The organism is Enterobacter sp. MGH 37, assembly GCF_000534515.1.
Lineage (GTDB): Bacteria > Pseudomonadota > Gammaproteobacteria > Enterobacterales > Enterobacteriaceae > Enterobacter > Enterobacter kobei.
Map to the genome: position 1 here is coordinate 2446074 of NZ_KI973205.1, position 230686 is coordinate 2676759.

A 230686-nucleotide genomic window follows, 5' to 3' on the forward strand; every position below is an offset into this window, starting at 1 on the left:
GGCTGGCAGGTGACGCTTTATTGTGCTGACGATGCGCCAGCAGGTGGGGCCTCCGGCAACCGCCAGGGGGCGCTCTATCCCCTTTTAAGCGCGCACGATCCGGCACTGTTCCAGTTTTTCCCGGCGGCCTTTACCTTTGCCCGTCGCCTGTATGATGCCCTGCCGGTGACGTTCGATCATGAATGGTGCGGCGTGACGCAGCTCGGCTGGGATGAGAGAAGTCAGCAAAAAATCGCGCAGATGCTGTCCCTGGGACTGCCGGAAGACATTGCGCGGGCGGTAAGCGCGCAAGAGGCCGCCGACACCACCGGCGTTGAAACCGGCTGCGAGGGCATTCAGTATCCGCTCGGCGGCTGGCTGTGCCCGGCTGAACTGACCGCTGCGGCGATTGACCTTGCGCAGTCACGCGGGCTGACGGTCTACTATGCCCACAAGGTTGAATCGCTGTCCCGAACAGAACGCTGGAATTTGCGTTTTGCTGATGGCAAAGAGGCAAGCCATGCCAGCGTTGTGCTGGCGAACGGACATAGCATCAACCAGTTTATCCAGACAGAATCCGTGCCGGTTTATCCGGTCGGCGGCCAGGTGAGTCATATCCCTACTACGTCCGAACTGGGCAAACTGCGTCAGGTGCTGTGCTATGACGGCTATCTGACGCCACAAAATCCGTCTAATGGTCATCACTGCATCGGGGCGAGCTATCATCGTGGCGAAGCGGATATGCGCTACAGCGAGGCGGATCAACAGCAAAACCGCCAGCGCCTGATTGACTGCTTCCCGGATGCAGCGTGGGCGAAAGAGGTTGACGTCAGCGAAGGCGCGGCCCGCTGTGGCGTGCGCTGCGCAACACGCGATCATCTGCCGATGATGGGGAATGTGCCGAACTATGAGGCAACGCTTGAAGCCTATCACGACCTTGCAAACCACCAGGAAACGGCGGTAGCTGCACCGGTTTATCCCGAACTGTTTATGCTGGGTGGGCTGGGTTCGCGTGGATTGTGTTCTGCACCGCTACTGGCTGAAGCCTTAGCCGCACAAATGAGCAACGAGCCGCTACCGCTGGACAGAACAACGCTTGCGGGGCTGAACCCGAATCGATTGTGGGTGCGAAAACTGCTGAAGGGGAAGAAGGTTAAGTAGGGTGCGGACGGGTGCCCTCACCCTAACCCTCTCCCACAAGGAGAGGGGATATTCGTAGGCCCGGTAAGCGCAGCGCCACCGGGCGAAATACGATGACTTAGCGTTTAGCCTGCTGGAACAACGTGTCCCACATGCCCAGCACCAGAGACTGGTCGCGCGGGGACAGTTCACCCGCCTGAATCGCCTTTTCCAGGCTGCGGGTGACTTCATCATGCACTGCTTCGGCAGAATGATCGTCTCCTGCCTCCAGCTCGGCAACAGCCAGCGTCAGGTGACCACGCAGATAACCGCTGGCGAACAGCTCATCATCACTGGCGTGTTCCACCATGTCATCAATTAACGCCAGAATGCGTGATTCAAATTCTGCGATCATCTTTTTTCCTCAGTTAAAGATCTTCCGGCCAGGGGAAGCATTCCGCCGTGATCACCGGCGTGTGGTAATAATTCTGTAAAGCCTCGATCAGGCGGGCCGGACGTTCCGGGATGCCTTTCTCAAGATATTCCATCACCTGTGCATGCACGCGGCGCTGGAAGACGATACGGTCTGGCTCGAAGTCGCCTTCGAGGTTGTCACAGCTGACGTTGAACGGGAAACCCGCCGCGACACAGAATAGCCATTCCAGCGCCTGCGGTTTCACTTCCACATCTTCAAACTGGCCCTGGGTTGCGGCGTCGCGTCCGTCCGGACAGTACCAGTAGCCGAAGTCCACCAGCTCGCGACGCGCTTTCCCCGCAATACACCAGTGCGAAATTTCATGCAGCGCGCTGGCGTAAAAGCCGTGCGCAAAGACGATCCGGTTGTACGGCACTTCGGCATCAGCAGGAAGATAGATCGGTTCGTCGTCGCCTTTAATCAGACGGGTATTAAAATCATCAGCAAAGCAGCCGTTAAAAATCTCAATCAGCTGTTCGTAGTTATGCGTACTGTTCATTAGTTCATCCCCAACCAGTGGAGGATCTCCTGTCCATGGCTGTCATAAAGAAGCTTTGCGCTCATGACCGCCGAAACGATGACGATCATCGGGCGAATCAGCTTCTGTCCTTTGCTTAATACCAGGCGCGAGCCCGCGCGCGCGCCCAGGAACTGCCCTGCCATCATGACAAAACCGGTTGCCCAGATGACCTTGCCGCCAATGATAAACAGCAACAGGCCACCAAGGTTAGAGGTCGCATTAAGCACTTTGGCATGGGCGGTAGATTTAGCGAGGTTAAACCCGGCCAGCGTCACAAACGCCAGCGCGTAAAACGAGCCTGCGCCCGGGCCAAAGAAGCCGTCGTAAAAACCGACGCAGCCCCCGGCTATCAGGGCAAACGGCAAGCCATGCAAGCGACGCTGACGGTCTTCTTCACCGAGCTTTGGCATCAGCAGGAAGTAGAGACCGATGCAGATAACCAGAATCGGCAGGATCTGGCGCAAAATATCGGACTGTACGTGCTGCACCAGCAGCGCGCCCGACGTCGAGCCGATAAAGGTCATCAGAATATTGAGCTTCTGATCGGCGAGGCTCACCACCTTGCGGCGGATAAAATAGAGCGATGCCGAAAGCGAGCCGCCGCAGGCCTGAAGTTTGTTGGTGGCCAGTGCCTGAGCGGGGCTCATGCCCGCCGCCAGCAGTGCGGGTACCGTTAACAACCCGCCGCCGCCAGCAAGCGCATCAATAAACCCGGCTAACATAGCAACAAAAAACAGCACCACCAGCAGCAGCGGGGACACCATAAACAGATCGACGAAATTATCCATTAAAGTACATGCTCATCCAGTAGCGCCTGGCAGGAAGGCGGCAACGGAGGCGGTGTCTTCTTCTCAGGCTTAGAGGTTCCAGGTTTTGCCGGTTCAAACCAGCTCTGCAGCTCCGCACCGCAGCCATCGCCTGGCGGAGGTAACGGCTGATCTTCACATTCCAGGCTGTTTGCCGGGCAACGCAAACGAACGTGCATGTGCGCACGATGCTGGAACCACGGGCGCACTTTGCTCAGCCAGTCGCGGTCAGTTCCGGCATCCAGGCAGAGCTGTTGTTTGATGGCCGGATTCACAAAGATCCGCGTGACGTCATTATCTTCTGCTGCCAGCTTGATCATGCTGGACACATCCCGCGTCCACAGGGAGGGCACCACGCGCTTACCGTCACTCGCCACCAGATCCAGCGCCTGCGGTTTCAGAAGTTGCGCGGACGTCCAGCGTGTTTTCGGTAGCTGCAGGAAGATATCGACATCCAGTCCGGTCTGGTGGCTGGCGTGCCCGCCGTTAAAGCGCCCGCCCGCAGGCATGCCCATATCGCCAATCAGCATCGTCCCCAGCCCCAGGTTATTTACCTGGTTTCCCAGTCGCTGAATAAACAGCACCAGGTCAGGGTGACCGAAGTAACGGCGCTGGTCGGTACGCATCACCTGATAAGTATCCGATTGCAGCGGAAGTGCCTGCGCGCCGACGATACAGCCGTTCGAAAAGGCGCCGATAGACTGCGCGCTGCCCGCCACCGGATGGGTGATCTTTTGCCACGGCGTGGCGGCCAGACTGGCTCCACTGGCGAGCAGCGCCAGCAGAGCAATTGCGGTTTTTTTCATGGTTACCAGCGTGGAATGGTGGTCGTCACATCCGCATTCTGCGCGCGCTGGCGCAGGAAGTGATCCATCAGCACGATCGCCAGCATCGCTTCTGCGATCGGCACCGCACGGATCCCCACGCAAGGATCGTGACGTCCTTTGGTGATCATCTCAACTTCTTCGCCAGAGCGGTTAATCGTGTGGCCCGGCACGGTAATGCTGGAGGTTGGCTTCAGGGCAATATTCGCAACAATCTGCTGCCCGCTGCTGATCCCGCCGAGGATGCCACCCGCATGGTTGCTCTGGAAGCCCGCTTTCGTGATTTCGTCGCGGTTCTGGCTGCCGCGAAGCTGAACCACGTCAAACCCGTCGCCAATCTCTACGCCCTTCACCGCGTTGATGCTCATCAGCGCGTGCGCAATGTCAGCGTCGAGACGGTCAAACACCGGCTCGCCCCAGCCTGGCGGCACGCCGTCGGCCACCACGGTGACCTTTGCCCCAATGGAGTCACCCTCTTTTTTCAGGCCACGCATCAGCTCGTCCAGCGCATCCAGCTTGTCGGCATCGGCGCAGAAGAACGGGTTTTGCTCAACCTGGTCCCAGTCTTTAATGGCCAGCGGAATATCGCCCATCTGGGTCAGACAGCCGCGAATGACGATGCCAAATTTCTGCTGCAGGTATTTTTTGGCAATGGCACCCGCCGCCACGCGCATCGCGGTTTCACGCGCGGAAGAGCGTCCGCCGCCGCGATAGTCGCGGAAACCGTACTTTTGCTCGTAGGTATAGTCAGCGTGGCCCGGACGGAATACGTCTTTAATAGCGCCGTAGTCCTGAGAACGCTGGTCGGTGTTTTCGATCAGCAGACCAATGCTGGTCCCGGTGGTGCGGCCTTCAAAGACGCCAGAGAGAATTTTGACCTGATCCGGCTCGCGACGCTGCGTGGTGTAGCGAGAGGTGCCCGGACGACGGCGGTCAAGGTCGTGCTGCAAATCAGCTTCAGTCAGTTCGATGCCGGGCGGTACGCCGTCAACGATACAACCTAAAGCCAGCCCGTGCGACTCGCCAAAGGTGGTCACGCGGAATATCTGTCCAATACTGTTTCCTGCCATCACGGCTCCGATGTTGTTGTTTGTGTTTGAGCGTTGTGAAACGGGCCGAAGCCCGCTGGATTAATCTTTATAGATACTGAAGTATTCGCGCGCGTCGAGCAGCTGCGCTTTGGTCAGCATAAAGACGCCGTCACCGCCGTTATCGAACTCAAGCCAGGTGAACGGCACATCCGGGTACTGCTCTATCAGATGTACCATGCTGTTGCCCACTTCACAAATCAGAACACCGTCGTCGGTCAGGTAATCCGGCGCGCAGGCCAGAATGCGACGAGTCAGCTTCAGGCCGTCAGTGCCTGACGCCAGACCCAGCTCCGGCTCATGACGGTATTCATTTGGCAGATCGGACATGTCTTCCGCGTCGACGTACGGCGGGTTAGTGACGATCAGGTCGTACTGCAGCGTCGGCAGGTCGCGGAACAGATCCGAGCGGATTGGCGTAACGTGATGGATCAGGCCGTGCTCTTCAATGTTGTGCTCGGTGACGGCCAGCGCGTCGGTAGAGATATCGACGGCGTCCACTTCCGCTTCCGGGAAGGCATAGGCGCAGGCAATCGCGATGCAGCCGCTGCCGGTGCACATATCCAGAATGTGCTGCGGCTGATGGTGAATCAGGCCTTCAAAGTGGTTGTTGATCAGCTCACCAATCGGTGAACGCGGCACCAGCACGCGCTCATCAACATAGAATTCGTGGCCGCAGAACCAGGCCTTGTTGGTCAGGTAGGCGACCGGAATGCGTTCGTTGACGCGGCGGATCACCCGCTCAACAATGCGGTGTTTTTCACTGGAGGTCAGGCGCGCGGTGCGCATGTCTTCCGGAATATCCAGCGGCAGATAAAGAGACGGCAGCACCAGCTGAACGGCCTCATCCCACGGGTTATCGGTACCATGACCGTACCAGATGTTGGCGGCGCTGAAGCGGCTAACCGACCAGCGCAACATGTCCTGTATGGTATGCAGCTCGTTTACTGCTTCATCGACAAATATTTTATCCACTCTTTCCTCCAGGGCATGCTCGCATAATTTTCGGCGGCTAGTTTGCCATGAAGACGGCGATAAATCAGCAATGACGCGTCGCGCTTGAGGTTAAAAAATGCGTTTAGTCGGGTACACTATCGGAAATACGAGATGAGAATGACGAATGAAAAAGAAAACATCGCTCAGCGAGGAGGATCAGGCTCTCTTCCGCCAGCTGATGACCGGGACGCGTAAAATCACGCAGGACACCATTGTCCATCGCCCGCAGCGTAAAAAAATCAGCGACGTTCCGGTCAAACGACTGCTGCAGGAGCAGGCGGATAACAGCCACTATTTTTCAGATGAGTTTCAACCGCTGCTGAATACGCAGGGTGCGGTGAAATACGTGCGCGAGGACGTCAGCCACTTTGAACTGAAAAAATTACGTCGGGGAGATTATTCACCGGAGCTGTTTCTCGATCTGCACGGGTTAACGCAGATGCAGGCGAAACAGGAGCTGGGGGCACTGATCGCCGCCTGTCGCCGCGAACACGTGTTTTGCGCCTGCGTGATGCACGGCCATGGGAAACATATTCTTAAGCAGCAAACGCCGCTGTGGCTGGCTCAGCATCCACATGTTATGGCGTTTCATCAGGCACCCAAAGAGTACGGCGGAGATGCCGCATTGCTGGTGTTGATAGAAGTTGAGGAGTGGCAACCGCCTGAGTTGCCCTGACAGCATGGCGGGAAGCACATTTGCACCCCGCCCTGTCGCACGTCACGTCAGATAGCTTTTGCCATCTTCAGGTTGCACGGACTCATTTGCCAGTTAAAGACCCCTTTGCCGGTTTCGTCGAGGGTGACGTTGGCAATGGCGGATGTGGTGAACATTGGCGGCGTTTCGCCCGGGCACAACTCAGAAACCAGATAGCCAACCAGTGGCAGGTGGGAAATGACCAGTGCGGAAGCGACACCTTCATTGCACAGTGCCTGAAGGTAGGCGCTGACAAGGCCGACATCACCGCATGGCGTCAGTTCAGGAAGAACATCGACACTGGATGGCAGGTTCATACACTCCCCTACCACGTCCAGCGTCTGTTCTGCACGCAGGAACGGACTCACCAGAACGCGTTCGATATCCACTTTTTGGCCTTTAAGCCAGGTTGCCATCAGACGAGATTCGTCGCAACCACAAACTGTTAAAGGACGTACTGAGTCACTGGCGGCATCGAGTGCCGCGTCGCCGTGACGCATGATAAAAACTTGCATATTGCACCGCTTTTGTTAACCAGAATCACCGGCGTTGACTACCCGCGATAAATGCTCTGAGGTAGAAAACCCGATGGCCGGGCATTGTGCCTGATCCATTCGGTGAATGAAACGCTGTTTTTTACCTCAATGGCGTAAGTATAGTCAATCTCTGTTTACAAAATCGCCAGAACAGGTTCATTCACGTCGGGATTTACCCTTCTTTGACCTCAGCTTACGAGGACAGTTTCCCTTGCAGGCCAAAATGTCTGGCCCCGTTCCGCCATCTGCAATAATTCGTCACACGGTGTAAACCGCGGGCCATATTGCGATGCCAGACGTTGCAGAATAGCCACCACTTCACCCGCGCCGAGTGTATCCATGTAACGGAACGGGCCGCCAAGGAACGGCGGGAAACCAATACCAAATACGGCGCCGATGTCGCCATCCCGTGCGCTCTTGATCACCTGCTCACCAAAGCAGCGTGCCGCTTCATTGAGCATCATCATCACACAACGTTCAGCACACTGAACGGCGGAGAGTCTCCCCTGACCTGAGGTCGGGATAAGCCCATAAACAGAAGGGTCGACCTGTTTCTTGCTTTTACGCCCTTTCGCGCCGTAAAGATAGAAACCGCGTTCATTTTTTCTGCCTTTGCGATCGTCCTTCAAAATTGCAGAAACAATATTTGCAGGCGGCGCAAAACGATCGCCATAAGCGGCTTCCAGTACAGGTATAATTTTAGTGCCGGTGTCTATTCCCACCTCATCCAAAAGTTGGATAGGACCAACGGGGAAGCCAAACTTTACCAGTGCCTCATCGACGTGCTCAATCTTCTCCCCTTCCGTCAGCAGCCGCATCGCTTCGTTGATGTACGGCGCCAGAATACGGTTGACGTAGAAGCCGGCTTTGTCCGCAACCACGATGGGGGTTTTGCCCTGTTTTTTCGCCAGCTTCACCACGGTAGCGATGGTTTGCGGGCTGGTTGTGGCGTGAGGGATCACCTCCACCAGCGGCATTTTTTCTACCGGGCTGAAAAAGTGCAGACCAATCACCTGCTCAGGACGCGCGGCTTTCGCTGCGATATCGCCGATGGGTAATGACGACGTATTCGAGGCAAAAATGGTATGCGGCGCGCAATGCTGTTCAACGTCCGCCACCATCTGCTGCTTGAGCGCCAGATCTTCAAATACGGCTTCAATCACCAGATCGCGGTGCGCAAAACCGCTGTAGTCCGTCGTGCCGGAGATCATCGCCAGGGTTTTATCACGCTCGCTTGCCTTGATATGGCGGCGCTTGACCTTTTGATCAAGGTTCTGCCAGCTGTACTGCAGCGCGTGGTTGATTCCCCTAGGGTTAATGTCTTTGATGCGTACCGGCAGTTTCCCTTTACTTGCGGTAACGAAAGAAATGCCGCCGCCCATCAGCCCACCCCCGAGCACGCCAATTGCACGCAGCGGAGCAGGCTCAGCCTCACTGCCCGGATCTTTTTTCACCTCTGTGCTGGCGAAGAAGATGCTGCGCAGCGCCCGTGACTGCGGCGTCATCGCCAGCTCGCCAAAGGCTTTGGCTTCAGCGGCATAGCCGCTACTGCTTCCCTGAGATAACCCGGTTTCAATCACCTCCAGGATTCGTTTCGCCGCCGGGTAGTTGCCTTTGGTTTTTTGTTCGGTCTTTTTGCCCACCATGTTGAACAGGATCGTCCTTCCCAGAGGACCCGCCAGCACACGCTCTCGCACCGGAAGAGGACGTTTTGGCTGGCGACCTTTCAGCGCCAGTTCTACAGCAGCTTCCAGTAAAATCGCGTGGGGAACGACATCGTCAACCAGACCGGCTTTCAGCGCCTGACGGGCGCGCAGCTGCTTGCCGGTGAGAATCATTTCCAGCGCGGTGCTAACCCCTACCAGGCGCGGCAGACGCTGCGTGCCACCAGAACCAGGCAGGAGACCTAATTGCACTTCCGGCAGGCCCAGAACGGTTTTCGCATCGTCAGTACAAATGCGGCTGTGGCAGGCCAGCGCCAGCTCCAGTCCACCACCCAAACAAGCACCGTGGATCGCGGCAATCACCGGGATCGGCAGCGCGTTGATCTCGGCCATTACCTGCTGCCCCTGACGCGCAAGATCTTCCGCTTCCTGCGCGCTTTGCGCCCGGGCGATCATGTTAATGTCGGCCCCGGCAATAAAGTTATCCGGCTTGGCCGAGATAAACACCAGACCGCGAATGGCCTTGTTTTCGCGGATCTGCCTGAGCATCGCGCGAACCTGAGTGCCAAACTCCGCCTTCAGGGTATTCATTTTTTCGTCAGGCACATCAATGGCGATCACGGCGACGTTGTCGAGGCGAACCGTCAGGTTAAATGCAGATGTCATTTCCATTATTCAGCCTCCAGAACCATTGCAGCACCCAGTCCACCCGCCGCACAGGCGGTCACCAGGCCAAACCCGCCACCGCGGCGACGTAGCTCGTGTAATGTCTGAGTAATCATCCTCGCCCCTGTCGCCGCAAACGGATGACCGTAGGCAATCGAACCACCCAGCACGTTGAATTTGCTTTGATCCACTTCACCCGTGGCATGGGCGCGCCCCAGCACATCACGTGCAAAACGCTCGCTTGCCAGCAGCTGTACGTTTGCCAGGGTTTGTGCGGCGAAGGCTTCGTGCATATCAATCAGGGTTAAATCAGCCAGCGACAGCCCTGCGCGATCCAGCGCCAGCGGCGTGGACCAGGCCGGACCTAACAACATGTCCTGCCAGACATCAATGGCGGTGAAGGCATAGCTGCGCAAATAGCCCAGAGGGGTGATGCCCAGCTCTTTCGCGCGGGATTCGGTCATCAGGATCACGGCGGCTGCCCCATCCGTCAACGGTGTACTGTTGGCCGCAGTCACGGTGCCATGTTTACGGTCGAACGCCGGACGCAGTTTGGCGTAATCCGCCAGCGTCGAGGTACCGCGGATATTGTTGTCTTCAACCAGTGGTTCCCGATAAGGAGGCGTATAGGCGGTCATCACCTCGTCGGTGAGCTTGCCCTCTGACCAGGCTTTCGCCGCCAGCTGATGTGAACGATGCGCCAGCGCGTCCTGCTGCTCACGGGTAATGCCGTAGGTTTTCGCCATCTGTTCCGCGGTATCGCCCATGCGCAGGCCGGTAGAATATTCAGCGACAGCAGGGGGTACAGGCATCAGGTCGCGCAGACGTAAACGCGAGAAGAGTTTGAGCTTCTGACCGGTCGTGCGGGCTTTGTTTGCATCCACCAGAATACGGGCCAGCTTTTTACTGACGCCAATAGGCAGTACCGAAGAGGAATCAGCGCCTCCGGCGATCCCGGCGCGAATGGTGCCCGCCATGAGGCTTTCCGCCACGTTAGCCACCGCCTGGAAACTGGTCGCGCAGGCGCGGCTGACGCTATAGGCATCCGTATGAACGCTCATCCCGGTGCCGAGGACAATTTCTCGCGCAATATTGGGAGCTTCAGGCATCTGAACCACCTGGCCGAAAACCAGCTGTTCAATGACCTCAGGCGGAATTTCGCTGCGAGCCAGCATCTCCCCCACCACCATTTTCCCCAGATCGACAGCCGGTATGCCATGAAACGCCGTTGCCTGACGCGCAAACGGCGTACGCAAACCACTGACAATGGCAATGCGATCGCCCTGACGGGTAATAAGCGGTAATGCCTGACTCATAACACTCCCCTGTAAAAAATTGACGCAAACGTTAAGTGGTCTGACCTGATAATAGTCTTAACCATTTTTTTACATTCAGCCAATTGGGGAAACGAAAAAGTGCGAGGTAAGACACAGAGAAGAAAAAGAAAATGCCCCGAGGTAAAAGCAAAACGGTAACCCGTAGGTTACCGTTTTTAGTGTTTGCACCCTCTCCCGTGGGAGAGGGTCGGGGTGAGGGCACCAGCCCGCAGGAATTAACGCAGGCCCAGCTGGAAAATCAGCGTTTCTGCTTCGCAGGCAAACACGAAGTCAATATCCAGCTTCACGCCGCCGTCCACCTCGGTGAAGGTAGATTTAATTTCGCACGGATCGGATTCAACATCACGCGCACGCTTGCTCAGCGCGGACAGGGTTTCTTCCGCTTCAGCGCGGTTGGTGAACACACGGCTGTAAGACGCTGTGCAATCGGAGTTGTCCATGATGGTGCCAACATCCATACAGCAGCAAACCGGGGTTTCATCAGCACTGCATTTACTCATAGCTCAATTTCCTCTGTATTCGCGCAGCGCGCGAGATAAACACGATGCTGCTATTTTACGCCCCGGCGCAGGCTCTCTCCAGCCGTTAATGGCGCAAAATCAGATAAGTGACCAATATCACACTAAAAAATGATCTAAAACAAAAACCACCCTTTTGACTGAGTCGCGATGGTCACATTTTTGCCAACCAGATCTCGTTTCATGAAACATGTTTGAAAATATTAATAAACAAACTTGCAACATCCCAGCTGGTCAGACCTATACTCTGGCCACTGGTCTGATTTGTCTGTCAAACCTCAGACCCTACACTTCGCGCTCCTGTTACGGTATGTAACAATTATTGAATAAAAATAACTCAATGAGGTTATGGTCATGAGCCAGAAAACCCTGTTCAACAAGACTGCGCTGGCAGTCGCAGTGGCAATCGTCTCCACTTCCGCCTGGTCAGCGGGCTTTCAGTTAAACGAATTTTCTTCCTCTGGCCTTGGCCGCGCGTATTCTGGGGAAGGTGCAATTGCTGATGATGCAGGTAACGCCAGCCGTAACCCTGCACTGATCATGATGTTCGATCGCCCGACCTTCTCTGCGGGTGCGGTATATATCGATCCTGATGTCAACATTTCTGGCAAGTCGCCTTACACTGGTGCGAGCCTGAAAGCGGACAATATTGCCCCGACCGCATGGGTACCCAACCTGCACTTCGTTGCACCTATTAATGAGCAATTTGGCTGGGGGGCGTCCGTCACGTCCAACTACGGCCTTGCAACTGAATTCAATAACAACTATCCGGCAGGTGAATACGGCGGTAAAACCGATCTTACGACGCTGAACCTGAACCTGAGCGGTGCTTATCGTCTGAACGACAGCTGGAGCTTTGGTCTGGGCTTTGATGCCGTCTACGCTGATGCAAAAATTGAGCGTTACTCCGGCGAGCAGACTGCCAGCCTGCCGAAAAACAGCAATAAAATTGCCAGCCTGAAAGGTGATGAGTGGGGCTATGGCTGGAACGCCGGTATCCTGTATGAGCTGGACAAAAACAACCGTTGGGGCCTGACCTATCGTTCCGAAGTGAAAATTGACTTCGACGGCGATTACAAGAGCGGCATCCTGGCGCCAGTCAACAACCTGGTTCCAGGCGCGGGTACCACCATTCCATGGGGCACCTCAAACCAGACAGTTCCAGGTTCATTGTCGCTGCATTTACCAGAAATGTGGGAAGTCTCCGGTTACAACCGCGTGGCACCACAATGGGCTATTCACTATAGCCTGGCCTACACCAGCTGGAGCCAGTTCCAGGAGCTGAAAGCAACCGGCAACAATGGTCAAACGCTGTTCTATAAGGATGAAAGCTTCCACGACGCCTATCGTATTGCGTTGGGTACCACCTACTACTACGATAAAAACTGGACTTTCCGCTCCGGTATCGCATTTGACGACAGCCCGGTTCCGGCAGACAAACGTTCCATTTCCATTCCGGATCAGGACCGCTTCTGGTTAAGTGCTGGTGCGACATATGTGTTCAACGAGAATGCGTCCATCGATGCGGGCGTATCTTATATGCACGGTCAGAAAGTGACGTTCCAGGAAGGTCCGTACGAGTTTACCTCTGAAGGTAAAGCCTGGCTGTTCGGTACGAACTTTAACTACGCGTTCTAAGCGCACTGAAATCGAAAAAGGTGAGCATCGCTCACCTTTTTTATTTATTCCGAATCGATATCTTTGAGTTCGTTTTCGATAGCCTTCGCGTTTGGATTCTCCTCCGGCTTCAGCTTGCCACCGTTGGCAATAAAATCGTGATTCTGGAAGTATGCTTCGCGCACCATAATGTAAGGATCGGAAGACTGGCGCAACAGACCGTCTGAGTCGAGCAATTGCGCACGGGTTTCAATCCCTTCCACCGTCCATTTACCAATCGACAGCGGCCAGGTCAGCCACGACAGGACCGGATACAGCGTATCGACCATATCGCCGCCATCATCACGCACGGTGAAGCTGCCATAGAACGGCAGGTGGACATACGGACCATAACCTACGCCATAATGCCCCAGGGTGCTGCCGAAGCGGTGCGGTTGTTCACGCTGCAGTTTCGGGTTCGCCATGCCAGCGACATCAATAAAGCCGCCCATCCCCAGAATGGAGTTCAGGAAGAAGCGGGTAAAGTGCACCATCCCCTGATACGGGTCGCCCTGCAGGAAGTAGTTCACCATAACCGCGGGCTCTTCGAGGTTGCTGGTAAAGTTGCTTAGCCCGTTACGCGCAGGCTGTGGAACATAATCGCGCCATGCCACTGCCACCGGCCGAACCACATACGGATCCAGCACGTTGTAGTTGAAGCTATACATGGAGCGGTTAAATCCTTCGAGAGGATCGGAGCGTCCCGTTTGCTCCCCGGAGCTGGCGCAGCCCACAAGCATCGTCATGCCCAGCGCAAGCGCCGACAGCCGAAGTTTCATAAATATCTCCCTGTTCAGTATGGCTATCGTTGATTGCCATCCGTAACGAAGCATCTGGCGCTCCGTCTGTAAACGTGCAAGTGATTGTAACAGCACGTTTACCGATGTCTATGAGCACAAGCACGGGCAATAAACACCGTGGCTCTGATCTCAGCATAGCCTGGCTTTTGGAATTCGTTTCGCTGGCAATTTTATAATGCCTTTGAAAGAGATGTCTCACCTTTGTTGTCATTGCCGCCAATTTAAGAGCATCCCCACAGGCATCCTGATAAAAGCCGCTACGCTTAAAAGAAAGATCAACCTCCGGGAGCCGTTATGAAAGAAGTGGGTGAAGACAAAATTGCCGAGAGCAAAGAGGATATTGAAATTGAGAGCGAGGAGAAAGCGCGCGGCGAGAAGATAGAAGTTGATGAAGATCGCCTCCCCTCCCGCGCGATGGCAATTCACGAACATATACGCCAGGATGGCGAAAAGGAGATGGAGCGCGATGCCATGGCCCTCTTCTGGTCAGCCATCGCTGCGGGACTGTCAATGGGCGCGTCACTGCTGGCAAAAGGGATATTTCATGTTCAACTTGAGGGTGTGCCCGGCGGTTTTTTACTGGAGAACCTCGGCTATACCTTCGGTTTTATTATTGTCATCATGGCCCGCCAGCAGCTGTTTACTGAAAACACGGTAACTGCCGTTCTGCCAGTGATGCAAAATCCTACCCTCGGTAATTTCGGTTTATTGTTGCGTTTGTGGGGCGTGGTCCTGCTGGGTAACATTATCGGCACGGGTATCGCCGCCTGGGCGTTTGAATATATGCCGATCTTTGATGAACCTACCCGGGATGCGTTTGTGAAAATTGGCATGGACGTGATGAAAAACACGCCGGCCGAAATGTTCGCAAACGCCATCATCTCCGGCTGGATTATCGCCACGATGGTGTGGATGTTTCCTTCCGCAGGCAGCGCCAAAATTGTGGTGATCATACTGATGACCTGGCTGATTGCCCTGGCGGACACCACGCATATTGTGGTCGGTACCGTTGAAATACTCTATCTGGTCTTTAATGGTACGCTTCACTGGACTGATTTTTTCTGGCCGTTCGCCCTTCCGACGCTGGCCGGGAATATCTGCGGCGGAACGTTTATCTTCGCGCTGTTAAGCCATGCCCAAATCCGTAACGACATGTCTAACAAACGCAAAGCTGAGCTAAAGGCGCAGGAGAATGAGGGCAATTCGGCAAAAAAAACGGGCTGAATGGTGACTCTTTGAGCAGTCAGGCGGCGATGCGCTTAACGCAAAGTGTAAATAACGCTATACTCGTGCCGCCTCGTCCCCTTAGTTAAATGGATATAACGAGCCCCTCCTAAGGGCTAGTTGCAGGTTCGATTCCTGCAGGGGACACCACAGTTACATCTCAGCAAGTCTAATAACTTCCATAACTCACTGATTTAAATCCTATTCATTAATCTTGTTCATCCAATAAAGTGCCATTGTTTCTAATAGAATCTATACATCTTTGCGTATAAGATTGTGTATAACTGACTTCGATCTTTTTTCTATACCCATGCTGCTATCTGACATCCAAATAAAACGCGCAAACCAAAGGATAAGCCCTATACGTTGAACGATGACATGGGGTTATCACTACTTATTGACACCACTGGCAGTAAAGGTTGGCGCTATCGTTACCGTTTTGCAGGAAAGCCCAAGATGATTTCCTTCGGTGTATACGGTGATGTATCGCTTGCACAGGCACGTGCTAAACGTGATGAAGCTCGTTCGATGTTGGCCAAAGGGATCAACCCCAGCGAGGCCAGAAAGGCTGAAAAAATTGCGTTGCAGTTTGCACATGAGAACAGTTTTGAATCTGTAGCAAGGGAATGGCATGGTTCAAAAAAAGCCACGTGGTCAGAAGGGTACGCAAAAGAAGTTCTCAATTGCATGGAAAAGGACATTTTCCCTTTTATCGGCCAACGTCCAATCGAACAGATTGAACCGCTGGAGCTGCTTACCGTTCTGCAAAAGATTGAGAAAAGGGGTGCTTTGGAGCAAACCAGTAAGATCCGCCGCCGTTGTGGTGAGGTTTTATGTTATGCCGTCGCCACTGGCCGGGCCAAATATAACTTTGCACCTGACTTAGCCATTGCGCTCAACAAGCCCCAAAAGCAACATTTCCCGTTCCTGACAGAAAGTGAATTGCCTGCTTTTGTTAGCGATCTGGAGAACTATCAAGGCAGTTTAGTAACCAAGTACGCTACACAGCTGCTGATGCTAACAGGTGTACGTACAATCGAACTGCGTGCAGCAGAATGGGCTGAATTTGATTTAGAAAATTCCTTATGGGAAATCCCCAAAGAGCGCATGAAGAAACGCCGTCCTCATCTGGTTCCATTATCTACTCAGGCACTGGGTATTCTGAAGCAGTTGCAAGCCATTACTGGGAATTACAGCCTCGTTTTTCCTGGCCGCAATGATGTCAGGAAACCAATAAGTGAAGCGAGCATCAACAAAGTGATAAAGCTACTCGGCTATCATGGCCGCTTAACGGGCCACGGTTTTAGACATACCATGAGCACTATTTTGCATGAGCATGGTTTCGAAAGCGCCTGGATAGAAATGCAGCTTGCGCATGTTGATAAAAACTCTATACGTGGGACCTATAATCATGCGCAATATTTAGTAGCAAGACGAAGGATGCTCCAATCTTACGCTGATTCTATTTATAAATAGCTTCAAACATATGCTCTTTTTACACTGGATAATTCAATATTTATATCTGTGAATGTTAAATTTATACAATCTATTAACTCAAACACCTGTTCTTCGATTAAAACAAACTCATTCTTTGGACCTGTACTAATCTTCACCCCAAGCAATCCAATAGCATCCAACATACTGACTTGATGATGAGTATAGACATATTTTCCAGATGGATCTGTTATCTTATTATTTGCATCAGTAATAACCTCAATTATTTTCTCTATCTTATTTTTATACTGGAGCGATATAGAGACATCGCCTTTTTTTGAATAAGGAAAAATCAGACTGTACCACTTATATATATTTACTTTGTCTGGTGATATAAATTTCCTTTTCGATATTTCAGCATTTACGTAATCCCTGAACATATTCAAATGTGAAATATGATTAGTCAAGTTACTGTTTTTCACACCAGTTTTATAAGTCATTAATGCAATACCAATACCGCCAATAGTACTAATTAATGTAATTAACCATGCAGCAGACTGAAGAATAATAGACACACTATTAAAATGCGTCAAAAAAGTTGTTACACACTTATCAGTAAAACAAATGTCTTTCTGATAGAGTTTTTCACTATAAATAGTAAGAACAGAAACAACTGCACTACAAAAAATACCTATAACAAATACAGAGATAATAGTTAAAATCAATCCTCTTATCTCTTTATCCCGGCCAAAGTCACCCAATGGTATACGATCAAGTAGTTTGCCGAGCCATACTAATGGTAACTTAATCAAAAACAAAGGTGTACTAACTATAAAAATAACCAAAGTGATAAAGAGCGCTATGACGCGTTTAAATACACATTTAAATCTTTTAATGACTCTAATCCAACTTCTTTCAAGACTTATCAAAGAACCTTGGTTTGTACCTCTTTTGAAGATTAAAGTGACAAATCCCCAAATGCTGCTAAGTAATTGTGATATTACGCTAGAAATGTCTCTATAAAGAAAATAGAACGACATATTCATAGCTTTAAAGTCATCCCTGAGCTTATTAAAGCCAATCATTAATACTTAACCTTTTCAAGACGTTTTTTAAAACCATCTGCGATTGAAACGAACCCCGCAGTTCTTCTTAGAATGATTAAATTAAAAAATGCCAGGTCATACTTCTTTTTATAATAGTCTTTCTGAGAATTCCCACCTTTATAAGAATTTTCTAAGAATTGTACAGCCCTTTCAATTTTATCAATATCCCTTTTTGCTGCCTTGGGCTGTATCAATTTTAACTTCGCGGAGAGTATTTTATACTTCCCATGCTTGACTCGCCCTAACTTATTTACCCTACCCACACACCTATTGTATTCAAGTCGATATGCTATGCTTGTAATGGAGTTATTTTTTTTCGCTAACTGCTCTAAATTATGGACAGAAGCTCTAATTCGCCCTACCTCATCAGAAGGTAAACGAGGTTCATTAAAAGAAATACGCAACCCATGAACTTTCAAAGACTCAGTAGAAATGTTATGAACCTGAGTTTTATCCTCATTTAAAGGCAAATCTTTTTCGTCCAACATGGATTTGATATGTTCCAATATCTGATTCATATTGTAACCAACTAACTTTGAAGAAACAGTAATATCATCAACCAACCGAGTGTAAACTAATTGTTTTCTTCTGGCCCGATTTACAACATTATGCTCAAGATCAAAAAGACACAATGAAGCAATATAACTTGAGGTTAACGCTCCTTGAACGATTTTATGATCATAGCAACAGATATCCGTCAAATAGTTAAGAACTTCGCCTTTAAATTTAAAAACACGCTGAAATATGGAATAAACAATATCTCTATGTATGTTATCAAAAAAATTCTTAATATCTACTTTAAGTATGGTCTTAGCATTGCAATGTTGTTTTGCGCATGCAATATAATGCCGTTCAATGCCTGCTTTTTTCTCTTCTTTGTTGGTTGGGACTGAGCCATATATAAAGCCAGGCCAAATAATCAGTTCTTTAAATATTCTATTGTTAATTCTTTTTTGTATACGTCTAATTAAAGGATGAGGGTCATAAACGTCTCGAGAATCTCCATTTATTTTTTTTACTTGTTTCTTTTTATATCTCAAATGTGAAGGCATCTCACGAGCTTCATTTAAATCTGAAAGAGAAATATTCAAGCAAGAACTTAAAGAGTGCAAAGATCGCAAAGAATTTGTGTTTGGTTTTTTTATCGGAATATCAGTAATCATGATAACTTTCCATGCTCAGAAATCAAAATTACATCCGGCCTCCCTCATGCTCAAGAGGGCAAAAGAATAGGGATGCTTTCGTCAAAAGCCCTTAGCAACTGCCCCTATTCTTTGACCGGACGCAATTGAGGACGGCTACAGCCCCATCGTTGCCGGCCAGGCTTTGTGGGGGTTCCGTTCCAGCCTGTACGTTTGCACAGGCGCTCTCACATGTACACTGCGAGAGCGGAAGCTAAGAAACTATAAACTTTGACTGCCGCAGGCAAACGGTACGTTTGCGCTGATAAGATATTATCATTGACGTTATGAGTTTCAAGGGTTTGCAGTTATTTTTCTCAGTACCTACCAAAATTGTGACCGGATCACCAAAATCACACTACACCGCACCCGCCTGCGGTTTTCAGATCGCAAAAATTTTCAGTTGGGATTTTTTACAAATGATAGCGCCAGACCGCGCCACAACTGAGGATTTACAGCGAGCATGGAACTGAAAAGAGCGAAAAGAATTTCAGCTTTTTTCAGTTTGGCTTTACTCCAAAATCGCAATAACTTGGAGTAAGCTATTGATAGTAAAGAGATATAAAATTTTAAGTGAGGTTTTCATGATAACTGACGGCACACTTTAAAATTAATTAGCTGATTCTTATAAATATTTTTGCTTAAGCAACTGAAATTTAATGAACCGAAGCCGGGAAAGTTTTAGTTACTCCCGGCTAGCCTCTCACTGGCTCTCTTTGACTGCCAGTAGTAGTTCTAATGCTTTTTGTCGCTCGTCCGGTGGCAAGGCCATTATCCCTGGCCGCTCAAAGCGCTGGGACTAATCGTGTGTGAGAAGGAAACGTTCATCACAAACGTATGCCCACACTCTACATTTGAGCAATAACAATACACATCTGATAATTTTGGGTGCTTTCGGTTTGTTTTCCTCACCGTTGCCGCAGACATACACTCCGGGTAGTAAATTTTCATCACTCGCATAGCTAAACCTCTTTTGCCTGCCAGAAGAAGGGAGTTCGGTTCCCTCCTTCTTGTTCTGAACGTGTAACACTGGTAACACGTGTAACATCGTTGATTTAATTGAAATTAATCTGTTACCAGTGAGCTAAATAAAGAGGTAACGAGCGGTAACACACTGATTTTTTTTACCACTGTTACCAGTGGCTATTTCTGACTGGTAACAGTGGCAAGCCCCGTCGTTACTACCTGTTACCTCTGTTACCTCATAAAAATAATGCTCACGCGATGACTATTCAGGATCGGCGCTACCCACTAGGTTGGAGGTTGGAGGTTGGAGGTTGGAGGTTGGAGGTTGGAGGTTGGAGGTTGGAGGTTGGAGGTGTTTTAGAATGAGCCCAGACCTGATGAAAGCACAAGCTTTAATACAAGTGTATATTTATATGTATAAATCAATATAAAAAAGAAAAATATATCCTTATATTTCAATAAATAAATTAACAGGCTTCATTCATGCATTGGCCAGATTACTCCGTTTGCTGCAATAGCTCATTGAGCAGAGGCGTCCTGTTTTATTTGAGCATAACGCGTTGCCAGTTGTTTTAAATGCAGCTCAAGTTGAGTCTTCTCCCCTTCAGGAAGTACATTTCCAGCAGGATACTGCGACAGTCGTCGGAGCTGTTCTTCAGCCGGTATCGATTGATTAAATGACTGCATAGCGGAAAAAACCACTGACTTCAGCTCACTGACGGTCATGTATTTACCCTTCTGCTCATCCAGACCGTTCAGGCGGTGACCCAGCTTCTCCAGCGTCGCCATTCCCTGATGCCAGCCGTTCAGTTGTTCTGTTGGTAACGCCGCGGCATTCCGTTGCTGCTGCCACTGCTGAACCAGAGGCTTAGCCTGCTCCGGCCACAACATCTCAGCCTGTTCCGTGAGTTTTCGGCTGTAAGTCATACTCCAGTCAGGAGACAATTTATCCAGCAGGGCAAGTTGCTGCTGCGTTTGCGCGATCGCCGTTTTCGGTAACGAAGATTGCTGGCGCAGCGTTTTAAGCTGTTCTGGTGACAGAGGTACAGGCAAAGGTGACAATGAGGCTGCAAGCTGAGCCTGTAGCGGGTCAGTACGGTGAAGATACTGCCAACCCCATAGTGCAAGTGCGCTTATCACCAGCATGGTCCCCATCCCGGCGACGAAAGATTTCCACTTTTTCATCGGACCGGGTATTGCCGTCTGAACGTCAACATTCGCCGGGTACTCCGACTGTGCGACATACACCCATTTTACTGCTTCATTCCGGGCGTTATCTTCTTCAGCAGGACTACTGGCAGAGACGGTTGCTCCCTCGCTGTTTTCCAGCCGGACAGCACTGTTGTGCATCAGGGTACGCAACGTATCCAGCTGGCTATGATGCTTAAGCTCCAGGCGCTGCAGCACCTCCCCCAGCGCGGTGAGCCGTTGCTCAGCCTGGTACAGCTGGCTGAGGTCGCTGTAATTGAGCGGGAGCGAGCGCATCCGTTGCTGTAGACGCTGATTCAGGCTGCTGAGGATTTCCATGCGGGCATGAACCGGCTGTGGCCACATCGCCCCCCACTGATGACTAATCAGCGCCTCCAGTATCGCCAGACCTTCATTGAGCCCGAATAATCCGGCCAGCTGCGTCCGAGCCAGCGTGTACCAGGCCAGCGTCTGAAGCTCCACGCCGTTCTGCTCAAACAGTGAAAGACAAAGTTTCTCGACATGCTGCCAGTTAACGTCTGGACGCGCCGGATGGGTGAGCTTACTCAGCTCATCACGCAGGGCGGTATAGTCCGGTAGCGTGCGCGGGTCGCCGCCGGTTTTGATTTTACGTGGGATAATGTCATTCATGGCCAGTCGTCCATTTGGCGTATCAGGAGTGAGTGAAGGTCGTCGTTTATGCGGCTTCGCGTGCTGCATATTCAGAGGGGGCTGCAGTACCCGCAGCTATGGCAGAAGCGCCAAAATCAGACCAAAAAATGTGCTCTCATCAAAACGCTGTCCAGAACGTGATAATGCACCCGCCGGAGTATAGGTCCAGTCGCTCACCGTACCTGAACGCATAAATAAACGCCCCAGTGACGATATGCTTCCTTTAGTGTGAAAGGCCGCTTCCACACATCCGGTCACGCCCTGACCGTACAAAAATACCGGCGTAAACGTTACAGACCGGTCGTCGTAATGCAGGACGATACCGGGAATGTCAAAAGCCCCGCCCTCCACCAGCAGGTCCGTGACCGATGCAGTGAACAGCTCCATATTCAGTCCGGTACCTGTCAGCCACGCGTCCATTTGCTCCTGAAGCTGTGCCATTCGCTGGCGGAACGCTGCAATATCGGCCTGAGTTTTACTGGTAAACGAAACCGGAACTGGCTGTCTGGCCTGTAGTTTTTTGAGGAACTGTGATTTTACTGACATGGTGTTTTCTGGCCTTACAGACGAGTTTTCGTATCGAGATATTGCTGTTGCTTAAGATGCCGCAGGAGAACCCGCCCTTCCGGCATAAACTCGGTGCCGTAGCGCACCAGGCCGATACCTTTGAGCTCAGCATCAATGGCATAACGCAGCTCGCCAGGTACGTTTTGCTCCAGCAGTACTACATCTATCCTTTTCAGGCGGGGTTCATATTTGAGCAGGACAGCCGACAGGGTGCCCATCAGTTCATGGGCGGTACCTGGCATACCCTGGAGGATTTTGGTCATATCCGGCAGGCCATAATCGGGCAGATGCGCCAGCGTGCCGGCGCGGCAGTTGAGAACGCGCTGCATGTTATCCAGTACCGACAGAATGACCTGATTTTCCTCGCTGACCTGATGAAGATCTAAGCCGCCGGTGAAATTGCCGTAAAGCGTTTCATAAAGTGAAGGACTGGATGACTCACTCATCTTTCAGCACCTGCAGGGTCAATCGGTTGTTGCCCGCCTCAATAACCCGTGCTTTATCCGGATCAAGATCATCACGGCTCAGCACAACGCGCCAGGTATTGTTCGTCTGGTCCGGCGACATAAACATCCCTGCCACTGCCACGTACTGAGCGTCCTCCTCCATTGGCATATCCACCGTCGCAGCACCGCCCGGTTGCAGGCGGATATCTTTCTCTGCCACCAGATCTGCATTAATGGCCTCACTATCGGCTTTAAACAGAGACGGGTAGTCCGTGCTGTCGAAGGTCTTACGGTCTTTAAGTTGATAAATACGCACCACTGTCGACAGTGCTACACCACCGGCGTTGTTGTTCACGGCCTCGCGGGCACGGATATCGAGGTGGAGAATTTTTACCTGCTTATAAAAAATAGATTTGGTCACAGCAACGGTGCCGTCAGTCACTTTTTGAGTCAGCCCACAGCCCGTCAGCATCAGTGTGATACTGGCGGCCAGCGCAGCCAGAGGAAATTTACCAGCGGTAATCGCCATCTTCATCGGTCTCCCTGCGGTGTATATTTTCCTGTACCCGCTCATAGCGGCCAAGATTGATGGTTATTGTTTTGCAATGTGCGGCAGTGTTCGCCGCATTTAGCGGCCGCATTACGGCGGTGCGGCCCAACTGTACTGGCCGACCTCAGGTTTAATGCTCATTGTCGCGTCCGGCAACAGGCTACGATCGACACACAACTGCAGGCGAACGTCGAGCCGTGACCCAAGATACACATGCAGCAATGCCATTAAATCCGTGTGAAGCTCGCCGCCTGGTAACCAGCCCTGTACTTCAGCCGGATTCGAGGTGTACAGACGCATCAGTACCTGACTGTTCACATCGGTGGCATAGCTGCCCATCACCGGGCGATTTGTCAGGGAGACGGGCTGGCTGACGCTCATGGTCAGTGGCTTCTTCAGCGGCACACGGCGTTTGTCATGATGCCAGATTTTCGCCTGCGTGTTGGGTGCCAGCAGGCGCACCAGCGAGGCCATGCCTTCTGCGGTACGCCCCGGCAGTAACATGACCGGCAGCAGTGCCAGAAAGCGCGAAGCCGGGGTCGCGATACTGTCCGTGCAGCCGTTAATCCCGAGCCCGGCCAGTCCCAGCAGGTACTGCGAGGTTTTGTCCTTACCGCCTTCTTCGAAAGTCGCCGGGTATGAATATTTACGCCAGATACGGTAATACTGGGTAATCAGCCGATGGTTAAAGATATCGAGGAAATCCGCGGTGGCCTCATACCCTTCCCGTCGCTGGGTAATGTCATCGATATAGTGCGTCGGCAGTGGAGACTCCACGCCGTAGAGCCCCATAAAGGTGATACGTACAGTCGGCGGAAGATGCGGATACTCAGGCTGCTCAATCCCTTTGATTTCAGATGCCGGAAAACTCATGCCTGGATGGGGCCGGAAGCGCACCGGCTCATGCCGTACCTGCCATGTGCTGCCGGTGACCGGTTTATCCGGCTGGCTCTGCTCCAGCAACCGACAGAAACGGTAAAAATTCATGTATGGCAGCCGGTCACCCAGCAGCGCTCTCAGCCGGGCAGGCGCGGACTGTGGTTCTCTTTCCACCGGATACATTTTCCTTCTGGCTGTACGATGAGGGTGAGCTGGTTGAACTGGTTCATATCGGCATAAAGCGCAAAGAATCGGTTGAGCATTTCGCCGAACAGGTGAATATCGCCCTCACCAGTGAAGCCGTTGCTGTCGAGGGTCACTTCGATATCCAGCCCCCGCAGGAGGTAACCCTGCTCAAAACGTTGAAGGCGATGATGCGCCACCTGCTGAATCGCCTCCAGGCGTCGGGTGTTCAGTTCATCTTCCTGCCAGTTATACAGTGCAAGCGTCCCGCGCAGCACTTCAGCGGTGCTCATCATATTCAGGAATCCGGAGCCAAGGTGGCTCAGCACCCGCCAGTGGAAACGGTCTTCCGCTGGCGGGTAAACAGGCAGCGTTGGTTTGCAGAGGTTGCGTACTGAAAGTTGTGTACTGACCACCTGCTCACAACGGTCAAGCAGCGTGCTTTGTAGCGCACGGCGCGGCAGCTGGCCGTTGGTGCCGGTGATTTGCAGCGAGACAGCTTCACGCTCAAACAAGCGGTCATCTTCCCACTGGTGGCCACCGAGGATAAGCCAGGTGTCATACAGCCCGGTCACGCTGCGCTTCACACGGGTGTGGTAGTAACGGGGTGGTGCATGACGGCGCATCATCCCGCCCTTGTGCCTGAAGCTGCTGAACGGCACATACTCTGCATCACCGGTCCGGTTTGAGCCTGTCACCGAATCCACCGAATAAATCTCGGTGTGTCCGTCCTGCAGACGTTTGGGGCGCAGCAGGTACTCACTTTCAAGCCCGGTAATGGTGAGCGGGTCAGCTTCCAGTGTGAACAGGTTAATCACCGGCACACAGTGCAGACGAACCGCGTCATCGGTGACCGGCAGCTCTGATGGCCACGGTGTGCTGAACACGACTTCAATGTCGAAATACTCCGCTCCGGCAGGCGGTGTAATGCCCTCAAGGCCGTTAAGGTGGACAAACATAAACTTGTCGCGGAAGGTGAAATACTCCAGTAGCAGCTGGTAACCACTAAAGGCGGTATCACCCTTCGGCCACAGCCCGTCTTCCTCCGCAAACCCGCCCGGTGAGAAATACCCGTCGAGGCGAATACGGTCGGTCTGTCCGGGCAGACGCATATACAGGGCAGCCTGTCGTTTGGTCAGCATCAGGTTCAGCTGGCTGCTGACCGGGGCGTCCGCCCCGAGATAAAGACTCAGGTGGCTGAGGTCCGCATGGGACCAGTCCGCCTGGGTGCTGCAGGCAAAACGCATCCGCAGCAACGAGCGCCCGTCCGGCTCAGTGGCCATGGTCACCCGGGAGATATTCAGCGGATTGAGCATCACATCGCGGGTGGTGCGGTAACGGCAAACCGTGTTTTTCGGCCCAACCGGGCGGGAGTATACTTCCAGACCCGCGGGCATCACTTCCGCCATCTTAACAGTCTGAAGCGCAGGCGTGAACGCGACCACCGAGAGTGACGGAATGGTTCGCAGGTAGTGTGGCCAGAGCATACTGACCAGCCCTTCGGTCAGTTCCGGCAGGTCGTCGTCGATCTTCTCCCGTAGCCGTCCCATTGAGAAAGCAAAGCCTTCGAACAGCCGTTCAACATACGGATCCGGTGTGCCGGCCTTATCCAGGTCGAGCATCGCTGCGCGATCGGGGTGGGTTTGCGCGAACTCTTTCGCGGCTTCACGCAGGTAGCGCATTTCTGCGTCGTAATAACGCAGGGTTAAATGATCCATAAAAATAAATCCCTCAGGTAATTAATTCATCGAATCAGAAGATGAGATCGGGTGTTTTATTTTTGTTGGTTTACTACATAACCAGACCAGGGCAAAAGCAACCATAATGCTGACACTTATGGTGAAACCTTTAGCTACCTGCTGGCTTGAAACCTCATCCAGAAAATGCCGGAGGACGTAATACATCAGGACAGCTAACATTAGTAAAATAAAAATTTCCAGAAGCATCAGGCTCCCAAACCACCATCCTGACTTTCCAGTATCGTGCATGCGACGTACACCAAGCGCAAGAAAAGGAAAGAGTAAAATCAAAGATCCAAATGTGCGCAAAGGAAGATAAATAAAATAGGCCCAAACCAATGCAATGCCTCCGGCACTGGTTTTATCCGCCATGACATCAACGCGCAGGAAATAGCTCCCTGCACCGATAAGAAAGAAAACAATCAGGTTGATAATAATAAATAACCAAAACTCCTGCCGGGTAGCTACCCCTTGATATATGAAACTTTTTTTCCACGCAGACCAGTAGCAACCCCAAAGACTCTCCGGCATAAATCCCTCTAATTAGACATGCAATGTAATTGACAACGTAATCCATGATGAGATGTGGTATACATCATCCATTCATCATCATTAGGAGATATAAAGGAATCAGCAGGATGTCTCCGGTCAGAGTGACTGGGGTCATCAATACATTGAATGCAAGCTTCCCTCCGTCCATACCTGCACTGGATGTGTACCTATAAAAACGAACCTGATAGCTGTCATTGAGAGATGCTTCACCCGGTATGGCTCCTCCGAATCTTGACTTATTGATAATAACACCTCTGATCTCAACAGACCGTTGATAGAATCCGTCTTTTAATCGAAAAGAGGCATCCGTAAGCCGGGTTCTTTCTTTAAACGTTAATGATGATGCGGGTTGTCGAGTTTTTACATGAATGAACTGATTAAATCCGGCGTTACCATAGCCCTGATAATCGCTGACAAGACTAATATCTATATACTTACTGCTTCCGATTGCCTTAAGTGGAATATCTTTCATTAGTTTATTGAGTGATAGCAAAGCATTGCCATTCTGAGTGACAAAATACACATTTTTCTTACCAATAAAACCGACACCTTCAGATGGAATATCAATAATTCCTGTTGCGCCTGAGAGCGACTTAGTACTCAGATTGACATTTTTGTATTCAAAAGCGGACTGGATTTCATCACTATATGCTTCAACTCGTTCAGAATGCCTGCTGTTATCATTTGGATTACTCAAGGCCCAGAGAATTGAAGTACACCCACTTAATATCACGGTTGATAAAAATAGCAGTACAGCTAAATATTTTTTGCTCATTATTTTCTCATTAGTCTTATTAAAAATAAATTACGCGCACAAGACAGAAGCACGAACCGGATCAATCGCAATCAGTCCAGCCAGCAACTCTTCCATTAGTGGATTCAGGCGCACCTTATCAGCCTCACTGCGACCGGCTTTCAGGCGCAGGAGTTTCAGATGGCGGGCCTGTACCTCGAACAACAGTTCAGGCTCCCAGTCACTGAGGGTCACTACACGGGCACGCTCACCCAGCTCAGCAAACAGGTGCACCGCCAGGTCATTCTTACCGTACTGCTCAGCAATGCGTCCCATCAGCAGACGCAACAGCCACCTCTGACGATCGGTGATCATGCCCGGTCGGGTCTGCAACCAGCCCAGCGCGGCATCCGGGCCTTCACTGTCGGCCAGCGCCACGGCTTCCGGCTCCAGCGCCAGAATGTCGTCGTTACCGGCGGTGGCCGGGGCTGATGGCGTATCGTTGTCCCACCCACCAGTGGTATCAAGCACGCTCTGCTGGATCCAGTTCAGCGTCACTTCATCCGCAAAGGGGGTACCGTCACTGAACGCCAGCGTTTCAAGCCCGGCCAGACGGGTAAGCAGCCCTTTCAGGTCAGCGACAATAATGTCGGCCAGCGTCTCCTGCCCCGACTTCGTCAGCGCCTGGTGGATATACCACTGCAAATCCAGCCACAGGTGATTGGCACCACGTGAAAAGGTGCTGTCGGCCGTTTCCAGCATTTCAGTCCAGTTCTGCTGCAGGTAGAGACGTTTGAGTAAAGCGCGTTGATCCGCCCTTGGCGGCTCAATGCGTGTGCGCCCCTGCGCATCCGGGGCAGGAATGGCCCGCAGGGTATCGTGACGCAGGCTTTTCATCAGATGGTGTGCTGACAGCCAGCCGTCCGGCTGCTCGCGCAGATATTCAGTAAGGGTACGGGCCTGGGCCAGCAAATCCTGACCGGAGGTGATCCGCCCGATGGCCGGGGCATCGCTGTGGCTGGCAGCCGAAGAGGTTTCGCTGGTACTGGCATTCTGAGGTACCACCGCATCCACGCCTCCCGCTTTCTGCAGACGACTTTCCAGCGCGCTATAAAGCGTATTGAGTTCGGGACGGGTTTCATCCGGCTCATTCTCAATAAGCTGTGATATCAGCAGCAGCGCACCAGTGGTTCGCATCGCATCGATCCTGACAACCTCCGGGTACAGGGAAAGCGAATCAGTCATGCGCGACCCGGCCAGCCATTCCAGTGCCGCCTTACGGCTGCGGTCACGCTGCGGGTGCAACTGTGGTCCAAAGCGCTCCAGCAGACCAGCCAGCAACTCGAGTCCTTCGGCCAGCCCCTGCTCACCTTCGCGGTGTAGCTTCGCCCAGCAGTAGTATGTTGCCACACGGATATCTTTGGCGATCGTGGTCAGTAGCTTCTCAGCAAGCCGGCAGATGAGTTCGGTATCTGCACCGGAAAGTTTATTGACCTCTTCACGCATCTGCTGGAAGTCATCGTCATAGCCCGGGTCTTCGCCAGCGGACGATTGCCCGGACAGCGGCTGCAGCCAGCTTTCCCACTGCGCCACACGTTCACGGGTTGCTACAAGCAATGGTTCCTGTTCTGTCTGGCAGGCACTGAGTAAGGCATTGAGTGTGCTCATCAGTACGTCCCCCCGTCGTCACTGGCCGTATCTGTCGCCTGGTCTGAGGGCGCGATGCCGGTGGTGCTGAAGATGGTTTCCGGCAGGCGGAAATTACGCAGCTTCAGCAGTGCCAGCGGCCCCTCGCCGGCTTCGGTACGCAGGGTGTAATTGAGCGTGCGACCATCCTGTGCCTTCCAGCTCAGGCTGTAGCTGCTACCCACGCCCGGATAAGCACTGACCGCTGCCTTATCCAGCAGGCGTATCCAGCCCCAGGCACCCGGAATATCGGCGTACTGACGGGTTCCGGCCTGAGTACTAATCCAGCTCAGGTTCGCGCCGGGTGCTTCGGTATCCGCAGGCCAGGTGAAGCGCTTCCACGCCGGCAACTGGTTCATATAGGTCAGCTTCTGGCTGTCGATAATCATGTCGGTCTGCATCACCCCATCGGCGGTGCCCGGCCGCAGATCGAAGTTCATCCCGGCATTACCTTCCGTAAAGGCCACATCCGAGATATGGCTCAGGGTGTTGATGGCACTGAGGAATGCCGGGTTAAACGTCAGCCCCTGCGAATTGATGCTGTCCGGCACCCAGTGATTGCCCTCTTTGTGCAGCACGCCTTTAAGGCGGGTCTGCAGGAACTGCGCGATACGCCCGGAGTCTGCATTAAGGTACTTCGCCAGCAGAGGCAAAGAAACGTCACTACTGGCATTGTTAAACGGATAGCGGCCACCAAACGCAGAATTCCACTCACTGACGACTGCCTGCTGCCACTGGGCATTGAGGCTGTCAGCCGCCGGGGTCAGCACCTGCTGCCAGGCCTGCTCCATCGGGTTCACAAACACCGTGCGGCCAAAGCCGCTCCACTCCTGACCGAGCCCGGCAGCAATCAGACTGCCGTAGTCGCGGGTTTCGGTGAGGTCAACCGCCTTGCCCTCGAACACCGTCTGAGCAAGGGTCCGGGTCATTGCCTGCGGGTCGGCAGCGTTGGTCACCTGCTGCAGACGAAGACGCACCTGCGTCACGCGGGTCAGATATGACTGCAGGCTCAGTTCCTGTGCACCGGTGCGGCTCTTGTCCATCAGGGCCAGTACCGGACCAAAGGTCGCATCCAGCGGCCCGTGAACACCGGCACTCTGGTCAATGGCATCTTTGTTGTCACCGCCCAGCAGGTTCTTCGCGGATTTCACCAGGGAGTCAGAAATCGCCTCGCCGGTCTGTCCGGTGCGCCCCTGGATGTTAAGTGTGTTCATCAATGCAACAAGAGGGGACTGGCGCACATCGGCCATCAGCGTCAGCTGGTCAATGGAGTCCGACAGCGTCGCAGCCGGGTTCCAGCGCAGACTGTTCAGAAACGCCAGCCAGGCACCACCAAAGTCGGCGAAGTAACGCTCCGTCAGGCGCCTTTTCAGCACTTCCGGCGAAGTCTCGTCCTGTTTATTCACCTGATGCTTGCTGTCAGTCAGGACCCAGTCGAGCTCGTCCCGGCGTGCCTTCACCACCTTCTCGATAGCGGGCTGCACGGCCTGCTCCCAGGCCTGACGGGTAAACATCCCAGGTACGATTTCGGTGGTGCTGAACAGACGGGCGGCATCAGTGTCCCCGGTCATGTCTTCAAGTCGCATATCGACATACAGGTGCGCCACTTGAGAGAGCATCTTCTGGTACAGGGTAGATTCACTGTTACGCACGCCCATCAGGCGAACCAGCAGCGAACGCGCCTGGCTGACCATGCCCTCATCGGCACGGAGTTTCCACTCCGGGTGCGCAATCAGCTGAGCGCCCCAGAACGACAACAGAGACGGAGCCATCCCCTGCCAGACACCGTCTTTCACACCGTTACGCTTCGGCCAGTCGTTCAGCAAAGCAGAGCTGAACCATGCCGTGTCCATATGCTCCGGACGTGCCAGCATCAAATAGAGCTTGAGCTGGTCATAGGTACTTTTTGCCATCTGTTCTCGCAACGGACTACCCGGCGGCAGCGAGTTAAAGGCACTGACCTTCTTCTGCAGATGGTTTGCCGCCGCATCCCTTAACAATGGCTGTGTACTGTCCTGATAACGGGGCCAGAGTGCGGTTAGCAGCGCATCATTCTGACTCAGCCCAGCACGTTCATACCATGGCACGCCATGCTCAGCGCGATACTGAAGACGAGCCAGGGTCTTCTGCAGTTCCGACAGCGCGTGCAGACGCTGCTCCAGCGACTGATTCTCCCGGGCGGCAAGAGATGCCTGAGCATTTGCACCGGCAATCTGGTTGCGGTTGGTGACATACGCGATGCTCATCCACACAGCCCAGCTCACCATCGTAAGCGCAGCAGCAGACGCCAACACTCTGCGCCACGGAATGCCAGGTTTCACGGGGCGCAGTGCGGTAGGAAGCATCCCGACAGATTCAGGCAGTAAATCCCAGCGCTTGTCCATACCCCAGTGATGCTGCACGCTACGTTCAGCACCGGCAGAGGGCTGACTGAACACCACACCAGCCAGCGGCAGCGGGCGGTACGGGTTTAGCATCACCGACAATGGCGCGGTCACACTCTCCGGTTCACGAATGAGCTGGTCGGCAAGCGTCAGCAGGAAGTGGTGTTTAACATCATCACAGGTCTGCTGCAGGCCCTTTAATATCAAATCTGGCGTCAGAGCGGAGAGTTGTTCTGCCAGCCCCTCGGTACGACAACCGGCAGGCAACAGGCAGCCGGTCGCCTGCGTAATGCGTCCTTCCGGCTTACCGGCTCGTGGGTGCAGGCACCAGACATACAGCGGGAGTTTCCAGCCAAGCGTATCCATACGCGCGCTGATAGCATGAGACAGGGAGTCCATGGTGCTTTCTGAAGGTACCGGTAGCGGCGGCTCCAGCCCTGGTGCTGAGAGCTGGTCAAAGGCCGAGGTGACCCACACCAGCCCATCTACCGGGCGACGGCGCAATTTGCGCAGCGCGGTCAGCCAGGCACTGTCGGCTGGGGTATTGAGGTCACCGCCCCACAGCAACAGTGTGCCTCGGTCTTCCTGCCAGAGCTGGCCCGTAAGACCCGGAGTCAACTGCTCCACCTCAGATATGGTCCCAGTGACCAGCAGAATGCGTGTTTTACGTCCCCAGCACCGACCGTAGAGGTTACGCATGGCGTCACGGATAGTATCAACGGTGACATTGCGTGGTGCTGTCTGCTTGACACGACCTTCATCGTCCGGCAGGACATTTTTACGCTTCCCCTGCAAACGCGACCACTGTTGTAAAATCGCAAGACTAATGATTTTGCCATGGCGGGCAAGCAAAAGAAGGATTATAGCTGCCACAGATCCCAGCAGCTTTAGTCCATTACTTGTCAGTCCGAACGCTTCACCGTTTTTCCAGATGACCAATCCTATCGCAACAGCAATTAGTGTGGTAATGCTGAGGCGCCCCCAGTTACCACGCCACACTGAACTATCCTTCGCCATTCATCAGATTCCCTGTAGTTACGGTATTTACAAATCGCTGCTCTTTGTCACCCGAAAGCATCAGGCAATCTTCTTTTGTGAGCAGAGCTATATCACTGACGACGGCGGCCACAATCCACGGTGAGAAGGGACCACTGAGTCCGGCATATTTTTCCAGCCAGTGGCACTGCTGAGGTTTCCATCTGCCTTCATATTGTTTTCACTGGTCAGAAGAGCGGAAAAATCATCGCCCCACTCCATGCTGTCACCCATAATTGCACGCGCAGCAATAGCCTGTGACTGGGTCGAGAAAAAGGTATCGAGCTCTTTACTCAGCATTTGGGTTGATTCAATCGACATAGGCCGAAGCAGGCGAGCGTGATGGTTTAGCTGATACTTCGTTGCGACGTCATCAGAAGTCAGCATTAAAGCCGAGAGCGAATCACTGTACTCATTCCCTCCCTGAGTCTGGTGAACCAACAAAAGCTCAACATCCAGAATCGGGGATTTAAGGCGTTCGCCCACCCAATCGAAGGCCCGGCCTTTAAGAATCGTCAGTAACGGTACGGGATATGCCATTCCAACTAACTGGAGCCAGCATGCTGTAAATTCTCTCTGCAATGTCTCATCAGGATCGTGTGAATCAGTCAGTAAGGTTGCGTGGAAAGGGAGGTCTGATAAGCGCTGTAATTCTGATATGTCCAGGCCCCCAATCAATGCTGAAAAAGTATCTTCGCCAGCAGGTAACGTTATTCTCCGAGAAAGAGAGCTACTCTGCTCGAGATCTTTGGGGGCCTGCAGAAATGTTGATGGTGTCAATTCACCAGGCAGAATAACCCGGCTATACAGAACCGCCAGATAACGCCCGGCCCAGGAAACCCATTGCTGCTGTGCATAATCTGCTTCATCAGATTCAAACTGGTGACGATCCATTGCGTGGTTATACATCCAGCCGCGAATACAAATCGTCACGAACCAGATGAAAAGAGGACTTCCGGCAACAATCCAGAGGTTAAATTTTTGCAATTCACCAAGAAACTGATTGGCGTAGAGTACAAAGAGCAACACTCCAGCAATAACAGCAACAAGGCCTGCAATCAGCCAGATGACCAGTGAAGGCTCATCAGGTTCTACAGCAATTGTGGCTTTCTGACGCTCCCAGTTCATAACTTATCCTACTGAACAATCCGGCGCACTGGAGATAACATGGCAGCCACATTCACATTCGCAGCCATCCACAACAACAGGTTTCCCATCAGAGATCCATTCTGGTGATCCTTCGATAATGGCATTGACACCATGCCCCTCGACAGGGCAAAAAATTTCATCGCCAACAAGAGCCACTTTATTTCCGTTCACAGTCATGGTCGAAGATGCAGATATAACCTCACCGCCGTGAGTAGTTTTATCTCCTAGCAATACAAATCCTTTGGACATATCACACCTAACAAATTAGTTTGTATGTTTTAATTGAGCCGACGGAACTGAATCCATCCTTTTTTGATTTGTGGAACAATATCATCATCTAGAAATGCAGAACAAATACCGAGTTCACCGACAGCGAAAATCGTTGTAGGGTAACCTATTTCTATTCCATTCCGCTCTTCAGGGTCAGGCTCAGAATAATAAGGAAGGCCATTCTCTCTATAAGCATTAACATCCAAGTATTGATTGCAGTTTACGTTAAATCCATTATCATCAATTAATGACAACGGGACCAACTCATCCTTATCAAACTTTAACTTTTTCCCTGGAATTCTCTTACCAACAAATATATTTTCTGTAGTATCCTCTGTGACCATTCGAATAGTGCTTGAAGAAATAACCATATTCCCCTCAGAAAATCTAGCGCCAGCCCATCCAACCGTATTCAAATCAGACTCAACACTTTTCTGATAAAAATACACAGTCGGAACACCATCTTTAACTTCAACATATATTTCATTATCATCAGTAAACTTAGGAACAGGACTTAAGATATATTTACCCATAATTTTTCTGGGTTTGTTAGCTAAAACACCATACTCTTTCATAGCACCATGCTCTTTATAAACCCAATATCCATAATACAGACCATCTTTTACCTTAATAGTATTGCAGAATGCAAAAAAAGGAACAACAACAATAAAAAACAATATTTTTTTCATTGTACAATCTCCACATGGAATGCTGGCTCACCGCGATTTTCAAAGGGACTGATATATTTCATTTTCCTTGGATTATCTTTTGCATATTTTGTAATAGCCTTATCAAAAGCCCGCTGCAAAGCGGCAGGCAATAATTTTTTACTTATATCAAATACATTTCTCTGAGCATACGATTCAAGAGAAACGCAATGTTTTGAAACAAGACGTCCATCTTTTTGTAAAGAATTGACTTTATCAACCATGGCTTTTTTAACCTGATTCTCCTTACTTTTATCTATGCCACCCGCAGCGATAGCTGCTTGTACAACCTCCCGTCCCGCAGCAGCATAATAATCAAGTTGGGATTGTATCCCCTTGTTTTTCATGTTCATATACATTGCATCGACTTGTTTTTCCGCGGTGCGCAACGTACTGGTGATCATAATCTTATGGACACCTGCGGATTTCATTATCCCTTTCATAATATCAAGAGAATGATTAGTTACCAGATTTTTCAAACTAAGAGGAATATCTTTAGAAAAATCCACCACCGGTTCAAAGTCGTTAACCACAGATATTTTCTTTGCATTCCCCTCGGAAGTAGTCTGATGTTTCTCTGGATCACTTTTACTCCTACGAGCAACAGACTTATCCGTCGTCGTAGTTTTAATATGAATTACATTGCTTTTCTTTTCCGAGTCCGCAGATTTACTTCCTTTAGGCAACACAATATGACTTCTTGAATACTCTATGGCTGCTTTAGTATTAGCATTTTCAACCCCAACGCTTTTGAGAATCTCTTTCTTGGTCTGCTCAGAAACATAGCGGCTAACATATCCATGATTTTGATTACTATCAGGTATTTTTAATTTCGCACCAATACGCAACATATTTACATTATGGATCTTATTAATTCTTGCCAACTTCTCTACTGATACACTATATTTCTTCGCTATTGCTGATAAGGTGTCACCTTTCTTAACGGTATAAGTTAGAGTCTTATGTTTTTCATTGGTATTTTTTTCAACAGTTGCTTTAGCTAATTCTTTGTAATTATCAGCAAGAATAGTAAACACAATTTCTGAACCTGCGATAGCATTGACTGATTCAGTCATCCCGTTTGCATCAGTCACGCCTTTGATAAAAACTAGAGTTTTCTCATAGTCTGACACTAAATTTGGGCATGTTAAACTTGGAAATGGAGAGATTGCAGCAATATAATTTTTGTTTTTGAATGCTGTATTATTTCCCGTAGATAGTTTAAATTTAGTATTAACTTCAGTGTTTTTTAGTAACCCTTCCACAACTGATAAATGCTTATTTATATAAAGCGCCCACTTCTTTCCATCTGCACTTTTCTTACGTGTACCAGCGATATACTTTCCTAAACTATAGGCACCATCATGATGCAACAAATAAAGCCATTCCCAGTATTCACTTTGATCTGATGTGTAACTCTCCATCACCTTTGATTTGTTAAGTAAAAAGGAATAAACTACCGCATAACATCCTTTTTCAGCGTCAAAAACTTCTTCATTACGAAGATCTAGCTGAAAACCAAGAATGTCTTCAGATTGTGTCAATGCATCTTCGATAAAACCAACTGTTCCTTGTGCTAAACCAGCTGCACTAGTAGTCCCTGCTGCCGCATCGGGGTTAAACCCGGACTCGACTTTAGTTGTTAATAATATATATGATATCTCTTTATAACTTAATCCATAGCGGACAGCTATGGTAATTATCATATCTATAATAGCTTCCTGGACATCTTTATCAGCATCTCCTATTGTACGACTGTTACCTCTTAGCTTTCGGGAAGTATCTATATCCGGATAGAGTGAGATTAAAGAAAACGGTTTAATCTGGTCATCAAAATATGCCTTTCCCTTTTTAGCATTTAAATACTCATATAAATCAGACATATCATACCTCAGCGATTGCTAATAAAGTCTATATTTGTATTGTCGTATGGGTTTTTCATCTCTCGAGATCTAAGCTCAGAAAGCTTGTTACCTGTAACAAAGTTCCCTAAAAGATCAATAAATGGGGCGTCAATATAGGACAACAATGAACCCTTAACTCTCTCCTCTTCATCCAAGCCTAGATGGTATCCGATCACAATATTTTCATTGTCATAGCATTTCATTGTGGAGGGAGTCCAATCACCAGGCTTAACTACATCATTAAAGGAATAACCCTGTCCTTCCAGGAGGACTTTTTGGCTGTTCGGGATGTATGGCAAAGAAAATTCTTTATTATTCGTGCCATTTTTTATTTCCAATTGGTAATTTCTGCATATATTCTCCGTTGGGCTTTTTTGATTCATCTGGCATTCAGCACTGACCTTTACCAAAGCTGAGCCACATTGCATTTGTGCTGATTTAGCATTCCATGTGCCACTTGCAAATGAAAAAAATGGAGCAAGCAACATGCATAACAAAAATTTAAACTTAAAAGTCATATCACGCACTTTTATTTTCCTCACAATCACTGCATTGGCAACCATCGTCCTGGAACGACATATCTGAGAATGATGAACGATGTACTCTGTCCACAATATTTTCACTATCGTACCAATAATCACTTTGAATCATTTCAAGTTCAAAAGGCTCATTCGGGTTTGATGAGTAAAATGGGACTGTTTCACCGTTCTCGTCTGTTCTACCAAATAATTTCTGCCCATTACTCGATGTCAACACGTATGCCGTAGCGGCAACTGGAACTCCGGCATCAGACGATGCAGTAAATTTCCCACTATATCCAGATGGAAACTGGGGCATAACACTACTCATGCTTACACTACCCATTTTCTGTGCATTGGCACATTTCCACAGGATATTACCTTCACAGCCCAGAATAATATTCTTACCCTGCAACTGGATGAACGACCCATCCAGATTTTTCAGCACGATATCTTTCGCCGCCGTGATCTCAATTCGCCCTTCTGTACTGGTTACGGTCACATCCTTTTTGGCTATCGCATCAAGCGCATCATCCTGAGCCTGAATTTCTACTTTTCCCTTAGCCGCAAAGAGTTTCATTCCGGCTTTACGGGCCAGCATACTCACGGCTTCACCTGCTGCTACGGTAAATCGTTTAAGTGCGCTAATGTCTGTATTCTGTTGCGACATGATCCCAACGCTGGCACTACCCGACGCCATACGAACCGCCTGCGGGCTGGTGATGCTTACTCCTTCAGGCGCATTTAGCACCATTCCTGGCTGGGCAAGGTCTTTAAGAGCATCAGTCAACTTTACCTGGCTCTGTATATCAGCAGGAAGTGCTTGTGCCGTTTCAGCAGCATCAGACAAACTTCTGGCAATACTCAGTGCATTTTCCAACTGGGCAATAGCTTCCTGCATCGAAAGCATCTTGTCCCCGGCAAACGGCTGTTTATCTGCTGTGATAAATACACCAGCTCCGCCGCGAACGGCCACCCATTTATCAGTACGTAACTCCGCACCTTCACCCCGAAGTACCCTGTCAGCATCCACATTGTGACCCAGATTAAGCTGCGTCTTACCGCCGTACTCTGTACTGATCTTAACTTGTTCTTCTCCCCGCTTATCTTCCATCCGCAGCTTGTTCAGGCCAGCTGTGCGAATGACGTTGCGAGTGCTGTTGGCCTCCGTAACATGGTCAACGTGGCGGGAGTCGTGGAGGGCATGAGCAATATACGGACGATCCGGATCGCCTTCATGGAATGCAATGGCAACTTCAGTCCCCTGTATCAGCGGGAAGTGAAAGCCATACTTGTCGCCGCCGTAAGGCTTGGCAAAGCGCACAGGCATACTTTCCATGCCCTGGCGTTTATCGTCGCGGTCAGCATCGAATTTCACCCGGTACATGCCGGATGCATCCTGCCAGGCGTAGATGTCGTTATCTTTGGCACTGGTCACACGCGCCATCAGCGTGCCGCTGACCACCGGGCGCTTTTTAGCGGCAGGTCGCCAGCATCGGTTCTCGTAATATGGCATCCCCTCCCACATCACCATCAGGGCATCTTTACGACTGGCGATATAGCTCGTGCGGGTAATGATAATGCCGTTGTCCGTTTCTGATGGCAGGGTAGGCGACACCACACGTTCACTGATGGTCAGCACCTGGGCCGGAGAAAGCAGGGCATCATTACTACTGCCGCTGATAGTCGTCTGCCCGGACAGGAAACGTTCATGTTCAAGGCGTGCCCAGAAGTTGCCGGTTTCTGCTGCGGGGGTGATTTTGTCGCCGCGTCCAAGATGACGTGGCAGGTAGTGATACACATCACCGTAGGTCACACCTTCACCATCACCCCTCGTCATGTCTGCCGGTACAGAAGTCAGGATATTCTGGGCTTCACGGTGATTGTAATCACTGGCGGTGACAGAGCGCTCAACTACGTTCTGTCGGACGTGAACCCCCCATACCGAGTCCGCTGCATTGTCACTCATGCCCGATGGACTGCTCAGTGGCAGCGACTTACCGAACGTCCATGCACTCTGCTTGTCTGCAAAATGCACCACCTCAGTCTGGGTGTCGGGTTGCAAGGAAAAGAAGTAGAAAATCCCCACTTCAGCCAGCAGACGCTCAATGAACGCGAGATCGTTTTCCTTGTACTGGTTAATCTGTTCACGCTTCGGATAGTCAGCTTTGAGGGTGAACTCATACTCCCAACCTTTCAGGCCATGCTCCTGCAATACTTCAGTGACAACTTCCGGTACTGACTTATTAACGAAAAAGCGGTGGGTACGGAATTGATTGCGCAGCAAAGACAGGAACGGCTCAATAATAATCTGGTACGTCGCCTGGTCACGTGAGCCACTGATACGCTTAAAATGCGTCACCACACCATGCACCACTTTCTGCCCGGTCATCCCCATCAGAGGCCCGGTCCCCATGGTCAGCGTGGCAGGCTTAGTCAGCAGTTGCGCTGAACTGATATTTTGATCGCTGCTGGTAAAGATAACCTGGTAGTAATAAAGCTCACTCATAAACTCCTTACCGCTGAAAGTTTCCACATCCAGTAAGGCTGTGCAGGACGGAATATCCAGACGATAGCGGTTCAGCCCGCCTTCAGTTAGCGCAGACAGGGTGTTCTTAAGCGTATCTGTCAGACTCATGATATTGACTCCATGGGATAACCTGCAGTCCATGACTTTATTGCCAACGGGTAAGTAACAGGTTCAATCAGGGTACTCAGCGAGTACGAAAAAGGGTGATTACGGTTCCAGCCACGACAGCACACATGAGGGCTTTAACCAGCAACACGGTCATTTCAAAGTTGTCCATCGCATTTTCCCCATTACCACTGATGGGAATAAAACGCTTAACAAACGTGTAAATAAAAGCTTCAGGTAGAAATAGAACACCAACGATAACAAACAGAAATAAGATGAAAATTTCAATCTACTAGCCACCCCAACGTCAGGAAACAAAAGATTAAGCTATATATTTACAAAAAAATTTAAATACGGACACTTATTACACTTGCTATTCTGGAGCCTTAATTGAACCATACGGCCTTGCGAATTCGCGATCTGTCAAAGGGAAATTATACACTTGATCATTATTAATACCGACACCAACAACAAAGCTTCTCGCTTCTTTATTATCAAGTGTTGGATGAAGTACAAACTCAACTATATACTTGCTACCATCTTTAAAATTAAAATAAGATGGAGGAATACATAATTCACCTTCAATAACCTTAAGGCCGGGGGAAAAATTAAAATCTTTCTCTATTGAAGGCGTCCCTCGCAGATTGATACCCATATCTACTGGCTGATAATCTTGTGCATTATCAATATTCACGCAAACATTATCACCCTTTTTACTCACCTTTGCAGTTTCATCAAAACGAAATCTGTCACCTGGTCCAGGGCATCCCGTCAGGATTGGAAGACAAAAAAACGTTAACAACAAAGAGTTAAGCTTAATAAAATAGTTACGTCTCACCATGGAAAGCCCCTCAAAGCACTTTTATATCCCTCACGTATCACCGACTCAGAAGTATTCCCATCGAGCGTAATATCGGGGTATCTTTTATTTTCAAGGTGACTCCAGATTTCATACCCAAAAGTCTGTAAAACAAAATTATCTGCAATAATCTGCGCCTGCTGCTCCATCGGATATTCGCTTAAGAGACGACCATCAAGGGTATAACGGTAACTCACCATCCAGCTCACCAGCCCTCTGAAGATCACATTCATTCCTTTTCCACGCTGCCAGACATGACTTATTTCATGGATGAACAGATGCTGAAGACTGTCGGTTGTCTGTGAGAAATCATCGAAATATAGATCACGAAAATAGATCTCCCCGTTCGGGGTCATCGCCGTATTGTTATCCTGTAAATTGAAAGGGAGATAACTTTCTCTGTGTATCCATACTTTCGAATAATCAATGGTGGATAAAAAAACGGATTGCGCCAGCTGTATTTCCCCCGCCGTGAGTAGTCTGACACCACCCTCTTTGATTCTGAACCCATCCTGCGTTTCATCAGCCATGTGTAAACTCCAGCCCTATGCCCTCTTCCTCACTCCATCCCAGAGTCAGGGAGTGTGGTTTCTGCTTCGCCGCCATATGGCTCAGCAACTGCTGACTCAGCACCGGCAGAATCTGCTGATTCAGCAGACTGTCAACATTCCTCGCACCAGTATCCGGCAGCAGGCAGGCGGCGGTCAGCGCGTCATACAGGCTCTCTTCAATATGCGTCCGCAGGCCGTAGTGTCGGTTCAGCCGCTTACTGACCTGTGACAGCTTCATCTCCACGATGGTGCGCATAGCCGCTTCCGCCAGAGGACGGTAAATCACGGTCTGGAAGCGGGCCAGCAGTGCCGGCTGGAAGTGGTCACGTAATATCGGGCGCAGCAATTCGTGCAGGTCGCCTTCGGTGGCGTCAGGCTGTTCTTCCAGCAACTGCATCAGGTGGTCACTGCCGAGGTTGGAGGTCATCAGAATAACGGTATTGCGGAAGTCGATTTCACGACCTTCTCCATCACGCATAAAGCCCCGGTCGAATACCTGATAGAACAGGTTCATGACGTCACGGTGGGCTTTTTCCACTTCATCCAGTAGTACCACGCTATATGGTCGTTTTCGCACGGCTTCGGTCAAAATACCGCCCTGACCGTACCCGACATAGCCCGGCGGCGAGCCTTTCAGCTGCGAAACCGTATGCGGCTCCTGGTATTCAGAAAGGTTAATCGTGATGAGTGACTTCTCGCCGCCATACATGACATCGGCCAGCGCAAGCGCGGTTTCAGTTTTCCCGACACCACTCGGCCCCACCAGCAGGAATACGCCCTGCGGGCCGTTCTCGGACGTGAGGCCCGTTTTTGCCGCGCGCAGACGCTGAGCGAGGGCCTTAAGCGCCGTATCCTGCCCGACCACACGCTTCCCTATTTCATTTTCCAGCGTCAGCAGTTCGGTCTGCTCGTCTTTCATCAGCGATGACAACGGCACACCTGTCCAGTCGGCTATCACGTTGGCAACGGTACGTACATCCACATCCAGGGAGAGCAGCGGGTTACCGCGCTGCATCTCGTTAAGCTCCTGATGCAGCTGGTGAGTCTCGCTCTGGCGCGAGATATCCTGACGGCTTTCGAGCAATTGAGCGGTCAGCTTCAGTTCCTGACCATACTGGCTTTCGAGTTCATCGAGCGCCACAATCAAGTTTACCTCTTCCTGCTCTATCGCGCTCAGACGTCCAGCATGACTCTGATTGCCAATCGCGATATCTTCCAGCAGCGCCTGCTTCTCCATGTCGAGCGCGGTGATAGATGCGCGATAACGAATAAGTTGCTCCGGAACCGTGTCGATGCTCATGCGTACGCGGGCGGCAGCGGTATCCAACAGATCCACCGCTTTATCAGGAAGTTGACGTCCCGTCAGATAACGGCGCGACAGGGTAACTGCGGCACGAACCGCATCATCGGTAATGTGCACATGGTGATGTTCGGCGTAGCGGGATTTCAGGCCCCGCAGCATCAGGCAGGCGGTATCGTCATCCGGCTCATCGACTTTCACCATCTGGAAGCGGCGCTCCAGGGCTGCATCGCGCTCAAAGTATTGTTTGTATTCAGACCAGGTGGTGGCCGCAATTGTCCGCAGTTCACCCCGCGCCAGCGCGGGCTTCAGCAGGTTGGCTGCATCCGCGCCACCGGCCTGGTTGCCTGCACCGATGATGGTATGCGCTTCGTCGATAAACAGCAGAACGGGTACCGGGGACTGCTGTACTGCATCAATGACGTTTTTCAGACGCTGTTCAAACTCCCCCTTCACACCCGCGCCCGCCTGCAGCAGGCCGAGGTCAAGCGTACGTAGCACCACGGTTTTGAGTGATTCCGGCACATTGCCTTCGGCGATTCTGAGCGCCAGGCCTTCAACCAGTGCGGTTTTGCCCACGCCCGGCTCGCCAACCAGAATCGGGTTGTTTTTGCGTCGACGGGAAAGAATGTCCACCATCTGACGAATTTCGGTGTCACGACCGAACACCGGATCGATTTTGCCTTCTTTTGCCTTCGCAGTGACATCAAGGGTGAATTTATCCAGCGCATTCTGCAATGCAGGGTTGAGTTCTCCCTCTTTTACTTCTGCACCCACAGGGCGCCCGACGAACTCGACTTCTCCACCATGACTTTGCGCCAGTTCCGCTTCCTGCTGCACTTCCGGACGTTCATCTGACTGCGCATCAAGCAACGGTCGAAGACGCTCAAGCTGACTCTGGCCCAGGGTCAGCAAAGGCCACAGACCGTTGCAGTGCACCAGGTTTTGTTTCTCAACCAGTGCCATCAGTAAATGCACACTGCGGATATGTTCTTCACCCGCCAGTGAGGCTATCAGCCAGGCTTGCTGCATCAGAGACTGGATGCTTTCTGAAAGCTGCGGCCGGTGGCGTACCGAGCGCGGCTGTTTATCCAGCCAGCCCAGTAAATCCTGCCAGATGCCGTCCATATCCCATTCGTAGCGGCGAGCCAGCACCGTCAGGTCACCTTCCCCCTGCTCCAGCAGCTTCAGCAGCCAGTGCTCCGGCAGAATTTCTGCATGCGCGCGAGTCTGGCAGAGCGAAGCTGCACCTTCCATTGCCCGCGCGCAGTATGGATTAAGACGTCGAAGGAGGATTGCCGGGTTTTCCATGTTGGTTTTACTCACTGTTGTGGACCTTTCTGACACGCTACCGCCCCTGGCCGTTACCGAGGCCCATAAGGTCTGTTTCCGGGATGTGATGTTTTCTTTGCTCAGCGCCTGCAGCGGCAGACGTTCAGCAAAGAGAAAAGCGGACAGGAAAACCTGCCCGCTTGCGACTTACGCAGTAGCGCGTTCGTTCCAGGAGTCGGAATGAATGATGTTGCCGTCTTTGTAGGTCCAGGTGATTTTTTCGTAACGCAGTTCAACGCGCTCAAGGTGGTTGTGCTTCTCTTTAGAAGGATCCTTAACGTCATACATTTCAGGATTCACCTTCACCACCTTCACGTTTTCCAGTTTGGTGTTGAAATACTCCACTTCCTGGCCCGCGTCGTTGATTTTGTACCACTTGAATTCCGCAGACTTCAGGGTCTGACCCGTGGTCACAGCCTTATAAAGATATGGGCTGGAGGAATCGATTTCTTTGGTGAACAGGAATGGCGTGTGGATACGCGTCCCGGTCAGCTTGCCGGTATTGTTATCGGTCGGGATGTACAGGTTGTGTTCCTGAGCCACCACTTCGATGCTGCCTTCACGGTCCTGAACGTCTACAGACCCTTTAATGTCCGCGCCGCCATCGTCTTTCAGCCAAAGATAAACAGGAATTGCCATGGAATTACTCTCCATTTAATTGTGATGCGCCATCATCCTGCGATGGCGCCGGGTGTTTGCCGGGTAGCTGACAGGCGTTCGCCTGCGGCACCAGACTGATTTCGACACGGCGGTTGAGCGCACGCCCTTCCGGAGTGTCGTTGGTTGCAGCAGGACGGCTTTCGCCATAGCCCTGCACAGCAAAACAGCTTTCAGGTACGTCGCCGGTGTCTCGCATCCAGTTGCGCACTGCCTCGGCACGTTTCAGCGAGAGCATCTGGTTCAGTTGCGGATTTCCGGTGTTATCGGTATGGCCGGATACGACAATCAGCCAGCCCAGCTTCGCTTTGATGCCCACCAGAGAATTCACCAGCATTTTGGTAGACCCCGCTTTGAGCACAAATTTTCCGGAGTCGAACAACGACATGCTGTCGAGACGAATGGTTTTCGGACCCTGAATAATTTTCTTAATGACCGGAGGCGGCGGTGGCGGAGGTGCCCAGTCACTAACTGCGGCCTCAACGGGCGGAATCAGTCGCAGTCCCTGATACAGACCCAGGCGATAACGCAGTGGCTCCCCGCGACGTTGCCAGTCGTCCAGCAATGCGCCATCGGCCCGCAGGCGCTGCTGGGCACGCAGTTTCGGGGCAACAGGCTGACCCGTCAGCTGGTGATATAACGCAAGGTGATCGCCAACGTTACGAATGAGGCGCTGGTTGTTCATCCAGGACGCCAGCATCGCCAGCGCGAGAAAAATCCCGCCCAGTAATCCGGCATAACGCCAGAACACCATCCTGCGGCTCACGCCACATCGGCGCGGCAACGCCGGCAGCAGCAGTTCAGGCAGCGGCAGTGGCTCGGTGCTCACAAAGGCATCCGGTGGCAGCGCCGTCAAGGAAGTGATGTGTTGTTGCCAGAGATTGCCCGCGATACCACTCACCGGCACTATGCACATACCCTGCACGCAGGGCGTCATCACCGGTAACTCCCCCCGCCGTAGCGACAGCAGGTCGTTCACCGCGCTGTTTTGCCAGGCAAGCAGACTGTCCAGCCACAGGCCATGGCTCAAACGCGAAAGACGCCCGTCCGTTCCTATTTCCAGAGGCCAATCCGTCAGTGACACATTGCCCTGACCGGGCTGATACACCTGAATACCGCTTCGCGGGCTTACCGTGGTAAACCAGACGGGCTCAGCCTCTGCACAGGCCACAGGAGGAGATACCCAGGTCACGGTCCACAGCGGGGGGATAGTGCCAAATGCCGCACGGCACCGGACGACAGCACGCTGCCAGCCCCGAAGATGCTGGGTAAAATCATCGCCGGAGGTGTGCTGTTCAGGTACCACCGCCAGCATGACGGAGAGTTGCGACACCTGAGCCGGACGCACCAGGCTCAGGTGTTGTGCCAGGAGTGGCAACTGCTCCGCATCCTTCACCCACAGATACCAGCCCTGTCGGGTTTCCCGGTTATGGGAGCCGGACACAAACAGTGGGCTGTTGTCGCCACAAACAAGGATCACCGCACCCTGAAAATCTTCCGGCGGCAGATTTTCATCCACAATTTCCCGGACAGCGGTCGCTCGTGCCTGAGAAGCCCGACGCTGACGCCAGAGCATCACCCCTGACACCAGCACAATCAGCAGACTGAGTGCCACACGGCTGCCCGAGGACAGTGGCCAGAATCCCAGGATGAGCCACAGCGCCAGTACAGCACCCAGGGCAGTTAACAGACTTCGGTACGCATCCCGCATCGCTTACCCCGGCCTGACGGTCTGGCTTACCAGTTCGGTAAGCGAAGACGAAAGGAAAAACCAGAGCGCCACCATGGCGACAGCGGCCACAACCCAGCTCAGCCAGTACCCGCGACGGCCGCTGCGCAGGCGTGATGCCCGGGCAACAATGGGAGAGTCCTGTGCCAGCGTAAAGGCCGGTACCCGTTCCGCAAGCGCGCGAACAATATCTTCCCGACGCTCATCATCCTGTGCGCGATATTGCCCCACAAACCCCAGTAGCAGAGTCCGGTGCATACAGGTCAGGACTGCGGCGTCAGGGGCGGTTTCTTTCAGCAGGTTCCGGATCCTTTCCCACAACTCCTCACCGGCATTGAGAGTGCCAAAGAAGTGTGCCTGCAGCGGGTCACGCCGCCAGGTCAGATAGCCATCATCGGTGGTTCCCCGGTTCATCACGCTCTCATCAAGCAGAGCACACAGGGCATACACCATATGGTCACAGCTGATGTCGCTGTAACCTGCCTCCGTGAGCGCCGCTTTTGCCTCCTGCACCAGACGGCAGGCCCGACGATAGAGACCTTCCCCGTCACGAACCTCCTGTCCGCCCCGCAGCTGGCTGGCCATCAGCCAGCCGGGGTAGAAAATACGCTCAATTTGACTTATTTCTGATGTATTCATGTGCGCAGCACCGCAAAGAGTTCAAGTTTCACATCCCCCAGTGAGCGCGGGGTATAGAAGGTGCAGCTTCCCGCTTCCAGCATCGCCCGCGCTGCCTCACTACTCAGATCCAGCGAGAAATACTGGTTCTCAAGGCGTAACGGGATAGCGGCCGGCACATGGGTCAGCGGCTTGATAACCATCCCGCTCAGGGCCACATTCACCACATCCGAAACATCTTCAAAGCTGCCCGCTTTACACAGCTGCGGGAATTTCGTCTGAAGCTCATGGTTCGGCATGGAGGAGCGTACGGAGAGGTAGAAATCTGCCCCTTCGCGCAGGCGCGCATCGTGCAGGGCACCTTTCCAGATCTGATCCTTATGCTCCAGGTGGATACTCACCACCCGTGACGGCAGGCTCGCTTCCAGCAGCTTATCGAGCAGTGCCAGCAGCGGCGGGAATACCCGCTCCGGTGCATCGTGCTGATAGGCAGGAATATCGCCAGCGTCATGCTCCAGTGAGAAGGTCAGCAGACTGCCGGCGAGGCGTGCCAGTTCGCGGTACAGCAGTTCCGGGTGACGACCCGGAGTCTGTAGCAGTTCTGTTAACACCGGTTCTGCACTGTTTAGCGCATTGAGCAGCCAGAACAGGGAGACATCCGCGACCGCAAAGTCCGCCATTCGCTCGTTACTCTCACGGCGCATGGCCATCAGACGCTTACGTCGTGCCTGCAGGCGCACCAGCAGATCACCCAGTTCGGTGATCAGCAACGGGCTTGCAGAAACGGAAAGCATCGGTGGGATGAAAGCCGGGTCCCGGCTCCATTGTCCCTGAGCATTACGCACCAGACGGGCGAGCGGGCAGGTCAGGTATGCGGTATTTTCTTGAGTGGACAAACGCAGAGTGATGGCATTACGTAGAATAGCCAGTTCCCCCCTTTCATACCCGGCCAGTTCCTGGACTACCACACGCTCTGCTTTCCAGCGACGCGGGCGTTCACTGTCCTGTCCGTTATCAAGGTTACCACCACTGGCGCTCAGCAGCGGCAATGCGGCTACCACCTCAACTGTCTCAGAGCCATTTGCGGCTGATAAATCACAGACAGGGGGAAGATTATCCGCCAGATCCGTATCAACAATCGTGCCGTCCTGGAAACGCACCACCAGACGGATAGCATTCAGACGCGCAAGCGCAAGCGCGGCATCATCAAACTCTGCAGCAATCACCCCCCAGGGATGAGAAATAACCATCCCAGCGACCATGTAGGCAACGTTTTCATCCCAGCGAGCTTGCTGCTGGAATTGTTGCGGGGCCAGAGCGGCCCCATCCTCCCAAAGTGGGCGGTAAATTTTCATCCCTGATTACCCCTCGCCTTACGATTTCGCCTTCGGCATCTGGGAAACCAGTGACAGGTTGACGTCCATGCCTTCGACCTGGAAGTGAGGGATCGCGTACAGCTTCACGCGGAAGAAGCCCGGGTTGTCTTCAATATCTTCGACAACCACTTTCGCATCACGCAGCGGGTGAGACGCCTGCAGTTCATCGCCCGGATCGGTCATTTCAGTGACCAGACTGCGAACCCAGGTGTTCAGCTCCAGTTCAAGCAGGCGACGATCCTTCGTGGTACCGATGTTTTCGCGCTGAATCAGCTTCAGGTAATGGGCGATACGCGACAGCAGGAAGATATACGGCAGACGCGCGTTGATGCGGCTGTTAGCCGTTGCATCTGCAGTGTCATACAGCGCCGGTTTCTGGCTTGAGTTAGCCGAGAAGAAGCAGGCATAGTCGCGGTTTTTGTAGTAGGACAAAGGAATGAAGCCCAGATTCGCAAACTCAAATTCGCGGGTTTCGGGGATCATGACCTCGCTCGGGATTTTTACCTGATTGCCGGTACCGAGATCGTAAAGATGGATAGGCAGGTCCTGAACCGCACCACCGGCCTGCGGACCACGAATCTGTACGCACCAGCCATTATTGATAAAGCTACGCACCATGTTGGAAGCAAAGGCAAAGGAGGCATTCGTCCACAGGTATTTGTCGTGATCCGGACCTTTGACCTCTTCGACATAATTGAAGCTGCGAACGGGAACGGTATCCGGCCCGTACGGTAAACGTCCCAGTACGCGCGGCATGACCAGGCCGATATAACGAGCGTCGTCGGTATCGCGGAACGATTTCCACTTGATGTACTCTGCGCGGTCAAAATAGTTACCAATATCTTTAATCGCAGCGACCTCTTCCATGGACTCTTTAAGGAAGAATTTTGGACCTGCAGAGCCGATAAACGGCATGTGCGCAGCAGCGGATACTTTAGAGATGTTGCGCAGCAGCGCGACATCCTGCGCTGAAGCATCGAACTCGTATGCGGAAATCAGTGCCGCAATTGGCTCGCCGCCTGGGGTGTCATATTCATCAATATAGGTGTGTTTATACAGACCACTCTGGATGATTTCCGGGCTGTCTTCGAAGTCCTGACGCAGGTCTTCTTTAGACATACTCAGCAACTCAATTTTCACGTTCTGGCGAAAATCTGTTTTATCAATCAGCGACTTCACTCCGCGCCACAGACCTTCAACTGCCTGAAACTCCTCATGGTGCATTACCGCGTCCAGCTGACGGCTGATCTGGTAATCGAGTTCAGCAATGTGGTGATCAATCAGGCTTTTATCCAGTTTTTCGACTTTCGCACCGGCTTTGGTCAGACATTCCAGGAAGACCTGCATACCTGCCGTCAGACGTTCATCAGCGGTCGCATCCGACATCGCCTGCGCGTCCTGCCAGATATCCAGGGCGCTCAATTCAGAGACGGGACTTAAGTTGATTTTCTCAAACAGGGAGGCGTAAACCCCACCCGCAGCAGGACGTTCCAGCACCATGCTTTCACCGCCAGCAATATTATTTTGTACAGACATGAGCATTCCTTGATTAATCCGTTAAAACATCGTGATGGTTAAGCTTTTTTGGGTGCCAGTGCGGATAATTCATTGCGCAATTCAGCGCTAAGCGACTGGTCAAGAACGATTTTTTCCAGCTCTTTTCGGAAAGTCTGGTTATCCAACAGGTTGGCCTTAAGATCGCGGAGTAAGTTGCGCATCGCCAGCATCGCCTTCAGCTGTGGTATCTGGGCAGCCACCTGCTCTGGCGTGAAATCTTTCATGCTCTGGAAAGTCAGCTCAATATTGTCCTCACCACCATCATCTGACAGGGTGTTTTTGACGCTCAGATTAACTTTTGGGGAATATTCGGAAAGAACACTGTCGAAATTATTTTTGGTGATGTTAACTTTTTCACGCTCAGATATTGGCGCAGCATCCTGACCATTACTGAAATCACCGGCAACAAGCAGTTTTAAGGGTAATTCCATTTTCTTGCTTGCTCCGCCAGTATGCAGGTCAAGCTTCAGGTTAATACGTGCCTTAGGCACTTCATTCTGAAAACTGTCAGACATTTGATCATCCCTCTTTGTTTTGCGATGCAAACTTCACGGTATCGTTCTTGATGCGCAATATTAGAACAATGATCGACCGCAAATCAAATACACAGATCATTTATCCGCAATTAGAAAATTCTTAAGAATTTTCCTCTAAGATATTATTGCAACTTATCAGACCAACCCAGAAAAAGAAGCTACTCTTTTTCTGTAAAACAAATATTTGTATCGTAAAAGAGGTTGCAGCCAGTCAGATGCTAAAAAAACAATATTGTTTTGATTTGCATCACAGCACTATATCAAAAACACAGGAGAGAACTGCTTTAGACTCGATAAAAGGAAAGATGAATAAATTATGGACTCAGGCACTCCATTCATTGGATGAATAATAAATAAGAACTTTCACAAAGAAAATTCTTATTTATTAAACGAAGAGGTAAAAAAAAATATGAATACGGAATCTGCCACAAAAAAATAGCGCTTTTAATCCATCCTCTCTCGAAGAGGCTTCCTGCCCGACTCAGGTGGAAGGTGTTCTCATGACTGACTGCCTATAAAAACTGTAAAATCAACCACCTCCTTGACTGCCGCTTTTTTAATCAAAAACGAGTAATAGCACATAACGTATAACGGTGCTACATTACGCCGCCCACCCAAATCAGCAGTGGTCAGGCAACGCCGTAAAGTTCGGTAAAGCCTGAAACCATCACCTTGAAGAACGGTCTTAATGGCACGTCGTATCGCACACGCTGCGCTACCTTTACAGGCTTCACATAGGTTTTACTATCTTGTCTCAATCCAAATTTGAACGTGCGTTTTTACACCCGCGTTACTGGTTTACATGGTTTGGTCTTGGCGTACTCTGGCTGCTGGTGCAACTTCCCTATCCTTTGCTGCGTTTGCTGGGGTCGAAACTGGGCAGCGCCTCTCGCTATTTCCTGAAACGTCGCGAAGCCATCGCGCGCAAAAACATCGAGCTTTGCTTTCCTCAGTACAATGCTGAAGAGCGCGAAAAATTGATCTCTGAAAACTTTAAATCTATCGGTATGGCGCTGCTCGAAACCGGTATGGCCTGGTTCTGGTCGGATGAACGCGTCCGCAAGTGGTTTGATGTCGAAGGGCTGGACAACCTTAAACGCGCGCAGTTGCAAAACCGCGGTGTGATGGTTGTGGGCGTTCACTTTATGTCGCTTGAGTTGGGTGGCCGGGTGATGGGTCTTTGCCAGCCAATGATGGCGACCTACAGACCGCACAATAGCCCGGTAATGGAGTGGGTACAGACGCGCGGCCGCATGCGTTCCAATAAAGCGATGATCAGCCGTAATAATCTGCGTGGAATGGTCGGTGCCCTGAAGAAAGGTGAAGCCGTCTGGTTTGCCCCTGACCAGGATTATGGACGTAAAGGCAGCAGCTTTGCCCCCTTCTTTGCCGTTAAAGACGTGGCGACAACCAACGGTACCTTTGTGATTTCGCGGTTGTCAGGCGCCGCCATGCTGACCGTGACGATGGTGAGAAAAGCGGATAAATCAGGCTATCGTCTGCACATCTCTCCTGAAATGGCTAACTATCCTGAAAACGAATGCGAAGCCGCAGCGTTTATCAACAAGGTCATCGAAACTGAAATCATGCGCGCGCCAGAGCAATATCTCTGGATGCATCGCCGTTTCAAAACGCGCCCACTTGGCGAAGCCTCGCTCTATATTTAAGTCCCGCGTGACGGTTAGTTTCGATAAGAAACTAACCTTTTCAATCACCTGTAATAACCCCGTGTAACGGTTTTTCGTCACGTCGCTCAAAGTGAATTTATTGCCTTGCGAAATCAAACTGTCGCCGTTCCACGACACCCGTAAGTATCGGAAATTATTTAAAAAAATCTCTCTTGTCACCCCTCATTTTTAGGCGTACATTAGCGCCGTCTGGCTACAGGAAAGCACAGAATTCTGAGCTGGAGTCGGCGGCATAGCGGGAAAATTCTCATTTCCGTTTTGGCCGGATTTCAGTTCTCTATACTCAGTTGGACTCTGTTTTTAAATGCGTACCACAAGATACGCGGAGCGATGAAACGTGAAATATTTCTTTATGGGCATTTCGGTGATCGTTTTAGTCTGGGCCGGAACCTTTGCCCTGATGATCTAGTGAAGAACATGCAGTCAAAAAGACAGGAGCCATAGGCTCCTGTCTTTTTATGTCATGATGATGCGGGGTGTTCGGAGACGCTCTTTGTTGAGAGCAGGCCATCGGCCCGGAACATACTCTTGATGCCCCTCACCGCCTGACGAATACGGTCGCTATTTTCGATTAAAGCAAAGCGCACGTGGGTGTCACCGTAATCACCAAAGCCAATGCCCGGCGAAACACACACCTTCGCGTCCTGCAGCAGTTTTTTTGCAAACTCAAGCGATCCCATTGCCGCATACGGCTCCGGAATTTTCGCCCAGACGTACATGGACGCTTTCGGCATTTCCACCATCCAGCCCGCTTCATGTAACCCTTTTACCAGCACGTCGCGGCGGCGTTTATACTGGGCTGCAATGTCGTGAACGCATTGCTGATCGCCTTCAAGCGCCGCTATAGCTGCAACCTGTAGCGGCGTAAAGGTGCCGTAATCGTGATAGCTCTTGATTCGCGCCAGCGCACTCACCAGCGTTTTGTTACCCACCATAAAACCAATACGCCAGCCCGCCATGTTGTAGCTTTTCGACAGGGTAAAGAATTCTACCGCCACGTCACGCGCCCCCGGCACCTGCATGATTGAAGGCGCTTTCCAGCCGTCATAGACGATATCCGCATACGCCAAATCATGTACCACCAGCACGTCATAGCGCTTAGCCAGGGCCACAACCTTCTCAAAGAAATCGAGCTCCACGCACTGCGCCGTCGGGTTGGACGGGAAACCAAGGATCATCATCTTGGGTTTCGGATAGCTTTCGCGAATGGCGCGCTCCAGCTCGTTGAAGAAATCGACGCCTTCCACCAGCGGTACAGAACGTACCTGCGCCCCGGCTATCACCGCGCCATAAATATGGATTGGGTAACTCGGATTGGGAACCAGTACCGTATCACCATGATCCAGCGTAGCCAGCATCAGGTGCGCCAGCCCCTCTTTCGAGCCGATGGTCACAATGGCTTCACTTTCAGGATCGATATCAACCTGATAACGATCCTGATACCAGCGCGAGATCGCGCGGCGTAATCTGGGAATACCGCGCGAGGTTGAGTAGCCGTGCGTATCCGGACGCTGGGCAACCGTGCAGAGCTTCTCAACGATATGCGGTGGCGTGGGGCCGTCAGGGTTGCCCATGCTGAAATCAATGATGTCTTCGCCGCGCCGACGCGCAGCCATTTTCAGTTCAGCGGTGATATTGAAAACATAAGGGGGGAGACGATCGATACGCGTAAAACGGCGTTCAGGACTGAATTCAGCCATAGATTCCTCAGATTAACGTTAGCGCCCGGACCGTCCGAGCGACGCTGCCACTGATGTGACATGCTTAGAAAATAACCTGAAAAAAATCACGCTGTCGAGAGGGAAATGAAAAAAAAGAGAACCCCATGAAAACCGGAACACGGGAACGCCTTAAAGCGGAAGGAGGGGGACTTATATCGGCTTTCCGTTATCTATTGTTTAACACAATGATATCAAAACAGTTACCGGAAGATGCGACTGCAGGAAAGAATCGGGAGGTATCAATCCTCATCCGATAATCCCCTTTCCAAAACAGGGTTTTTCCTCATTTGATAAACATGACGGATAGCTGGTCAATATGCCCCAGGTTTTTTATCATGGTTCTTTCCCGTTTTCCCAGGTCTGCTCGTGCACGAAATATTCACTATGCTGCTGGCGGTTTTTGATCGCGCAGCATTAATGCTGATTTGCCTGTTCTTCCTTATTCGCATTCGCCTGTTTCGCGAGCTGTTGCATAAATCTGCTCACTCGCCGAAAGAACTGCTGGCCGTCACCGCTATCTTTTCGCTCTTTGCGCTGTTCAGCACCTGGTCCGGCGTGCCGGTAGAGGGCTCGCTGGTTAACGTGCGGATTATCGCCGTTATGTCTGGCGGAATTTTGTTTGGTCCGTGGGTAGGTGTCATCACCGGCGTGATTGCCGGAACCCATCGCTACCTGATTGATATCGGCGGCGTCACGGCGGTGCCGTGCTTTATCACCAGCATTATCGCCGGGGTACTATCCGGCTGGATCAGCCGTAAAATCCCGAAAAAGCAGCGCTGGCGCGCCGGGATCCTCGCGGGTATGTTGTGCGAAACGCTGACCATGATCCTGGTTGTCGTCTGGGCTCCCACGACCGCGCTGGGGCTGGATATCGTCTCGAAAATCGGTATCCCTATGATTCTGGGTAGCGTGTGCATCGGTTTTATCGTGCTGCTGGTGCAGAGTGTGGAAGGGGAAAAAGAGGCCAGTGCCGCTCGCCAGGCCAAGCTGGCGCTGGATATCGCCAACAAAACGCTGCCGCTTTTCCGCCACGTTAACGCGGAGTCGTTGCGTCAGGTCTGCGAGATTATTCGCCACGACATTCACGCGGATGCCGTCGCTATCACCAATATTGACCACGTGCTGGCTTACGTCGGCGTTGGCGAGCACAACTACCGCGACAATGATGACACGATAAGCCCGACCACCAGACAAGCGATTAACTACGGTAAAATCATTATTAAAAACAATGATGAAGCCCACCGAACGCCGGAGATCCACTCCATGCTGGTGATCCCGCTTTGGGAGAAAGGCGTGGTGACGGGCACGCTGAAAATTTATTACTGTCACGCGCATCAGATCACCTCAACGCTGCAGGAGATGGCGATAGGTCTGTCGCAGATCATCTCCACGCAGCTTGAGGTCTCCCGGGCGGAACAGTTACGCGAGATGGCAAATAAGGCAGAGCTGCGCGCGCTGCAGAGCAAAATCAATCCCCATTTCCTGTTTAACGCGTTAAACGCCATCTCCTCTTCAATTCGTTTGAATCCGGACACCGCGCGCCAGCTGATTTTCAACCTGTCGCGTTATCTGCGCTACAACATTGAGTTGAAGGATGACGAGCAGATCGACATCAAAAAAGAGCTGTATCAGATTAAAGACTACATCGCGATCGAGCAGGCGCGCTTCGGCGACAAACTGACGGTCATTTACGATATTGATGAAGAGGTCAACTGCGTGATCCCGAGCCTGCTGATCCAGCCGCTGGTCGAAAACGCCATTGTTCACGGTATTCAGCCCTGTAAAGGCAAAGGTGTGGTCACCATTAGCATCACCGAAAGCGGCAACCGGGTGCGTATCGCCGTGCGCGATACCGGCCATGGGATTGACCCAAAAGTCATCGAGCGCGTGGAGTCTAATGAGATGCCGGGGAATAAAATCGGGCTGCTGAATGTGCATCACAGGGTCAAGCTGCTCTACGGCGATGGGCTGCATATTCACCGTCTTGAACCCGGCACTGAAATCGCTTTTTACGTCCCGAATGAACGCTCCCCTGTTCATGCGACGGCATCACTGTTACCTCAGGGTGAGTAATATGAAAGTCATTATCGTTGAAGATGAAATTCTGGCTCAACAGGAGCTCACCTGGCTCATCAAAACCCACAGTCAGATGGAGATTGTGGGTATCTTTGACGATGGGCTGGACGTGCTGAAATTTCTGCAGCATAACCGGGTCGACGCCATTTTTCTGGATATTAATATTCCTTCGCTGGACGGCGTCTTGCTGGCGCAAAACATCAATCAGTTTGCCCACAAGCCGTTTATTGTGTTCGTTACCGCCTGGAAAGAGCATGCCGTTGAGGCCTTCGAACTGGAGGCGTTTGACTATATTCTGAAACCTTACCAGGAGTCGCGGATTGTCAGCATGCTGCAAAAGCTGGAGGCCGCATGGCAGCAACAGAGCGCTCCGGTCAACGCCAGCCCGACGGTACGGGAAAACGACACCATTAATCTGGTCAAGGATGAACGCATCATCGTGACGCCAGTGAATGATATCTACTACGCCGAAGCGCATGAGAAGATGACGTTTGTCTATACGCGGCGGGAATCGTTTGTCATGGCGATGAACATTACCGAATTCTGCGGCAAGCTGCCGTCGGCCCACTTTTTCCGCTGCCACCGTTCGTTCTGCGTGAATTTAAATAAGATCCGCGAGATCGAGCCGTGGTTTAACAATACCTATATTTTGCGTCTCAAGGATCTGGATTTTCAGGTGCCGGTGAGCCGCAGCAAGGTGAAAGAGTTCCGTCAGCTGATGCACCTGTAAAACGCCCTCTCCCGGCGGAGAGGGCTCTGTGTCAGAGGATTTGCCCGAGAACCTGACGCAGATGGGCACCCGAACCCAGCAGGCCAGGGTTATCATGCACGATAAGATAAACAGGAATATCCTGCACGTAGCTTCTGAAGCGTCCTTTATCTTCAAACCCACCGCGGAAACCTGAAGCTTTAAAGAAGTCGAGGAAGCGTGGCACAATCCCGCCTGCAATATAGACCCCACCAAAGGTGCCCAGCGTTAGCGCCAGGTTGCCGCCGAAACGCCCCATGATGACGCAGAACAGCGACAGAGCACGGCGGCAGTCGATGCAGCTGTCCGCCAGCGCTCGTTCGGTGACGTCTTTCGGCTGCAGGTTTTCCGGCAGACGACCGTCTGATTTCACAATCGCGCGGTACAGATTCACCAGTCCCGGACCTGAAAGGACGCGCTCGGCAGAGACGTGGCCGATCTCAGCGCGTAACTCTTCGAGAATAATGCCCTCTTCTTCGCTGTTTGGCGCAAAGTCTACATGACCGCCCTCACCCGGCAGGCTTACCCAGCGCCGATCAACATGCACCAGATGCGAAACGCCCAGGCCCGTACCGGCACCGTAAACCGCAATAGGCTTTCCCTCGACCGGTTCAGCGCCGCCGAACTGGATCAGATGCTCTGGCTTGAGCATCGGGATCGCCATAGACACGGCGGTGAAGTCGTTGATGATTTCCAGATGCGCAAAACCGAGGTTCTTTTTCATCTCTGCAATAGAGAATGCCCAGGTATGGTTGGTCATGGCGACCCAGTCGCCAGTTATCGGGCAGGCAATGGCAATGCAGCCATCCTCGACGCTCACCTGATGTTCATCCAGATAGACGCGGACAACGGCCTCAAGGCTGGGATAATCCAGCCCCGAGTAGGTTTTCGCCCGGGAAATTTCACCGCTACTTACATCGCATAATGCGAGGCGCGCGTTCGTGCCGCCCACATCACCTACCAAAGCATACTTTGTCATTCTTCTACTGCTCCGCTAAAGTCAGAATAAATCTTTGGGACACTGTAAATTCAAGGCGTGATAACAACAACGACTGGAAGGTGAATGCCCATGGATTATCGATCTTCGTCACAGAATAACTTTACCGTTTCAGCACCTTTTGCACTATTGCCATAAAGCTGATTGTGCAGAGTAACGTTATACCGTTTTGTACAAGGAAATCATCATGCTCCACCCGCGAGCCAGAACCATGCTGTTGCTGGCAATTCCGGCGCTCATCATTGGCGTGGCGTCAAGCCTGGTACTCATTGTCGTGATGAAAGTCGCGTCGGTGCTGCAAGCCCTGCTATGGACGGCGCTTCCGGCGAAACTGGGGATCACCGCTGATTCTTCAGCGTGGATCATTTTGATGCTGACGTTAACCGGTATTGCGGTAGGCCTGGTGATCCGATTCAGTCCCGGCCACGCCGGACCGGACCCGGCGCTGGATCCGCTGATTGGCGCCCCGGTTCCGCCCTCTGCGCTGCCGGGGTTGATCATCGCGTTAATTGTGGGCCTGGCGGGCGGCGTCAGCCTCGGACCCGAGCATCCCATTATGGCGGTGAATATTGGTCTGGCGGTGTTCCTGGGCTCACGCATTTTACCGCGCGTGGGTGCGCTGGACTGGACGATCCTCGCCTCCGCAGGCACCATCGGGGCGCTTTTCGGCACGCCCGTCGCTGCCGCGCTGATTTTTTCACAGACGCTTACCAGCAACAATGATGTCCCGCTCTGGGACAAACTGTTTGCTCCCCTGATGGCCGCGGCGGCGGGCGCGCTAACAACCAGTCTGTTTTTCCATCCCCACTTCTCCCTCTCTCTGCCCCACTACGGAGAGATGCGAATAGCGGATATTTTCAGCGGTGCCATCGTCGTTGCAATTGCCATCGCGCTGGGGATGGTCGCGGTATGGTGTCTGCCGCGCCTGCACCGGCTGGTGCATAAACTCAAGCATCCGGTGTTGATTCTGGGCACAGGGGGATTGATCCTCGGTATTTTAGGCACCATCGGCGGGACGGTGACGCTGTTTAAAGGCCTGGACGAGATGCAGCAGCTGGCATTCAGTCAGGTATTTAGCGTTTCCGATTATCTGCTGTTTGCCGTCATCAAACTGGCGGCGCTGGTCGTCGCGGCTGCGTGCGGTTTCCGCGGTGGACGCATTTTCCCGGCAGTCTTTGTCGGCGTGGCGCTGGGGCTGATGTTGCACGAACATGTGGATGCGGTTCCGGCGGCAATTACCGTCTCCTGCTCGATTCTGGGTCTGGTTCTGGTGGTGACGCGTGACGCATGGCTGAGCCTGTTTATGGCGGCGGTTGTGGTGCCGGATTCGACGCTGTTCCCGCTGCTCTGCATCGTGATGTTGCCCGCCTGGCTCCTGCTGGCGGGCAAACCGATGATGATGGCCTGGCGAAACGATAAGTAATCAGGCGCTGTTGCGCGCTTCCAGCGCTTTGGTGAGCGCGCTCAGCAGCGGCGGTATGTCGGATTTCGGCAGCATGACCTCGATCAGCGAAAGCCGCTCGTGGTGCGCCACTTTTTCCAGCACATCCACCAGCTCACCCGCCTCACTCACCTGCCAGCACTCGGCCTGAGGCGCGAGACTCAGCGCCTGAGGAAGGTGCGTCCAGTTCCAGAGCGCAATATCGTTATACCGTTGCTCCGGCCCATGGATGGCCCTTTCGACCGTGTACCCTTCGTTGTTCAGCACCAGAATGATCGGACGTTGTTTATCACGCAACATCGACCCGAGCTCCTGAATAGTCAGCTGCGCCGCGCCATCCCCCGTCAGCACTATCACACGCCGGTTCGGGCAAGCCGTTTGCGCGCCAAACGCTGCGGCCAGCGTGTAGCCGATCGACCCCCACAGCGGCTGGACGATAAAATTCACGTCAGCCGGAAGGCGCAGGTCAATGGCGCCGAAGGCCGACGTTCCCTGATCGGCAAGGATGATGTCTCCTGGGCGAATAAACGTTTGCAACGTTTTCCAGAAATTCTCCTGGGTCAGCGCGCCCTCCGGCTGAGGGAAGCTCATTGCACGATGGGAAACTGGCGCAGGTTTATCATGCACATGCTGTTTGCACAGTTCCACCAGCGTTTCGATTGCCTGAAGCATCGGAATGCCGGTAAACCATACGTCACCGACGCGGGCAGCGTGAGGCTGAACTTCTATCGTTTGGGCCGAGGTTAGCTGATGGGTGAAACCGGCGGTGAGGGTATCGGTAAAACGGGTGCCGATGCACAGTACCGTATCCGCCCCTTCAATCGCCTCTTTTACCGGGCCGGCGCTTGCCGAGCCGCTGTATGTGCCGTAAAAACCGGCATGACGTTCGTCGAATATCCCTTTACCCATTAGCATCGTGGCGTGCGCCATCGGCACGTCCTTCACCCACTTCTGTAGCGCATGCTTGTGTCCATGGCGCAGAACAAGGAAATCAGCTAACAGCGCGGTGCGCTTGCTGGTTGCCAGTTTATTTTCCGCAGCATCCCGAAACGCTTTCAGGCAGGCACTGTCGGCATGGGCATGGTGAAGTGTGAGAGCGTTTACAGGAGACGTGGCGGCTTTTTTTGCCACGTCGGCAGGTAACATCAAATAGCCGGGGCGACGCTCCCGGAGCATGGTGGTTAGAACCCGGTCGATTTCATAGCATGCGTTTTGTTCGGTCAGGATCGCCTGAGCGACGGTAATCGGCTCGCTCATATGATAAAAATGGCGGAACTCCCCATCACCCAGCGTATGGTGCAGCAGTTCCCCTCGTTGCTGTGACGCCGTCCCCGGCGCCCCGACAATATGCAATACCGGAACGTGCTCGGCATAGCTTCCCGCGATGCCATTCATGGCACTTAACTCGCCTACACCGAATGTTGTGAGCAGCGCGGCGAAGCCCTTACAGCGGGCATATCCGTCAGCAGCATATGATGCGTTTAATTCGTTGGCACAGCCCACCCAACAGATGTCGGGGCTGTCTATTACATGGTCGAGAAACTGCAGATTATAGTCGCCCGGCACGCCAAACAGATGATCGGCTCCACAATCAGTAAGACGGTCCAGCAGGTAATCGGCGACGCAGTATGGGGTACGCATGAACAGGTATCCTTCTAATGTTGACCTCACTTTGAGTATTAGAGAAGCGTGATGGCTGTCCAGAATCAGCGGTAAGAAGGGTATGGAAAGAATGCTTTACAAAAAAGGCTGCGCTATGCTGCTTTTTTTCACGTTAATGTAAACGCATACACTGATTTTTCTCATCTGCGCACGAGGTCATAAAATGGGTTATCAGCCGGATAAAAATCGTTACCAGACAATGCAGTATCGTCGCTGCGGTCAAAGCGGGCTCAGGTTGCCCGTCATATCGCTGGGTCTGTGGCATAACTTTGGGGACGCCACGCGTCTCGAAAACAGCCGTCAACTTTTACAGCGCGCCTTCGACCTGGGTATTACGCATTTCGACCTTGCCAATAACTATGGTCCTCCACCGGGGTCGGCCGAGCGTAATTTTGGGCGTATTTTGCAGGAGGATTTTCTGCCCTGGCGCGACGAGCTGATTATCTCCACGAAAGCGGGATATACCATGTGGGAGGGCCCCTACGGCGACTGGGGATCGCGCAAATATCTACTGGCAAGCCTGGATCAAAGCCTGAAACGCATGGGGCTGGAGTATGTCGATATCTTCTATCATCACCGTCCTGATCCGGAAACCCCGCTGCTGGAAACCATGAAAGCGCTTGACCATGTGGTGCGCCAGGGAAAAGCGTTGTATGTCGGGTTATCCAACTATCCTGCAGCGCTGGCGCGAAAAGCGATTGATATCCTGAATGATCTTGGTACGCCCTGCCTGATCCACCAGCCGAAATACTCCATGTTTGAACGAGGACCGGAAGGGGGTTTACTGGCCGTGCTGCAGGAAAAAGGCGTGGGCTGTATTCCCTTCTCGCCGCTGGCGGGAGGACAGCTCACCAACCGATATCTGAACGGTATTCCCGCAGACTCCCGTGCGGCAAGTGGCAGTCAGTTCCTCAACCCGGATCAGATCACTGAAGAGAAGCTGGAAAAAGTGCGTAAGCTCAATGCCCTGGCGGAAGGCCGCGGCCAGAAGCTGTCGCAGATGGCGCTGGCCTGGGTGTTACGCCATGAAGCAGTGACGTCGGTGCTGATTGGGGCAAGTCAAGCGGCTCAAATTGATGACGCCGTTGGCATGCTGGAAAACCGCCATTTCTCCGCGGAAGAGCTGAACCTTATTGAAGAAATCCTGAGCAGCTCAAAATAAAACCGCTTTTAGCAAAAAATGCTCTGAGCCTGGAATTCGGAGTTGAGGCGATGAAACGAGGCTTTACCAACTCGTAATATTGCGTTAACAGGCCCCACAAAGGCCCCGATCGTGAAGGAGAAAGAGTATGTTCAGGTCACTGATTCTTGCAGCGGTATTACTGGCTTCCGCCCCGCTGATCGCCACTGCGGGCGAAATCACCCTGTTGCCATCAGTAAAACTACAAATTGGCGATCGTGACGACTACGGCAGATACTGGGACGGCGGCTACTGGCGCGACCGTGATTACTGGCATCGTCACTATGAGTGGCGCGGAGACCGCTGGTGGAAACACGATAACGGCAGACACCGCGGCTGGTATAAAGACAATGCCTATGAACGCGGCTACCGCGAAGGCTGGAACGATCGTGACGACCGCCGCGGTGGCTGGGGTCACGGCCCAAAAGGACACGGTGGTCACGGCCACGGTCGTCATTAATGTAAAATGTAAAAAAGGAGCCTTTCGGCTCCTTTCTCTTTTATAACCCCAGCGCTGTGCCAATCAACAGCCATAAATTTAGCGCCACAACCACTACTACAATTGCCCATCCTGTCCGTTTCACCAGCGTCGAGTTAACCAGATCGCCCATCAGGGCTGGATTGCTGGTAAAAATCAGCAGAGGAACCAGCGCCAGTGCGATACCAAAACTCAGCAGCACCTGACTCATCACCAGAATTCGCGTGGGATCAAGCCCCATCAGAATCACAACAAACGACGGCAGCATGGTGACGGAACGACGAACCCACAGGGGAATATGGAAGCGCACAAATCCCTGCATCACCACTTGCCCTGCCAGCGTGCCCACCACCGTGGAAGAGAGACCGGCAGCCACCAGGCTCAAACCAAAAATCGTGGCAGCAGCATGGCTCAGTAACGGCTCCAGCGTGAGATACGCCTGGTCGAGATCGGCAATACCGGTATGACCGTTAAAGTGAAAAGCGGCAGCTGCGGTGGCCATCATCGCCAGGTTCACAAAACCCGCGATGGTCATGGCAATCGCCACATCCCATTTGGTTGCCGAATAACGTTCTTTACGCGTCCCACCGTGAAGATGCTGGGTCAGCGAAGAGTGCAGATAAATGACGTGTGGCATAATGGTCGCCCCAAGTACCCCGGCAGCCAGGAAGACGGCTTCCGACGTTGGCAGGCTGGGGATCACCATGCCTTTACCAAGCTGTACCAGGTTTGGCTGGGAGAATATCAGCTCGACAATATAGGCCGCCGCGACAAACAGCAGCAGACCACCAATCACCTTTTCAAGCGGCTTTTGCCCCCGACGCTGTAACATCAGGATCAGGAAAGTGGCAATCCCGGTCAGGACCGCCCCTTGCAATAGCGATACGCCCAGAATCAGCTTAAAGCCGATCGCCGCACCGATAAATTCAGCGAGATCGGTTGCCATGGCGATGATTTCAGCCTGCACCCAGTAGAGCCAGACGGCCGGACGTGGGTAGTGGTCGCGGATTTGTTCTGCCAGGTTTTTGCCCGTAGCAATCCCCAGTTTTGCTGAGAGCATTTGAATCAGCATCGCCATCAGGTTCGCCCAGACGACCACCCACAGCAACTTATAGCCGAAGCTGGCCCCGGCCTGAATATTGGTCGCAAAATTACCCGGATCGATATAGCCAATGGCAGCAATGAACGCAGGTCCCATTAATGCGAACCGCAGCTTGCGCGCCGCTCTGCCACTGCTACCCTCTACGCGACTGTTAGTCATTATCTGCCTCTGGAAATATAGCCTTTGCTATGTTTAATGCTATCAAAATGAGAATGATTATCAAGATCATTTAAGTGGTTAAACATGATTTCTCTGATAGCTAAGAACGATAGATGGGCAGGTGGTGCGACATCACAGAATGTGAAAATGCGCAGTCATTTGTGAAGCGTAGCACACAAACTTAACTTTTCACTCATTTACCTAACATAACGAAAATGTATTGTGGATCACTATTTTTGAGACTCGTCACAGGATGTAACTATAGTGTGTCCTTGATCTCGTTTTCTTTTCGCTTGTTGCATAGAATGTGCACGAAAATTAAACCTGCCTCATATTTGGAGCAAATATGGACCGCGTCCTTCATTTTGTCCTGGCACTTGTTGTCGTTACTGCACTCGCATTGCTGGTCAGCACAGACCGCAAAAAAATTCGTATTCGTTATGTTGTCCAACTGCTGGTCATTGAAGTTTTACTTGCGTGGTTCTTCCTGAACTCCAACGTAGGTCTCGGCTTCGTAAAAGGCTTCTCCGAAATGTTCGAAAAACTGCTCGGATTCGCCAACGAAGGGACCAACTTTGTCTTCGGTAAAATGAACGACGAAGGTCTGGCATTCTTCTTCCTGAAGGTGCTGTGCCCAATCGTCTTCATCTCCGCGCTCATCGGTATTCTACAGCACATCCGTGTTCTGCCGTTCGTGATTCGTGGAATTGGTTTCCTGTTATCCAAAGTCAACGGCATGGGCAAGCTGGAGTCTTTCAACGCCGTCAGTTCCCTGATCCTCGGTCAGTCTGAGAACTTCATCGCGTATAAAGATATTCTCGGCAAAATGTCGCGTAACCGCATGTACACCATGGCGGCAACCGCAATGTCTACCGTTTCCATGTCTATCGTGGGCGCGTATATGACCATGCTGGAGCCAAAATATGTTGTCGCTGCGCTGGTTCTGAACATGTTCAGCACCTTTATCGTGCTGTCGCTGATCAACCCATACCGCGTTAACGCCAGCGAAGAGAACATCCAGATGTCCAACCTGCACGAAGGCCAGAGCTTCTTCGAAATGCTGGGCGAGTACATTCTGGCCGGTTTCAAAGTGGCGGTTATCGTTGCCGCCATGCTGATCGGCTTCATTGCGCTGATCTCTGCGCTGAACGCCCTGTTCGCCGCGGTGCTGGGTATCTCCTTCCAGGGTATTCTGGGCTACATCTTCTATCCTGTTGCCTGGGTGATGGGTGTTCCGGCTCACGAAGCGCTGCAGGTGGGCAGTATCATGGCAACCAAACTGGTTTCTAACGAATTCGTTGCGATGATGGATCTGCAGAAAATTGCCAGCACGCTTTCTCCGCGCGCGGAAGGCATCCTGTCCGTGTTCCTGGTCTCCTTCGCGAACTTCTCATCCATCGGTATTATCGCCGGGGCGATTAAAGGCCTGAACGAAGAACAGGGTAACGTAGTTTCACGCTTTGGCCTGAAACTGGTGTACGGCTCCACTCTGGTGAGCGTTCTGTCCGCGTCCATCGCAGCGCTGGTCCTGTAACGTTTACTGCAAAACAAAAAACCGGGAGCAAGCTCCCGGTTTTTTTTATGCCCGAATTTCTTCCAGCGGTTTGGGTTTACCTATCAGGTAGCCCTGCAGGTAATCCACGCCGAAGCGAAGCAACATCTCTCGCTGTGCGGGTGTTTCGACATACTCCGCCACCACACATAGCGATTTCGTCTTCGCCAGATTACACATCGACTGGACGATCATCGCATCCATGTCATCAGTACAAATGTCTTTAACAAAGCAGCCGTCAATTTTGATGATATCCGCCTGCAGACGTCTGAGACGCTCGTAGTTGGCGTACCCCGTACCAAAATCATCAATAGCAATCCGGAATCCACAATCCCGCAGTTGCTGAATATTATTGATGCTGCAACCTGAATTGGAGAAAGCCTGCTCTTCGGTGATCTCAATGACCACGGTTTGAGGGGCAACGCCGTACCGTTCAAACAGCGCACAAATCTCGGTCGCTACCTCTTTTTGCATCAGCGTGAGCGGCATCAGATTGACGGAGAAACGGGCCCCAGGCTGCGTCGCAGGATGATCGCGCAGCCACAGCAGTAATTTTTCCATAACGCACATATCAAACCGGTGGCTAAGGTTGAACTGGGCAATCAGCGGAATAAAGCGATCAGGGGTGATGATTTCGCCCTCGCTCTCCATACGCGTCAGAATTTCGTAGTAACCGCTACTGTCTGCCTTCTGGATCGGTTGCGCGTATAAATGGAACTGACCCGCCTCCAGGGCATGCTTAATCCGCGCTAACATCAGGACGCGCTCTGTTGTTTGTCCTGATGCAGCCTCCAGGCTATTCGTCAGCGCAAGTACGTTCTGTCCTGCACAAGATTGCTCAGCCAGCCAGCTTAGTTGCCCCAGCGTGTGATGCAATTTTTCACCGTTTTCGACCATCCCCCAGGAGGCACCAAACTCAATATCCAGCCCGGTGTTGTTCCAGAAAATTTTCCGGCTGTTCAACCGATCAACCATATGCTGGAGACGCTCAGCAATTTCCGGCCCCAGCAAGACCACCACCAGCTCGCTTCCGGGCAACTGGAAGAGCATCTCGTCCTTTTGCAGAAGGGGCTGCAGCGACGAGGCGATCGTGCGTTTGCAGTGGACCCGCATCAGGATCCCGTAATGGCGGCTCAAAAATTCCAGGTTATCCATGCGCAGAATGCACACTTTGGCATCCTGGTGAATCTCAAGATACTCCTCCAGCGCACGGATATTGGGCAAACCGGTCAGCGGATCGGTCAGCGCTCTGCCCTGCCATCCCCGCTTCAGCCACTCGCTACGCTGGTAAATCCGCGACATGTAAAGCAAGCAGATGGCAAACGAGATCAGCACGGACAGGATAAAGGAGAGTGAATGGCCCGACTCCACACCATTCAGGAAGTTATAGTTGTAGGTCAACAGCAGAAGCGCTGAAGCAGCCCAAAGCAGAGAGATAAGTGCATAGGTCAGGCGGCTTATCGCTAAGGTAAAGAGAATAAAAATCAGCGGCATTAAATAGCCCGCTATAACAGGGGATTCAAAAGGGCCACATAAAACAGCGAGAATGAAGCCTAGAAGCATGAGCCAGACAAATATAAACAATGAATTCTTATGGAAAAAAATGGGCTTCACGCTTCGTCGCCAGAAGGTAATGGCATAACGAGGATTAATTATCATTCTTAACGGGTAATAGAACATCATGGTAAAAATCAGCGCCGCGCCTATCAGACTTTGAATATCCACGACGTTATAAATTACCGTCCCTTCACCGAAGAAGGTGGAGATAGTTACCGGGAAATCAAACAAATAGCCCGCTAAATACATCGACATTTTAATGCCGAGTGGCACAATAAAACCGAGCCAGAATATCCGTAATCCAATGTGCTTGTTAGGAATGCAGTAGCGCCAGCGCCTGCCCAGCATGATGCGCAACAGGCCGCACGCCGCGAACAACGCAAAGGTCTGACAAAACAGCAATACTGAATATTGTAGCGGTGCTAAATTAATATAGAATAAATTAGTGACAGTAAAACCTAACAGAATGGGAAGAATTGCCCGACGACCAAATAACAGAATTACCGCCAGCATAACGCTCAGGGGTAACCACGCTAAATAAACGTCGTGACCATTCACAATCGCGCGCGGGGAGAGATAACGGGAGAAAGGAACCGCGATCAGGCATATCGCCAGGGCAATTATAAATATCTTTACATTATTGTACGTTTTTCTATTCATTAAGCTGATGCGATTATTATCCGTTCATATCATTGACCGGATGGATAATAGGTTTATTAATTGTGCGAATCAAGTTGAAGTCTATTTATGGACAGGTTTATTGATTTCGATTGAGGTCAGGTACAGGAATACCTTCTTTTTGATAACAAAATGCGGTGGTGAACGTTACAAACAGATAAAAAAAACCCTCGTCTTTTGACGAGGGTTTAAAATTTTGGTGGAGCTAAGCGGGATCGAACCGCTGACCTCTTGCATGCCATGCAAGCGCTCTCCCAGCTGAGCTATAGCCCCACATGTGACTTTACTGACCGCACTCTGTTGGGTTCAGAGTTTGGTGGAGCTAAGCGGGATCGAACCGCTGACCTCTTGCATGCCATGCAAGCGCTCTCCCAGCTGAGCTATAGCCCCATCGTAAAGCTGTCATGTTGACGGGCGGCATAATATGAATTCCGCCGCGGAGTGTCAACGGCAAATTCATTGACCGTGATTCAATCGCCGAAAATTCATGCAAATGAATCACTTTGCGAGCCTGCTCGCAGTCATGAGTTAAGCCTGTCACGTTTTCACGTTAAACGGTGCTATAAAATGAGCCGTTAATTAACCCCACGAATATTCAGGAAATTGTATGATCAAGGAACGAATGACGCCGGAAGAGTTAGCCCTGCTCACCGGCTATAGCCGACAGACCATCAATAAATGGGTACGCAAAGAGGGTTGGATAACGTCACCAAAACCAGGCGTCCAGGGGGGCAAAGCACGCCTGGTACATGTGAATGAAAAGGTGCGTGACTTTATCCGCAGCGCGCGGCGGGCAACGGAGACATCCGCAATGCCTGACGGCATCAGCAATGTGCGTTCGCTTCATACCCTCCTCCTGACGCTGGCAAATGAAATGACGCCAGAAGAGCAGAAGCAGATGACATCACTGTTACTGCGGGAAGGGATTACCGGTTTGTTACAACGCCTGGGAATTCGCGACCAGAATTAATATGAAAAGATTACGTAGCAAAATGACCACGGAAGAGCTGGCGGAGAGTTTAGGCGTTGCCAGGCAAACGGTGAATCGCTGGATACGCCAGCAGGGATGGGAGACCGAAGGTCTCAATGGTGTGAAAGGCGGTCGGGCGAGGCTCATACACGTCGATGCGCGCGTGAAGGAACATATCATGCGCCTCCCGGCTATCCGAAACCGTCAGGCAGTTTACCACCTGGCAGAGACAACAGCGCCATACATTGTCCCCTCCTCTACTCTGCGACCGGATATCATTGCGACGCTGGAAAACCTGACGCCGTCTGAACAGGAACGTCTGGATGCATTCCTGAAGCGCGAAGGGTTACGCGGCTTTCTTACCCGTCTGAATCTGGCTGAATATACGGCATAAAAAAACGGCAGGTCACCCTGCCGTTCTGCCAGACTAAAATGTGATTACTGCTGGTTTTCACGTGCCGCAATAAAGTCCAGCGCTTTGTTAATACGCGCCACGCTGCGTGATTTACCAATTGCATGCACGGTCACATCCAGTGCCGGGGACTGGCCCGCACCGGTCACCGCAACACGCAGCGGCATACCGACTTTACCCATACCAACTTCCAGCTCGTCCGCCGTCGCCTGAATAGCGTGATGCACGTTCTCTGCGGTCCAGTCAGCGATCGCAGTCAGCTTGTCTCGCACCACTTCCAGCGGCTGACGCGCAACCGGGCGGAGGTGTTTCTTCGCCGCATCCGCGTCAAACTCATCAAACTCTTCATAGAAGTAGCGGCAGCTTTCAGCCATTTCTTTCAGCGTTTTGCAGCGCTCGCCGAGCAGTTTCACCAGGTCCGCCAGTTCAGGGCCTGTACGGGTATCAATATTTGCCTGCTCAATGTGCCACTGCAGGTAAGTCGCCACGTATTCCGGCGGCATGGTATTGATGTAATGATGGTTCAGCCACTGCAGCTTATCGGTATTAAATGCGCTCGCTGATTTGCTCACTGAGCTCAGCGAAAATAGTTCGATCATCTCTTCGCGGCTGAAGATCTCCTGGTCGCCGTGGGCCCAGCCCAGACGCACCAGATAGTTCAGCAGCGCTTCCGGCAGATAACCGTCATCGCGATACTGCATAACGCTGACCGCGCCGTGACGTTTAGACAGTTTTTTCCCGTCATCGCCATTGATCATGGAAACGTGTGCATAGACAGGCACAGGGGCGTTCAGCGCTTTCAGAATGTTGATCTGGCGCGGCGTGTTGTTGATATGGTCTTCACCACGGACAACGTGGGTAATCTCCATATCCCAGTCGTCAACCACAACGCAGAAGTTATAGGTTGGGGAACCATCGGTGCGGCGGATGATCAGATCGTCCAGCTCCTGGTTGCTGAATTCGATCGGGCCACGGATCTGGTCGTCAAAGATCACCGAGCCATCCTGCGGGTTAGCAAAACGCACCACGCACGGTTCATCAGCAGCATGCTCGCTATGGTCATGGCGGCAGCGGCCGTCATAACGCGGCTTTTCACCGTTTGCCATCTGCTCTTCACGCAGCGCATCCAGACGCTCTTTGGAGCAGTAGCATTTATACGCCGTGCCCGCGACCAGCATCTCATCAATAACTGCGTTATAGCGGTCAAAACGTTTGGTCTGGAAATACGGGCCTTCATCCCACTCCAGGTTCAGCCAGTTCATCCCATCCATAATGGCTTCAATTGCTTCCGGCGTGGAGCGCTCAAGATCGGTGTCTTCAATACGCAGCACGAACTCACCTTTGTTGTGGCGTGCAAAAAGCCAGGAATAGAGAGCAGTACGAGCACCACCGACGTGCAGATAGCCTGTCGGGCTCGGCGCGAAGCGAGTTTTGATTTTCATGAAATGGCCTTACGTTATAAAGATGCCGGCAATCGGCAAATCCCGGGGAAAAAACAATGGGCAATATTCTATCACTGTGGGGGGATTCCTCAATGTTCATCCCTTTATCATGAGCGAGTTTGATGTTTTTGTTTAGAAATCATGCGCCACCGCCCGTTTTGCGATCGTTTTGTTTAATTTTACGACGAACGAATAAAAACTTTAGAAAATGCGTTGACTCATTTTCAACTCTCCCTATAATGCGACTCCACACAGCGGGGGTGATTAGCTCAGTTGGTAGAGCATCTCCTTTACACGGAGGGGGTCGGCGGTTCGAGCCCGTCATCGCCCACCATTTCGGGTCGTTAGCTCAGTTGGTAGAGCAGTTGACTTTTAATCAATTGGTCGCAGGTTCGAATCCTGCACGACCCACCAATGTAAAAAAGCGCCCTAAAGGCGCTTTTTTGCTATCTGCGCATCTGCAGTTTGTCTACTTTCCTGCCGTCAACGTCTCAATCAACGTCTTCACCGCCGGCGTCAGCTGTTTCTCGTTATACACGACATACAAATCTGCCGGAATACGCTCTTTCAGCGGGCGAAACACCACGCCCGGCCACTGCATTTGCGCGTAATTGTCGGCAGCGAGCGTAATCCCCATCCCCATGCTTATCATCGCCAGTACCGTTTGTGGCTCTACGGCTTCGCGTACAATCATCGGTGAAAAACCGGCCTGCTGGCAGACGCGATGTAAAAATGCCCAATCAGAATGTGCTGACGGCATCGTGACGAAATACTCGTCCTGTAAATCAGCAAGCGCAACGGAGGGTTCCCTGACCAGCCGGTGATCTTCCGGCATCGCCACAAGAAACGCCGCCTCGCGCAACCGCACGCTGGTAAACCCCGCGGTGGGCTCCGTTGCCATTCGCCAGATCCCAATATCCAGCTCCTGACGCTCAAGCAGCGCCATCTGCATGACCGGCGACTTTTCGCGAAAAACGACATCAACATTCGGATGTTCTTTCAAAAAAGTGCGCATAACCGTGCGCACCTCACTCCACATGGCGGTACCGACAATACCCAGCTCAATACGCCCTGCCTCACCCCGGCCAATTTGTTCGACGCGCGCCAGAGCCTGATTTGCGCTGGCAAGCAGCCGACGAGACTCTTCCATCAGCACTTTACCCGCATGCGTCAACGCGACGCTTCGCGAGTGGCGAATAAACAGTAACGTGCCCAGCTGGCTTTCCAGCTCTTTAATGTGCAGGCTTAATGGCGGCTGGGACATATTGAGACGGGCCGCAGCCCGTCCAAAATGCAGTTCCTCCGCCACGGCCAGAAAATAGCGCAGCAGCTTGAGGTCGGTTCGATAGACGCGTTCCATCAAAACATATCCTGGCGATAACACTTAAGCGCCTACCTTAAAGCCTTTCACCGCAGAGAGGGGAAATTTAGTGCGCAACTGTGCGCATCTCGCTGTTTTTACTGGCGTGGTGGTAGTTAAAGCTGAAATAAAACACTACGGCCAGTACCAGGGCATAGGCTGCAAACACCAGCCAGATCGTCTGCCAGTCTTTCACCCCATCCACCGAGAAATAATCAACTGCCATACCGCTCAATACCGATCCGAAATAAGCCCCAATACCGTTAACCGTCGTCATAAACAGCCCCTGTGCGCTGGCGCGAATATCGGTACTGACCTCCTGTTCGACAAACACTGAGCCGGAAATATTGAAGAAGTCGAATGCACAGCCATAGACAATCATGGAAAGCATGAGCAGCACAAAGCCCGTTGCGGAGGGGTCGCCAAAGGCAAACAGACCAAACCGGAGCATCCAGGCCACCATGCTCATCAGCATCACGGCTTTAATACCAAACCGTCCGAGGAAGTACGGAATGGTCAGAATGAAGAACACCTCTGACATTTGCGAAACGGAGAGCAAAATGGACGGGTACCTGACGATAAAGCTATCTGCATACGCCGGATTACGGGCAAAATCATGCAGGAAGGGGCTACCGAAGGTATTGGTGATCTGCAGCACAGCACCCAGCAGCATCGCGAACAAAAAGAACACCGCCATGCGAGGCTGTTTAAAAAGAACAAAGGCATTAAGGCCCAGCTTGCTGGCCAGAGACTGGGACGTTTTCTGCTTTGCCACGGGAATGGCCGGCAACGTCAAAGAATAGAGCGCCAGCAGCAGAGACGCGCCAGCTGCAATATAAAGCTGCACGTTGCTTAGCTCCGCCCCCATCAGGCTTATGGCCCACATTGCCGCAATAAAGCCCACGGTGCCATACACCCGCACGCGCGGAAAATGGCTTACCGTCTCCAGACCCGCCTGCTCAAGACAGGAATAGGAGATCGTATTCGACAGCGCAATGGTGGGCATAAAGGCCATCGCATTGACCAGCATGACCCAGAACATCAGGCCGGGCTCATTCACCTGCGCGGCGTAACAGAGTGCGGCGGCACAGACGAGGTGGCAAATGACGTAGGCGCGGTCTGCCCGTAGCCATTTGTCGGCAATGATTCCCACCAGCGAAGGCATAACGATCGCGGCAAGGCCTTTGGAGCTGTAGACCATGCCCACGTCGGAGCCGGTAAAGTGTAGGGTGTTGATCATGTAAGCACCGAGGGTAACCAGCCAACTCCCCCAGATAAAATATTGCATAAAGGACATCATCTTTAAGCGAGTCGTGATGTTCATAGCCCATTCCTTATAGCAGTGTGGCCCTGACGGGCCACTTTATTGTTTTACTCAGGCAATATGGCGGAGAAAACCGCAGATAAGATTGATGAAGTTCTGGCGTGAGAGCTCAGCCGCCGCGAGCGTCTGCTCATGCGACAGCTTTACCTCGCCCAAACCTTCGGCGAGGTTGGTAATTGCAGAAACGGCTACAACCTTCAGGCCACAGTGGCGTGCGGAAATCACTTCCGGCACCACGGACATGCCGACCACATCGCCGCCGATAATTTGCATCATGCGGATCTCTGCCGCCGTCTCGAAGTTCGGGCCCGGATAAGAGACAAATACCCCTTCATGCAGCGGGAAACCTTCTTTCGCCGCCACGGTTTGCAGCATCGCACGGTAATCCGCGTCATAAGCATTGGCCAGGGAGAAGAAACGGTCGCCAAAGCGCTCATCGTTCAGCCCCACCATCGGCGTGCCAGGCATGGTATTGATGTGGTCGCTCAGGGCAACAAGGCTCCCCGGCAGAACTTCCGGGCGCAATGAGCCTGCCGCATTGGTGCTAAACAGCAACTCACATCCCAGCAGTTTGAACGTGCGGATCGCATCGGTCATGATGGTCATCCCGCGCCCCTCATAGAAGTGCCCTCGCCCTTTCATACAGGCAACAGGCACCCCGGCAAGATGCCCCAGCACCAGCTCGCCTGCGTGGCCGTGGACGGTGCTCACCGGGAAGCCCGGCAGTTTTTCATAGCTCAGGGAAACGGCATCATCAATCTGGTCGGCGAGCGCGCCAAGGCCAGAGCCGAGAATAAACGCCACGCGAGGCGTGAAGTCAGGCTTAGCCGCACGGATAATATCGGCGCAGTACCACGGGTTATTTGAGAGGGTCATAGAGGCTCCTTGAGAATGAAGATCGCGATAGCATGGATCGCATGACCCTAGTCTTATATCCGGAGCCTGCGGGTGACCTCCAATACACTTTCCCGACACCATCAATACTGTTTTTGTATCAATGTAACGCCCTGCCAGATATGGCTGTTTTGCTCAAGCTAATCCCGTCAGTGCCGATACCTCTGTTTTATAACGCGAGGAAAAAGTATGACGACCATTCAGGCTTCAGCCCCACCCATTCAAACCAGCGGCGGCGGGAGTGGGGCTTCCGGCGGGAACGATATTGCTGCGCAAATCAGCCGTATTCTCGACAAAATCCAACAGCTGACTCAGCAGTTAAAAGAGCTGGCGGACAGTTCCGGCAGTGCAGATGAAAAGAAAAAGCAGCAGGAGCTCATTCAGACCCAAATCACCGTGCTACAGGCGCAGCTCGCCGCGCTGCAGCACCAGCAGGCTGAAGAGGAGCAAAAGAAACAGGAGCAAGCGCCGGGTAAAGTGGAAGGGGTGAATAGCCCGACAGACGATCATCAGATCGATATCTATATTTAATCGTCGGATGCGTTAAACAGTGGGTCGCGTATGCGGGCCTCGGTTAATCGCTGTGCCTGGATACGCACCACTTCCCATATAGCCTGCGCCGCCCCCGAGAGGGAACGATTTTTGCGCCGTACTAACATCAGTTTTCGCTCGACAACAGGCGTTAAACGCTTCACGGCCAGTCGGCTCCCCTGCGGCAGGGGGAGCGCCAGAGCGGGCAACACGCTGATCCCAATTCCGGCTTCCACCATTGGAAACAGCGTGGCCGGATGCCCAATTTCCTGCACGATGGTGGCCTTTACGCCCTGATTAACCAGCGCGGAATCGATCAGCGGACGGCTGCCGGAGGCATAATCCTGCAAAACCAGGTTCGCGCCCTGCAGGGACTGCCAGTTGACCGCCGGCAAGGTTGCCAGCGGATCGTCATCCCGGCAGAGCAGTAAAAAAGGCTCAGAAAGCACGCTTTCGCACGCCAGGTCGCTCACCTGGCCGGGGTCGATCACAATACCAAAATCCACATCTCCCTGACGGATGCTTTCCAGCACCCACTGCTGCGGCCGGTCATGCAACACAAAATCAATGTCCGGATAGCGGTGGTTTCCCTCCGCGATACACTGCGGGATAAGGTGTGCCGATATTGTCTGGCTGGCTGCGACCCGCACGGTGCCCGAAAGCTGCTGCCCCAGCCTTCCCACGTCTCTGAGCGTGCTGTTCAGTTCATCCAGCAGACGTTCGAGGCGCTGGGCCAGCTGCTGCCCTGCTTCGGTCAGCACCACTTCGCGTGTGGTACGGTCAAGCAACCGCACGCCGGTCTGATTTTCCAGCTCTTTCACGCTGTGGCTGACGGCTGACTGGCTGAGGCCAATCATCTCTCCTGCCCGGCTGAAGCTACGGGCATGGGCGACGGTGACAAAAATACGAAGCTGGCGTAAGGAGTAATTCATCTGTTTAATTCATGAATGAATGCAATAAATCAATTTTATTTCTCAAATGGAAAAAAGCACAATAGCGACATCTGTTTTCAGGAGTCATTATGAAACTATTTCGTATTGTTGATCCGTTTACGCTTACTCTGGTGGTCACCGTTTTACTGGCCTCGTTTTTCCCGGCCCGCGGTGGTTTCGTCCCGTTTTTTGAGGGGCTGACGACGGCCGCTATCGCGCTGCTGTTCTTTATGCACGGCGCAAAACTCTCCCGCGAAGCGATTATCGCGGGTGGTGGCCACTGGCGACTGCACCTCTGGGTGATGTGCAGCACCTTTATTCTGTTCCCCATCCTCGGGGTGCTGTTTGCGTGGTGGGCGCCAGTTAACGTCGACCCGGCACTCTATACCGGTTTTTTGTATCTCTGTATTCTGCCAGCCACCGTGCAGTCGGCCATTGCGTTTACCTCCCTCGCGGGTGGCAACGTTGCGGCCGCGGTCTGCTCCGCATCGGCATCCAGCCTGTTAGGGATTTTCGTCTCCCCGCTGCTGGTGGGGCTGCTGATGAACATGCATGGCGCGGAAGGTAACCTTGAGCAGGTGGGCAGGATCTGTCTGCAACTGCTGCTGCCCTTTGTCCTGGGCCATCTCTCGCGCCCGTGGACAGGTGCGTTTGTGACGAAGCATAAAAAGTGGATCTCCAAAACCGACCAGACCTCAATTCTGCTGGTGGTTTACTCCGCCTTCAGCGAAGCGGTCGTGAACGGGATCTGGCACAAGGTGGGCGCAGGCTCACTGCTGTTTATCGTGGTCGTCAGCATTGTCCTGCTGGCGATTGTCATTGCCGTAAACGTCTTTGTGGCACGTAAATGCGGCTTCAACAAAGCAGATGAAATTACGATTGTTTTCTGCGGTTCGAAGAAGAGCCTGGCGAACGGTATCCCGATGGCCAACATTCTGTTCCCGACCTCGGTAATTGGGATGATGGTATTGCCGCTGATGATTTTTCATCAGATCCAGCTGATGGTCTGCGCCGTGCTGGCGCGTCGCTATAAACGTCAGACGGAAAAACTGGCGCAGGAAGAGACCCGCGCCGCGAAGGCTTAAGGACGTTTCAGGGGCTGAACCAGCTGGGTCAGCCCCTCGGTTTTGATCAGCAGCGTGATAGCCATCAGCTCGCCCAGTCGCCCGGCCGGGAACTCATCCTTACGGGCAAACCACAGCAGATACTCCTCCGGCAAATCGATCAGCCTGCGGCCCTTATATTTACCGAACGGCATCTCCGTATTGGCGATCGCAACGAGCTGCTCTTTTTCCACGTTACTCTCCTAACAGACGCATCATTTCCGCTTCGTCGATAACCTCAATGCCGAGTTCCTGGGCTTTCGCCAGCTTCGAACCCGCTGCTTCCCCGGCAATCACCAGGTCGGTTTTCTTCGACACGCTGCCCGCCACTTTTGCGCCCAGCGCCACCAGACGCGCTTTCGCATCGTCGCGTGAAAGCTGGCTCAGGCTGCCGGTCAGCACCACCGTTTTACCGGCGAACGGACTGTCGATCTCTTCGGCATTAACCACCACCGGCGCGGGCCATTTGATGCCCTCTGCCAGCAGTTTGCCAATGACTTCGCGGTTGCTCTCTTCCGCAAAGAAGTTAAAGACGTGCGTGGCGACTACAATGCCGACATCCGGCACTTTCTGCAGCTCGTCGATGCTTGCCTTTTCCAGCGCCTCCAGCGTGCCAAAGTACGCCGCCAGACCTGCTGCCGTTGCTTCCCCCACTTCACGGATGCCCAGCGCGTAAAGGAAACGGGCGAAGGTGGTCTCTTTTGCGGCTTCCAGAGCGTTAACCACGTTCTGCGCCGACTTCGGCCCCATGCGATCCAGACCGGTCAGCTTGCCCGCCGTCAGTTTGAAGAGATCCGCTGGCGTATTCACATACTCTTTTTCAACCAGCTGATCGATAATCTTATCGCCCATGCCGTCGACGTCCATGGCGCGACGGGAGACGAAGTGCTTCAGTGACTCTTTACGCTGCGCGCCACAGATCAGGCCGCCCGTACAGCGCGCTACCGCCTCACCTTCAACACGCTCCACGTCAGAGCCACACACCGGGCAATGGGTCGGGAAGACCACTTCACGCGTATCATCAGGGCGTTCAGACTCAACGACGTTTACCACCTGCGGAATAACATCGCCCGCGCGACGAACCACCACTTTGTCACCAATCCGCAGGCCCAGACGTTCAATCTCATCGGCGTTATGCAGCGTGGCGTTACTCACCAGCACGCCCGCGACCTGCACAGGCTCAAGACGGGCGACCGGGGTAATGGCGCCCGTACGGCCGACCTGGAACTCCACGTCGCGAACGAAGGTCATCTGTTCCTGAGCAGGAAACTTAAACGCCACCGCCCAGCGCGGCGCACGCGCCACAAACCCGAGTTGCTCCTGAAGCGCCAGTGAGTTCACCTTAATGACAACGCCATCAATATCAAAACCGAGCGTCGGACGGTCCGCTTCCACCTTGTGGTAGAACGCGAGCACCGCTTCTGGCGAGTCACAGAGCTGTACGCGGTTACTCACCGGCAGGCCCCACGCCTTAAACTGCATCAGGCGCCCGAGGTGCGTATCCGGCAGCTCGCCTCCCTCCAGGATCCCCACGCCATAGCAGAAGAAAGTGAGCGGTCGCTTCGCGGTGATACGCGGGTCAAGCTGGCGTAAAGAGCCTGCCGCCGCATTACGCGGGTTAGCAAATACTTTCCCGCCGGTGCGGCGCGCTTCTTCGTTGATTTTCTCGAAACCCGCCTGCGGCAGGAACACCTCGCCGCGCACTTCCAGGCGCGCAGGAATGTTGTCCCCCTGCAGCTTCAGCGGGATCGCGCGGATGGTACGCACGTTGGTCGTAATGTCTTCACCCGTCGTGCCGTCGCCACGCGTCGCGGCACGCACCAGCACGCCGTTTTCGTAGAGAAGACTGACCGCCAGGCCATCAAGCTTCAGCTCGCAGCACCAGGTGAGAGCGTCGCTGCTTTTCAGACGGTCCTGCACGCGCTTGTTAAACGCGAGGAAGCTCTCTTCATCAAAGACGTTATCCAGCGACAGCATCGGTACTTCATGGCGTACCTGGCTGAACGCTCCCAGCGGCTCGGCACCGACGCGCTGGGTGGGAGAATCCGGCGTAATGAGTTCCGGGTGCTGCGCCTCCAGTTCGCGCAGCTCGCGCATCAGGCGGTCATACTCCGCATCCGGCACCTCCGGCGCGTCCATAACATGATAGAGATATTCATGATGGCGAAGCGTGGTTCGCAGGTCAGTGAGTTGTTGTTCGATTGAGTCCATATCACACCATCAATGAGAAAAAACCCCCGACATGCGGGGGTTGAGGAGGAGTTGACGTAAACGCGATGATTACGCGTTGGCTTCCTTAACTTCGCGGATGCGGTCCTGATACTCGCGCAGTTTCTGCGGGGTCATCATTCGACGCTGATCGTCGAGCACCACACCGCCTACTTCGTCAGCGATATGCTGAGCGGATTGCAACATCAGCTTAAAGTTTTGCAGTTCATCACCGTAAGAGGGCACCTGCATAAAGATAGTGACACCTGGGGTCACGAAATCACCGGTCATTTCCGGATCAAAAGTACCCGGGTTGACCATATTGGCCAGGCTGAACAGCGCCGGGCCGCTACCGTCAGGGCTCAGGTGGCGATGGAAAATATTCATGTCGCCAAACTTGAAGCCTGCCTGTTGAATACTGTTAAGCAGCACGTCACCGTTGAGATGGCTACCGTGATGCGCGGCCACGTTCATGATGATCACCGCTTCTTTACGCTGCGGTTTTTCAACAACCGGTTCTGGCTCTGCTACGGGTTCTGGCTCAACATGCTGTGCTGGAGCAGGCTGCGGCGCTGGCTGCACATGAACAGGCTGCTGCGGCTGTTGTACCGGCTGCGCGGGCTGTTGTTGCACAGACTGCTGCACGGGCTGCGGTTGAACCGGCTGTGGCGCAGCAGGCTGCTGATGGACAGGCTGTTGCGGCGGCTGGCGCACAGGCTCTTCTACCGGCTGCGGCGCCTGCTGGCGCGGCTGAGCAGAGGCGTACGGCGGTTGATACTGGTGCTGCGCAGGACGGGGGGCTTCATGCTCCCCATGAGCCGCGCCGGGCGCAGTATTGACCCGATGAACACGAACTTCACCCACGCCGTCATCGTCGCGACCGTCGATGTCATCTTCAATGTCATCGTCATCACGACTGGACTTCATGCGCTTCAGTGGGCGATCGCGGAACATCGAAGAACGCTCTTTACGGCTGGTCCAGAAACCATGTACCAGTAAAGCGATTATGGCGATCGCGCCAACAATGATTAATATCAGACGCAAATCCTGCATCATTATATTCTCTGTTGTTCTAACACCTTGCCACCACGGCAAACATTTACTCACTAAGAGTATTTGCCGTTTACGTCAAGTGCAAGTGTGTGCAGAGCATTCACAGCATAAAGATGAAGGAAATCGTGCTTTTTGCTGGTTTTTCGAACATTTCCGAACTGGTCATTAGTCCACAAGTGGATAATATAGGCGGCAATTCCACTGGTTGTGAAAAAAGGAGTACAGCCTGGTTATGGTTTCAACATCGTCTTCTCCCCCACGCAGCGGCGTCTGGTATTTTTCTCAGGGCTGGAAACTGGTTTCACTGCCAGGTATCCGACGCTTCGTCATCCTTCCGCTGTTGATCAACATTCTTCTGATGGGCGGCGCGTTCTGGTGGCTTTTTACAAAGCTCGAGAGCTGGATCCCTGCGTTAATGAGCTATGTGCCCGACTGGCTACAGTGGCTGAACTATCTGCTCTGGCCGGTGGCGGTTATCTCCGTGCTGCTGGTGTTCGGCTATTTCTTCTCAACCATCGCTAACTGGATAGCCGCACCGTTTAACGGCCTGCTGGCAGAACAGCTGGAGGCGCGGCTTACCGGCGCGACGCCGCCGGACACGGGCGTGCTCGGGATCATGAAAGATATCCCCCGCATCATGAAGCGCGAGTGGCAGAAATTTGCCTGGTACCTCCCCCGGGCGGTAGTGCTGCTTATCCTCTATTTTGTGCCCGGCATTGGCCAGACCGTGGCGCCGGTGCTGTGGTTCCTGTTCAGCGCCTGGATGCTCGCCATCCAGTATTGTGATTATCCGTTCGATAACCACAAGGTACCGTTTAAAGCGATGCGCAACGCCCTGCGTACCCAGAAGGTCGCCAATATGCAGTTCGGCGCGCTAACCAGCCTGTTCACGATGATTCCCTTCCTGAACCTGTTCATCATGCCGGTTGCTGTGTGCGGCGCGACGGCAATGTGGGTGGACTGCTACCGTGCTAAGCACACGTTATGGAAATAATGCAAAAATGTGTAAAGCAGGGGTGGCTTATGCCGCCCCTTATTCCATACTGATCCCCATTATTTCCTTGCAGTATATAGATATGCGAATTCCTTACTTCCCCCTCCCTGCTTAGCAGGTATGCTGGGGCGGTATCCCAATTTCATACAGTTAAGGACAGGCCATGAGTAAGATTTATGAAGACAACTCGCTGACTATCGGTCATACGCCCCTGGTTCGACTGAACCGTATCGGTAATGGACGCATTCTGGCGAAGGTCGAATCTCGTAACCCGAGCTTCAGCGTAAAATGCCGTATCGGTGCAAACATGATTTGGGATGCTGAAAAACGTGGCGTGCTGAAGCCTGGCGTTGAACTGGTTGAACCGACCAGCGGTAACACCGGTATCGCTCTGGCCTATGTCGCTGCCGCGCGTGGCTATAAACTGACGCTGACCATGCCGGAAACCATGAGTATCGAACGCCGCAAACTGCTCAAAGCACTCGGCGCGAACCTCGTACTGACCGAAGGTGCGAAGGGCATGAAAGGTGCCATTCAGAAAGCGGAAGAGATTGTCGCCAGCGATCCGACAAAATATCTGCTGCTGCAGCAATTCAGCAACCCGGCTAACCCGGAAATTCACGAGAAGACCACTGGACCGGAAATCTGGGAAGATACTGACGGTCAGGTTGACGTGTTTATCTCCGGCGTTGGTACCGGCGGCACCCTGACCGGCGTGTCACGCTATATAAAAGGCACAAAAGGTAAAAAAGATCTGATCACCGTTGCGGTTGAACCCACCGACTCACCGGTTATCACCCAGGCACTGGCGGGCGAAGAACTCAAGCCGGGTCCGCATAAAATCCAGGGTATTGGCGCGGGATTCATTCCGGGCAACCTGGATCTGAAGCTGATCGATAAAGTGGTCACCATCACTAACGAAGAAGCCATCTCTACCGCGCGTCGTCTGATGGATGAAGAAGGCATTCTCGCCGGTATCTCTTCCGGTGCGGCTGTTGCGGCAGCGCTCAAACTTCAGGAAGATGAAGCCTTTACCAATAAGAATATTGTGGTTATCCTTCCTTCCTCGGGTGAGCGTTACTTGAGCACCGCACTGTTTGCCGATCTGTTCACTGAAAAAGAGCTGCAACAGTAATGCCAGCATGTTAATAACGCGTAAAAAAGCACCTTTTCAGGTGCTTTTTTGTGGCCTGCTTCAAACTTTTGCCCCTCCTGGCATTGCTTCACCCCGTTGGGTCTGGTATTTAAACCAGCAATTATTTTGATGCGTGAAATTAATCAGTGAACGAAATAGCCTTGCTGAATCGATTTTATGATTTGGTTCAAGTCTTGCTTTCGCTGCATAATGTTTAATGACGATCGAAACGTCAGCGCTAACAATACAGGCTAAAGTTCAGTCGCCAGGCTAGACTTTAGTTCCACAACACTAAACCTATAAGTTGGGGAAATACAATGTTCCAGCAAGAAGTTACCATTACCGCTCCGAACGGTCTGCACACCCGCCCTGCTGCTCAGTTTGTTAAAGAAGCGAAAGGCTTCACTTCTGAAATCACTGTGACTTCCAACGGCAAAAGCGCCAGCGCAAAAAGCCTGTTCAAACTGCAGACTCTGGGCCTGACTCAGGGCACTGTAGTCACCATTTCTGCGGAAGGTGAAGACGAGCAGAAAGCAGTTGAGCATCTGGTAAAACTGATGGCTGAGCTCGAGTAAGTTTCCGGGTTCTTTTAAATATCAGTCACAAGTAAGGTAGGGTTATGATTTCAGGCATTTTAGCATCCCCGGGTATCGCTTTCGGCAAAGCACTGCTGCTGAAAGAAGACGAGATCGTCATCGACCGGAAAAAAATTTCTGCCGACAAGGTTGATCAGGAAGTTGAACGTTTTCTGAGCGGTCGTGCCAAGGCATCTGCGCAACTGGAAGCAATCAAAACTAAAGCTGGCGAAACTTTCGGTGAAGAAAAAGAAGCCATCTTCGAAGGGCATATCATGCTGCTCGAAGATGAGGAGCTGGAGCAGGAAATCATAGCCCTGATTAAAGATAAAGGCATGACGGCCGACGCGGCTGCGCATGAAGTTATCGAAGGTCAGGCAACTGCCCTGGAAGAACTGGATGATGAATACCTGAAAGAACGTGCGGCTGACGTACGTGACATCGGTAAGCGCCTGCTGCGCAACATCCTGGGTCTGGCCATCATCGACCTGAGCGCGATTCAGGATGAAGTGATCCTGGTTGCCGCTGACCTCACCCCGTCCGAAACCGCACAGCTGAACCTGAAAAAGGTCCTCGGTTTCATTACCGACGCGGGTGGCCGTACCTCCCACACCTCTATTATGGCCCGTTCTCTGGAACTGCCTGCCATCGTGGGTACCGGTAGCGTCACCTCTCAGGTGAAAAACGGCGACTATCTGATTCTGGATGCCGTAAACAATCTGGTTTACGTCAACCCAACAAACGAAGAGATCGAAAAACTGCGCGCGGTTCAGGAGCAAGTTGCGACTGAAAAAGCGGAACTCGCTAAGCTGAAAGACCTGCCAGCCATCACCCTGGACGGCCATCAGGTTGAAGTGTGCGCAAACATCGGTACCGTACGTGACGTTGAAGGCGCTGAGCGCAACGGTGCGGAAGGTGTGGGTCTCTATCGTACAGAATTCCTGTTCATGGACCGTGACGCGCTGCCTACTGAAGAAGAGCAGTTTGCTGCGTATAAAGCCGTAGCAGAAGCGTGTGGCTCTCAGGCGGTTATCGTCCGTACTATGGACATCGGTGGCGACAAAGAGCTGCCATACATGAACTTCCCGAAAGAAGAGAACCCGTTCCTGGGCTGGCGTGCAGTGCGTATCGCCATGGATCGCAAAGAGATCCTGCGTGACCAGGTGCGCGCAATTCTGCGTGCCTCTGCTTTCGGTAAACTGCGCATCATGTTCCCGATGATCATCTCTGTTGAAGAAGTGCGTGCACTGAAGAAAGAGATCGAAATCTACAAACAGGAACTGCGCGACGAAGGTAAAGCGTTTGACGAGTCAATCGAGATCGGCGTGATGGTGGAAACCCCAGCAGCCGCGACCATTGCGCGTCATTTAGCCAAAGAAGTTGATTTCTTTAGTATCGGCACCAATGATTTAACGCAGTACACCCTGGCAGTTGACCGTGGTAATGATATGATTTCACATCTCTACCAGCCAATGTCACCGTCCGTACTGAACTTGATCAAGCAAGTTATTGATGCTTCTCATGCAGAAGGTAAATGGACTGGCATGTGTGGTGAGCTTGCAGGCGACGAACGTGCTACACTTCTGTTGCTGGGTATGGGTCTGGACGAATTCTCTATGAGCGCCATTTCCATCCCGCGCATTAAGAAGATTATCCGTAACACGAACTTCGAAGATGCGAAGGTGTTAGCAGAGCAGGCTCTTGCTCAACCGACAACGGACGAGTTAATGACGCTGGTTAACAAGTTCATTGAAGAAAAAACAATCTGCTAATCCACGAGATGCGGCCCAAATTACTGCTTAGGAGAAGATCATGGGTTTGTTCGATAAACTGAAATCTCTGGTTTCTGATGATAAGAAAGACTCCGGAACTATTGAGATTGTTGCTCCGCTCTCCGGCGAGATCGTCAACATCGAAGACGTGCCGGATGTAGTGTTTGCTGAGAAAATCGTTGGTGATGGCATTGCTATCAAACCAACTGGCAACAAAATGGTTGCTCCAGTTGACGGCACCATCGGTAAAATTTTTGAAACCAACCATGCGTTCTCTATCGAATCTGATAGCGGTATCGAACTGTTCGTTCACTTCGGTATCGACACCGTTGAACTGAAAGGCGAAGGCTTCAAACGTATCGCGGAAGAAGGCCAGCGTGTGAAAGTTGGCGACCCGGTCATTGAATTCGATCTGCCACTGCTGGAAGAAAAAGCCAAGTCTACCCTGACGCCGGTTGTTATCTCCAACATGGACGAAATCAAAGAACTGATCAAACTGTCTGGCAGCGTCACCGTGGGTGAAACCCCGGTTATCCGCATCAAGAAGTAATTCTTGCCGTACAGAAAAATGGCGCCTTCGGGCGCCATTTTTGTTTATGCGGGAAGGATAAGCTCGTCGTACCCTTTCGACTGGGTGTACAACATCACGTCAGTCACCCGATCCCCCGCCATGCGGATAGCATCGGCAACGGTTTTCCCCTCAACGATACCACTGACCAGCTCGGAACAGAACAGATCGCCCGTCCCTTTCAGATCGGTTTCTACGCGCGGATGCGCGCTAACGGTAACGCCCTCTTTCGTCACCAGCACCACGTGGATGTTGTGCGGGTCGTCAGCGACCGGCGCGCTGGTAATCGCCACCCATTTCAGGGTATCGGAAAGCAGCCCCTGCGCTGCCGCGACGGCGCTTTCCGGCGTGCGGCACGGTTTTCCGCTTAATACTTCCAGTTCATAGACGTTTGGCGTAATGCCCTGCGCCAGCGGCAACAGGTGCTCCCGATACGCTTGCGGAATATCCGGCTTCACGTACATTCCACTGTCAATGTCGCCAATAACCGGGTCAACCAGAACCAGCAGGTCAGGATGGTGCGCTTTGACCGCCTTCAGCCACTCAGCCAGCAGGGCGATCTGGCTGGCGCTGCCCATATAACCGGTGGTGACCGCTTTAAGCTCGCGCAGGATCTCGCGTTCTTCAAGCGCCTTCAGGTAGCCGCTGAACCACTCATCGGGGATCACGCCGCCGTAGAAAGTGTCATAGTGCGGCGTATTGCTGAACAATACCGTCGGCACGGCGGTGACGTTCAGCCTGTGGGTACGAATATTCGGAACCGCAATGCTGTTCCCCACGCTGCCATAAACCACCTGCGACTGCACTGCGACAATATCGGTTTGCTGCGCCCGGGTGTTATCCCGGAATAAAATCATCTCCATGACGCTTAAATTCCCGCCCCCTGCGAATAACTCTCTTCACCAAAGACGCCGGTAGACAGATAGCGATCGCCGCGGTCGCAGATAATCGCGACCACAACAGCGCCTGGATTCGCCTGCGCAACGCGCAACGCCCCCGCTACCGCGCCACCCGAGCTGACCCCGCAGAAGATGCCTTCACGCACGGCCAGCTCACGCATGGTATTCTCCGCCTCGCGCTGGTGAATATCCAGCACCTGATCCACCAGCTGCGCATTAAAAATACCCGGCATGTATTCTGCTGGCCAGCGGCGAATCCCCGGAATGCTGCTCCCCTCTTCTGGCTGCAGGCCAACGATAGTGACGGCTTTTTCCTGCTCGCGCAGAAAACGCGACACGCCGGTGATGGTGCCGGTGGTGCCCATGCTGGAGACAAAATGGGTAATACGTCCGTCGGTTTGCTGCCAGATTTCCGGGCCGGTGGTGGTGTAATGCGCGTAGGGGTTATCCGGGTTGTTGAACTGATCGAGCAACTTACCTTCGCCGCGCTCCGCCATTTCTAAGGCTAAATCGCGTGCGCCTTCCATCCCCTGCTCTTTGGTGACCAGAATCAGCTCGGCCCCGTAGGCACGCATTGCGGCACGGCGCTCCTGGCTCATGTTGTCCGGCATCAGCAGCTTCATGCGGTAGCCTTTCAATGCCGCAATCATTGCCAGTGCAATCCCGGTATTGCCGCTGGTGGCCTCAATCAACACGTCGCCGGGCTTTATCTCACCGCGTTTTTCAGCCTGAACAATCATCGACAGCGCCGCACGGTCTTTCACCGAACCTGCCGGATTATTGCCCTCAAGTTTGACCCAGATTTCGCTGCCGTTGGCAAACCCCATGCGTTGTAGTTTGACCAGAGGGGTATTGCCGATGGTATGTTCGAGTGTATTCACGATTTTTACTCAATAAAAAAGCCGGGGGCGCGCAGCGATCCCGGCCTACAAGACTCAGTGATAACTGTAGGCCCGGTAAGCGCTGCGCCACCGGGCGATAAACATCCTAATAACCTATCAGGCTGACTCCGCCAGAGCAATATTCTCGCGCGTCTCGATGCGCTCCTTCCCGTGATAAATACGGGCATGCTGCAGGCCGACAAACAGACGCTCGCCCCGGTGCGGCGGCACATCATCGCGCATGACGACGGTCAGCGGCTCGGTATACCAGCCCAGCGGCTGTACCACCAATTGGGTGTAGTGCCCTTTAGGGCTAGCTTCCAGTACCTGCACCGGCAGCGGTGAATCCAGGCTGGTGCGGCGGCTCACGTCCACTTCCCACGGACGCAGGAACAGATCGACCGGCCCCTGATGCGCGGAGGTATAGCCCAGCGGCCAGCGGTGCGCGCCGACGTGGAACTGTCCACCGCGAATGGTGCCCTGCAGACGGTTCACTTCACCCATAAATTCCAGCACGAAACGGGTCGCCGGTTCACGCCAGAGCTGCTCCGGCTCGTCAACCTGCTCGATGTTGCCCTGGCTCATGACCACCACGCGGTCCGCCACTTCCATCGCCTCTTCCTGATCGTGGGTCACAAAGACGCTGGTAAACTTCAGCTCTTCATGCAGCTGACGCAGCCAGCGGCGAAGTTCTTTACGCACCTGCGCATCCAGCGCGCCGAACGGTTCGTCCAGCAGCAGAATTTGCGGCTCAACGGCCAACGCACGTGCCAGCGCGACACGCTGTTTCTGTCCGCCAGACAGCTGCGCCGGGAAACGATCCGCCAGATGTGCCAGCTGCACCATCTCCAGCAGCTTAGTCACTTTGGCTTTGATGGTGGCGGCATCCGGGCGTTCGCGACGCGGCAGCACGGTCAGGCCAAACGCAATGTTGTCAAACACGGTCATGTGGCGGAACAGCGCATAGTGCTGGAACACAAAACCCACTTTACGATCGCGGGCATGCAGGCGGCTCACATCGGTGCCGTGAAAGCGAATGTGCCCGCTGGTCTGATGCTCAAGCCCGGCGATAATACGCAGCAGCGTGGTTTTACCCGAGCCAGACGGCCCCAGCAGCGCCACCATTTGTCCGGAAGGGATATCCAGCGAGATATCATTCAGCACCTGGGTGCGACCAAAAGACTTCTTAATATTGGCAATCTCAATGCTCATGATTTCCCTCCTGATGCTGACGTTTTTCCTGATTCTCTAAACGCCACTGCACCACACTCTTCAAAAACAGGGTCAAAATAGCCATCAGCGTCAGTAACGCTGCGGCAGTAAAGGAACCGACGGTGTTGTAGTCCTGTTCCAGTAATTCAATCTGTAACGGCAGCGACAGGGTTTCACCGCGGATGGAGCCGGATACGACGGAAACGGCACCAAACTCACCAATCGCTCGGGCGTTGGTCAGCACCACGCCGTAAAGCAGCGCCCAGCGGATATTTGGCAGCGTCACGCGACGGAACATCTGCCAGCCTGACGCGCCCAGCAGCACCGCCGCTTCGTCTTCGTTGCTCCCCTGGCTTAACATCACCGGCACCAGTTCGCGCACCACAAACGGACACGTCACGAAGATAGTCACCAGCACCATACCCGGCCAGGCGAACATGACCTGCAGGTTATGCTCATCCAGCCAGCCGCCCAGCGGGCCGTTAGAGCCGTAAAAGAGCAGGTACACCAGACCCGCCACCACCGGCGACACGGCAAACGGAATATCCAGCAGGGTCAGCAGCAGCTGACGTCCCGGGAAGTTAAAACGCGTCACCAGCCACGCCAGTAGCGTCCCGAACACCAGGTTCACCGGCACGGTGATCAGGGCAATCAGTACGGTCAGCCAGATGGCATGGAGCATGTCCGGATTCGCCAGGTTCTCCAGCGCGGGCATCAGCCCCTTGCTGAACGCCTGAACGAAGATATACACCGTCGGCACGACGAGAATGAGGGCGGACACCAGCACGCCCACACCAATCAGAAACCATTTACCCCAGTTGATACGGGGAGCATCGTATCGCTTCAATTGCGTAACTTCCGCCATCAGTGACCTACCACACGTCGACCAAAGCGACTTTGCAGAGTGTTAATTGAGTACAGCAGCAGCAGTGAGGCTGCGAGGATCACCGAAGCAATGGCGCTCGCCGCCGGATAATCAAACTCCTGAAGACGGATGAAGATCATCAGCGAGGTGACCTCCGTCTTCCAGGCAATGTTCCCGGCGATAAAAATCACCGCGCCGAATTCACCGAGGCTGCGGGTAAACGACAGCGCAACGCCCGCCATCAGCGCCGGGGAGAGTTCCGGCAACACGACCTTGCGGAAACTCTGCCAGCGCGAGGCCCCCAGCGTTTCCGCCGCTTCTTCATATTCCGGACCCAACTCTTCCAGCACCGGCTGCACGGTACGCACCACAAACGGGATGCTGGTAAAGGCCATCGCCACCGCGATACCAAGCCAGGTATAGGTGACTTTGATATCAAGCTTTGCCAGCCACTCACCGTACAGTCCGTTCACGGAGAAGAGCGACGCAAGGGTTAAGCCCGCAACAGCCGTCGGCAGCGCAAACGGCAGATCCATCAGTGCGTCAAGCAGCGTGCGGCCAGGGAAACGATAGCGGGTTAAGATCCACGCCATCAGCAGGCCGAACACACCGTTAAAAATGGAGGCGACAAACGCCGACAGCAGCGTCACTTTATAGGCGGCCACCACCTGCGGGTTGGTGACCACGTCCCAGTATTGCGCCCAGCTCATCTGCGCAAGCTGCATAACCAGTGCGCTGAGCGGCAACAACAGGATCAGGCAGACGAACAGCAGGCTGGTCCCCAGACTTAAGGTAAAGCCCGGCAGCACGCGTTTGGTCGAGACTGCAAACATTACTTACGCCCCGCCGCCAGCAACTTGTCTAACTCACCGCCGCTGGCAAAGTGCGTTTTCATCACCTCAGGCCAGGAGCCGAAATGATCTTCCACGCGGAACAGTGCGGTCTGCGGGAATTTATCCTTCAGTTTGTTCATCACGTCCGGGTTATTCACGCGGTAGTAGTAATCGGTAATGATGGTCTGCGCCTGCGGGCTGTACAGATAGTTGAGATAGGCTTTTGCCGCTTTCTCAGTACCATTTGCCTTCACGTTTTTATCCACCCACGCCACCGGGAATTCGGCCAGAATGTTGGTTTTCGGGATAACCACCTCAAAGCCCTGCGCTTCATACTGTTTGCGGATATTGTTCACTTCCGACTCAAAGCTGATCAGCACATCGCCCAGCCCACGTTCTGCGAAGGTGGTGGTTGCCCCGCGGCCGCCGGTATCAAACACTTCAACGTTTTTCAGGAACTGGGTCATGAACTGCTCGGTTTTGGCTTTATCATTACCGTCGGCCTTGTCCGCCGCACCCCACGCCGCCAAATAGGTGTAACGCGCGTTACCGGAGGTTTTTGGGTTCGGGAAAATCAGCTTCACGTCAGAACGCACCAGGTCGCTCCAGTCGTGGATATTTTTCGGGTTACCTTTACGCACCAGGAAGCCCATGGTGGAATAGAACGGCGAGCTGTTATTCGGCAGACGGCTCTGCCAGTCAGCAGGGATAAGTTTGCCCTTGTCGTGCAGGATCTGCACGTCAGTAACCTGGTTGTAGGTCACGACATCCGCCTTCAGTCCCTGCAATATCGCCAGCGCCTGTTTGGAAGAACCTGCATGGGACTGTTTGATGGTCAGCTTATCGCCGTTATTGTCTTTCGCCCACTGCTGTTCAAACGGTGGGTTAAGGGCGGCAAACAGCTCGCGGGAGACGTCATACGAACTGTTCAGCAGCTCAGTCGCCTGCGCCTGGGCCACCAGCAATAAACCTGCCAGCGCCAGAGTTCCTTTTTTCAGTACAGTAACGGCCATTACGCACCCTTATAAATGTGATGACTATCTTATAGTCATAATATTTATAACGAGGTCGAAAGGAGTAACGGTTTTATATACCGTTTGGTGATTTAGAAGCAGAAAAGGGAATAAGGCTGCAATCCCCCTCTCCCCTGCGGGGAGAGGGTTCGGGTGAGGGGCGTTAAAGCGCCAGCAGACGCTCAACGGACGGCGCGAAGTAGTAGCCGCCGGTTACCGGTTTGGTGAAGCGCAGCATCGCGTCGCGCTTGCCGTCAGTGTCGCCGAACATGCTCATCAACTGCTGCTCGATGTTATACAGGCGTGCGCAGTACGCGCAGAAGTAAAGACCATGGGTGCCGCTTGCGGTGCCATACGGCAGGCTCTGGCGGACAATCTTCAGCCCTTTGCCCTCTTCTTTGAGGTCAACGCGGGTCAGGTGAGAGGTCACCGGACGGTCATCGCCGTCGATCTCTTCGTTCGCCTCTTTGGTGCGACCAATCATCATCTCCTGGTCATGCACGCTCATGCGGTTAAGCTGCTTGAGATTATGCTCCCAGCGCTGCACGAACACGTAACTGCCGCCCGCATCCACGCCATCTTTGATGACCGCCACGTCACGACGCGTCTCTTCACCCGCCGGGTTTTCCGTGCCGTCGACGAAGCCGCTCAGATCGCGCTCTTCTACCCAACGGAAACCGTGAACTTCTTCCTGCACCTCAATGCTGTCGCCGAACGCTGCCACCGCGGCCTGGGCAACGGAGAAGTTAACATCGTGACGCAGAGAGAGAATATGAATGAGCAGATCGTACTGGGTGGCCGGAGCCAGACCTTTACCGTAAGGGATAAAGTCTTTCAGCTCTTCCGCCCCTTCGCCGCCGCTCAGCTGACGCCAGACGTTATTGCCAAAAGCAACAACGGCGCCGAGATGGGCATCCGGGAATTTGGCCTGGAAAGTCGCCAGTTTATCAACAAACGCTTTACTGGCCGCACGCAGGGCATCCACGTCCCCTTTGACATTGGCTTCGATCCAAATCGCCGCGCGGCAATGTTCTGGCAAAATGCCACTCTGAACCTGAGACATCGCTCCTCCTGAAATAAAGATGCCACGTCAGCGTGGCATTGATGGCGGGTATTATACCCGGATTTCAGCGAGGCGGTTTGTTCAGGCGCAAATTACTGCTTCCAGACTATTTTGCTCACTTTCCAGCTTTTCAGCGTGTCGTCAGACGGCATTAATCCCTCCGGACCGCTCCAGGTACCGGTGAAGACATAGCTGATGTGCTGGCTGCCTTCCGCCTTACATTCCACCGCGACGCCCTCGTCGGAAGGCGCGCTGGTGCAGTTGCCAAAGGCTTGTTTATACAGATCGCTAAACGGCGTACCCACTTTCACACCGCTGGCGGTCGGGATTTCGTCGTCGAGCACCGCAATGCGGTTCACCGTGCCTTTATCGCCATTAATCACCAGCGCCAGTTTGTCCCCTTTTAGCGCTTCAAAGTACCGCACAATGTTGCCATTCTCGGTTTTCATGCCGCTACGCAGGCGGTAGTCACTGCTCAGGGCATCCTGAATGGCATCCTGATCGAGCGCGGTTGATGCGGTAATTTTTCCTACGCCCTGCTCGGTCACTTCCGTGGACGCGCCAAACCAGTTCCACGGATAGGCTGCGGACCAGTTGATGGAGGAGAGCGTTGAACAGCCGGTTAATGCCAGCGGGAGAGCGCATAAAAGTAAACGCAGCGATTTCATTGAAACGTCCTTACGTGTTAAATCAACGCTTGTTGGAGTACGACTTCGGTAAAAAGTGCCGTTCTAATCTGACTCTTGCGTAAAACAGGCGCGTAGCCGGGGATTTGTCAGCAGCCACAGCAACGCCACAATATCCGCGATCACCAGCGCAATCCCGATACCCGTTAGCGGTTCACCGTACCACCAGAGTACAGGCTGCCAGAACAGTAGCGCAGTCTGGGCAATGATCAGCAGCCAGCGAAGCGCGCCCCAAAAGCGTGGAATCAGATGCCGCCGTCCGCTGACCAAAAACGCCAAAACGGCGGGAATGCCCGGCAGTAAGCCAAGCCAGAAGGCATCGTGATCGGGATAGAAGAGATTCAGCAGCGTGTCGCCCTGCCCGCGCGACGCGCCAGCCATCACAAACAGCACCCAGGTTCGCGCCTGCAGCAGCAGAACGCACCAGAATAAAAAAGGCAGCCTGAGGCGGCCCTGCGCGTCATAGTCTGCCGGATGGATCTCAGTACTCTTCATCTTCGATCAGGCGTTTACCTAAATTCAGCACGTCAGAGTGCTCATAGCCCAGACGTTCATACATGCCCAGCACCACGTCGTTATCTTCCCGCACCATGATCTGAATTTTCGGGCAGCCGCGAGCAATCAGCTTCTTCTCAAGCCGGTTCAGTAACGCATTCGCGATGCCACGCCCACGGTATTCCGGATGGACCCCAAGATAATAAGCCGAGCCGCGATGGCCGTCATATCCGCCCATGACGGTGCCGACAACCTCGCCATTCACTTCCGCGACCAGAAACAGACTGACGTCGTGATTCACCTTCCGTTCGATGTCCATCTCCGGATCGTTCCACGGACGCAGCAAATCGCAGCGCTCCCAAAGGGTGATCACCTCTTCGAAATCTTCCTGGCGAAAAACGCGTATCTCCATGGTATTAACCGCCTTTTCGGGTTCAAAAACAGTGATTATGGCGCGTACGGGACGTTTAGCCAATAACCGGGGAAAATCTCGCCAAAATTTGGCATAATGTCACTTTGTCACGTATTGAAATGAAAAGTAAAACAATTCTCAATAAGGACTGTCGTAACGGGAAACACGATACGATATAACACCAGGACCCCTTTTTTTAGTATTCAGGCCGCATGAGCACATTCAAACCATTAAAAGCACTCACATCGCGTCGTCAGGTTCTCAAAGCGGGGCTGGCGGCCTTAACGTTAACCGGTATTGCAAAGCAGGCTCAGGCGAAAGACGAGAGCACGCTCAAAACCAGTAACGGACACAGTAAACCCAAAACCAAAAAGCCCGGCGCAAAGCGTCTGGTGATGCTGGACCCGGGCCACGGCGGGATTGATACCGGCGCCATCGGTAAAAACGGGTCAAAAGAAAAACACGTCGTGCTGGCGATTGCAAAAAACGTGCGCGCAATTTTACGCAGCAACGGCATTGACGCCCGTCTGACGCGCTCTGGCGACACCTTTATCCCGCTGTATGACCGCGTGGAGATCGCCCATCAACACGGCGCGGATCTGTTTATGTCGATTCACGCTGACGGCTTTACCAACCCGTCAGCCGCGGGCGCGTCGGTGTTTGCCCTGTCCAACCGTGGGGCCAGTAGCGCCATGGCAAAATACCTCTCCGACCGTGAGAACCGGGCGGATGAAGTGGCCGGGAAGAAGGCCACGGACAAAGATCATCTGTTACAGCAGGTGCTGTTCGACCTCGTGCAGACGGACACTATCAAAAATAGCCTGACGCTCGGCTCGCATATCCTCAAACGGATTAAGCCGGTGCACCGCTTGCACAGTAAAAGCACCGAGCAGGCGGCGTTTGTGGTGCTGAAGTCACCTTCAATTCCGTCCGTACTCGTGGAAACATCTTTTATTACCAATCCGGAAGAAGAGCGGCTGCTCGGCACCACGGCGTTTCGCCAGAAGATTGCTAACGCCATCGCCTCCGGCATTATCAGTTACTTCAACTGGTTCGATAACCAAAAAGCGCACGCCAGGAAACGTTAATGAAACCCAATGCTCAACTGGTCAAAACGTTCCTGCTGCAACTGCAGGATGAGATTTGCCAGAAACTGGCCGCCGCAGACGGCGGTGAATTTCAGGAGGATAACTGGCAGCGTGAGGCAGGCGGCGGTGGCCGCAGCCGCGTATTGCGAAATGGCGGCATCTTTGAACAGGCGGGGGTGAATTTTTCCCACGTTCATGGTGACGCTATGCCCGCCTCTGCGACAGCGCATCGTCCTGAGCTGGCGGGCCGAAGTTTTGAAGCGATGGGCGTTTCGCTGGTGGTGCATCCGCATAATCCGTTTGTGCCGACCAGTCACGCTAACGTACGCTTTTTCATTGCCGAAAAACCGGGGGCTGATCCGGTCTGGTGGTTCGGCGGCGGTTTCGACTTAACGCCCTACTACGGTTTCGAAGAGGATGCCGTGCATTGGCACACCACCGCGCGCGACCTTTGTCTGCCGTTTGGCGAAGACGTCTACCCGAAATTTAAAAAGTGGTGCGATGACTACTTTTACCTGAAGCACCGCGACGAGCAGCGCGGCATCGGTGGACTGTTCTTTGACGATCTCAACACGCCCGATTTTGATACCGCGTTCAGCTTTATGCGCGCGGTGGGCGAAGGCTTTACTGAGGCCTATTTGCCCATTGTCGAACGACGTAAAGATATCGACTATGGCGTGCGCGAGCGCGAATTCCAGCTTTATCGCCGCGGGCGCTACGTGGAGTTTAACCTGGTGTGGGATCGCGGGACGCTCTTCGGCCTGCAGACCGGCGGGCGCACGGAGTCGATTTTAATGTCGATGCCGCCGCTGGTACGCTGGGAATACTGTTACGAGCCAAAAGAAGGCAGCCCGGAGGCTGCCTTGAGTGAGTTTCTGAAAGTACGCGACTGGGTGTAATTGCCGGACGGCGCTACGCTTATCCGGCCTGGTTAACCCGTAGGTCGGGTAAGCGAACGCGCCACCCGACGCACCGCCGCTACAGAGGCTGCGTCTGCGCCTCAACCACCGCCAGCGCCACCATGTTCACGATGCGTCGCACAGAGGCAATCGGCGTTAATACATGCACCGGTTTCGCCACGCCCATCAGTACCGGCCCTACGGTCACCCCTTCAGAGCTGGATACGCGCAGCAGGTTGTAGCTGATACGCGCCGCTTCCACGTTCGGCATAATCAGGATGTTTGCCGAGCCTTTCAGCGGACTGTCCGGCATACGCTCGTTGCGGATGCTTTCCACCAGCGCGGCATCGCCGTGCATTTCTCCGTCAATCATCAGCTCCGGCGCACGCTCGCGCACCCGCTCCAGCGTCTGACGCATTTTGCACGCCGCCGCTGATTTAGACGAACCAAAGTTAGAGTGCGACAGCAGCGCCACTTTCGGCTCAATACCAAAGCGACGCACGGTTTCTGCCGCCATCACGGTGATCTCCGCCAGCTCGTCCGGGGTTGGATCGTCGTTAACGTAGGTATCGGCGATAAACGTGTTCCCGCTTGGCAGCAGCAGCGCGTTCATCGCTCCGGCGGCGTGAACCCCTTCGCGGTAGCCGAAGATCTCCTGCACCACGCTGAAATGCTCGTGGTAATCGCCGATGGTACCGCAGATCAGCGCATCCGCTTCGCCGCGATGGACCATAATCGCGCCGATCACCGTGGTATTGCTGATCACCGCCCGCTGCGCCTGCTCCTGGGTGATCCCACGACGCTTCATGATCGCGTAGTATTCGTTCCAGTACTCTTTAAAGCGCGGATCGGATTCGTTATTGACGATCTCAAAGTCCACACCCGGCTTAATCTGCAGCCCCAGTTTCTGAATGCGCATCTCGATGACGCTCGGACGACCAATCAGGATCGGCTTCGCCAGCCCGAGGCTCACCAGCTCCTGGGTGGCATGCAGCACGCGCGCCTCTTCCCCTTCCGCCAGCACCACGCGTTTTGCGTCCGCGCGGGCCTGAGAGAAAATTGGCTTCATAAACAGGTTGGTTTTGTAGACGAACTCGGTGAGTTTATCAACGTAAGCGTCGAAGTCCTGGATCGGACGCGTTGCCACCCCGGAGTCCATTGCCGCTTTGGCCACCGCTGGCGCGATCTTCACGATCAGTCGCGGGTCAAACGGTTTAGGGATGATGTAGTCAGGCCCGAAGCTCAGATCCTGATCGCCATAGGCAGAAGCCACCACTTCGCTCTGCTCGGCATGCGCCAGTTCCGCGATGGCGTGAACCGCTGCCAGCTTCATCTCTTCGTTGATCGCCGTTGCACCAACGTCCAGCGCGCCACGGAAGATGAACGGGAAGCAGAGCACGTTGTTCACCTGGTTCGGGTAGTCCGAACGGCCGGTACAGATAATGGCGTCTTCACGCACCGCTTTCGCCAGCGGCGGCAGAATTTCCGGTTCAGGGTTCGCCAGGGCCAGGATCATTGGCGCACGCGCCATCTTCTTCACCATCTCCTGGGTCAGCACTTTCGGGCCCGAGCAGCCAAGGAAGATGTCCGCACCGTCAATCACGTCCTCAAGCGTGCGTTTGCCGTCATCGTCCACCGCATACGCCGCTTTGGTTTCCGCCATGTTTGGCTCACGGCCTTTGTAGATCACGCCTTTGGAATCGCAAACCACGATGTTGTGTTTCTGCATCCCCAGCGCCACCAGCAGGTTCATACAGGCGATGGCCGCCGCGCCCGCGCCGGAGACCACCATACGCACGTCGGAAAGATTTTTCTCGACCACGCGCAGGCCGTTCAGAATGGCGGCGGTGCTGATAATGGCCGTACCGTGCTGGTCGTCATGGAACACGGGGATGTTCATACGCTCGCGCAGCTTCTGCTCGATATAGAAACATTCCGGCGCTTTGATGTCTTCCAGGTTGATACCGCCGAAGGTTGGCTCCAGCGCGGCGACGACGTTAATGAATTTATCCGGGTCCAGCTCGTCCACTTCGATATCGAACACGTCGATACCGGCGAATTTCTTGAATAGAACGCCCTTCCCTTCCATCACCGGCTTACCCGCCAGCGCACCAATGTTGCCAAGGCCGAGTACCGCCGTACCGTTAGAGATCACCGCGACCAGGTTACCGCGCGCGGTGTACTTATAGGCCGCCAGCGGATCTTTTTCGATTTCCAGACACGGTGCCGCCACGCCCGGTGAGTAGGCAAGAGCCAGATCGCGCTGAGTCGCCAGCGGCTTGGTTGGGGAAACCTGGATTTTGCCCGGAACGGGGAACTCGTGAAAATCGAGGGCACTCTGTTTCAACTGCTCATCCATCTTATTTTTCCTTTCACGTATCGGTCAAAAGGGTGACGTTTGCGATCCTGATGCACACCCTGGTGTGCCGCCTAGTATCGCCTCAGGACAGCGCATAAACTTTGAAGGCTGCCAAACTCTCACCATCACACATTAAAAATTGTTATCAATTTATAACAGCCATGTTACCCGTCTCAAAAGCAATGCCTCCCCCGTCTGCTATGCTTTTTTGTTAAGTCCATCATGATTTTCTCAGAAGTGTGAACTAACGCACTCATCTAACTCTTTTATTTCCAAGGAGTAATGATTTATGAACCAGCTAGACGGCATCAAACAATTCACCACCGTGGTTGCGGACAGCGGCGATATCGAGTCGATTCGCCACTATCAGCCGGAGGACGCGACCACCAACCCTTCCCTGCTTCTGAAAGCGGCAGGGCTTGCCCATTTTAGTCATCTGATTGATGACGCGATTGCTTACGGCAAGAAGCGCGGCAAAACGCAGGAGCAACAGGTTGCCGAAGCCAGCGACAAACTGGCGGTTAATTTTGGTGCAGAAATTCTGAAAAGCATTCCAGGACGCGTCTCGACCGAAGTGGACGCCCGCCTCTCGTTCGATAAAGAAAAGAGTATTACGAAAGCGCGTCGTCTGGTTGAACTCTACCAGGAGCAGGGAATTGATACGTCACGCATTCTGATCAAGCTCGCGTCGACGTGGGAAGGTATCCGCGCGGCAGAGGTGCTCGAAAAAGAGGGGATCCACTGCAACCTGACGCTGCTGTTCTCGTTTGCACAGGCACGCGCCTGTGCTGAAGCGGGCGTGTTCCTCGTCTCGCCGTTTGTCGGGCGCATCTACGACTGGTATCAGGCGAAACAGCCCATGGACCCGTACGTAGTCGAGGAAGATCCGGGCGTGAAGTCAGTGCGAAATATCTACGACTACTACAAACAGCACCGCTATGAAACCATCGTGATGGGGGCCAGCTTCCGCCGTACCGAGCAGATCCTCGCCCTGGCAGGCTGCGACCGCCTGACCATCTCCCCTAACCTGCTTAAAGAATTACAGGACAAAGAAGAGACGGTGATCCGCAAACTGGTGCCAACCTCCACCGTCCTGCCGAAACCGAAGGCCATGACCGAAGCCGAGTTCCGCTGGGAGCACAATCAGGACGCGATGGCCGTGGATAAACTGGCGGAAGGCATCCGCCTGTTCGCCGTCGACCAGCGCAAACTTGAAGACCTACTCGCCGCCAAACTTTAACCTTGCCATGGAGTGAACTATGTCCCGTAAAGAGCTCGCCAATGCCATCCGCGCCCTCAGCATGGATGCCGTGCAGAAAGCCAATTCCGGCCACCCTGGCGCCCCCATGGGCATGGCTGATATTGCCGAAGTGTTGTGGAACGACTTCCTGAAGCACAACCCCAACGATCCTGCCTGGTACGATCGTGACCGCTTTATTCTGTCTAACGGCCACGCCTCGATGCTGCTCTACAGCCTGCTGCACCTGTCCGGCTATGATCTGCCGCTTGAGGAGCTGAAGAATTTCCGCCAGCTGCATTCGAAAACCCCGGGTCACCCGGAAATCGGCTATACGCCGGGTGTCGAAACCACCACCGGACCGCTGGGTCAGGGGCTGGCCAACGCCGTCGGACTCGCGATTGCCGAACGCACGCTGGCGGCACAGTTTAACCAGCCGGACCACGAGATTGTCGATCACTACACGTACGTGTTTATGGGTGACGGTTGCCTGATGGAGGGGATTTCGCATGAAGTCTGCTCGCTGGCGGGCACGCTGGGGCTCGGCAAGCTGATCGGCTTTTACGACCACAACGGCATCTCCATTGACGGGGAAACCGAGGGCTGGTTCACCGACGACACGGCGAAACGCTTCGAAGCCTATCACTGGCACGTCGTGCATGAGATCGACGGCCACGATCCTGAAGCGGTGAAAAAAGCGATTCAGGAAGCGCAGAGCGTGAAGGACAAACCGTCCCTGATTATCTGCCGTACGGTCATCGGCTTTGGCTCACCAAACAAAGCAGGTAAAGAAGAAGCGCACGGCGCGGCGCTCGGCGAAGAAGAGGTGGCACTGACCCGACAGAAACTGGGCTGGAAATACCCGCCGTTTGAGATCCCGAAAGAGATCTACAAGGCATGGGATGCGCGCGAAACGGGTGAAAAAGCCCAGCATGCCTGGAACGAAAAATTTGCCGCCTACAAAAAAGCATACCCGGAACTGGCGGCTGAGTTTTCCCGACGCATGAGCGGTGGTCTGCCGGAAGACTGGGACGATAAAACCCAGGCACTGATTGAAAACCTGCAGTCTAACCCGGCGAAAATCGCCACCCGTAAGGCGTCGCAAAACACCCTGAATGCCATCGGCCCTATCCTGCCCGAACTGCTCGGCGGCTCGGCGGATCTGGCGCCGAGTAACCTGACCATCTGGTCGGGCTCGAAATCGCTGAAAGAGGACATCGCCGGAAACTATATCCACTACGGCGTGCGCGAGTTCGGGATGACCGCCATTGCCAACGGTATCGCCCATCACGGCGGCTTCGTGCCCTACACCGCCACCTTCCTGATGTTCGTTGAGTACGCTCGTAACGCAGCGCGCATGGCGGCGCTGATGAAGGCCCGGCAGATTATGGTCTACACCCACGACTCTATCGGGCTGGGTGAAGATGGCCCGACGCACCAGGCGGTGGAACAGCTGGCGAGCCTGCGCTTAACGCCAAACTTCAGCACATGGCGTCCGTGCGATCAGGTCGAAGCGGCAGTGGGCTGGAAGCTGGCGGTTGAGCGCCATAACGGCCCGACGGCGCTGATCCTGTCGCGTCAAAACCTGGCCCAAATTGAGCGCACCCCGGAGCAGGTGAAAAATATCGCCCGCGGCGGGTACATCCTGAAGGACAGCGGCGGCAAACCGGACGTGATCCTGATTGCCACGGGTTCTGAGGTGGAAATCACGGTGAAAGCGGCGGAGAAACTGACTGCCGAAGGTCACGCGGTGCGCGTCGTTTCCCTGCCTTCAACGGATATCTTTGATGCCCAGGACGAGGCATACCGTGAATCGGTGCTCCCCTCCAGCGTCGCGGCGCGCGTGGCGGTGGAAGCCGGAATTGCCGACTACTGGTATAAGTATGTGGGGCTGAAAGGGGCGATTGTCGGTATGCGGGGCTACGGTGAGTCCGCCCCTGCCGACAAGCTGTTCCCGTACTTCGGCTTTACCGTTGAGAACGTGGTGGAGAAGGCGTTGAGCGTGCTTTAGTGCGGTCTTCGTTGCCGGGTGGCGGCTACGCCTTACCCGGCCTACAACACCATCAAATCGTAAGCCGGACTACCGCGTGATCCACAGCGTGGGCCAGGCGTCCGGCCCGTTCCAGTTATCGCAGCTTGGCTCTTCCGCATACCGCACCAGGCGGAAGCGCTGGCCGTCGAAACGCCAGCGCGTCTGGATCCCACAATCACCGATCCCACGCCCCAGTGCGAGCGTCGTCAGCTCGCGTGTTTTTTCATCGAAGCTGGCGTTCATCAGTTCCATATCGCTACTCTGACTGGACGGGGTAAACGGCAGACGCAGCCTGACGCTGCGCGCGGTGAACGGTTTTTTACGCGATACCAGCCACGCCAGATCGACCGTATTGTAAGCCCCCGCCTCGCAGCTGACGATCAGCAGCGCTTTATCATCCGTTAATGCGGTGACGCGCACTTCGCGGCGGTTAGGATCCAGCGAGCACTGGCTGTTGTTCATCCGCCAGGTGCCGTAATCCAGCAGATCGTTCAGTTCAGCGTGGGAGAGTGGCGTTGGCGTGGGGTTCACCACGGCCACCTTTTTTAATGCCGGAGCTGGAGGCACGCTCAGCGGCGGGCTATCCCCTTTTTTAATCCATGCTGTTTCGCTGCCCACGCGCTTTTGCTGAGCGTCGATAAACAGCAGCGCCGCTTTCAGTCCGACCAGAGAGATCGTCTGCTTCCCTCCGCGCAGGGTCAGCCTCTGTCCTTCCTGAATCGTTTTCAGAAACGTGGTGAGGGTACCCGTATCGTCAGTCTTGAGATGCCAGGGCGTTAACTGCCAGTGCTGGGCATTGAGTTTTAAGGGAACGTCGTCGAGCAGCAGTCGGGGGGCGATGTCAGGCTCTTTTACCGGAGGAGCCGAAAGCCCGCCGAGATCGATACGCAGGCTGGCGTCCGTTTTTGCCCCAGCGCTACGGCTCAGCGTCATCACCAGTCCGCGGTGTTCACCGGTATTTCGGGCAACGCAAAAATTCTGGTTATTGCAGGTGACCTGCCAGTCAGAGAAAGACTGCTGCGCAGGTGCAGCCCACACCAGAGGTGCGGGTAGCACGCAAAAAAAGAAGAGAAGCAAAACGCAGTAGCGCATGAATGGCACAGCCCCGGAAACGAAAAGGTCAATCTGGGGCGTATCTTCGTGCCCTGGACGGGCGGGCTCAATCGGATTTATCGGATAGATTTATCTGAAATATAACTTATCACCGGACCTGCGCGGCGTTCATCACGCCGCTGGTTTGCAGATACTGCAGCAGGATCACCGCTTTACCGTCGCGTATCTCGCCGCTTTTCACCATTTCCAGCGCCTGAGCGAAGGGCATTTCAAGCACTTCAATATCTTCATCCTCGACCCCGCCGCCGCGGTGAGTACGCTGAGCATCGGTGTATTCCGCAACGAAGAAGTGGACCAGCTCGGTCACCCCGCCTGGAGACATGAAAAGCTCAAAGACTTTTTGTACCGCACCCACCTCAAAACCCGTTTCTTCTATGGCTTCTTTGCGAATACAGACTTCCGGCTCATCGTCATCAAGCAGACCGGCGCAGGTTTCAATCAGACGCCCGTCCGCGTTGCCATTGACCCATGTCGCCACCCGAAACTGACGAATCAATACCACGCTTTGCTTTTCGCGGTTATACAGCAGAATGGTAGCGCCATTGCCCCGGTCGTAGACTTCGCGTTTATGGCGAATAACGTCCCCGTTCTTACGGGTTAAATCGTAAGTGATGTTACGCAGGACAAAGTAATTTTCAGAAAGGATTTTGTCTTTGATAACGGTAATGTTCAGGGACATACGGGCTCCACGGCAAAATGAGTCTGTTTATACTACGCCGTGACGCTCGCTTTGTCGCCCGTGGGTTCAGACGGCGCGTTTCTCGCTGGATGATGTTTCCGGTTGCGCCAGGCGCAATAACCTTACTGTACGTATGAATAAAGTGTTTACTCATCACGGCGTTATCAGGCAATGTACACCTGCCCGAAACGTCTGATTATTTCTCCCAGAGAGCCGTTCTGTGACCGTTAAGCGACCCGTTTCCGGAAGCCTTGCCTGGGCTTTCTTTTCGATAATTGTTCTCTCCGTGCTGACCAGCAGCGTCGCGCTACTGACGCTTGCCAGCAGCCAGCGCGACGCTGAAGCCATCAACGTTGCGGGTTCACTGCGCATGCAGAGCTATCGTCTCGGTTACGAGATGCAGCGTAACAGCCCTTCCCTTATGGCGCATCGTGAGAACTGGCGGCAGACATTAAGCGCACCTTCCCTGCAAAAGCTGAACCGCTGGTACGTTCCGGGCAATGTCAAAACGCGCTACCAGCAACTGCAGTTTGCCTGGCTGGAAATGGATAAGCACATCGCCCGCGGTGACAGCGCATGGTATGCCGCGCATATTGAGGATTTTGTCGGCCGCATTGATGCCTTTGTGCTCGCCCTCCAGCATTACAGTGAACATAAAATCCAGACAGTGACCCTCCTCTCTCTGGCTGGCGCCCTCGGGATCCTGCTGCTGACGCTGTTTACCCTGCGGCGTATCCGCCGCCAGGTCGTATTACCGCTGAATAATCTGGTGGCGGCCAGCGAGCGGATTGAGCGAGGTGAATTTACGACGCCTGCGCCGGATACCGCCCTACCCAACGAGCTGGGCCAACTTTCCCGCGCTTTCAACCATATGTCGGGGGAGCTACACACCCTTTATCGGTCGCTTGAAGCTTCCGTGGCGGAAAAGACGCGACATTTGCACGAAGCCCACCAGCAGCTCGACATGCTGTTTAAATGCTCCCAGGCGTTGAATACGGGGCAGATAGACAGCCATTGTTTTCGGCACATATTGCAGATTGTCCATGAATACACTCAGATGAATTACCTGGAACTCCGCACCAGTGACGACTGGCGACTGTGTGAAGGGACCGCGTCGGGCAGCATCCCGATGCAAAATCTGCCGGTACTGATGCAGGACACCCTTTACGGTGAGCTGCGCTGGCAAAGCGAGACGGACAGCGTTCCCCTCCCGCTGATGAGAAGCGTGGCGACCATGCTCGGGCGCGGGCTGTACTTTAACCAGGCGCAAAAGCATTACCAGCAGCTGCTGCTGATGGAAGAACGCGCCACCATCGCCCGGGAACTGCACGATTCGCTGGCGCAGGTGCTGTCTTATCTGCGGATCCAGCTTGCCCTGCTTAAACGCGCGGTGCCAGCGGATAATGCTCCCGCGCAAACTATCATCACCGACTTCTCCCGCGAGCTGAACAACGCCTGGCAGCAGCTGCGCGAACTGCTGACGACCTTCCGGCTGACGCTAAATCATGCGAATTTACCCGCGGCGCTGCAGGAGTCTCTCGATGCCCTGCAGAGCCAGACGCAGGCCAGGCTGCACCTCGACTGTCGTCTCTCCTCCCTGGCGCTTGACGCCCAGAAACAGGTGCATTTGTTGCAGATCGTCCGGGAAGCCGTTCTGAATGCGATTAAGCACGCCCAGGCCAGCGAAATTACCGTTAGCTGCGTAACGGCGGTGGATGGCACGCACAGCGTCAGCATTCGCGACAACGGCATCGGGATTGGCGAGGCAAGCGAACCGCCCGGACACTACGGACTGAACATTATGCGTGAGCGCGCACAACGACTCGGAGGCATGCTGCACTTTTCGCAACCGCAAAACGGCGGCACGCTGGTCTGCGTGACGTTCCCGGTGCCTGCGCCGTTAACGGGTAAATAACGGTAAAGAGGCAAGCGCAGGGAAAAGCGCATGATAATTTACACTATCTCCTTTATTTCTCCACGTTTGACCTGGGCCTTACCGCTAAAGTTAGGCGGGCAATAAACAATAATGACGTGCAGCAAAACGAGGTCACTTTTACATGGCGAATTTTTTCATCGATCGCCCCATTTTTGCCTGGGTGCTTGCCATCCTGTTGTGTCTGACAGGTGTCCTGGCGATTACTTCTCTTCCTGTTGAGCAATATCCCGATCTGGCACCGCCTAATGTGCGTGTCACCGCAAACTACCCCGGCGCTTCCGCACAAACGCTGGAAAACACCGTGACGCAGGTTATCGAGCAGAACATGACGGGTCTGGATAACCTGATGTACATGTCCTCGCAAAGCAGCGCCACGGGACAAGCGACGGTTACCCTGAGCTTTAAGGCGGGCACCGACCCGGACGAAGCGGTGCAGCAGGTACAAAACCAGCTTCAGTCGGCCATGCGTAAGCTGCCCCAGGCGGTGCAGAACCAGGGCGTTACCGTACGTAAAACCGGTGACACCAACATTTTGACCATCGCGTTTGTCTCCACCGATGGCTCAATGGATAAACAGGACATTGCGGACTACGTCGCCAGTAATATTCAGGACCCGCTCAGCCGTATTAACGGCGTGGGGGATATCGACGCCTACGGCTCACAATACTCCATGCGTATCTGGCTCGATCCCAACAAGCTGAACAGCTATCAGATGACGGCCACCGACGTGACGGATGCCATCAAAGCCCAGAACGCACAAATTGCCGTGGGGCAACTGGGAGGAACACCTTCCGTTGATAAACAAGCCCTGAACGCCACCATTAATTCGCAATCCCTGCTTCAGACACCGGACCAGTTCCGCAACATTACCCTGCGCGTGAATCAGGATGGCTCAGAAGTGCGTCTGAGCGATGTGGCGACGGTGGAAATGGGTGCTGAGAAATACGACTACCTGAGCCGATTTAACGGCAACCCGGCCTCTGGCCTTGGAATTAAGCTGGCCTCCGGCGCAAATGAAATGGCGACGGCGAAACTGGTGCTGGACCGTCTGGATGAGCTGTCGCAGTATTTCCCGCACGGGCTGGAGTATAAAGTCGCCTATGAAACCACTTCCTTCGTAAAAGCCTCGATTGAGGATGTGGTAAAGACCCTGCTGGAAGCGATTGCCCTGGTGTTCCTGGTCATGTATCTGTTCCTGCAAAACTTCCGCGCCACGCTGATCCCCACTATTGCCGTCCCCGTGGTGCTGCTGGGTACCTTTTCGGTGCTTTACGCGTTCGGGTACAGCATTAACACCCTGACGATGTTTGCCATGGTGCTGGCAATTGGCCTGCTGGTGGATGATGCCATTGTGGTGGTCGAAAACGTCGAGCGCATCATGAGCGAAGAAGGTCTTTCCCCGCGCCAGGCCACGCGAAAATCCATGGGTCAAATTCAGGGGGCGTTAGTCGGCATTGCGATGGTGTTGTCGGCGGTCTTTATCCCAATGGCCTTCTTCGGCGGCACGACCGGCGCGATTTACCGCCAGTTCTCGATAACCATCGTCTCAGCAATGGTGCTCTCCGTGCTGGTGGCCCTGATCCTCACCCCTGCGCTTTGCGCCACCCTCCTCAAGCCGCTGCACAAAGGGGAACATCACGGTCAGAAAGGGTTCTTCGGCTGGTTTAACCGGATGTTCAACCGCAATGCCGCTCGGTATGAATCTGCGGTCGGTAAAGTGCTGCACCGCAGCCTGCGCTGGATGATGATTTACGTTGTACTGCTGGGCGGCATGGTGTGGCTGTTTCTGCATTTGCCCACCTCGTTCCTGCCGATGGAAGACCGGGGGATGTTCATCACCTCGGTGCAGCTCCCGAGCGGCTCAACGCAGCAGCAGACGCTGAAAGTGGTCCAAAACGTAGAGCAGTACTTCTTCACCCACGAGAAAGATAACGTTGTGTCGGTCTTTTCGACCGTTGGCTCCGGCCCGGGCGGGAACGGGCAGAACGTCGCCCGTATGTTTGTCCGTCTGAAAGACTGGAATGAACGGGACACCCAAACGGGAACCTCATTTGCCATCATTGAACGTGCCACTAAAGCCTTTTCCCGTATTAAAGAGGCGCGCGTCTTTGCGAGCAGTCCGCCAGCGATCAGCGGCCTGGGGAGTTCTGCCGGGTTTGATATGGAGCTGCAGGATCACGCCGGCGCGGGCCACGATGCGCTGATGGCGGCACGCGACAAATTGTTAGCGCTGGCAGGTAATGATTCTGGCCTGACCCGCGTGCGCCACAACGGCCTGGACGACAGCCCCCAGCTTCAGGTGGATATCGACCAGCGTAAGGCGCAGGCGCTGGGCGTCTCCATCGACGATATCAACGACACCCTGCAAACGGCGTGGGGCTCGAGCTATGTGAACGACTTTATGGATCGCGGTCGCGTGAAAAAAGTGTATGTTCAGTCCGCCGCGCCGTACCGCATGCTGCCGGATGATATTAACCGCTGGTTTGTACGCAATAACAGCGGCGGGATGGTTCCCTTCTCGGCGTTTGCCACCTCGCGCTGGGAGAGCGGTTCGCCGCGTCTGGAGCGCTATAACGGTTATTCTGCGGTTGAAATCGTCGGGGAAGCCGCGCCGGGCGTAAGTACCGGCACGGCCATGGACACCATGGAAAAACTGGTGCAACAGCTGCCCGCCGGTTTTGGTCTGGAATGGACGGCCATGTCTTACCAGGAACGTCTCTCCGGCGCGCAGGCCCCCGCGCTTTATGCCCTTTCTCTGCTGGTGGTGTTCCTCTGCCTTGCCGCGCTGTATGAAAGCTGGTCGGTTCCGTTCTCGGTCATGCTGGTGGTGCCGCTTGGGGTTATCGGTGCGCTGCTGGCAACCTGGATGCGCGGCCTGGAAAACGATGTTTACTTCCAGGTCGGGCTGCTGACGGTGATCGGTTTGTCGGCGAAAAACGCCATTCTGATCGTTGAGTTTGCCAACGAGATGAATGCCAAAGGCCACGAGCTGATGGCCGCCACGCTACATGCCTGCCGTCAGCGACTGCGCCCGATCCTGATGACCTCGCTGGCCTTTATTTTTGGCGTATTGCCAATGGCAACCAGCACGGGTGCAGGTTCCAGCAGCCAGCACGCGGTCGGTACCGGGGTAATGGGGGGCATGATTTCGGCCACCATCCTGGCCATTTATTTCGTGCCGCTGTTCTTTGTGCTGGTGCGTCGTCGCTTCCCGCTCAGAGAGCGGCAGGAATAACATTCAGCCATAAAAAAGGCGGCTTTATCAGCCGCCTTTTTATTGTGTGATTAATTCACACTATGATTATTTTACTTATTTAAGTGCTCTTGCAATTCTTACTGAATGTCATTTACGAAGCATGCCTTCGATAAAATCTTTCCAGTTCCCCAGTTCACGTTCAATCATAACAACCTCTCTTATTATTATGCGCATTCTACGAAAACGTATCATCATTGTGAAGACTATTTAACCAATTGCTGTGATTGTACCCCGCCACCGTTGGGGATTTATGATAAATATGAATGGAGAATCTTAAATTTTGTGTGACGGCCAGCAATATTTTGAAATAACCCTACGAACGGGTGAGCTTTATTTTACCCGCTGAGTTTGTTAGCAATTTATACCCGATGGACATCTATGCTTAAATGATGAAAGAATATTCAGCGTACAGATGTGCGTTGAATTAAGCAGACGTGTAAATCCAGAGTATTCCTGAATGTGTTATATTCTGCTTAAGGATATAGCTTCGAATTTATTGAACATTTAATGGTCATAAGGACAAAAGGATTCACCATGGTTGTGATGTACGGCATTAAAAATTGCGACACCATCAAAAAAGCCCGCCGCTGGCTGGAAGCGAACCACATCGAGTACCGCTTCCACGATTACCGTGCCGATGGGCTTGATGCAGATTTTCTGCATAACGCCATCAATGAACTGGGCTGGGAGGCACTGCTTAACACCCGCGGTACCACCTGGCGTAAACTGGACGAATCCCTGCGCGCCAGCATCGTTGATGCCGACAGCGCGGCAAAACTGATGCGTGAAATGCCGGCAATTATCAAACGCCCATTGCTCTGCAAGCCAGGTCAGCCTATGCTGCTGGGTTTCAGTGAAACCCTTTATTCTGACTTTTTCGTTGAGGTGTAGTGTATGTCATGCCCGGTCATTGAGCTGACTCAACAGCTTATTCGCCGTCCTTCCCTTAGCCCGGACGACGCAGGTTGTCAGGCATTAATGATTGAGCGCCTGCGTGCCATCGGTTTTACCGTTGAACGCATGGATTTTGGCGATACTCAGAACTTCTGGGCGTGGCGCGGCCAGGGTGAAACGCTGGCGTTTGCCGGGCATACTGACGTCGTTCCCGCAGGTGACGCAGATCGCTGGATTAACCCGCCGTTTGAACCGACCATCCGCGATGGCATGCTCTTTGGCCGCGGCGCGGCAGACATGAAAGGCTCGCTGGCAGCGATGGTGGTCGCGGCTGAACGCTTCGTGGCTCAGCATCCGAACCACAAAAACCGTCTCGCGTTTTTGGTCACCTCCGACGAAGAAGCCAGTGCCCATAACGGTACCGTGAAGGTGGTTGAAGCGCTGATGGCGCGCAACGAGCGTCTCGACTACTGTCTGGTCGGCGAGCCGTCCAGTACCGAAGTGGTGGGCGATGTCGTGAAAAACGGTCGCCGTGGCTCACTGACCTGTAACCTGACCATTCACGGCGTTCAGGGACATGTTGCTTATCCACATCTGGCCGATAACCCCGTTCATCGCGCTGCGCCAATGCTGAGCGAACTGGTGGCGATTGAGTGGGATAAAGGTAACGAATTCTTCCCCCCGACCAGCATGCAGATTGCTAACGTCAAGGCCGGGACCGGCAGCAACAACGTGATCCCGGGGGACTTCTTCGTCCAGTTCAACTTCCGCTTCAGCACCGAACTGACCGATGAGATGATCAAAGCGCGCGTTGTCGCGCTGCTGGAAAAATATCACCTGCGCTACACCGTGGACTGGTGGCTTTCCGGCCAGCCGTTCCTGACGCAGCGCGGCAAACTGGTTGATGCGGTAGTGAACGCCATCGAGCACTATAATGAAATTAAGCCACAACTGCTGACGACGGGTGGCACTTCAGACGGACGCTTTATCGCCCGTATGGGAGCTCAGGTTGTCGAACTGGGGCCAGTAAACGCAACCATTCATAAAATAAATGAGTGTGTTAATGCGGCAGATTTGCAACTGCTGGCTCGTATGTATCAACGTATTATGGAGCAACTCGTCGCCTGACGAATGCTCTGAGAGGAATAGCGAATGGATTGGCTTTCAAAGTACTGGTGGATTCTGGTGCTGGTGTTTCTGGTCGGCGTACTGCTCAACGTGATTAAAGACCTTAAGCGCGTTGACCACAAAAAGTTTCTTGCGAACAAGCCTGATCTCCCGCCACACCGCGATTTTAACGACAAGTGGGACGATGACGACGACTGGCCGAAGAAAGACCAGAAGAAGTAATTGTTAATCTCACCCCTCCCCCTAACCCTCGCCCCTGGGGGGGAGGGGGAAAGTGCCTACATAAACTCAACAATATTATCGTCATTCGGCTTGCCGCCGCTGAGCGCTTCATCAAAGTAGTGCTTCGGTACGGTATAACGCAGATGATCGAGCGCGAATTGCATGCTGCGGTCGTCAATCGCATGGCCCAGATCGTCAACGATATCCAGCGTCACATCTCCACCTTCACGAATCAATGCTTCCTGAGCGGCAACCGCATGTGAAAGCTCAATGACCCGGTCTTCACCACCGTGGATCAGATGGATCGTGGTCTGCGTGGTCGCACTCGTCGGCAGCGTCGCAAAGCGGCCGTTAAACGCGATCACCCGTGAAACCAGACCCGGCTGCGCTTTCACACTTTCCAGGGACATGATAGATCCCTGCGAGAAGCCAATCAGCGCGGTCGCGTCAGCACCCACGCCGCTCTGCTGCTGCCAGTAGCGTACGATGTCGATAAACGTGGGCATGATGGCATCAATGCGCGCCTGACGGTTCTCCTCCGTCACGCCCTGAACCGGGAACCACTGTCGTCCGTTCGGACCACACGGTTCTACGCCGCCGATGCTGACAATCAATGCTTCAGGGAAAACAGGCGCAAACCAGCTACCAATCTGCCCCATATTGACGGCATTATCGCCAACACCATGAAACAGAAGCAGTAACTGTTTAGCCGGTTTGTCAGGGCTTTGAACAACAAAATGGTCGTGTTTCATGGCGGTCTCCTTAATTGATGAGCAGGATTTTACGCCTATGCGGGGTAATGACCATGCCACTTTACTGAAGAAGTCATTGAAAAAATTGCCATTGCAAAATGTCTGCTTTCAACTGCTGACAGCGCGAATAATCAAGGCTCTCAAGCGCTTGCGCGGTTTCTTCGCGAAGCTTTGCCAGTAACGCTTTTCGCCCGACCGCTTCGCTTCTCCCCTCGATTTTCCCGCGCAGCGCCGGAAGCGACATATCTGTGGCTAACAGCAACCGCGTCAGCGCGGCTACCGAGGTTGAAAACGCCCGGTGCGCAAAAGCAAACCCCGCCAGCTCCAGCCAGTCGTCACTATTAAGGGTAGCTTCCCAGGCATCAGTCACCGGGATCTTTTCGCCATTCCAGGCCGACAGGACGCGCATATCGCGGCATAAACGCCGATGTGCCTGCGTACACAGTTGATGCCCGGCTTCGCTCTGCGGCAGCAGCGCCATCGCCGTGTAACACCCGCTGCTGGCTTCCCGATGGCTGCCCATTCGCACCAGCACAAACCCGCACCGCTGCCAGAAACGCCACAGCTCGTCGGTATAACCAAAACTCACGGAGAGATAATCTTCACCGCTGGCGTTCAGGATCAGCCGCTGACCAATGCCTTCCCGCTGACGACGGGGATGAACCGCAATGCGGCTAATCCGTCGGCCTTTCAGCGTCGCCGCAAGAGGCGTTCCGCCGTGCGCCGCCAGCGACTGCGCCACAAGGTTCCCTCGTGGACGACGAGAGCCCGCCCACACCGCCCGGCTGAGTTCGGGGGACAATCCGCCCTCGTCCACCAGCCAGAGCGCGCCCGCAATATCAGCCCCCGCGTCCGCAACCGCAAAGTGCTGGCCGGGGGCGTCCATCATCCGGCGTAAATCGAGCGGTGAGGTCCGGTAGTGGGCAGCACAGAGCAGTTCATAAACGCTTGCCACTCGTGCCGGGTCGCTCTCCCACTCTTGTGGCTCCAGAGACCTTACAGACACCTCACCTTCCGGTTTGTGGTCGATAAGCGCATCGTCAAACAGCAGCGTATTCGCCACGATCCGTTCAAGCGGACATCCGGCCGCCCAGCGAATTGGGGTGGATAAGGTATAACGCTGCAGCCCACTGAACCGGGCGCAGAACTTCAGCAGAAATCCCCTGCCCGTCCCTTCGTAACCCTGAACCGTAGTGGTCAGTAATACGCGGGGAAAACGTGTCACCAGCTTCTCCAGCAGCGGGCCTGGGATGGCTGCCGCTTCATCGACAATCAGCCAGTCGGCCTGCAGCGTGGAGTCCAGCAGTGCATCGGGTGCCATAAAGTGAAAACGCTCGCCCGCGAAACGCGCGATGACATCTGCTGCGCCTTTCGCCGGGGCCGTCACCACCGCACTCCCCTGGATGCTGCCCAGCAGCATCCCCGCCAGCGCTGACTTTCCGCGTCCGCGAGGTGCCGTCACGGCAGCGATGCCCGCAGGCATGACCAAAAGCGCGTCGAGGATCGCCGCCTGCTCACGCTGCGGCTCGCCGCTGGCAGGCTGCCAGGCGGGTAAATCTGGCGCAGCGGGAAGCGTCAGGGGATGATGCTGTTGCCAGACGATCGCATCCGTATCGGCGGCAAGCGTCCGGCAAAAATGGTGAACAAAGTGCGGGGTAGCGATCGGCTCTGCGCTGTCACTCCAGCGCACAGAATCGCTGTCTGGCCTGTCGGCCCAGCCAGAGAACGGTGGTACTCGCAGTACGAGGAGGCTCCCGGCGCGCAACGTTCCGCTGAGTGCGGCGAATGCGGAGACGTCAAACCCGGCATGCGCGTCAAACACAGCATGCAGGTATTCGCGTCCCAACAGTCCGCCGATGGCTTTAGACGGGTTTTCATTCAGCCACAGCCAGTCTCCCGGTAAAGCATCACGCAGGGCGGTGGCCTGGCTCAGCGTCCACGGCTCATCGCCCGTGAGCACCACCAGACGGCGGTGCCCGGTTCGCTCAAGCTCGCGTATCAGATGTGCAAACGACACCATCACATGGCTTTGCCGAAGGTATTACACTGGGCAGGATCACCGCTGTCAAAACCGCGTTTAAACCAGCTGTAACGCTGTTGCGACGTACCGTGAGTGAAGCTGTCCGGCACGACGCGTCCCTGGCTTTGCTGCTGAAGACGGTCATCGCCGATGGCCTGCGCCGCGTTTAATGCCTCTTCAAGATCGCCGGATTCCAGTACGCCCTGCTGCTGCATGCTGTGCCCCCAGACGCCTGCGAAGCAGTCCGCCTGCAGTTCCATCTTGACGGAAAGACGATTCACTTCAGCCTGAGACGCATTTTGCTGAAGCTGACGCACTTTTGGCTCAATGCCCAGCAGCTTCTGCACATGGTGCCCGACTTCATGCCCGATCACGTAGCCCTGGGCAAAATCACCGTCAGCGCCAAGCTTGCGTTTCATGTCATCGTAAAAAGAGAGATCGATATAGACGGTGCCATCTGCCGGGCAGTAGAACGGCCCCATCACAGATTGACCGGTACCACATCCGGTGCGGGTTGCGCCCCGGTACATCACCAGTTTCGGCTGCTGATAGGTGCGCCCCATCTTCTCGAACTGCTGACCCCATGTATCTTCAGTGGTCGCGAGAATAACGGAGGTAAATTTGGCCGCTTCATCTTCGTTCGGGCTGATGGAGCGCGGAGACTGTGGTTGCTGTTGCAGCGGCTGACCGGTCATCAAACCGGTGAGGTCGACCCCGTAATAGCCTGCGACCAGTACCACAATCAGCAGGATGAGACCGCCCTTGCCGCTGGGTAGCCGAAAGCCGGGCCCCCCCATTGAAGGACCGCCGCCGCCATCACTGCGCCTGTCTTCTACATTGTCACTTTCACGACGCCCTTGCCAGCGCATAACCACCTCGAACTATTCCATTAATAATAGCTATGATCGTAGGCGGTTAACGGCAAGATTACCATAGGAAACAAAGGTAAGACGCCAAAGGATGCAAACATCCTTTGGCAAGTGAGGGAGTTAGTCGAGCTTAACGCCTAAACGGTGAGCAACCGCTTCATAGGCTTCAATCAGGCCACCCAGGCTCTGACGGAAACGGTCTTTGTCCATTTTATCCAGGGTTTCTTTGTCCCACAGGCGGCTACCGTCCGGGGAGAACTCATCACCCAGCACCACTTCGCCTTTGAACAGACCGAACTCCAGCTTGAAGTCGACGAGGATCAGGCCCGCATCGTCAAACAGCTTTTTCAGCACGTCGTTGGCTTTGTAGGTCAGCTCTTTCATGCGCGCCAGGTTCTCTTTATTGACCCAGCCGAAGGTTTCGCAGTAGGAATCATTGACCATCGGATCGTGCATGGCATCGTTTTTCAGGAACAGGTCGAACAGCGGTGGATTCAGTTCGATACCTTCTTCAATACCCAGACGCTTCACCAGGGAGCCCGCTGCACGGTTACGAATAACGCACTCAACCGGAACCATATCCAGTTTTTTCACCAGACATTCCGTATCGGACAGCAACGCTTCCATCTGAGTCGGGATACCCGCTTCGGCCAGTTTGGTCATAATGAAGTGGTTGAACTTGTTGTTCACCATGCCTTTACGATCGAACTGCTCAATGCGCGCGCCATCCCCTGCTGACGTATCATTGCGGAACTCGAGCACCAACAGATCCGGGTTTTCCGTGCTGTATACGGTCTTCGCTTTGCCACGATACAACTCAGCTTGCTTCTGCATCTTCATTACTCCTGGTGTGATGATTTGTGTTCAAAACTGGGCATATTATGCCACGCACACGTTTGCGTAGCACGAAAATAAAAAGGGCGGGATTAACCCGCCCTCGTATTTATTTGCTGAATGCTGCCTGGAAGACAGCGACCAGCGCATCGTTCTGCGACTGGGTCAGCGTGTGACCTTTTGGATCGATAAACTGCAGACTACTGCGGTTATCAAGGTCGCCTACCTGAATCTTGTAATCACCGGAGGCAAGCTGAGGATCTTTGGCGCCCAGCTCCAGCCATGCACTGTCGGACAGTGGCTTATAGGTTGCCGTCATGCTACCGGTTGAACGGGTGCTGTCGGTCACTTTCATGCCCACTTTTTCCAGCGTCGCTGGCAGACGCTGCCAGGTCTGGTTAAACGGTGCACGCACCACCAGCATTGGCAGGCCGGTATCGTCCGCGCCGCTCTGAACGTCGAAGGTGACGCCGTTACGGCTCTGCGCCGCATTTGCGGCATCAGTCGCAGTCTTATCCAGACCCGCGGCAATCACGTTCAGCATTTCAGTGCTGTAACGCTGCAGGGAGGCGGCATCCGCAACCGGTTTGCCCGCCTGCTCCAGGTTTAACAGCTTAACGTTAACCGCCTGCTGATAACCCTGTGGTTTAACGGAGACTTGATAACGTCCACGGTACTGCTGATCTTCATCCAGCCGGTTCCACTCGATCCAGTCGGTGGTTAAGGTCTGGCTGGCGTCATCGCGTTTATCAATGGTGTAGTTCTTCGCCTGAATAACGCTCACCACCTGTGGCCACAGATTGCTTCCGCGCGCGCTTTCAACCAGCAGAGACGCCGTATCACCGGTGAACTGGGTACGCGCTCCGCTGACCAGCGCCAGAGGCTGAGCGGGTGGACGAATATCAAGCGCTTTACCCACCAGGCCACTGCCATTGGTGACGGGGATATTATAATCGCCGTTCTGAATCGGCAGGATCATACCAGCCGGTGCATGAAGTTCAGCAAGCGGGGTCGCATCCAGATAGGATTCATCACCGCTCACCTGGCGCTTGTAGCGCGAGTCTGAACTACAGGCAGCGAGCAGCATAACAAGCGAAACACTCGCAACCTTCGCCAGGCGCGACTTCTGTACTGAATAAGCCATCAAATCTCCCTAAACTTTACAGCAAACCGGCATGCTTCAGCGCTGCCCTGACGATGTCGCGACCGTGGTCGGTAATCGGTGTCATTGGCAAACGCAGCGTATCGGATGCTACAAGTCCCAACTCCTTACACGCCCATTTCACGGGGATCGGATTGGGTTCGACAAATAATTTATTGTGCAGCGGCATCAGGCGCTGGTTAATGACGCGTGCCTCATCAAAGTGACCGGCTGCGGCCAGTTTGCACATTTCAGCCATATCGCGCGCCGCAACGTTTGACGTTACGGAGATCACGCCATGACCACCGAGCTGCATAAAGTCCAGCGCGGTCGCATCATCACCACTCAACAGGATAAAGTCGTCTGAAACCAGCTCTTTGATCTGATGAACGCGGCTTAAGTTCCCTGTCGCCTCTTTAATACCGATAATATTTTTTACTTCCGAGAGACGACCAACGGTTTCCGGCAGCATATCGCAGCCAGTACGGGACGGCACATTATACAGAATTTGTGGCAAGTCAGTATGTTCAGCGATGGCTTTGAAGTGCTGGAACAAACCTTCCTGGGTAGGACGGTTGTAATAAGGGGTCACCGTCAGACAGCCTACGATGCCGCTGTCATTAAAACGTTTGGTCAGGCTGATCGCTTCTGCGGTTGCATTAGCGCCTGTCCCCGCGATGACCGGAATACGTCCGTCAGCCAGCTCCAGGGTCAGCATAACCACATCGCCATGCTCTTCGTGGCTCAGCGTTGCAGATTCACCGGTAGTCCCTACCGAAACGATCGCCGAGGTTCCATTGGCGACATGGTAATCAATCAGCTTCTTCATGCTAGACCGGCAGACGTTACCTTTTTCATCCATCGGTGTTACAAGCGCGACAATACTTCCCGTGAACATGAGCCATCCTCTGTGCGAACAAGAGCCTCAATGGTACGTTTGGAACTGTAATAAAAGCAAGCGACCTGAGGCCCTCAGGCGGTTGTATGCATGTTTTTTTTATGCTTTCCTTAGGAAGACTTAACCATGCAAAGGAAGAACAGGTTTGACAACCTCATCACAACATTACCTGGTTATCACTGCGCTGGGTGCCGACAGGCCGGGTATCGTGAACACCATCACCCGTCACGTGAGCAGCTGCGGCTGTAATATCGAAGACAGCCGTCTGGCAATGCTCGGCGAAGAGTTCACGTTTATCATGCTGCTGTCCGGAACATGGAATGCCATTACCCTTATTGAATCCACCCTGCCGTTGAAAGGCGCGGAGCTGGATTTGCTGATCGTGATGAAACGCACTACCGCGCGCCCGCGCCCGGCCATGCCCGCTACCGTCTGGGTGCAGGTTGAAGTCACTGATTCCCCGCATCTGATCGAGCGTTTTACCGCGCTGTTCGACAGCCATCAGATGAACATTGCCGAGCTCGTTTCCCGCACGCAACCGGGCGACGAGAGCACCGTTCCCACGCTCTTTATTCAAATCACTGCACACAGCCCTGCCTCACAGGATGCGTCAAATATCGAGCAAGCGTTCAAAGCCCTCTGTACAGAATTAAACGCGCAGGGCAGTATAAGCGTCGTCAATTATTCGCAGCACGAACAGGATGGAGTTGAGTAATGAATCCACTGAAAGCCGGTGACATCGCACCGAAATTTAGCTTACCGGATCAAGACGGTGAGCAAGTAAATTTGACCGACTTCCAGGGACAGCGTGTTCTGGTCTATTTCTACCCGAAAGCCATGACCCCCGGCTGCACCGTACAGGCCTGCGGCTTACGCGATAACATGGACGACTTGAAAAAAGTCGGTGTGGAAGTGCTGGGTATCAGCACCGATAAACCAGAAAAGCTGTCACGATTTGCGGAAAAAGAGCTGCTGAACTTTACGCTCCTTTCCGACGAAGACCACCAGGTTTGCGAGCAGTTTGGCGTCTGGGGTGAGAAAACGTTTATGGGTAAAACCTATGACGGCATTCACCGCATCAGCTTCCTGATTGACGCTGACGGTAAAGTTGAACATGTGTTTGACGACTTCAAAACCAGTAATCACCACGACGTGGTGTTGAACTGGCTGAAAGCAAACGCCTGATCAACAGCAAAAAGGCAACGTCAGTTGCCTTTTTTAATGTTTGCTCCCTCTCCCGTGGGAGAGGGTTGGGGTGAGGGCATCAGCCCGCACAAAATCTACTTCTCTTCCACCGCCGGTACATCCGGCCATGCGTGCACCACCGCTTTAATCAGCGTGGCCAGCGGAATCGCAAAGAACACGCCCCAGAACCCCCACAGCCCGCCGAAAATTACCACGGATAAGATAATCACCAGCGGATGCAGGTTTACCGCTTCGGAGAACAGCACCGGTACCAGCAGGTTCCCGTCCAGCCCCTGAATAATCAGGTACACCGCGAAGCAGCTCCAGAACTCCGTCCCCAGACCAAACTGGAACAGCGCGACGCCCACCACCGGAATGGTGACCACAAACGCGCCGATGTACGGAATCAGGACCGAGAATCCCACCAGCACGGCCAGCAGCAGCGAGTAGTTGAGGCCGAAGATCACGAAACCAATCCAGGTTGCTACCCCCACCACCATCATCTCCAGCACCTTGCCGCGAATGTAGTTAGTGATCTGCTGGTTCATCTCTTCCCAGACCTGCCCCGCCAGCCCGCGGTTGCGCGGCAAAATACGCCGCACGGCGTTAAGCATCTGGTCTTTATCTTTGACCAGGAAGAAAACCATCAGCGGCACGAGCACGAGGTAAACGGCCAGAGTGAGCAGCCCCACCAGTGAGGCCAGCGAATATTTCACCACCGAGTCGCCCATCGTCATGATGCGGGCACGCATGTTTTCCGCCATCGCGTCGATGATACCGGCGTCCATCAACGCGGGATAACGGCGCGGCAGGGTGGCGGCGAAATCAGAGAGCTTATTCAACATGCCGGGCATATCGCGGATCAGGTAGATCCCCTGCTGCCAGGCCACGGGCATCACCACGAAGGCCATCAACAGCAGAATGCCGACAAACAGCACCAGGACGATGCTTGCCGCCCAGCGACGAGAACAACCGATATGTTCCAGGCGCGCCGTTGGCCACTCCAGCAGATACGCCAGCACAATCGCCACCAGCAGAGGCGCGAGAAGGCCGCTGAAGAAGAACAGAATACCGAATCCGGCAACCAGAATAACCAACAAAGCAATGGCTTCCGGGTCACTGAACCGACGCCGGTACCACTGCATTAACATTTCGAGCATACAACCCTTCCCTGAATCGAATGGCGGGAGTGAGACGGTGAATTGTATCTAACTGTCACAAAAAAGACTTTCGCTTTTTGTATCCCTGTCACAATCCGCAAAAGCCTGATGAATGGGATTTTCTTCATGCTGTAACACAGCTACACTCGCAGGGCAGCAGAGATGAACGATATGGCGGTTCATCGGTCAAATTAGCACATCCAACATACAGGACAGTGGTTATGTTCAGGCAGTTGAGAAAAACACTGGTTGCAACACTGATTGCCGCAGTGACGGTCGGTCAGGTGTTGCCCGCTTTCGCTGACTCGTCCGACTCATTGCCGGACATGGGCACCACAGCAGGAAGCACGCTCTCTATCGGGCAAGAGATGCAAATGGGCGATTACTATGTTCGCCAGCTGCGCGGCAGCGCCCCGCTGATTAACGATCCTTTGCTGGTACAGTATATTAACGGGCTGGGGATGCGTCTGGTGGCGCACGCCGACTCGGTCAAAACGCCCTTCCATTTCTATTTAATCAATAACGACGAAATTAACGCCTTCGCCTTCTTTGGCGGGAACGTGGTGCTGCATTCGGCATTATTTCGCTACTCTGACAACGAAAGCCAGCTGGCTTCAGTGATGGCGCACGAAATTTCACACGTCACCCAGCGCCACCTGGCGCGTGCAATGGAAGACCAGAAGCGCAATGCCCCGCTCACCTGGGTGGGCGCGCTGGGTTCTATTCTGCTCGCAATGGCCAGCCCACAGGCGGGGATGGCGGCACTGACCGGTACGCTGGCCGGAACGCGTCAGGGGATGATCAGCTTCACCCAGCAAAACGAACAGGAAGCGGACCGTATCGGCATTCAGGTTTTACAGCGTTCGGGCTTTGACCCGCAGGCCATGCCGAGCTTCCTGGAAAAACTGCTCGATCAGGCACGTTACTCTTCCCGTCCCCCGGAAATTTTACTCACCCACCCGTTACCGGAAAGCCGTTTGTCGGATGCCCGTAACCGTGCCAACCAGATGCGCCCGGTCGTCGTGCAGTCGTCTCAGGACTTCTACATGGCGAAAGTGCGGACGCTCGGCATGTACAACTCCGGGCGTAACCAGCTTACCAGCGATCTGCTGGACACCCTGGCGAAAGGCAACGTGCGTGAAAAAAACGCCGCGCAGTATGGCCAGGCATTACAGGCGATGGAAGCCAGCAAATACGACGACGCGCGTAAAGCGCTGCAGCCCCTGCTGGCCGCAGATCCGAATAACCCGTGGTATCTCGATCTCTCGACGGATATCGATCTGGGGCAGAAGAAAACCACCGATGCGATTAACCGCCTGAAAGGGGCGAAAGACATACGCACCAACCCGGTGCTACAGCTTAACCTGGCTAACGCTTACCTACAGGGCGGTCAGCCAGCGGAGGCTGTGACCATCCTGAACCGCTATACCTTTAACAATAAAGATGACCAGAACGGCTGGGAATTGCTCGCCCAGGCCCAGGGGCAACTGGGTAACCGCGATCAGGAACTGGCCGCGCGTGCTGAAGGCCTGGCACTGGCGGGTCGCCTCGATCAGGCGATTTCCTTGTTGAGCAGTGCCAGCTCGCAGGTCAAACTCGGCAGCCTGCAACAGGCCCGCTACGACGCGCGTATCGACCAGCTGCGTAGTCTGCAACAACGCTTTAAGCCGTACGAGAAGATGTAACCAAGGAGAAGTCATGACAGACGCGGTAAAAATTTATCATAACCCTCGCTGCTCCAAGAGCCGCGACACGCTCAGCCTGCTGAAGTCTAACGGTATCGACCCTGACGTGGTGTTGTATCTCGACACACCGCCGGACGCGCAGACGCTTCGTCAGCTGCTGCACATGCTGGGAATGGGCAGCGCGCGCGAACTGATGCGCCAGAAAGAGGATCTGTATAAGTCACTGAATCTGGACGACACGTACCTCAGCGAAGACCAGCTGATTCAGGCGATGGTTGACAATCCAAAGCTGATTGAGCGACCGATTGTGGTGGCAAACGGTAAAGCACGCATCGGCCGTCCGCCGGAAGATGTCCTCGAGATCCTCTAGTCCTTACGCCGCAGCGCTTCCAGAAACGCCTGCGGCGTACTTTCTCCCAGCTTTTTCTGCGTTTTACCCCGGTTATAAAACTCGCATAGCGTGATAACAACCTCTCCAGCCGGTTCATCATTAACTCGCGGAATAATATCCCGGAGCGGTAGCGCCACCTGCAGCGCATTGTGCTTGTGTGGATGAGCGTTAACAACAACGTCTTGTGCAGGCAGCGTCGGTTCAAAACCGAAAGTCTCAAGAGATTGTATATCAGCAGGGCAGGCCTCCAGCAGCGCGCGCGTCCAGGTAGTGAGCAACTGCGGTGAAAGACCCGCATAGAGCCGGGCATAACACCAGCCGCTCACCGGTTCGCGCGCCCAGAGCAGGTGTTGTTCGCCCCCATCATCCATATGCAGCGACAAAGGCTGATGATACAGCAGCAGCGTATGCGGCCTGATGCCAGCTTTCAGCGCCTTTTTTCCCTGTAACGAAGCCCCTTTTTGTTTCGCGGGTGCCGGTTTGAGATAGCGACTCAACGTTGCCCGTGAGACGGGGATGCCCAGGATGTCGTTAACTATCTGCAGCAATTCATCTAATGGCGCACCTGATATGTCGCGCAGAGCATTAACCAGTGCAACCTGCTCTTGTCTCAGCGCTTTGTGTATCACTTTTGGCGTAGTGTGGTTATCCGAAACCCGATCGCGGTTGCGCCAGCGCCTGACGGTAGTGACCGAGATCCCCAGCTCAACGGCCAGTTCCCGGTCGCTTTTATCAGACTGCTGAAGGTAGCGGCGGATGCGCGGCGTGGTGGTGGCATTGGCGTGCAGTTTGATTTCCATTCCAATCCTCCTGAAACCAATCTTATGAGATTTATATTATACAAGCGATTGCTTTGTGACCGATTTCACCTTTCGCTCACCGCGCTTCACTGATAATCCACAGACATAACATAAACAACACCCCTCAATCTTGTACGGAGTTCACAATGAACAATGTTCTGGGATTTCTTGAAGCAAAACTGATGCCGCTGGCGGCGAAAACGGCCCAGCAGCGCCATCTCGGGGCCATTCGTGGTGCCTACGTTTCATTCATGCCATTTATCATCGTCGGCTCCATTCTGCTCGTCATCTCGTCGTTCCCGAATCAAACCTATCAGCAGTTTATGTCTCAGGCCTTTGGTGAGAGCTGGAGCGCGATTATCGAAATTCCGTTCAATGCGGTCTTCTCCACCATGTCGCTGTTTATCAGCTTCCTGGTCGCCTTCCGCCTTGCCGAACACTATGGCGAGGACCGTATCTCCTGCGGCATCCTGGCATTGGTCGCATTTTTAATCCTGACGCCGTTTATCAAAGTGGCGGAAAACGGCGGCATTACCGTCATACCGGTAGAGTGGATTGGCAGCAAGGGGCTGTTTGTGGCGATGATCGGTTCGCTGCTGTGGACGGAACTGTTCTGCTGGCTGAAGCGCAAAAATCTGGTCATAAAAATGCCGGACGGCGTGCCGCCTGCGGTGCAGGAGTCCTTCGCGGCGCTGATCCCGGCCCTGCTTGTCATGATACTGGTGTTGGGTATCCGCATCATCTTCGAAAATACCCACTACAACACCATCCATCAGTTCATTTACGAGGTGGTCGCCACGCCGGTACGCCACTACGGCACCTCTTACTTTGGCGCGCTGATGACCGTATTCAGCATCACTATTCTGTGGTCAGTGGGGATTAACTCCGGCTCGATGATCAACGGCATCATTCGTCCGCTGTGGATGGAAAACCAGACCGATAACATCGCCGCCATTCAGGCGGGCACGACGCCGCCGCACATTATTACTGAACAGTTTTTTGACATGATCTGGATGGGGGGGGCGGGCGCCACGCTGTCGCTGGTGATTGCGATGCTGATTTTCGCCCGCAGTAAAAACATGCGCGAAGTGGCGCGCCTCGGCGCGGGGGCGTCGGTGTTTAACATTAACGAGCCGATCCTGTTTGGCCTGCCGGTGATCATGAACCCGATCATGCTTATTCCGTTCAACCTGGTGCCGCTGGTGCTGGCTACCGTGCAGTATGCGGCGATGAAAATTGGCGCGGTCGCCGTCACCACCGGGGTGTTTATCCCCTGGACGCTGCCACCGGTCATCAGCGGTTTTATCGTTACCGGGCACCTGAGCGGCAGCGTGATGCAGCTTATCAACCTGCTGATTGGCGCCATGTTGTACCTGCCTTTCATGCGTATCGTGGACAAACAGTACCGTGCTGCGGAGCTGAGCACGGTCACGCAAACTGACACCACCCTTGCAAAACAGGAGTAAAGCATGTGGGGAATTATCGCAACCTGGCGAATGGCGCTTGAAGGCGTAACGGAATCTGCATCTGCCCTGGCGGCGGGAAAACCGGTCTCAGCAGCGGTGGTGGATGCCGTCGCTGCCGTGGAAGACTTCCCGCTGTATAAATCCGTCGGCTATGGCGGGCTGCCTACCGAAAACGGCGAAGTCGAGCTGGATGCGGCGTACATGGACGGCGACACGCTGGCGTTCGGTGCCGTAGGAAATCTGGTGGATATCGCCAATCCGGTGCGCGTGGCGCACGCGCTGAGCCGCCAGCGCTACAACAGCCTGCTGGTCGGCCAGGGCGCACGTGAATGGGCACTGAGCCAGGGCTTTGCCGACAAAACCATGCTCACGGAGCGCGCCATGCAGCACTACCGCAAGCGCTGCCGCGAGACGCTGGATAAAGGCTTAAGCCCGTACGACGGACACGATACCGTCGGCATTATCGGTCTTGATAAGCAGGGTTCCATGAGCGTCGCCACCTCCACCAGCGGCCTGTTTATGAAAAAACGCGGCCGCATTGGGGATTCCCCTATTATCGGCTCCGGCTTTTACTGCGACAGCGAAACCGGTGCCGCTACCGCCACGGGCGTCGGTGAAGATCTGATGAAAGGCTGCACCAGCTACGAAATCGTTCGCCGGATGGCGCAAGGTATGTCGCCGCAGCAGGCCGCAGATTCAGTGGTGTTCGAGCTGGAAGATAAGCTGATGTCGCGCTTCGGTCGCGCGGGCGATCTCTCCGTGGTGTGCATGAATAACAAGGGCGAGTTCGGCGCCGCGACGAATATCAAAACCTTTTCGTTTGTGGTGGCGACGGCTCGACAGCCTCTCACCGTTTATCGCACAGAGCGTCTGCGGGAAAAAACGCATTATCACGCGGTAGACGATGAATGGATGCAGGCCTATGCCGCGCGGATCCGCGCCCCGATTGAGGAGTCATGATGATTACATATCAACTCATTACCGCACTTTCCGACGCAAAGCCGCAAAGCCATTTCATCGCCCGCACCGCCTGTGCGCATTTGCCGCAAACTGCGCTTATCGCGGAAATGCGCGAGTCCAGCGGCATCGCTGACGCCCGCTTTGGCTGCGCCCCTTTTGCCCGGATCACGCTGCTCCCGGATGCGCTCTGGCACGATAGCCTGACAGAAGGATTGCTCACGGCGCTGCGCCCGCTGCTGGCCTCACCCGTGAGTCCCGATGTGATGCTGGACGTGACAAATATCGACGACGTCGTGCTGGCGCAAGTGCTGCGTTTTCTCTTTAATCAGGCGCACCGGCTGAGCGATTTGCAGCTAAAGAAAACCGACGATGACGTCCGTATTGCGCATATCACCGCCTTCTGCCTGCCGGAACAACAGGCGAAGCTGGAGGGTGTTTTCCGCCAGCAGCAGGCTATCGCGCACGGCATGGTCGCGGCACGACGTCTGGCGGATATCCCCTCTGACCGGTGTACGCCGCAGTTTGTGGTAGAAGAGGCACTAAAGCTCTGCGCCCTCTTCCCCGCCCTGCGCTGCGAAGTGCTCAACGAAAAAGAGATTGTTGAGCACGGCCTGGGTCTACTGCACGCCGTCGGCAAAGGAGCCACCTGCCCGCCACGTCTGCTGGCGATGCATTATGATGGCACTCACGACGGCCCGGTGCGCTGCTATGTGGGAAAAGGCATCACCTTTGATACCGGCGGTCTGTGGCTGAAAGAAGGTGCGGGCATGTTCACCATGAAATATGACATGTGTGGGGCGGCTAACGTGCTGGGGCTGATGCTCACCGTGGCAGAGCTGGGATTACCCGTACGCATCATGGGCGTGCTGGCACTGGCAGAAAATGCCATCGGCCCCAATGCCATGCAGCCCGGCACGGTGGCAACAGCCTGCAACGGCACCACGGTTGAAATCAACAATACCGATGCTGAAGGTCGACTGGTGCTGGCGGATGCTATCGCCTGGGCCAGCCAGAGGCATCCGCAGGCGCGCTATATTATTGATATGGCGACCTTAACCGGTGCAGTCGTGAAGGCGCTGGGGTATGAGCTAAGCGGGCTAATGACGCAGGATGAACCGCTGCGCAGTACGCTGACGCAGGCAGGGAAACAGAGTGGCGACGAAGTGTGGTCCCTGCCGCTGGATGCGCGGTTGAAAAAGCAGACCGACAGCGCCATCGCCGATCTGTGCAACACGCCAACCAACAATGCGGCGATAAGCGCCTCGGCGGCGTGGTTGCTGCATCACTTCTGCCCGCCAACCATTCCGTGGGCGCATCTGGATATCAGCGGCACGGCGCTGTGGCGTGAAGGTGGACGGAGCGTGGCATCAGGACGGCCGATTCCACTTCTGGTAGAGCATCTGTTGGGGGATCTTTAGCCGGGTGGCGGCTACGCCTTACCCGGCCTACAAAGAGCACCTGTAGGCCCGGTAAGCGTAGCGCCACCGGGCGAAAACACTCAAAGCTTAAGGATATCTTTCACAAACGGAATGGTCAGCTTGCGCTGGGCGGTAATGGAAGCGCGATCGAGCTGATCGAGCGTATCGAACAGGGTGCGCATTTCCCTGTCCAGGCGCTTGAGCAGGAAACGGCCCACGTCTTCCGGCAGCTCAAAGCCACGCTGCCTTGCGCGCAGCTGTAATGCCTGAAGCTTATCTTCATCCGACAGCGGCTGGAGCTTGTAGATTTGCCCCCAGTCCAGACGTGACGCCAGATCCGGCAACCCAAGATTGAGCTGGCGCGGTGGACGATCGCCGGTGATCAGCAGTCGGGTTTTGCCCGACTCCAGAATGCGGTTATAGAGGTTAAAGATCGCCATTTCCCACGGCTCATCCCCCGCCACGCATTCGATATTATCGATGCAGACCAGGGAGAGATGTTCCATTCCCTCCAGCACGTCAGGCACGAACCAGGTACGTTTATCCAGCGGCACATAGCCTACCGCATCACCGCGCGCCGAAAGCTCCGCGCAGGCGGCATGCAACAGGTGGCTGCGCCCCGCGCCTTCGCGTGACCAGATATAGATGTATCCGCTGTGCTCCTGGCGCAGCACGTTTTGCAGTGCAGCCAGTAAAGAGGGGTTATCACCCGGCCAGAAACTCGCAAAAGTTTCATCGTCAGGGAGATAGAGTGGCAGAGAGAGCTGTGCCGGTCCGTTCAGAAGTACCTCAACCAGATCTTACGTAAAATCGAAACGGAGTTTAACACGGAACCAGCAAGGAGAGAACCGGGCGGATCGTCCACCCGGTTAAAGGATCAATGTGGCGCTTTTTCGCTTTCGTCAGCGTCCAGTACCACCTCTTCCGGGCGGATCACCGAGATCAGCTTGAAAATCAGGCTCAGGCCCACGCCGACGATGGTCGCCAGCGCCATGCCTTTCAGCTCGGCCGCACCGATGTGCACCTTCGCACCGCTCACGCCGATAATCAGAATGACCGAGGTGAGGATCAGGTTCTGCGCTTTGCTGTAATCCACTTTCGATTCAATCAGCACGCGAATCCCGGAGGCACCGATTACCCCGTACAGCAGCAGCGAGACGCCGCCCATGACCGGCACCGGGATGATCTGAATCGCTGCCGCCAGCTTACCCACGCAGGAGAGCAGAATGGCAATAATCGCCGCGCCGCCAATAACCCAGGTGCTGTAGACGCGGGTGATTGCCATCACGCCGATGTTCTCACCGTACGTGGTATTTGGCGTGGATCCGAAGAAACCGGAGATGATGGTGGAGAAACCGTTCGCAAACATGGAGCGGTGCAGACCCGGGTCGCGGATTAAATCACGCTTAACGATGTTCGCCGTTACCACCAGGTGGCCGACGTGCTCCGCAATCACGACCAGTGCGGCGGGCAGAATGGTGAAGATAGCAAACCACTCGAAGCGCGGGGTGTAGAAGGTTGGCAGCGCGAACCAGTGCGCCTCGGCAATCGGTGTGGTATCCACCACGCCCATCACGAAGGAGAGCGCATAGCCCGCCAGCACGCCGATCAGGATCGGGATAATCGCCATAAAGCCGCGGAACAGCACGGAGCCAAACACCGTCACGCCCAGCGTCACCATCGAGATAATGATGGTTTTAGAATCCGGCGATTGCCCGTCCGCAGGCAGCAGACCGGCCATATTCGCCGCCACGCCCGCCAGTTCGAGACCGATGACGGCAACGATTGCGCCCATCGCCGCAGGGGGGAACATCACGTCCAGCCAGCCGGTACCGGCTTTCTTCACAATGAAGGAGACCAGGCAGAACAGTACGCCACACATGATAAAGCCGCCCAGCGCCACTTCATAACCCAGCGGCAGCAGCAATAGCACCGGAGAGATAAAGGCGAAGCTCGACCCGAGATACGCCGGGATTTTGCCTTTACAGATAAAGAGGTACAGCAGCGTACCGATGCCGTTGAACAGCAGCACGGTAGCCGGGTTAATGTGAAACAGGATTGGCACCAGCACGGTTGCGCCAAACATGGCGAACAGGTGCTGCAAACTAAGCGGGATAGTCTGTAAAAGCGGCGGTCTTTCACTCACCCCGATAGCACGGCGCGTCATAATGTTTTCCTCTGAGTTTTGTTGTTGGTGTTTTATTCAAAAAAAAGCCGACTATCAAAGTCGGCTTTTTTATCGTTATTCGATTATTTCGTACCAAAGATCTTATCGCCGGCATCGCCGAGCCCCGGGATGATGTATCCGTGCTCGTTAAGACCCTGGTCGATAGAGGCGGTGTACAGCTCAACGTCCGGGTGCGCTTTTTCCAGCGCCGCGATCCCTTCTGGTGCCGCAACGAGTACCAGCACCTTAATGCTGCTGCAGCCCGCTTTTTTCAGCAGGTCGATGGTGGCGATCATTGAACCGCCGGTCGCCAGCATAGGGTCAACCACCAGCGCCATACGTTCGTCGATGTTGGACACCAGCTTCTGGAAGTAAGGAACCGGCTCCAGCGTCTCTTCATTACGGTAGATACCGACCACGCTGATGCGCGCGCTTGGTACGTGCTCCAGCACGCCTTCCATCATACCCAGACCGGCACGCAGGATAGGCACGACGGTAATTTTCTTCCCTTTGATCTGCTCAACCTGCACCGGGCCGTTCCAGCCTTCGATGGTGACTTTTTCCGTTTCCAGATCAGAGGTTGCTTCGTAGGTCAGCAGGCTGCCCACTTCAGAAGCCAGTTCGCGAAAACGCTTCGTGCTGATGTCATGCTCACGCATCAGGCCCAACTTGTGTTTAACGAGTGGGTGTTTCACTTCCACAATCTTCATTCTCTTTCTCCTCTGAGGTGGCATCCGCAAAAAAATCGCGGGATTATACCGCTTTTTTCGGATTGCGCCATACCCATCTTGCTTGACATATGTCAATCAAAGACAAAAAAGCCGGAGGCTGGGCTCCGGCTTGGGTGCGGGGTTCTGCCGGGTGGCGCTAACGCTTACCCGGCCTACACGTCCCGTAGGCCCGGTAAGCGCAGCGCCACCGGGCAATTATAGCTGCTCGCCGTTGCTCGCAATCACCTGCTTATACCAGTCGAAGGACTTTTTCTTGCTGCGGTTCAGCGTGCCGTTCCCTTCATTGTCTTTATCTACAAAGATAAAGCCGTAGCGTTTTTTCATTTCACCGGTGCCGGCAGACACAAGGTCGATACAGCCCCACGGGGTGTAGCCCATCAGGTCTACGCCATCTTCCACCACCGCTTTTTTCATCTCGCGGATGTGCGCAGAAAGGTAATCAATGCGGTACCGATCGTTTACCGTGCCGTCACTCTCCTGCACGTCAATCGCGCCAAAGCCGTTTTCAACAATGAACAGCGGCAGCTGGTAGTGATCCCAGAACCAGTTCAGGGAGTAGCGCAGCCCAACCGGGTCAATCTGCCAGCCCCAGTCGGATTTCTGCACATACGGGTTAGAGACCAGGCTCTTGCTCTCGTCGTAATCAAGATGCGGGTTGTCCGCCGTCGCCTTGGTGGCAAAGGACATGTAATAGCTGAAGCCAATATAATCAACGCACCCCTGGCGCAGCGCTGCTTTATCCTCGTCGGTGATATCCAGCGCGAACCCGCGACGTTCAAAGTAGTTGAGCAGATGCTGCGGGTACTTACCGCGGACGTGCACGTCGGTAAACCAGTAGCGACGGTGCATCGCATTCATCGCCATCATCATATCGTCCGGCGCGCAGGTCAGCGGATAGATAGGACACATAGCAATCATACAGCCGATCTGCAGCGACGGATTAATTTCGCGTCCCGCCTTCACCGCCAGGGCGCTGGCCACCAGCTCGTAGTGCGCGGCCTGGAACATGACCGGCTCACGGTCTTCACCCGGCGCATACTTCAACCCGGAGTTGGTGAACGGCGCAAAATCTTCGTGGAAGTTAGCCTGGTTGTTGATCTCATTGAAGGTCATCCAGTACTTCACTTTATGCTGATAGCGCTGGAAGACCACTTTTGCAAAACGAACGAAAAAGTCGATCAGCTTACGGTTGCGCCAGCCGCCGTATTCCGTCACCAGGTGGAAAGGCATCTCGAAGTGAGAAAGCGTAATAACCGGTTCGATGCCGTACTTCAGGCATTCGTCGAACAGATCGTCATAGAATTTCAGGCCAGCCTCATTAGGCTCCCGCTCGTCGCCTTTCGGGAAGATACGCGTCCAGGCGATGGAGGTACGGAAACATTTGAACCCCATCTCGGCAAAGAGTCTGATGTCTTCTTTATAACGATGGTAGAAATCAATGGCTTCATGGTTAGGGTAATTCTTCCCTTCCAGCACGCCGTTGGTGATTTCACGCGGTACGCCATGCGCACCCGCCGTCATGACGTCGGCAACGCTTACGCCCTTGCCGCCCTCTTTCCAGCCGCCTTCCAGCTGATGCGCCGCAACGGCACCACCCCACAGAAAATCTGCTTTAAATCCTGACATTCGCTTTCCCTCATTCTGCGTTATTTTCTGCAAAAACAATTACAGAAACCGGTTTCAGTTCGATGATGTGCAAAGGGGTTATCCGTTGCAAGCAGATCACCGAAACCGGTTTCATTTTCGTGAACAGAGTCAAGTTTGTTGCCCCGCAATGGCCAGAGAGAAAAAAAGATCCCTCCACCGAGAATAGGCTCGCAAACGTTTGCCTGGACTGTTAGAATTGCGCCGATTTTTCTTACTAGCTATGCAATCGCGTGGGGACTTGAGCCGTGACCAACAAAACTTCTCTCAGCTACAAAGATGCCGGTGTTGATATTGACGCAGGTAATGCGCTGGTTGACCGAATCAAAGGTGTGGTGAAAAAAACCCGCCGCCCGGAAGTGATGGGGGGTCTGGGTGGATTCGGCGCACTGTGCGCGCTGCCGCAAAAATATCGTGAACCTGTTCTGGTCTCGGGAACTGACGGCGTAGGTACAAAACTGCGCCTGGCGATGGATTTAAAACGTCACGACACGATCGGTATCGATCTGGTTGCGATGTGCGTGAATGACCTGGTGGTTCAGGGTGCAGAACCCCTGTTCTTCCTCGATTACTACGCGACCGGCAAACTGGATGTGGATACCGCAGCCAGCGTCATTAACGGTATCGCCGAAGGCTGTCTGCAGTCCGGCTGCGCGCTGGTGGGCGGTGAAACCGCGGAAATGCCTGGCATGTATCACGGCGAAGATTATGACGTCGCAGGCTTCTGCGTCGGTGTAGTAGAAAAATCAGAAATTATCGACGGCAGCAAAGTGGCTGATGGTGATGTGCTGATTGCGCTGGCTTCCAGCGGCCCACACTCCAACGGCTACTCTCTGGTGCGTAAAATTCTCGAAGTCAGCGGTTGCGACCCACAAACCACTGAGCTTGAAGGTAAACCGCTGGCTGACCATCTGCTGGCCCCGACCCGCATCTACGTGAAAAACGTGCTGGAGCTTATCGAGAACGTTGACGTTCACGCCATTGCCCACCTGACCGGCGGCGGCTTCTGGGAAAACATTCCGCGCGTCCTGCCGGATAACACCCAGGCGGTGATCGACGAATCCTCATGGCAGTGGCCGGCAGTCTTTAACTGGCTGCAGACCGCAGGCAACGTGAGTTCTCACGAAATGTACCGCACCTTTAACTGCGGCGTGGGCATGGTTATCGCCCTGCCAGCAAGCGAAGCCGATAAAGCGGTTAAGCTGTTGACCGAGAAAGGTGAAAACGCGTGGAAAATCGGTACGATTAAAGCCTCCGATTCCGAAGAGCGTGTGGTCATTGAATGAAAAACATTGTGGTGCTCATTTCCGGCAACGGAAGTAATTTGCAGGCCATCATAGACGCCTGCAAACAGAAGAAAATTAACGGCACCATTCGGGCAGTATTCAGCAACAAGGCCGACGCGTTCGGCCTTGAGCGCGCGCGGCAAGAGAGCATTCCCGCGCACGCGCTGGAGGCCAGCCAGTTCGCCGGGCGTGAAGCCTTCGACCGCGAACTGGTTCACGAGATTGATGCCTATGCACCGGACGTGGTCGTACTGGCGGGCTATATGCGTATTCTGAGCCCGGCGTTTGTCGAACACTTCGCCGGGCGACTGCTGAATATCCACCCTTCCCTGCTGCCAAAATATCCCGGCCTGCACACCCACCGTCAGGTGCTGGAAAATGGCGATGAGGAGCACGGTACCTCTGTGCATTTCGTCACTGACGAACTGGACGGTGGCCCGGTGATCCTGCAGGCGAAAGTCCCGGTCTTTGATGGCGACAACGAAGACGATGTGACCGAGCGCGTGCAAACCCAGGAACACGCCATCTACCCGCTGGTGGTCAGCTGGTTTGTTGACGGGCGTCTTGAAATGCGCGACGGTGCAGCCTGGCTGGACGGCGTTAAGCTTCCGCCTCAGGGTTATGCGGCCGAAGAGTAGTTTGTTATGTCGGGTGGCGCTACGCTTACCCGACTTCTTGCATTACCCGATATTGCCTCCCCCAACTCTCTAAAATCCCCAACAAAAAAAATAACTGTCATACTTTTCTGGCACTGTTGGACATATCGTGGAAATGCTCGCCATAATAAGGACGAGACGGATTTACCACGTCCTGTGATTGAACTGGAGTGTGAGCTGTAATGGGTCAGGAAAAGTTATATATCGAGAAAGAGCTAAGCTGGTTAGCATTTAACGAACGTGTACTCCAGGAAGCGGCCGACAAAAGTAACCCGCTGATCGAACGCATGCGTTTTTTGGGCATTTATTCCAACAACCTGGATGAGTTCTACAAGGTTCGCTTTGCCGAGCTGAAAAGACGGATCATCATCAGCGAAGAACAGGGCTTAAATTCTCACTCGCGTCATCTGCTGGGTAAAATCCAGTCCCGCGTGTTGAAAGCCGATCAGGAGTTTGACGGCCTGTATAACGAACTGCTGCTGGAGATGGCACGCAATCAAATCTTCCTGATTAACGAACGTCAGCTTTCCGTTAACCAACAAAACTGGCTGCGCCACTACTTCAAACATTATCTCCGCCAGCACATTACCCCGATTCTGATTAACCGCGAAACCGACCTGGTGCAGTTCCTGAAGGATGACTACACCTATCTGGCCGTGGAAATTATTCGCGGTGAGTCCATCAGTTACGCGCTGCTGGAGATCCCGTCTGACAAGGTGCCGCGCTTTGTGAACCTGCCGCCGGAAACCCCGCGCAGACGCAAGCCAATGATCCTGCTGGATAACATCCTGCGTTACTGTCTGGACGACATCTTCAAAGGCTTCTTCGACTACGATGCGCTAAACGCCTACTCGATGAAGATGACCCGTGACGCCGAATACGACCTGGTCCACGAGATGGAAGCCAGCCTGATGGAGCTGATGTCCTCCAGCCTGAAACAGCGCCTGACGGCCGAGCCGGTCCGCTTTGTTTACCAGCGCGATATGCCGGACGCCATGGTGGAGATGCTGCGCGAGAAACTGACCATTTCGCGCTATGACTCCATCGTACCCGGTGGCCGTTACCACAACTTTAAAGACTTCATTGGCTTCCCGAACGTTGGCAAAGCCAACCTGGTGAACAAGCCGCTGCCGCGCCTGCGCCATCTCTGGTTTGATAAATTCCGCAACGGGTTTGACGCCATTCGCGAACGTGACGTCCTGCTCTACTATCCGTACCACACGTTTGAACACGTGCTTGAACTGCTGCGTCAGGCCTCTTTCGACCCGAGCGTGCTGGCGATCAAAATCAACATCTACCGCGTGGCAAAAGATTCCCGCATCATCGACGCGATGATCCATGCGGCGCACAACGGCAAAAAAGTGACCGTGGTAGTAGAGCTGCAGGCACGTTTCGATGAAGAAGCCAACATTCACTGGGCGCGCCGCCTGACGGAAGCGGGTGTGCACGTCATCTTCTCCGCGCCTGGGCTGAAAATTCACGCCAAGCTGTTCCTGATCTCCCGTAAAGAGGGCGAAGACGTGGTGCGTTATGCCCACATCGGAACCGGGAACTTCAACGAGAAAACGGCGCGGATTTACACCGACTATTCGCTGCTCACCGCCGACGCCCGCATCACTAACGAAGTGCGCCGTGTATTTAACTTTATTGAGAACCCGTACCGCCCGGTGAGCTTTGACTATCTGCTGGTCTCGCCGCAGAACTCGCGCCGCCTGCTGTACGATATGATCGATAAAGAGATCGCCAATGCCCAGAAAGGTTTGTCATCTGGCATCACGCTGAAGCTTAACAACCTGGTCGATAAAGGTCTGGTGGACCGTCTGTATGCGGCGTCCAGCTCCGGCGTGCCGGTTAACCTGCTGATCCGCGGCATGTGCTCGCTGATCCCGGAACTGGAAGGCATCAGCGACAATATTCGCGTCATCAGCATTGTTGATCGCTACCTGGAACACGATCGGGTCTATATTTTCGATAATGCGGGTGATAAACAGGTCTATCTCTCTTCGGCAGACTGGATGACGCGCAATATTGACTATCGAATTGAAGTCGCGACCCCGCTGCTGGATCCGCGTCTGAAACAGCGTATCCTCGACATTATCGAGATCCTGTTCAGCGATACGGTGAAAGCGCGCTATATCGACAAAGAACTCAGTAACCGCTATGTACCGCGCGGCAATCGTCGTAAAGTGCGGTCGCAACTGGCGATTTACGACTATATCAAATCACTCGAGCAACCCGATTAACCTATGCCGATAAATGATAAGACCCCACGCCCGCAGGAATTCGCCGCGGTCGATCTTGGCTCTAACAGTTTCCACATGGTCATCGCCCGTGAGGTGGATGGCGCGCTGCAGATCATCGGTCGTCTGAAGCAGCGCGTACACCTGGCGGATGGTCTTGATGAACGCAGCATGCTGAGCGAAGAGGCGATGGAGCGCGGCTTAAACTGCCTGTCCCTGTTTGCTGAGCGCCTGCAGGGCTTCTCGCCTTCCAGCGTTTGCATTGTGGGGACTCACACGCTGCGCCAGGCGCTGAACGCCCCGGAGTTCCTCAAGCGAGCCGAAAAAGTGATCCCCTACCCGATTGAGATCATCTCCGGTAACGAGGAAGCGCGTCTGATTTTCATGGGTGTTGAGCACACCCAGCCGGAAAAAGGGCGCAAGCTGGTTATCGACATTGGTGGGGGTTCTACGGAACTGGTGATCGGCGAAGACTTTGAGCCGCGTCTGGTGGAAAGCCGCCGTATGGGCTGCGTCAGCTTCGCGCAGATGTATTTCCCGGGCGGCGCCATCACCCGTGAAAACTTCCAGCGGGCGCGTATGGCCGCGGTCCAGAAGCTGGAAAATCTGGCCTGGCAGTACCGTATTCAGGGCTGGAACGTGGCGCTGGGCGCGTCGGGTACCATCAAGGCGGCGCATGAAGTCCTGCTGGCGATGGGTGAAAAAGACGGGTTTATCACGCCTGAACGCCTGACCCTGCTGACCGAAGAAGTGCTGAAGCATAAAAGTTTTGACGCTCTTAGCCTGCCGGGTCTTTCTGACGAGCGTAAGGCGGTATTCGTACCGGGTCTGGCTATCCTCTGCGGCGTGTTTGATGCGCTTGCCATTAAGGAGCTGCGTCTCTCCGACGGTGCGCTGCGTGAAGGCGTGCTGTATGAGATGGAAGGCCGCTTCCGCCATCAGGACATTCGCAGCCGCACCGCGCAAAGCCTGGCCAACCAGTACAACATCGACCGCGAGCAGGCGAAGCGCGTGCTGGAAACAACGGTCCAGATGTACGAACAGTGGGAAGAACAGAATCCTAAGCTCGCGCACCCGCAGCTTGCCGCCCTGCTGAAATGGGCCGCGATGCTGCACGAGGTGGGGCTGAACATTAATCACAGCGGAATGCACCGCCATTCGGCCTATATTCTGCAAAACAGCGATCTGCCTGGCTTTAACCAGGAGCAGCAAACCATGATGGCGACGCTGGTGCGTTATCACCGCAAGGCCATCAAGCTCGACGATCTGCCGCGCTTCACGCTGTTCAAGAAGAAGCAGTTCCTGCCGCTCATCCAGCTGCTGCGTCTGGGCGTGCTCCTCAATAACCAGCGTCAGGCCACCACGACGCCGCCGACGCTGAAGCTGACAACCGACGATCACCACTGGACGCTGAGCTTCCCGCACGACTGGTTCAGCCAGAACGCGCTGGTCCTGCTGGATCTGGAAAAAGAGCAGCAGTACTGGGAAGCGGTCACCGGCTGGATGCTCAAAATCAAGGAAGAGAGCGCCGACGTCGCCGCATGATGACTCAGGCGTCCGCGGTGGACGCCTCAGTTTCCGCCAGTGACTCAAGCGCAACCGGCTTGCCAATCAGATAACCCTGCACATAATCGATGCCTAGCGCGTGAACCGCGCTACGTATCTCTTCGGTCTCGACATACTCCGCCACCACCAGCATCTTCTTCATGCGTGCCAGATGGCAGATAGACGCCACAATCTGATAGTCCAGACTGTTGTTGACGATATTACGGATGAAGCTGCCGTCAATCTTGAGAATGTCGGCATCCACGCTTTTCAGCCGCGCATAGCTCGCATAACCGGTACCGAAATCATCAATCGCAATGCGTACCCCCATTTTCTGCAACTGCCTGAGGATGTGTAGCGCCTGTTCCGCGTTGCAGAAGGTGCTGCACTCCGTCACTTCAAAGATCAGCTGCCACGGCTCGATGGCATAGTGGGTCAGCAGACGACTCACCTCGAGCGGGAACTGCACCCGACACACCGTTGAAGGGGCCAGATTAATGGCAAAGCGCTGGCCGGGCAGTTTCTCGCGGTGCGCTGCAAGGAAGCGCAGCGTGTGGTCCAGTACCCACAAATCCACCCGCGAAGAGAGTCCAAACTCCTGAGCAACGGGCAGGAATTGTTCAGGCGAGATTAACAGCCCGTTTGCATCGGTCATGCGCAGCAGCACTTCGTGATAGCTGTCCCCCCGCAGGCCGCGCACGGGCTGAACCAGCAGCGTGAATTCGTTGTTATCCAGCGCACGCTGCAGGCGACTCATCACCGCGACTTTATCCTTCAGGCTACGCTGCAGGTGGACGGCACCACGTTGCTGAAGGTTTTCCGGGTGGTTAGAGGAGAGCGACAGGTCAGCCACTACCCCCAGCTCGCCCAGCACCAGATAGAGGTGGTTGACGGGCGAACGTACATAGCAGTAGCTCACGCCCACCTGCGGCTGCAACGGTATGCCATCCCAGATAAAGCGGAACTGTTTGATATGCTCGTCCAGAGTTTCAATCCGCTGCTGGTGCGATTCCGCGTTAAGGCGAATCGCCAGGTCACAGCCCGTGAGGTGATAAACCTTTTCGTTGGACTGGAGCCTGGCATTAATCCATTGCGCCAGCCGCTGTTTGTACTGAATGCGCAGCAACACGCCATAGTTACGCCCCAGAATCTCCAGCTCAGGGATACGCACTAAACAGAGCGCCGACCACGGGTTTTTCGCCAGATCGCGCGACAGCGCCCGGAGGTTAGGCATATGCACAACCGGGTCGAGTAACGCCAGCCTGCGGGCACGCTTGTTCACCGCGCGCTGCCGGGTCGCCAGCATCGACATGTAAATCACCACGAACGAAAAGACCAGGTAACTGGAAGAGGTTATCGCCAGCTGAATGTCGTATCCCTGGTTCATTGGGATATAGCGGTAAAAATAGTGGATAGACACCAGCAGTATCGGCGTCCAGATAAGCGAAATCAGCTTATAGCCAAAGCGCATCGCCCCCCAGAGCATCACCGGCATCAGCAACGACAGGGTATAGTTGGTGGTGAAAATGGAACTGTTTTCATTCATCGGGAGCAGCAGCAGCGAAATCAGCCCGCCGAGCGCAACAGCCCAAATCAGAAACTCAGCGGGCGTCACTTTTGCGTCTATCTGGCTACGGATCTGCGAGATGAGACAGTTGAGATAACGCGGATGGCGAATCAGGCGGATCAGCAGATAACATAGCGGCACGCCCGTCAGCCCGCTGACCAGCAGGGCCTGATAGTTAATCAGCGTGCGAATATTAAAAGGGTTCAGCCCCGCCAGGCTCTGACGACTCTCATATATGCCGAGATACACCGCAAACTGGAACAGCACCAGAAACAGCGTCGCAGGGCAGAAGGCCTGCCAGAACATACGCTGCGCCATCAGCCGCACGTCGCCATAGGCCGTCATATTTCGTCTGGGCGCAAAAACCCGATAGCCGCCCCAGCTGAGCACTAACGGGACGATAAAATGGAACACACCGGCGACGGTTTCGAACAGCCCGACCGACGGGTAATAGCGAATAAACAGCGCCAGTACAATACCGGGCAGAGCTTCCAGACCAAAAAACATCATCAGCGAAAGCAAAAAAGAGAGCGGTAAATAATAGAGCGCCGCAATGCCGTCGCCCAGCTGCGTGAACGTATTCGCCACGCTCAGCACGGGCAGTAACCCCACCGGCAAAATAAGCGGCAATGCCCACCAGCGGTTTTTATTGTTTTTAAGAAAAGCGAAAATGTTCATAGATGCCCGGTTAAACCCCTTTTACTCCAGAGGGAAAATAAAGACAGGCATCCAACCTGACCTGACGCCGCCCCGGTGATGTGCAGGGCGAACAGTGTGGAGGAGGGATTTTAAATACCAGAGCCGGGAATCCGTTGACTTAAATCAAACTATTTTATGCAAATAAGCCTTACATGCGTTTTTTTTGAAATAATTTTCCTCATATTATCAATATGGTAAATGCAACAATCAATTTCAATAACAATAATTAATGTAAACACTGACGGTTATTTACACATTGCGGAATTGACCCTGTCTTTCCGCTGTGCCTTAATATCCCCATCGCCCAAAAGGGCATGCCCAGGAAAAAGAGAGTGAGTCAGGCCACGCGTATGCGCAAACGACACCGTTTTAACACCCGAATGACCCGCATCATACTGCTCATCAGCTTTCTGTTTTTCTTTGGCCGCTTCGTTTACTCTTCCATTGGCGCCTGGTATCACCATCAGGACAAGATCCAGTTGCAGCAGTCCAGCCTGAACGTCGACGCCGCTGACCGCTAGCCCGCCGGATGGTTTTGCACCAGCCGAATAATTCCTGCTATCCCTTTGCTAAGGATCTTATCCTGCCGCATTACGATAGCCAGCTGTCGCTGCAGCATGGGCGTCAGCGACATCACGCACAGCCCTTCACGGTCAGCCTCATGCGCTACCGCCATTCCTGGAACGATACTGTAGCCCAGCCCCACGCGAACCATACGCTTAATCGCCTCAATGCTGCCAAGCTGCATCACCGGTGCGATCGTTAATCCGCTGGCAGCAAACCAGCCATCAATGAGCGTCCGGGTACTGCTGCCTGACTCAAAGGCGATCAGCGACTGAGCATGGAGCACCTCCGGGGTTAAGTGCCTGAAAGCGTCCTGCTGCGCCTGCGAAGCAATAAAGACAAACTCCTCGTCCATCACCGGCATGACGTCCAGCGCTTTGCCGCTGACCGGCAGCGTCACCAGCCCCATATCGAGACGGTTCTCTTCGATAGCCCGGACGATGTCGAGCGTGTTGCCCGTGGTTACGCCCACCCGCAGGAGCGGATAGTCGCGGCGCAGTTGCTCCAGTAACGGCGGCAAAAGATGGATACAGGCCGTCGCCCCCGTGCCAAGCGTAATGGTCCCGCTAACATCGTGTCTGAACGCACCCACGGACTGGAGGGTTTCATCCACCACCTGCTGAATGCGTTCCCCGTGGGCCAGCAGGGCCTCTCCGGCGGCCGTCGCCTTAATGCCTCGCCCGGTACGTTCCACCAGGCGCGTTTGCAAAAACTGCTCCAGCTGACGTACCTGCATGCTGACAGCGGGCTGGGAAATGCCCATCAGATCCGCCGCAGCGGAAAAACTGCCGCGCTGGATCACCAGCCGGAACGTCGCGAGATAGCCCAGATTAAGCGTCGTCATTCAAAGTTTCTCTTATACCGCGCATAAGGTTGCAGACCTGTTTGCACAATACCTCGCTCGCTATGCTGGGGACAACTGCATAACGGAATGAAACAATGGAAACTCCTGCCCTGCCTCGTCGACTCGCCCTCACTGCCGGATGTCATCAACTCATCAACTGGGGGATCTCGTTTTATATGCCCGGTACCTTCGCGCTGGCGATATCAGCCGATCGGGGGTGGTCATCACCACAGATTTACCTCGGCCTGACGCTGGCAATGCTGGTGATGGCGGCGGCCTCCCCTTTCGTCGCCCACCTGCTGGAACGCTTTGGCGGCCAGAGGGTGGTGATGAGTGGCACGTTGCTGATCGCCACAGGCTGCGCGGGTATGGCATATACCCAGACGTTATTTGGTTGGTATTGCGTCTGGCTGATCACCGGCATCGGGATGCGCCTGTCGCTGTACGATGCGCTGTTCGCCGCGCTGGTGAACCTCTACGGTCAGCAGGCGCGAAGAACAATCTCACGCGTCACGCTGGCGGGCGGGCTGGCATCCGCCGTCTTCTGGCCGCTGGGTGATGGCCTGCTCCACCTTATGAGCTGGCAAGAGGCGCTAAGGGTTTATGCCCTCTTTGGCCTGCTGAGCGCGGCGCTGATCCGCTCGCTTCCCCGGCAGCGGCTAACGGTGACGACAAAGGTCACCGCGCCACCTCTGCGCAACGAACGACGAAACGGCTGGCTTTATGCAGCCTTCATCGCCCTTTTCACCTTTGTCTCCAGCGGTACGTCTACCCATCTGCCGGAGTTTATCGCCAGCTTTGGCCTGCCGGTCACGATCGGCATCCTGTGGGGGATAGGCCAGACGGGGGCTCGCTCGCTGGAGGTGCTGGCGGGTGCCCGCTTAACTCCGTTCAAACTGACCCTTTTTACCACCCTTGCCATGCCGGTCTGCTTTCTGATTGGGCTAAGCAGCACCCGGTTTGCCTGGTGTGCCGCCGGGTTTGTGCTGGGTTTTGGTGCCATCAACGGGCTAATGACGATAGTCAAAGCGAACCTGCCGCTGGAGCTGTTTAGCGTGGAGAGCTATGCCCGCCGCACCGGTATGCTGCTTATTCCTGGCCAGCTCACAGCAGCGGCTTCACCGTTTGCCTGTGCATGGTTAAACAAAACGCTGGGGATCGCCGGAACAATGTGGGTATCAACGGGACTGACGCTGGTGATTGCCGGGCTGGCGATAGCGATTGTGCGCCGTCCCGGCAGGCAAACTGTAACGCACTGTATCCAGCGCACCACGCAGACAAACGGGTACAAAACACCGCCTCAGGCAAATATCACCGATACATAAAAATGGTTTTCTTTCCCTGTCGTCATTCATAACCGGAGGAGAGAGACCGATGATTCGTCGATATGTACTTTTACCCGTACTCGCCCTGGCATCTGTAGCGCATGTCCAGGCCACACCGCTGGGCAACCTCAGCGCCGCCGATGTTAATGGCCCAGCCGCCGTTGCGCCGTTGGCACAGCCGCAGCCGCCCGCAAAGCTGATAGTCGATCCACCGCTTGCCGGGCCGCTGAGCAAAGGCGCGGTGTTTATTCAGTACCGGGCCGAAAACCTGCGCATTGAACCTGTATTTGGGCCCGACGCGCTGAAAGTCACACCTCGCATCGGCCACATCCACGTCGTGGTAGATGACGCGCCGTGGCACTGGGCTGACGCCAGCGGAGAGCCGGTGATTCTGGTGGGTCTGCCCGCCGGTAAGCACAAGGTGACGATTATTCTGGCCGATCCGACGCATAAGCCCCTCGATCACAAAACCATCGAATTCACCGTGCCGCCCCACGCGGCGATCCACCATTTTTAAGGAGTCTGAAGATGAAAGCACTGTCTGTACTGACAGCAGGCCTGCTGGCGCTTTCGGCCAGCGCTTTTGCGGAGAATAAAACCAGCGTCGTGCTGGTACATGGCGCGTTTGCCGACGGCAGCAGCTGGAATAAGGTGATTACCCGGCTGCAAAAACACCATACCGAGGTCATCGCCGTTCAGCTCCCGCTTACGTCGCTAAAAGATGACGTTGCGGCCACCCAGCGCGCCATCGCCCGTGCTAAGGGGGACGTCGTGCTGGTCGGTCACTCCTGGGGTGGCACCGTGATTAGCGAAGCGGGCAACGATGCACGGGTTAAATCGCTGGTTTACGTGGCGGCGTTCGCGCCGGATTCCGGCCAGTCGACGGCAGAGCTGGCGAATACCTTCCCGGCCCCGCCCGGAAGTGCAGGCATCGCTAAAACGGCTGACGGCGACTTATACCTGCCGACCGAAGCCGTCAGGAAGGATTTCGCACCGGATGTGAAACCGGCTGAACAACTGACCATCGCCGCCACGCAGGGGCCAATTAAAGCCGATGCATTTGGCGAAAAGGTCACTCACGCCGCGTGGCACGATAAACCGAGCTGGTATGTAGTGAGTGAGAATGACCGGATGATTAACCCCGCGCTTGAGCGCGCGATGGCGAAGACGATCCACGCGAAAACCACCGGGGTCGCGGCGAGTCACGTGTCGATGGTGAGCCAGCCAGAGGCCATCGCCCGAACGATTGAGCAGGCGTTAGAAGCAAGGTAAGCGTTTCACAGGCCGGGTAAGCGCAGCGCCACCCGGCAAAAAACCCGCTTCAGTGCTTGCCTGTAGCGGGATAATCCTGATTAATCCACGCGTGGTCTTCTTCCCAGGTAAACATCCATTTGCGTACCGGGCCGGCCATCACGTTGAGGTAATAGCTGTCGTACCCGGCCATCGTCGCCACCGGGTGATATCCCTTCGGCACCATGACCACATCACGGTCGTAGACCGCCATGCACTCGTCCAGCGTTCTGTCGTCGGTGTAGACGCGCTGCATGCAGAACCCCTGCTCCGGGTTGAGGCGATGGTAGTAGGTCTCCTCCAGATAGGTTTCCTGCGGCGGATTATCCGTGTCGTGCTTGTGGCTCGGGTAGGAACTGGTACACCCTTCGTTGGTCCAGACCTCCACTACCAGCAGGCTGTCGGCAGATTTACCTTCCGGCAGAATGTTATGCACATAGCGCTGGTTGTGCCCCTTGCCGCGCGCCTCGCCGTCGATGTCCTGCGGCGCAATCAGCCGCGTCGGGTATGTGCCTTTGCCCGGCGCAGCGCAGACGGCCAGCTCCAGCGTCGTCAGCGCCGTCACCTGCACCGTCTCCTGCGGGGTGACGTACACCGCCCACGGCTTAATGCGCTCAAACGGGCTCATCCGCTCGCCAATATCGTTAAACTGCGCGGAGGGCGTGCTGATGGAGGCGCGTCCGGCGACCAGCACCAGGCAGCGCTCTTCGTTGATGGCGGGCAGCGTCAGCACCTGCCCCTCCTGCAATTCATATGCCTCAAAACCGACATATCCCCAACCCGCACTTTCCGGCGTAACGGACTGGGTGCGCCCCTCAGCATTCGGCTGTTGCCAGCGTGATAACAGACGTGACATGTCACCTCCTCAGATAAGCCCGGCGTCGTGCGCCAGGCGGCTCAGGTTGTTATACCCCAGACGGGCATAGGTCAGCGGATGGGCAATCGCCGGATCCTGCTCCGCCTCAACCACCAGCCAGCCGTGATAATCCTGCGCTTTCAGCAGCCGCATGATCGGCGGGTAATCGACGCATCCGTCACCCGGTACGGTAAATACGCCGCTTAACACCGCATCGAGGAAGCTGGTTTTGCGGTTTTTAACGTCCGCCAGCACGTCGGCACGCACGTCTTTGCAGTGAACGTGGTTGATGCGCGACGCCCAGCGCTGCGCCACCGCCAGCGGGTCGGCTCCGGCAAAGGTCAGATGGCCGGTATCCAGCAGTAACCCCACTTCCTCACCGGTGTGGGTCATCAGGTTGTCCACGTCGTCGGCGGACTCAATCACCGTGCCCATATGATGATGGTAGGCAATCTGCACCCCCTGCTGCTGCGTATAGCGGGCAAATTCGCTGAGCTTCTCCCCGTACTCCTTCCAGCGTTCCTGCGGGAAGCGCGGGCGCAGATGCACCGGGGTCTGCTGCTCGCCGTGAATACAGCCGCTCACTTCCGCAAAGACCAGCACCTTCGCCCCCAGCTCGCGCAGCAGCGTCAGGTGGGGCTGCACGGCGGCGATCTCCTCCTCCACGCTGCGCTCCAGCAGGCGGCCAGAGTACCAGCCGGAGACCAGCTGCAGGCCGTGGCGCTGTAAAATCGGGCCGAGCAGGCGCGCCTCGCGCGGGAATTTATTGCCCAGTTCGAAACCGGCAAAACCGGCCTCTTTGCCTTCGCTCAGGCAGGTCTCCAGCGACGTCTCCGCGCCGAGGGAAGGCAGATCGTCGTTCGTCCACGTCAGCGGGTTAATGCCCAGTTGTACACTCATTGTCGTCTCCATTATGCGTGTCCGCGCTCGCGCCACCAGGCGATAAGCTGCAGGTAGTTGTCCCGGATGCGCGCCACCAGCTGCGCATCGTCAATATCGTGTTTCAGCCACGCGCGGGAGGCGTCACCAAACAGCGTGCGCCCCACGGCGAAGCCTTTAACCAGCGTCTGCCCTGCGGCGGCTTTGAAGTCGGCACGCAGCTGCTCTGCCGGGGCATCCAGACCGAGGATCACCACCCCGCGGCAGTGCGGGTCCCGACGTTCGATAATCTCGTTCAGTGCCGTCCAGCCGCTGGCTGAGAGCGGCGGCAGTTTCCACCAGTCAGGGTAAATCCCCAGGTTGTAGAAACGGGAGATGGCGCGCAGGTAGAGCGCGTCGCTGCGCGGCATGCTGGCGGGCAATATCACCTCCAGCAGCAGTTCATGCCCGGACTGGCAGCAGGCGTGGTACACCTCGGCGATTTTCTGCTCCTGCTCAAGGCGCAGGCCGTGGGCATCTTCCGGATGGAAAAAGACCAGACATTTCACCACGTGCTCCTGCGGCCAGCTGATGAGCTGGGTGCCGATGTTACCGTGCTCCATCTCCAGCGGCCGGGAGCCCGGCAGCTCGATGGGACGACCAATCCACCACCCTTCCCCGGTGATGGCGTTTAGCGCATCCTGACCAAAGGTGCCGTCGCACAGCAGACCGGCTTTACCCTCCAGCCCGGCGCGGTTTGCCGCCTCGCGGCTGGCCTGGAGGATCAGCTGCTTCAGTGCCGGAATGCGCCCGATCGACGCGCCGCACTGCAGCGCCATCTCTTCCAGCTGGCTGCGATGGTCGAAAGCCATCACGCACAGCTCCGGCCATTCGCGACGGCGGGTCGTCACCCGGTGGAGATGGTTAAGACGCGGGTCAAGATCCGGGCGCGGAACACGTGCGGCGCGGGAAAGATAATCATCCAGCTCTGTTTTGCTCGGCATCGCCGGAGCGCAGCCGTGGCGGGAGACCACCAGCGCACCGCAGGCATTGGCATAGCGGCACGCCTGCTCCCAGCCTTCGTCGTTCAGGTAACCGCGCAGCAGGCCGGACATAAACGCGTCCCCTGCGCCGAGGACATTCAACACCTCGACGCGCACGCCGGTCACCGTCAGGCCGTCGTCCAGACGAGGCGGAATGGCATCGGTATAGACCGAACAGCCCAGCGCGCCGCGTTTGCAGACCAGCGTAGCCTGACTCACGCCACGCACCTGCGCCAGCGCCTGCAGGGTATCGGTGCTGCCGCCCGCAATGTGGAACTCCTCCTCGGTGCCGACAATCACGTCGAAGAGGTGCAGCACCTCCTGCAGCTCGCGGGTGACCTTATCGGCTGCGATAAAGCGCGTTTCCCCGTCGCCTAAGGAGGTCAGCCCCCACAGCACCGGACGGTAGTCGATATCCAGCACCGTGCGCACGCCGTGGCGGCGGGCATAGCCCAGCGCCGTCAGCACCGCCTCGCGGGTCTGGGGATGAGAAAGGTGAGTCCCGGTGATGGCAAGACACCGTGCGGAGGCAATGTAACTTTCGTCCACATCGCTGGCGGTAATCGCCATATCCGCGCAGTTATCGCGATAAAAAATCAGAGGAAAAGTGTCCCGGTCTTTAATGCCGAGGAGCACCAGCGCCGTGAGGCGTTCTTTGTCGGTAATCAGATGGCTGGTATCGCAGCCCACCTGGTTTAACTCTTCCCGCAGGAAGCGGCCCATATGTTCATCGCCGACGCGCGCCAGCATCGACGAGCGTAACCCCTGGCGCGCGGTGCCGTACGCCACGTTGCCGGACGACCCGCCAAGATATTTGGCGAAGCTCGACACATCTTCCAGACGGGCGCCAATTTGCTGACTGTAGAGGTCTACCGCCACGCGGCCCATGCATATCACATCAAACTGCTTTTCCACGTTGAACCCTCTTCAGACAATGTCGTTCACGTTCAGCCAGCGGCCTTCCAGGTGTGAGAGTGCTATCGCGTCCAGCACGCGAGACACCTTCCAGCCCTCTTCGAAGTCCGGCCACATCGGCGCGTCGGCGGCAATCCCGTCCACCAGGTCACGCACCTCCACCGTTTTTTGATCGTTAAAGCCAATCCCATGGCCTGCCCCCATGCAGAACGCACCGTAGTCCGGGTGAGCCGGGCCGACGAGCAGCGTGCGGAACCCCTGACGGTTCACCGGGTCGTCATGTAGATAGAGCTTCAGCTCGGCCATGCGCTCCTGAGTGAAACTGATGGCACCTTTCGTCCCGGTGATGACATACGACAGCCCCATCTTGCGGCCGCAGGCGACGCGGGAGGTTTCAATGACGCCCTGCGCCCCGCCCGCAAAACGCACCATCGCGTGGGCCTGATCCTCGTTTTCGACGGCAATCATCTCTGCCGAACCCGCCTTCGCCGGACGTGCCGGGACCACGATCTTCAGGTCGCCGCAGACCTGCTCGATATCTCCCACCAGGTACTGGGCCATATTGACGATATGCGCCGCGAGGTCGCCCAGCGCCCCCAGGCCTGCGGTCTCTTTGAAGCAGTGCCAGTGAATGGGCGAGAGCGGGTCGGCCATATAGTCTTCGTTGTGAGTGCCGTAGAAGTGGATCACCTCGCCAATCTCGCCGCGCGCGATAATCTCCTTCGCCAGCTGCGCGGTCGGGTTTTTCATGTAGTTGAACCCCACCAGCGTTTTCACCCCTGCCCGCTTTGCGGCGTCGACCATTTCACGCGCGTCATGGGCGTTGAGCGCCAGCGGCTTTTCGGAGTAGACGTGTTTGCCGTGACGGATCGCCTCCAGCGCCATCTCTTTATGCAGATGGTTGGGAGAGCAAATATCCACCACATCAATGGCCGGGTCGGCCACCAGCGCCCGCCAGTCCCCGGTGGAGCGGTTGAAGCCAAACGCCTGCGCCCGCGCTGCCGCCAGTTCCGGCGTAACTTCCGCCACCATCTCGCGCACCAGCCTGCCGCGCAGGTTGAACACCGTCGGGGCCTGGGCATAGGCGATGGCGTGCGCCTTGCCGATATACCCGGTGCCAATCAATCCAATACGAACCTCTTTCATCATGATCCTCACAGTGCGCCGCGACGGCTCTTGGCGTAGGTGTCAAACGCCACCGCCAGAACGATAATTAATCCGGTGATAATTTGCTGGTAGTAGGCTGAGACGTTCATCAGCACCAGGCCGTTAATCAGAATGCCCATGATGATGGAGCCGATAATGGTGCCGCCAATACGCCCGTAACCGCCCATCAGCGAGGTACCGCCGATCACCACCGAGGCGATGACGCGCAGCTCAAAGGAGATCCCGGCTACCGCCTCGGCGCTTCCCAGACGCGCGCTCAGAATGAAGCCCGCCAGCCCCGCCAGACAGCCAATCAGCACGTAGACGCTGACCAGCACGCGCTTGACGTTCACCCCCGCCAGGCGTGCCGCCTCCGGGTTTCCGCCAATGGCGTAGACGAAACGGCCCCAGCGGGTTTTATGCAGCGCCAGATACCCCCCCAGGGCGACGAGGGCGAATATCCAGATAGGAATGGAGATGCCGAGCAACTCCCCGCGCCCCCACCAGCGGTAACCCGGGTCGAAACCGGCAATCGGCGCGCCGTCGTTAATCACCAGCGTCAGGCCACGCCAGATGGTCATCCCGCCGAGGGTGACTATAAACGGCGGCAGGCGCAGGCGCGTGACGCCCAGACCATGCAGGAAGCCAATTGCCGTGCCCATCGCCAGACAAATCCCCAGCCCAATCAACCAGCTCATGCCTCCCCAGGCGTTCGGGTCGACGGTGGTGAAGTTGTCGCCCTTGATCACGTACGCCGCAGTCATGGCGCACACCGCCAGAATGGAGCCGACGGAGAGATCGATCCCGGCGGTCAGGATGACGAAAGTCATCCCCACGGCCATGATCCCGTAGATGGAGACTTCAGTTAATATGTTGAAAATATTGCGTTCAGAGAAAAAGTTGCTGTTCTGCGACTGGAAGAAGATCAGCAGCAGGATCATGAAAATCAGCACCCCGAATCGCTCGAAGAAGGCGATGGGATCGATGCGTCCGGCGCGTTTGACCGGGGCCTGCGTTTTAGAAATCATCTGCGTCATGAGAAACTCCGTTATGCCGCGTTCAGGGCGTTGTGGTTGATGGCCATCATCGTCATCAGCCGTTCTTCGTTAGCGTCGTCACCGTGGATCTCGCCGGTCACCCGCCCTTCACTGAGGGTGATGATCCGGTCAGATACCGCCATCACTTCAGGCAGATCGGAGGAGATCACGATCACCGCCACGCCCTTTTTCGCCATCTCAAACAGCACCTGGTGCACTTCCGATTTGGTGCCCACGTCGATACCGCGCGTCGGCTCATCGACAATCAGCACGCGGGGATTGAGCGCCATGCAGCGCGCGAGGATCACCTTTTGCTGGTTACCGCCGGAGAGCTTGCGCACCTCCTGCGCGCTGTTGACCATTTTGATCTGCAGCGCCTGGCGGTAGGACTCAATCAGGTCGTCCTCTTTGCGGGTATTCACGAACCAGCGCCACTGCAGCAGCGAGGAGAGGCAGGAGAGCGACAGATTGTCGCGAATCGACAGCCCCAGCACCGCCCCCTCTTTTTTACGGTCTTCCGGTACCAGCGCCACGCCCTGATCGAGGGCGTAGAGCGGGTCGCGCGGCTGGTACGGCACGCCGTCCAGCTCAAAGCTGCCGGAGGTAAAGGCATCTGCGCCGAACAGACAGCGCGCCACTTCGGTACGCCCCGCGCCCACCAGGCCAGCAATCCCTAACACTTCCCCGGCGTGGACGTGGAAGCTGATGTCGTGCAGGGCAATGCCGTGGGGATCGAGCGGCGGCTTCTCGCGGCTCAGCCCCTTCACCGCCAGGCGGACGGGTTTGTCTTCATGATGCGTTTCGCTGGCCGGACGACGATTAAAGGCCACGTCGCGCCCGACCATCAGGCGGATCAGCTGCTCAACGTTGGTTTCCGCCACCGCACCGGTACCGGTGAAACGGCCGTCCTGGAAAACGGTGAAGCGGTCGCAGAGCTGGAAAACTTCATGCAGACGGTGGGTAACGTAAATAATGCTCACCCCGCGGTTTTTCAGCTCACGCACCACGCGGTGCAGGCTTTCCACCTCGCTGTCGCTCAGCGCGGCAGAAGGTTCATCCATGATAATCAGCCTGGCGTTGAGGGTCAGCGCCCGGGCAATCTCCACCATCTGCTGCTGGGCGACGCTCAGGCGGGCCACCGGCGTGGTTGGCGCAACGTTCAGCTGCAGGTAATCGAGAATGACCTGCGCCTCCTGGTTAACCGCTTTTTCGTCGACGATCAGGTTACGTTTGCGCGGTTCGCGCCCGAGAAACATGTTTTCCGCGACGGTCATATTGGGCAGCAGGTTAAATTCCTGATAGATAGTGATAATGCCCTTGTTTTGCCGCTCAACGGGGGAATCATCCACCGGCAGCATTTCGCCGTTAAACCAGATATCCCCCCGGGTTTGCGGCTGCGCGCCCGCGAGCGCCTTCAGCAGCGTGGATTTTCCCGCTCCGTTTTCCCCCAGCAGGGCATGGATCTCCCCCGCGCCGACGGTCAGCTGAGCGCTGCTCAGCGCCCAGACGCCGGAAAAACTTTTGGCCAGGTCGGTCACTTTCAGTAAGGGTTGCGACATCGGTCTGCTCCTCCTTTAGAGTGCGCCGCCGCTCGCGCGGCGGCTGCGGATACGTCAGTTACCGGCCTCACCGATACGTTCAGCCTGCTGCAGATTCTCTTTGGTGATCAGCGTCGGCGGGTAGTCGGCCCCGGTGATGGCTTTCTTCTCGCGCACGTTGGCCACCAGTTGGCTCATCGCCGTCTGCACCGCAAAGCCCGGACGCTGATCCGCCGTTACCGCCAGCCAGCCGTCGCGCACGCGGGCCAGCGCTTCCGGTACCGCATCAAAACCGGTGACCAGAATTTCGCCCGGCTTCACGCCCTGGCTCTGCAGCGCTTCAATCGCGCCCAGCGCCATATCGTCGTTAGCGGAGAGGATCACCTGCGGGCGTTTCGGCAGAGAAGGCAGAACGCTTTCCACGATGCGCATCCCTTCCGAACGCATCCAGTTTCCGGTCTGATCGGCGACGATCTTGTACTTATCCCCGCCCGCCTTCAGGCTGTCGCGGATCCCTTTGGTGCGTTCAATATTGGAGGAGGAGCCCGGCTGACCGGTCAGCAGAATAATCTCCGCCCCGTCGGGGAATTTGGTTTTCACGAAGTCGCCAATCGCCTGGCCGCCTTTGTAGTTGTTAGCCCCGAAGTGCGGCACTTTTTTCTGGCTGTCGACGGAGCGGTCAAGGGTCACCACCGGCAGCTTCGCATCCTGAATTTCATCTACCGCGCTGGAGACGGCGTTTACGTCGTTCGGGGAGACGATAAAGCCCTGCGCCCCGCGGGTGATGGCATTTTCCAGGTCAGCCACCTGTTTCGGTGAACTGCCCTGCCCGTCCAGCACCTGAAGCTTCACGCCCATCTCTTTTGCGGCTTTCACCGCCGTGCGCTGCATGTGTACTTCAAACGGCATGGCCAGGTTTGGCGTACTGAAAACAATTTGCTCGTTTTCGGCGAGGGCAGCCCCGGACGTCATGGCGATGAGGGCGGCTACGATCAGTTTTTTCATTATTATGTCTCTCTGTGTAGGGTGGTTGTGTTTAGAGGACGATCTCGCGCTGGCTACGCAGCGACTCCAGCGCTTTATCCGCGAGGTACAGCGCACGTTCACCATCATCACCGCTGCAGTCAGGCACCGCTTCGCCGCGCAGGACCGCAACAAAGTGTTCCCATTCCGCGGCGTAAGCGGATTTGTAGCGCTGCAGGAAGAAGTGTTCCGGCAGCGCGCTGGTGCAGCCCTGTTTGCCGTAGTGCTGCACCTGGTTTTCCAGAATATTGCCCGCGCACAGCAGCCCTTCGGAGCCGTGCAGCTCCAGGCGCTGGTCGTATCCGTAAGATGAGCGGCGGCTGTTGACGATGGTCGCCATCGCGCCGGAGGCATATTTCAGAACGATAAATGCGGTGTCGATATCCCCCGCCTCGCCAATCGCCGGATCGACCAGGTTACTGCCCTGGGCATAGACCGACACCGGCTCTTCGCCCATGATGAAGCGCGCCATATCAAAGTCGTGAATGGTCATATCGCGGAACATGCCGCCGGAGACGCGCACGTACTCTGCAGGCGGCGGAGACGGGTCGCGGGAGATAATCAGCAGCGATTCCGGCTTGCCGATGCGCCCGGCCTGGGCGTCGGTTTTCACCCGGCGGAACTGCGGGTCAAAGCGGCGGTTAAAGCCGATAAACAGCGGCACGTCGTACTCTTTGACCACTTTCAGGCAGTCGCGCACGCGGGCAAGGTCGAGGTGTACCGGCTTTTCGCAAAAGATGGCTTTGCCATGGCGGGCGGCCATTTCAATCAGGTCCGCGTGGGTATCGGTGGCGGAGGCAATCAGCACGGCGTGAACGTTAGGGTCGGTCATCGCTTCATCCAGGCTCTGCTGACGGGCCTGATACTGCGTGGCGAGACGGGTGGCAAATTCCTGATTCGGGTCAACCACGGACCAGAGCGTGGTCGCGCCGTGGCTGGCAATGTTAGCTGCATGTACCTGGCCAATTCGGCCAGCGCCCAGTAAAGCAATGTTAAACATAACGGCTCCCGGTGTTGGTGAATGCTGTGAACTAACGACCCTATAAATAAAACATTTATTTCATTTTTATAAATAGTGAAAATTATGTTTTTGGGTGCGGGTTAACACTTTTGAGATGAATGAGATAAATTTTGTTATCAATCTCACAACATAGGAGAAAGTGCTGCTAACCCCTCACCCCTGCCCTCTCCCCAAAGGGGCAAGGGAGAAAAGAGTGCACCACACCATCCCCTCTCCCCTTTGGGGAGAGGGTTAGGGTGAGGGGAAAATGAAATGAAAATTTCGTTACGGCGGGAAAACTTAATACTGGCGGGCTTTTTTCACCTGCGCCTGCGTTTGCAGAGCGGCTTCACGCACGGCAGAAGACGCCGCCACCTGCGCGTCGCCGGTTCGCCACCACGAGGCGTAGTCATGGGTCATGGTCTTCGGCAGCACCTTGATGTCCAGCAGCGTCGGGCCCGGATGCGCACGTGACGCCTCCAGCGCCGCCAGCAGGCTTTGCTCATCGTTTACCCGCCACGCGCGGCAGCCGTAGCTTTCCGCGTTTTGGGCAAAATCGACCTTCACAAGCGGCCCGTCCAGCCGTCCGGTTTCCGGGTTGCGATGGCGGTTTTCGGTACCAAAGCTCCCCATGCCGTGCCCCATCTGCAGATTGTTAATGCAGCCAAAGCTGGCGTTATCAAACAGCAGAACGGTGACCTTAATCCCCTCCTGCACCGCGGTTTGCAGCTCGGAGTGCAGCATCATGTACGAGCCATCCCCCACCATGGCGTACACCGGCTGGTCGGGTCTGGCGAGCTTCGCACCGATGGCCGCCGCAATCTCGTAGCCCATGCAGGAGTATCCGTATTCCAGGTGATAGCTGTCCGGCGTTTTCACCTGCCAGAGCCGCTGTAAATCGCCCGGCAGCGATCCGGCCGCCCCCACCACGATGGCGCTATCTTCAATATGCTGGTTGATCAGCCCCAGCACCCGCGTCTGGGTCAGGCGAGTGTTGAGCGTTTCGCCATATTCCACCAGCTGGCTATCCAGGTGCCCTGCCACTTCGGGCGCATCAGCAGGATGCCACTGGCGATCCCACAGGCGACGGCACTCGTCGCGCCACGCGGATTTCGCCTGGGCGATCGCGTCTCCCCAGCTGCTGCGATAATCGCCGAGCGACTGGGTTAAGGCCTGAAGTCCGGTTTGAGCATCAGCGATCAGTGCGGTGGCGTCCAGCTTCAGGGCGTCGAACTCCGCCACGTTCAGCAGCAGAAATTCGACGTCCGGATGGGAAAAGAGCGCCTTGGAGCCGGTGGTAAAGTCCGTAAGACGCGTGCCGATGCCAATCACTAAATCCGCCTGGGGCGCGAGCTGGTTGGCCGCCAGTCCCCCCGTCACCCCAACGCCACCCAGGTTAAGTGGGTGGTCACTTACCAGCGCCCCCTTCCCGGCCTGGGTTTCGGCAAACGGCAGCTGCAGCGTCTCGACAAATTCGCGAAACGCCTCATGCGCGCCGGAATAGCGCACGCCGCCGCCGCACACCACCAGCGGACGACGCTTGCGGGCGATCAGCGCCCGCGCCTGCGCCAGACGCTGCGGGTCAGGCGGACGACGTTCGATGTGGTGCACGCGGCGCGCGAAGAAGCTCAGGGGATAATCCCAGGCTTCCCCCTGCACGTCCTGCGGCAGGCAGAGGGTCACCGCCCCGGTATTGGCGGGGTCAGTAAGCGTTCGCATCGCGCTTAGCATGGCGCTCATCAGCTGCTCGGGACGGTTGATACGGTCCCAGTAGCGAGAGACAGGACGGAAGCAGTCGTTGGTGCTGATGCTGAGATCGTGATACTGCTCGATCTGCTGCAGCACCGGGTCCGGCTGGCGGCTGGCGTAGATATCGCCCGGCAGCAATAGCAGCGGAATGCGGTTCGCCGTAGCGGTTGCCGCCGCGGTCACCATATTGGCGGCGCCCGGCCCGACGGAGGAGGTGACGGCGAAAATGCGCTGACGGCGGTGCTGTTTGGCGAATCCCGTCGCCATATGGGCAATGCCCTGCTCGTTGCAGCCCTGCATCACCTGCAAATGGCCCGGATCTTGTTCCAGCGCCTGGCCGATGCCGAGCACGTTACCGTGCCCGAAAATAGTCGCCACGCCCTCCACGAAGGGCATTTCGTCGCCATCCACGCTGACGTATTGTTGATTAAGGAATCGGACCAGCGCCTGGGCCATAGTCATACGTTCGGTTTGCATAACGCCTCCTGTCAGCCCAGCGTTGGCATGGAGAACGCAGCGCCTGTCTCCTGCTGCATTTCCGGCCAGCGTGCGGTGATGGTTTTCATTCGGGTGTAGAAACGCACACCGTCGTTGCCGTGGACGTTGAGCGCACCAAAGATAGAGCGCTTCCAGCCACCGAAACTGTGGAATGCCATCGGCACCGGGATCGGCACATTGACCCCGACCATGCCCGCCTGCACCTCTTCGCAGAAGCGACGCGCGCAGCCGCCGTCACGGGTGAAGATTGCCGAACCATTACCATATTCATGGCGGTTAATCAGTTCCACCGCGCTGGCGTAATCTGCTACGCGCACCACAGAAAGCACCGGGCCGAAAATCTCTTCTTTATAGATGGTCATCTCCGGGGTGACGTTATCAAACAGCGTCGGCCCGACGAAATAGCCCTGCTCGTGCCCCTGCACGCTGAAGCTGCGACCGTCCACGCGAAGTGTCGCGCCCTGCGCTTCCCCGCTGTCGATATAGCCCAGCACCTTGCTGCGGTGCGCCGAGGAGATGAGCGGCCCCATTTCGTTTTCCGGCGTCTGGTCCAGACCCGGCCCGACGCGCAGGGCGGCAATCTGTTTTTCCAGCCTGGCGCAGAGGTCATCGGCGGTTTTATCCCCCACCGCCAGCACCACCGAGAGCGCCATGCAGCGCTCCCCCGCCGCACCGAAGCCTGCGCCCATAATGGCGTTGGCGGCCATCTCCATGTCGGCATCCGGCATGAGAATACAGTGGTTTTTCGCGCCACCCAGTGCCTGACAGCGCTTTCCGTGGGCGGACGCGGTCTGGTAAATGTATTCGGCGATCGGCGTCGAGCCGACAAAGCTCACCGCCTGCACGCGCGGGTCGGTCAGGAGTACGTCAACGGACTCTTTGTCACCCTGCACCACGTTGAACACGCCGTCCGGCAGGCCAGCCTCTTTCAGCAGCTGCGCCAGCGCGAGCGCCAGGGAGGGATCTTTTTCTGACGGTTTCAGCACGAAGGTGTTTCCGGTCGCCAGCGCAATCGGGAACATCCACATCGGCACCATCGCCGGGAAGTTAAACGGCGTGATCCCAACGCAGACCCCGAGCGGCTGCATCAGCGAGTGGCTGTCAACGCCGGTGCCGACGTTGGCTGAGTGCTCACCTTTTTGCAGATGCGGAATACCGCAGGCAAATTCCACAACTTCCAGACCACGGGTGAGTTCGCCCACCGCGTCGGAGAAGACCTTGCCGTGCTCTTCGCTGATGAGACGGGCCAGGCGATCCATGTTCTCTTCCAGCAGCGCCTTGAAGCGGAACATCACGCGCGCGCGTTTAAGCGGAGCATGACGCGCCCACGCAGGAAACGCCTGCTGCGCGGCGGCAATTGCCTGCTCCGTTTCCTGTGCCGTACTCATCACCACCTGGCGGATCTGCTTGCCGGTGGCCGGGTTGAAGATCGCCTGAACGCGCTGGCCTGAACCGGTGACACATTCGCCGTGAATAAAATTCGCTACCGTCTCCATCCTTAACCTCTCGCTGTTGATACGTGACTGTTACCTGAACACTGTGTACCGAACACTATATATGAAACAAATATTCCATTTTAAGTTGAAATAAAATAAATGATGATTATTGTGATCAAGGATGGATTTTTATGTTAACAGCCAACAATACTGACGCAGCGTGCGCTATTAAGGCATTTCGGGCGTGGGAATGACTGAAGCTTCTGTTTCATTTTTGCTGCCAGATGGATGGCCGACATTTAAAAGACGCGGTTTTGCGTTTAGAATCACAGGACTGTATTTGGGGGATAACATGACGACAGCAACCAGCCTGAACGAACTGCAGCAGCAAATCCGCGATCGCTACGATAGCCTGAGCAAGAGGCTGCAGCAGGTCTCCCGCTATGTGCTGGATAATACGAACAGCGTGGCCTTTGATACGGTTGCCGTGATTGCCGAGCGCGCCGACGTGCCGCCCTCGACGCTGATCCGCTTCGCCAACGCCTTTGACTTCACCGGCTTCAACGAAATGAAACAGCTGTTTCGCATGAACCTGGTGGAGGAGACCGCCAGCTACAGCGACCGTGCCCGGCTGTTCCGCGAAATGGAGAGCGAGGCCGTGCCCGAAACCCCGCTCGACATCCTGCAGGAGTTCGCCCGTTCAAACGCCCAGGCGCTACAGCAGCTGGCCGCCCGCGCCGAACCGGAAATGCTGGAGCGCGCGGTGCAGCTGCTGGCCGACGCCGACACCATCTACATCGCCGGACTGCGCCGCTCCTTTAGCGTTGCGGCCTACCTCACCTATGCCCTGAGCCACCTGGAGTGCCGCCCGATTCTGCTCGACGGTATGGGTGGCATGCTGCGCGAGCAGATCAGCCGCATTAAGGCGCGCGACATCGTAGTGTCGATCAGCTTCTCGCCGTACGCGGAAGAGACGGTGATGGTCAGCGAAACCGCCGCCAGCGTCGGCGCGCGGCAGATTGTGATTACGGACAGCCAGATCAGCCCGCTGGCGACGTTCAGCGATCTTTGCTTTGTTGTGAAAGAGGCACAGGTGGACGCGTTTCGGTCCCAGTCGGCGACGCTGTGCCTGGTGCAGTCACTGGTGGTGGCGCTGGCGTATCGATTGGGTGAAGGGAAGTGAGGCGATAAAAAACCCCCTGCGCAGGCAGAGGGTTTTGGGAATATTTCAGAGGAGGATTTTTCCACGATTATTGTTAACTATGATATTCAGTATTAATTCAATAAATTAATACAATATTTTTACCCCTTTAATAATGCTTTCTTGTTTTAAGCATTCCTCATCCGTAAGACCGTGATTGACTCCTTAGACACTCAACTGCTGCTTCGAGTGACTTCTCGTCAGGCACAAGGGTACCCCATTCCCTCCAAAAATCTCTCGTCGCGCTATCTGGTTTCACATGCGGCTGATCAAGCTTAATTCGTGTTGGAAGCAGTACAGCATCACCCAAAAGTAACGCCTCGCCAGTGTCAAGCAGCGGAAGCATCGCCGTCAAACCTACCAAGGAATCTGGCATTAGCCTTTTAATTACGTTCTGATCGCTGTCGTTCGTTAGCCTGAGAGATAAAAAATTGTTACATTGAGAAAGGATAGTCCTACTTACATCAGACGGTCGCTGGCTTACAACTAGTAAGGAGAATCCGTACTTCCTTCCTTCCTTTGCAATGCGTTCGAATGACCAAAGAGCCTGTCTTTGAACGGCATCAGCATCATCTTTCACCGGTAAGTACAAGTGCGCCTCATCACATAGTAACGTGACTGGTGTTCGTGCCTCAGTCCTCATCCAGAACTGCACATCATATAATAGGCGTGCCAATGTACCGGTAACTACTGGGAGTACATCAGCTGGAACCTCAGAGAAATCAATAACTTTGATTCCATTGCCAGAATCAGCGCGTAGCAATTTTATGATCTGCTTAGCAAGCCAACCATAGTCGAGAGCAGTTGCAGGAGGTGAGAACATGAAGCCGTAACGGCGATCATCAAGTTTAGCCTCTAGTCGAGAGATAAAACGCGTCAGTTTATCCTCCCAATCCCCCTTAACAGCAGCACCGTTCTTTCCCACGCCTTTAGTTGTATTGTCCGTCTTTAGACGAGAGACCAAATCAGAAATTGCATAAGGTATTGGCGAATCTACCGTGAAGGTTTCCTTAACTTTTACCTTACCAGAGGAATCTAATGTTTCTCGCTTAAGATCACGCACATGGAGGGTGAAACGAGAAGCTTGGTTAGGAGCGTTTTGATCGCTACGATCCAGAATCATTGAAAGCATCTCGTCTCGGTTTAGCAGCCAATAAGGCAAAAATAGCGTGTCGTCTTTCGGATCTGTTAGATCGCCTGGTCCAGCGATACGGAGTCGTTGAGCAAATCCCCCTTGGCTTTTATCAGCCAAAGGGGCATATTCACCGTGCATATCAAACACTATGATATTAGGAAAATTTAGCTTTGCAGCTCGTTCAAGAATCAAAGCGACAGCCCAGCTCTTACCAGACCCAGTACTTCCCAAAATTGCAGCATGTCTTTGGAAGAACTTGTCTCCACTGGCTATAGCTTCAGCGCTGCGATCTGCAACGAATGTACCTAACTTCAATCGTTCATCGTCTGATAATCCAGCACCTAATATGCCCATGAAACGTTGCAGATTACTGCCCTCAATTATGAAGCAGTCTCGATCAATCTGCGGGAAACTATCAGCACCGCGCTTGGAAGTATCAGTTTTTTCACCATCAACAGTACGATATGTGCCAATGACAAAGGCCTGCATGTGATCGGCTGGTGAAAGCATTAATGTTCCGAGATCACCATCTATAGGATCTGTGAGTTCTTCTCTAAGGGAGCGAGTAACACGATCCGTCATCGCAATTAAGAATTCAGCTTGGGTCATTCCTTTGATGGCAATGAGCTGGCCAATGCCTAAACGTGTAAGCATCTCTGAATTTGTTACGTCGATAGCTACGCGACTGGTGTCAACACCGGCGACGCGACCTATTTGATCGTTTTCTGTAAACACAAGCGCTGGGTTTGTCATACTGATAAAACTCCCTTCACGAATCCATCAAGATCCCAGTAGTTAACACCAGGGTAGAATATTTCTGCACCGTCTATTATGAAGCATGCACCTGAGGTTCCTGACTCTTCACGATACTCAGCAGCTATCACATTCTTATTTTTTACAGCTAGCTCTCTCGCCTTAGGGGAAAGCGCGTAAGTTAAAATTACAGTTTTCACACCAGATTTAATGCGAGGAGTAAGATGAGTTTCCAAATGATCATCATTAAAACCGTAGCCGATAATGAGGAAGCGCTGCGCCCGATCTATCGCGTCATTTGCCTTTTCTCGATGCTTGTCGAAAGGACTCTCATATCCATTACGAAATTTATTTATACCTGGAGTAATTATAAGTCGAGGGAGCGGCAGTACCCCAGCATAGCGAACAGGATTTCCCTCTCGATGATACCAATCAAGGCTGCCATGCGGCTTGAAGATGTTAGCCTTAAGTGCAAACCTATAGCGTACATTCCTACCTACTAATTTCACATTGCGGCAAAAACTCCAGTAACTATTTTGTGGTTCAAGCCGTGCTGCAAAATGTCCACAGAACATAGTGTCCACACCAATACCAGCTTCCTCACAGGCTAGTTCTGCAAGACGATCATAGTTTGTTGTAACAATAGGTATACCTGCGTCTGGCTTAAGCAAATGCGGAATCAGTTTGGTTAATCTAAGTGTTCTGGTTTTATTAAAAACTTCTGAAATAATTTTAGATTCTGCGGTAGCAATGAATTCTGCCGTATTCTGAACTATTGTAGCCTCAAGTGATGGAGATGGAGCATACTTCAACAAAGCAGCCTCCAAACCTATCTCATTGATAAGTGGGTGAATTACTTGCCAGAGCTTACCATCTTCAGGGGAAAGACTAGCAGGAATACTGGTCACTAAATGATCCCCTAGGGCCCCCATTCCCGGTATGCCCTCTGCGCAGGACAAGCCGGAACCAATAATGAGAACAAGTCCGTCCCCTAGAAATTCTTGTAATTGCTTTTTTAACGCCCCTAGTTCCATAGTCCTTCCTATTGGTCTATAGCAACGCCATGTTAGGAAAATTTTATTGATGGTAGATCTTGCAAATCTACATTACAATATCTCAAACTCCTTTATCTATAACAAATTAAATAAATAGTATCTTCTGTTAATTTCAGTAATTTGTTTCCATTAACAACAAATGAGACATTAATCTTTTACATCAGCAGGCTTATTCATTCAATTTACATCTAACCCACCCTTCTGAAGGTAACTCATCTCCGAGGCGGGATAAGAATGGAAAGATTACACAGCCCTTACATGAAAGATACTATATGATCACTAAAATGCATTAAATTAATCAACAACTTACATGAACAGTTCAACCTAGATTGAGCTTGGTTTATTTGCTCCAAGTCCAATAATTCTACGCTGGCCGCAACTACCTAGCTAAAACTGAAATAAATGCTATGGAGCTCATGGTGAAAGCAGTTACCCATGAAGAGTTGGTATTCGCTAAACACACCCCCATTGTTCTCATCGGCGCTGTAATCTACTCCTAGATTACACGTGTCGATAGTTATCTCAAGTCATACAGCTTAAGTTATGAAGGCTCCCAGACACTACCTATGAAATTGAATTTATTTGCCGTGATTTAATAACTTTAGGTTCTAAAACACTCCCAAACTACAATGGCATGTGCAGAAATTGTTAAAAAAAAGCCCGCATTTCGCGGGCTCACAAGATTTATCGCTTCACGTACTGATCGTTACCAACTTAAAAATCATTCCCACTCAATCGTAGCCGGTGGCTTACCGCTGATGTCATACACCACGCGGGAAATACCGTTCACTTCGTTGATGATGCGGTTAGACACGCGGCCTAAGAAGTCATACGGCAGGTGCGCCCAGTGCGCGGTCATGAAGTCGATGGTTTCCACCGCACGCAGGGAGACAACCCAGTCGTACTTACGGCCATCACCCATCACGCCGACAGAGCGAACCGGCAGGAACACGGTGAACGCCTGGCTTACTTTGTTGTACAGGTCAGCTTTGTGCAGCTCTTCGATGAAGATCGCGTCTGCGCGACGCAGCAGGTCGCAGTACTCTTTCTTCACTTCACCCAATACGCGCACGCCGAGACCCGGGCCCGGGAACGGGTGACGGTAGAGCATGTCGTACGGCAGACCCAGTTCCAGACCGATCTTGCGTACTTCATCTTTGAACAGCTCGCGCAGCGGTTCAACCAGACCCATCTTCATCTCTTTCGGCAGGCCGCCCACGTTGTGGTGAGATTTGATGACGTGTGCTTTACCGGTTGCTGAAGCAGCTGATTCAATCACGTCAGGATAGATAGTGCCCTGTGCCAGCCATTTAACGTCTTCCAGCTTCAGCGCTTCTTCGTCGAACACTTCCACGAACACGCGGCCGATGATTTTACGCTTGGCTTCCGGATCGTTCTCGCCTTTCAGCGCGTCCAGGAAACGCTGCTCACCTTCCACGTGAACGATGTTCAGACCGAAGTGGTCACCGAACATGTCCATCACCTGCTGGGCTTCGTTCAGACGCAGCAGACCGTTGTCCACAAAGACGCAGGTCAGGTTTTTGCCGATGGCACGGTGCAGCAGCATCGCGGTCACGGAGGAGTCGACGCCGCCGGAGAGGCCGAGGATCACTTTGTCATCACCAACCTGCTGGCGGATACGCTCCACGGCGTCGTCGATGATTTTTGCCGGGGTCCACAGCGCTTCACACTGGCAGATGTCGCGCACGAAGCGCTCCAGCATGCGCATACCCTGACGGGTGTGGGTCACTTCCGGGTGGAACTGCACGCCGTAGAAGCGTTTTTCTTCGTTCGCCATGATCGCGAACGGGCAGCTTTCGGTGCTGGCAACGGTTACGAAGTCAGACGGGATAGCGGTGACCTTGTCGCCGTGGCTCATCCACACGTCCAGCAGCGGTTTGCCGTCAGCGGTCAGGGAGTCTTCGATACCGCGTACCAGTGCGCTGTCGGTGACGACTTCTACCTGTGCATAACCGAACTCACGCTCGTTAGAGCCTTCTACGTGGCCGCCCAGTTGCATGGCCATGGTCTGCATACCGTAGCAGACGCCGAATACCGGCACGCCTGCTTCGAACACGTACTGCGGCGCGCGCGGGCTGTTCTCTTCGGTGGTGCTTTCCGGGCCGCCGGACAGGATGATGCCGCTTGGATTGAATTCGCGAATCTGTGCTTCCGTGACATCCCACGCCCACAGTTCGCAGTAAACGCCCAGTTCACGTACGCGACGCGCCACCAGCTGAGTGTACTGAGAACCAAAATCGAGGATGAGGATGCGATGTTTATGAATGTTTTCCGTCATTGACGCTAATTCCGAGGCAAGTGAAACAGATTAAATAAATCGCCCGACACGAGGTCGGGCGAAGAAAAATCAGGAGCCCAGACGATAGTTCGGGGACTCTTTGGTGATCGTCACGTCGTGAACGTGGCTCTCCTGGATACCCGCACCGCTGATGCGTACGAATTCCGCTTTGGTACGCAGCAGGTCAATGGTACCACAGCCGGTCAGACCCATACAGGAGCGCAGGCCGCCCATCTGCTGGTGAATGATCTCTTTCAGACGGCCTTTATAAGCAACGCGGCCTTCGATACCTTCCGGCACCAGTTTGTCAGCGGCGTTATCGGTCTGGAAGTAACGGTCAGAGGAACCTTTGGACATCGCGCCCAGGGAACCCATCCCACGATAGGATTTGTAAGAACGGCCCTGGTAGAGTTCGATTTCACCCGGGGATTCTTCGGTACCGGCCAGCATGGAGCCCACCATCACGGCAGCAGCGCCCGCGGCGATGGCTTTCGCGATGTCGCCAGAGAAGCGGATACCGCCGTCAGCGATAACCGGAATACCGGTGCCTTCCAGCGCTTCAACCGCGTCAGATACCGCGGTGATCTGCGGAACGCCCACGCCGGTGACGATACGGGTAGTACAGATAGAGCCTGGACCGATACCCACTTTTACCGCGCTGCAGCCGGCATCAGCCAGCGCACGAGCGCCTGCGCCTGTTGCCACGTTGCCACCGATGATCTGCAGGTCCGGGTACTTAGCACGGGTGTCACGAATACGCTGCAGAACGCCTTCGGAGTGGCCGTGTGAGGAGTCGATCAGCAGGACGTCAACGCCCGCAGCCACCAGCGCATCAACACGCTCTTCGTTACCGGCACCGGCACCCACCGCTGCACCCACGCGCAGACGGCCATGCTCGTCTTTACAGGCGTTAGGTTTACGTTCTGCTTTCTGGAAATCTTTCACGGTGATCATGCCGCGCAGATGGAAGTTCGCATCCACAACCAGCGCTTTCTCAACGCGTTTTTCGTGCATTTTCGCCAGCACTACGTCGCGGGTTTCACCTTCGCGAACGGTCACCAGACGCTCTTTTGGCGTCATGTAGACGCTGACAGGCTGGTTCAGATCAGTCACGAAGCGCACGTCACGGCCGGTGATGATGCCAACCAGCTCGTTATCTTCGGTCACAACCGGGTAACCGGCGAAGCCGTTACGTTCGGTCAGGGCTTTCACTTCGTGCAGAGTGGTGGTTGGCAGAACGGTCTGAGGGTCAGACACAATGCCGGATTCATGTTTCTTCACGCGGCGAACTTCTTCCGCCTGACGCTCGATAGACATGTTTTTATGGATAAAGCCAATGCCGCCTTCCTGTGCCAGGGCGATAGCCAGGCGCGCTTCAGTCACGGTGTCCATTGCCGCGGAGAGCATAGGAATGTTCAGACGAATGGTTTTCGTCAACTGCGTGCTGAGGTCGGCAGTATTCGGCAGAACGGTGGAATGAGCGGGAACGAGGAGGACGTCGTCAAACGTCAGTGCTTCTTTAGCGATACGTAGCATGGGCAATATCTCTGACCTGGGTGGTTAAATATTGCCGTGGCATTATACAGAGCGTAACCGATTGCATCTACACTTTTTTAAAAAAAATGCTTGCGATTGCCTCTCAGCAGGTTACTATCGACTGAATAACTTGCTGATTTAGAATTTGATCCCGCTCACATGTTATCCTCTCAATCCCCCTCAATTTATACCGTCAGCCGCCTGAATCAGACGGTGCGTTTGCTGCTTGAGCAGGAAATGGGGCAGGTCTGGATCAGCGGTGAGATCTCTAACTTCACGCAGCCCTCTTCCGGCCACTGGTACTTTACCTTAAAAGACGACACCGCCCAGGTGCGCTGCGCGATGTTCCGCAACAGCAACCGCCGCGTGACGTTTCGTCCGCAGCACGGCCAGCAGGTTCTGGTTCGCGCCAATATTACCCTGTATGAACCGCGCGGTGATTATCAAATTATCGTCGAGAGCATGCAGCCTGCGGGCGAAGGGCTGTTGCAGCAGAAGTATGAGCAGTTAAAAGCAACGCTTTCTGCCGAGGGGCTTTTCGACCAGCAGTTTAAAAAACCGCTGCCCTCTCCTGCCCACTGCGTTGGGGTTATCACCTCAAAAACCGGTGCGGCACTGCATGACATTTTGCACGTCCTCAAGCGTCGCGACCCTTCCCTGCCCGTCATCATCTACCCGACCGCCGTGCAGGGCGACGATGCGCCGGGCCAGATTGTGCGCGCCATTGCGCTGGCGAATGCGCGCCAGGAGTGTGACGTGCTCATCGTCGGGCGCGGAGGCGGCTCGCTGGAAGATCTGTGGAGCTTTAACGACGAGCGCGTGGCGCGGGCAATCTTTGCCAGCCTTATCCCCGTCGTGAGTGCCGTCGGGCATGAAACGGACGTAACGATAGCCGATTTTGTCGCGGATTTACGTGCGCCTACGCCTTCCGCGGCGGCAGAAGTGGTGAGTCGTAACCAGCTGGAGCTGCTGCGTCAGATCCAGAACGGCCAGCAGCGCCTTGAAATGGCGATGGATTACTTCCTCGCCAACCGTACCCGTCGCTTTACCCAGCTTCATCATCGTCTGCAGCAGCAGCACCCGCAGCTGCGCCTGGCGCGTCAACAGACGGTGCTGGATCGTCTGCGCCAGCGCATGAATATCGCGCTGGATACTCAGCTGAAACGCGCCGTTTCGCGCCAGCAGCGCGTGACGCAGCGCCTTAACCAGCAAAATCCGCAGCCGAAAATTTACCGCGCGCAAACGCGGATTCAGCAGCTGGAGTTTCGTCTGGCGGAGACTCTCCGCGCCCGGCTGAGTACCACCCGCGAACGTTTTGGCAATGCGGTGACCCATCTTGAAGCGGTCAGCCCCCTCTCCACGCTGGCGCGCGGCTATAGCGTCACCACCGCGACGGACGGGAAAGTGCTGAAACAAACCAAACAGGTCAAAGCCGGGGATGTGCTGACCACCCGCCTGTCTGACGGCTGGGTAGAAAGCGAAGTGAAATCAATTAAACCGGTGAAAAAGACGCGTCAGCGCAAAACCGGATAATTCTTCGCCGGTTACTTACTATACTGCAGCTATTCCCTTTTTTGATAAGGAGAGCTGCATGACCCATCTTTATAGCGTTATTCCCCCTTATATTCTGCGTCGTATTATCGAAACGGGCTCCGAGCCGCAGCAGCGCTGCGCCCGTCAGACCTTAACCCACGTGCAGACGTTAATGGCCCATATGCCGGGCAAGCCCGCCGCCCCGCACGTGAATAAAGCCGGTCAGCTTGAGCGCGATATTTACGATGCGAAGCAAACCCAGGAGCTGCCGGGTACCCAGGTGCGTTATGAGGGTCAGCCGTCGAATGGCGATGTCGCGGTCGATGAAGCCTACGCGTATTTAGGGATTACCCATGATTTCTTCTGGAAAGAATATCAGCGCGATTCACTCGATAATAAAGGGCTTATTTTGACCGGGACCGTTCACTACGGCCGGGAATATCAGAACGCCTTCTGGAATGGTCAGCAGATGGTATTTGGCGACGGCGACGGGGAAATATTTAATCGCTTCACGATTGCCATTGACGTGGTGGCGCACGAACTGAGCCACGGCGTAACCGAGACCGAGGCCGGACTTATCTATTTTGAACAGTCGGGCGCGCTAAACGAGTCTCTCTCTGACGTGTTTGGCTCGCTGGTGAAACAGTATCATCTGAAGCAAACCGCCGATAAAGCAGACTGGCTGATTGGTGAAGGGCTGCTGGCCGCAGGAATTAACGGCAAAGGGCTGCGCTCGATGTCTGAACCCGGCACCGCCTACGATGACCCGCTGCTCGGCAAAGATCCGCAGCCCGCGCACATGAAAGATTTCATTAAAACGCGCGAGGATAACGGCGGCGTGCATCTGAACTCCGGTATCCCCAATCGGGCGTTTTATCTGGCCGCGACGGCGATCGGCGGTCACGCCTGGGAAAAAGCGGGTTATGCCTGGTACGACACAGTTTGCGATCGCAATCTGGCGCAGGATGCAGATTTTGAGGCCTTCGCAAAACTGACGATCGCGCACGGAGAGAAACGCTCCGGTAGCGACGTCGGAGCGGCCATAAAACAAGCCTGGGAACAGGTGGGAGTGCTGTAGATGCAGGTTCCGGAACTGACGGATGACGCCGTAGTTGAGCTGGCCCGGGAAGGCGGCGTCGCTTTTATTCCTAAGCTGAGCGGTCAGCGCACCATCGCGCTGTCCTCGCTCAATGAGGCCCAGCGCCAGCGCCTGGTGAGCATCCTGGAGCAGGCGTTTCCACGCGGCCAGCCGCCCGGGCAAGCCACGTCACCCGGCAGCGGTGACCAGCGCTATTTCCGCATCCAGATTATCTGGACCGGGCAGAATCAGGCACATTATGCCGATATCATCGTGCTGGTGCCCGAGCAGGAAGCACCCGAGTCGCTGGTCGAACTGTGGCAGAAAGGCGAAGGCTGCGTGTGTGATTAACGTTCTGCCGGAATAAACTCCACGCGCTTTTTAGAGATTAAGCCGTGGCCGTTCTGGCAGAAATAATCCACCGCGCCACAGGCTTTTAAAACCTGGAGCGGCTGATGGCACTCCGGGCAACGGGCTTCAAGCGCAATGTCTTTGTTACAGTTCTCGCAGTGCGCCACCCCATTCTGGGGCTCCAGCGTTGCCTGGCAATCCGGGCAGGTAATCGTCATGGTGACTCCTTCAAAGCATTCAGGTCTGGGGTAATTTTACCACGTTGCGTTCAGTGCGGACCACGCAACTGTTGCTGCAAGGTCAGCAACAGCGCAACTTCCTCGATCCGACGGCGCGTGGTACGGCTCACCTCCTGCGGATCCCGCTCAAACAGACTTTTATCGCCAAGAATATGTCCCGCAAGACAGTGCTCGTAGATTGTGCCGGGGAGAGACCAGCGCTGGATATCATCCCCCTCAATGACCTCCAGCACATCTTCCGCGCCGCGCCGGTCGTGACTGATGGTGCGCCCGTCACGCAGATGCAGACGCAAGCCTTTTTGCCCGCCCGCAGGTCCTGCGTATTTGTTAAGCCAGATGTCCACCGGTACGCCGCTGATGCTTCCCTGAAGATGCGCCTCACCTTCCGCCGTGGTCAGGTCTCCTTTTGCAATAGCGCGGCCCAGACGGTCTTTAGCGGCAACGACCTGTAGCGTCATCTCGTCATCGCCCCCCAGAAAGCACATCGTTTCACGCAGCATCGCCAGCACATGCGTACCGATATCCAGAATCACGCCATCAGGGTGACGAAGCGTTCTGGTATCCGGTTCACCGGTGGAGAAATTAAGCGCGATGGGTTCGCCGACAGCGTTATACCCGCTTGGCTCCTGCAAAAAGCCTTCAATTCTGACGACGTCAGAAAAATGATCGACCAGCGAGCGCTTCACCGTTTCGATGCGCGCCATCCAGTGGTCGAGCGCCAGCACGCGGGATGCCGCACCGGGCGTGGCCAGCAGCGCATTAAGCTTATCTATTTGGGGAAGCGTGGCGACAATCGGTTTTTCTATCACAATCCGGGAGATCGGTGAGGCGATTGCCTGCTCAAGCACCTCAAGATGGTGCAGCGATGCGGTAGTGATAAAGAGGGTATCAAGCGGGGTGGCAAGCAGTTCCGCAAGCGAGGCGCAGCGCATCACGCCTTCAGGGTGCTTTGCCGGGAGAACATCAAACCCGAAACAACGAACCGGGCGGCCATACAGGTTACGCAATGCGGGCAGATACGCTGTCTCCACTACCGCACCAAGACCAACAAATCCTAACTGCATATTTTCACCTCAGGGAATAACGTGCCGGGGCGTAACGCCAGCCCCGGCACGCTGAGGTTTATGAGGCGCTAGCTGCTGGTTTCGTTTGCGCATTTTCCAGCATACGACGCACCGGAACAATGAGGACGATCAGCACCGCGGCACAAATCAGCAGCGCGATGGAGCAGCGGGCGAAGAGATCCGGCAGCATATCCAGCTGGTCGGCCTTCACGTGGCCGCCGATCAGGCCAGCCGCCAGGTTACCCAAGGCACTGGCGCAGAACCACAGACCCATCATCTGGCCGCGCATTCTTTCCGGCGCCAGCAGGGTCATGGTCGCCAGACCGATCGGGCTCAGGCACAGTTCACCCAGCGTCAGCATCAGGATACTGCCCACCAGCCAGAACGGCGACACCCCCGCCCCACCGTTGCTCAGTACATTCTGTGCCGCCAGCATCATCAGGCCAAAGCCCGCTGCCGCACACAGAATACCGATCACGAATTTGGTGATACTGCTCGGGCGGATGTTCTTCGTCGCGAGTTTCGGCCATGCCCAGCTGAACACCGGGGCCAGCAGGATGATGAACAGCGCGTTAATCGACTGGAACCAAACCGCCGGGATTTCAAAATCACCGATCATGCGGTTAGTGTAGTCGTTGGCAAACAGGTTGAACGAGGTTGGCTTCTGCTCAAACGCAGACCAGAAGAACGCCGCGGAGACCAGTAGAATAAAGCACACCAGCAGTCTGGCGCGTTCTTTACGGTTCAGGCCAGCAAAAACAAACAGATAAATAAAGTAGAGGGCAACAGACGCCGCAATCACGTAGACCAGCACGCTGGCTACCGCGACCGGGTTAATCACAATCACGCCCTGCGCAATCAGCGTCACGAGCGTTGCCACACCTGCCGCCAGCACCAGCAGCCAGATGCCCACGCCATTACGCTTCACCACCGGACTGTTCCAGGTGGAATCCAGACCGACTTCGCTGTCGTAGCGTTTCATCGCCGGAACCGCAAACACGCGGAAGATAATCAGCGCCACCAGCATCCCGATGCCGCCAATACCAAAGCCCCAGTGCCAGCCGTGGGTTTTAATCAGCCAGCCGGAAATCAGCGGGGCAATGAACGAGCCCATGTTGATGCCCATATAGAACAGCGAGAAACCGCCGTCACGACGCGCATCGCCTTTTTTATACAGAGTCCCCACCATGACCGAGATACAGGTCTTGAACAGGCCAGAGCCGAGCACGATGAACATCAGGCCGATAAAGAACAGGTTGTCACCCATGATGGCCGACAGCGCAATCGACAGGTGGCCGAGCGCAATCAGAATTGAACCGTACCAGACGGCTCTCTGCTGCCCAAGCCAGTTATCCGCCAGCCAGCCCCCCGGCAGCGCGGCCAGGTACATGGTCCCGGCAAAGATACCGACAATCGCCGAGGCGTTTTCACGGGCCAGGCCCATCCCGCCGTCATAGACGGTGGCGGCCATAAACAGGATCAGTAACGGACGAATGCCGTAAAACGAGAAACGCTCCCACATCTCGGTGAAAAACAGTGAACCGAGCGGATACGGATGGCCGAAGAACGTTCGGCTCTCTTTTTGATTAACAGAGGATTGCATAATTCTCCCGAAAGGTATGTGTCGTGCTTGTAAACACCAGCAAGTACGCCGGCCAGTTACGTATCTGACCGATTTTTTACATGCGGCGAAAAGTTAGTTAACCATTTGATAACCAGATGCTAGTTTTGTCTAGTACCGGGCCCGGGACTTTAAGACGAAAATTCGACGATTGTCTACTTTCTTAGTTTTAAACATGGTTAAAAGTGAATAGTGATTGACATCACACAGAGAAAACCGGCGGTATGATTGGGCAAAAAAAAGCCCGCGACATGCGCGGGCTTTTGTGAGTTCAGCAAAGCTTATTTGCTTTTCTTAATGTGCTTAATCAAACGCTTACGCTTACGCATCTGGTTCGGCGTAAGGGTGTTGCGCTTGTTAGCGAACGGGTTTTCCCCTTCCTTGAACTGGATGCGGATAGGCGTGCCCATCACGTCCAGCGATTTACGGAAGTAGTTCATCAGATAGCGCTTGTAGGAATCCGGCAGGTCTTTCACCTGGTTGCCGTGGATCACCACGATTGGCGGGTTATAACCCCCGGCGTGAGCATATTTCAGCTTCACGCGGCGACCGCGTACCAGCGGCGGTTGATGGTCTTCCGCAGCCATATTCATGATGCGGGTCAGCATGGCGGTGCTCTGACGGCGGGTGGAGCTGTCATAGGCTTCACGCACGGATTCGAACAGGTTACCGACGCCACTGCCATGCAGGGCAGAAATAAAGTGCACGCGCGCAAAGTCGATAAAGCCCAGACGGAAGTCGAGGGTCTCTTTCACCTGCTCGCGCACTTCATTGCTCAGGCCATCCCATTTGTTAACCACGATAACCAGTGAGCGCCCACTATTGAGGATAAAGCCGAGCAGAGAGAGATCCTGATCGGAGATTCCTTCACGCGCATCAATGACCAGCATAACGACGTTGGCATCTTCAATCGCCTGCAGGGTTTTGATAACGGAGAATTTTTCCACCACATCGGTGATTTTCCCGCGCTTACGTACCCCGGCGGTGTCAATGAGGACATACTCACGTTCATCGCGCTGCATCGGGATGTAGATGCTGTCGCGCGTGGTGCCAGGCATGTCGTAAACGACCACGCGCTCTTCACCCAGAATACGGTTAGTAAGTGTAGACTTACCTACGTTTGGACGCCCCACGATAGCCAGCTTGATTGGCAGATCCTGCGGATTGAAGTCGTCTTCAGGCTCTTCTTCGCCCTCAACGCCCTCTTCAAACTGCGCCCAGTATTCAGCGTCTTCGTCCACCTCTTCCGGCGGGTTAACTTCATCAACCCATGGCAGCAGAACGGTTTCCAGCAGGCTGGTCACGCCGCGACCGTGCGATGCCGCAATGGGGTAAATTTCACCCAGGCCTAAAGACCAGAAGTCTGCAACGGCCTGATCGGCATCGATACCGTCAGTTTTGTTCGCCACCAGGAAAGTAGGCTTTTCACGCGAGCGCAGGTGTTTGGCGATGGCGGAGTCTGCCGGCATCAGGCCAGCGCGCGCATCCACCATAAACAGCACCACGTCCGCTTCTTCAATCGCCAGCAATGACTGTTCCGCCATGCGGGTTTCAACGCCGTCCTCTGTACCGTCAATGCCACCGGTATCAATACAGATGAACTCGCGTCCTTCCACCTCTGCACGACCGTACTTACGGTCACGCGTCAGCCCCGGGAAATCCGCAACCAGCGCATCACGGGTGCGTGTTAAACGGTTAAAAAGAGTGGATTTTCCAACGTTAGGGCGCCCGACAAGCGCGACCACAGGTACCATGTTTGAAGCCTCATAAAATTCAAATAAACGTCGCATTCGCGGCGTTTTTAAAAATGTCAAAACGGCTCCTGAGTGAACAGGAGCCGTTTAGTATACTACAACCGCCGGGTAATTAACGCGTGATCGCGTACAGCGTACCGTCTTTTGCCTGAATCAGCAGTTTGCCGTCAGCCACAACCGGATCGGTCAGGAAACCAGAGCTGTCGACTTTTTGCTGTGCAACAAAGCGGCCGTTATCCGGATCAATCCAGTGCATATACCCTTCGCTGTCGCCTACCACCAGGCTACCGTTGTACAGTGCTGGCGCGGTCAGCAGACGGTGCAGCAGATCGCTTTGCGTCCACAGGGTCACGCCGCCTTCAGTGCTCAGTGCCAGCAGACGGTCGTTCTGGTCAACCATATAGATACGGTTACCGTCCACGATGAAATCATTTACAGAACCCAGTTCACGTTTCCACATGATCTGGCCGCTGCGCAGATCCAGCGCGGTGAGGTTACCGTTATAGGCCAGCGCGTAAACCACACCGTCTACGATGACCGGCGTTGTGTCGACGTCGCTCAGACGGTCAATTTCCGTTGAGCCTGTAGCCTGAGAGATACGCTGCTGCCATATCATCTGACCCTGCTGCATCAGCACGGCACTCACGCGACCGTTATCACCGCCTACAATTGCTGCACCGAATGCGGTAGCAGGCGCGGATTCACCGCGCAGAGAGAGCGCAGGCATGTCAAGGTTAACGGTCCATTTCACCAGACCGTCCGCTTCGTTCAGCGCCTGCAGCTGGCCGTTACTGGTATGAATCAGCACCAGGCCGTCGCTCACGACCGGGCGAGACAGGGATTCACCGGCCACGGTGGTTTGCCAGGCAATGGAGCCGTCGCTGGTGTTCAGGGCATAAACCTGCGCCTTTTCGCTACCCACGTAAACATGACCACCGGCAACCGTCAGGCCGCCAGACAGCAGTGCAGGTTTACGGGAGAACCAGCCATCTTTTTCCGCCAGGTTAACAGACCAGACTTCTTTTCCGTCATCAGCATTGACCGCTTTCACGGTACCTTTACGATCGGCGGCATAAACAACGCTGTCCGCAAAGGCAGGATGAAGGTTGGAATAAAAGTCACCAATACCATTACCAACGGAGACATCCCACGCGGTAGAAGGGGTAAACTGGTTTTCAACCGTCGGCAGTGGGGACATTTTTACAACGTCTTCTTCGCCACTGAACAGTGAACAACCACTCAATAACGTAACAGAAAGCAGTCCTGGCAGAAGTAATTTACGCAATTGCATCGGGTCCCTCTCAGACGGACAAATTATTTATTTTCATCTGCATCATTTCGCTCAGCGCAGGTGAAGCTTTGCTATCCACGCCAGCTTGCCACGCTTTACGCGCGCCCGCTTTGTCACCTTTGCTCAGCAGCGCTTCACCGCGCAGATCGGCAACGATGGCAGCAAAACCTTCGCCTTTAACGGTATCGAGCGTTTTCAGCGCATCGTCAGCTTTTTTCTGCTGAACCTGAATACGTGCCAGTCGCAGATTAATCACTGCTTTCAGGTTTTCATCGCTGGCAGCAGCAAGACCCTGAGTCAACTGAGCAACAGCTTTATCCAGTTCGTTCTTATCAACGTACTGCTGAGCCACTTCCAGCGCAGCCAGCGCGCCGTAGGTGTTTTTGTTGTCAGCAGCAAATTTCTCTGCCGCAACCAGCGTTTGTGGCTGATCGGCACGGATCGCACTCACGGTATTTTCATAGGTCAGAGACGCGCCGCGCGCGGTATCCGCCTGATGATTGTTCCAGTAACGCCAGCCAATCAGCGCGCCCACACCTAAAATCACCCCAACAACCAGCGCTTTGCCGTTCTCAACAAAGAAGCGTTTAATCGCGTCGACCTGATCGTGTTCGTTCTCGTAAATTTCCACGCAGTCTTTCTCCTTAGCCCAATAGAGTGCGCAAATGCGCCGCAACGCCGTCCTGCGTTACCGTTGTTTGCTCACCAGAGCGCAGGTCTTTAACTACCACTTCGCCGTTAGCCACTTCGGACTCACCCAGCACCAGTGCAATACTTGCGCCCCACTTATCGGCACGAGCAAACTGTTTTTTGAAGTTGCCGCCGCCATGATTGGTCATCAGCTTAACGCCCGGCAGCGCATCGCGCACGCGTTCGGCAAGCTGCATCGCCGCAGACTGCGTTTCCGCGCCTGAGGCCACCAGGTATATATCGACAACGGAATCTGCTTTAAATTCCGGATTAACAGCCTGAACTAACAAAACAAGTCGCTCAAGGCCCATCGCGAAGCCAACGCCAGGTGCTGCACGGCCACCTAGTTGCTCAACCAGACCGTCATAACGACCGCCGGCACACACGGTGCCTTGTGAACCGAGGCTGGTGGTCACCCACTCAAACACGGTGCGGTTGTAGTAGTCCAGGCCGCGCACCAGACGCTGGTTCACGGTGTAGGCAATGCCCGCCGCTTCAAGCAGCTTGCACAGGCCGGTAAAGTGTTCGCGAGACTCGTCGTCCAGGTAGTCACCCAGTGCAGGTGCATCATTCAGCAGCGCCTGCACATCGGGGTTTTTGGAATCCAGCACGCGCAGCGGGTTGCTGTACATGCGGCGTTTGCAGTCTTCGTCCAGCTTGTCTTTATGCTGTTCCAGGAATGCAACCAGCGCATCGCGATAGTTCGCACGCGCGTCCAGAGAACCGATAGAGTTCAACTCCAGCGAAACGTGCTCAGCAATACCGAGCGCGCGCCACCAGCGGGCCGTCAGCATAATCAGTTCGGCGTCGATGTCCGGACCCTGCAGGCCAAACACTTCCACACCCAGCTGGTTGAACTGACGATAACGACCTTTCTGCGGACGTTCGTGGCGGAACATCGGGCCGATATACCACAGGCGCTGCTCCTGATTGTACAGAAGACCATGTTCGATGCCGGCGCGTACGCAGCCCGCCGTCCCTTCCGGACGCAGAGTCAGGCTGTCGCCGTTGCGGTCCTCAAAGGTGTACATCTCTTTTTCAACCACATCGGTCACTTCGCCGATCGCGCGTTTGAATAACGGGGTCTGCTCTACAATCGGCAAACGGATTTCGCTGTAACCGTAGCTGCCGAGCACCTGCTTCAGTGTGCCTTCAATGCGCTGCCAGATGGCGGTTTCGCCAGGCAGGTAATCGTTCATGCCGCGGATGGCTTGAATGTTTTTTGCCACGTTTATTCTCTTTCTATATACAAAAAAAACCCAAAGAATGGGTTCAATCATACATGGGAAGCGGCACGCTTCCCATCACGTTATTTTTCAACCTGCTGAACGCTGATACGCTGTGTCTCGTCCATCATCGCGGCTTTAGCGCGGATGCGAGCTTCGAGCTGGTCGATCATGTCACTATTATCCAGACGATCTTTACGAACGCCATCTTCATAGAGACCACTTTTCTTGTTACCGCCGGTCACGCCCAGTGTGGACACCAGCGCTTCACCCGGACCGTTCACCACGCAACCGATGATGGAGACGTCCATCGGGGTGATGATATCTTCCAGACGCTGCTCCAGGGCATTCACCGTACCGATCACATCAAATTCCTGACGCGAGCAGGTTGGGCAGGCAATGAAGTTGATCCCACGCGCACGAATACGCAGTGATTTCAGGATATCGAAACCGACCTTGATCTCTTCTACCGGATCGGCCGCCAGCGAAACGCGCAGGGTGTCACCGATCCCTTCAGAGAGCAGCAGTCCCAGACCGATCGCGGATTTGACAGAACCGCTACGCAGGCCACCCGCTTCGGTGATCCCGAGATGCAGAGGCTGATCGATCTGTTTTGCCAGCAGGCGGTACGACTCCACCGCGAGGAATACATCGGACGCTTTTACGCTAACTTTGAACTGATCGAAGTTAAGACGATCGAGATGATCGACATGGCGCATCGCGGATTCGAGCAGCGCCTGCGGCGTGGGTTCACCGTATTTTTCCTGCAGATCTTTTTCCAGCGATCCCGCGTTGACACCGATACGGATGGGGATATTTTTGTCACGGGCGCAGTCCACCACCATGCGGATGCGCTCTTCGTTACCGATGTTGCCCGGGTTAATACGCAGGCAATCAACACCGTATTCGGCCACTTTCAGCGCGATACGGTAGTCGAAGTGGATATCCGCTACCAGCGGAACGCTGACCTGCTGTTTGATCAGCTTGAACGCCTCTGCGGCATCCATGGTGGGCACGGAGACGCGAACAATGTCCGCGCCTACACGCTCTAATGCTTCGATTTGGTTGACCGTTGCTTCCACGTCCGTGGTGCGCGTGTTGGTCATCGACTGAACGGCGATGGGTGCTCCATCGCCGACTGGCACATTCCCAACGTAAATCCGTTTCGATTTTCTACGTTGAATCGGAGCCTGGTTATGCATGAAAAATCTCCCGCGTTGCCCGTCTGTTACTGTGCTGCTGATTGTTCGGCATTAACGGTAAGACGTGCAACCTGGTTAGTTCTGATAAAGCGGCTCAGGTCGACAGGTTTTCCTTGATACAGGATCTGTACCGCTGCCGGAGCGCCGATTTTAAGTTTGTAAGGTGCCTGACCCGTTAGGTTTAACGTGCCATCTTTCCGCTGCAGGCCGCTAAACAGTTTTTTACCTGTCGCGTCAGTGACTTCCAGCCAGCAGTCGGCAGTGAAGTTCATCACCAGCGCGTTTGGATCGGCTGCTGGTGCGGCAGTAGCCGCCGGGTCGGTTGGCAGGGATGCCGCAGTATTGTCCGTTGGCTGAGTCGCCGCAGGCGCGTTCGCCGCAGTATCAACATTCGCCTGAGAAGGGGCAACGACCGCGTTCTGATCCTGAGCCTGAGGCGCAGCGGTGTTAGCCGTGGCTGCCGGAGCCTGCGCCGCATCGGTTGCCGGAGCCGTTGTTTGCGGCTCGCTTGAGGTGGCTGCACCGTCGGTGTTCAGCGGGACGCTCTGAGCGCCACCATTCCCTGCCTGATTGAGTTCAGCAGAGGATTGATCGGCCATGGTGGTGATCTCTTCCTGCTGCGCCTTATGGTTTTGCCACCACCACGCGCCGGTCAGGCCGATCACCACAAACAGCACCAGCCAGGTAAAGCTCATCAGCCAGCCATCACGTTTTTTACGACGTTTCCCCAGGGAGAAAGTTTGCATCGGCGCCACTTTCGCTGCGCGAACCGGTGCCTGTTTCTCCATCATTGGCAGTAATTCGTTTTCGGGGATGTGCACCAGTTTTGCGTAAGAGCGGATATAACCGCGCAGAAATGTTGAAGCCAGATCGGCAGGCGCCTTATCTTCTTCAATATCGCGAACCGTGGAAACCTTCAGGCACAAGCGTTCTGCAACGGCTTGCTGGCTGAGTCCGAGTTGTTCACGGGCGTTGCGAAGACGAACGCCAGTGGAGAGTGCTTCATGTTGGTCGTGAGTGGCTTCAGTATTCATTCGCTACAACTACTGGTACGTGAAAAAAAGGGTTCAGGTGCCGGTGAGTCACAATGCCACCCGCACCGCGAAACTTCAGGTCAGTTAACCTTGAACAGACAGTATAAGACTGTCAGCCCGGAGATGACAGTACAGCCCTGCCCGAACGGCTAAACTGTTGTTACGTCGTTACATACTGCCCGAAAGTCGGATGAAACGCACCGTAATTATTGATCAGTCTTCACGAATCTGACTGATTATTCAGTAAGATTATGCATCACGGCGCAGATAATGCGCCGTGGGTGCATAATAATCAAACAGCTTTGACCGCAATCGTCTCACCCTGCATGCGTTTACGCAGGGTACGTTTGGTTCGGTCAATGACATCGCCAGCCAGTTGTCCACACGCTGCATCAATATCATCACCACGGGTTTTACGCACGATAGTGGTGAAACCATACTCCATCAGTACCTTGGAGAAACGGTCGATACGGCTGTTCGAACTACGGCCATACGGCGCCCCCGGGAACGGGTTCCATGGGATCAGGTTGATTTTGCATGGCGTATCTTTCAGCAGCTCAGCCAGTTGATGCGCGTGCTCGGTACCGTCGTTAACGTGGTCAAGCATCACGTACTCGATGGTGACGCGGCCCTGGTTGGCGTTGGATTTCTCCAGGTAGCGGCGCACGGCAGCGAGGAAGGTTTCGATATTGTACTTTTTGTTGATCGGTACAATTTCGTCACGAATTTCATCGTTTGGTGCGTGCAGGGAGATAGCCAGCGCAACGTCAATCATGTCGCCAAGCTTATCCAGCGCAGGGACAACGCCTGACGTCGACAGCGTCACACGACGCTTGGACAGGCCGAAACCGAAGTCATCCAGCATGATTTCCATTGCCGGTACCACGTTAGTCAGGTTCAACAGCGGCTCACCCATCCCCATCATCACCACGTTGGTGATAGGACGCGTACCGGTCACTTTTGCCGCCCCGACGATTTTCGCCGCACGCCAGACCTGGCCGATAATTTCAGAGACACGCAGGTTACGGTTGAACCCTTGCTGTGCGGTAGAGCAGAATTTGCACTCCAGCGCGCAGCCCACCTGGGAGGAGACACACAGCGTGGCGCGGTCTTCTTCCGGGATGTAGACGGTTTCAACGCGCTGATCGCCTACGGCAATCGCCCATTTGATGGTGCCATCGGCAGAGCGCTGCTCTTCCACCACTTCCGGGGCGCGTATTTCAGCCACTTCTTTGAGCTTGTTACGCAGCACTTTGTTGATGTCAGTCATTTCATCAAAGTTGTCGCTGCAGTAGTGGTACATCCATTTCATCACCTGATCGGCACGAAACGGCTTCTCACCCATATCTTTAAAGAACTCGCGCATCTGCTGACGGTTCAGGTCCAGCAGGTTAATTTTTCCATTTTTATTGGGAACCGCAGGAATGGCGACTTCGGAGGTATTCACTAATTCAGACATAATATTTTCCGGCCTCGTTGTTACACGTTGTGGCCCCTGGAGGGTTGAATAGAAACGCCCCGGACAGCGGTCTGCTCATCCGGGGCGTTGCATTGTACAAAGTCTGGCGCAGGGATGCCACGTTTGCACGTGGCATTTACGAAATTAATGTGTAAACGAAACCGTTAAATTAACGGGTGCGTGGACACACTTCGCCTTCTGCGAAGAAGAAGGCGATTTCGCGTGCAGCAGATTCAACGGAGTCAGAACCGTGGGTGCCGTTCTCGGTGAAGCTGTCCGCGTAGTCAGCGCGCAGGGTACCGGCCAGCGCGTTGTCCGGGTTGGTTGCACCCAGCAGATCGCGATGGCGCTGTACTGCGTTCTCGCCTTCCAGCACGGATACGACGATAGGACCGGAGGTCATGAACTCAACCAGACCGTCAAAGAATGGACGGCCTTCGTGCTCAGCGTAGAAACCGCGAGCCTGCTCAACGGTCAGGTGCAGCATTTTGGTGCCAACAATTTTGAACCCTGCTGATTCAAAGCGAGCGAAGATGCTGCCAATAACGTTTTTTGCCACCGCGTTTGGTTTGATGATGGAAAAAGTACGTTCAATAGCCATGATAACCTCTGTCAATGTTCTGTTGTTTTGCATACCTGAATATGGTGTGGCGCGGATTATAATGAGCAATAGCGCCATTGCCTATGGTTCTGCATAACATTTTTTTAAAATGAGACGAAGATTAGCAACAGGTCGAATCGCGCATTGCGAAGTGATGGCGTGAACAGAGGGGGCAGTGCTTTTCATCCATCCTGAATGACCAGAAATGACGATGACACGTCAGGCAAACAGCCTCACAGGCAGGCGTCACGCTGCTTTTCGCGCTCTGTTCTGTCTGCGTTATGCTTATCGCACCATGCTGACACACCGCTTCGCACCCCCCACACCCGGTACAGCGTCCGGTTTCCACCACCAGCGTGGCATTCTCAAAACGAATTGCGTTTTCCGTGCAGCTTCGCCAGCATGCCCCACACAACATACATTTTCCGATGTCGAGAACGATATCTGACTCACTAAATCCTGCGAATGCCCTGCGCAGCTGACGCTGGCCCGGCACGACGTTACAGCGGCGCACATCCTCCCGCGGAACATACATAAGCGCACGGCGGGCAATATTCACCTCGTTGATCGGGTCAGGCTTAAAAGCCCATACCGCTTCACCCCGTCGACGAAGCACAAGATTGAGCCGGGCAAGCGCCAGTAACCAGGCCGGGTAGTGTTCCGCTTCAATACTGATAAAACGCACGCCGTGTTGCGCGTGCCATAGCAGCAGCTCATTCACCCCTGGGGCATGTTCAGTAAAAGGCCCAACGAGGGTATCGCCACGCAGAAAGCGTTTTCGCGGCGTGATGTCGGTAATGGCCTCGGTGGGACAGACGAACAGGCAATCACCGCAGCCTATACAGCGCTGTTCATCAACCGAGATGCCCATTTCAGTAAAAGAAAAAACCTGCGCGGGACAAACGTCCGCGCAGGCACTGCAGGCAGCATGGCGAAAACGGCAACGCACACACGCATGCGTCACCTCTATCGCCGGGGATAATGACAATTCGCCCATCAGCCAATACTGAAGAAAACGAAGCGCAGCATAAGCTCACCCACGATCAACAGCGCACTGCCCAGCAGCATTGGGCCTCGCGCCGCTTTCAGACCGCCCGCGGCAAAGCACAGCATACCTGCAACCGAAACGCACCAGCTCAGCAGATGTACCGTGCGCAGTTGCTCCAGCATCTGCAACGGTGCGTGAGGGAACGTCACCACGGTGTTATCCATGGTCGCAATGTCTGCCAGCCAGACGGGCTGCATGACCAGACGCACAAGCACCAGCAGCGCGACAATGACAACCGCCGCACGCACGGAAGTTTGGCAGCGCAGCCCAACGGCCATGCAGGCTGAACCTATGATCCCCACTGAGCCGATGAACAGCACCAGAGTGTTAATGTGCTGCCAGGTCACCACCGACGTATGCATGTAGATCTGCGCCATGCAGAACACATCCACCAGCCCGACAACACCGGCCACAACCAACAGCAGCTTCCAGCCTGGTTTTTTGGCAAACATCAGCAGCGTCGCAAGGCCCAGTGCCGCAAGGTAAAGGCTGGCAAAGACGATCTCACGGCTCAGCCAGGAGCTGGAAACATGGCGCAGCGCGTTAAGGGCGTTGAGCGGATAGCCCATGTGCAGCGCCGAGGAGAGAAGCCCCAGACTGGCCAGGACAAACGCCCCGGCAGCGGGCAGCAGCAGACGAGAGTGCGATGCACGCGCCTCGCCAAACGCCAGCCAGAGGGTCACGCCTACCGATCCCTGCAGGAACAGCGTAAATATCAGCAACGGTAACTCATGCATGACGCTTCCCCTCTTTCTCTGCACCCTGATGCGCTTTGATTACCAGGTTCGGTTGTGTGGTGGAAGAATCAGGCAAACCTTTCACATCGCAGACCGTGCCGTATTTCTCCCGAAGTTCATCAATGGGTCCGAATTTGATCGCTTCGAGCGGACAGGTCGCCACACAGACTGGCTGCTCCCCCTTTGCCTGGAGATCCACGCAAAAATCGCATTTCGACATCTGTCCGGTCTGCTCATTGAGCTGCGGCGCGCCGTAAGGACATGACCATGCGCAGTAGCCGCAGCCAACGCACTTGTCCGTATCGACGCGCACGATGCCGTCGCCCGGACGCTTGTGCATCGCGGTAGTCGGGCAGTTTTTGGTGCAGACCGGGTCCGCACAGTGGTTACAAGAAATAGAGAGCGTGTAAGCAAAAACGTTATTGCTGACGCCCCCCTGCCCGGTTGGAATGAAATTTCCGCCGTTGACTTCATAAACGCGGCGGAAACGACGTCCAACCTCAAGGTTATTTTTATCTTTGCACGCCACCTGACAGGCCTTGCAGCCCGAACAGCGGGAGGAGTCGATATAAAAACCCAGCTGTTTATCGCTCACCGGCGCGTAGTGTTTAAACTGACTCATGCTTTCGCTACCTCCACCAGCATGGTTTGATGAGAATTCCCTTTCGCAAGCGCGGTAATACGGGCTGAACTGAGGACGTTCGCGCAACCGCCTTTATCAATACCCTGCTCGTCCGGCTGCCACCAGGCACCAGCCTGCATGGCAACGACGCCTGGAATGATGCGCGGCGTCACCTCGGCCGGGATTTCACAAATGCCGCGCGCGTTATGGATGCGCACGGTATCGCCCTGCGCAATGCCGCGCTTTTGCGCATCCTGCGGGTTAATCCACAGCTTTTGCTGCTGGGCTTCAATTAACCACGGGTTAGCATATTGCGTTGAGTTGGCACGGTTTTTCCCTTTCCAGGTAATCAGCTGAAGCGGGAAAGTTTTCGCCAGTTCATCTTCCGGGCCTTCATGAGCGGGAACGTAGTGCGATAGCGCCGGAATTTCCGGGTGTTGCATGTCGTACAGACGCTTCGAGAAGATCTCAATCTTCCCGGACGGCGTCGGGAACGGATGATTTTGCGGATCGCGAATGTTGTCTTCAAAGGCAACGTACGGCGCGCTTTTGAAAAGATGCTGACGCGTTTTCTGTAGCGTCGTGAAGTCCGGCAGATTTTCCTCCGGCATCGCCAGCCGCGTCTGCTCCCAGATGTGCTCAATCCACGCTTTTTCGTCACGGCCCTCGCTGAACGCGGGTTCAATGCCGAGCTTAGCGGCAACCTCACGCAGCCAGTCGTAATCTGAACGGCGCTCAAACTCTGGCTCAATCAGCTTTTCCGACAGGATCAGATAGCTCGCGGTCCCCCAGGTTTCGCCAATATTCCAGCGCTCCATAAAGCTGGTTTCCGGCAGGAGAAGATCGGCGTATCTGGCGCTCGGCGTCATAAACAGATCGCTTGCGACAATAAATTCGATTTTCGACTCGTCTTCCAGCACGCGGGTCGCCTGATGGAGATCCGGGTTCTGGTTAGCCAGGTAATTGCCGGCCAGCGAGAACAGGATGCGGATATTGCTGTCCAGCTTGTCTGCGTCTTTCAGACCGACTTCCGCCGTCACCTGAGAAGCATCGTCGGCGGCCTGCACCCAGTTCATCACCGATATTTTGGCTTTTACCGGGTTATCCGACATTTCGGGCCCAACGGCAAATTTGCGGTTAGCGCAGCCACCATAGCCTGCCGCCCAGCCGCCTTTGACGCCGACGTTACCCGTTAGCGTCGCCAGTAACGTTGAGCCGCGCGCGGTGCGCTCGCCGCAGTTGTGACGCTGCGGCCCCCAACCCTGGATCAGTGCAGCAGGTTTAGTATTTGCGTAGTCGCGAGCCAGCTGACGGATAGTCTGCGCAGGCACATGGGTAATTTTCTCGGCCCACTCAGGGGTTTTCGCCACGCCGTCTTTTGCCCCGCTCAGGTAAGCCATCAGGGATTCATTGGCCGGAACACCTTCCGGCATTGATGCTTCGTCAAAGCCCAGGGTATAGCGCTGAATGAAGTCGCGATCGTGCAGGTTCTCTGTGACGATCACGTACATCATGGCATCCATCAGGGCGTTATCAGTGGCAGGAAGCAGCGGGATCCACTGTTCGGCAAGGGAGGAAACCGTGTCTGAATAGCGCGGATCGACAACGATAAAGCGGGTGCCGTTTTGCTTCATCTTCTGGAAGAAGTAGTTGCTGTGACCAAAAATCGTTTCCGTCGGGTTATGCCCCCAAAGGATGACCAGTTTCGTATCAAGCAGCGTGTCCAGAGAACTGCCGCTGGCGGCGGTGCCATAGGTATACGGCGTGGCTGCCGCCGTGTTGCCCATACTGACCGAGTGATAGCTTTCGAGGTAGCCGCCGGTTAAGTTGAGCAGACGACGAACCATTTTATCGCCGGAAAACGTTCCGCCAGAAACTGCGGTGCCCACATGAACATAGCGTGAAGCCGCACCGTATTTTTGCGTAATCGTTTTTAATTGATTCGCAATAAGCGTCGTGGCTTCATCCCAGGTAATACGTTCGAATTTTCCTTCGCCACGTTTACCTGTACGCTTCATTGGATATTTAAGCCGATCGGGATGATAAACAAATTTCCGATACGCTCTGCCACGTACGCAGGCACGCATAACCGGCATCTGCGGATCCAATGCATTATCCGGGCGCGTGGAAATACGGGTGACAACGCCTTCGCTGACGTGAGCTCGAATATCACACTTCCCCCCGCAGTCAAACGTGCTGCAGGTTTGCACCACTTTTTCTTCCGGCGCCGCACGTGTTGCCGCGGCGTCCTGCGCCTGTACGTTGCGGGTTGTCACAACAAGCGGAAGGGCGGCGAGCGCCGATCCTGCCTGAATAAAATGACGTCGGGATATCTCGGGAATAAAACCCTCTCCCTGATTTTTATTTTTTTTCATTGCTCGTTCCTTCAAATAAAAACGCATTCTCGTTTTTTTTCAGGAACGAATGTTGATAATTATCAAGCTAACGCTTTAGGGGTAAAACTTAACGGCCCAGCTCGAAATTTACCGTCGCCGTTTGTCCTGCCTCATCCATCACAAATAATTGATAATTACCCGGCAAATATAATTTTAATGAATAATTATAATTCCGTCCTTTTAACGATTCTCCGTTTAAAAACCACCAGCGCTCACCTTCTCCGCCTGTCGTACTGACAGAAAGCGTCACATTTCCTTCCCCCGGGAGTCGCTTAATCACAGCTCCCTCTCTGATTCCCGAAATCATAAGCGGTGCCGCATTGTTATTATCCAGAGGCGGACAGACTGTTGATTTCGCAGGAAGACGCGCCGCCCTTTTTTCTGCTGCTGGCAGCCACGACTCCAGCGGCAGCGGCCAGACATCGAGGATTTTCTCCGTGGCATCCGGGCAATCTGCTGCAACACGCTTACCCGTTTTATCAAGCCAGACCGGGAAACGAATGCCGCGAATACCTTCCTGTTCCGGTAAAAGCAGCGTAGGCGGCTCACTTCCTTCCAGCAACCATGTGGAAAGGCGACGCCGACAGTTTTCACTGCCTTCCGGCAGCGACTGACCGCCAGGCCAGCAGATCACACCCTGCCCGACGCTCTCCGGACGCGGATCGCGCGGCAGGCGGGCTTCGTCTACCGTCGAGCGAGACTGAAGCAGGTTATTTACCTGATTCAGGAGCGGCACCGCGCTGGCAAAACCAAACTGCCCGGCCACGGGCGTACCGTCCGGTCGTCCGGTCCAGATGCCAATGACGTAACGGGCGTTCAGACCTATTGCCCAGGCATCACGGTAGCCGTAGCTGGTGCCGGTTTTCCATGCCAGCGGCGCAATTTGCGGTAGCGCACTGTCCGGCAGCGGCTGCGCCTCGTTGGCGAGAATACGGCGAATAATCCACGCTGAACCTGCCGATAACAGCGGGCGCTCAACAAGCGCGTCGCCAGGCTGGAAGCGCAGCCTTCCCGCCTTGCCGTGTCGGGCAAAGGCGCTATAGGCAGCGGCGATATCGGCCAGCCGCGCGCCTGCACCTCCCAAAATCAGCGACAAATTCGGTTGTGCCCCCGCAGGCAGGATCAGCGGCAGCCCGGCATTGCTCAGCATTCCGGCAAAACGCTTTGGCCCGTAGGCTTCCAGCACCTGCACCGCCGGCAGATTGAGGGAGCGTACCAGCGCTTCACTCATGCTGACCGGCCCGTGGAAGCCGCTGTCGAAATTTCCGGGGCGATAATCACCGGTTTTTCGAGGAACGTCCTGAAGCAATGAGGCGGGATGGATCAGGCCATCATCCAGCGCCATACCGTAAATAAAGGGTTTCAGCACCGATCCCGGCGATCGGATCGCATTGACCATATCAACATGGCTAAATCGACTGTCGTCGTTAATATCCACCGAACCGACCCAGCCGCGTACTTTCATATCCGTATGATCCACGACGATCATCGCCAGCGAGCTGCGTGCCGGCAGGCGGGATTTCCAGTTCATCGCCAGCTCTTCCAGCTGTCGTTGTAGTCCGGCATCCAGCGTGGTGACAATTTTTGTGTCGCGGCTTTTGCCGAGCATCATGCGAGCAAAAAGCGGCGCCAGCTGCGGCATATGACGGGGAGCCAGCCATACCGGCTCTTCACGGGACTCTTTTACCTGTTTTTCTGACCAGACGCCCTGGGTCATCATGCGGTCGAGCACTTTATTGCGTGCCGCTTCGGCCCGCTCCGGCCAACGGTCCGGGCGCAGGCGACTTGGTGCCTGCGGCAGTACGGCCAGCAGCGCTGCATCGGAGTAGCTAAGCTGCGAAGGTGGTTTCCCCAGATAGGTCCAGCTTGCTGCCCCTACCCCCTGCAGCGTGCCGCCAAACGGGGCACGGTTGAGATACAGCGTAAGAATATCGCGTTTGGAGAGATGCCACTCCAGCTGCATCGCCCGCCAGAGCTGACGGATCTTTCCACCGAAGGTGCGCGGATGCGGATCCAGCAGGCGCGCCACCTGCATGGTAAGCGTACTTCCACCCGAGACCACTCTCCCGGAGGTGAGATCCTGCCAGGCGGCGCGCATGACAGAGAGTGGGTTTACGCCGGGATGATCCCAGAACCAGCGATCTTCATACTGGATTAGCGCCTCAAGATAGCGGGGAGAGACTTCTTCAATGGTCACCGGATAGCGCCAGATGCCCTCCGCGTCAGCAAAACGCCACAGCGGCGTGCCGTTCTCATCCACCACCACCCGGGCGGGGTTAACCTCTTTCAGAGGTAACGGCCACAGGCGGTCGGCGGCGAAAACCAGCCCCCATAAAATGAGAAGCGCTCCCGCCAGCCAGAGCCAGCGGGAGCGTGTCAGACGTGCTTTCAGCATATTACGGAACAACAATCAGCGGGCCGCTGGCCGCACCCGTTGCCCGCCACTGCGGAACGTACATAGACTCCACCATCGGGACCGGCACCTGGTAAGTTCCCGGTGTGACGGCGCGCGCCAGGTAAACCAGCGTGACCGGCTGACCTTCGTTGACCGGCACAGCGGCCACAAAGCGGTCGTCGCGGAACTCCATATGCTGAATATCCGCCTGCTGCATCTGGCTCAGCAGGTTTTGCACCTCGCTGCCGCTGTCCTGCAGGCTGGCGCTGCTGCTCGCCAGGTTCTGGTTTTCCAGCTCCAGACCCGCCGGGAGAAGATCCACCACCAGCGCATCCGGCACGTTCTGGCTGGCTTTCACCTCAAGCCACACCAGTACCAGTTCACCGCTCTTCAGAGATGAGAGCGATTTACTGCTGCCGTCGGTTGCCAGGATATGACGTTCAATCTGCAGCACGTTCGAGCTCGGCTGAGGCGCATATTCCGGATAACCCGTGCTGTCCAGGCGAACCCACAGTGGCGAAGTGCCGGTATTGGTCACCTGCAGCGCACCAAGCTGGTCGCCGTTGACGTTTTGTACCAGCGATGTATCACCGCCTGAGGCGGTATCAGACAGCGAGGTTTTCGCCTGCCATGCACCTGACAGAGTTTGCAGCGAACGTCCGGCCAGGAAGAGGGCATTACTCTCCTGAGTAGACAGCCAGCGCTGGCTGAAAGCCTGTTCAGACAGCGCATTCAGCAACGTATTTTGCGCATCCGGCAGCAGCTTGTACTCTTCCAGCAGGGAGAGCATCAACGCGTTATCGCGCAACTGACTACCGTAATCGGCCATCCAGTTTTTGCTGTCGTTACGCGGCGTTTTGAGCGCCAGGTCCAGTGCCTGCTGGCTGCGTGGGGCATCGCCCATCAGTTTGAGCGCCATACCCAGCTGCATCAGCGGCAGCCCGGAAGCAGCCTGAGCGTGACGATCCCAGATTTCGCGCAGCGCACCCAGAGGTGCTTTTTGCTGGCGCGCCAGCACCAGAGCGGCATAAGCCTGTACGGCAAATTTGCTGGCCTGGGTGTCGTCGCTGTAGCGAATGGACATCATGCCCGGATCCTGCAGGTAGCGCAGCAGGCGGCTATTGGCGTTATTCACGGCTTCGGCAGGCACGCTGTAGCCTTGCTCGCCTGCACGCACCAGGAAGTCAGTGACATAGGCGGTTAACCAGTACTCTTCCGGGCCGTTTTTATCCCACAACGCAAAACCGCCCTCCTCGCGCTGCATCTGCAGCAGACGCGAGATCCCAATATCAATGGCAGCACGGCGCTTGTCATCCGTGTCGCCCTTAATACCAAGCGCGGTGAGCTGCGCCGCGTTGGTGTAGAGCGACGGGAACAGGCCACTCGTGGTTTGTTCCAGACAGCCATACGGATACGCCTGCAGTTCACGAATATAGCGCGCCAGGTTGAGCGGTGGTTTACCGCTCAGCAGGAGTTGCCCCTCCAGAGTGGCTGGAGAGAAACCGCTACTATGCTGCGCCGGTGCGGTCCAGGATTCACCCGGGTTCAGCATCGCTCCGGTATTGACCGTCTGTGCCGGGAATGCCGGACGTACACCGATTTTCCAGCTTTTCTGCTGCGGTGTGAAGGTTTCGCCCGGAAGCTGCAGGCCGGTAACCTGTGCCGTCACCTCACCGTCGCCATAGCCTTCCAGCGCACGTACTGGAATAAACAGGGTGCTACGCGCGCCCGGCGGCAGCTGAACCGGCTGCGGCGGCGCGCCCTCCAGGGACAGTTTGCCTGTCGCAGTCAGGGCAACGTTCAGCGTTTGCGGCTGGTCGGTCAGGTTGGTCAGATCCAGCGTCAGGCGCGAGGTATCTCCACTCGCCAGGAAACGCGGGGTGTTCAGCTCGGTAATGACCGGTGCGGCCACCACAACCTTGCTTTCACTGCTGCCAAAATCATCTTCCGTCCAGGCCTGTGCCATCAGGCGCAGCTCGCCGTTGAAGTCTCCAATCGGCAGCGTAACGGTACCTTCCCCGTTAGCATCCAGCGTAACCGGCTGAGCCTGCTGGGCAATAATGGTGACGTGGTTCACCGGCGGTTTGCCGCCGCGCTTCAGTTCATCGCCATCACCGCCGAAGCGCAGCGCCGCCATGCGGCCCTGTCCTTCAATGACCTGGCCGTAGATATCGTAGATATCCGCGCCGTAGCGCTTCTGGCCGAAGAACGCCTGCCACGGATCTGGCGTAACGTAATCGGTAATGTTCAGCACGCCGCTGTCCACTGCCGAAACCAGCACGTTCACTTTCTGTGGAACCGCCCCCTCTTTCACGCTGGCTTTCACCTTCACAGAGAGCGTCTGATTTGGCCGCATTTTCTGCGGGTTATCGAGCGCAATGTTCAGGCGACGATTTTCGTCTCCCATCGGCAGATGCAGCAGACCAACCGCGCGTTTCGGCGTAGCGGATTTCGATTTATCCCCAGGGCGCACCACCAGTGTGCTGAGGTAGAGATCGTGACGTTTCCAGGCTTTATCGACCGGAATGGAGAGATCGAGCCCGTTTGCCGGTACGTCGATCTCTTTCCACCACAGCGGCCCTTCGCTGGATTCGATCATGGCATAGCCCTTGCCTGCGGCGGGTGCAGCGATATGCAGCTGGATGGTATCGCCTGGCTGATAAGCGGGTTTATCCAGCTTCAGCGTCACGCGGTCAGGGCGTGCTGCCCCCGTGCCATCGCTGTTATCCTGCCAGCTGTATCCCGCCCAGAAGCGCACGCTACTGACCATCTCATCAGGTGCTTTCACCTCCAGACGGTATGAGCCCCACTCCACCGGGAAAGTGACCTTGCCGGTTTCATCGGCCTTGAGGCTAAGCTCCTGTTCACCTTCAACCAGATCTTTTTGATCGAACTGAGACTGCCAGCCTTCGCTCTCAGACCAGTTCCAGAAGTAGTCGCGGCGCTCGCGGATCAGGCGCACCTGTAAGCCGGATACCGCTTTTTTCGCCCCGCTGGCATCGGCATAAACGATGTCAAAGCTGGCATTACCGTTTTCGTCAACAATGGGTTGGTTGACGGTGGTATCCGTGCGGTAGTCGTATACAGCCTTGCTGGCGAACTGAGGACGGATACCCGGCAGTTCAGCCGCCGGCCAGATGGCCTGCTCAGCGCGACGCGTCACCGGGCGACCGCCCGACTCCAGCAGGCTGGCCTGCAGGATCAGCTGTAGCGGCGAGTGCACTTCTTTCCACTGGCTTTCAGTCGTAACCTGCCCGCGCCCCTGTTCGTCCAGCGTAAGCTGCACTTCATCCAGACTGCGGCTCAGGTTTTCCTCAGCGATGTCCCCAAACTGGAAGCCTGGCAGTGCAGGCACGGCCTCACGCAGTGGGCGGAGGAAAAGCTGGCCCTGCAGTGAATTCCCATTAGCCGGCGCACCGTACAGGTAATAGCCTACTACGTTAAAGTCCACGTCATCCTGCGGGGAAACCGGTGCTTTTTGACCTGTCAGATTCAGCGCCATACGCTCAGGCATGAAATCTTCCACGTGGAAATCCCACAGACGCTGCTGGTTATCACCTGTGTTCGCGCGGATATGCCACATGCCGGTCTGCGCACCGCTATCCAGCGGATAGTTAAAACGATAGAGCCCGTTTTCTGGCTTAACGACCATCGTGCGCGCCACCTGTCCATCCGGACGCAACACGTCAAGCTTCACAGGCTGGTCGGGGAGCGGCTTTCCGTCGCTGTCGCGCAGTAAGCCGTTGAGGATCACGGTTTCACCCGGGCGATAGAGATCGCGCGGACCAAACATAAAGAACTGCTTGCTGTAGCCCGGATTACCGGCGATATCAAACTCCGCCAGATCGAGCGCCGGAAGTTTGAGATCAAGCAGCGTGGTCTGGCCATCTTTGCTCGCCAGAATCAGCGCGGCCTCTTTGTCGGTTTCAAGCGTTGCATGACCGTCCGCATCGCTTTTCGCCTCGGCAAGGGTCTGCCCTTTGTCATTTAGCAGCGTGACAGTGACACCGGACTGCGCCGCACCGTTTTCCAGACTCTGGGTAAAGATGTCCAGGCGGTTGTGGTAACGGTGAGCGGATAACCCGACATCGCTCAGGGTAAAGAGGGTTGCGGCATTGCTGTAGTTGTAGTGCCCGGCCTGGTTCATGACCGCGATATAGACGCCAGACTGCTGGAGCGGCTTGATATCCTTGAGCGGCAGGAGCAGTTTTTCACGGGTATTGCGCGCCGGATTGAGATCAAAGCGACCGGTATAAACCAGTTCCGCCATCTTCAGCAGGTTGTCGGATTCCCAGTTGGTCAGGGAGTTACGGTACTCCCACTGACTGACAAAGGAAGCCAGCGATTCCGGCTTCACGCGGTAGAAATTGACGTCCACATTGTTGACGTTGAGCGCCATCACCGGCAGCCCTTCCACCACTTTGCCCGGCAGCAGCGATCCGCGGCTGGCAAAACCGACCGTCGGTTCGACATCCCGGGTGGTGATCGCTTTTTCATAATCAATGTCGAACGTTGCTTTGTTCAGCGCCTGTAAACCACGTTCGACGGTGACAACCAGATTACGGTTGGGCTCCAGATGACGCAGGCGAAGCTCTTTCAGGTTAGGCGCTAGTTCCCACGCCCCGTCAACCTTGCCACTTTTCTTATCCACGACATGCACTGTTTTCGCGAAATCCTGGTCGGGATTCAACGGAACAGAGAAGGTCAACACCAGCGTGGCGGCGCCGTCCAGCTGTACTTCAGAGGCATCCAGTAGGGTTAATGCTTTGCCCTGGCTCTGTGCCGCCAGTTTTGCCAGTTTTTCTGCATCAGGCTTTTCAGCCGCTTTCGGGGTTGATGTGGTGGATGCTGCGGGAGCCGCAGTCTGAGATTTATCGTCGCTGTTGTCACAGCCGACAAGCGTAAATGTGGTAAGCAGCGCGAGAGAGATCGCGGCTAAGCGAAACGGTTTCATCCTTTGTCCCTGGCCTGAGGGGGCCTGTTGGTCGTCGTCCGGATAAGTATTATCCGCAAGTTTCGTTAATACAAAAAGTCCAATTTTAGAATCTGGAAAGCGCCTCGCAGAATCGTCATATCCGGCGGCGTGGAGGTGGAACCGCGATCACAGAGCATAACGTCACATGTTACCTTTCACGTCATTTGATTTTAAAACAATAAGATAGCTGGATAAAAGCATCAGGAGCCTGCTAGTTTTATGACCATGACGCACCCCGAGTGCGCGGTTCAATAAGAGAGAAAGCCATGAAACGAGCCGTGAACGCCCTACAAAATTTCGGAAAATCATTGTACGGCCCCGTACTTATCTTACCGATCGTCGGTCTGTTTATCGCCTTTGGTAACGTATTGGGTAACGGCAACATGGCCGAGTACCTGCCGTTTCTTGGCCATCCGCTCATTCAGAGTATCGGCCAGCTGATCGCCAAATCCGCCGTGTCAGTGCTGGTCAACCTGGCGCTGGTGTTTGCCGTCGGGATCCCGATTGGGCTGGCAACGCGCGATAAAGGCTACGCGGCGCTGATTGGTCTGGTGACCTTCGTGGTGTTTATCAACGCCATGAACGTAACGTTACAGCTTCAGGATGAGCTGGCGCCTGCCGGGCAGATGAAAGCCGCGGGTCAAAGCATGGTGCTGGGCGTTCAGGTGCTGGAGATGGGTGTTTTCGCCGGGATCCTGACCGGGGCGCTCTCCGGCTACCTTTACAACAAATATTCCGGCGTACAGTTTAACGGTGCGATGGCGATTTACTCCGGCCACTGCTTTGTCGCGATTGTGATGCTGCCCGTCTCCATGCTGCTCGGCGTGGTAATGAGCGAAATCTGGCCCTACGCTCAGCACGGGATTAGCGCGCTGGCGCTGGCCATTAAAGGCTCAGGTCCGTTCGGCGTAGCCATTTACGGTTTCCTTGAGCGCATTCTGGTACCGACTGGCCTGCATCATCTGGTTTATACCCCGTTCCTCTATACTGAACTCGGGGGGACGCAGGAGGTGTGCGGCGCAACCTATCAGGGCGCGCGCAATATCTACTTCGCCGAAATGGCCTGCCCGGAGGTGAAGCAGCTCAGCAGCACCGTGGTGTGGGACGCGCGCGGCATCAGCAAAATGTTCGGCCTGCCCGCCGCCGCGCTGGCGATGTATATGACCGCAAAACCGGAACGCAAAGCCGTTGCGAAAGCCATTTTGATCCCGGCGGCGCTGACCTCGCTGCTGGTCGGCGTCACCGAGCCGATTGAGTTCTCCTTCCTGTTCGTCGCGCCGCTGCTGTTCGTGGTTCACGCGGTGCTGACCGGCATCGGCATGATGCTGTTCTCGCTATTTGGCGTTCACGCCATCGGTGCCAACGGGATCATTGATTTCATTCTCTACAACCTGCCGCTCGGCACGGAGAAATCTAACTGGCCAATGTACATCCTGGTAGGGCTGATCATGTTTTCCCTCTACTTCACGGTGTTCCGCTTCCTTATTCTGCGCTTCAACATGAAGACCCCAGGCCGTGAGAATGAGGATCAGGAGACACGTCTCTACAGCGAGCAGGAGTACCAGGCGAGGGGCAATAACGACGGGCTGGGTGAGTCCATCGTAGTGGGACTCGGCGGCAGGGAGAATATTGAGGTTGTGGATAACTGCTATACCCGCTTACGCGTCACGGTGAAGGACGTCGACATCATCGACGAGCCGCGCCTGAAAGCGACCGGCGCGAAAGGGGTCATCAAACAAGGTAACAACGTTCAGGTGGTCTACGGGCTGCATGTCAAAAAAATGCGAGAAGCCGTTGAGACGTTTCTCTGAAAGGAGCTAAAGATGTTTACACCCCCCTTTATTCTGTCGATTGCCGGTGGCGGCAGCACCTACACGCCGGGTATTGTGAAAAGCCTGATGGTACGTCTGCATGACTTCCCGCTGGCCGAAATCCGCCTCTATGACATCGACGAGGCGCGTCAGAACACCATCGCGCCGGTGGTTGAGAAAGTGATTCGTGACCACAGTGAAAGCATCAAATTCACCGTCACCACTGACCCGGAAGTGGCGTTCAGCGGCGCACATTTCGTCTTCGCCCAGATGCGGGTCGGTCAGTATAAAATGCGCGAGCAGGATGAGAAGATCCCACTGCGGCACGGCGTGGTCGGCCAGGAGACTTGCGGTCCCGGCGGCCTGGCGTACGGACTGCGCACGATCCTGCCGATGGTCGAGCTTATCGATCGGGTGGATCGCTACGCGCATGAAAAAGCCTGGATCGTGAACTACTCCAACCCGGCAGCGATCGTGGCGGAAGGCGTGCGCCGCCTGCGCCCGAACGCGCGGGTGCTGAACATCTGCGATATGCCCGTCGCCGCAATGCGCAATATGGGCGCCATTCTGGGCGTGGATCGCCACAAGCTGGAGGTGGACTATTTCGGCCTGAACCACTTCGGCTGGTTTACCCGCGTGCTGGTGGACGGCGAAGACAAGCTGCCCGAACTGCGCAAACATATCGCGAAGTTTGGCCTGTTGACGGAAGACGCCGCTAAAACCGATCCGCAACATTCCGATCCCTCCTGGGTGAAGACCTGGCGCAACATCAAGCCCGTCATGGATAACTTCCCGGAGTACCTGCCGAACCCGTATCTGCAGTATTACCTGATGCCAAACCAGATTGTGGAGCATCAGAACCCGGACTATACCCGCGCTAACGAAGTGATGGACGGGCGTGAGAAAAAACTCTTTGCTGCTGCGCAAGAGTACAAGCGCACCGGGATCCTGCCGGATGCCTTCCACGTGGGCGTCCACGGCGAGTTTATCGTCGACGTGGCCTGCTCGCTGGCCTTTAACCTGCGCAGCCGCCATCTGGTGATGGTGGAAAACCGTGGGGCGATTACCAACCTGCCATACGATGCGATGGTGGAAGTGCCCGCCTATATCACCTCCGAAGGACCAGAGCCTGTTCGCATCGGTCGGGTGCCGCTGTTCCATCAGACCCTGCTGCAACAGCAGCTGGCATCCGAACAGCTGCTGGTGGAGGCGACCATCGAAGGCAGTTATGAGAAAGCCCTGCAGGCCTTCACCCTGAACCGCACCGTGCCGACCATGGCGCACGCGAAAGCTATTCTGGATGAGATGATCGAAGCCAACCGCGACTACTGGCCCGCGCTGCAAAAGGCCTGGCAGAATGGCGAAACGGTGAAAAAATAGGGGCTTGCTCGCGAGTTGAACGTGGTTTGCTTGTCGGTGTCATAAAAAACACCGACAATCCTTTTTTACGGAAAAGAATGGAGGCATCCCATGTCCACCTCATATTTTGTCGCCGCCGACTGGCTGATTGAGCACGGCGACGACCCGGAAGTCCAGATTATTGACGCGCGGATGGCCCCTCCGGGGCAGGAGCACCGCGATGTTCCCGGTGAATACCGTGCCGGCCATCTGCCTGGCGCGGTATTTTTTGATATTGAAGCCCTCTCCGATCACAACTCTCCCCTGCCACACATGCTGCCGCGCCCGGAAGCCTTTTCCGTGGCGATGCGCGAGCTGGGCGTGAGCCGCGACAAGCATCTGGTTGTTTACGATGAGGGCAACCTCTTTTCCGCACCGCGCGCGTGGTGGATGTTAAAACAGTTTGGCGTAGAGAAAGTGTCAATTCTGGCAGGCGGTCTGGCGGGCTGGAAGCGTGATGACCTGCCGCTTCAGCAGGGTGATGTCACGCTGCCGGAAGGCGATTTCGATGCCACGTTTGACGCACATGTCGTCAAACGTTTGACTGACGTACTGGTCGTTAGCCACGAGAAGACGGCGCAAATTGTCGATGCCCGTCCTGCTCCTCGCTTTAATGCCGAAGCGGATGAACCGCGTCCGGGTCTGAAGCGTGGACATATTCCGGGCGCGCTGAACGTGCCGTGGGGCGATCTGGTATTTGAAGGGGAGCTGAAAACCACCGATGAACTGCACGCCATTTTTGACCGTGCGGGTGTGGATTTACATCGTCCGATCATTGCCAGCTGCGGTTCCGGCGTAACGGCCTGCGTGGTGATTCTGGCACTTGCCACCCTCGGGGTTAACGACGTCACTCTTTACGACGGCGCCTGGAGCGAATGGGGTGCGCGAGACGATCTGCCGGTTGAACCGGCAAAATAATGGATAACCGCCTGGCCACGCTGTTAACGCGCGGGGCGTCACTGACCCGCGCGGAGTATCGCGTCCTCGCCCACCTCACGGAGCATCCGCTGCTGGTGGGCAATATCACGGTGCGCGAGCTGGCGCAGGCGACATTTGTTTCTACCGCCACCATTATGCGGCTGTGTCAGAAGCTGGGGTTCAGCGGTTTTAGCGAGTTTATCTGGCACTGCAAGCAGCTGCTTTCTGACACGCCGCATATCACCGTGCAGGGGCAATCGCTCCCTGAGCTGCCTGCCCTTTTTAATCAATTCATCGCCAACTATCAGCAAACTTTTCAGTGGGTCACCCAGGACAAACGCCAGCATTTTGCCAACCTGCTGCGCCAGAAAGAGAGCTTTTTTCTCTACGGTGCCGGGTTTTCCTATCTGTTTGCCGAGTACCTGACCAAGAAATTGCAGGTGTTGGGCAAAACGGCATTTATCTCCGGGCCGGGGGACAGCCGGAACATTTTTCTCAGCAACGCCGCCCGCTATCAGGTGTTCATTGCCGTTTCACGCAGCGGCGAAACGGAGCAGGTGCTGGATAAAGCGCGAATTGCCAAAAACGTCGGGATGACCGTCGTCGCGTTTACCCGCGCCTCGGCCAATACGCTGGCGGGGATGGCGGACGTACACTTTGCCCTCTATGACGAAGCGGTACATTTCGCTGCTGAAGCAGCAGGCGTGACGTCATTTGAGTCGAATCTGGTGCTGCTGATGGATTTACTGCTGCTGGAAGCAACGGGGTGAAGTTCACCCCGCGTCATCAGATAATGCGGTTGGTTTTGAGATCGCGCAGGAACCCGCCCCAGCGACGCTCATAAAACGGCGTGATGTGCTCGGTAATAAAATGGCTGATGCCCTTCTCACCTTTCGTCACCTGGCAGATATCAATCGGCTCATCGCCCGGCAGCGTGTCGGTCGCCACGCTTCCCGCCGCCTGAATGATGTCGTCGATATCGCCATCTGCTTCAATACCGATCAGCAGCACTGGTTGCTCGTCGGCATTCTCTTTAATGGAGCAGAGGAATGCGCGCCTGACGGGCTTGAGCGTTTTGAAGAGCGTGGTCAGGGAATCAATCATCTGCGCGGGCGGCTCGGCCACTTCGGAGAGCAGCAGCGTTTCCCCCCCTTCCAGCACTTCCTGAGTGCTGAGCGGATTGCCCTCTTCACCCATCAGGTGACTGATTTCACGCGGGGTGAACTCTTTCCCGGTTGGCAGTTTGGCGTTGAGGAACAGGGTCTGGCCCAACGTCATTTCAAACAGCGTACGCACCGGCATCACCACGAATGCCTGTTCATCTTCCACAGCTTCCTGCAGCGCTTCCAGTGAGGTAAAGAACGGGATCACTGAAGAGCCGTCGTCTTTCTCCCAGTGCAGCAGATCCAGCGCGCTGTCTTCCACAACCTGCTCACCTTCCGCCGCGGTGCCTGGCACCCAGACGGTAGATTCCAGCAACGTGCGGAAAAATGCCGGACGGTGAGCGGGCTCGGTGGCCGCCTGTTCCAGCAGAGTTTCTAATTCGTTTTTGGTTTCGGACATAGTTTGGCTACTTCACAATTGCCCGGCGGCGCTACGCTTGCACGGGCCTACGGGTTTTGTAGGCCGGGTAAGCGTAGCGCCACCCGGCAAAAAAGGTTACTCAGCCGTCAGCAGGTTCGCCACGGTACGCACGCCCAGACCGGTCGCACCCGCGGACCACTGTTCTACCGCTGCTTTACGGTAGGTTGCGGAGCAGTCGATGTGCAGCCAGCCTTCGTGATAGTTCTCAACGAAGTGAGACAGGAAGCCTGCTGCGGTACTTGCCCCTGCCGGATACGCCGCGCTTGCGGTGTTATTCAGCTCGGCAAAGTTGGACGGCAGCTGGCTGCGGTGGAACTCGGCCAGCGGCAGACGCCAGAATGGCTCGTTTTCCGCCGCGGCGCTTGCCAGCAGGCGTGCGGCCAGCTTGTCATCGAAGCTGAACAGCGCATGGTAGTCGTTCCCCAGGGCGGTTTTCGCCGCACCGGTCAGGGTCGCCATGTCGATAATCAGCTCAGGTTTCTGCGCAGAGGCGTCAATCAGGCCATCAGCCAGCACCAGGCGGCCTTCGGCATCGGTGTTCATCACTTCAACATTTTTGCCGTTGCGATAGCGAATGATGTCACCCAGCTTGAAGGCATTGCCGCTGACCATGTTGTCGGCGCAGCACAGGTAAAGCTTCACGCGCTTGTTCAGGCCGCGGGTAATCGCGAACGCCAGCGCACCAGTGATGGTTGCCGCGCCGCCCATGTCGGACTTCATGGAGTCCATGAACGCGCTCTGCTTCAGGCTGTAGCCGCCGGTGTCAAAAGTAATGCCTTTGCCGACCAGGCAGGCAAAGACAGGAGCTTCTTTATCGCCGGTTGGGTTGTAATCCAGCGCCAGCAGGACCGGAGGTCGCTCAGAGCCACGGCCTACGGTGTGGATACCCATATAGTTCTGCTCGCGCAGGTCTTCACCTTTGGTAATACGGTAGGACATTTTGTCGCCCGCCACGCCGCACAGCAGGTCAACGGCGCGCTGCGCCAGCTGCTCAGGACCTAACTCTTCCGCCGGGGCGTTGATGGTGTCGCGTACCCAGTCGATGATCTGCAGGCGGCTTTCCAGCTCTTTCTGACCGGCTTCGTCGAGGTTTGCCCACTCAATTTTGCGGGTGCCTTTCGGACCTTTGTACCCCGCCCAGAATGCCCAGCTGCGGTCGGTGTCCCAGCCTTCGCCTTCCAGCGAGACATGTTTGATCCCCAGACCGTCGATTTTGCGCGCGGCGCGCTGGATCAGGCCCAAATCATCGTTGCCCGTCAGGTGCAGGGTAATACCGTCGTTATTGATGCTGTAGCTGGCTTTCTCGCCCCAGCGCGCGTCGGCAGGCTGCGTAGAGAGCGTAATCTTCATCGCTTCGGTCATTTTATTTATCCTTATTAGCAAACGGGCCGCCTGAAGGCAGCCCGTTAAGTGATTTACTCTGCTTCATCTAACCAGACTAACAGAATCGCCTCCAGAATTTTTTCATTGGATGCGTTTGGATCGTCGTCGAAATCGTCTAAATCGCAGATCCACTGGTGCATGTCGGTGAATCGTACGGTTTTCGGATCGAGATCCGGGTTCGCGTCGTAGAGCGCTTCGCCGATCTCACGGCTGTCTGTCCACTTCAGTCCCATATTAATGCTCGCGTGCGTGGTTGATGGTGTAGCGTGGGAATTCCACGACCAGATCTTCGTCGGTCACCGCGGCCTGGCAGCTTAAGCGGCTGTCTGGCTCCAGACCCCATGCTTTATCCAGCATGTCGTCTTCGTCTTCGGTGCTTTCGGCGAGCGAGTCAAAACCTTCACGCACGATGCAGTGACAGGTAGTGCAGGCACAGGATTTTTCACAGGCGTGTTCCACTTCGATACCTGCGCGCAGGGCAACATCGAGAATGGTTTCGCCGGTCTTCGCTTCCAGAACAGCGCCATCCGGACAAAGGTCCGCATGAGGCAAAATAACAATCTTTGGCATATTAAACCTCGTCCACGGACTGGCCTTTCAGCGCGACGCGGACGGATTTGTCCATGCGGCGAGCGGCGAAGTCCTGGGTTTGTTTATCAACGTTTTTAATGGCTTCTTCTATTGCGTCAGCATCATTGCCCATGGCGACAACGCTTAAGTGCGCGGCAGCCTCGTCAATCACCTGACGCTCAGCGGCGCTTAACAGCGCGGCATCGGCATTGAGTGCACCGGTCAGGCTTTCCAGCACGCGTGCGGCTTCCACTTTCTGTTCCGCCAGCATACGCGCCTTCACATCCTGCTCGGCGTAGCTCATTGAGTCCTGAATCATGGAGGCGATCTCGCCATCGGTCAGGCCGTAGGACGGCTTCACCTGGATGGACGATTCCACGCCGGTGGATTTTTCCATCGCCGTGACGCTCAGCAGGCCGTCCGCATCAACCTGGAAGGTAACGCGAATATGCGCCCCGCCCGCTGGCAATGCCGGGATACCGCGCAGCGCAAAGCGCGCCAGAGAGCGGCAGTCCTGCACCAGTTCGCGTTCGCCCTGCATGACGTGGATGGACATCGCAGTCTGGCCGTCTTTAAAGGTGGTGAACTCCTGCGCGCGCGCCACCGGAATGGTGGTGTTACGCGGAATGACTTTCTCCACCAGGCCACCCATGGTTTCTAAACCAAGGGACAGCGGGATAACGTCCAGCAGCAGCATTTCACTGTCCGGCTTGTTGCCGACCAGAATATCGGCCTGAATGGCCGCGCCCACGGCAACCACTTTGTCCGGATCGATGGCGGTCAGCGGCGTGCGGCCAAAGAACTCACCTACACGTTCGCGCACCAGCGGCACACGGGTAGAACCGCCGACCATGACCACTTCCAGCACCTCGTCAGCCTCAACGCCCGCATCTTTCAATGCGCGACGGCAGGCCAGCAGCGTGCGTTTCACCAAAGGTGCGATCAGATCGTTAAACTGGTCACGGGAGATTTCACCCTGCCAGCCCGCCACGTTCACGGTAACCGTCTGCGCATCGCTGAGGGCAATTTTGGCGTCGATGGCGGCATCCAGCAGTTCACGCTGGACGCGCGCATCGCTGCGATCGGCAATCCCCGCCTGCTCACGAATGTAATCCGCCAGCAGATGGTCGAAGTCATCGCCGCCCAGCGCGGAATCCCCGCCGGTCGCCAGCACTTCAAATACGCCACGGCTTAAGCGCAGGATGGAGATATCAAAGGTACCGCCGCCGAGGTCGTAAACGGCAATCACCCCTTCCTGACCGGAGTCGAGGCCGTAGGCAATGGCCGCCGCCGTCGGTTCGTTCAGCAGGCGTAATACGTGCAGGCCCGCCAGACGGGCGGCGTCCTTGGTGCCCTGACGCTGTGCATCGTCAAAATAGGCCGGAACGGTAATCACCACGCCGTCGAGATCGCCGCCGAGCGTCGCCGTAGCGCGCGCTGCCAGCGCCTTCAGGATGTCCGAAGAAACACGGATCGGGTTCAGCAGACCAGCCTCGGTCGCGATCATCGGCAGGCCGTTTTCACTGGCCTGAAGCTGATACGGCAGATGCGGGTAACGGGTCTGAATATCGGCCAGCGAACGGCCCATCATGCGCTTAACCGAGCTGATGGTGTTGGCCGGATCGCGCGCGGCGTTGGCGCGCGCGTCGTAGCCTACCGCGTGACCCTGCTGCTGGTAGTGGACCACGGAAGGCAGCAGATGGCGGCCCTGCTCGTCAGCCAGCGTTTCCGCCTGGCCGCTACGCACGGTCGCCACGAGAGAATTGGTGGTGCCCAGGTCAATACCCACCGCCAGACGACGCTGGTGCGGTGCGGCACTTAAGCCAGGCTCACTAATTTGTAATAAGGCCATAATTGCTTCCGAAATTAAAAATCGAGCAGCTTTTCTTCGAGTTGTTCAGCACTGCTTCGCAGTTTATCGAGAAAACGGAGTTTGCGCACAGTGTCTGCCGCCACGTCCCAGGTCTCGTTGTTCAGTTGCTCCACCATCTGCTGATGGCGGGTATCAAACATACCCTTCACGCGCGTGATAAAGCTTTCCAGCCGCGCTTCGTCTTTGGCCTGTTCAATCTCATCCAGCTCTTCGCGCAGCTCCAGCTGTTCCATCAGAAACGCCGTATCGCGAACGGTATGCTGTTCGCTCGCCAGATCAAAACCGTGGAGCGAGAGCAGATATTCAGCACGCGCCAGCGGATGACGCAGCGTCTGCCAGGCCTGATTAATGGTGGCAGAGTGCGAAACTGCAGCCAACTGCTCGGCCTGCGTCCCGCTGGCGAATTTATCCGGATGGTACTGACGCTGCAAATCCTGAAAACGGACCGTCAGCGCCTGAAGATCGATCGGGTATTGAGCGGGTAGTCCGAAGAGAGTGAAGTAATCCATAACAATCTCAGGGGTAGCCTGTTAGAACAAACCCCACGCGCAGCAAAGCCACGGTGGGGTTTCGGATGACGCGCGGTTAAACGTGGAAGCTTTCGCCGCAACCACACTCGTCTTTGACGTTCGGGTTCGTGAATTTGAACCCTTCGTTCAGGCCTTCTTTGACGAAGTCCAGCTGAGTGCCGTTGAGGAATTGCAGGCTTTTGCCATCGACCACCACCTTCACGCCCTTGTCTTCAAACACGGTGTCATCAGACGCCGGCTCGTCAACAAATTCCAGTACGTAAGCCATACCAGAACAGCCGGAGGTACGTACGCCCAGTCGCAGGCCAAAGCCTTTACCACGGTTCGCCAGAAAAGAGCTTACTCGCGCGGCAGCGCTGTCGCTAAGGGTAATCGACATACTCAAACCTCAATTATTTTGCTTCACGTTTGCTTTTGTAATCCGCAATGGCGGCTTTGATCGCGTCTTCTGCCAGAATAGAACAGTGAATTTTCACCGGTGGCAGTTCGAGTTCTTCAGCAATATCCGTGTTCTTGATTGCCTGTGCTTCGTCCAGAGACTTGCCCTTCACCCATTCGGTGACCAGGGAGCTGGACGCAATGGCAGAACCGCAGCCGTAGGTCTTGAAGCGCGCGTCTTCAATGATACCTTCATTGTTGACTTTAATCTGCAACTTCATCACGTCGCCACACGCCGGTGCACCGACCATGCCGCTACCAACAGATTCGTCGCTGTTGTCAAAAGAGCCAACGTTGCGCGGGTTTTCGTAATGATCGATGACTTTTTCGCTGTATGCCATGATTGAATTCTCCTTATGTACCGATTAGTGATGTGACCATTCAATGCTGTTCAGATCCACGCCCTGCTTAAACATTTCCCACAGTGGAGAAAGGTCACGCAGACGGCCGATGGAGTTACGAACCAGCTTGATGGTGTAGTCAATCTCTTCTTCGGTAGTGAAACGACCTAAAGAGAAACGGATAGAGCTGTGTGCCAGCTCGTCAGTCATACCCAGCGCGCGCAGCACGTAGGATGGCTCCAGGCTTGCAGACGTACAGGCAGAACCGGAAGAAACGGCCAGGTCTTTGAGTGCCATGATCAGCGACTCGCCTTCAACATAGTTGAAGCTGACGTTGAGGATGTTTGGCGCGCCCTGCTCGAGATCGCCGTTCAGATACACTTCTTCCATATCCTTCACGCCGTCCCACAGACGGTTACGCAGCGTGCGCAGGCGTGCCATCTCGGTTTCCATCTCTTCTTTCGCAATGCGGTATGCTTCGCCCATGCCCACGATCTGGTGAACAGGCAGCGTACCGGAACGCATGCCGCGCTCGTGACCGCCGCCGTGCATCTGTGCTTCGATGCGGATACGTGGCTTACGACGAACGTACAGCGCGCCGATCCCTTTCGGGCCATAGATTTTGTGGCCGGAGAAGGACATCAGGTCCACTTTCAGCTGGCTCAGGTCGATAGGCAGTTTACCCACGCTCTGGGTCGCATCTACGTGGTAGATAATACCGCGCGCACGGCACATTTCGCCGATGGTGGCGATGTCCTGAACGACGCCGATTTCGTTGTTGACGTGCATGATGGAGACCAGAATGGTGTCATCACGCATCGCTGCTTCGAGCTCTTTCAGGTCGATGATACCGTTGCTCTGCGGCGCCAGGTACGTCACTTCGTACCCTTCACGCTCCAGCTGACGGCAGGTGTCCAGCACGGCTTTGTGTTCGGTTTTGCTGGTGATAATGTGCTTGCCTTTTTTCTGATAAAAGTTGGCTGCACCTTTGATCGCCAGGTTGTCGGATTCGGTCGCACCGGAGGTGAAAACAATCTCACGCGGGTCGGCACCCACCAGGTCAGCAATCTGATTACGGGCGATATCAACCGCCTCTTCAGCATGCCAGCCAAAACGGTGTGAACGGGAAGCTGGGTTACCAAAGTTTCCGTCCAGGGTCAGACACTGCATCATTTTCTCGGCAACACGCGGGTCCACCGGCGTGGTTGCGGAGTAATCGAGATAAATCGGTAATTTCATTGCTCTATAAACTCCGTACATCGCTTCAATGCAAGGAATCAGGCAACCGGCTGGATGTACGACCGAGTACGCGGGGCGCGATGCCCCGGCCTGATTCTGAAATACTTATCGTTTTATTACGCGCGCAGTTTGACGTCGATGGCGTCCTGCGCGCGGGTGCTGCGTTGGGAATCATGGCTGTGCTGACGGCCTGATACATCCAGAACTTCCTGGTTATTCACCAGCTCACCGAGGGTGATGTTGTTCAGGAAGCCGGTCAGACGGTCGCTCAGATCGCGCCACAGCGCGTGGGTCAGGCACTTATCGCCGCCCTGGCAGCCGCCTTTACCCTGGCAACGGGTCGCGTCGACGGATTCGTCAACTGCGCTAATCACTTCACCCACTGCAATACTGCCCGCGTCTTTACCCAGCAGATAACCGCCGCCCGGGCCACGAACGCTGGAAACCAGTCCATTTTTACGCAGTCTGGAGAACAGCTGTTCCAGATAGGAGAGGGAGATCCCTTGTCGTTCAGAAATATCAGCCAACGGAACCGGGCCCGCTTCGGAGTTGAGCGCAACGTCCAGCATCGCGGTCACGGCATAACGCCCTTTAGATGTCAGTCTCATGTCTTACTTAACCTCAAACTCGCCCCTGCCCGGGGTTTTTTATTGTAAAATGGGGGTATTGCATAGCAGGGCCAAGTCTGACATTCCTGACTAAAATGGTCAACTATTTACTTGACTGTTTTAGTCAGGTATTTAACCTTCTGTGCCGTTTTTTGTCGGGTGGCGCTGCGCTTACCCGACCTACAAAACCGTGTCGTATCACAAGGGTGCTGCCTGATGCCCTCACCCCAGCCCTCTCCCACGGGGAGAGGGAGAATGCGTGGTAGGTCGGGTAAGCGAAGCGCCACCCGGCGAACAGACGACACTACTCCTTATTCTTTTGCTCAATCGACGCCAGAATGCCGCGCAGGATGTTCAGCTCCTGGCTTTCCGGGCGCGCGCGGGTGAACAGACGGCGCAGCTTGTTCATCACCTGGCCTGGATGGCCTTCACGAATAAAGCCGGTCGAAAGCAGCGTCTGCTCCAGGTGACCATAGAAACGCTCCAGGTCATCCACCAGCGGGTAGGCCGTCTCTTCTTTAGGCTCTACCTCTTTCTCCTGCGTCGCCAGCCACGCCATACGCACTTCGTAGGCGATCACCTGCACTGCCATCGCCAGGTTCAGCGAGCTGTATTCCGGGTTAGCGGCAATCGCCACATGGTAGTGGCATTTCTGCAGTTCGTCGTTGGTCAGGCCAACGCGCTCACGGCCAAACACCAGCGCAACCGGCGCCTGTTCTGCCTCAGAGACACTCTTCAGACCGCATTCGCGCGGGTCCAGCATCGGCCACGGCAATGTGCGGGAGCGAGCGCTGGTGCCGACCACCAGGCTGCAACCTGCCAGCGCTTCGTCGAGGGTATCGACGATCTGCGCGTTGCCAATCACGTCGCTGGCTCCGGCGGCCAGGGCGATGGCCTGCGAGTCTGGCTTCACCAGCGGGTTAACCAGCCACAGGTTCGTTAAGCCCATGGTTTTCATAGCGCGGGCAACGGAGCCCATGTTGCCGGTGTGCGATGTTTCGACCAGCACGATTCGAATGTTTTGCAGCATAATTTTTAGTGTCTGAATTCAGCGTCTGAAGAATATTCGGGCATATTATCATAAACGAGAGACATAATCCGATCCCGCTGCTATACTCTGCGCCGATTTTCCTGTTCTTTAACATCCAGTGAGAGAGACCGATGCATCCGATGCTGACCATCGCCGTGCGCGCAGCGCGCAAGGCGGGTAATGTAATTGCCAAACACTACGAAACGCCAGACTCCGTAGAAACCAGCCAGAAAGGCAGCAATGATTTCGTGACGAATGTCGATAAAGCCGCAGAAGCGATTATTATCGAAACGATCCGCAAATCTTACCCGCAGCACACCATCATCACCGAAGAAAGCGGTGAACATGAAGGTACCGATCAGGATGTTCAATGGGTTATCGATCCACTGGATGGCACCACCAACTTCGTCAAACGCCTGCCACACTTCTCTGTGTCTATCGCCGTACGCATCAAAGGCCGTACTGAAGTCGCTGTTGTGTACGATCCAATGCGTAACGAACTGTTCACCGCTACCCGCGGTCAGGGCGCACAGCTGAACGGCTACCGTCTGCGCTGCAGCAACGCTCGCGATCTGGACGGCACCATCCTGGCGACCGGTTTCCCGTTCAAGGCGAAACAGCACGCAACCACCTACATGAATATCCTGGGCAAACTGTTCACCGAATGCGCGGACTTCCGTCGCACCGGTTCTGCTGCGCTGGATCTGGCTTACGTGGCGACCGGCCGCGTTGACGGATACTTCGAGCTGTCTCTGAAGCCATGGGATTTTGCCGCGGGCGAGCTGATCGCACGTGAAGCAGGTGCCATCGTGTGTGATTTCACCGGCGGCCATAACTATATGTCTACCGGCAACATCGTTGCAGGTAACCCACGCGTCGTTAAAGCCATGCTGGCAAACATGCGTGATGAACTGAGCGACGCGCTGAAGCGTTAATCCCGGTCATTCCCTCTCCCTGTGGGAGAGGGAATCCCAACTAAAACGGCCGCAATCCCCTTCCCACCGGTACCGCACTGTTCCACATCGTCACCGCCGCCACCAGCAGAATCACCCCGCCCGCCAGCGCGAGCGTTGTCCATCCGACCTGTCGCCACAGCACCGGCGTTTTATTGCCGCTGAGTTTAACCGCCAGCTGACGGAAGCTGTGCACCAGCAACGCCAGCGAAGAAATCGTCAGTGACGTCCCTGCCGCCATCGCCAGCGCAGACAGCATTCCCCAGCTAAACACGCCAATCACCTTGCTGAACAACAACACCATGATTGCCCCCGAGCACGGGCGCATCCCCATCGACAGCACAATCATCAGCCGCGCACGCCAGTCATCACCGTTCTGTAGCTGTTCCTGCGTCGGCAGATGCTGATGTCCGCAGCCACAGTTTTCATCGTGAACGTGATGCGGCGTAAAAGTCCTGAAATGCGGTTTTTGCAGCAGCGCGCGCAGTTTTTTCAGCGCTCGCCAGCAGAGGATCAGCCCCAGCACGCCCACCAGCGCATAGCTCCCCTTTTCCAGCCAGAAGCTACTCATGTGCAGCTGCCGGGCTGGAAGCTGAAGAAGTGAAAGCACCACGACAACCAGCCCAATCGCCACGCCCCCCTGAAGCAGCGAGGAGGCCAGCGTAAGACCCATGCTCGATTTCAGCTTCGACGGATGGGTCGCAAGCCAGGTGGTGATAACGATTTTGCCATGCCCAGGCCCCAGCGCATGCAGCACCCCGTAGATAAAGCTGAACGCCAGCAGGGAACCGCCCGCTTTCGTTGGGTTCTCCGCCACCGCTTTCAGTAAACCACTCATCTGCTGGTTCACCTCGCGTTGCCAGATGATGCTTTTCATCATCACCTGCGGCCAGGCCTGCCACAGCCAGAGCGAACCGCCAATAGCTAACAGTATAAAAAGCGCCAGCGGCCAAAGATGAAGCCAGCGGCGAGATTTGCGGGACGGAGAAGCGATCACTGACATTGTAACGTCACCTCCTGCGCGAACTGTTTACCCAACTCCATGTCCTCCGGTGGCGCATCTTCTTTATCAAGAGAGACGGCAAAGTTCAGCGTCTCTTCGCTGGGCTTCGGGGTGTGAACCGCCATTTTGCAGGTTTTCTGCAACGAGGCCGGAAGCTGTACATCGCTCTCGTCGGCGTAGTGCATGTCGACGTAGTAGGTGGGGTCAAAAGTGGAAAAAGTATATTTTTGCCCTGCCAGCGGCTGCGGGTGCGCCAGCGGAAGGACGAACGTCAGCACCGCCTGATGCCCGTCGCGTGACATACCATACTCCGTGGGTCGGTTAAGAAACTTCACCTTCTGGCCGTTATGCCAGAACTCGGTGAAGTAGTGCTGACCCAGCACGTTAGCCATCACTTCCGCCGCCAGCTTTTTCCAGATTTCATCGCCGGGCTTCGCATTTCCCGCATCATAAAGCAGGTCAGCCGAGGTGATTTCATCCATCGTCCAGCGCATCTTCAGGCCACTTAACTGCGTGCCGTCGGTGACCAGTTCGGTTTTCAGGCTGATAAAACTGTGAGGATGTGCGCAGGTGGTGAAGGAGATAACCGCCAAAAATAACGCCATCGCACTGTGTTTAACTGTCTGCATCAATTCCTCACGTCAAAAATTCTGTGATGTTCTCCAGCAATCCTGAGTGAAAGGCCTGCCGGCGCGCTTTTCAGCCCCCATCCTTTAGCTATTCTTATCAAACATTCACACTGGATACCCGACAGATGATGACGACGCTTGAAATTCCATCTGTGCTTTCCAGTTCGCAGCGCCGTTGCCAGGTGCTTTTAATGCTTTACCTGCCCGATGCTGCCGTCACCGCACAGAGCATAATCGCAGCCAACGGCGTGGACGACGTCCTGGCACGGCAAGATATAGCCGAGACGCGCGATGAAATCCAGCGCTATCACCGGCTGGATATCGTCACGCACCACGACGGCAGCTACCGGATTGAAGGCACTGCCCTGAACCAGCGTTTATGCCTGCTGCACTGGCTGCGCAGGGCGCTCCGCCTTTGCCCGCAGTTTGTCTCGCACCAGTTTACGCCAGCGTTAAAAACCGCGCTTAAACAACACGGCATCGCGCGGCCACTTTACGACGATGCTAACCTGCGGGCGTTAATCAACTTCTGCTCGCGCAAGCTGCAGCGGCAGTTTGAGTGTCGCGACATCCAGTTCTTACAGCTCTACTTACAATACTGTCTTATCCAGCACCACCTGGGGAATACGCCACAATTTTCCCATGCCCAGCGCAGCTGGACGCAGTCGCGGGGAGAGTATTTTACGGCGCAGGAGATCGTCCGTCACTGGAAGCGGCGCGTTCCTCAGGGCGCGCATGTGGATGAGCAGTTGTTTCTGGCGCTGCTGTTTATGATGCTCCGCACGCCCGATCCGGTGCTCGATAAGCACCAGCAGGATCAGCGTTTGCGTCGCGCCATCGTGCGCATGGTGGCCCGTTTTCGCTCGCAGACCGGGATGAACTTCAGCGACGAGCAAGGGCTGACCGATCAGCTGTATATCCATCTGTCTCAGGCGCTGGACCGTTCCCTGTTTGAAATTGGCATCGACAACAGCCTGCCAGAGGAGATCCATCGTCTCTACCCCCGGCTGTTACGCACCACGAAAGAGGCGTTGTTTGAGCTGGAAGCGGAGTTTGGCCTGCGTTTTTCCGATGAAGAGATGAGCCTGGTCGCGGTGATTTTCGGCGCCTGGCTGATGCAGGAGTCCGATCTCCATGAAAAGCAGGTGGTGCTGTTGACGGGGGAAGATAAATCCTGTGAGGAGCTGATTGAACAGCAGCTCCGCGAGTTGACGCTGCTGCCGCTCAATATTCGCTATCTGACGTTGCAGGCTTTTCAGAAAGAGGGCGCGCCGCGCGAAGCCGCGCTGGTGGTCACCCCCTATCCTGTTGCCCTGCCGCTGTTCTCGCCGCCGTTGATCCACGCGGTTGAATCACTGAATGCGCAGCAGCAAGAGCATATTCGCGCGATGCTGGAGTCGTAGTTACGCGCGTGCGGCCACTTTTGGTCGAACAAACATCGCCGGTAGCGCCACCAGCGCCATTACCCAGAAGACGCCGTGCCCGAGGTGTTGATACAGGAAACCGGCAAAGACCGTCATCACCGCAATACTGCCGCCCATTGCTACCGCGGAATAGACCGACTGCAGACGAATCACGTCCCCGCCCTCACGCGCAGCGATATAGCGCATCGCCGCCAGGTGACATACGGTGAAGGTGCCGCAGTGCAGAATTTGCGCCAAGATCAGCCATGGCAGATCCGTCGTCCAGCCCATAATACCCCAGCGTGCCACGCCGCAAATCGCCGAAAGCAGCAGCAGATCGCGCGCGCCAAAACGGCGGAACAGCTTTTTGCTCAGGGCGAAAATAATGACTTCGGCCACCACGCCCAGCGACCAGAGATAACCAACCGCAGAGGCAGAGTAGCCCGCCCCCTGCCAGTAGATAGCGCTGAAGCCATAGTACGCCGCATGCGCCCCCTGAAGCAGACAGACGCACGCCAGAAAGCGCCAGCTCTGTGCGACCAGGCTCCGCCAGGCTGGCCAGCCCGCGCTCTCCTGATGGCGACTTTCTCCCTGCGGCATCACGGATGGACGTAACAGCATTCCCAGCAGCATCGACGCTATCCCGATGCTCAGCAGAGCCAGAATCGCACGGTAGTCGTAGAGGCTGACCAGTTTCCCCACCAGCGCGGAACCGATAACAAAAGCAATAGAGCCCCACAGGCGCACGCGGCCATAGTCCATGGTGATCTGCTTTTGCCAGGTGTTCGCCAGCGCATCCGTCAGAGGAACCAGCGGAGAGAAGAACAGGTTAAAGCCGACCATCACCACCATCAGCCAGGCAAACTGATGGCTTACCCAGAAGCAGGCGACAAAGACCAGGGTGAGCAGCGCGAGAATGCGTACAGCCTTGATCAGCAGAGAGGGATCGCTGACGCGCGGGGCAATCAGCAGGCTGCCAAGAAAACGCGCCACCAGTCCGGCCCCCAGCAGAACGCCGATGGTCTCTGGAGTCAGGCCGATTCCCTTGAGCCAGACGCTCCAGAATGGCAGAAAAATACCGTAGCTAAAGAAATAGGTGAAATAGCTGAGCGCCAGCCAGCGCGTGGAATGCAAGACCATGAATCCCTCCCGAAATGGAGGCCATAGTCTGGCGAGAATAGAAAAATTAAGCAAGTAGATAGCCTGCTATAAATTAACGAAAAATTAACATATCGTGCAGTCGTCAGGCTTATGGCAGGGAATGAAAATGTGTATTACGTTTAAATTACTCCACTTGCAGAGGTTTTCTGCCATGAACTCACTACGTTATCTCGATTTTGGTCAGTCACGCCATCTGTTGTTGTTGATTGCCCGTATCGCGCTTGTCGTCCTGTTTATTATCTTTGGTTATCCGAAACTGACGGGGTTTAGCGGCACCGTACAATATATGACCTCGCTCGGGACACCGATGCCCATGCTGGCGGCCATTATTGCGGTGGTGATGGAAGTGCCAGCCGCCATCCTGATCGTACTGGGCTTTTTCACCCGCCCTCTTGCCGTGCTGTTTGTGTTCTACACGCTGGGCACGGCGGTGATTGGTCACCATTACTGGAATATGACCGGTGATGCGGTCGTACCGAATATGATTAATTTCTACAAGAATGTCAGTATTGCGGGCGCATTTATATTGCTGGCGATTGTGGGTCCAGGCGCAATATCCCTTGACCGCCGTTAAGCCATAAAAAAAGGCCGCACGCGCGGCCTTTTAACATTCTGCAAAGCAGAAGAATTATGCGTATACCGGGAAGCGTGCGCAGATATCCAGAACTTTACCTTTGACGCGCTCGATAACCGCTTCGTCATTGATGTTGTCCAGAACGTCACACATCCAGCCAGCCAGCTCTTTCACTTCCGCTTCTTTAAAGCCGCGACGCGTCACAGCCGGAGAACCGATACGGATACCGGAAGTCACGAACGGGCTCTTCGGATCGTTTGGCACGCTGTTTTTGTTCACGGTGATGTTGGCGCGGCCCAGGGCAGCGTCAGCTTCTTTACCGGTCAGGTTCTTATCAACCAGATCCAGCAGGAACAGGTGGTTTTCAGTACCGCCAGAAACCACTTTGTAGCCACGGTTCAGGAACACTTCCACCATCGCTTTGGCGTTCTTAGCAACCTGCTGCTGATAAACCTTGAACTCTGGCTCCATCGCTTCTTTCAGCGCTACCGCTTTTGCCGCGATAACGTGCATCAGCGGGCCGCCCTGCGCGCTTGGGAACACGGCAGAGTTCAGTTTTTTGTACAGCTCTTCGTCACCGCCTTTCGCCAGGATCAGGCCACCGCGTGGACCCGCCAGGGTTTTATGGGTAGTGGTGGTCACAACGTGAGCGTGCGGAACCGGGTTCGGGTAAACGCCAGCGGCAATCAGACCCGCTACGTGCGCCATGTCGACGAACAGGTAAGCACCGATGCTGTCTGCGATTTCACGCATTTTTGCCCAGTCAACGATACCGGAGTAAGCAGAGAAGCCACCGATGATCATCTTCGGTTTATGCTCTTTAGCCTGCTTCGCCATGTCTTCGTAGTCAATTTTACCGGACTCATCGATACCGTAAGGGATGATGTTGTACAGTTTGCCGGAGAAGTTCACCGGGGAGCCGTGAGTCAGGTGGCCGCCCTGCGCCAGGTTCATACCCAGCACCGTATCGCCCGGCTGCAGCAGCGCGGTGTAAACGGCGAAGTTAGCCTGAGAGCCGGAGTGCGGCTGCACGTTCGCGTAGTCAGCGCCAAAGAGTTCTTTCGCACGGTCGATTGCCAGTTGCTCAACGATATCAACGTACTCGCAACCGCCGTAGTAGCGCTTGCCTGGATAACCTTCAGCGTATTTGTTGGTCAGCTGAGAACCCTGTGCCTGCATGACGCGCGGGCTGGTGTAGTTTTCGGAGGCGATCAGTTCGATGTGCTCTTCCTGACGTACTTTTTCCTGCTCCATAGCCTGCCACAGTTCGGCATCATAATCGGCAATGTTCATTTCACGCTTTAACATCCGCATCTCCTGACTCAGCTAACAAGTAAATTTTGGCCTGAAAAGGCAGTCCTGTTGGACGACGGGCAACAGTATAACTGAATAGTTGTGTGATAACAGGTCTTGACAAACGATTTTACGCAAACGTTTTCCTTCACGCCACGCAAGGGTTTGAGGAATAAAGCGCTCCCCTGTTTCAACGGATTTCTTTTCAGGTTTGTGATGCATATTTTTCATCTTGCAAAGAACCATTTACAACGCAGGGGTATTTTTTATAAGATGCATTTAAAATACATCATTAAAGTCACATCAAAAGGACGCGCTCATGCTCGACGCTCAAACCATCGCTACCGTTAAAGCCACCATCCCCCTGCTGGTGGAAACCGGTCCTAAACTCACCGCTCATTTTTACGATCGCATGTTCACGCATAACCCAGAGTTGAAAGAGATTTTCAACATGAGTAACCAGCGTAATGGCGATCAGCGTGAAGCCCTGTTCAACGCCATCGCGGCCTACGCCAGCAACATTGAAAACCTGGCGGCATTACTGCCTGCGGTGGAAAAAATCGCGCAGAAGCACACCAGCTTCCAGATCAAACCCGAGCAGTACAATATTGTCGGCGGCCACCTGCTGGCAACGCTGGACGAAATGTTCAGCCCGGGCCAGGAGGTACTGGACGCCTGGGGTAAAGCCTACGGCGTGCTGGCAAACGTCTTCATCAACCGTGAAGCACAGATCTACAGTGAAAACGCCAGCAAGAACGGCGGCTGGGAAGGCACTCGCGCCTTCCGCATCGTTGAGAAAACACCGCGCAGCGCATTGATCACCAGTTTTGAATTTGAACCGGTGGATGGTCAGCCGGTAGCGGATTATCAGCCAGGCCAATATCTCGGCGTGTGGCTGAAGCCTGAAGGTTTTCCGCATCAGGAGATCCGCCAGTATTCCCTGACCCGCAAACCCGACGGCAAAGGCTATCGCATTGCGGTGAAACGCGAGGACGGCGGCCAGGTTTCCAGCTGGCTTCATAACGAAGCCAGCGTGGGTGACGTCGTTCACCTGGCCGCACCGGCGGGTGACTTCTTCATGGCGGTAGACGCTACTACCCCGGTAACGCTGATCTCGGCTGGTGTCGGCCAAACGCCAATGCTGGCGATGCTGGATACGCTGGCGAAAGCAAACCACAGCGCACAGGTTAACTGGTTCCATGCCGCAGAGAACGGCGAGGTGCATGCCTTTGCGGACGAAGTGAAAACGCTGGGCGCGACGCTGCCCCGCTTCACCGCGCGTACCTGGTATCGCTTGCCAACGGAAGCAGACCGCGCAGCTGCACGTTTTGACAGCGAAGGGTTGATGAATTTAAGCCAGCATGAAGGGGCGTTCAGCGCGCCGGATATGCAGTTCTACGTCTGCGGACCGGTGGCGTTTATGCAATATGCCGCGAAGCAGCTGGTGGCGCTGGGTGTGAATAAAGACAACATTCATTACGAATGTTTCGGCCCGCATAAAGTGCTGTAATGCAAAAAGCCCCTCGAACGAGGGGCTTTTTTTTCGCCGGGTGGCGGCTACGCCTTACCCGGCCTACAAAACCGTTGGCATCATTAAATCGCGGCGTCGTCTTCTTCGCCGGTACGGATACGGATCACGCGCGCCACGTCAAAGACGAAGATTTTACCGTCGCCAATTTTGCCCGTCTGCGCCGTGCGGATGATGGTATCCACGCAGGTATCGACGATGTCATCGCTGACCACGATTTCAATTTTCACTTTCGGCAGAAAATCGACCATGTACTCTGCGCCACGATAAAGCTCGGTGTGGCCTTTCTGACGACCAAAACCTTTCACTTCCGTCACGGTCATCCCGGTGATGCCGACTTCCGCCAGCGCTTCACGCACATCATCCAGTTTGAAAGGTTTAATAATCGCATCAATCTTTTTCATGGTGGGTCCTTAAACGCTTGCCTGTAAGCTGCCTCGTAATCGATTGCTCACAGTACCATACGGCATTACTCTTTAAAATCGTTTGCTTCCAGCTCGTGGCGTGAGAGCAGCTTGTAAAACTCAGTGCGGTTGCGTCCGGCCATTCGCGCTGCGTGGGTCACGTTGCCTTTGGTGATCTGCAGCAGCTTGCGCAGATAGTTCAGCTCGAACTGGTTACGCGCTTCGGCGAACGTCGGCAAGGCCGTGTTTTCCCCTTCCAGCGCCTGCTCCACCAGCGCATCGCTGATAACGGGCGATGACGTCAACGCCACACACTGCTCAATCACGTTTACCAGCTGGCGAACGTTACCCGGCCAGCTGGCCGCCATCAGCCGTTTCATCGCATCGGTGGAAAACGCGCGGACAAACGGTTTATGGCGATCGGCCGCCTGGCGCAACAGGTGATTCGCCAGCAGCGGAATATCTTCAGCACGCTCTGCCAGTGCCGGGATTTTGAGATTCACCACGTTCAGACGGTAGTAGAGGTCTTCACGAAACTCGTTGCGCGCCATCACTTTTGGTAAGTCGCGGTGGGTGGCGGAAATAATTCGTACGTTAATATCAATATCGCGATTGCTGCCCAGCGGGCGCACTTTACGTTCCTGAAGCACGCGCAGCAGTTTGACCTGTAGCGGCGCAGGCATGTCACCAATCTCGTCGAGGAACAGCGTGCCGCCTTCCGCGGCCTGGAACAGCCCTTCCCGGCTGCTTACCGCGCCGGTGAAGGCGCCACGGGCATGACCAAACAGTTCGGACTCAAGCAATTGTTCCGGAAGCGCGCCGCAGTTAATGGCAATAAAGGCATTTTTGCTGCGCGGGCTGGCGTTATGGATCGCCTGCGCCAGGATCTCTTTCCCGGTTCCGCTCTGGCCGTTAATCAGCACGCTGACGTCGGACTGGGCGACCATCCGCGCCTGCTCAAGCAGACGTAACATGATCGGGCTGCGGGTCACAATGGATTCACGCCATGCGTCGTCGCCAGAGGGTGCCGCGTGCTCCAGCGCGCTGTCGATGGCTTTGTAGAGTGCGTCTTTATCTACCGGCTTGGTGAGGAAGCTGAATACGCCCTGCTGGGTTGCGGCGACGGCATCCGGAATTGACCCGTGTGCCGTCAGGATAATCACCGGCATGCCCGGCTGCTGCTTCTGGATCTCCGCGAACAGCTGCAGGCCGTCCATTTCGTCCATCCGCAGATCGCTGATGACCAGATCAATTTTCTCGCGGCTAAGGACTTTCAGACCTTCCTGTCCGCTTTCCGCAGTCACTACGCTGTAGCCTTCACTCACCAGACGCATCCCCAGCAGCTTTAACAGCCCGGGATCGTCATCCACCAGTAAGAGATGGGCAGGTTTACGGCTCGTCATGCTTCACATCCTCTTGTTTCTGCGTGTCGCTCTCCGGTGCTGCGGATGCGCTACCAGGCTGATATTTGCGCGACGAGAGCTGTCTTTCGATATCGGTCAGGTTTTCCAGCTTGCGCGTCGTGGTATCCAGCTGAGTGCGTAAATGCTGTTGCTGTTGACGCAGCGTATCAAGTTCGCTGTCGGTGGACTGCTGGAGCTTGCTGTAGCGAGAGCGCTCTTCAGACAGCTGAAGCTGTAGTGTCTGACCATCCCGCCAGAGCTGGTATACCGGTCGTACCTGTACCGGGAGCGCGATCGTAAAGGTATCCAGCCGGGTCACATTAGCCCGACGTTCGACGGGGGTGATTTTCGCATCGGCCAGTAGAATTCCACGCTTGAAAGCGTCCTGCCAGGTGTCGTCATCCAGCATCGCCGCTTTCGAACGGGCGTCCACCGGCGCAAGACGCTGGGCACAATCTATTCCGCGCAGCCAGAACAGCGGATTATTTTCGACATCATGCCCTGACAAATTCCAGATGTCGTCACAGCGGGTAGAGAGGAAATCCGCCAGCTGGTTATCCGGCCATTTATCTTCTTGTTTACCGCTTATCGCACTTTGTGGCGCATGGGAAACGCACCCTGCCAGAAATAAACAAGGTAAACCCAGGCGAAATGTGTTGCTGGAAAACACCGCACGTACGGCGCGGAAAAAGACGTGTGACATACTCACCAGACTTAGATTCATTTTATTGGTTTTTCCGGCTCAGGGGCAGTTCAATACGGAAGCAAACATCCGCACGTTCGTCCGTGGCAATGTTTAGCTCACCCTGCATGCGTCGTATGCAGTCCCGGGCGATGCTTAAGCCCAGACCACTTCCTTTTACCGCACCCTTCCGCTGATGACTCCCCTGGAAAAAGGGTTCGAAGATCATGGTTTTTTCGTCATCAGGGATCGGGGTGCCGGTGTTAGCGACGTCAATAAACACCCGGGAACCCATCGTATAACTTCGGATATAAATGTTACCGGATTCAGTACCATAGTGCACCGCATTGGAGTAAAGATTATCCAGAACGCTCATTAAAAGCATCGGTTCAGCGAGACAGGCAGGCGCACTCAACTCCACCCCGGTATGCATCATTTTAGCTCTTGCTGGCAAGCTATGGGCGGAGATCACCATATCCACCAGCGGCGCAATCTCGACCTCTTCAAGAACGACCGCCCCGTCAGCCAGCTTGCGGTTGTAATCCAGCAGCTGTTCAATCAGCTTTTGCAGGTTGCGGCTGCTGGCATCCAGAATCTCAACAATTTCTTTCTGTTCTGGCGTTAGCGGCCCTGCCACCTCGTCTGCCAGCAGCTCCGTTCCTTCACGCATGCTGGCGAGCGGCGTTTTCAGTTCATGGGAAATATGGCGCAGGAACTGATGACGCTGGGATTCCAGCCACGCCAGACGCTCAGACAGCCAGATAATACGCTGACCAACGGAGCGCAGCTCGCGCGGGCCCTTAAAGGAAACCGAATCCCCGAGCGATTTCCCCTCTCCAAGACGGTTGATCATACGCTGAATGCCCTTCACCGGGCCGATGATCATACGGGTAAAGAGCAGAACCAGCCCGAGACTCACCAGGAAAAGCACCAGTGCCTGCCAGCCGAAGAACTGCCCGCGTTCGGCTATCTCCTGCTGCAGCTGCTGACCGCGAGAGAAAATGACCGTGCGGGTTGACTGCACCATCTCGGTGTTGGCGGCAGCAAACGCTTCAAGACGCGCGGCGGCGGCGGCATCCGGCCCGCTATTGTGGCATTGCAGCTGCGCAAGATCGTTCAGATCCTGACGCAATGCCTGATACAGCTTGTCGTCGGGCAACACGCCCGCATGCGCGTCCAGCATCTCGCTGTAGCGCTTGCGCTGACTCTGGTAAACCTTTTCCAGCGTCCGATCGTCAAGCACGCAGTACTGGCGATAGCTACGCTCCATCTCCAGCGCGGCGTTGGTCATCGCTTCACTGCGTCTGGCGTCGATAAGCGTGGTGCGGTTAGTCAGTGCGGCCTGAGCGCTCAGCGCGTTAAGGCTTTGCCACGCCTGCCAGGCGAGGATCAGCAATGGCAGCAGGATTAGCAGGAAGGCCATCATCACGAGCTGTCGCAGGGAGCGGGGAAAAACGGGCCAGCGTTTCAACGCATTACTCTCTTCATGGGGGTTTACGCAGAGCGTAACTGAGTCTGCCCTTCAGATACAACAAAGCCGGGTAAAAACCCGGCTTTGTTATGGAATAAGGCGGTGCCTAACTCGACGTTTCGCCCTGGCCTGATAAAGCATCGCTATGATCAGTAGTTGGACGGCAGGCACCTTTTTGTGCGTCATTCGAAGTTTATGTAGCACGTCCCGAAGGGGCTGACATAAGAAGGTGAATGAGCCACTGGTTAATATTATGCAACACTCGTGCCAGAATGCAAAACAAAACATTAACACATTGATATATATACATTTTACCAACTTCACCTGTTCATTATCGTTTGAATGATTTCCAGGCTAAGTGTCGCTATTAAGCAACACCTTAACAGGAACCTGTTCTGGCATATATAAATCAATGAGTTAAATGTCTCCTTTTGGAGACAATCGCAAACCGTCTTTGTCGCAATTTTGCGACACACATAAAAAAGCCCGGTGCGCTACGCTTACCGGGCCTGGAAGGTACCTGCTTTACATCTTAACCCAACTGTTTACGCGCATTGCGGAAGATACGCATCCACGGGCTGTCCTCGCCCCAGTTTTCCGGGTGCCAGGAGTTACTCACGGTACGGAACACGCGCTCCGGGTGCGGCATCATAATGGTTGCACGACCACTTTCGCTGGTGACTGCCGTAATACCGTTGACCGAGCCGTTCGGGTTAGCCGGATAGGTTTCGGTGACCTTGCCGAAGTTATCGACAAAGCGCAGCGCCACCAGACCTTTGCTTTCAAGCTGAGCCAGATGTGCTGCATCACGCACTTCTACCTGACCTTCACCGTGGGACACGGCGATTGGCATCTGTGATCCGACCATGCCCTGCAGCAGCAGAGATGGGCTTTGTGTCACTTCCACCAGGCTGAAGCGCGCTTCAAAGCGGTCAGACTGGTTACGCACAAAGCGCGGCCAGGCTTCGCTGCCCGGGATAAGCTCGCGCAGGTTGGACATCATCTGGCAACCGTTACACACGCCCAGCGCCAGCGTTTGCGGACGGTGGAAGAAGGTTTCGAACTCGTCGCGCACGCGGCTGTTAAACAGAATGGACTTCGCCCAGCCTTCACCGGCGCCCAGTACGTCACCGTATGAGAAACCACCGCAGGCCACCAGCGCCTGGAAATCTTCCAGACCGGTACGCCCGGCCAGCAGATCGCTCATGTGAACGTCGATGGCGTCAAAGCCCGCACGGTGGAAGGCAGCCGCCATTTCAACGTGGGAGTTAACGCCCTGCTCGCGCAGCACGGCCACCTTCGGACGTGCACCCGTCGCAATGTACGGCGCGGCGATGTCTTCGTTGATGTCGAAGGAGAGCTTCACGTTCAGGCCTGGATCGCTGTCGTTAGCCTTCGCGTTATGCTCCTGATCGGCACATTCCGGGTTATCACGCAGGCGCTGCATCTGCCAGGTCGTTTCCGCCCACCACATACGCAGCGTGGTGCGGCTTTCGCTGAAGACGGCATGACCGTCAGCTTCAATGACAAAGCGGTCGCCCTGTACGGCTTTACCCAGATAATGTACGCAGTCTGCCAGACCGTGCTGCGCAAGAATGGCTTCAACCGCATCGCGGTCTGCCGCACGCACCTGAATCACCGCGCCCAGCTCTTCATTGAACAGCGCTGCCAGGCGGTCTTCACCCAGAGAGGCAATATTCGCCTCCACACCACAGTGGCCGGTGAAGGCCATCTCTGCCAGCGTGACCAGCAGTCCGCCGTCGGAGCGGTCGTGGTAGGCCAGCAGCTTACGCTGCGCGACCAGCGCCTGAATTGCATCGTAGAAGCCTTTTAACTGGGCCACGTCACGCACATCGGCCGGTGTATCACCCAGCTGACGATAAACCTGCGCCAGCGCCGTGGCACCCAGCGCGTTGTGACCTTTACCCAGGTCAATCAGCAACAGGGCGTTGTCTTCGGTCGCAAGCTGCGGCGTCACGGTGTGACGTACGTCTTCCACGCGCGCAAAGGCGGAGATGATCAGCGACAGCGGAGAAGTGATCTCGCGCTGCTCGTTGCCTTCCTGCCAGCGGGTTTTCATCGACATGGAGTCTTTGCCCACCGGAATGGTCAGCCCAAGCGCAGGACACAGCTCTTCGCCCACCGCTTTCACGGCTTCATACAGGCCCGCATCTTCGCCAGGGTGACCGGCAGCGGCCATCCAGTTAGCGGAGAGCTTGATACGTTTGATATCGCCAATCTGCGTCGCGGCAATGTTGGTCAGCGCTTCACCCACAGCCAGACGGGCGGACGCGGCGAAGTCCAGCAGCGCCACAGGCGTGCGTTCGCCCAGGGCCATCGCTTCACCGTAGTAGCTGTCGAGACTCGCGGTGGTTACGGCACAGTTCGCGACCGGGATCTGCCACGGGCCGACCATCTGATCGCGCGAGACCATACCGGTTACGGTACGGTCGCCAATGGTGACCAGGAAGGTTTTCTCTGCCACCGCCGGCAGGTGCAGCACGCGGTTGACCGCTTCTGCAACGGTGATGCCCTGGCGATCCAGCGCTTTGCCCGCTGCTTTACGCGTTTGCACGTCGCGGGTCATCTTCGGCGTTTTACCGAGCAGAACGTCCAGCGGCAGATCGATCGGCTGGTTGTCGAAATGGGTGTCGCTCAGGGTCAGGTGCTTCTCTTCGGTCGCTTCGCCGATGACGGCATACGGCGCGCGCTCACGGCGGCACAGCTCGTCAAACAGCGGCAGTTGATCCGCTGCAACCGCCAGAACATAACGTTCCTGGGATTCGTTACACCAGATTTCCAGCGGGCTCATGCCTGGCTCATCGCTCAGGATATCGCGCAGGTTGAAGCGGCCACCGCGTCCGCCATCGCTCACCAGCTCCGGCATGGCGTTAGACAGACCGCCCGCGCCCACGTCATGGATAAAGAGAATCGGGTTCGCGTCGCCCAGCTGCCAGCAGCGGTCGATGACTTCCTGGCAGCGACGCTCCATTTCCGGGTTGTCGCGCTGAACGGAAGCAAAGTCGAGATCCGCATCTGACTGACCGGAGGTCATGGAGGATGCCGCGCCGCCGCCCAGGCCGATGTTCATCGCCGGGCCGCCCAGCACGATCAGCTTCGCGCCAACCACGATCTCGCCTTTCTGGACGTGATCGGCACGGATATTGCCGATCCCACCCGCCAGCATGATCGGTTTGTGATAGCCACGCAGCTCTTCGCCGTTATGACTGTCCACTTTCTCTTCATAGGTACGGAAGTAGCCGTTCAGTGCCGGACGGCCAAATTCGTTGTTGAATGCCGCGCCGCCCAGTGGACCGTCGGTCATGATATCCAGCGCGGTCACAATGCGCTCTGGCTTGCCGAAATCCTCCTCCCATGGCTGCTCAAAGCCCGGGATGCGCAGGTTGGAGACGGAGAAACCAACCAGACCCGCTTTTGGTTTCGCACCACGTCCCGTTGCACCTTCATCACGGATTTCACCGCCTGAACCGGTGGCCGCACCCGGCCACGGGGAAATTGCCGTCGGGTGGTTGTGGGTTTCCACTTTCATCAGGATATGCGCAGGCTCCTGATGGAAGTCGTAACGACCGGTAGCGTGGTCAGCAAAATAGCGCCCAACCTCGGAGCCTTCCATCACCGCGGCATTGTCTTTATAGGCAGACAGCACGTGGTCGGGGGTTTGCTCCATGGTGTTTTTGATCATTTTGAACAGCGATTTAGGCTGCTGTTCGCCGTCAATAATCCAGTCGGCGTTGAAAATTTTATGGCGGCAGTGCTCGGAGTTGGCCTGCGCGAACATGTAGAGCTCGATGTCGTTCGGGTTGCGGTTCAGCTTAACAAACGCATCCTGCAGGTAGTCGATTTCGTCTTCTGCCAGCGCCAGGCCGAGACGCAGGTTAGCGTCAATCAGCGCCTGACGGCCCTGCCCCAGCAGGTCTACGCTTTGTACCGGCGCAGGCTGATGGTGGGAGAAGAGCTTCTGTGCGTCATCAAGAGAGGCAAACACGCTTTCCATCATGCGGTCATGCAGCTCGGCGGCAACCGCCTGCCACTGCGCGTCGCTCAGGGTCGAGGCGTCAACGTAGTAGGCCACGCCGCGCTCCAGACGGTTAATCTGGCTCAGGCCGCAGTTGTGGGCAATGTCGGTGGCTTTAGAAGACCAGGGGGAGATGGTGCCCGGACGCGGCGTCGCAAGGATCAGTTTGCCGGTTGGCGTATGGCTACTCAGATTTGGGCCATACTTGAGCAGGCGTTCCAGCTGTACGCGCTCCTCTGCATTCAGGGGGGCATTCAGGTCAGCAAAATGGACATACTCAGCGTAAATATTGCTTACCGGAAGGTCGGCCGCCTGAAAACGTGCCAGCAGTTTGTTAATACGGAAGGCAGACAGTGCAGGCGAACCACGCAGAATTTCCATCATAAGTCTCTCGTCTTCGAAGCGCCGGGGCGCTTTCAGTGTGCGCAAGGGGGGAAAACGGGCGTCATTATAGAGAATCCTGAGCGCCGACGAAACCGTTTGCGTGGAAATAAAATTGGCGGAGACATTTAGCAATAGATGTGACCTGTCTCTCTAATTGGTTGCCAAGTGGCGCAAGTTTACGCAAAATGCCGCTCATTCAATGGCAAACCTGATTATCAAACATGGCTACAGCATACTGAGGCAACCGGCGTCGCAGAGAATTAACTAATTGAAAAAATTAAAGATTAATTATCTGCTCATCGGCATTGTTACGTTGCTGCTGGCAGTGGCCCTCTGGCCTTCCATCCCCTGGTTCGGTAAAGCCGAAAACCGTATCGCCGCCATTCAGGAGCGGGGGGAGCTGCGCGTCAGTACGCTCAACTCTCCGCTGATTTACAGCGACATTAACGGCAAAATTATTGGCCTTGATTATGAACTGGCGCAGCAGTTCGCCGATTATCTTGGCGTGAAGCTTAAAATTACCGTTCGCCAGAATATCAACCAGCTGTTCGACGACCTTGATAACAACGATGCCGACATACTGGCAGCCGGTCTGGTCTATAACAGTGAGCGTAGCAAAAACTATCAACCGGGCCCGACCTATTACTCCGTTTCGCAACAGCTGGTCTATCGCGTCGGGAGTCTGCGGCCACGCACGCTGGCCTCCATTAACGATCAACAGCTGACCATTGCGCCCGGCCATGTGGTGATTGAGGATCTGCGTGAGCTGAAAGAGAAGAAATACCCCGACCTGAGCTGGAAGGTTGATCCGAAACTGGGCACAACGGAGCTGCTGGAGCAGGTAAAAGATCAGAAACTGCCCTACACCATTGCCGATTCGGTTGCGATCAGTCTGTTCCAGCGCGTGCATCCTGAAATTGCCGTAGCGCTCGACGTTACCGACGAGCAGCCGGTGACCTGGTTTAGTCAGCTCGATGACGATCAGACTCTTTCTGCGGCCATGCTCGATTTCTATAACACCATCAATGAAGACGGCACGCTGGCGCGGCTGGAGGAAAAATATCTCGGCCACGGTGATGACTTTGACTATGTTGACACCCGCAGCTTCCTGCGCGCGGTAGATAGCGTCCTGCCAGACCTGCAGCCATTATTCGAAAAATACGCCCAGGAGATTGACTGGAAACTGCTGGCGGCTATTTCGTATCAGGAGTCCCACTGGGACACCCAGGCCACCTCACCGACCGGCGTGCGTGGCTTAATGATGTTAACCAAAAATACCGCGCTGAGCCTGGGCGTGAATGACCGTACCGATGCGGAACAGAGCATCAGCGGCGGGGCTCGCTATCTTCAGGATATGATGGCCAAAGTGCCGGAAACGGTGCCGGAAGAGGAACGGATCTGGTTTGCGCTGGCAGCCTACAATATGGGCTACGCGCATATGCTTGACGCGCGGGCGCTGACCGCGAAAACGAAAGGTAACCCCGACAGCTGGTCAGACGTAAAGCAACGTCTACCGCTGCTAAGCCAGAAGCCGTGGTATAACAAGCTGACTTACGGCTACGCGCGCGGACATGAAGCCTACGCCTACGTGGAAAATATCCGTAAGTATCAGATTAGCCTGGTCGGCTATCTGCTCGAGAAAGAAAAAGAGGCGACAGAGGCAAGACAGCTGGCTGAGAGTTATCCGGTTGTGGCGCCGGACGAGCTTAATCGTCCGACAACTTCAATTCTGCCTTTTGTTGCTTTTTCTGCTGACGGCGCATTCGAAAGAAATCGCTTAATAGCGCCGAACACGCTGGTGCAAGTACCCCACCGATAGTTTTCACCTGGTGATTCATCCCTGGATGACCCAGCACGTCCAGCAGAGAACCGGCCGCACCGGTTTTTTCATCCCGCGCACCAAAGACCAGCGTACCAATCCGGCTGTGCACCATCGCGCCGGAACACATCACGCACGGCTCAAGCGTGACATACAGCGTGGTATCAAGCAGACGATAGTTTTGCAGCACCATTCCGCCCTGACGAAGGGCCATGATTTCAGCGTGCGCAGTCGGATCGTGACGGCCAATCGGGCGGTTCCACCCTTCCCCTATCACCTGGTTATTGTGGACAAGCACGGCACCCACGGGCACTTCTCCCTCGTCCCAGGCGCGCTGGGCAAGCGTCAGCGCATGGCGCATCCAGTATTCATGATCGCGTTCAGGGTTGCACAACGGTTGATACTCCAGTCTAAAAGCGGGCGGCATTATACACACCCGCTATAGATAAGACTATTCGAGTTGCTGAAGTTCGCCTGCGGGCGTGACGCGCCAGCGATGCTGGCAAAAATAGAGCAGCGGGTTGTCCTGTTTGCTGTCGCTGTAGCCGCTGTAAAGACGCAGCGGCGTGCCGATGCGTTTCTCCAGCTGCACCACTTTTTCATGCCCCAGACAGCGCATACTCAGTACCCAGCCTCCGTAACCACGGGCAATTTGTGTGGCGATAAGATTCACGCGCGGCAGCCAGGGCGTATCAAAATAAACCTGTTCAACCAGCGTCTGCGGGGAGCCCGTGATCAACCAGATGTCGGCATCGTTGGCGTCGAGGTAACTGGTGAGGCGCGCCTGTACAACCGGGAACGCGGCGACATGACCGCGAAACCAGTGCGCAAACTCCTTTTCTAGCTGTTTGAGCCGCGCTTCGCTGTGGCCAAACGTACATCCCCAGAGCAGCAGGCTCATCGGCCAGCGCGCCGCCCGGCCTTTCACCAGCAGCGCGATGCCAATCGCCGGTAACAGCGGTAAGACGAGCAGCGCATTCAGAGGCTGGCGCCGCAGCAGGTAGCGCATAAACGTACCAAACATATCCTGCTGATGCAGCGTTCCATCCAGATCGAAAAAGACAACGCGACGCTCGTGATTTGCCAAACCTTACTCCTCTGGGTCGTTGAATCCTAACAGCCAGGTAAACAGGAACCCGGCGATCACCGCTACAGAATAGCCTAACAGATAGAGCATCACTTTTCCGGTCACGATAGTTAACGCCAGCGGTAAACCGGAGAGACCAAACGTAATGACGGTAGCAACTTTCCAGTAGCTAATGAGCGCCCCGCCGACCGCGCCGCCCAGACAGGCAGCCAGGAACGGTTTACCCAGCGGCAACGTGACGCCAAAAATCAGAGGTTCGCCAATGCCGAGCAATCCAACCGGAAGCGCGCCTTTAATCACTTTTTTCAGGCGTGCGTTGCGGGTTTTCAGCAGTACGGCAATCGCCGCACCGACCTGCCCCACCCCCGCCATTGAGAGTATAGGCAGCAGCGCGTTGTAACCGTGCGCCTGCACCAGTTCGACGTGGATCGGCACCAGTCCCTGATGCAGACCGGTCAGCACCAGCGGCAGGAAGGTGCCTGACAGCACTGCCCCCACTAACAAACCGCCGCGGTCAATGGCCAGAGACGCGCCATGAGCGATGGCATCAGAGATCCATCCCCCTAATGGCTGAAGAACCACAATCGCCACACTACCGGTAATTAACGTGGTCAGCAGGGGGTTGAGGATGAGTTCAATCGAGCCGGGCAATACCGCGCGAAGTCTTTTCTCAATCCAGCACATCAGGATAACCACCAGCAGCACGGCAATCACCCCGCCGCGACCAGGCTGGAGCGCCTCGCCAAACAGCGTAATTTGCGCCAGCTGCGGGCTGGAGAGAATGCCCGCCATCACGCCCCCCATCGCCAGCGAACCGCCAAACACTTTGGCGGTATTCACCCCGACCAGAATGTTCATAATGGCAAACACCGCGCTGCCGAAGATCCCCAGAATACCCAACAGGTTCGGATACTGGGTGGCAAAGTCCCCGACGATATCCGGACGCTTGAGAATATTGATAATCCCGGTGATCAAGCCGGAAGCAATAAACGCCGGGATCAGCGGGATAAAGACATTTGCCAGCTGTCGTAGCGCGTCGCTCATGGGGGCTTTGTATTTCGCCTTCGCCTGCGCTTTGGTGCGCGCAGCATCGTCGAGCGTCACACTCGCGCCGCCGCCCATCAGCGCGCGCATAGCATCAACCACCTGCGCCGCTTTCCCCGGCCCGACGATCAGCTGGTGTTGCTGCCCCTGCTTCACGTAACCGCTGACACCGGAAAGCTTCTTCAGGCCCGGCACATCCAGCTGGTCGTCGTTATGCACCTCGACGCGCACGCGCGTCATGCAGTTTTCCAGACGCTGAATATTCTCTTCTCCGCCGATCCCTCGCAGGATATCGCTGGCGAGCGCTGCTGTTTTGTCCATACACGCCTCTGTTAGTTTTCTAATGCCGCCCGTAAGAAGCCATTATGCGCATCGAGTCTGGCTCGCGCGGCCGCCGCATCCAGCCCACTTAAGATCATCAATATGGCGGGTTTAACATCGTGATCGGTCTGTTGGAGGACCGCTTCTGCCTCTTCACGGCTTGCGCCTGTCGCCTCCATCACCATACGGCAGGCTCTGTCCACCAGCTTGACGTTAGTGGCCTGCATATCCACCATCAGGTTCTGATACACCTTGCCGAACTTCACCATCGCACCGGTGGAGATCATATTGAGCACCAGCTTTTGCGCGGTACCGGATTTCAGGCGCGTGGAGCCGGTGAGCGCTTCTGGCCCGACAACCGGGGAGATGGCGATGGCGGCCACCTGAGCGATTGGAGAGCCGGGGTTACAGGAGATGGCGACCGTCGTGCAGCCGGTCTGGTTGGCGTATTCCAGACCGCCAATGACGTACGGCGTGCGCCCGGATGCCGCCAGCCCGACGACCAGATCGTTCGCCGTCAGAGTAAGTGCCTTCAGGTCATCCTCACCCAGCTGTTTGTTATCTTCCGCCCCTTCAACGGCTTTCAGCAGCGCACCAGGCCCCCCCGCAATCAGCCCGACCACCAGCCCATGCGGCACGCCAAACGTTGGCGGACATTCGGAGGCGTCCAGCACGCCGAGACGGCCGCTGGTACCGGCACCCATGTAGATAATGCGGCCACCTGCTTTGAGGGCTTCCGCCGCCGCATCGACCGCTTTCGCTACCTCAGGTAATGTCTCTTTCACTGCCTGCGCGACCAGCGTATCCTGTTGATTAAAGTGGTTAACCAGCTCCAGAGTAGAGAGCGCATCCAGATCCATGGTTTGCGGGTTACGCGTTTCAGAAACAAGTGAGCCAAGATTCATTTTTTGTACCTCAAGAATTTTTAATTCATAATAATCACACTATAATGGAATATAAAATTCATTCAGGCGAGCAAAATTCGTATTTGCGTAGACAATCACATTTCCGCCGGGAGTACTTATGAACTGTTTAATTCGCATTCGCCAGCGCTACGCCGGCTTTGCTCAAAGCGACAAAAAACTGGCGGACTTTCTGCTTTCTCAGCCTGACCGCGCCCGTCATCTCAGCTCGCAACAGCTGGCAAGCGAAGCCGGGGTAAGTCAGTCAAGCGTGGTGAAATTTGCCCAGAAGATCGGTTTTAAAGGCTTCCCTGCCCTTAAGCTGGCAATTAGCGAAGCGCTGGTGAGTAATCCCAACCCGCAATCTATGCCGGTGCATAACCAGATCCGCGGGGATGATCCAATGCGTGTGGTCGGGGAAAAGCTGATTAAAGAGAACGTCGCGGCCATGCATGCCACCCTCGACGTGAATACCGAAGAGAAGTTACTGGAAAGCGTGGCGATGCTGCGAGCGGCGCGGCGTATTATTTTAACCGGTATTGGCGCATCCGGCCTGGTGGCGCGTAATTTTGGCTGGAAGCTGACCAAAATCGGTTTTAACGCGATTGTCGAGCAGGATATGCACGCCCTGCTGGCGACCGTGCAGGCGATGGATCCTGAAGATCTGCTGCTGGCCATCTCCTATTCCGGTGAGCGCCGCGAGATTAACATGGCAACGGACGAAGTGCTGCGCGTCGGCGGCAAAATCCTCGCCATCACCGGGTTCACCCCGAATGCCCTGCAACAGCGGGCCACGCGCTGTCTGTATACCATTGCCGAAGAGCAGGCCACGCGCAGCGCGGCGATCTCGTCAACCAGTGCGCAAATGATGCTGACGGACCTGCTGTTTATGGCGCTGGTGCAGCAGGATTTAGAGCGGGCGCCAGAGCGCATTCGCCATAGTGAAGAGCTGGTAAAAAAACTGGTCTGAGTAAGGAATGAGCGTATAATGCCCGCCCTGTTTGTGATGTTTCTGAGAATTTCCTGATGGCGCTGTTAATTACCAAAAAATGCATCAATTGCGATATGTGCGAACCGGAATGCCCGAACCAGGCGATTTCGATGGGCGACAGCATTTATGAGATTAACAGCGACCGCTGCACCGAATGCGTCGGCCACTATGAAACGCCGACCTGTCAGAAAGTGTGCCCGATCCCGAATACCATCCTGAAGGATCCGGCACACGTTGAGAGTGAAGAGCAGCTGTGGGATAAGTTTGTCTTGCTGCACCACGCGGACAAACTCTAGCTTTCAATAATCACCGTTGCGCAGGCGTAGTGACGTTCGTCCGCGAGCGTCACATGCATGTGATTCACGCCCAGTTTCTCCGCAAACTTTTGCGCCTCGCCCCATAACCGCAGGCGCGGCTTGCCCAGTTCGTCGTTAAATACTTCAAACTGATTAAACGCCAGGCCGTTACGAATGCCCGTACCGAACGCTTTGGCTGCCGCCTCTTTTACCGCAAAACGTTTTGCCAGAAAGCGCACCGGCTGCTGATGCGCTTCCCAGATGGCCCATTCGTTATCGCTGAGCACGCGTCTTGCCAGGCGCTCGCCGCTACGGGCGATCACCGCTTCTATGCGGGCTATCTCAACGATATCAGTGCCTAAGCCCAGAATGGCCATTACTGACGCGCTTCCAGCATCAGGCGTTTCATTTCTGAGACCGCCTCTTTCAGGCCGCTCATCACAGCACGACCAATAATCGCATGACCGATATTCAGCTCATGCATCTCCGGCAGGGCAGCGATAGCCTTAACGTTATGGTAGGTCAGGCCGTGTCCGGCGTTAACCTTCAGCCCCAGGCTCGCCGCGTAGGTGGCCGCTTTGGCAATACGCTCCAGCTCTTTGGCTTGCTCAGCATCGTTTTTGGCATCGGCATAGCAGCCAGTGTGAATTTCGATATACGGCGCGCCAACGTCCGCTGCGGCTTTGATCTGCGCGAAGTCAGCATCGATAAACAGGGAAACCAGGATACCGGCATCCGCCAGACGTTTGCAGGCATCGCGCATTTTATCGATCTGCCCAGCCACATCCAGACCGCCTTCGGTGGTCACTTCCTGACGCTTTTCCGGCACCAGGCAGCAGAAATGGGGTTGAGTCTCGCAGGCAATGGCCAGCATCTCTTCCGTGACCGCCATCTCCAGATTCATACGCGTATCAAGCGTCTGACGCAGAATACGCACGTCGCGGTCGGTGATGTGGCGGCGGTCTTCACGCAGGTGAACGGTAATGCCGTCGGCGCCAGCCTGTTCGGCGATAAATGCCGCCTGAACCGGATCGGGATAAGCCGTGCCGCGTGCGTTACGCAGCGTGGCAATGTGATCAATATTGACGCCTAACAGTAATTCAGCCATGACAATCCTCGGTATTTTGGTTCATTTCCCTTCCCCCTCCGGGAGAGGGCAACGTTAACGTTTCGGCATAAACTGCCTGAATAATTCGCGGCTCTTTAAGGGCTTGCCGCCAAGATACGGCTTGAGGGCGATCCGGGTAAAGCGTTTTGCTGCGCGCAGGGTGTCCTGATCGGGAAACTCGCGCGCATAAAGCGCCCGAAGCTGGCGCCCGGTAAAGGTACTGTTATCAATCACGATACTGGCGATAAACCCTTTTTCTTCCCGATAGCGGTAGGTCATCGCGTCTTCGACTTCGTCTCCGCTTCCCGCACAATGCAGAAAATCGACGCCGTATCCCAGATGCCCCAGCAGCGCCAGTTCAAAACGTCGCAAGGCAGGTTCAGGCGTGCCGGTTGCCCCTGCGAGGGCCTGGATACAGTGCAGATAATCGAAGAAAAGTTCAGAGAAGCGAGTCTCATGTTCAAGAACCCGTGAGATGAGTTCATTGACATACAGACCGCTGTACAGGGTGATACCAGAAAGAGGAAGCGCCAGGGAGACGGCTTCAGCGCTGCGCAGGGTTTTCACTTCCCCTCGCCCACCAAAGCGGACCAGCAGCGGCGTGAAAGGCTGTAGGGCACCTTTCAGATTAGAACGTTTGGAACGTGCGCCTTTCGCTACAAGGCGCACGCGACCGGACTCTTCCGTGAAGACGTCCAGCATCAGGCTGGTTTCGCTCCAGGGACGACTATGCAGGACGAAGGCGCGCTGCCATCCTTCCATCATACTCGTCGTCTTAGGTTACTGGTCTTCGCCGTAACCGAGGCTGCGCAGAGCACGCTCATCATCGGCCCAGCCAGATTTCACTTTCACCCACAGCTCCAGGTGAACTGGCGCTTCAAACATCTCCATCATGTCTTTACGGGCTTCAATACCGATGGTTTTGATCTTGGCACCTTTGTTGCCGATCACCATCTTCTTCTGCCCCTCACGCTCAACGAGGATCAGGCCGTTAATGTCGTAGCCGCCGCGCTCGTTGGTCTGGAAACGCTCGATCTCCACCGTCACAGAGTACGGCAGTTCCGCGCCCAGGAAACGCATCAGCTTTTCACGGATGATTTCAGACGCCATAAAGCGCTGAGAACGATCGGTGATGTAGTCTTCCGGGAAGTGATGAATCGCTTCCGGAAGATGCTTACGCACGATGCCCGCGATGGTATCGACGTTCAGGCCAGTCTCTGCAGACAGCGGAACGATATCGAGGAAGTTCATCTGGCTGCCCAGCCACTGAAGATGCGGCAGCAGGTCAGCCTTTTCCTGCACGTTGTCAACTTTATTGACCGCGAGGATGACCGGCGTTTTGCCGTCACGTAGCTTGTTCAGTACCATCTCGTCGTCCGGCGTCCAGCGGGTGCCTTCCACAACGAAAATGACCAGTTCTACATCACCAATCGAGCTGCTCGCCGCTTTGTTCATCAGACGGTTAATGGCACGCTTCTCTTCCATGTGCAGGCCCGGAGTATCGACGTAGATCGCCTGATACGCGCCTTCAGTATGGATGCCGACAATGCGGTGACGCGTGGTCTGCGCCTTACGCGAGGTAATAGAAATCTTCTGCCCAAGCAGATTATTCAGCAGGGTGGATTTGCCGACGTTCGGACGTCCGACGATGGCAATAAATCCGCAATACGTTTTTTCTTCGCTCATTCCAGCTCCAGCATTTTTAACGCCTGTTCGGCGGCAGCCTGTTCAGCCTTACGACGGCTTGAACCTGTGCCCACCACCGGTTCACTCAGGCCACTGACCTGGCAATGGATGGTAAATTCCTGATCGTGCGCTTCACCACGTACCTGCACCACCAGATAAGATGGCAGCGGCAGATGACGGCCCTGCAAATATTCCTGCAGACGCGTTTTCGGATCTTTTTGTTTATCGCCCGGGCTGATTTCGTCCAGACGGCTCTGATACCAGTTGAGGATCAGCTTTTCTACGGTCTGGATATCGCTGTCCAGGAACACACCACCAATTAATGCTTCGACCGTATCGGCAAGAATAGATTCACGACGGAAGCCGCCGCTTTTCAGTTCACCCGGCCCAAGACGCAGACATTCGCCCAGTTCAAATTCGCGCGCGATTTCCGCAAGGGTATTCCCCCGAACCAGCGTGGCACGCATGCGGCTCATATCCCCCTCGTCAACACGCGGGAAACGATGATAAAGCGCATTCGCAATCACGAAACTTAAAATTGAGTCGCCTAAAAACTCAAGACGCTCATTATGCTTGCTGCTGGCACTGCGGTGGGTTAATGCCTGTTGCAACAACTCCTGATGATGAAAAGTGTAGCCCAGCTTCCGTTGAAGCCGATTAATTACGATGGGGTTCATGCGATACCAATAAATGAATGCGTCAAAAATGCAGCACACGAAACCGACCTGAGAAAACCAACGCGGTTTCGTGTGCCGTGGCACCCTTGCAGGGCCAACCTTAAACTTCGGGGGAATATTCTATACACAACGACAGGGGATGTCGTTAGTTCAAAGAGATTT

At 55.0% G+C, this 230686-nt stretch carries 198 protein-coding genes, 5 tRNA genes and 3 pseudogenes (1 of these 206 running past the window's edge); 64 read left to right on the top strand and 142 right to left on the bottom strand.

Annotated elements, in window-relative coordinates; genetic code table 11:
• Positions 1 to 1140: the 3' portion of a bifunctional tRNA (5-methylaminomethyl-2-thiouridine)(34)-methyltransferase MnmC2/FAD-dependent 5-carboxymethylaminomethyl-2-thiouridine(34) oxidoreductase MnmC1 gene (mnmC, locus tag L383_RS12185; protein ID WP_023330988.1), read on the top strand. It extends 858 nt beyond the left edge of the window; the window shows 1140 of its 1998 coding nt (coding positions 859–1998); its start codon lies beyond the left edge, outside the window; the stop codon is at positions 1138 to 1140.
• A 97-nt stretch (positions 1141 to 1237) separates the two neighbouring features.
• On the opposite strand, the gene L383_RS12180 is transcribed toward mnmC, so the two are convergent.
• From L383_RS12180 to prmB, 6 genes are read right to left on the bottom strand one after another with little or no spacing between them, the layout of a single operon-like run.
• The gene (locus tag L383_RS12180) at positions 1238 to 1513 is read right to left on the bottom strand and encodes a YfcL family protein (protein ID WP_014884676.1); all 276 of its coding nucleotides are present in this window, start codon (positions 1511 to 1513) and stop codon (positions 1238 to 1240) included.
• A gap of 13 nt (positions 1514 to 1526) precedes the next feature.
• The gene (locus L383_RS12175) at positions 1527 to 2072 is read right to left on the bottom strand and encodes an elongation factor P hydroxylase (RefSeq protein WP_014884677.1); all 546 of its coding nucleotides are present in this window, start codon (positions 2070 to 2072) and stop codon (positions 1527 to 1529) included.
• Positions 2072 to 2881: a sulfite exporter TauE/SafE family protein gene (locus tag L383_RS12170; RefSeq protein WP_023330989.1), complete on the bottom strand. Its 810-nt coding sequence runs from the start codon at positions 2879 to 2881 to the stop codon at positions 2072 to 2074. The genes L383_RS12175 and L383_RS12170 overlap by 1 nt, the downstream gene beginning before the upstream one ends.
• A complete protein-coding gene (gene mepA / locus L383_RS12165) occupies positions 2881 to 3705 on the bottom strand; it encodes a penicillin-insensitive murein endopeptidase (protein ID WP_023330990.1) in 825 nt (274 codons plus the stop codon). The genes L383_RS12170 and mepA overlap by 1 nt, the downstream gene beginning before the upstream one ends.
• Before the next feature lie 2 nt (positions 3706 to 3707).
• Positions 3708 to 4793: a chorismate synthase gene (gene aroC / locus L383_RS12160; protein ID WP_014884680.1), complete on the bottom strand. Its 1086-nt coding sequence runs from the start codon at positions 4791 to 4793 to the stop codon at positions 3708 to 3710.
• A 60-nt stretch (positions 4794 to 4853) separates the two neighbouring features.
• Complete coding sequence (gene prmB, locus L383_RS12155) at positions 4854 to 5786, bottom strand: 50S ribosomal protein L3 N(5)-glutamine methyltransferase (RefSeq protein ID WP_014884681.1); 933 nt, start codon at positions 5784 to 5786, stop codon at positions 4854 to 4856.
• Positions 5787 to 5931: 145 nt separating this feature from the next.
• Between prmB and smrB the strand changes: the two genes are divergently transcribed.
• Positions 5932 to 6483 (top strand): endonuclease SmrB, encoded by a 552-nt coding sequence (gene smrB / locus L383_RS12150; RefSeq protein WP_014884682.1) that lies wholly within the window; start codon positions 5932 to 5934, stop codon positions 6481 to 6483.
• Positions 6484 to 6530: 47 nt separating this feature from the next.
• Here the strand turns inward: smrB and sixA are convergent, their stop codons facing one another.
• From sixA to L383_RS12130, 4 genes are all read right to left on the bottom strand, one after another.
• Entirely contained in the window at positions 6531 to 7016 is a 486-nt protein-coding gene (gene sixA / locus L383_RS12145) for a phosphohistidine phosphatase SixA (RefSeq protein WP_014884683.1), read from the bottom strand.
• Positions 7017 to 7225: 209 nt separating this feature from the next.
• Positions 7226 to 9373: a fatty acid oxidation complex subunit alpha FadJ gene (gene fadJ / locus L383_RS12140; protein ID WP_023330991.1), complete on the bottom strand. Its 2148-nt coding sequence runs from the start codon at positions 9371 to 9373 to the stop codon at positions 7226 to 7228.
• Positions 9373 to 10683, bottom strand: coding sequence for an acetyl-CoA C-acyltransferase FadI (gene fadI, locus L383_RS12135; RefSeq protein WP_023330992.1), 1311 nt, complete (start codon positions 10681 to 10683; stop codon positions 9373 to 9375). The genes fadJ and fadI overlap by 1 nt, the downstream gene beginning before the upstream one ends.
• A 236-nt stretch (positions 10684 to 10919) precedes the next feature.
• Positions 10920 to 11204 (bottom strand): YfcZ/YiiS family protein, encoded by a 285-nt coding sequence (locus L383_RS12130; protein WP_014884686.1) that lies wholly within the window; start codon positions 11202 to 11204, stop codon positions 10920 to 10922.
• Between the two features lie 372 nt (positions 11205 to 11576).
• Between L383_RS12130 and fadL the strand changes: the two genes are divergently transcribed.
• A complete protein-coding gene (gene fadL, locus L383_RS12125) occupies positions 11577 to 12860 on the top strand; it encodes a long-chain fatty acid transporter FadL (protein WP_023330993.1) in 1284 nt (427 codons plus the stop codon).
• Positions 12861 to 12904: 44 nt separating this feature from the next.
• Here the strand turns inward: fadL and mlaA are convergent, their stop codons facing one another.
• Complete coding sequence (gene mlaA / locus L383_RS12120) at positions 12905 to 13657, bottom strand: phospholipid-binding lipoprotein MlaA (RefSeq protein WP_023330994.1); 753 nt, start codon at positions 13655 to 13657, stop codon at positions 12905 to 12907.
• A gap of 315 nt (positions 13658 to 13972) precedes the next feature.
• On the opposite strand from mlaA, the gene L383_RS12115 reads away from it, so the two are divergent.
• The 3 genes and pseudogenes from L383_RS12115 to L383_RS12105 all read left to right on the top strand — a co-directional run bounded on the left by L383_RS12115 (position 13973) and on the right by L383_RS12105 (position 16378).
• A complete protein-coding gene (locus L383_RS12115) occupies positions 13973 to 14902 on the top strand; it encodes a formate/nitrite transporter family protein (RefSeq protein ID WP_014884689.1) in 930 nt (309 codons plus the stop codon).
• A 75-nt stretch (positions 14903 to 14977) separates the two neighbouring features.
• Positions 14978 to 15052 (top strand) — tRNA-Arg (locus L383_RS12110).
• Between the two features lie 160 nt (positions 15053 to 15212).
• Positions 15213 to 16378 (top strand): annotated as a pseudogene (locus L383_RS12105) (tyrosine-type recombinase/integrase).
• Between the two features lie 2 nt (positions 16379 to 16380).
• Here the strand turns inward: L383_RS12105 and L383_RS25665 are convergent.
• The 28 genes and pseudogenes from L383_RS25665 to tssB all read right to left on the bottom strand — a co-directional run bounded on the left by L383_RS25665 (position 16381) and on the right by tssB (position 49880).
• Positions 16381 to 17421, bottom strand: coding sequence for a retron Ec48 family effector membrane protein (locus tag L383_RS25665; RefSeq protein WP_023330996.1), 1041 nt, complete (start codon positions 17419 to 17421; stop codon positions 16381 to 16383).
• Positions 17421 to 18605 carry a reverse transcriptase family protein gene (locus L383_RS12100; RefSeq protein ID WP_023330997.1) on the bottom strand — a complete coding sequence of 395 codons (1185 nt, stop codon included), beginning with the start codon at positions 18603 to 18605 and terminating at the stop codon, positions 17421 to 17423. Before L383_RS12100 ends, L383_RS25665 begins: the two co-directional genes overlap by 1 nt.
• 721 nt (positions 18606 to 19326) lie before the next feature.
• Positions 19327 to 19583, bottom strand: a pseudogene (locus L383_RS25035) (ogr/Delta-like zinc finger family protein).
• Positions 19584 to 20108: 525 nt separating this feature from the next.
• Positions 20109 to 21428: a VasL domain-containing protein gene (locus tag L383_RS12095; RefSeq protein ID WP_023330999.1), complete on the bottom strand. Its 1320-nt coding sequence runs from the start codon at positions 21426 to 21428 to the stop codon at positions 20109 to 20111.
• A 96-nt stretch (positions 21429 to 21524) separates the two neighbouring features.
• Positions 21525 to 21995, bottom strand: coding sequence for a hypothetical protein (locus tag L383_RS12090; RefSeq protein WP_023331000.1), 471 nt, complete (start codon positions 21993 to 21995; stop codon positions 21525 to 21527).
• A 14-nt stretch (positions 21996 to 22009) separates the two neighbouring features.
• Complete coding sequence (gene tssE / locus L383_RS12085; protein ID WP_023331001.1) at positions 22010 to 22462, bottom strand: type VI secretion system baseplate subunit TssE; 453 nt, start codon at positions 22460 to 22462, stop codon at positions 22010 to 22012.
• Positions 22455 to 22991, bottom strand: coding sequence for a type VI secretion system lipoprotein TssJ (gene tssJ / locus L383_RS12080; RefSeq protein ID WP_023331002.1), 537 nt, complete (start codon positions 22989 to 22991; stop codon positions 22455 to 22457). Before tssJ ends, tssE begins: the two co-directional genes overlap by 8 nt.
• Positions 22972 to 24074, bottom strand: a pseudogene (tssG, locus tag L383_RS12075) (type VI secretion system baseplate subunit TssG). Before tssG ends, tssJ begins: the two are co-directional and overlap by 20 nt.
• Positions 24029 to 25792, bottom strand: a complete 1764-nt coding sequence (gene tssF / locus L383_RS12070; protein ID WP_023331004.1) for a type VI secretion system baseplate subunit TssF — start codon at positions 25790 to 25792, stop codon at positions 24029 to 24031. Before tssF ends, tssG begins: the two are co-directional and overlap by 46 nt.
• A 21-nt stretch (positions 25793 to 25813) precedes the next feature.
• Positions 25814 to 26344, bottom strand: coding sequence for a DUF805 domain-containing protein (locus L383_RS12065; protein WP_023331005.1), 531 nt, complete (start codon positions 26342 to 26344; stop codon positions 25814 to 25816).
• Positions 26345 to 26408: 64 nt separating this feature from the next.
• Positions 26409 to 27140: a YidX family protein gene (locus tag L383_RS12060; protein WP_023331006.1), complete on the bottom strand. Its 732-nt coding sequence runs from the start codon at positions 27138 to 27140 to the stop codon at positions 26409 to 26411.
• 30 nt (positions 27141 to 27170) lie between these two features.
• The gene (gene tssA / locus L383_RS12055; RefSeq protein ID WP_023331007.1) at positions 27171 to 28766 is read right to left on the bottom strand and encodes a type VI secretion system protein TssA; all 1596 of its coding nucleotides are present in this window, start codon (positions 28764 to 28766) and stop codon (positions 27171 to 27173) included.
• Positions 28766 to 32185, bottom strand: a complete 3420-nt coding sequence (locus tag L383_RS12050) for an ImcF-related family protein (protein ID WP_023331008.1) — start codon at positions 32183 to 32185, stop codon at positions 28766 to 28768. Before L383_RS12050 ends, tssA begins: the two co-directional genes overlap by 1 nt.
• A gap of 87 nt (positions 32186 to 32272) precedes the next feature.
• Positions 32273 to 33331, bottom strand: coding sequence for a hypothetical protein (locus tag L383_RS12045; RefSeq protein WP_023331009.1), 1059 nt, complete (start codon positions 33329 to 33331; stop codon positions 32273 to 32275).
• A 3-nt stretch (positions 33332 to 33334) separates the two neighbouring features.
• Positions 33335 to 33601: a PAAR domain-containing protein gene (locus tag L383_RS25040; RefSeq protein WP_071852606.1), complete on the bottom strand. Its 267-nt coding sequence runs from the start codon at positions 33599 to 33601 to the stop codon at positions 33335 to 33337.
• A 29-nt stretch (positions 33602 to 33630) separates the two neighbouring features.
• Entirely contained in the window at positions 33631 to 34311 is a 681-nt protein-coding gene (locus L383_RS12040; RefSeq protein WP_023331010.1) for a hypothetical protein, read from the bottom strand.
• Positions 34308 to 36212, bottom strand: a complete 1905-nt coding sequence (locus L383_RS12035; RefSeq protein WP_023331011.1) for a muramidase family protein — start codon at positions 36210 to 36212, stop codon at positions 34308 to 34310. The genes L383_RS12040 and L383_RS12035 overlap by 4 nt, the downstream gene beginning before the upstream one ends.
• A gap of 8 nt (positions 36213 to 36220) precedes the next feature.
• The gene (locus tag L383_RS0124020; protein WP_226882781.1) at positions 36221 to 36751 is read right to left on the bottom strand and encodes a hypothetical protein; all 531 of its coding nucleotides are present in this window, start codon (positions 36749 to 36751) and stop codon (positions 36221 to 36223) included.
• 1 nt (position 36752) lies between these two features.
• On the bottom strand, positions 36753 to 39389 hold the full coding sequence (locus L383_RS12030) for a type VI secretion system Vgr family protein (RefSeq protein WP_023331013.1): 2637 nt from the start codon (positions 39387 to 39389) through the stop codon (positions 36753 to 36755).
• A 370-nt stretch (positions 39390 to 39759) separates the two neighbouring features.
• Complete coding sequence (locus L383_RS12025) at positions 39760 to 40227, bottom strand: putative T6SS immunity periplasmic lipoprotein (protein WP_023331014.1); 468 nt, start codon at positions 40225 to 40227, stop codon at positions 39760 to 39762.
• Positions 40221 to 40775: a hypothetical protein gene (locus tag L383_RS12020; protein ID WP_023331015.1), complete on the bottom strand. Its 555-nt coding sequence runs from the start codon at positions 40773 to 40775 to the stop codon at positions 40221 to 40223. Before L383_RS12020 ends, L383_RS12025 begins: the two co-directional genes overlap by 7 nt.
• Positions 40768 to 43407, bottom strand: coding sequence for a type VI secretion system ATPase TssH (gene tssH / locus L383_RS12015; RefSeq protein WP_023331016.1), 2640 nt, complete (start codon positions 43405 to 43407; stop codon positions 40768 to 40770). Before tssH ends, L383_RS12020 begins: the two co-directional genes overlap by 8 nt.
• A 168-nt stretch (positions 43408 to 43575) precedes the next feature.
• On the bottom strand, positions 43576 to 44067 hold the full coding sequence (gene hcp, locus L383_RS12010) for a type VI secretion system effector Hcp (RefSeq protein ID WP_014884709.1): 492 nt from the start codon (positions 44065 to 44067) through the stop codon (positions 43576 to 43578).
• A gap of 4 nt (positions 44068 to 44071) precedes the next feature.
• On the bottom strand, positions 44072 to 45796 hold the full coding sequence (locus L383_RS12005) for an OmpA family protein (RefSeq protein ID WP_023331017.1): 1725 nt from the start codon (positions 45794 to 45796) through the stop codon (positions 44072 to 44074).
• A 3-nt stretch (positions 45797 to 45799) separates the two neighbouring features.
• Complete coding sequence (gene tssL / locus L383_RS12000) at positions 45800 to 46453, bottom strand: type VI secretion system protein TssL, short form (protein WP_023331018.1); 654 nt, start codon at positions 46451 to 46453, stop codon at positions 45800 to 45802.
• Complete coding sequence (gene tssK / locus L383_RS11995) at positions 46450 to 47787, bottom strand: type VI secretion system baseplate subunit TssK (protein ID WP_023331019.1); 1338 nt, start codon at positions 47785 to 47787, stop codon at positions 46450 to 46452. Before tssK ends, tssL begins: the two co-directional genes overlap by 4 nt.
• A gap of 18 nt (positions 47788 to 47805) precedes the next feature.
• Complete coding sequence (tssC, locus tag L383_RS11990) at positions 47806 to 49350, bottom strand: type VI secretion system contractile sheath large subunit (protein WP_032629132.1); 1545 nt, start codon at positions 49348 to 49350, stop codon at positions 47806 to 47808.
• A gap of 32 nt (positions 49351 to 49382) precedes the next feature.
• Positions 49383 to 49880: a type VI secretion system contractile sheath small subunit gene (gene tssB, locus L383_RS11985; RefSeq protein ID WP_014884714.1), complete on the bottom strand. Its 498-nt coding sequence runs from the start codon at positions 49878 to 49880 to the stop codon at positions 49383 to 49385.
• 767 nt (positions 49881 to 50647) lie between these two features.
• Here tssB and lpxP point away from each other — a divergent pair.
• Complete coding sequence (gene lpxP / locus L383_RS11980; RefSeq protein ID WP_094166636.1) at positions 50648 to 51568, top strand: kdo(2)-lipid IV(A) palmitoleoyltransferase; 921 nt, start codon at positions 50648 to 50650, stop codon at positions 51566 to 51568.
• Positions 51569 to 51926: 358 nt separating this feature from the next.
• Entirely contained in the window at positions 51927 to 51998 is a 72-nt protein-coding gene (gene ypdK, locus L383_RS25940) for a membrane protein YpdK (protein ID WP_099458937.1), read from the top strand.
• Between the two features lie 52 nt (positions 51999 to 52050).
• On the opposite strand, the gene alaC is transcribed toward ypdK, so the two are convergent.
• Positions 52051 to 53289, bottom strand: coding sequence for an alanine transaminase (gene alaC / locus L383_RS11975; protein ID WP_014884716.1), 1239 nt, complete (start codon positions 53287 to 53289; stop codon positions 52051 to 52053).
• Positions 53290 to 53676: 387 nt separating this feature from the next.
• Here alaC and L383_RS11970 point away from each other — a divergent pair, with 387 nt between their 5' ends.
• Together L383_RS11970 and L383_RS11965 are read left to right on the top strand one after the other, a co-directional pair.
• Positions 53677 to 55383: a sensor histidine kinase gene (locus tag L383_RS11970; RefSeq protein ID WP_023331022.1), complete on the top strand. Its 1707-nt coding sequence runs from the start codon at positions 53677 to 53679 to the stop codon at positions 55381 to 55383.
• Position 55384: 1 nt separating this feature from the next.
• Positions 55385 to 56116 (top strand): LytR/AlgR family response regulator transcription factor, encoded by a 732-nt coding sequence (locus L383_RS11965; protein WP_023331023.1) that lies wholly within the window; start codon positions 55385 to 55387, stop codon positions 56114 to 56116.
• Positions 56117 to 56147: 31 nt separating this feature from the next.
• Here L383_RS11965 and glk read toward each other — a convergent pair whose 3' ends face one another.
• Positions 56148 to 57113, bottom strand: a complete 966-nt coding sequence (gene glk / locus L383_RS11960; protein ID WP_014884719.1) for a glucokinase — start codon at positions 57111 to 57113, stop codon at positions 56148 to 56150.
• Positions 57114 to 57318: 205 nt separating this feature from the next.
• Between glk and L383_RS11955 the strand changes: the two genes are divergently transcribed.
• A complete protein-coding gene (locus L383_RS11955) occupies positions 57319 to 58554 on the top strand; it encodes an ion channel protein (protein WP_023331024.1) in 1236 nt (411 codons plus the stop codon).
• On the opposite strand, the gene ipdC is transcribed toward L383_RS11955, so the two are convergent.
• Positions 58555 to 60213 (bottom strand): indolepyruvate decarboxylase, encoded by a 1659-nt coding sequence (ipdC, locus tag L383_RS11950; protein ID WP_023331025.1) that lies wholly within the window; start codon positions 60211 to 60213, stop codon positions 58555 to 58557.
• A gap of 184 nt (positions 60214 to 60397) precedes the next feature.
• On the opposite strand from ipdC, the gene mgrA reads away from it, so the two are divergent.
• Entirely contained in the window at positions 60398 to 61396 is a 999-nt protein-coding gene (gene mgrA, locus L383_RS11945) for an L-glyceraldehyde 3-phosphate reductase (protein WP_023331026.1), read from the top strand.
• 127 nt (positions 61397 to 61523) lie between these two features.
• A complete protein-coding gene (locus L383_RS11940; RefSeq protein ID WP_023331027.1) occupies positions 61524 to 61874 on the top strand; it encodes a DUF2502 domain-containing protein in 351 nt (116 codons plus the stop codon).
• A 40-nt stretch (positions 61875 to 61914) separates the two neighbouring features.
• Here L383_RS11940 and L383_RS11935 read toward each other — a convergent pair whose 3' ends face one another.
• Complete coding sequence (locus L383_RS11935; RefSeq protein ID WP_014884724.1) at positions 61915 to 63153, bottom strand: Nramp family divalent metal transporter; 1239 nt, start codon at positions 63151 to 63153, stop codon at positions 61915 to 61917.
• A 346-nt stretch (positions 63154 to 63499) separates the two neighbouring features.
• Between L383_RS11935 and L383_RS11930 the strand changes: the two genes are divergently transcribed.
• The gene (locus L383_RS11930) at positions 63500 to 64687 is read left to right on the top strand and encodes a NupC/NupG family nucleoside CNT transporter (protein ID WP_023331028.1); all 1188 of its coding nucleotides are present in this window, start codon (positions 63500 to 63502) and stop codon (positions 64685 to 64687) included.
• A 45-nt stretch (positions 64688 to 64732) separates the two neighbouring features.
• On the opposite strand, the gene L383_RS11925 is transcribed toward L383_RS11930, so the two are convergent.
• The 3 genes from L383_RS11925 to L383_RS11915 all read right to left on the bottom strand — a co-directional run bounded on the left by L383_RS11925 (position 64733) and on the right by L383_RS11915 (position 67330).
• Positions 64733 to 66922: a sensor domain-containing phosphodiesterase gene (locus L383_RS11925; protein WP_023331029.1), complete on the bottom strand. Its 2190-nt coding sequence runs from the start codon at positions 66920 to 66922 to the stop codon at positions 64733 to 64735.
• 215 nt (positions 66923 to 67137) lie between these two features.
• Positions 67138 to 67213: transfer RNA gene (locus L383_RS11920), tRNA-Ala, on the bottom strand.
• A 41-nt stretch (positions 67214 to 67254) separates the two neighbouring features.
• Positions 67255 to 67330: transfer RNA gene (locus tag L383_RS11915), tRNA-Ala, on the bottom strand.
• 217 nt (positions 67331 to 67547) lie between these two features.
• Between L383_RS11915 and L383_RS11910 the strand changes: the two genes are divergently transcribed.
• Entirely contained in the window at positions 67548 to 67910 is a 363-nt protein-coding gene (locus L383_RS11910) for a YfeC-like transcriptional regulator (protein ID WP_023331030.1), read from the top strand.
• A gap of 1 nt (position 67911) precedes the next feature.
• Positions 67912 to 68304 (top strand): YfeC-like transcriptional regulator, encoded by a 393-nt coding sequence (locus L383_RS11905; protein ID WP_032629138.1) that lies wholly within the window; start codon positions 67912 to 67914, stop codon positions 68302 to 68304.
• A gap of 44 nt (positions 68305 to 68348) precedes the next feature.
• On the opposite strand, the gene gltX is transcribed toward L383_RS11905, so the two are convergent.
• A complete protein-coding gene (gltX, locus tag L383_RS11900) occupies positions 68349 to 69764 on the bottom strand; it encodes a glutamate--tRNA ligase (RefSeq protein WP_023331032.1) in 1416 nt (471 codons plus the stop codon).
• A 258-nt stretch (positions 69765 to 70022) separates the two neighbouring features.
• Here gltX and L383_RS11895 point away from each other — a divergent pair.
• Positions 70023 to 70098: transfer RNA gene (locus L383_RS11895), tRNA-Val, on the top strand.
• A gap of 4 nt (positions 70099 to 70102) precedes the next feature.
• Positions 70103 to 70178, top strand: a tRNA-Lys gene (locus L383_RS11890).
• A gap of 55 nt (positions 70179 to 70233) precedes the next feature.
• On the opposite strand, the gene L383_RS11885 is transcribed toward L383_RS11890, so the two are convergent.
• From L383_RS11885 to xapA, 3 genes are all read right to left on the bottom strand, one after another.
• Positions 70234 to 71124: a LysR family transcriptional regulator gene (locus L383_RS11885; RefSeq protein WP_023331033.1), complete on the bottom strand. Its 891-nt coding sequence runs from the start codon at positions 71122 to 71124 to the stop codon at positions 70234 to 70236.
• Positions 71125 to 71191: 67 nt separating this feature from the next.
• A complete protein-coding gene (locus L383_RS11880; protein ID WP_023331034.1) occupies positions 71192 to 72448 on the bottom strand; it encodes a nucleoside permease in 1257 nt (418 codons plus the stop codon).
• A gap of 51 nt (positions 72449 to 72499) precedes the next feature.
• Positions 72500 to 73324 carry a xanthosine phosphorylase gene (xapA, locus tag L383_RS11875; RefSeq protein ID WP_014884731.1) on the bottom strand — a complete coding sequence of 275 codons (825 nt, stop codon included), beginning with the start codon at positions 73322 to 73324 and terminating at the stop codon, positions 72500 to 72502.
• Between the two features lie 207 nt (positions 73325 to 73531).
• On the opposite strand from xapA, the gene L383_RS11870 reads away from it, so the two are divergent.
• Complete coding sequence (locus L383_RS11870; protein WP_014884732.1) at positions 73532 to 73873, top strand: FlxA-like family protein; 342 nt, start codon at positions 73532 to 73534, stop codon at positions 73871 to 73873.
• Here the strand turns inward: L383_RS11870 and L383_RS11865 are convergent.
• Complete coding sequence (locus L383_RS11865; protein ID WP_014884733.1) at positions 73870 to 74805, bottom strand: LysR family transcriptional regulator; 936 nt, start codon at positions 74803 to 74805, stop codon at positions 73870 to 73872. The genes L383_RS11870 and L383_RS11865 overlap by 4 nt on opposite strands.
• 89 nt (positions 74806 to 74894) lie before the next feature.
• On the opposite strand from L383_RS11865, the gene L383_RS11860 reads away from it, so the two are divergent.
• A complete protein-coding gene (locus L383_RS11860; protein WP_014884734.1) occupies positions 74895 to 75890 on the top strand; it encodes a bile acid:sodium symporter family protein in 996 nt (331 codons plus the stop codon).
• Here the strand turns inward: L383_RS11860 and L383_RS11855 are convergent.
• The 3 genes from L383_RS11855 to zipA all read right to left on the bottom strand — a co-directional run bounded on the left by L383_RS11855 (position 75887) and on the right by zipA (position 79172).
• Positions 75887 to 76102: a DUF3820 family protein gene (locus L383_RS11855; RefSeq protein WP_014884735.1), complete on the bottom strand. Its 216-nt coding sequence runs from the start codon at positions 76100 to 76102 to the stop codon at positions 75887 to 75889. The two genes, L383_RS11860 and L383_RS11855, sit on opposite strands and share 4 nt — an antisense overlap.
• 1 nt (position 76103) lies before the next feature.
• The gene (ligA, locus tag L383_RS11850) at positions 76104 to 78119 is read right to left on the bottom strand and encodes an NAD-dependent DNA ligase LigA (protein ID WP_023331035.1); all 2016 of its coding nucleotides are present in this window, start codon (positions 78117 to 78119) and stop codon (positions 76104 to 76106) included.
• A gap of 69 nt (positions 78120 to 78188) precedes the next feature.
• Positions 78189 to 79172, bottom strand: a complete 984-nt coding sequence (gene zipA, locus L383_RS11845; RefSeq protein WP_023331036.1) for a cell division protein ZipA — start codon at positions 79170 to 79172, stop codon at positions 78189 to 78191.
• Positions 79173 to 79401: 229 nt separating this feature from the next.
• Here zipA and cysZ point away from each other — a divergent pair, with 229 nt between their 5' ends.
• From cysZ to crr, 5 genes are all read left to right on the top strand, one after another.
• A complete protein-coding gene (gene cysZ, locus L383_RS11840) occupies positions 79402 to 80163 on the top strand; it encodes a sulfate transporter CysZ (RefSeq protein ID WP_023331037.1) in 762 nt (253 codons plus the stop codon).
• A gap of 163 nt (positions 80164 to 80326) precedes the next feature.
• The gene (cysK, locus tag L383_RS11835; protein ID WP_023331038.1) at positions 80327 to 81298 is read left to right on the top strand and encodes a cysteine synthase A; all 972 of its coding nucleotides are present in this window, start codon (positions 80327 to 80329) and stop codon (positions 81296 to 81298) included.
• A gap of 317 nt (positions 81299 to 81615) precedes the next feature.
• Positions 81616 to 81873 (top strand): phosphocarrier protein Hpr, encoded by a 258-nt coding sequence (gene ptsH / locus L383_RS11830; RefSeq protein WP_000487600.1) that lies wholly within the window; start codon positions 81616 to 81618, stop codon positions 81871 to 81873.
• A gap of 44 nt (positions 81874 to 81917) precedes the next feature.
• Entirely contained in the window at positions 81918 to 83645 is a 1728-nt protein-coding gene (ptsI, locus tag L383_RS11825) for a phosphoenolpyruvate-protein phosphotransferase PtsI (RefSeq protein WP_014884740.1), read from the top strand.
• Between the two features lie 40 nt (positions 83646 to 83685).
• Positions 83686 to 84195: a PTS glucose transporter subunit IIA gene (gene crr, locus L383_RS11820; protein ID WP_003861316.1), complete on the top strand. Its 510-nt coding sequence runs from the start codon at positions 83686 to 83688 to the stop codon at positions 84193 to 84195.
• Between the two features lie 44 nt (positions 84196 to 84239).
• Here the strand turns inward: crr and pdxK are convergent, their stop codons facing one another.
• The 10 genes from pdxK to L383_RS11770 form a co-directional block, all read right to left on the bottom strand.
• Complete coding sequence (gene pdxK / locus L383_RS11815; RefSeq protein ID WP_023331039.1) at positions 84240 to 85076, bottom strand: pyridoxine/pyridoxal/pyridoxamine kinase; 837 nt, start codon at positions 85074 to 85076, stop codon at positions 84240 to 84242.
• Between the two features lie 5 nt (positions 85077 to 85081).
• On the bottom strand, positions 85082 to 85993 hold the full coding sequence (gene cysM / locus L383_RS11810; RefSeq protein WP_023331040.1) for a cysteine synthase CysM: 912 nt from the start codon (positions 85991 to 85993) through the stop codon (positions 85082 to 85084).
• A 117-nt stretch (positions 85994 to 86110) separates the two neighbouring features.
• Entirely contained in the window at positions 86111 to 87205 is a 1095-nt protein-coding gene (gene cysA, locus L383_RS11805) for a sulfate/thiosulfate ABC transporter ATP-binding protein CysA (protein ID WP_014884743.1), read from the bottom strand.
• The gene (cysW, locus tag L383_RS11800) at positions 87195 to 88070 is read right to left on the bottom strand and encodes a sulfate/thiosulfate ABC transporter permease CysW (RefSeq protein ID WP_023331041.1); all 876 of its coding nucleotides are present in this window, start codon (positions 88068 to 88070) and stop codon (positions 87195 to 87197) included. Before cysW ends, cysA begins: the two co-directional genes overlap by 11 nt.
• Positions 88070 to 88903 carry a sulfate/thiosulfate ABC transporter permease CysT gene (gene cysT / locus L383_RS11795; RefSeq protein WP_023331042.1) on the bottom strand — a complete coding sequence of 278 codons (834 nt, stop codon included), beginning with the start codon at positions 88901 to 88903 and terminating at the stop codon, positions 88070 to 88072. The genes cysW and cysT overlap by 1 nt, the downstream gene beginning before the upstream one ends.
• Positions 88903 to 89916 carry a sulfate ABC transporter substrate-binding protein gene (locus tag L383_RS11790; RefSeq protein WP_023331043.1) on the bottom strand — a complete coding sequence of 338 codons (1014 nt, stop codon included), beginning with the start codon at positions 89914 to 89916 and terminating at the stop codon, positions 88903 to 88905. Before L383_RS11790 ends, cysT begins: the two co-directional genes overlap by 1 nt.
• Positions 89917 to 90079: 163 nt before the next feature.
• Positions 90080 to 90979, bottom strand: a complete 900-nt coding sequence (locus L383_RS11785; RefSeq protein WP_023331044.1) for a Dyp-type peroxidase — start codon at positions 90977 to 90979, stop codon at positions 90080 to 90082.
• A 92-nt stretch (positions 90980 to 91071) separates the two neighbouring features.
• Positions 91072 to 91647, bottom strand: coding sequence for an RpoE-regulated lipoprotein (locus tag L383_RS11780; protein ID WP_014884748.1), 576 nt, complete (start codon positions 91645 to 91647; stop codon positions 91072 to 91074).
• 63 nt (positions 91648 to 91710) lie between these two features.
• The gene (locus L383_RS11775) at positions 91711 to 92160 is read right to left on the bottom strand and encodes a DUF2919 domain-containing protein (RefSeq protein ID WP_023331045.1); all 450 of its coding nucleotides are present in this window, start codon (positions 92158 to 92160) and stop codon (positions 91711 to 91713) included.
• Positions 92147 to 92572 carry a GNAT family acetyltransferase gene (locus L383_RS11770; protein ID WP_014884750.1) on the bottom strand — a complete coding sequence of 142 codons (426 nt, stop codon included), beginning with the start codon at positions 92570 to 92572 and terminating at the stop codon, positions 92147 to 92149. Before L383_RS11770 ends, L383_RS11775 begins: the two co-directional genes overlap by 14 nt.
• A 212-nt stretch (positions 92573 to 92784) precedes the next feature.
• On the opposite strand from L383_RS11770, the gene amiA reads away from it, so the two are divergent.
• Positions 92785 to 93660, top strand: coding sequence for an N-acetylmuramoyl-L-alanine amidase AmiA (gene amiA / locus L383_RS11765; protein WP_014884751.1), 876 nt, complete (start codon positions 92785 to 92787; stop codon positions 93658 to 93660).
• Positions 93660 to 94559, top strand: a complete 900-nt coding sequence (gene hemF, locus L383_RS11760; protein ID WP_014884752.1) for an oxygen-dependent coproporphyrinogen oxidase — start codon at positions 93660 to 93662, stop codon at positions 94557 to 94559. The genes amiA and hemF overlap by 1 nt, the downstream gene beginning before the upstream one ends.
• Before the next feature lie 79 nt (positions 94560 to 94638).
• Here hemF and maeB read toward each other — a convergent pair whose 3' ends face one another.
• Positions 94639 to 96918 (bottom strand): NADP-dependent oxaloacetate-decarboxylating malate dehydrogenase, encoded by a 2280-nt coding sequence (maeB, locus tag L383_RS11755; protein ID WP_023331046.1) that lies wholly within the window; start codon positions 96916 to 96918, stop codon positions 94639 to 94641.
• A gap of 289 nt (positions 96919 to 97207) precedes the next feature.
• Between maeB and tal the strand changes: the two genes are divergently transcribed.
• Both tal and tkt read left to right on the top strand, forming a co-directional pair.
• Positions 97208 to 98158: a transaldolase gene (gene tal / locus L383_RS11750; protein WP_014884754.1), complete on the top strand. Its 951-nt coding sequence runs from the start codon at positions 97208 to 97210 to the stop codon at positions 98156 to 98158.
• A 19-nt stretch (positions 98159 to 98177) separates the two neighbouring features.
• Entirely contained in the window at positions 98178 to 100166 is a 1989-nt protein-coding gene (gene tkt, locus L383_RS11745) for a transketolase (protein WP_014884755.1), read from the top strand.
• A 69-nt stretch (positions 100167 to 100235) separates the two neighbouring features.
• Here the strand turns inward: tkt and L383_RS11740 are convergent, their stop codons facing one another.
• Positions 100236 to 101279 carry a DUF1176 domain-containing protein gene (locus L383_RS11740; protein WP_023331047.1) on the bottom strand — a complete coding sequence of 348 codons (1044 nt, stop codon included), beginning with the start codon at positions 101277 to 101279 and terminating at the stop codon, positions 100236 to 100238.
• A 109-nt stretch (positions 101280 to 101388) separates the two neighbouring features.
• Complete coding sequence (gene nudK / locus L383_RS11735) at positions 101389 to 101979, bottom strand: GDP-mannose pyrophosphatase NudK (RefSeq protein WP_014884757.1); 591 nt, start codon at positions 101977 to 101979, stop codon at positions 101389 to 101391.
• 220 nt (positions 101980 to 102199) lie between these two features.
• Between nudK and narQ the strand changes: the two genes are divergently transcribed.
• A complete protein-coding gene (narQ, locus tag L383_RS11730) occupies positions 102200 to 103894 on the top strand; it encodes a nitrate/nitrite two-component system sensor histidine kinase NarQ (protein ID WP_023331048.1) in 1695 nt (564 codons plus the stop codon).
• 142 nt (positions 103895 to 104036) lie between these two features.
• Entirely contained in the window at positions 104037 to 107150 is a 3114-nt protein-coding gene (gene acrD, locus L383_RS11725; RefSeq protein WP_014884759.1) for a multidrug efflux RND transporter permease AcrD, read from the top strand.
• Between the two features lie 108 nt (positions 107151 to 107258).
• On the opposite strand, the gene ypfM is transcribed toward acrD, so the two are convergent.
• The gene (ypfM, locus tag L383_RS25950) at positions 107259 to 107318 is read right to left on the bottom strand and encodes a protein YpfM (protein WP_015572204.1); all 60 of its coding nucleotides are present in this window, start codon (positions 107316 to 107318) and stop codon (positions 107259 to 107261) included.
• Between the two features lie 387 nt (positions 107319 to 107705).
• Here ypfM and L383_RS11720 point away from each other — a divergent pair, with 387 nt between their 5' ends.
• From L383_RS11720 to L383_RS11710, 3 genes are read left to right on the top strand one after another with little or no spacing between them, the layout of a single operon-like run.
• Positions 107706 to 108062 (top strand): ArsC family reductase, encoded by a 357-nt coding sequence (locus L383_RS11720; protein ID WP_014884760.1) that lies wholly within the window; start codon positions 107706 to 107708, stop codon positions 108060 to 108062.
• Positions 108063 to 108065: 3 nt separating this feature from the next.
• On the top strand, positions 108066 to 109193 hold the full coding sequence (dapE, locus tag L383_RS11715; RefSeq protein WP_014884761.1) for a succinyl-diaminopimelate desuccinylase: 1128 nt from the start codon (positions 108066 to 108068) through the stop codon (positions 109191 to 109193).
• A gap of 24 nt (positions 109194 to 109217) precedes the next feature.
• Entirely contained in the window at positions 109218 to 109415 is a 198-nt protein-coding gene (locus tag L383_RS11710) for a YpfN family protein (RefSeq protein ID WP_014171111.1), read from the top strand.
• Positions 109416 to 109471: 56 nt separating this feature from the next.
• Here L383_RS11710 and ypfH read toward each other — a convergent pair whose 3' ends face one another.
• The 6 genes from ypfH to dapA all read right to left on the bottom strand — a co-directional run bounded on the left by ypfH (position 109472) and on the right by dapA (position 115929).
• Positions 109472 to 110167 (bottom strand): esterase, encoded by a 696-nt coding sequence (ypfH, locus tag L383_RS11705; protein WP_014884762.1) that lies wholly within the window; start codon positions 110165 to 110167, stop codon positions 109472 to 109474.
• Positions 110168 to 110240: 73 nt separating this feature from the next.
• Positions 110241 to 112187: a tRNA(Met) cytidine acetyltransferase TmcA gene (locus tag L383_RS11700; protein WP_023331049.1), complete on the bottom strand. Its 1947-nt coding sequence runs from the start codon at positions 112185 to 112187 to the stop codon at positions 110241 to 110243.
• Positions 112187 to 113056 (bottom strand): KPN_02809 family neutral zinc metallopeptidase, encoded by an 870-nt coding sequence (locus tag L383_RS11695; RefSeq protein ID WP_023331050.1) that lies wholly within the window; start codon positions 113054 to 113056, stop codon positions 112187 to 112189. The genes L383_RS11700 and L383_RS11695 overlap by 1 nt, the downstream gene beginning before the upstream one ends.
• A 120-nt stretch (positions 113057 to 113176) precedes the next feature.
• Complete coding sequence (gene purC, locus L383_RS11690) at positions 113177 to 113890, bottom strand: phosphoribosylaminoimidazolesuccinocarboxamide synthase (RefSeq protein ID WP_008501631.1); 714 nt, start codon at positions 113888 to 113890, stop codon at positions 113177 to 113179.
• A 109-nt stretch (positions 113891 to 113999) separates the two neighbouring features.
• Entirely contained in the window at positions 114000 to 115034 is a 1035-nt protein-coding gene (bamC, locus tag L383_RS11685; protein ID WP_014884765.1) for an outer membrane protein assembly factor BamC, read from the bottom strand.
• Positions 115035 to 115050: 16 nt separating this feature from the next.
• On the bottom strand, positions 115051 to 115929 hold the full coding sequence (gene dapA, locus L383_RS11680) for a 4-hydroxy-tetrahydrodipicolinate synthase (protein WP_014884766.1): 879 nt from the start codon (positions 115927 to 115929) through the stop codon (positions 115051 to 115053).
• A 145-nt stretch (positions 115930 to 116074) separates the two neighbouring features.
• Between dapA and L383_RS11675 the strand changes: the two genes are divergently transcribed.
• Positions 116075 to 116644 (top strand): glycine cleavage system transcriptional repressor, encoded by a 570-nt coding sequence (locus L383_RS11675; protein WP_014884767.1) that lies wholly within the window; start codon positions 116075 to 116077, stop codon positions 116642 to 116644.
• Positions 116644 to 117114, top strand: a complete 471-nt coding sequence (bcp, locus tag L383_RS11670) for a thioredoxin-dependent thiol peroxidase (RefSeq protein ID WP_014884768.1) — start codon at positions 116644 to 116646, stop codon at positions 117112 to 117114. Before L383_RS11675 ends, bcp begins: the two co-directional genes overlap by 1 nt.
• Before the next feature lie 95 nt (positions 117115 to 117209).
• Here the strand turns inward: bcp and L383_RS11665 are convergent, their stop codons facing one another.
• Positions 117210 to 118274, bottom strand: a complete 1065-nt coding sequence (locus tag L383_RS11665; protein WP_014884769.1) for an AI-2E family transporter — start codon at positions 118272 to 118274, stop codon at positions 117210 to 117212.
• Positions 118275 to 118495: 221 nt separating this feature from the next.
• Between L383_RS11665 and bepA the strand changes: the two genes are divergently transcribed.
• Both bepA and arsC read left to right on the top strand, forming a co-directional pair.
• Positions 118496 to 119959: a beta-barrel assembly-enhancing protease gene (bepA, locus tag L383_RS11660; RefSeq protein WP_014884770.1), complete on the top strand. Its 1464-nt coding sequence runs from the start codon at positions 118496 to 118498 to the stop codon at positions 119957 to 119959.
• Positions 119960 to 119972: 13 nt separating this feature from the next.
• On the top strand, positions 119973 to 120329 hold the full coding sequence (gene arsC, locus L383_RS11655; RefSeq protein WP_023331051.1) for an arsenate reductase (glutaredoxin): 357 nt from the start codon (positions 119973 to 119975) through the stop codon (positions 120327 to 120329).
• On the opposite strand, the gene L383_RS11650 is transcribed toward arsC, so the two are convergent.
• Positions 120326 to 121150, bottom strand: coding sequence for a transcriptional regulator (locus tag L383_RS11650; protein ID WP_023331052.1), 825 nt, complete (start codon positions 121148 to 121150; stop codon positions 120326 to 120328). The genes arsC and L383_RS11650 overlap by 4 nt on opposite strands.
• 146 nt (positions 121151 to 121296) lie before the next feature.
• Between L383_RS11650 and celB the strand changes: the two genes are divergently transcribed.
• Genes celB through L383_RS11635 form a run of 3 tightly spaced genes read left to right on the top strand, consistent with a single transcriptional unit; the run spans position 121297 to position 124994 of the window.
• The gene (celB, locus tag L383_RS11645; RefSeq protein ID WP_023331053.1) at positions 121297 to 122616 is read left to right on the top strand and encodes a PTS cellobiose transporter subunit IIC; all 1320 of its coding nucleotides are present in this window, start codon (positions 121297 to 121299) and stop codon (positions 122614 to 122616) included.
• A gap of 3 nt (positions 122617 to 122619) precedes the next feature.
• On the top strand, positions 122620 to 123576 hold the full coding sequence (locus tag L383_RS11640; RefSeq protein WP_014884773.1) for a N(4)-(beta-N-acetylglucosaminyl)-L-asparaginase: 957 nt from the start codon (positions 122620 to 122622) through the stop codon (positions 123574 to 123576).
• Entirely contained in the window at positions 123576 to 124994 is a 1419-nt protein-coding gene (locus L383_RS11635) for a leucyl aminopeptidase family protein (RefSeq protein ID WP_023331054.1), read from the top strand. The genes L383_RS11640 and L383_RS11635 overlap by 1 nt, the downstream gene beginning before the upstream one ends.
• An 80-nt stretch (positions 124995 to 125074) precedes the next feature.
• Here the strand turns inward: L383_RS11635 and L383_RS11630 are convergent, their stop codons facing one another.
• From L383_RS11630 to L383_RS11615, 4 genes are all read right to left on the bottom strand, one after another.
• The gene (locus tag L383_RS11630) at positions 125075 to 125776 is read right to left on the bottom strand and encodes a DnaA inactivator Hda (protein ID WP_213391105.1); all 702 of its coding nucleotides are present in this window, start codon (positions 125774 to 125776) and stop codon (positions 125075 to 125077) included.
• Between the two features lie 95 nt (positions 125777 to 125871).
• A complete protein-coding gene (uraA, locus tag L383_RS11625; protein WP_014884776.1) occupies positions 125872 to 127161 on the bottom strand; it encodes a uracil permease in 1290 nt (429 codons plus the stop codon).
• 83 nt (positions 127162 to 127244) lie between these two features.
• Complete coding sequence (upp, locus tag L383_RS11620) at positions 127245 to 127871, bottom strand: uracil phosphoribosyltransferase (RefSeq protein WP_008501641.1); 627 nt, start codon at positions 127869 to 127871, stop codon at positions 127245 to 127247.
• Between the two features lie 216 nt (positions 127872 to 128087).
• Positions 128088 to 129518 carry a 6-phospho-beta-glucosidase gene (locus L383_RS11615; RefSeq protein ID WP_023331056.1) on the bottom strand — a complete coding sequence of 477 codons (1431 nt, stop codon included), beginning with the start codon at positions 129516 to 129518 and terminating at the stop codon, positions 128088 to 128090.
• Between the two features lie 266 nt (positions 129519 to 129784).
• On the opposite strand from L383_RS11615, the gene purM reads away from it, so the two are divergent.
• The 4 genes from purM to ppx all read left to right on the top strand — a co-directional run bounded on the left by purM (position 129785) and on the right by ppx (position 135263).
• The gene (purM, locus tag L383_RS11610; protein ID WP_023331057.1) at positions 129785 to 130822 is read left to right on the top strand and encodes a phosphoribosylformylglycinamidine cyclo-ligase; all 1038 of its coding nucleotides are present in this window, start codon (positions 129785 to 129787) and stop codon (positions 130820 to 130822) included.
• The gene (gene purN, locus L383_RS11605; protein WP_023331058.1) at positions 130819 to 131460 is read left to right on the top strand and encodes a phosphoribosylglycinamide formyltransferase; all 642 of its coding nucleotides are present in this window, start codon (positions 130819 to 130821) and stop codon (positions 131458 to 131460) included. The genes purM and purN overlap by 4 nt, the downstream gene beginning before the upstream one ends.
• 200 nt (positions 131461 to 131660) lie before the next feature.
• Complete coding sequence (gene ppk1 / locus L383_RS11600; RefSeq protein WP_014884780.1) at positions 131661 to 133721, top strand: polyphosphate kinase 1; 2061 nt, start codon at positions 131661 to 131663, stop codon at positions 133719 to 133721.
• A gap of 3 nt (positions 133722 to 133724) precedes the next feature.
• Entirely contained in the window at positions 133725 to 135263 is a 1539-nt protein-coding gene (ppx, locus tag L383_RS11595; RefSeq protein ID WP_014884781.1) for an exopolyphosphatase, read from the top strand.
• Positions 135264 to 135267: 4 nt separating this feature from the next.
• Here ppx and L383_RS11590 read toward each other — a convergent pair whose 3' ends face one another.
• Positions 135268 to 137508, bottom strand: a complete 2241-nt coding sequence (locus L383_RS11590; protein WP_023331059.1) for an EAL domain-containing protein — start codon at positions 137506 to 137508, stop codon at positions 135268 to 135270.
• Between the two features lie 353 nt (positions 137509 to 137861).
• Between L383_RS11590 and L383_RS11585 the strand changes: the two genes are divergently transcribed.
• Positions 137862 to 138050, top strand: a complete 189-nt coding sequence (locus L383_RS11585) for a YfgG family protein (protein ID WP_050582636.1) — start codon at positions 137862 to 137864, stop codon at positions 138048 to 138050.
• Here the strand turns inward: L383_RS11585 and L383_RS11580 are convergent.
• Positions 138047 to 138937 (bottom strand): LysR family transcriptional regulator, encoded by an 891-nt coding sequence (locus tag L383_RS11580; protein WP_014884784.1) that lies wholly within the window; start codon positions 138935 to 138937, stop codon positions 138047 to 138049. The two genes, L383_RS11585 and L383_RS11580, sit on opposite strands and share 4 nt — an antisense overlap.
• Positions 138938 to 139032: 95 nt before the next feature.
• On the opposite strand from L383_RS11580, the gene L383_RS11575 reads away from it, so the two are divergent.
• From L383_RS11575 to L383_RS11565, 3 genes are read left to right on the top strand one after another with little or no spacing between them, the layout of a single operon-like run.
• Entirely contained in the window at positions 139033 to 140262 is a 1230-nt protein-coding gene (locus tag L383_RS11575) for an MFS transporter (RefSeq protein WP_023331061.1), read from the top strand.
• A gap of 49 nt (positions 140263 to 140311) precedes the next feature.
• Positions 140312 to 140779 (top strand): DUF6130 family protein, encoded by a 468-nt coding sequence (locus L383_RS11570; protein ID WP_014884786.1) that lies wholly within the window; start codon positions 140312 to 140314, stop codon positions 140777 to 140779.
• Positions 140780 to 140790: 11 nt separating this feature from the next.
• Complete coding sequence (locus L383_RS11565; protein WP_023331062.1) at positions 140791 to 141534, top strand: alpha/beta fold hydrolase; 744 nt, start codon at positions 140791 to 140793, stop codon at positions 141532 to 141534.
• A gap of 49 nt (positions 141535 to 141583) precedes the next feature.
• On the opposite strand, the gene iolB is transcribed toward L383_RS11565, so the two are convergent.
• From iolB to L383_RS11515, 10 genes are all read right to left on the bottom strand, one after another.
• Positions 141584 to 142408, bottom strand: a complete 825-nt coding sequence (iolB, locus tag L383_RS11560; protein ID WP_023331063.1) for a 5-deoxy-glucuronate isomerase — start codon at positions 142406 to 142408, stop codon at positions 141584 to 141586.
• A 9-nt stretch (positions 142409 to 142417) separates the two neighbouring features.
• A complete protein-coding gene (iolE, locus tag L383_RS11555) occupies positions 142418 to 143308 on the bottom strand; it encodes a myo-inosose-2 dehydratase (protein WP_023331064.1) in 891 nt (296 codons plus the stop codon).
• An 11-nt stretch (positions 143309 to 143319) separates the two neighbouring features.
• Positions 143320 to 145224 (bottom strand): bifunctional 5-dehydro-2-deoxygluconokinase/5-dehydro-2-deoxyphosphogluconate aldolase, encoded by a 1905-nt coding sequence (gene iolC, locus L383_RS11550; RefSeq protein WP_023331065.1) that lies wholly within the window; start codon positions 145222 to 145224, stop codon positions 143320 to 143322.
• Between the two features lie 12 nt (positions 145225 to 145236).
• Positions 145237 to 146370: a Gfo/Idh/MocA family protein gene (locus L383_RS11545; RefSeq protein WP_014884791.1), complete on the bottom strand. Its 1134-nt coding sequence runs from the start codon at positions 146368 to 146370 to the stop codon at positions 145237 to 145239.
• An 8-nt stretch (positions 146371 to 146378) separates the two neighbouring features.
• Entirely contained in the window at positions 146379 to 147407 is a 1029-nt protein-coding gene (locus L383_RS11540; RefSeq protein ID WP_014884792.1) for an ABC transporter permease, read from the bottom strand.
• An 11-nt stretch (positions 147408 to 147418) separates the two neighbouring features.
• Complete coding sequence (locus tag L383_RS11535; RefSeq protein ID WP_014884793.1) at positions 147419 to 148966, bottom strand: sugar ABC transporter ATP-binding protein; 1548 nt, start codon at positions 148964 to 148966, stop codon at positions 147419 to 147421.
• Positions 148967 to 149020: 54 nt separating this feature from the next.
• A complete protein-coding gene (locus L383_RS11530) occupies positions 149021 to 149950 on the bottom strand; it encodes a sugar ABC transporter substrate-binding protein (protein ID WP_008502118.1) in 930 nt (309 codons plus the stop codon).
• Between the two features lie 31 nt (positions 149951 to 149981).
• Entirely contained in the window at positions 149982 to 150968 is a 987-nt protein-coding gene (gene iolG / locus L383_RS11525) for an inositol 2-dehydrogenase (RefSeq protein ID WP_023294280.1), read from the bottom strand.
• 300 nt (positions 150969 to 151268) lie between these two features.
• Positions 151269 to 153194 carry a 3D-(3,5/4)-trihydroxycyclohexane-1,2-dione acylhydrolase (decyclizing) gene (iolD, locus tag L383_RS11520; RefSeq protein ID WP_023331066.1) on the bottom strand — a complete coding sequence of 642 codons (1926 nt, stop codon included), beginning with the start codon at positions 153192 to 153194 and terminating at the stop codon, positions 151269 to 151271.
• 11 nt (positions 153195 to 153205) lie between these two features.
• Entirely contained in the window at positions 153206 to 154711 is a 1506-nt protein-coding gene (locus L383_RS11515) for a CoA-acylating methylmalonate-semialdehyde dehydrogenase (protein ID WP_023331067.1), read from the bottom strand.
• Between the two features lie 292 nt (positions 154712 to 155003).
• Between L383_RS11515 and L383_RS11510 the strand changes: the two genes are divergently transcribed.
• Positions 155004 to 155834, top strand: coding sequence for a MurR/RpiR family transcriptional regulator (locus L383_RS11510; protein ID WP_008502123.1), 831 nt, complete (start codon positions 155004 to 155006; stop codon positions 155832 to 155834).
• Positions 155835 to 155991: 157 nt separating this feature from the next.
• Here the strand turns inward: L383_RS11510 and L383_RS11505 are convergent, their stop codons facing one another.
• The 4 genes from L383_RS11505 to guaB form a co-directional block, all read right to left on the bottom strand.
• Positions 155992 to 157740, bottom strand: a complete 1749-nt coding sequence (locus L383_RS11505; protein WP_023331068.1) for an ATP-binding protein — start codon at positions 157738 to 157740, stop codon at positions 155992 to 155994.
• Positions 157737 to 158774, bottom strand: coding sequence for an SIR2 family protein (locus L383_RS11500; protein WP_023331069.1), 1038 nt, complete (start codon positions 158772 to 158774; stop codon positions 157737 to 157739). The genes L383_RS11505 and L383_RS11500 overlap by 4 nt, the downstream gene beginning before the upstream one ends.
• Before the next feature lie 742 nt (positions 158775 to 159516).
• A complete protein-coding gene (guaA, locus tag L383_RS11495; protein ID WP_006811514.1) occupies positions 159517 to 161094 on the bottom strand; it encodes a glutamine-hydrolyzing GMP synthase in 1578 nt (525 codons plus the stop codon).
• A 69-nt stretch (positions 161095 to 161163) separates the two neighbouring features.
• Entirely contained in the window at positions 161164 to 162630 is a 1467-nt protein-coding gene (gene guaB, locus L383_RS11490) for an IMP dehydrogenase (RefSeq protein WP_014884799.1), read from the bottom strand.
• Between the two features lie 159 nt (positions 162631 to 162789).
• Here guaB and xseA point away from each other — a divergent pair, with 159 nt between their 5' ends.
• From xseA to L383_RS11475, 3 genes are read left to right on the top strand one after another with little or no spacing between them, the layout of a single operon-like run.
• Complete coding sequence (gene xseA / locus L383_RS11485; protein ID WP_023331070.1) at positions 162790 to 164163, top strand: exodeoxyribonuclease VII large subunit; 1374 nt, start codon at positions 162790 to 162792, stop codon at positions 164161 to 164163.
• A 58-nt stretch (positions 164164 to 164221) separates the two neighbouring features.
• Complete coding sequence (locus tag L383_RS11480) at positions 164222 to 165241, top strand: M4 family metallopeptidase (protein ID WP_014884801.1); 1020 nt, start codon at positions 164222 to 164224, stop codon at positions 165239 to 165241.
• Complete coding sequence (locus L383_RS11475) at positions 165242 to 165592, top strand: protealysin inhibitor emfourin (protein ID WP_014884802.1); 351 nt, start codon at positions 165242 to 165244, stop codon at positions 165590 to 165592.
• Here the strand turns inward: L383_RS11475 and L383_RS11470 are convergent.
• The 17 genes from L383_RS11470 to L383_RS11390 all read right to left on the bottom strand — a co-directional run bounded on the left by L383_RS11470 (position 165589) and on the right by L383_RS11390 (position 189925).
• Positions 165589 to 165810: a zinc ribbon domain-containing protein gene (locus L383_RS11470; RefSeq protein WP_014884803.1), complete on the bottom strand. Its 222-nt coding sequence runs from the start codon at positions 165808 to 165810 to the stop codon at positions 165589 to 165591. The two genes, L383_RS11475 and L383_RS11470, sit on opposite strands and share 4 nt — an antisense overlap.
• 50 nt (positions 165811 to 165860) lie before the next feature.
• Positions 165861 to 166895 carry a Gfo/Idh/MocA family oxidoreductase gene (locus L383_RS11465; RefSeq protein WP_023331071.1) on the bottom strand — a complete coding sequence of 345 codons (1035 nt, stop codon included), beginning with the start codon at positions 166893 to 166895 and terminating at the stop codon, positions 165861 to 165863.
• A 58-nt stretch (positions 166896 to 166953) separates the two neighbouring features.
• The gene (locus tag L383_RS11460) at positions 166954 to 168498 is read right to left on the bottom strand and encodes a peptide MFS transporter (RefSeq protein ID WP_023331072.1); all 1545 of its coding nucleotides are present in this window, start codon (positions 168496 to 168498) and stop codon (positions 166954 to 166956) included.
• Positions 168499 to 168797: 299 nt separating this feature from the next.
• A complete protein-coding gene (gene der, locus L383_RS11455) occupies positions 168798 to 170270 on the bottom strand; it encodes a ribosome biogenesis GTPase Der (RefSeq protein ID WP_014884806.1) in 1473 nt (490 codons plus the stop codon).
• Positions 170271 to 170382: 112 nt separating this feature from the next.
• Entirely contained in the window at positions 170383 to 171561 is a 1179-nt protein-coding gene (bamB, locus tag L383_RS11450) for an outer membrane protein assembly factor BamB (protein ID WP_014884807.1), read from the bottom strand.
• A gap of 10 nt (positions 171562 to 171571) precedes the next feature.
• The gene (locus L383_RS11445) at positions 171572 to 172192 is read right to left on the bottom strand and encodes a YfgM family protein (RefSeq protein ID WP_014884808.1); all 621 of its coding nucleotides are present in this window, start codon (positions 172190 to 172192) and stop codon (positions 171572 to 171574) included.
• A 13-nt stretch (positions 172193 to 172205) separates the two neighbouring features.
• Positions 172206 to 173480: a histidine--tRNA ligase gene (gene hisS, locus L383_RS11440; protein WP_023331073.1), complete on the bottom strand. Its 1275-nt coding sequence runs from the start codon at positions 173478 to 173480 to the stop codon at positions 172206 to 172208.
• 80 nt (positions 173481 to 173560) lie between these two features.
• Positions 173561 to 174679: a flavodoxin-dependent (E)-4-hydroxy-3-methylbut-2-enyl-diphosphate synthase gene (ispG, locus tag L383_RS11435; protein WP_023331074.1), complete on the bottom strand. Its 1119-nt coding sequence runs from the start codon at positions 174677 to 174679 to the stop codon at positions 173561 to 173563.
• Between the two features lie 26 nt (positions 174680 to 174705).
• A complete protein-coding gene (rodZ, locus tag L383_RS11430) occupies positions 174706 to 175713 on the bottom strand; it encodes a cytoskeleton protein RodZ (RefSeq protein ID WP_023331075.1) in 1008 nt (335 codons plus the stop codon).
• 292 nt (positions 175714 to 176005) lie between these two features.
• A complete protein-coding gene (locus L383_RS11425; protein WP_014884812.1) occupies positions 176006 to 177172 on the bottom strand; it encodes a dual-specificity RNA methyltransferase RlmN in 1167 nt (388 codons plus the stop codon).
• Between the two features lie 169 nt (positions 177173 to 177341).
• Positions 177342 to 177773 (bottom strand): nucleoside-diphosphate kinase, encoded by a 432-nt coding sequence (ndk, locus tag L383_RS11420; protein WP_003860625.1) that lies wholly within the window; start codon positions 177771 to 177773, stop codon positions 177342 to 177344.
• Positions 177774 to 177894: 121 nt separating this feature from the next.
• On the bottom strand, positions 177895 to 178770 hold the full coding sequence (locus L383_RS11415; RefSeq protein WP_023331076.1) for a 4Fe-4S binding protein: 876 nt from the start codon (positions 178768 to 178770) through the stop codon (positions 177895 to 177897).
• Positions 178770 to 179558, bottom strand: a complete 789-nt coding sequence (locus tag L383_RS11410; protein ID WP_023331077.1) for a dimethyl sulfoxide reductase anchor subunit family protein — start codon at positions 179556 to 179558, stop codon at positions 178770 to 178772. The genes L383_RS11415 and L383_RS11410 overlap by 1 nt, the downstream gene beginning before the upstream one ends.
• A complete protein-coding gene (locus tag L383_RS11405) occupies positions 179551 to 180180 on the bottom strand; it encodes a DMSO/selenate family reductase complex B subunit (protein ID WP_023331078.1) in 630 nt (209 codons plus the stop codon). The genes L383_RS11410 and L383_RS11405 overlap by 8 nt, the downstream gene beginning before the upstream one ends.
• On the bottom strand, positions 180177 to 182555 hold the full coding sequence (locus L383_RS11400; RefSeq protein WP_023331079.1) for a DMSO/selenate family reductase complex A subunit: 2379 nt from the start codon (positions 182553 to 182555) through the stop codon (positions 180177 to 180179). Before L383_RS11400 ends, L383_RS11405 begins: the two co-directional genes overlap by 4 nt.
• 88 nt (positions 182556 to 182643) lie before the next feature.
• Positions 182644 to 184971, bottom strand: coding sequence for a peptidoglycan glycosyltransferase PbpC (gene pbpC, locus L383_RS11395; RefSeq protein ID WP_023331080.1), 2328 nt, complete (start codon positions 184969 to 184971; stop codon positions 182644 to 182646).
• A gap of 1 nt (position 184972) precedes the next feature.
• The gene (locus tag L383_RS11390; RefSeq protein WP_023331081.1) at positions 184973 to 189925 is read right to left on the bottom strand and encodes an alpha-2-macroglobulin family protein; all 4953 of its coding nucleotides are present in this window, start codon (positions 189923 to 189925) and stop codon (positions 184973 to 184975) included.
• Between the two features lie 287 nt (positions 189926 to 190212).
• Here L383_RS11390 and L383_RS11385 point away from each other — a divergent pair, with 287 nt between their 5' ends.
• The 4 genes from L383_RS11385 (at position 190213) to L383_RS11370 (ending at position 194843) form a co-directional block, all read left to right on the top strand.
• Entirely contained in the window at positions 190213 to 191757 is a 1545-nt protein-coding gene (locus tag L383_RS11385) for a PTS transporter subunit EIIC (protein WP_023331082.1), read from the top strand.
• A gap of 12 nt (positions 191758 to 191769) precedes the next feature.
• Positions 191770 to 193137, top strand: coding sequence for a 6-phospho-alpha-glucosidase (locus L383_RS11380; RefSeq protein ID WP_023331083.1), 1368 nt, complete (start codon positions 191770 to 191772; stop codon positions 193135 to 193137).
• Positions 193138 to 193227: 90 nt separating this feature from the next.
• Positions 193228 to 194073, top strand: a complete 846-nt coding sequence (sseA, locus tag L383_RS11375; RefSeq protein WP_023331084.1) for a 3-mercaptopyruvate sulfurtransferase — start codon at positions 193228 to 193230, stop codon at positions 194071 to 194073.
• Positions 194073 to 194843 carry a MurR/RpiR family transcriptional regulator gene (locus L383_RS11370; protein ID WP_023331085.1) on the top strand — a complete coding sequence of 257 codons (771 nt, stop codon included), beginning with the start codon at positions 194073 to 194075 and terminating at the stop codon, positions 194841 to 194843. The genes sseA and L383_RS11370 overlap by 1 nt, the downstream gene beginning before the upstream one ends.
• A gap of 16 nt (positions 194844 to 194859) precedes the next feature.
• Here the strand turns inward: L383_RS11370 and sseB are convergent, their stop codons facing one another.
• From sseB to trmJ, 11 genes are all read right to left on the bottom strand, one after another.
• Positions 194860 to 195636 (bottom strand): enhanced serine sensitivity protein SseB, encoded by a 777-nt coding sequence (sseB, locus tag L383_RS11365; RefSeq protein ID WP_014884823.1) that lies wholly within the window; start codon positions 195634 to 195636, stop codon positions 194860 to 194862.
• A gap of 96 nt (positions 195637 to 195732) precedes the next feature.
• Positions 195733 to 197019: an aminopeptidase PepB gene (gene pepB / locus L383_RS11360; RefSeq protein ID WP_023331086.1), complete on the bottom strand. Its 1287-nt coding sequence runs from the start codon at positions 197017 to 197019 to the stop codon at positions 195733 to 195735.
• A gap of 53 nt (positions 197020 to 197072) precedes the next feature.
• Positions 197073 to 197273 (bottom strand): Fe-S cluster assembly protein IscX, encoded by a 201-nt coding sequence (gene iscX, locus L383_RS11355; protein WP_014171178.1) that lies wholly within the window; start codon positions 197271 to 197273, stop codon positions 197073 to 197075.
• Between the two features lies 1 nt (position 197274).
• Complete coding sequence (gene fdx, locus L383_RS11350; protein WP_003860652.1) at positions 197275 to 197610, bottom strand: ISC system 2Fe-2S type ferredoxin; 336 nt, start codon at positions 197608 to 197610, stop codon at positions 197275 to 197277.
• Position 197611: 1 nt separating this feature from the next.
• Positions 197612 to 199462, bottom strand: coding sequence for a Fe-S protein assembly chaperone HscA (hscA, locus tag L383_RS11345; protein WP_014884825.1), 1851 nt, complete (start codon positions 199460 to 199462; stop codon positions 197612 to 197614).
• A 14-nt stretch (positions 199463 to 199476) separates the two neighbouring features.
• On the bottom strand, positions 199477 to 199992 hold the full coding sequence (gene hscB / locus L383_RS11340) for a co-chaperone HscB (protein ID WP_003860657.1): 516 nt from the start codon (positions 199990 to 199992) through the stop codon (positions 199477 to 199479).
• A 76-nt stretch (positions 199993 to 200068) separates the two neighbouring features.
• Positions 200069 to 200392: an iron-sulfur cluster assembly protein IscA gene (gene iscA, locus L383_RS11335; RefSeq protein WP_003860659.1), complete on the bottom strand. Its 324-nt coding sequence runs from the start codon at positions 200390 to 200392 to the stop codon at positions 200069 to 200071.
• Between the two features lie 13 nt (positions 200393 to 200405).
• The gene (iscU, locus tag L383_RS11330) at positions 200406 to 200792 is read right to left on the bottom strand and encodes a Fe-S cluster assembly scaffold IscU (RefSeq protein WP_003860661.1); all 387 of its coding nucleotides are present in this window, start codon (positions 200790 to 200792) and stop codon (positions 200406 to 200408) included.
• A gap of 24 nt (positions 200793 to 200816) precedes the next feature.
• Entirely contained in the window at positions 200817 to 202031 is a 1215-nt protein-coding gene (gene iscS / locus L383_RS11325; protein ID WP_008502157.1) for a cysteine desulfurase, read from the bottom strand.
• Positions 202032 to 202147: 116 nt separating this feature from the next.
• On the bottom strand, positions 202148 to 202639 hold the full coding sequence (iscR, locus tag L383_RS11320) for a Fe-S cluster assembly transcriptional regulator IscR (RefSeq protein WP_008502158.1): 492 nt from the start codon (positions 202637 to 202639) through the stop codon (positions 202148 to 202150).
• 304 nt (positions 202640 to 202943) lie between these two features.
• Positions 202944 to 203669, bottom strand: coding sequence for a tRNA (cytosine(32)/uridine(32)-2'-O)-methyltransferase TrmJ (gene trmJ, locus L383_RS11315; RefSeq protein WP_008502159.1), 726 nt, complete (start codon positions 203667 to 203669; stop codon positions 202944 to 202946).
• 131 nt (positions 203670 to 203800) lie between these two features.
• Here trmJ and suhB point away from each other — a divergent pair, with 131 nt between their 5' ends.
• Positions 203801 to 204604, top strand: a complete 804-nt coding sequence (suhB, locus tag L383_RS11310) for an inositol-1-monophosphatase (RefSeq protein ID WP_003860668.1) — start codon at positions 203801 to 203803, stop codon at positions 204602 to 204604.
• Positions 204605 to 204644: 40 nt separating this feature from the next.
• On the opposite strand, the gene L383_RS11305 is transcribed toward suhB, so the two are convergent.
• Together L383_RS11305 and L383_RS11300 are read right to left on the bottom strand one after the other, a co-directional pair.
• Positions 204645 to 205625 carry a nickel/cobalt transporter gene (locus L383_RS11305; RefSeq protein WP_023331087.1) on the bottom strand — a complete coding sequence of 327 codons (981 nt, stop codon included), beginning with the start codon at positions 205623 to 205625 and terminating at the stop codon, positions 204645 to 204647.
• Positions 205616 to 206254 carry a DUF1007 family protein gene (locus L383_RS11300; protein WP_014884828.1) on the bottom strand — a complete coding sequence of 213 codons (639 nt, stop codon included), beginning with the start codon at positions 206252 to 206254 and terminating at the stop codon, positions 205616 to 205618. Before L383_RS11300 ends, L383_RS11305 begins: the two co-directional genes overlap by 10 nt.
• Positions 206255 to 206379: 125 nt before the next feature.
• Here L383_RS11300 and csiE point away from each other — a divergent pair, with 125 nt between their 5' ends.
• The gene (csiE, locus tag L383_RS11295) at positions 206380 to 207657 is read left to right on the top strand and encodes a stationary phase inducible protein CsiE (RefSeq protein ID WP_023331088.1); all 1278 of its coding nucleotides are present in this window, start codon (positions 206380 to 206382) and stop codon (positions 207655 to 207657) included.
• Here csiE and L383_RS11290 read toward each other — a convergent pair whose 3' ends face one another.
• Positions 207658 to 208797, bottom strand: a complete 1140-nt coding sequence (locus L383_RS11290) for a 3-phenylpropionate MFS transporter (RefSeq protein ID WP_014884829.1) — start codon at positions 208795 to 208797, stop codon at positions 207658 to 207660.
• A gap of 172 nt (positions 208798 to 208969) precedes the next feature.
• Between L383_RS11290 and L383_RS11285 the strand changes: the two genes are divergently transcribed.
• Positions 208970 to 209392, top strand: a complete 423-nt coding sequence (locus L383_RS11285) for a DoxX family protein (protein WP_014884830.1) — start codon at positions 208970 to 208972, stop codon at positions 209390 to 209392.
• A gap of 54 nt (positions 209393 to 209446) precedes the next feature.
• Here L383_RS11285 and glyA read toward each other — a convergent pair whose 3' ends face one another.
• Positions 209447 to 210700 carry a serine hydroxymethyltransferase gene (gene glyA, locus L383_RS11280; RefSeq protein ID WP_008502165.1) on the bottom strand — a complete coding sequence of 418 codons (1254 nt, stop codon included), beginning with the start codon at positions 210698 to 210700 and terminating at the stop codon, positions 209447 to 209449.
• A gap of 304 nt (positions 210701 to 211004) precedes the next feature.
• On the opposite strand from glyA, the gene hmpA reads away from it, so the two are divergent.
• Positions 211005 to 212195: an NO-inducible flavohemoprotein gene (hmpA, locus tag L383_RS11275; protein ID WP_023331089.1), complete on the top strand. Its 1191-nt coding sequence runs from the start codon at positions 211005 to 211007 to the stop codon at positions 212193 to 212195.
• 83 nt (positions 212196 to 212278) lie between these two features.
• Here the strand turns inward: hmpA and glnB are convergent, their stop codons facing one another.
• The 5 genes from glnB to purL all read right to left on the bottom strand — a co-directional run bounded on the left by glnB (position 212279) and on the right by purL (position 220593).
• The gene (glnB, locus tag L383_RS11270; protein ID WP_003860685.1) at positions 212279 to 212617 is read right to left on the bottom strand and encodes a nitrogen regulatory protein P-II; all 339 of its coding nucleotides are present in this window, start codon (positions 212615 to 212617) and stop codon (positions 212279 to 212281) included.
• Positions 212618 to 212682: 65 nt separating this feature from the next.
• Positions 212683 to 214020: a two-component system response regulator GlrR gene (glrR, locus tag L383_RS11265; protein ID WP_014884832.1), complete on the bottom strand. Its 1338-nt coding sequence runs from the start codon at positions 214018 to 214020 to the stop codon at positions 212683 to 212685.
• Positions 214007 to 214744, bottom strand: a complete 738-nt coding sequence (qseG, locus tag L383_RS11260) for a two-component system QseEF-associated lipoprotein QseG (protein WP_023331090.1) — start codon at positions 214742 to 214744, stop codon at positions 214007 to 214009. Before qseG ends, glrR begins: the two co-directional genes overlap by 14 nt.
• Position 214745: 1 nt before the next feature.
• Entirely contained in the window at positions 214746 to 216173 is a 1428-nt protein-coding gene (gene qseE / locus L383_RS11255) for a two component system sensor histidine kinase QseE/GlrK (RefSeq protein ID WP_014884834.1), read from the bottom strand.
• Positions 216174 to 216705: 532 nt separating this feature from the next.
• Complete coding sequence (gene purL / locus L383_RS11250) at positions 216706 to 220593, bottom strand: phosphoribosylformylglycinamidine synthase (RefSeq protein ID WP_023331091.1); 3888 nt, start codon at positions 220591 to 220593, stop codon at positions 216706 to 216708.
• A gap of 268 nt (positions 220594 to 220861) precedes the next feature.
• Here purL and mltF point away from each other — a divergent pair, with 268 nt between their 5' ends.
• Positions 220862 to 222412 carry a membrane-bound lytic murein transglycosylase MltF gene (gene mltF, locus L383_RS11245; RefSeq protein WP_014884836.1) on the top strand — a complete coding sequence of 517 codons (1551 nt, stop codon included), beginning with the start codon at positions 220862 to 220864 and terminating at the stop codon, positions 222410 to 222412.
• Here the strand turns inward: mltF and tadA are convergent.
• The 4 genes from tadA to murQ are packed head-to-tail and all read right to left on the bottom strand — an operon-like array spanning position 222300 to position 225769.
• Positions 222300 to 222839, bottom strand: a complete 540-nt coding sequence (gene tadA / locus L383_RS11240; protein ID WP_014884837.1) for a tRNA adenosine(34) deaminase TadA — start codon at positions 222837 to 222839, stop codon at positions 222300 to 222302. The two genes, mltF and tadA, sit on opposite strands and share 113 nt — an antisense overlap.
• 24 nt (positions 222840 to 222863) lie before the next feature.
• On the bottom strand, positions 222864 to 223499 hold the full coding sequence (gene yfhb, locus L383_RS11235; RefSeq protein ID WP_023331092.1) for a phosphatidylglycerophosphatase C: 636 nt from the start codon (positions 223497 to 223499) through the stop codon (positions 222864 to 222866).
• 3 nt (positions 223500 to 223502) lie between these two features.
• Positions 223503 to 224864 carry a PTS transporter subunit EIIC gene (locus L383_RS11230; RefSeq protein WP_014884839.1) on the bottom strand — a complete coding sequence of 454 codons (1362 nt, stop codon included), beginning with the start codon at positions 224862 to 224864 and terminating at the stop codon, positions 223503 to 223505.
• A gap of 11 nt (positions 224865 to 224875) precedes the next feature.
• The gene (murQ, locus tag L383_RS11225; RefSeq protein WP_023331093.1) at positions 224876 to 225769 is read right to left on the bottom strand and encodes an N-acetylmuramic acid 6-phosphate etherase; all 894 of its coding nucleotides are present in this window, start codon (positions 225767 to 225769) and stop codon (positions 224876 to 224878) included.
• A gap of 118 nt (positions 225770 to 225887) precedes the next feature.
• Here murQ and L383_RS11220 point away from each other — a divergent pair, with 118 nt between their 5' ends.
• Both L383_RS11220 and L383_RS11215 read left to right on the top strand, forming a co-directional pair.
• The gene (locus tag L383_RS11220; RefSeq protein ID WP_014884841.1) at positions 225888 to 226736 is read left to right on the top strand and encodes a MurR/RpiR family transcriptional regulator; all 849 of its coding nucleotides are present in this window, start codon (positions 225888 to 225890) and stop codon (positions 226734 to 226736) included.
• Positions 226737 to 226792: 56 nt separating this feature from the next.
• Positions 226793 to 227053 (top strand): YfhL family 4Fe-4S dicluster ferredoxin, encoded by a 261-nt coding sequence (locus tag L383_RS11215; protein WP_014884842.1) that lies wholly within the window; start codon positions 226793 to 226795, stop codon positions 227051 to 227053.
• On the opposite strand, the gene acpS is transcribed toward L383_RS11215, so the two are convergent.
• Genes acpS through rnc form a run of 5 tightly spaced genes read right to left on the bottom strand, consistent with a single transcriptional unit; the run spans position 227050 to position 230524 of the window.
• Entirely contained in the window at positions 227050 to 227430 is a 381-nt protein-coding gene (gene acpS, locus L383_RS11210; protein ID WP_023331094.1) for a holo-ACP synthase, read from the bottom strand. The genes L383_RS11215 and acpS overlap by 4 nt on opposite strands.
• On the bottom strand, positions 227430 to 228161 hold the full coding sequence (pdxJ, locus tag L383_RS11205) for a pyridoxine 5'-phosphate synthase (RefSeq protein WP_023331095.1): 732 nt from the start codon (positions 228159 to 228161) through the stop codon (positions 227430 to 227432). Before pdxJ ends, acpS begins: the two co-directional genes overlap by 1 nt.
• A 54-nt stretch (positions 228162 to 228215) precedes the next feature.
• Positions 228216 to 228923, bottom strand: coding sequence for a DNA repair protein RecO (recO, locus tag L383_RS11200; RefSeq protein WP_023331096.1), 708 nt, complete (start codon positions 228921 to 228923; stop codon positions 228216 to 228218).
• 18 nt (positions 228924 to 228941) lie between these two features.
• Entirely contained in the window at positions 228942 to 229847 is a 906-nt protein-coding gene (gene era / locus L383_RS11195) for a GTPase Era (RefSeq protein ID WP_006176722.1), read from the bottom strand.
• A complete protein-coding gene (gene rnc, locus L383_RS11190) occupies positions 229844 to 230524 on the bottom strand; it encodes a ribonuclease III (RefSeq protein ID WP_010434072.1) in 681 nt (226 codons plus the stop codon). Before rnc ends, era begins: the two co-directional genes overlap by 4 nt.
• Between the last annotated feature and the right edge of the window lie 162 nt (positions 230525 to 230686).

Bases quoted from the DNA above. Each gene is read 5' to 3' on its own strand.
- L383_RS12180 (WP_014884676.1), bottom strand. From the start codon at position 1,513: ATGATCGCAGAATTTGAATCACGCATTCTGGCGTTAATTGATGACATG.
- L383_RS12175 (WP_014884677.1), bottom strand. From the start codon at position 2,072: ATGAACAGTACGCATAACTACGAACAGCTGATTGAGATTTTTAACGGC.
- L383_RS12170 (WP_023330989.1), bottom strand. From the start codon at position 2,881: ATGGATAATTTCGTCGATCTGTTTATGGTGTCCCCGCTGCTGCTGGTG.
- mepA (WP_023330990.1), bottom strand. From the start codon at position 3,705: ATGAAAAAAACCGCAATTGCTCTGCTGGCGCTGCTCGCCAGTGGAGCC.
- aroC (WP_014884680.1), bottom strand. From the start codon at position 4,793: ATGGCAGGAAACAGTATTGGACAGATATTCCGCGTGACCACCTTTGGC.
- smrB (WP_014884682.1), top strand. From the start codon at position 5,932: ATGAAAAAGAAAACATCGCTCAGCGAGGAGGATCAGGCTCTCTTCCGC.
- sixA (WP_014884683.1), bottom strand. From the start codon at position 7,016: ATGCAAGTTTTTATCATGCGTCACGGCGACGCGGCACTCGATGCCGCC.
- fadJ (WP_023330991.1), bottom strand. From the start codon at position 9,373: ATGGAAATGACATCTGCATTTAACCTGACGGTTCGCCTCGACAACGTC.
- fadI (WP_023330992.1), bottom strand. From the start codon at position 10,683: ATGAGTCAGGCATTACCGCTTATTACCCGTCAGGGCGATCGCATTGCC.
- L383_RS12130 (WP_014884686.1), bottom strand. From the start codon at position 11,204: ATGAGTAAATGCAGTGCTGATGAAACCCCGGTTTGCTGCTGTATGGAT.
- fadL (WP_023330993.1), top strand. From the start codon at position 11,577: ATGAGCCAGAAAACCCTGTTCAACAAGACTGCGCTGGCAGTCGCAGTG.
- mlaA (WP_023330994.1), bottom strand. From the start codon at position 13,657: ATGAAACTTCGGCTGTCGGCGCTTGCGCTGGGCATGACGATGCTTGTG.
- L383_RS12115 (WP_014884689.1), top strand. From the start codon at position 13,973: ATGAAAGAAGTGGGTGAAGACAAAATTGCCGAGAGCAAAGAGGATATT.
- L383_RS25665 (WP_023330996.1), bottom strand. From the start codon at position 17,421: ATGATTGGCTTTAATAAGCTCAGGGATGACTTTAAAGCTATGAATATG.
- L383_RS12100 (WP_023330997.1), bottom strand. From the start codon at position 18,605: ATGATTACTGATATTCCGATAAAAAAACCAAACACAAATTCTTTGCGA.
- L383_RS12095 (WP_023330999.1), bottom strand. From the start codon at position 21,428: ATGAATGACATTATCCCACGTAAAATCAAAACCGGCGGCGACCCGCGC.
- L383_RS12090 (WP_023331000.1), bottom strand. From the start codon at position 21,995: ATGTCAGTAAAATCACAGTTCCTCAAAAAACTACAGGCCAGACAGCCA.
- tssE (WP_023331001.1), bottom strand. From the start codon at position 22,462: ATGAGTGAGTCATCCAGTCCTTCACTTTATGAAACGCTTTACGGCAAT.
- tssJ (WP_023331002.1), bottom strand. From the start codon at position 22,991: ATGGCGATTACCGCTGGTAAATTTCCTCTGGCTGCGCTGGCCGCCAGT.
- tssF (WP_023331004.1), bottom strand. From the start codon at position 25,792: ATGGATCATTTAACCCTGCGTTATTACGACGCAGAAATGCGCTACCTG.
- L383_RS12065 (WP_023331005.1), bottom strand. From the start codon at position 26,344: ATGCCGGAGAGTCTTTGGGGTTGCTACTGGTCTGCGTGGAAAAAAAGT.
- L383_RS12060 (WP_023331006.1), bottom strand. From the start codon at position 27,140: ATGAGCAAAAAATATTTAGCTGTACTGCTATTTTTATCAACCGTGATA.
- tssA (WP_023331007.1), bottom strand. From the start codon at position 28,766: ATGAGCACACTCAATGCCTTACTCAGTGCCTGCCAGACAGAACAGGAA.
- L383_RS12050 (WP_023331008.1), bottom strand. From the start codon at position 32,185: ATGGCGAAGGATAGTTCAGTGTGGCGTGGTAACTGGGGGCGCCTCAGC.
- L383_RS12045 (WP_023331009.1), bottom strand. From the start codon at position 33,331: ATGAACTGGGAGCGTCAGAAAGCCACAATTGCTGTAGAACCTGATGAG.
- L383_RS25040 (WP_071852606.1), bottom strand. From the start codon at position 33,601: ATGTCCAAAGGATTTGTATTGCTAGGAGATAAAACTACTCACGGCGGT.
- L383_RS12040 (WP_023331010.1), bottom strand. From the start codon at position 34,311: ATGAAAAAAATATTGTTTTTTATTGTTGTTGTTCCTTTTTTTGCATTC.
- L383_RS12035 (WP_023331011.1), bottom strand. From the start codon at position 36,212: ATGTCTGATTTATATGAGTATTTAAATGCTAAAAAGGGAAAGGCATAT.
- L383_RS0124020 (WP_226882781.1), bottom strand. From the start codon at position 36,751: ATGACTTTTAAGTTTAAATTTTTGTTATGCATGTTGCTTGCTCCATTT.
- L383_RS12030 (WP_023331013.1), bottom strand. From the start codon at position 39,389: ATGAGTCTGACAGATACGCTTAAGAACACCCTGTCTGCGCTAACTGAA.
- L383_RS12025 (WP_023331014.1), bottom strand. From the start codon at position 40,227: ATGGTGAGACGTAACTATTTTATTAAGCTTAACTCTTTGTTGTTAACG.
- L383_RS12020 (WP_023331015.1), bottom strand. From the start codon at position 40,775: ATGGCTGATGAAACGCAGGATGGGTTCAGAATCAAAGAGGGTGGTGTC.
- tssH (WP_023331016.1), bottom strand. From the start codon at position 43,407: ATGGAAAACCCGGCAATCCTCCTTCGACGTCTTAATCCATACTGCGCG.
- hcp (WP_014884709.1), bottom strand. From the start codon at position 44,067: ATGGCAATTCCTGTTTATCTTTGGCTGAAAGACGATGGCGGCGCGGAC.
- L383_RS12005 (WP_023331017.1), bottom strand. From the start codon at position 45,796: ATGCGGGATGCGTACCGAAGTCTGTTAACTGCCCTGGGTGCTGTACTG.
- tssL (WP_023331018.1), bottom strand. From the start codon at position 46,453: ATGAATACATCAGAAATAAGTCAAATTGAGCGTATTTTCTACCCCGGC.
- tssK (WP_023331019.1), bottom strand. From the start codon at position 47,787: ATGAAAATTTACCGCCCACTTTGGGAGGATGGGGCCGCTCTGGCCCCG.
- tssC (WP_032629132.1), bottom strand. From the start codon at position 49,350: ATGCTCATGTCTGTACAAAATAATATTGCTGGCGGTGAAAGCATGGTG.
- tssB (WP_014884714.1), bottom strand. From the start codon at position 49,880: ATGTCTGACAGTTTTCAGAATGAAGTGCCTAAGGCACGTATTAACCTG.
- alaC (WP_014884716.1), bottom strand. From the start codon at position 53,289: ATGGCTGAATTCAGTCCTGAACGCCGTTTTACGCGTATCGATCGTCTC.
- L383_RS11965 (WP_023331023.1), top strand. From the start codon at position 55,385: ATGAAAGTCATTATCGTTGAAGATGAAATTCTGGCTCAACAGGAGCTC.
- glk (WP_014884719.1), bottom strand. From the start codon at position 57,113: ATGACAAAGTATGCTTTGGTAGGTGATGTGGGCGGCACGAACGCGCGC.
- L383_RS11955 (WP_023331024.1), top strand. From the start codon at position 57,319: ATGCTCCACCCGCGAGCCAGAACCATGCTGTTGCTGGCAATTCCGGCG.
- ipdC (WP_023331025.1), bottom strand. From the start codon at position 60,213: ATGCGTACCCCATACTGCGTCGCCGATTACCTGCTGGACCGTCTTACT.
- mgrA (WP_023331026.1), top strand. From the start codon at position 60,398: ATGGGTTATCAGCCGGATAAAAATCGTTACCAGACAATGCAGTATCGT.
- L383_RS11940 (WP_023331027.1), top strand. From the start codon at position 61,524: ATGTTCAGGTCACTGATTCTTGCAGCGGTATTACTGGCTTCCGCCCCG.
- L383_RS11935 (WP_014884724.1), bottom strand. From the start codon at position 63,153: ATGACTAACAGTCGCGTAGAGGGTAGCAGTGGCAGAGCGGCGCGCAAG.
- L383_RS11930 (WP_023331028.1), top strand. From the start codon at position 63,500: ATGGACCGCGTCCTTCATTTTGTCCTGGCACTTGTTGTCGTTACTGCA.
- L383_RS11925 (WP_023331029.1), bottom strand. From the start codon at position 66,922: ATGAATAGAAAAACGTACAATAATGTAAAGATATTTATAATTGCCCTG.
- L383_RS11910 (WP_023331030.1), top strand. From the start codon at position 67,548: ATGATCAAGGAACGAATGACGCCGGAAGAGTTAGCCCTGCTCACCGGC.
- L383_RS11905 (WP_032629138.1), top strand. From the start codon at position 67,912: ATGAAAAGATTACGTAGCAAAATGACCACGGAAGAGCTGGCGGAGAGT.
- gltX (WP_023331032.1), bottom strand. From the start codon at position 69,764: ATGAAAATCAAAACTCGCTTCGCGCCGAGCCCGACAGGCTATCTGCAC.
- L383_RS11885 (WP_023331033.1), bottom strand. From the start codon at position 71,124: ATGGAACGCGTCTATCGAACCGACCTCAAGCTGCTGCGCTATTTTCTG.
- L383_RS11880 (WP_023331034.1), bottom strand. From the start codon at position 72,448: ATGAACATCACGACTCGCTTAAAGATGATGTCCTTTATGCAATATTTT.
- xapA (WP_014884731.1), bottom strand. From the start codon at position 73,324: ATGACCCTCTCAAATAACCCGTGGTACTGCGCCGATATTATCCGTGCG.
- L383_RS11870 (WP_014884732.1), top strand. From the start codon at position 73,532: ATGACGACCATTCAGGCTTCAGCCCCACCCATTCAAACCAGCGGCGGC.
- L383_RS11865 (WP_014884733.1), bottom strand. From the start codon at position 74,805: ATGAATTACTCCTTACGCCAGCTTCGTATTTTTGTCACCGTCGCCCAT.
- L383_RS11860 (WP_014884734.1), top strand. From the start codon at position 74,895: ATGAAACTATTTCGTATTGTTGATCCGTTTACGCTTACTCTGGTGGTC.
- ligA (WP_023331035.1), bottom strand. From the start codon at position 78,119: ATGGACTCAATCGAACAACAACTCACTGACCTGCGAACCACGCTTCGC.
- zipA (WP_023331036.1), bottom strand. From the start codon at position 79,172: ATGATGCAGGATTTGCGTCTGATATTAATCATTGTTGGCGCGATCGCC.
- cysZ (WP_023331037.1), top strand. From the start codon at position 79,402: ATGGTTTCAACATCGTCTTCTCCCCCACGCAGCGGCGTCTGGTATTTT.
- cysK (WP_023331038.1), top strand. From the start codon at position 80,327: ATGAGTAAGATTTATGAAGACAACTCGCTGACTATCGGTCATACGCCC.
- ptsH (WP_000487600.1), top strand. From the start codon at position 81,616: ATGTTCCAGCAAGAAGTTACCATTACCGCTCCGAACGGTCTGCACACC.
- ptsI (WP_014884740.1), top strand. From the start codon at position 81,918: ATGATTTCAGGCATTTTAGCATCCCCGGGTATCGCTTTCGGCAAAGCA.
- crr (WP_003861316.1), top strand. From the start codon at position 83,686: ATGGGTTTGTTCGATAAACTGAAATCTCTGGTTTCTGATGATAAGAAA.
- pdxK (WP_023331039.1), bottom strand. From the start codon at position 85,076: ATGGAGATGATTTTATTCCGGGATAACACCCGGGCGCAGCAAACCGAT.
- cysA (WP_014884743.1), bottom strand. From the start codon at position 87,205: ATGAGCATTGAGATTGCCAATATTAAGAAGTCTTTTGGTCGCACCCAG.
- cysW (WP_023331041.1), bottom strand. From the start codon at position 88,070: ATGGCGGAAGTTACGCAATTGAAGCGATACGATGCTCCCCGTATCAAC.
- cysT (WP_023331042.1), bottom strand. From the start codon at position 88,903: ATGTTTGCAGTCTCGACCAAACGCGTGCTGCCGGGCTTTACCTTAAGT.
- L383_RS11790 (WP_023331043.1), bottom strand. From the start codon at position 89,916: ATGGCCGTTACTGTACTGAAAAAAGGAACTCTGGCGCTGGCAGGTTTA.
- L383_RS11785 (WP_023331044.1), bottom strand. From the start codon at position 90,979: ATGTCTCAGGTTCAGAGTGGCATTTTGCCAGAACATTGCCGCGCGGCG.
- L383_RS11780 (WP_014884748.1), bottom strand. From the start codon at position 91,647: ATGAAATCGCTGCGTTTACTTTTATGCGCTCTCCCGCTGGCATTAACC.
- L383_RS11775 (WP_023331045.1), bottom strand. From the start codon at position 92,160: ATGAAGAGTACTGAGATCCATCCGGCAGACTATGACGCGCAGGGCCGC.
- L383_RS11770 (WP_014884750.1), bottom strand. From the start codon at position 92,572: ATGGAGATACGCGTTTTTCGCCAGGAAGATTTCGAAGAGGTGATCACC.
- amiA (WP_014884751.1), top strand. From the start codon at position 92,785: ATGAGCACATTCAAACCATTAAAAGCACTCACATCGCGTCGTCAGGTT.
- hemF (WP_014884752.1), top strand. From the start codon at position 93,660: ATGAAACCCAATGCTCAACTGGTCAAAACGTTCCTGCTGCAACTGCAG.
- maeB (WP_023331046.1), bottom strand. From the start codon at position 96,918: ATGGATGAGCAGTTGAAACAGAGTGCCCTCGATTTTCACGAGTTCCCC.
- tal (WP_014884754.1), top strand. From the start codon at position 97,208: ATGAACCAGCTAGACGGCATCAAACAATTCACCACCGTGGTTGCGGAC.
- tkt (WP_014884755.1), top strand. From the start codon at position 98,178: ATGTCCCGTAAAGAGCTCGCCAATGCCATCCGCGCCCTCAGCATGGAT.
- L383_RS11740 (WP_023331047.1), bottom strand. From the start codon at position 101,279: ATGCGCTACTGCGTTTTGCTTCTCTTCTTTTTTTGCGTGCTACCCGCA.
- nudK (WP_014884757.1), bottom strand. From the start codon at position 101,979: ATGTCCCTGAACATTACCGTTATCAAAGACAAAATCCTTTCTGAAAAT.
- acrD (WP_014884759.1), top strand. From the start codon at position 104,037: ATGGCGAATTTTTTCATCGATCGCCCCATTTTTGCCTGGGTGCTTGCC.
- L383_RS11720 (WP_014884760.1), top strand. From the start codon at position 107,706: ATGGTTGTGATGTACGGCATTAAAAATTGCGACACCATCAAAAAAGCC.
- dapE (WP_014884761.1), top strand. From the start codon at position 108,066: ATGTCATGCCCGGTCATTGAGCTGACTCAACAGCTTATTCGCCGTCCT.
- L383_RS11710 (WP_014171111.1), top strand. From the start codon at position 109,218: ATGGATTGGCTTTCAAAGTACTGGTGGATTCTGGTGCTGGTGTTTCTG.
- ypfH (WP_014884762.1), bottom strand. From the start codon at position 110,167: ATGAAACACGACCATTTTGTTGTTCAAAGCCCTGACAAACCGGCTAAA.
- L383_RS11700 (WP_023331049.1), bottom strand. From the start codon at position 112,187: ATGGTGTCGTTTGCACATCTGATACGCGAGCTTGAGCGAACCGGGCAC.
- L383_RS11695 (WP_023331050.1), bottom strand. From the start codon at position 113,056: ATGCGCTGGCAAGGGCGTCGTGAAAGTGACAATGTAGAAGACAGGCGC.
- purC (WP_008501631.1), bottom strand. From the start codon at position 113,890: ATGCAGAAGCAAGCTGAGTTGTATCGTGGCAAAGCGAAGACCGTATAC.
- bamC (WP_014884765.1), bottom strand. From the start codon at position 115,034: ATGGCTTATTCAGTACAGAAGTCGCGCCTGGCGAAGGTTGCGAGTGTT.
- dapA (WP_014884766.1), bottom strand. From the start codon at position 115,929: ATGTTCACGGGAAGTATTGTCGCGCTTGTAACACCGATGGATGAAAAA.
- bcp (WP_014884768.1), top strand. From the start codon at position 116,644: ATGAATCCACTGAAAGCCGGTGACATCGCACCGAAATTTAGCTTACCG.
- L383_RS11665 (WP_014884769.1), bottom strand. From the start codon at position 118,274: ATGCTCGAAATGTTAATGCAGTGGTACCGGCGTCGGTTCAGTGACCCG.
- bepA (WP_014884770.1), top strand. From the start codon at position 118,496: ATGTTCAGGCAGTTGAGAAAAACACTGGTTGCAACACTGATTGCCGCA.
- arsC (WP_023331051.1), top strand. From the start codon at position 119,973: ATGACAGACGCGGTAAAAATTTATCATAACCCTCGCTGCTCCAAGAGC.
- L383_RS11650 (WP_023331052.1), bottom strand. From the start codon at position 121,150: ATGGAAATCAAACTGCACGCCAATGCCACCACCACGCCGCGCATCCGC.
- celB (WP_023331053.1), top strand. From the start codon at position 121,297: ATGAACAATGTTCTGGGATTTCTTGAAGCAAAACTGATGCCGCTGGCG.
- L383_RS11640 (WP_014884773.1), top strand. From the start codon at position 122,620: ATGTGGGGAATTATCGCAACCTGGCGAATGGCGCTTGAAGGCGTAACG.
- L383_RS11635 (WP_023331054.1), top strand. From the start codon at position 123,576: ATGATTACATATCAACTCATTACCGCACTTTCCGACGCAAAGCCGCAA.
- uraA (WP_014884776.1), bottom strand. From the start codon at position 127,161: ATGACGCGCCGTGCTATCGGGGTGAGTGAAAGACCGCCGCTTTTACAG.
- upp (WP_008501641.1), bottom strand. From the start codon at position 127,871: ATGAAGATTGTGGAAGTGAAACACCCACTCGTTAAACACAAGTTGGGC.
- L383_RS11615 (WP_023331056.1), bottom strand. From the start codon at position 129,518: ATGTCAGGATTTAAAGCAGATTTTCTGTGGGGTGGTGCCGTTGCGGCG.
- purN (WP_023331058.1), top strand. From the start codon at position 130,819: ATGAAAAACATTGTGGTGCTCATTTCCGGCAACGGAAGTAATTTGCAG.
- ppk1 (WP_014884780.1), top strand. From the start codon at position 131,661: ATGGGTCAGGAAAAGTTATATATCGAGAAAGAGCTAAGCTGGTTAGCA.
- ppx (WP_014884781.1), top strand. From the start codon at position 133,725: ATGCCGATAAATGATAAGACCCCACGCCCGCAGGAATTCGCCGCGGTC.
- L383_RS11590 (WP_023331059.1), bottom strand. From the start codon at position 137,508: ATGAACATTTTCGCTTTTCTTAAAAACAATAAAAACCGCTGGTGGGCA.
- L383_RS11580 (WP_014884784.1), bottom strand. From the start codon at position 138,937: ATGACGACGCTTAATCTGGGCTATCTCGCGACGTTCCGGCTGGTGATC.
- L383_RS11575 (WP_023331061.1), top strand. From the start codon at position 139,033: ATGGAAACTCCTGCCCTGCCTCGTCGACTCGCCCTCACTGCCGGATGT.
- L383_RS11570 (WP_014884786.1), top strand. From the start codon at position 140,312: ATGATTCGTCGATATGTACTTTTACCCGTACTCGCCCTGGCATCTGTA.
- L383_RS11565 (WP_023331062.1), top strand. From the start codon at position 140,791: ATGAAAGCACTGTCTGTACTGACAGCAGGCCTGCTGGCGCTTTCGGCC.
- iolB (WP_023331063.1), bottom strand. From the start codon at position 142,408: ATGTCACGTCTGTTATCACGCTGGCAACAGCCGAATGCTGAGGGGCGC.
- iolE (WP_023331064.1), bottom strand. From the start codon at position 143,308: ATGAGTGTACAACTGGGCATTAACCCGCTGACGTGGACGAACGACGAT.
- L383_RS11545 (WP_014884791.1), bottom strand. From the start codon at position 146,370: ATGAAAGAGGTTCGTATTGGATTGATTGGCACCGGGTATATCGGCAAG.
- L383_RS11540 (WP_014884792.1), bottom strand. From the start codon at position 147,407: ATGACGCAGATGATTTCTAAAACGCAGGCCCCGGTCAAACGCGCCGGA.
- L383_RS11535 (WP_014884793.1), bottom strand. From the start codon at position 148,966: ATGTCGCAACCCTTACTGAAAGTGACCGACCTGGCCAAAAGTTTTTCC.
- L383_RS11530 (WP_008502118.1), bottom strand. From the start codon at position 149,950: ATGAAAAAACTGATCGTAGCCGCCCTCATCGCCATGACGTCCGGGGCT.
- iolG (WP_023294280.1), bottom strand. From the start codon at position 150,968: ATGTTTAACATTGCTTTACTGGGCGCTGGCCGAATTGGCCAGGTACAT.
- iolD (WP_023331066.1), bottom strand. From the start codon at position 153,194: ATGCAAACCGAACGTATGACTATGGCCCAGGCGCTGGTCCGATTCCTT.
- L383_RS11515 (WP_023331067.1), bottom strand. From the start codon at position 154,711: ATGGAGACGGTAGCGAATTTTATTCACGGCGAATGTGTCACCGGTTCA.
- L383_RS11510 (WP_008502123.1), top strand. From the start codon at position 155,004: ATGACGACAGCAACCAGCCTGAACGAACTGCAGCAGCAAATCCGCGAT.
- L383_RS11505 (WP_023331068.1), bottom strand. From the start codon at position 157,740: ATGACAAACCCAGCGCTTGTGTTTACAGAAAACGATCAAATAGGTCGC.
- L383_RS11500 (WP_023331069.1), bottom strand. From the start codon at position 158,774: ATGGAACTAGGGGCGTTAAAAAAGCAATTACAAGAATTTCTAGGGGAC.
- guaA (WP_006811514.1), bottom strand. From the start codon at position 161,094: ATGACGGAAAACATTCATAAACATCGCATCCTCATCCTCGATTTTGGT.
- guaB (WP_014884799.1), bottom strand. From the start codon at position 162,630: ATGCTACGTATCGCTAAAGAAGCACTGACGTTTGACGACGTCCTCCTC.
- xseA (WP_023331070.1), top strand. From the start codon at position 162,790: ATGTTATCCTCTCAATCCCCCTCAATTTATACCGTCAGCCGCCTGAAT.
- L383_RS11480 (WP_014884801.1), top strand. From the start codon at position 164,222: ATGACCCATCTTTATAGCGTTATTCCCCCTTATATTCTGCGTCGTATT.
- L383_RS11475 (WP_014884802.1), top strand. From the start codon at position 165,242: ATGCAGGTTCCGGAACTGACGGATGACGCCGTAGTTGAGCTGGCCCGG.
- L383_RS11470 (WP_014884803.1), bottom strand. From the start codon at position 165,810: ATGACGATTACCTGCCCGGATTGCCAGGCAACGCTGGAGCCCCAGAAT.
- L383_RS11465 (WP_023331071.1), bottom strand. From the start codon at position 166,895: ATGCAGTTAGGATTTGTTGGTCTTGGTGCGGTAGTGGAGACAGCGTAT.
- L383_RS11460 (WP_023331072.1), bottom strand. From the start codon at position 168,498: ATGCAATCCTCTGTTAATCAAAAAGAGAGCCGAACGTTCTTCGGCCAT.
- der (WP_014884806.1), bottom strand. From the start codon at position 170,270: ATGGTACCTGTGGTCGCGCTTGTCGGGCGCCCTAACGTTGGAAAATCC.
- bamB (WP_014884807.1), bottom strand. From the start codon at position 171,561: ATGCAATTGCGTAAATTACTTCTGCCAGGACTGCTTTCTGTTACGTTA.
- ispG (WP_023331074.1), bottom strand. From the start codon at position 174,679: ATGCATAACCAGGCTCCGATTCAACGTAGAAAATCGAAACGGATTTAC.
- rodZ (WP_023331075.1), bottom strand. From the start codon at position 175,713: ATGAATACTGAAGCCACTCACGACCAACATGAAGCACTCTCCACTGGC.
- L383_RS11425 (WP_014884812.1), bottom strand. From the start codon at position 177,172: ATGTCTGAATTAGTGAATACCTCCGAAGTCGCCATTCCTGCGGTTCCC.
- ndk (WP_003860625.1), bottom strand. From the start codon at position 177,773: ATGGCTATTGAACGTACTTTTTCCATCATCAAACCAAACGCGGTGGCA.
- L383_RS11415 (WP_023331076.1), bottom strand. From the start codon at position 178,770: ATGGGCGAATTGTCATTATCCCCGGCGATAGAGGTGACGCATGCGTGT.
- L383_RS11410 (WP_023331077.1), bottom strand. From the start codon at position 179,558: ATGCATGAGTTACCGTTGCTGATATTTACGCTGTTCCTGCAGGGATCG.
- L383_RS11405 (WP_023331078.1), bottom strand. From the start codon at position 180,180: ATGAGTCAGTTTAAACACTACGCGCCGGTGAGCGATAAACAGCTGGGT.
- L383_RS11400 (WP_023331079.1), bottom strand. From the start codon at position 182,555: ATGAAAAAAAATAAAAATCAGGGAGAGGGTTTTATTCCCGAGATATCC.
- pbpC (WP_023331080.1), bottom strand. From the start codon at position 184,971: ATGCTGAAAGCACGTCTGACACGCTCCCGCTGGCTCTGGCTGGCGGGA.
- L383_RS11390 (WP_023331081.1), bottom strand. From the start codon at position 189,925: ATGAAACCGTTTCGCTTAGCCGCGATCTCTCTCGCGCTGCTTACCACA.
- L383_RS11385 (WP_023331082.1), top strand. From the start codon at position 190,213: ATGAAACGAGCCGTGAACGCCCTACAAAATTTCGGAAAATCATTGTAC.
- L383_RS11380 (WP_023331083.1), top strand. From the start codon at position 191,770: ATGTTTACACCCCCCTTTATTCTGTCGATTGCCGGTGGCGGCAGCACC.
- sseA (WP_023331084.1), top strand. From the start codon at position 193,228: ATGTCCACCTCATATTTTGTCGCCGCCGACTGGCTGATTGAGCACGGC.
- L383_RS11370 (WP_023331085.1), top strand. From the start codon at position 194,073: ATGGATAACCGCCTGGCCACGCTGTTAACGCGCGGGGCGTCACTGACC.
- sseB (WP_014884823.1), bottom strand. From the start codon at position 195,636: ATGTCCGAAACCAAAAACGAATTAGAAACTCTGCTGGAACAGGCGGCC.
- pepB (WP_023331086.1), bottom strand. From the start codon at position 197,019: ATGACCGAAGCGATGAAGATTACGCTCTCTACGCAGCCTGCCGACGCG.
- iscX (WP_014171178.1), bottom strand. From the start codon at position 197,273: ATGGGACTGAAGTGGACAGACAGCCGTGAGATCGGCGAAGCGCTCTAC.
- fdx (WP_003860652.1), bottom strand. From the start codon at position 197,610: ATGCCAAAGATTGTTATTTTGCCTCATGCGGACCTTTGTCCGGATGGC.
- hscA (WP_014884825.1), bottom strand. From the start codon at position 199,462: ATGGCCTTATTACAAATTAGTGAGCCTGGCTTAAGTGCCGCACCGCAC.
- hscB (WP_003860657.1), bottom strand. From the start codon at position 199,992: ATGGATTACTTCACTCTCTTCGGACTACCCGCTCAATACCCGATCGAT.
- iscA (WP_003860659.1), bottom strand. From the start codon at position 200,392: ATGTCGATTACCCTTAGCGACAGCGCTGCCGCGCGAGTAAGCTCTTTT.
- iscU (WP_003860661.1), bottom strand. From the start codon at position 200,792: ATGGCATACAGCGAAAAAGTCATCGATCATTACGAAAACCCGCGCAAC.
- iscS (WP_008502157.1), bottom strand. From the start codon at position 202,031: ATGAAATTACCGATTTATCTCGATTACTCCGCAACCACGCCGGTGGAC.
- iscR (WP_008502158.1), bottom strand. From the start codon at position 202,639: ATGAGACTGACATCTAAAGGGCGTTATGCCGTGACCGCGATGCTGGAC.
- trmJ (WP_008502159.1), bottom strand. From the start codon at position 203,669: ATGCTGCAAAACATTCGAATCGTGCTGGTCGAAACATCGCACACCGGC.
- suhB (WP_003860668.1), top strand. From the start codon at position 203,801: ATGCATCCGATGCTGACCATCGCCGTGCGCGCAGCGCGCAAGGCGGGT.
- L383_RS11305 (WP_023331087.1), bottom strand. From the start codon at position 205,625: ATGTCAGTGATCGCTTCTCCGTCCCGCAAATCTCGCCGCTGGCTTCAT.
- L383_RS11300 (WP_014884828.1), bottom strand. From the start codon at position 206,254: ATGCAGACAGTTAAACACAGTGCGATGGCGTTATTTTTGGCGGTTATC.
- csiE (WP_023331088.1), top strand. From the start codon at position 206,380: ATGATGACGACGCTTGAAATTCCATCTGTGCTTTCCAGTTCGCAGCGC.
- L383_RS11290 (WP_014884829.1), bottom strand. From the start codon at position 208,797: ATGGTCTTGCATTCCACGCGCTGGCTGGCGCTCAGCTATTTCACCTAT.
- L383_RS11285 (WP_014884830.1), top strand. From the start codon at position 208,970: ATGAACTCACTACGTTATCTCGATTTTGGTCAGTCACGCCATCTGTTG.
- glyA (WP_008502165.1), bottom strand. From the start codon at position 210,700: ATGTTAAAGCGTGAAATGAACATTGCCGATTATGATGCCGAACTGTGG.
- hmpA (WP_023331089.1), top strand. From the start codon at position 211,005: ATGCTCGACGCTCAAACCATCGCTACCGTTAAAGCCACCATCCCCCTG.
- glnB (WP_003860685.1), bottom strand. From the start codon at position 212,617: ATGAAAAAGATTGATGCGATTATTAAACCTTTCAAACTGGATGATGTG.
- glrR (WP_014884832.1), bottom strand. From the start codon at position 214,020: ATGACGAGCCGTAAACCTGCCCATCTCTTACTGGTGGATGACGATCCC.
- qseG (WP_023331090.1), bottom strand. From the start codon at position 214,744: ATGAATCTAAGTCTGGTGAGTATGTCACACGTCTTTTTCCGCGCCGTA.
- purL (WP_023331091.1), bottom strand. From the start codon at position 220,593: ATGATGGAAATTCTGCGTGGTTCGCCTGCACTGTCTGCCTTCCGTATT.
- tadA (WP_014884837.1), bottom strand. From the start codon at position 222,839: ATGCCGCCCGCTTTTAGACTGGAGTATCAACCGTTGTGCAACCCTGAA.
- L383_RS11230 (WP_014884839.1), bottom strand. From the start codon at position 224,864: ATGGACAAAACAGCAGCGCTCGCCAGCGATATCCTGCGAGGGATCGGC.
- murQ (WP_023331093.1), bottom strand. From the start codon at position 225,769: ATGAATCTTGGCTCACTTGTTTCTGAAACGCGTAACCCGCAAACCATG.
- L383_RS11220 (WP_014884841.1), top strand. From the start codon at position 225,888: ATGAACTGTTTAATTCGCATTCGCCAGCGCTACGCCGGCTTTGCTCAA.
- L383_RS11215 (WP_014884842.1), top strand. From the start codon at position 226,793: ATGGCGCTGTTAATTACCAAAAAATGCATCAATTGCGATATGTGCGAA.
- acpS (WP_023331094.1), bottom strand. From the start codon at position 227,430: ATGGCCATTCTGGGCTTAGGCACTGATATCGTTGAGATAGCCCGCATA.
- pdxJ (WP_023331095.1), bottom strand. From the start codon at position 228,161: ATGGCTGAATTACTGTTAGGCGTCAATATTGATCACATTGCCACGCTG.
- recO (WP_023331096.1), bottom strand. From the start codon at position 228,923: ATGGAAGGATGGCAGCGCGCCTTCGTCCTGCATAGTCGTCCCTGGAGC.
- era (WP_006176722.1), bottom strand. From the start codon at position 229,847: ATGAGCGAAGAAAAAACGTATTGCGGATTTATTGCCATCGTCGGACGT.
- rnc (WP_010434072.1), bottom strand. From the start codon at position 230,524: ATGAACCCCATCGTAATTAATCGGCTTCAACGGAAGCTGGGCTACACT.